The sequence below is a fragment of the Sphaerimonospora mesophila genome (assembly GCF_001417795.1).
Taxonomy (GTDB): Bacteria; Actinomycetota; Actinomycetes; order Streptosporangiales; family Streptosporangiaceae; genus Sphaerimonospora; species Sphaerimonospora mesophila.
Genome location: NZ_BCBX01000030.1, coordinates 170,434 through 392,173, shown reverse-complemented (window position 1 = coordinate 392,173; position 221,740 = coordinate 170,434). Strand labels below are relative to the sequence as shown.

Annotated in this window: 253 protein-coding genes, 1 tRNA gene and 2 riboswitches (2 of these 256 running past the window's edge); of the genes, 170 read left to right on the top strand and 84 right to left on the bottom strand. The window is 69.6% G+C overall.

What is annotated here, in order from left to right:
- The 3 genes in view from atpD to AP234_RS02165 are tightly spaced (at most 25 nt apart) and all read left to right on the top strand, a layout consistent with a single transcriptional unit that may run on beyond the window.
- Positions 1-750, top strand: partial view of a F0F1 ATP synthase subunit beta gene (gene atpD, locus AP234_RS02175; RefSeq protein WP_055477791.1) — the 3' portion only. Its footprint begins 678 nt before the window's first position; 750 of the gene's 1,428 nt are visible here — the last part of the coding sequence; its start codon lies off the left edge, out of view; it ends in the stop codon at positions 748-750.
- Positions 751-775: 25 nt separating this feature from the next.
- Positions 776-1,177, top strand: a complete 402-nt coding sequence (locus AP234_RS02170; RefSeq protein WP_055477790.1) for a F0F1 ATP synthase subunit epsilon — start codon at positions 776-778, stop codon at positions 1,175-1,177.
- A gap of 24 nt (positions 1,178-1,201) precedes the next feature.
- A complete protein-coding gene (locus AP234_RS02165; RefSeq protein WP_055477789.1) occupies positions 1,202-1,600 on the top strand; it encodes a DUF2550 domain-containing protein in 399 nt (132 codons plus the stop codon).
- A 39-nt stretch (positions 1,601-1,639) separates the two neighbouring features.
- On the opposite strand, the gene AP234_RS02160 is transcribed toward AP234_RS02165, so the two are convergent.
- Positions 1,640-2,068, bottom strand: a complete 429-nt coding sequence (locus AP234_RS02160) for a hypothetical protein (RefSeq protein WP_055477788.1) — start codon at positions 2,066-2,068, stop codon at positions 1,640-1,642.
- 154 nt (positions 2,069-2,222) lie between these two features.
- A complete protein-coding gene (locus tag AP234_RS02155) occupies positions 2,223-2,813 on the bottom strand; it encodes a cob(I)yrinic acid a,c-diamide adenosyltransferase (protein WP_055478204.1) in 591 nt (196 codons plus the stop codon).
- Positions 2,814-2,921: 108 nt separating this feature from the next.
- Here AP234_RS02155 and AP234_RS02150 point away from each other — a divergent pair, with 108 nt between their 5' ends.
- From AP234_RS02150 to AP234_RS02135, 4 genes are read left to right on the top strand one after another with little or no spacing between them, the layout of a single operon-like run.
- Entirely contained in the window at positions 2,922-3,800 is an 879-nt protein-coding gene (locus tag AP234_RS02150; RefSeq protein WP_055477787.1) for an ATP-binding cassette domain-containing protein, read from the top strand.
- 5 nt (positions 3,801-3,805) lie between these two features.
- Entirely contained in the window at positions 3,806-4,912 is a 1,107-nt protein-coding gene (locus tag AP234_RS02145) for an ABC transporter permease (protein WP_235557951.1), read from the top strand.
- Between the two features lie 27 nt (positions 4,913-4,939).
- Positions 4,940-6,205, top strand: a complete 1,266-nt coding sequence (locus tag AP234_RS02140; protein ID WP_055477785.1) for a sensor histidine kinase — start codon at positions 4,940-4,942, stop codon at positions 6,203-6,205.
- Positions 6,202-6,795 carry a response regulator transcription factor gene (locus tag AP234_RS02135; RefSeq protein ID WP_055477784.1) on the top strand — a complete coding sequence of 198 codons (594 nt, stop codon included), beginning with the start codon at positions 6,202-6,204 and terminating at the stop codon, positions 6,793-6,795. The genes AP234_RS02140 and AP234_RS02135 overlap by 4 nt, the downstream gene beginning before the upstream one ends.
- Positions 6,796-6,810: 15 nt before the next feature.
- Here AP234_RS02135 and AP234_RS02130 read toward each other — a convergent pair whose 3' ends face one another.
- From AP234_RS02130 to nucS, 6 genes are all read right to left on the bottom strand, one after another.
- On the bottom strand, positions 6,811-7,392 hold the full coding sequence (locus tag AP234_RS02130; RefSeq protein ID WP_055477783.1) for a TetR/AcrR family transcriptional regulator: 582 nt from the start codon (positions 7,390-7,392) through the stop codon (positions 6,811-6,813).
- A 168-nt stretch (positions 7,393-7,560) separates the two neighbouring features.
- Positions 7,561-8,181 carry a response regulator gene (locus AP234_RS02125; protein WP_055477782.1) on the bottom strand — a complete coding sequence of 207 codons (621 nt, stop codon included), beginning with the start codon at positions 8,179-8,181 and terminating at the stop codon, positions 7,561-7,563.
- Between the two features lie 7 nt (positions 8,182-8,188).
- A complete protein-coding gene (locus tag AP234_RS02120; protein ID WP_152990193.1) occupies positions 8,189-9,460 on the bottom strand; it encodes a histidine kinase in 1,272 nt (423 codons plus the stop codon).
- The gene (locus AP234_RS02115; RefSeq protein ID WP_055477780.1) at positions 9,418-10,269 is read right to left on the bottom strand and encodes an ABC transporter permease; all 852 of its coding nucleotides are present in this window, start codon (positions 10,267-10,269) and stop codon (positions 9,418-9,420) included. Before AP234_RS02115 ends, AP234_RS02120 begins: the two co-directional genes overlap by 43 nt.
- Positions 10,270-10,338: 69 nt before the next feature.
- A complete protein-coding gene (locus AP234_RS02110) occupies positions 10,339-11,169 on the bottom strand; it encodes an ABC transporter ATP-binding protein (protein ID WP_055477779.1) in 831 nt (276 codons plus the stop codon).
- A 137-nt stretch (positions 11,170-11,306) separates the two neighbouring features.
- Entirely contained in the window at positions 11,307-11,978 is a 672-nt protein-coding gene (gene nucS, locus AP234_RS02105; RefSeq protein ID WP_055477778.1) for an endonuclease NucS, read from the bottom strand.
- Between the two features lie 104 nt (positions 11,979-12,082).
- On the opposite strand from nucS, the gene AP234_RS02100 reads away from it, so the two are divergent.
- Entirely contained in the window at positions 12,083-13,591 is a 1,509-nt protein-coding gene (locus AP234_RS02100) for a 3-hydroxyacyl-CoA dehydrogenase family protein (RefSeq protein ID WP_055477777.1), read from the top strand.
- On the opposite strand, the gene AP234_RS02095 is transcribed toward AP234_RS02100, so the two are convergent.
- The 3 genes from AP234_RS02095 to AP234_RS02085 all read right to left on the bottom strand — a co-directional run bounded on the left by AP234_RS02095 (position 13,546) and on the right by AP234_RS02085 (position 17,303).
- Positions 13,546-14,637 carry an ABC transporter ATP-binding protein gene (locus tag AP234_RS02095; RefSeq protein WP_055477776.1) on the bottom strand — a complete coding sequence of 364 codons (1,092 nt, stop codon included), beginning with the start codon at positions 14,635-14,637 and terminating at the stop codon, positions 13,546-13,548. The genes AP234_RS02100 and AP234_RS02095 overlap by 46 nt on opposite strands.
- Positions 14,634-16,208, bottom strand: coding sequence for an ABC transporter permease (locus AP234_RS02090; protein WP_055477775.1), 1,575 nt, complete (start codon positions 16,206-16,208; stop codon positions 14,634-14,636). Before AP234_RS02090 ends, AP234_RS02095 begins: the two co-directional genes overlap by 4 nt.
- A 99-nt stretch (positions 16,209-16,307) precedes the next feature.
- Positions 16,308-17,303 (bottom strand): iron ABC transporter substrate-binding protein, encoded by a 996-nt coding sequence (locus AP234_RS02085; RefSeq protein ID WP_200926189.1) that lies wholly within the window; start codon positions 17,301-17,303, stop codon positions 16,308-16,310.
- Between the two features lie 241 nt (positions 17,304-17,544).
- On the opposite strand from AP234_RS02085, the gene AP234_RS02080 reads away from it, so the two are divergent.
- Together AP234_RS02080 and AP234_RS02075 are read left to right on the top strand one after the other, a co-directional pair.
- Entirely contained in the window at positions 17,545-17,862 is a 318-nt protein-coding gene (locus AP234_RS02080) for a hypothetical protein (protein ID WP_055477773.1), read from the top strand.
- 56 nt (positions 17,863-17,918) lie between these two features.
- The gene (locus AP234_RS02075) at positions 17,919-18,650 is read left to right on the top strand and encodes an alpha/beta hydrolase (RefSeq protein ID WP_055477772.1); all 732 of its coding nucleotides are present in this window, start codon (positions 17,919-17,921) and stop codon (positions 18,648-18,650) included.
- Between the two features lie 141 nt (positions 18,651-18,791).
- On the opposite strand, the gene AP234_RS02070 is transcribed toward AP234_RS02075, so the two are convergent.
- A complete protein-coding gene (locus AP234_RS02070; protein ID WP_055477771.1) occupies positions 18,792-20,099 on the bottom strand; it encodes a DivIVA domain-containing protein in 1,308 nt (435 codons plus the stop codon).
- A gap of 198 nt (positions 20,100-20,297) precedes the next feature.
- Complete coding sequence (gene mce, locus AP234_RS02065; RefSeq protein WP_055477770.1) at positions 20,298-20,720, bottom strand: methylmalonyl-CoA epimerase; 423 nt, start codon at positions 20,718-20,720, stop codon at positions 20,298-20,300.
- Between the two features lie 101 nt (positions 20,721-20,821).
- On the opposite strand from mce, the gene AP234_RS02060 reads away from it, so the two are divergent.
- Complete coding sequence (locus tag AP234_RS02060) at positions 20,822-22,006, top strand: acetyl-CoA C-acetyltransferase (protein ID WP_055478203.1); 1,185 nt, start codon at positions 20,822-20,824, stop codon at positions 22,004-22,006.
- A gap of 60 nt (positions 22,007-22,066) precedes the next feature.
- On the top strand, positions 22,067-23,017 hold the full coding sequence (gene meaB / locus AP234_RS02055; RefSeq protein ID WP_055478202.1) for a methylmalonyl Co-A mutase-associated GTPase MeaB: 951 nt from the start codon (positions 22,067-22,069) through the stop codon (positions 23,015-23,017).
- A gap of 12 nt (positions 23,018-23,029) precedes the next feature.
- Here the strand turns inward: meaB and AP234_RS02050 are convergent, their stop codons facing one another.
- Positions 23,030-23,788, bottom strand: coding sequence for a DUF4230 domain-containing protein (locus AP234_RS02050; RefSeq protein ID WP_268777995.1), 759 nt, complete (start codon positions 23,786-23,788; stop codon positions 23,030-23,032).
- Positions 23,789-23,841: 53 nt separating this feature from the next.
- Complete coding sequence (locus AP234_RS39090; RefSeq protein ID WP_055477768.1) at positions 23,842-25,734, bottom strand: hypothetical protein; 1,893 nt, start codon at positions 25,732-25,734, stop codon at positions 23,842-23,844.
- Between the two features lie 401 nt (positions 25,735-26,135).
- Between AP234_RS39090 and AP234_RS02040 the strand changes: the two genes are divergently transcribed.
- The 5 genes from AP234_RS02040 (at position 26,136) to AP234_RS02020 (ending at position 31,720) form a co-directional block, all read left to right on the top strand.
- Positions 26,136-26,693, top strand: coding sequence for a MarR family transcriptional regulator (locus AP234_RS02040; protein ID WP_055478201.1), 558 nt, complete (start codon positions 26,136-26,138; stop codon positions 26,691-26,693).
- A gap of 56 nt (positions 26,694-26,749) precedes the next feature.
- Positions 26,750-28,429, top strand: a complete 1,680-nt coding sequence (locus AP234_RS02035) for a methylmalonyl-CoA mutase family protein (RefSeq protein WP_055477767.1) — start codon at positions 26,750-26,752, stop codon at positions 28,427-28,429.
- A 124-nt stretch (positions 28,430-28,553) separates the two neighbouring features.
- A complete protein-coding gene (locus AP234_RS02030) occupies positions 28,554-29,483 on the top strand; it encodes a tetratricopeptide repeat protein (protein ID WP_055477766.1) in 930 nt (309 codons plus the stop codon).
- A gap of 123 nt (positions 29,484-29,606) precedes the next feature.
- Positions 29,607-31,016, top strand: coding sequence for an NAD-dependent malic enzyme (locus tag AP234_RS02025; RefSeq protein WP_055477765.1), 1,410 nt, complete (start codon positions 29,607-29,609; stop codon positions 31,014-31,016).
- A 128-nt stretch (positions 31,017-31,144) separates the two neighbouring features.
- A complete protein-coding gene (locus AP234_RS02020; protein ID WP_055477764.1) occupies positions 31,145-31,720 on the top strand; it encodes a YqgE/AlgH family protein in 576 nt (191 codons plus the stop codon).
- A gap of 72 nt (positions 31,721-31,792) precedes the next feature.
- On the opposite strand, the gene AP234_RS02015 is transcribed toward AP234_RS02020, so the two are convergent.
- Entirely contained in the window at positions 31,793-33,247 is a 1,455-nt protein-coding gene (locus tag AP234_RS02015) for a cellulase family glycosylhydrolase (RefSeq protein ID WP_055477763.1), read from the bottom strand.
- Positions 33,248-33,618: 371 nt separating this feature from the next.
- Between AP234_RS02015 and AP234_RS02010 the strand changes: the two genes are divergently transcribed.
- From AP234_RS02010 to AP234_RS01985, 5 genes are all read left to right on the top strand, one after another.
- Positions 33,619-35,187 carry a DHA2 family efflux MFS transporter permease subunit gene (locus AP234_RS02010; RefSeq protein WP_055478200.1) on the top strand — a complete coding sequence of 523 codons (1,569 nt, stop codon included), beginning with the start codon at positions 33,619-33,621 and terminating at the stop codon, positions 35,185-35,187.
- Between the two features lie 33 nt (positions 35,188-35,220).
- Positions 35,221-35,478 carry a DUF3039 domain-containing protein gene (locus tag AP234_RS02005; RefSeq protein WP_055477762.1) on the top strand — a complete coding sequence of 86 codons (258 nt, stop codon included), beginning with the start codon at positions 35,221-35,223 and terminating at the stop codon, positions 35,476-35,478.
- Positions 35,479-35,835: 357 nt separating this feature from the next.
- Positions 35,836-36,594, top strand: coding sequence for a zinc metalloprotease (locus AP234_RS34545; RefSeq protein ID WP_152990192.1), 759 nt, complete (start codon positions 35,836-35,838; stop codon positions 36,592-36,594).
- 110 nt (positions 36,595-36,704) lie between these two features.
- Positions 36,705-37,655 (top strand): hypothetical protein, encoded by a 951-nt coding sequence (locus AP234_RS36990; RefSeq protein ID WP_160330364.1) that lies wholly within the window; start codon positions 36,705-36,707, stop codon positions 37,653-37,655.
- A gap of 321 nt (positions 37,656-37,976) precedes the next feature.
- Complete coding sequence (locus tag AP234_RS01985; RefSeq protein WP_083501690.1) at positions 37,977-39,731, top strand: DEAD/DEAH box helicase; 1,755 nt, start codon at positions 37,977-37,979, stop codon at positions 39,729-39,731.
- 124 nt (positions 39,732-39,855) lie between these two features.
- Here AP234_RS01985 and AP234_RS01980 read toward each other — a convergent pair whose 3' ends face one another.
- The 3 genes from AP234_RS01980 to AP234_RS01970 form a co-directional block, all read right to left on the bottom strand.
- Positions 39,856-40,482, bottom strand: coding sequence for a hypothetical protein (locus AP234_RS01980; protein ID WP_055477759.1), 627 nt, complete (start codon positions 40,480-40,482; stop codon positions 39,856-39,858).
- 116 nt (positions 40,483-40,598) lie between these two features.
- Complete coding sequence (locus tag AP234_RS01975) at positions 40,599-41,186, bottom strand: isochorismatase family protein (RefSeq protein ID WP_055477758.1); 588 nt, start codon at positions 41,184-41,186, stop codon at positions 40,599-40,601.
- 65 nt (positions 41,187-41,251) lie between these two features.
- Positions 41,252-42,595, bottom strand: coding sequence for a nicotinate phosphoribosyltransferase (locus tag AP234_RS01970; RefSeq protein ID WP_055477757.1), 1,344 nt, complete (start codon positions 42,593-42,595; stop codon positions 41,252-41,254).
- A 45-nt stretch (positions 42,596-42,640) separates the two neighbouring features.
- On the opposite strand from AP234_RS01970, the gene clpS reads away from it, so the two are divergent.
- The 5 genes from clpS to AP234_RS01945 all read left to right on the top strand — a co-directional run bounded on the left by clpS (position 42,641) and on the right by AP234_RS01945 (position 45,578).
- Entirely contained in the window at positions 42,641-42,928 is a 288-nt protein-coding gene (gene clpS, locus AP234_RS01965; protein WP_055477756.1) for an ATP-dependent Clp protease adapter ClpS, read from the top strand.
- A 103-nt stretch (positions 42,929-43,031) separates the two neighbouring features.
- On the top strand, positions 43,032-43,580 hold the full coding sequence (locus tag AP234_RS01960) for a DUF2017 domain-containing protein (protein ID WP_431997980.1): 549 nt from the start codon (positions 43,032-43,034) through the stop codon (positions 43,578-43,580).
- Between the two features lie 32 nt (positions 43,581-43,612).
- The gene (locus AP234_RS01955) at positions 43,613-44,026 is read left to right on the top strand and encodes a Mov34/MPN/PAD-1 family protein (protein ID WP_055477755.1); all 414 of its coding nucleotides are present in this window, start codon (positions 43,613-43,615) and stop codon (positions 44,024-44,026) included.
- A 307-nt stretch (positions 44,027-44,333) separates the two neighbouring features.
- Positions 44,334-44,630 (top strand): MoaD/ThiS family protein, encoded by a 297-nt coding sequence (locus tag AP234_RS01950; protein ID WP_055477754.1) that lies wholly within the window; start codon positions 44,334-44,336, stop codon positions 44,628-44,630.
- Entirely contained in the window at positions 44,631-45,578 is a 948-nt protein-coding gene (locus AP234_RS01945) for a PLP-dependent cysteine synthase family protein (protein ID WP_055477753.1), read from the top strand.
- A 135-nt stretch (positions 45,579-45,713) separates the two neighbouring features.
- Here the strand turns inward: AP234_RS01945 and AP234_RS01940 are convergent, their stop codons facing one another.
- On the bottom strand, positions 45,714-47,309 hold the full coding sequence (locus AP234_RS01940) for a DUF3352 domain-containing protein (RefSeq protein WP_055477752.1): 1,596 nt from the start codon (positions 47,307-47,309) through the stop codon (positions 45,714-45,716).
- A 150-nt stretch (positions 47,310-47,459) separates the two neighbouring features.
- On the opposite strand from AP234_RS01940, the gene AP234_RS01935 reads away from it, so the two are divergent.
- The 9 genes from AP234_RS01935 (at position 47,460) to AP234_RS38335 (ending at position 55,813) form a co-directional block, all read left to right on the top strand.
- The gene (locus AP234_RS01935; RefSeq protein ID WP_055477751.1) at positions 47,460-48,254 is read left to right on the top strand and encodes a thioesterase family protein; all 795 of its coding nucleotides are present in this window, start codon (positions 47,460-47,462) and stop codon (positions 48,252-48,254) included.
- A 29-nt stretch (positions 48,255-48,283) separates the two neighbouring features.
- Complete coding sequence (gene murI, locus AP234_RS01930) at positions 48,284-49,138, top strand: glutamate racemase (RefSeq protein ID WP_055477750.1); 855 nt, start codon at positions 48,284-48,286, stop codon at positions 49,136-49,138.
- A complete protein-coding gene (locus tag AP234_RS01925) occupies positions 49,135-49,887 on the top strand; it encodes an MBL fold metallo-hydrolase (protein ID WP_055477749.1) in 753 nt (250 codons plus the stop codon). Before murI ends, AP234_RS01925 begins: the two co-directional genes overlap by 4 nt.
- A 26-nt stretch (positions 49,888-49,913) precedes the next feature.
- Positions 49,914-50,630, top strand: a complete 717-nt coding sequence (gene rph / locus AP234_RS01920) for a ribonuclease PH (RefSeq protein WP_055477748.1) — start codon at positions 49,914-49,916, stop codon at positions 50,628-50,630.
- A 23-nt stretch (positions 50,631-50,653) separates the two neighbouring features.
- On the top strand, positions 50,654-51,256 hold the full coding sequence (gene rdgB / locus AP234_RS01915; protein WP_055477747.1) for an RdgB/HAM1 family non-canonical purine NTP pyrophosphatase: 603 nt from the start codon (positions 50,654-50,656) through the stop codon (positions 51,254-51,256).
- A gap of 132 nt (positions 51,257-51,388) precedes the next feature.
- On the top strand, positions 51,389-52,735 hold the full coding sequence (locus AP234_RS01910; protein WP_083501688.1) for an AAA family ATPase: 1,347 nt from the start codon (positions 51,389-51,391) through the stop codon (positions 52,733-52,735).
- Positions 52,732-53,355 carry an RloB family protein gene (locus tag AP234_RS39355; RefSeq protein WP_152990190.1) on the top strand — a complete coding sequence of 208 codons (624 nt, stop codon included), beginning with the start codon at positions 52,732-52,734 and terminating at the stop codon, positions 53,353-53,355. The genes AP234_RS01910 and AP234_RS39355 overlap by 4 nt, the downstream gene beginning before the upstream one ends.
- Before the next feature lie 340 nt (positions 53,356-53,695).
- Positions 53,696-54,193, top strand: coding sequence for an ATP-binding protein (locus AP234_RS01905; RefSeq protein WP_055477745.1), 498 nt, complete (start codon positions 53,696-53,698; stop codon positions 54,191-54,193).
- Between the two features lie 228 nt (positions 54,194-54,421).
- Positions 54,422-55,813 (top strand): toxin glutamine deamidase domain-containing protein, encoded by a 1,392-nt coding sequence (locus tag AP234_RS38335; RefSeq protein WP_235557910.1) that lies wholly within the window; start codon positions 54,422-54,424, stop codon positions 55,811-55,813.
- A gap of 166 nt (positions 55,814-55,979) precedes the next feature.
- Here AP234_RS38335 and AP234_RS01895 read toward each other — a convergent pair whose 3' ends face one another.
- The 7 genes from AP234_RS01895 to bcp form a co-directional block, all read right to left on the bottom strand.
- On the bottom strand, positions 55,980-58,463 hold the full coding sequence (locus tag AP234_RS01895) for an FtsX-like permease family protein (RefSeq protein ID WP_055477743.1): 2,484 nt from the start codon (positions 58,461-58,463) through the stop codon (positions 55,980-55,982).
- A 3-nt stretch (positions 58,464-58,466) separates the two neighbouring features.
- Positions 58,467-59,216, bottom strand: coding sequence for an ABC transporter ATP-binding protein (locus AP234_RS01890; RefSeq protein WP_055478197.1), 750 nt, complete (start codon positions 59,214-59,216; stop codon positions 58,467-58,469).
- A gap of 200 nt (positions 59,217-59,416) precedes the next feature.
- Positions 59,417-60,109 carry a response regulator gene (locus AP234_RS01885; RefSeq protein WP_055477742.1) on the bottom strand — a complete coding sequence of 231 codons (693 nt, stop codon included), beginning with the start codon at positions 60,107-60,109 and terminating at the stop codon, positions 59,417-59,419.
- Between the two features lie 25 nt (positions 60,110-60,134).
- Positions 60,135-61,319, bottom strand: coding sequence for a DUF7134 domain-containing protein (locus AP234_RS01880; RefSeq protein ID WP_055477741.1), 1,185 nt, complete (start codon positions 61,317-61,319; stop codon positions 60,135-60,137).
- 258 nt (positions 61,320-61,577) lie between these two features.
- Positions 61,578-61,652: transfer RNA gene (locus AP234_RS01875), tRNA-Leu, on the bottom strand.
- Complete coding sequence (locus AP234_RS34530) at positions 61,629-62,111, bottom strand: HNH endonuclease (RefSeq protein WP_083501686.1); 483 nt, start codon at positions 62,109-62,111, stop codon at positions 61,629-61,631. The genes AP234_RS01875 and AP234_RS34530 overlap by 24 nt, the downstream gene beginning before the upstream one ends.
- A 90-nt stretch (positions 62,112-62,201) precedes the next feature.
- Positions 62,202-62,669, bottom strand: coding sequence for a thioredoxin-dependent thiol peroxidase (gene bcp, locus AP234_RS01870; protein WP_055477740.1), 468 nt, complete (start codon positions 62,667-62,669; stop codon positions 62,202-62,204).
- A 116-nt stretch (positions 62,670-62,785) separates the two neighbouring features.
- On the opposite strand from bcp, the gene AP234_RS01865 reads away from it, so the two are divergent.
- Positions 62,786-63,109, top strand: coding sequence for a DUF3618 domain-containing protein (locus AP234_RS01865; protein WP_055477739.1), 324 nt, complete (start codon positions 62,786-62,788; stop codon positions 63,107-63,109).
- A gap of 178 nt (positions 63,110-63,287) precedes the next feature.
- Here the strand turns inward: AP234_RS01865 and AP234_RS01860 are convergent, their stop codons facing one another.
- A complete protein-coding gene (locus tag AP234_RS01860) occupies positions 63,288-64,637 on the bottom strand; it encodes an amino acid deaminase/aldolase (protein ID WP_083501685.1) in 1,350 nt (449 codons plus the stop codon).
- A 239-nt stretch (positions 64,638-64,876) separates the two neighbouring features.
- On the opposite strand from AP234_RS01860, the gene AP234_RS01855 reads away from it, so the two are divergent.
- A complete protein-coding gene (locus AP234_RS01855; protein ID WP_055477738.1) occupies positions 64,877-65,566 on the top strand; it encodes a DUF6286 domain-containing protein in 690 nt (229 codons plus the stop codon).
- Between the two features lie 2 nt (positions 65,567-65,568).
- Positions 65,569-66,048, top strand: coding sequence for a hypothetical protein (locus tag AP234_RS01850; RefSeq protein ID WP_055477737.1), 480 nt, complete (start codon positions 65,569-65,571; stop codon positions 66,046-66,048).
- On the opposite strand, the gene AP234_RS01845 is transcribed toward AP234_RS01850, so the two are convergent.
- Genes AP234_RS01845 through gcvT form a run of 4 tightly spaced genes read right to left on the bottom strand, consistent with a single transcriptional unit; the run spans position 66,028 to position 70,453 of the window.
- Positions 66,028-67,458 (bottom strand): hypothetical protein, encoded by a 1,431-nt coding sequence (locus AP234_RS01845; protein ID WP_200926188.1) that lies wholly within the window; start codon positions 67,456-67,458, stop codon positions 66,028-66,030. The two genes, AP234_RS01850 and AP234_RS01845, sit on opposite strands and share 21 nt — an antisense overlap.
- Before the next feature lie 46 nt (positions 67,459-67,504).
- Positions 67,505-68,875 carry an L-serine ammonia-lyase gene (locus AP234_RS01840; RefSeq protein ID WP_055477736.1) on the bottom strand — a complete coding sequence of 457 codons (1,371 nt, stop codon included), beginning with the start codon at positions 68,873-68,875 and terminating at the stop codon, positions 67,505-67,507.
- A gap of 40 nt (positions 68,876-68,915) precedes the next feature.
- Entirely contained in the window at positions 68,916-69,305 is a 390-nt protein-coding gene (gcvH, locus tag AP234_RS01835; protein ID WP_055477735.1) for a glycine cleavage system protein GcvH, read from the bottom strand.
- Positions 69,302-70,453 (bottom strand): glycine cleavage system aminomethyltransferase GcvT, encoded by a 1,152-nt coding sequence (gene gcvT, locus AP234_RS01830; protein ID WP_055477734.1) that lies wholly within the window; start codon positions 70,451-70,453, stop codon positions 69,302-69,304. Before gcvT ends, gcvH begins: the two co-directional genes overlap by 4 nt.
- A 37-nt stretch (positions 70,454-70,490) precedes the next feature.
- A riboswitch (glycine riboswitch) is annotated at positions 70,491-70,594 on the bottom strand.
- Positions 70,595-70,692: riboswitch (glycine riboswitch) on the bottom strand.
- Positions 70,693-70,975: 283 nt separating this feature from the next.
- Here gcvT and AP234_RS01825 point away from each other — a divergent pair.
- Positions 70,976-71,815, top strand: a complete 840-nt coding sequence (locus AP234_RS01825; protein WP_235557909.1) for a hypothetical protein — start codon at positions 70,976-70,978, stop codon at positions 71,813-71,815.
- Positions 71,816-71,912: 97 nt separating this feature from the next.
- Here AP234_RS01825 and rpsD read toward each other — a convergent pair whose 3' ends face one another.
- Positions 71,913-72,527, bottom strand: coding sequence for a 30S ribosomal protein S4 (gene rpsD, locus AP234_RS01820; protein WP_055477733.1), 615 nt, complete (start codon positions 72,525-72,527; stop codon positions 71,913-71,915).
- Between the two features lie 76 nt (positions 72,528-72,603).
- Between rpsD and AP234_RS01815 the strand changes: the two genes are divergently transcribed.
- The 3 genes from AP234_RS01815 (at position 72,604) to AP234_RS01805 (ending at position 75,470) form a co-directional block, all read left to right on the top strand.
- Positions 72,604-73,323, top strand: a complete 720-nt coding sequence (locus AP234_RS01815) for a DUF2470 domain-containing protein (protein ID WP_055477732.1) — start codon at positions 72,604-72,606, stop codon at positions 73,321-73,323.
- A gap of 329 nt (positions 73,324-73,652) precedes the next feature.
- Positions 73,653-74,474 carry a siderophore-interacting protein gene (locus AP234_RS01810; protein WP_200926187.1) on the top strand — a complete coding sequence of 274 codons (822 nt, stop codon included), beginning with the start codon at positions 73,653-73,655 and terminating at the stop codon, positions 74,472-74,474.
- An 84-nt stretch (positions 74,475-74,558) separates the two neighbouring features.
- The gene (locus AP234_RS01805) at positions 74,559-75,470 is read left to right on the top strand and encodes an aldo/keto reductase (RefSeq protein ID WP_083501767.1); all 912 of its coding nucleotides are present in this window, start codon (positions 74,559-74,561) and stop codon (positions 75,468-75,470) included.
- A gap of 409 nt (positions 75,471-75,879) precedes the next feature.
- Here the strand turns inward: AP234_RS01805 and AP234_RS01800 are convergent, their stop codons facing one another.
- From AP234_RS01800 to AP234_RS01780, 4 genes are all read right to left on the bottom strand, one after another.
- Positions 75,880-78,363 carry an HNH endonuclease signature motif containing protein gene (locus AP234_RS01800; protein ID WP_235557949.1) on the bottom strand — a complete coding sequence of 828 codons (2,484 nt, stop codon included), beginning with the start codon at positions 78,361-78,363 and terminating at the stop codon, positions 75,880-75,882.
- Between the two features lie 1,887 nt (positions 78,364-80,250).
- Positions 80,251-80,775: a DUF6789 family protein gene (locus tag AP234_RS01790; protein ID WP_063842734.1), complete on the bottom strand. Its 525-nt coding sequence runs from the start codon at positions 80,773-80,775 to the stop codon at positions 80,251-80,253.
- Positions 80,776-80,916: 141 nt separating this feature from the next.
- Positions 80,917-81,885 carry a glycosyltransferase gene (locus tag AP234_RS01785; protein ID WP_055477728.1) on the bottom strand — a complete coding sequence of 323 codons (969 nt, stop codon included), beginning with the start codon at positions 81,883-81,885 and terminating at the stop codon, positions 80,917-80,919.
- A 37-nt stretch (positions 81,886-81,922) separates the two neighbouring features.
- Positions 81,923-82,474 carry a D-glycero-alpha-D-manno-heptose-1,7-bisphosphate 7-phosphatase gene (locus AP234_RS01780; RefSeq protein WP_235557908.1) on the bottom strand — a complete coding sequence of 184 codons (552 nt, stop codon included), beginning with the start codon at positions 82,472-82,474 and terminating at the stop codon, positions 81,923-81,925.
- A gap of 229 nt (positions 82,475-82,703) precedes the next feature.
- On the opposite strand from AP234_RS01780, the gene AP234_RS01775 reads away from it, so the two are divergent.
- The 6 genes from AP234_RS01775 to AP234_RS01750 all read left to right on the top strand — a co-directional run bounded on the left by AP234_RS01775 (position 82,704) and on the right by AP234_RS01750 (position 89,015).
- Positions 82,704-83,783, top strand: a complete 1,080-nt coding sequence (locus AP234_RS01775; RefSeq protein WP_055477727.1) for a glycosyltransferase family 9 protein — start codon at positions 82,704-82,706, stop codon at positions 83,781-83,783.
- Positions 83,780-85,024, top strand: a complete 1,245-nt coding sequence (locus tag AP234_RS01770) for a glycosyltransferase (RefSeq protein WP_055477726.1) — start codon at positions 83,780-83,782, stop codon at positions 85,022-85,024. Before AP234_RS01775 ends, AP234_RS01770 begins: the two co-directional genes overlap by 4 nt.
- 1 nt (position 85,025) lies before the next feature.
- The gene (locus AP234_RS01765; RefSeq protein ID WP_055477725.1) at positions 85,026-85,577 is read left to right on the top strand and encodes an SIS domain-containing protein; all 552 of its coding nucleotides are present in this window, start codon (positions 85,026-85,028) and stop codon (positions 85,575-85,577) included.
- Positions 85,574-87,097, top strand: coding sequence for a PfkB family carbohydrate kinase (locus tag AP234_RS01760; protein ID WP_083501766.1), 1,524 nt, complete (start codon positions 85,574-85,576; stop codon positions 87,095-87,097). Before AP234_RS01765 ends, AP234_RS01760 begins: the two co-directional genes overlap by 4 nt.
- A gap of 80 nt (positions 87,098-87,177) precedes the next feature.
- Complete coding sequence (locus AP234_RS01755; RefSeq protein WP_055477724.1) at positions 87,178-87,858, top strand: SDR family oxidoreductase; 681 nt, start codon at positions 87,178-87,180, stop codon at positions 87,856-87,858.
- On the top strand, positions 87,849-89,015 hold the full coding sequence (locus AP234_RS01750; protein ID WP_063842733.1) for a glycosyltransferase family 9 protein: 1,167 nt from the start codon (positions 87,849-87,851) through the stop codon (positions 89,013-89,015). Before AP234_RS01755 ends, AP234_RS01750 begins: the two co-directional genes overlap by 10 nt.
- Here the strand turns inward: AP234_RS01750 and AP234_RS01745 are convergent.
- The 4 genes from AP234_RS01745 to AP234_RS01730 form a co-directional block, all read right to left on the bottom strand.
- A complete protein-coding gene (locus tag AP234_RS01745; protein WP_055477723.1) occupies positions 88,940-89,659 on the bottom strand; it encodes a Mut7-C RNAse domain-containing protein in 720 nt (239 codons plus the stop codon). The genes AP234_RS01750 and AP234_RS01745 overlap by 76 nt on opposite strands.
- 162 nt (positions 89,660-89,821) lie before the next feature.
- Complete coding sequence (locus tag AP234_RS01740) at positions 89,822-90,169, bottom strand: SPW repeat domain-containing protein (protein ID WP_055477722.1); 348 nt, start codon at positions 90,167-90,169, stop codon at positions 89,822-89,824.
- A 210-nt stretch (positions 90,170-90,379) separates the two neighbouring features.
- Entirely contained in the window at positions 90,380-92,773 is a 2,394-nt protein-coding gene (locus tag AP234_RS01735; protein WP_055477721.1) for a M14 family zinc carboxypeptidase, read from the bottom strand.
- Between the two features lie 295 nt (positions 92,774-93,068).
- Positions 93,069-95,579 (bottom strand): glycosyl hydrolase family 18 protein, encoded by a 2,511-nt coding sequence (locus AP234_RS01730; protein WP_235557907.1) that lies wholly within the window; start codon positions 95,577-95,579, stop codon positions 93,069-93,071.
- 228 nt (positions 95,580-95,807) lie between these two features.
- Between AP234_RS01730 and AP234_RS01725 the strand changes: the two genes are divergently transcribed.
- Together AP234_RS01725 and AP234_RS39085 are read left to right on the top strand one after the other, a co-directional pair.
- Positions 95,808-96,599 carry a DUF4239 domain-containing protein gene (locus AP234_RS01725; RefSeq protein ID WP_160330363.1) on the top strand — a complete coding sequence of 264 codons (792 nt, stop codon included), beginning with the start codon at positions 95,808-95,810 and terminating at the stop codon, positions 96,597-96,599.
- A gap of 74 nt (positions 96,600-96,673) precedes the next feature.
- Positions 96,674-97,252: a hypothetical protein gene (locus tag AP234_RS39085; protein WP_160330362.1), complete on the top strand. Its 579-nt coding sequence runs from the start codon at positions 96,674-96,676 to the stop codon at positions 97,250-97,252.
- Between the two features lie 46 nt (positions 97,253-97,298).
- Here AP234_RS39085 and AP234_RS01720 read toward each other — a convergent pair whose 3' ends face one another.
- From AP234_RS01720 to AP234_RS01710, 3 genes are read right to left on the bottom strand one after another with little or no spacing between them, the layout of a single operon-like run.
- Complete coding sequence (locus tag AP234_RS01720) at positions 97,299-100,577, bottom strand: helicase HerA domain-containing protein (RefSeq protein ID WP_063842732.1); 3,279 nt, start codon at positions 100,575-100,577, stop codon at positions 97,299-97,301.
- The gene (locus AP234_RS01715) at positions 100,574-101,332 is read right to left on the bottom strand and encodes a hypothetical protein (RefSeq protein ID WP_063842731.1); all 759 of its coding nucleotides are present in this window, start codon (positions 101,330-101,332) and stop codon (positions 100,574-100,576) included. The genes AP234_RS01720 and AP234_RS01715 overlap by 4 nt, the downstream gene beginning before the upstream one ends.
- On the bottom strand, positions 101,325-102,377 hold the full coding sequence (locus AP234_RS01710; protein ID WP_063842765.1) for a DUF559 domain-containing protein: 1,053 nt from the start codon (positions 102,375-102,377) through the stop codon (positions 101,325-101,327). The genes AP234_RS01715 and AP234_RS01710 overlap by 8 nt, the downstream gene beginning before the upstream one ends.
- Before the next feature lie 498 nt (positions 102,378-102,875).
- Between AP234_RS01710 and AP234_RS01705 the strand changes: the two genes are divergently transcribed.
- Complete coding sequence (locus AP234_RS01705; protein WP_235557906.1) at positions 102,876-103,985, top strand: DNA polymerase ligase N-terminal domain-containing protein; 1,110 nt, start codon at positions 102,876-102,878, stop codon at positions 103,983-103,985.
- A 33-nt stretch (positions 103,986-104,018) separates the two neighbouring features.
- A complete protein-coding gene (locus AP234_RS01700) occupies positions 104,019-104,387 on the top strand; it encodes a hypothetical protein (protein WP_055477716.1) in 369 nt (122 codons plus the stop codon).
- A 33-nt stretch (positions 104,388-104,420) separates the two neighbouring features.
- On the opposite strand, the gene AP234_RS38325 is transcribed toward AP234_RS01700, so the two are convergent.
- Entirely contained in the window at positions 104,421-105,023 is a 603-nt protein-coding gene (locus tag AP234_RS38325; RefSeq protein WP_055477715.1) for a sigma-70 family RNA polymerase sigma factor, read from the bottom strand.
- 400 nt (positions 105,024-105,423) lie between these two features.
- Between AP234_RS38325 and AP234_RS01690 the strand changes: the two genes are divergently transcribed.
- Positions 105,424-105,624, top strand: a complete 201-nt coding sequence (locus AP234_RS01690; protein ID WP_152990187.1) for a hypothetical protein — start codon at positions 105,424-105,426, stop codon at positions 105,622-105,624.
- A gap of 33 nt (positions 105,625-105,657) precedes the next feature.
- Here the strand turns inward: AP234_RS01690 and AP234_RS01685 are convergent, their stop codons facing one another.
- Positions 105,658-106,863: a site-2 protease family protein gene (locus AP234_RS01685; protein WP_055477713.1), complete on the bottom strand. Its 1,206-nt coding sequence runs from the start codon at positions 106,861-106,863 to the stop codon at positions 105,658-105,660.
- Between the two features lie 72 nt (positions 106,864-106,935).
- On the bottom strand, positions 106,936-107,337 hold the full coding sequence (locus tag AP234_RS01680; RefSeq protein ID WP_235557905.1) for a MarR family transcriptional regulator: 402 nt from the start codon (positions 107,335-107,337) through the stop codon (positions 106,936-106,938).
- A gap of 185 nt (positions 107,338-107,522) precedes the next feature.
- On the opposite strand from AP234_RS01680, the gene AP234_RS01675 reads away from it, so the two are divergent.
- The 3 genes from AP234_RS01675 (at position 107,523) to AP234_RS01665 (ending at position 109,379) form a co-directional block, all read left to right on the top strand.
- Positions 107,523-107,717, top strand: a complete 195-nt coding sequence (locus AP234_RS01675; RefSeq protein ID WP_055477711.1) for a hypothetical protein — start codon at positions 107,523-107,525, stop codon at positions 107,715-107,717.
- 44 nt (positions 107,718-107,761) lie between these two features.
- Positions 107,762-108,229, top strand: coding sequence for a DUF6098 family protein (locus AP234_RS01670; protein ID WP_055477710.1), 468 nt, complete (start codon positions 107,762-107,764; stop codon positions 108,227-108,229).
- A 196-nt stretch (positions 108,230-108,425) separates the two neighbouring features.
- Complete coding sequence (locus tag AP234_RS01665) at positions 108,426-109,379, top strand: ROK family protein (RefSeq protein WP_055477709.1); 954 nt, start codon at positions 108,426-108,428, stop codon at positions 109,377-109,379.
- A gap of 3 nt (positions 109,380-109,382) precedes the next feature.
- Here AP234_RS01665 and AP234_RS01660 read toward each other — a convergent pair whose 3' ends face one another.
- The 3 genes from AP234_RS01660 to AP234_RS01650 are packed head-to-tail and all read right to left on the bottom strand — an operon-like array spanning position 109,383 to position 111,625.
- Entirely contained in the window at positions 109,383-109,877 is a 495-nt protein-coding gene (locus tag AP234_RS01660; protein WP_083501678.1) for a deaminase, read from the bottom strand.
- A complete protein-coding gene (locus AP234_RS01655) occupies positions 109,874-110,578 on the bottom strand; it encodes a dihydrofolate reductase family protein (protein ID WP_235557904.1) in 705 nt (234 codons plus the stop codon). Before AP234_RS01655 ends, AP234_RS01660 begins: the two co-directional genes overlap by 4 nt.
- Positions 110,579-110,623: 45 nt before the next feature.
- Positions 110,624-111,625 carry a LacI family DNA-binding transcriptional regulator gene (locus AP234_RS01650; protein ID WP_055477708.1) on the bottom strand — a complete coding sequence of 334 codons (1,002 nt, stop codon included), beginning with the start codon at positions 111,623-111,625 and terminating at the stop codon, positions 110,624-110,626.
- Between the two features lie 188 nt (positions 111,626-111,813).
- Here AP234_RS01650 and AP234_RS01645 point away from each other — a divergent pair, with 188 nt between their 5' ends.
- On the top strand, positions 111,814-113,193 hold the full coding sequence (locus AP234_RS01645) for a GH1 family beta-glucosidase (protein ID WP_055477707.1): 1,380 nt from the start codon (positions 111,814-111,816) through the stop codon (positions 113,191-113,193).
- A gap of 4 nt (positions 113,194-113,197) precedes the next feature.
- Positions 113,198-114,556, top strand: coding sequence for an FGGY family carbohydrate kinase (locus AP234_RS01640; protein WP_083501677.1), 1,359 nt, complete (start codon positions 113,198-113,200; stop codon positions 114,554-114,556).
- Here AP234_RS01640 and AP234_RS01635 read toward each other — a convergent pair.
- The 7 genes from AP234_RS01635 to AP234_RS01605 form a co-directional block, all read right to left on the bottom strand.
- Positions 114,531-115,445 (bottom strand): biotin-dependent carboxyltransferase family protein, encoded by a 915-nt coding sequence (locus tag AP234_RS01635; RefSeq protein WP_055478188.1) that lies wholly within the window; start codon positions 115,443-115,445, stop codon positions 114,531-114,533. The two genes, AP234_RS01640 and AP234_RS01635, sit on opposite strands and share 26 nt — an antisense overlap.
- Positions 115,438-116,088: a 5-oxoprolinase subunit B family protein gene (locus AP234_RS01630; RefSeq protein ID WP_055477705.1), complete on the bottom strand. Its 651-nt coding sequence runs from the start codon at positions 116,086-116,088 to the stop codon at positions 115,438-115,440. Before AP234_RS01630 ends, AP234_RS01635 begins: the two co-directional genes overlap by 8 nt.
- Entirely contained in the window at positions 116,088-116,873 is a 786-nt protein-coding gene (locus AP234_RS01625; RefSeq protein WP_055478187.1) for a LamB/YcsF family protein, read from the bottom strand. The genes AP234_RS01630 and AP234_RS01625 overlap by 1 nt, the downstream gene beginning before the upstream one ends.
- A 136-nt stretch (positions 116,874-117,009) precedes the next feature.
- Complete coding sequence (locus tag AP234_RS01620; protein WP_055477704.1) at positions 117,010-118,314, bottom strand: serine/threonine-protein kinase; 1,305 nt, start codon at positions 118,312-118,314, stop codon at positions 117,010-117,012.
- Between the two features lie 308 nt (positions 118,315-118,622).
- On the bottom strand, positions 118,623-120,128 hold the full coding sequence (locus AP234_RS01615) for an alpha-N-arabinofuranosidase (RefSeq protein ID WP_055477703.1): 1,506 nt from the start codon (positions 120,126-120,128) through the stop codon (positions 118,623-118,625).
- 230 nt (positions 120,129-120,358) lie between these two features.
- Complete coding sequence (locus tag AP234_RS01610) at positions 120,359-122,698, bottom strand: glycosyl hydrolase family 95 catalytic domain-containing protein (RefSeq protein ID WP_083501675.1); 2,340 nt, start codon at positions 122,696-122,698, stop codon at positions 120,359-120,361.
- A 25-nt stretch (positions 122,699-122,723) separates the two neighbouring features.
- Positions 122,724-123,530 (bottom strand): SAM-dependent methyltransferase, encoded by an 807-nt coding sequence (locus tag AP234_RS01605; protein ID WP_235557903.1) that lies wholly within the window; start codon positions 123,528-123,530, stop codon positions 122,724-122,726.
- Positions 123,531-123,889: 359 nt separating this feature from the next.
- Here AP234_RS01605 and AP234_RS01600 point away from each other — a divergent pair, with 359 nt between their 5' ends.
- Both AP234_RS01600 and AP234_RS01595 read left to right on the top strand, forming a co-directional pair.
- Positions 123,890-124,126, top strand: coding sequence for a hypothetical protein (locus AP234_RS01600; protein ID WP_055477701.1), 237 nt, complete (start codon positions 123,890-123,892; stop codon positions 124,124-124,126).
- 125 nt (positions 124,127-124,251) lie between these two features.
- The gene (locus AP234_RS01595; protein ID WP_055477700.1) at positions 124,252-125,970 is read left to right on the top strand and encodes an amidohydrolase; all 1,719 of its coding nucleotides are present in this window, start codon (positions 124,252-124,254) and stop codon (positions 125,968-125,970) included.
- 182 nt (positions 125,971-126,152) lie between these two features.
- Here the strand turns inward: AP234_RS01595 and AP234_RS01590 are convergent, their stop codons facing one another.
- From AP234_RS01590 to AP234_RS01570, 6 genes are all read right to left on the bottom strand, one after another.
- Positions 126,153-126,950, bottom strand: a complete 798-nt coding sequence (locus tag AP234_RS01590; protein WP_055477699.1) for a hypothetical protein — start codon at positions 126,948-126,950, stop codon at positions 126,153-126,155.
- 128 nt (positions 126,951-127,078) lie between these two features.
- Positions 127,079-128,212 carry a hypothetical protein gene (locus tag AP234_RS01585; RefSeq protein WP_055477698.1) on the bottom strand — a complete coding sequence of 378 codons (1,134 nt, stop codon included), beginning with the start codon at positions 128,210-128,212 and terminating at the stop codon, positions 127,079-127,081.
- Positions 128,213-128,302: 90 nt separating this feature from the next.
- Positions 128,303-129,448, bottom strand: coding sequence for an SPFH domain-containing protein (locus tag AP234_RS01580; RefSeq protein WP_235557902.1), 1,146 nt, complete (start codon positions 129,446-129,448; stop codon positions 128,303-128,305).
- Positions 129,449-129,639: 191 nt separating this feature from the next.
- The gene (locus tag AP234_RS01575) at positions 129,640-130,746 is read right to left on the bottom strand and encodes a HesA/MoeB/ThiF family protein (RefSeq protein ID WP_063842729.1); all 1,107 of its coding nucleotides are present in this window, start codon (positions 130,744-130,746) and stop codon (positions 129,640-129,642) included.
- A gap of 221 nt (positions 130,747-130,967) precedes the next feature.
- Positions 130,968-131,102 carry a hypothetical protein gene (locus AP234_RS39080; RefSeq protein ID WP_268777994.1) on the bottom strand — a complete coding sequence of 45 codons (135 nt, stop codon included), beginning with the start codon at positions 131,100-131,102 and terminating at the stop codon, positions 130,968-130,970.
- Positions 131,103-131,270: 168 nt separating this feature from the next.
- The gene (locus AP234_RS01570; protein ID WP_160330361.1) at positions 131,271-132,503 is read right to left on the bottom strand and encodes an MFS transporter; all 1,233 of its coding nucleotides are present in this window, start codon (positions 132,501-132,503) and stop codon (positions 131,271-131,273) included.
- Between the two features lie 269 nt (positions 132,504-132,772).
- Between AP234_RS01570 and AP234_RS01565 the strand changes: the two genes are divergently transcribed.
- Entirely contained in the window at positions 132,773-133,951 is a 1,179-nt protein-coding gene (locus tag AP234_RS01565) for a trypsin-like serine peptidase (protein ID WP_055477694.1), read from the top strand.
- 85 nt (positions 133,952-134,036) lie between these two features.
- On the opposite strand, the gene AP234_RS01560 is transcribed toward AP234_RS01565, so the two are convergent.
- Positions 134,037-135,203, bottom strand: a complete 1,167-nt coding sequence (locus tag AP234_RS01560; RefSeq protein ID WP_055477693.1) for an FAD-dependent oxidoreductase — start codon at positions 135,201-135,203, stop codon at positions 134,037-134,039.
- A 73-nt stretch (positions 135,204-135,276) separates the two neighbouring features.
- Between AP234_RS01560 and AP234_RS01555 the strand changes: the two genes are divergently transcribed.
- The 3 genes from AP234_RS01555 to erm all read left to right on the top strand — a co-directional run bounded on the left by AP234_RS01555 (position 135,277) and on the right by erm (position 137,145).
- Positions 135,277-135,729: a MarR family winged helix-turn-helix transcriptional regulator gene (locus AP234_RS01555; protein WP_062414669.1), complete on the top strand. Its 453-nt coding sequence runs from the start codon at positions 135,277-135,279 to the stop codon at positions 135,727-135,729.
- A 101-nt stretch (positions 135,730-135,830) separates the two neighbouring features.
- Positions 135,831-136,181, top strand: coding sequence for a hypothetical protein (locus AP234_RS01550; protein WP_055477691.1), 351 nt, complete (start codon positions 135,831-135,833; stop codon positions 136,179-136,181).
- A gap of 127 nt (positions 136,182-136,308) precedes the next feature.
- Positions 136,309-137,145 (top strand): ErmE/ErmH/ErmO/ErmR family 23S rRNA (adenine(2058)-N(6))-methyltransferase, encoded by an 837-nt coding sequence (gene erm, locus AP234_RS01545; RefSeq protein WP_055477690.1) that lies wholly within the window; start codon positions 136,309-136,311, stop codon positions 137,143-137,145.
- Positions 137,146-137,450: 305 nt separating this feature from the next.
- Here erm and AP234_RS01540 read toward each other — a convergent pair whose 3' ends face one another.
- Together AP234_RS01540 and AP234_RS01535 are read right to left on the bottom strand one after the other, a co-directional pair.
- Positions 137,451-138,884 (bottom strand): serine/threonine-protein kinase, encoded by a 1,434-nt coding sequence (locus AP234_RS01540; protein ID WP_160330360.1) that lies wholly within the window; start codon positions 138,882-138,884, stop codon positions 137,451-137,453.
- 107 nt (positions 138,885-138,991) lie between these two features.
- A complete protein-coding gene (locus AP234_RS01535; RefSeq protein WP_055477688.1) occupies positions 138,992-139,612 on the bottom strand; it encodes a DJ-1/PfpI family protein in 621 nt (206 codons plus the stop codon).
- Positions 139,613-139,815: 203 nt separating this feature from the next.
- Between AP234_RS01535 and AP234_RS01530 the strand changes: the two genes are divergently transcribed.
- Entirely contained in the window at positions 139,816-141,018 is a 1,203-nt protein-coding gene (locus AP234_RS01530; protein ID WP_055477687.1) for a hypothetical protein, read from the top strand.
- Between the two features lie 183 nt (positions 141,019-141,201).
- Complete coding sequence (locus tag AP234_RS01525) at positions 141,202-141,981, top strand: aminotransferase class IV family protein (protein WP_055477686.1); 780 nt, start codon at positions 141,202-141,204, stop codon at positions 141,979-141,981.
- Positions 141,982-142,041: 60 nt separating this feature from the next.
- On the opposite strand, the gene AP234_RS36985 is transcribed toward AP234_RS01525, so the two are convergent.
- A complete protein-coding gene (locus AP234_RS36985) occupies positions 142,042-142,218 on the bottom strand; it encodes a hypothetical protein (RefSeq protein WP_160330359.1) in 177 nt (58 codons plus the stop codon).
- Between the two features lie 202 nt (positions 142,219-142,420).
- Between AP234_RS36985 and AP234_RS01520 the strand changes: the two genes are divergently transcribed.
- Both AP234_RS01520 and AP234_RS01515 read left to right on the top strand, forming a co-directional pair.
- Entirely contained in the window at positions 142,421-142,780 is a 360-nt protein-coding gene (locus AP234_RS01520; protein WP_055477685.1) for a BlaI/MecI/CopY family transcriptional regulator, read from the top strand.
- Positions 142,777-143,724, top strand: coding sequence for a M56 family metallopeptidase (locus AP234_RS01515; RefSeq protein WP_055477684.1), 948 nt, complete (start codon positions 142,777-142,779; stop codon positions 143,722-143,724). The genes AP234_RS01520 and AP234_RS01515 overlap by 4 nt, the downstream gene beginning before the upstream one ends.
- A 119-nt stretch (positions 143,725-143,843) precedes the next feature.
- Here the strand turns inward: AP234_RS01515 and AP234_RS01510 are convergent, their stop codons facing one another.
- A complete protein-coding gene (locus AP234_RS01510) occupies positions 143,844-144,995 on the bottom strand; it encodes a cytochrome P450 (RefSeq protein ID WP_268778009.1) in 1,152 nt (383 codons plus the stop codon).
- 595 nt (positions 144,996-145,590) lie between these two features.
- On the opposite strand from AP234_RS01510, the gene AP234_RS01505 reads away from it, so the two are divergent.
- Together AP234_RS01505 and AP234_RS01500 are read left to right on the top strand one after the other, a co-directional pair.
- Complete coding sequence (locus AP234_RS01505; RefSeq protein ID WP_200926185.1) at positions 145,591-146,205, top strand: thioredoxin domain-containing protein; 615 nt, start codon at positions 145,591-145,593, stop codon at positions 146,203-146,205.
- Positions 146,186-146,809 (top strand): vitamin K epoxide reductase family protein, encoded by a 624-nt coding sequence (locus AP234_RS01500; protein ID WP_083501670.1) that lies wholly within the window; start codon positions 146,186-146,188, stop codon positions 146,807-146,809. The genes AP234_RS01505 and AP234_RS01500 overlap by 20 nt, the downstream gene beginning before the upstream one ends.
- Before the next feature lie 56 nt (positions 146,810-146,865).
- Here AP234_RS01500 and AP234_RS35820 read toward each other — a convergent pair whose 3' ends face one another.
- Positions 146,866-147,096: a hypothetical protein gene (locus AP234_RS35820; protein ID WP_152990186.1), complete on the bottom strand. Its 231-nt coding sequence runs from the start codon at positions 147,094-147,096 to the stop codon at positions 146,866-146,868.
- A 13-nt stretch (positions 147,097-147,109) separates the two neighbouring features.
- On the opposite strand from AP234_RS35820, the gene AP234_RS01495 reads away from it, so the two are divergent.
- From AP234_RS01495 to AP234_RS36980, 4 genes are all read left to right on the top strand, one after another.
- Positions 147,110-147,406 carry a hypothetical protein gene (locus AP234_RS01495; protein ID WP_152990185.1) on the top strand — a complete coding sequence of 99 codons (297 nt, stop codon included), beginning with the start codon at positions 147,110-147,112 and terminating at the stop codon, positions 147,404-147,406.
- A 98-nt stretch (positions 147,407-147,504) separates the two neighbouring features.
- A complete protein-coding gene (locus tag AP234_RS01490) occupies positions 147,505-148,593 on the top strand; it encodes a PLP-dependent cysteine synthase family protein (protein ID WP_083501669.1) in 1,089 nt (362 codons plus the stop codon).
- Positions 148,590-149,849, top strand: coding sequence for an MDR family MFS transporter (locus AP234_RS01485; protein ID WP_235557899.1), 1,260 nt, complete (start codon positions 148,590-148,592; stop codon positions 149,847-149,849). Before AP234_RS01490 ends, AP234_RS01485 begins: the two co-directional genes overlap by 4 nt.
- Complete coding sequence (locus tag AP234_RS36980) at positions 149,846-149,983, top strand: hypothetical protein (protein ID WP_160330358.1); 138 nt, start codon at positions 149,846-149,848, stop codon at positions 149,981-149,983. Before AP234_RS01485 ends, AP234_RS36980 begins: the two co-directional genes overlap by 4 nt.
- Positions 149,984-150,178: 195 nt before the next feature.
- Here the strand turns inward: AP234_RS36980 and AP234_RS01480 are convergent, their stop codons facing one another.
- The 5 genes from AP234_RS01480 to AP234_RS01460 all read right to left on the bottom strand — a co-directional run bounded on the left by AP234_RS01480 (position 150,179) and on the right by AP234_RS01460 (position 154,004).
- Positions 150,179-150,637, bottom strand: a complete 459-nt coding sequence (locus tag AP234_RS01480) for an NUDIX domain-containing protein (RefSeq protein ID WP_055477679.1) — start codon at positions 150,635-150,637, stop codon at positions 150,179-150,181.
- Between the two features lie 12 nt (positions 150,638-150,649).
- On the bottom strand, positions 150,650-151,264 hold the full coding sequence (gene tmk / locus AP234_RS01475) for a dTMP kinase (protein WP_055477678.1): 615 nt from the start codon (positions 151,262-151,264) through the stop codon (positions 150,650-150,652).
- Complete coding sequence (locus AP234_RS01470) at positions 151,264-152,721, bottom strand: B12-binding domain-containing radical SAM protein (RefSeq protein WP_055477677.1); 1,458 nt, start codon at positions 152,719-152,721, stop codon at positions 151,264-151,266. Before AP234_RS01470 ends, tmk begins: the two co-directional genes overlap by 1 nt.
- Positions 152,678-153,472, bottom strand: a complete 795-nt coding sequence (locus AP234_RS01465) for a hypothetical protein (protein ID WP_063842762.1) — start codon at positions 153,470-153,472, stop codon at positions 152,678-152,680. The genes AP234_RS01470 and AP234_RS01465 overlap by 44 nt, the downstream gene beginning before the upstream one ends.
- A 313-nt stretch (positions 153,473-153,785) precedes the next feature.
- Positions 153,786-154,004: a hypothetical protein gene (locus AP234_RS01460; RefSeq protein ID WP_055477676.1), complete on the bottom strand. Its 219-nt coding sequence runs from the start codon at positions 154,002-154,004 to the stop codon at positions 153,786-153,788.
- A gap of 166 nt (positions 154,005-154,170) precedes the next feature.
- Here AP234_RS01460 and AP234_RS01455 point away from each other — a divergent pair, with 166 nt between their 5' ends.
- Positions 154,171-154,404: a winged helix-turn-helix domain-containing protein gene (locus tag AP234_RS01455; RefSeq protein WP_063842728.1), complete on the top strand. Its 234-nt coding sequence runs from the start codon at positions 154,171-154,173 to the stop codon at positions 154,402-154,404.
- 161 nt (positions 154,405-154,565) lie between these two features.
- Here the strand turns inward: AP234_RS01455 and AP234_RS01450 are convergent, their stop codons facing one another.
- The 3 genes from AP234_RS01450 to AP234_RS01440 all read right to left on the bottom strand — a co-directional run bounded on the left by AP234_RS01450 (position 154,566) and on the right by AP234_RS01440 (position 157,532).
- Entirely contained in the window at positions 154,566-155,804 is a 1,239-nt protein-coding gene (locus AP234_RS01450; protein ID WP_055477675.1) for a helix-turn-helix domain-containing protein, read from the bottom strand.
- 68 nt (positions 155,805-155,872) lie between these two features.
- Positions 155,873-156,133: a hypothetical protein gene (locus AP234_RS01445; RefSeq protein ID WP_055477674.1), complete on the bottom strand. Its 261-nt coding sequence runs from the start codon at positions 156,131-156,133 to the stop codon at positions 155,873-155,875.
- 37 nt (positions 156,134-156,170) lie between these two features.
- A complete protein-coding gene (locus tag AP234_RS01440; protein ID WP_200926184.1) occupies positions 156,171-157,532 on the bottom strand; it encodes an extracellular catalytic domain type 1 short-chain-length polyhydroxyalkanoate depolymerase in 1,362 nt (453 codons plus the stop codon).
- Between the two features lie 287 nt (positions 157,533-157,819).
- Between AP234_RS01440 and AP234_RS01435 the strand changes: the two genes are divergently transcribed.
- From AP234_RS01435 to AP234_RS01385, 11 genes are all read left to right on the top strand, one after another.
- Entirely contained in the window at positions 157,820-159,019 is a 1,200-nt protein-coding gene (locus AP234_RS01435; RefSeq protein WP_055477673.1) for a substrate-binding domain-containing protein, read from the top strand.
- Complete coding sequence (locus tag AP234_RS01430; protein WP_200926183.1) at positions 159,016-159,858, top strand: ABC transporter ATP-binding protein; 843 nt, start codon at positions 159,016-159,018, stop codon at positions 159,856-159,858. Before AP234_RS01435 ends, AP234_RS01430 begins: the two co-directional genes overlap by 4 nt.
- Positions 159,855-160,709, top strand: coding sequence for an ABC transporter ATP-binding protein (locus tag AP234_RS01425; protein ID WP_083501667.1), 855 nt, complete (start codon positions 159,855-159,857; stop codon positions 160,707-160,709). The genes AP234_RS01430 and AP234_RS01425 overlap by 4 nt, the downstream gene beginning before the upstream one ends.
- Entirely contained in the window at positions 160,706-161,581 is an 876-nt protein-coding gene (locus AP234_RS01420; protein WP_055477672.1) for a branched-chain amino acid ABC transporter permease, read from the top strand. The genes AP234_RS01425 and AP234_RS01420 overlap by 4 nt, the downstream gene beginning before the upstream one ends.
- Positions 161,578-162,702: a branched-chain amino acid ABC transporter permease gene (locus AP234_RS01415; protein ID WP_055477671.1), complete on the top strand. Its 1,125-nt coding sequence runs from the start codon at positions 161,578-161,580 to the stop codon at positions 162,700-162,702. Before AP234_RS01420 ends, AP234_RS01415 begins: the two co-directional genes overlap by 4 nt.
- Positions 162,699-164,264: an AMP-binding protein gene (locus AP234_RS01410; RefSeq protein WP_055477670.1), complete on the top strand. Its 1,566-nt coding sequence runs from the start codon at positions 162,699-162,701 to the stop codon at positions 164,262-164,264. Before AP234_RS01415 ends, AP234_RS01410 begins: the two co-directional genes overlap by 4 nt.
- Positions 164,261-164,920: a TetR/AcrR family transcriptional regulator gene (locus AP234_RS01405; protein ID WP_055477669.1), complete on the top strand. Its 660-nt coding sequence runs from the start codon at positions 164,261-164,263 to the stop codon at positions 164,918-164,920. Before AP234_RS01410 ends, AP234_RS01405 begins: the two co-directional genes overlap by 4 nt.
- Positions 164,917-165,966: an alpha/beta fold hydrolase gene (locus AP234_RS01400; RefSeq protein ID WP_055477668.1), complete on the top strand. Its 1,050-nt coding sequence runs from the start codon at positions 164,917-164,919 to the stop codon at positions 165,964-165,966. Before AP234_RS01405 ends, AP234_RS01400 begins: the two co-directional genes overlap by 4 nt.
- A 108-nt stretch (positions 165,967-166,074) precedes the next feature.
- On the top strand, positions 166,075-166,824 hold the full coding sequence (locus tag AP234_RS01395) for a 3-hydroxybutyrate dehydrogenase (RefSeq protein WP_055477667.1): 750 nt from the start codon (positions 166,075-166,077) through the stop codon (positions 166,822-166,824).
- A 517-nt stretch (positions 166,825-167,341) separates the two neighbouring features.
- Positions 167,342-168,115 (top strand): oxidoreductase, encoded by a 774-nt coding sequence (locus AP234_RS01390; RefSeq protein WP_055477666.1) that lies wholly within the window; start codon positions 167,342-167,344, stop codon positions 168,113-168,115.
- A gap of 56 nt (positions 168,116-168,171) precedes the next feature.
- Positions 168,172-168,450 carry an SDR family oxidoreductase gene (locus AP234_RS01385; protein WP_055477665.1) on the top strand — a complete coding sequence of 93 codons (279 nt, stop codon included), beginning with the start codon at positions 168,172-168,174 and terminating at the stop codon, positions 168,448-168,450.
- 79 nt (positions 168,451-168,529) lie between these two features.
- On the opposite strand, the gene AP234_RS01380 is transcribed toward AP234_RS01385, so the two are convergent.
- Together AP234_RS01380 and AP234_RS01375 are read right to left on the bottom strand one after the other, a co-directional pair.
- Entirely contained in the window at positions 168,530-169,510 is a 981-nt protein-coding gene (locus tag AP234_RS01380) for a LysR family transcriptional regulator (protein WP_083501761.1), read from the bottom strand.
- 176 nt (positions 169,511-169,686) lie between these two features.
- Entirely contained in the window at positions 169,687-170,592 is a 906-nt protein-coding gene (locus AP234_RS01375; RefSeq protein ID WP_055477664.1) for a LysR substrate-binding domain-containing protein, read from the bottom strand.
- Positions 170,593-170,740: 148 nt separating this feature from the next.
- Between AP234_RS01375 and AP234_RS38320 the strand changes: the two genes are divergently transcribed.
- From AP234_RS38320 to AP234_RS01365, 3 genes are read left to right on the top strand one after another with little or no spacing between them, the layout of a single operon-like run.
- Positions 170,741-171,103: a hypothetical protein gene (locus tag AP234_RS38320; RefSeq protein ID WP_235557898.1), complete on the top strand. Its 363-nt coding sequence runs from the start codon at positions 170,741-170,743 to the stop codon at positions 171,101-171,103.
- Positions 171,100-171,462 (top strand): DUF1801 domain-containing protein, encoded by a 363-nt coding sequence (locus AP234_RS01370; RefSeq protein WP_055477663.1) that lies wholly within the window; start codon positions 171,100-171,102, stop codon positions 171,460-171,462. The genes AP234_RS38320 and AP234_RS01370 overlap by 4 nt, the downstream gene beginning before the upstream one ends.
- A complete protein-coding gene (locus AP234_RS01365) occupies positions 171,459-171,863 on the top strand; it encodes a VOC family protein (protein ID WP_235557897.1) in 405 nt (134 codons plus the stop codon). The genes AP234_RS01370 and AP234_RS01365 overlap by 4 nt, the downstream gene beginning before the upstream one ends.
- A gap of 145 nt (positions 171,864-172,008) precedes the next feature.
- On the opposite strand, the gene AP234_RS38315 is transcribed toward AP234_RS01365, so the two are convergent.
- Positions 172,009-172,296 carry a hypothetical protein gene (locus AP234_RS38315; protein ID WP_055477662.1) on the bottom strand — a complete coding sequence of 96 codons (288 nt, stop codon included), beginning with the start codon at positions 172,294-172,296 and terminating at the stop codon, positions 172,009-172,011.
- Between the two features lie 746 nt (positions 172,297-173,042).
- Here AP234_RS38315 and AP234_RS35805 point away from each other — a divergent pair.
- Both AP234_RS35805 and AP234_RS35800 read left to right on the top strand, forming a co-directional pair.
- Complete coding sequence (locus tag AP234_RS35805) at positions 173,043-173,306, top strand: hypothetical protein (RefSeq protein WP_152990184.1); 264 nt, start codon at positions 173,043-173,045, stop codon at positions 173,304-173,306.
- A 242-nt stretch (positions 173,307-173,548) separates the two neighbouring features.
- Positions 173,549-173,785, top strand: a complete 237-nt coding sequence (locus tag AP234_RS35800) for a hypothetical protein (RefSeq protein ID WP_152990183.1) — start codon at positions 173,549-173,551, stop codon at positions 173,783-173,785.
- Positions 173,786-174,190: 405 nt separating this feature from the next.
- Here the strand turns inward: AP234_RS35800 and AP234_RS35795 are convergent, their stop codons facing one another.
- A complete protein-coding gene (locus tag AP234_RS35795; RefSeq protein WP_152990182.1) occupies positions 174,191-174,667 on the bottom strand; it encodes a helix-turn-helix domain-containing protein in 477 nt (158 codons plus the stop codon).
- Positions 174,668-174,866: 199 nt separating this feature from the next.
- Here AP234_RS35795 and AP234_RS01350 point away from each other — a divergent pair, with 199 nt between their 5' ends.
- From AP234_RS01350 to AP234_RS01210, 31 genes are all read left to right on the top strand, one after another.
- Positions 174,867-175,121, top strand: a complete 255-nt coding sequence (locus AP234_RS01350; RefSeq protein WP_055477660.1) for a hypothetical protein — start codon at positions 174,867-174,869, stop codon at positions 175,119-175,121.
- A gap of 91 nt (positions 175,122-175,212) precedes the next feature.
- Entirely contained in the window at positions 175,213-175,545 is a 333-nt protein-coding gene (locus tag AP234_RS01345) for a hypothetical protein (RefSeq protein WP_152990181.1), read from the top strand.
- Positions 175,538-175,822, top strand: coding sequence for a hypothetical protein (locus AP234_RS01340; protein ID WP_055477658.1), 285 nt, complete (start codon positions 175,538-175,540; stop codon positions 175,820-175,822). Before AP234_RS01345 ends, AP234_RS01340 begins: the two co-directional genes overlap by 8 nt.
- Positions 175,819-176,199: a hypothetical protein gene (locus tag AP234_RS01335; RefSeq protein ID WP_055477657.1), complete on the top strand. Its 381-nt coding sequence runs from the start codon at positions 175,819-175,821 to the stop codon at positions 176,197-176,199. The genes AP234_RS01340 and AP234_RS01335 overlap by 4 nt, the downstream gene beginning before the upstream one ends.
- Positions 176,196-177,071: a PD-(D/E)XK nuclease-like domain-containing protein gene (locus AP234_RS01330; RefSeq protein ID WP_055477656.1), complete on the top strand. Its 876-nt coding sequence runs from the start codon at positions 176,196-176,198 to the stop codon at positions 177,069-177,071. Before AP234_RS01335 ends, AP234_RS01330 begins: the two co-directional genes overlap by 4 nt.
- Complete coding sequence (locus tag AP234_RS01325) at positions 177,068-177,997, top strand: hypothetical protein (RefSeq protein WP_055477655.1); 930 nt, start codon at positions 177,068-177,070, stop codon at positions 177,995-177,997. The genes AP234_RS01330 and AP234_RS01325 overlap by 4 nt, the downstream gene beginning before the upstream one ends.
- A complete protein-coding gene (locus AP234_RS01320; RefSeq protein WP_235557957.1) occupies positions 177,994-178,461 on the top strand; it encodes a hypothetical protein in 468 nt (155 codons plus the stop codon). Before AP234_RS01325 ends, AP234_RS01320 begins: the two co-directional genes overlap by 4 nt.
- The gene (locus AP234_RS01315) at positions 178,458-179,288 is read left to right on the top strand and encodes a DNA adenine methylase (protein WP_055477653.1); all 831 of its coding nucleotides are present in this window, start codon (positions 178,458-178,460) and stop codon (positions 179,286-179,288) included. The genes AP234_RS01320 and AP234_RS01315 overlap by 4 nt, the downstream gene beginning before the upstream one ends.
- The gene (locus tag AP234_RS01310; RefSeq protein ID WP_055477652.1) at positions 179,285-180,316 is read left to right on the top strand and encodes a phosphoadenosine phosphosulfate reductase family protein; all 1,032 of its coding nucleotides are present in this window, start codon (positions 179,285-179,287) and stop codon (positions 180,314-180,316) included. The genes AP234_RS01315 and AP234_RS01310 overlap by 4 nt, the downstream gene beginning before the upstream one ends.
- Positions 180,313-181,512 (top strand): hypothetical protein, encoded by a 1,200-nt coding sequence (locus AP234_RS01305; protein ID WP_055477651.1) that lies wholly within the window; start codon positions 180,313-180,315, stop codon positions 181,510-181,512. Before AP234_RS01310 ends, AP234_RS01305 begins: the two co-directional genes overlap by 4 nt.
- Positions 181,509-181,706 (top strand): hypothetical protein, encoded by a 198-nt coding sequence (locus AP234_RS01300; protein WP_055477650.1) that lies wholly within the window; start codon positions 181,509-181,511, stop codon positions 181,704-181,706. Before AP234_RS01305 ends, AP234_RS01300 begins: the two co-directional genes overlap by 4 nt.
- Position 181,707: 1 nt before the next feature.
- Positions 181,708-181,971: a hypothetical protein gene (locus tag AP234_RS01295; RefSeq protein WP_055477649.1), complete on the top strand. Its 264-nt coding sequence runs from the start codon at positions 181,708-181,710 to the stop codon at positions 181,969-181,971.
- Positions 181,972-182,081: 110 nt separating this feature from the next.
- The gene (locus AP234_RS01290; protein ID WP_055477648.1) at positions 182,082-182,651 is read left to right on the top strand and encodes a hypothetical protein; all 570 of its coding nucleotides are present in this window, start codon (positions 182,082-182,084) and stop codon (positions 182,649-182,651) included.
- A 321-nt stretch (positions 182,652-182,972) separates the two neighbouring features.
- On the top strand, positions 182,973-183,413 hold the full coding sequence (locus tag AP234_RS01285) for a DUF4406 domain-containing protein (protein ID WP_235557896.1): 441 nt from the start codon (positions 182,973-182,975) through the stop codon (positions 183,411-183,413).
- Positions 183,406-183,573, top strand: coding sequence for a hypothetical protein (locus AP234_RS36975; RefSeq protein WP_160330357.1), 168 nt, complete (start codon positions 183,406-183,408; stop codon positions 183,571-183,573). Before AP234_RS01285 ends, AP234_RS36975 begins: the two co-directional genes overlap by 8 nt.
- The gene (locus tag AP234_RS01280; RefSeq protein WP_055477647.1) at positions 183,566-184,027 is read left to right on the top strand and encodes a hypothetical protein; all 462 of its coding nucleotides are present in this window, start codon (positions 183,566-183,568) and stop codon (positions 184,025-184,027) included. The genes AP234_RS36975 and AP234_RS01280 overlap by 8 nt, the downstream gene beginning before the upstream one ends.
- 107 nt (positions 184,028-184,134) lie before the next feature.
- Positions 184,135-184,392, top strand: coding sequence for a hypothetical protein (locus AP234_RS01275; RefSeq protein ID WP_152990180.1), 258 nt, complete (start codon positions 184,135-184,137; stop codon positions 184,390-184,392).
- A complete protein-coding gene (locus tag AP234_RS01270; RefSeq protein WP_055477645.1) occupies positions 184,392-185,567 on the top strand; it encodes a glutathionylspermidine synthase family protein in 1,176 nt (391 codons plus the stop codon). The genes AP234_RS01275 and AP234_RS01270 overlap by 1 nt, the downstream gene beginning before the upstream one ends.
- A 187-nt stretch (positions 185,568-185,754) precedes the next feature.
- Positions 185,755-186,168, top strand: coding sequence for a hypothetical protein (locus AP234_RS01265; RefSeq protein ID WP_055477644.1), 414 nt, complete (start codon positions 185,755-185,757; stop codon positions 186,166-186,168).
- Positions 186,165-186,434, top strand: coding sequence for a hypothetical protein (locus AP234_RS01260; RefSeq protein WP_055477643.1), 270 nt, complete (start codon positions 186,165-186,167; stop codon positions 186,432-186,434). Before AP234_RS01265 ends, AP234_RS01260 begins: the two co-directional genes overlap by 4 nt.
- Complete coding sequence (locus tag AP234_RS01255; protein WP_055477642.1) at positions 186,431-186,802, top strand: hypothetical protein; 372 nt, start codon at positions 186,431-186,433, stop codon at positions 186,800-186,802. Before AP234_RS01260 ends, AP234_RS01255 begins: the two co-directional genes overlap by 4 nt.
- A gap of 5 nt (positions 186,803-186,807) precedes the next feature.
- A complete protein-coding gene (locus tag AP234_RS01250) occupies positions 186,808-187,641 on the top strand; it encodes a DUF5131 family protein (protein WP_055477641.1) in 834 nt (277 codons plus the stop codon).
- A 133-nt stretch (positions 187,642-187,774) separates the two neighbouring features.
- Positions 187,775-188,197, top strand: a complete 423-nt coding sequence (locus AP234_RS01245; protein ID WP_152990179.1) for a hypothetical protein — start codon at positions 187,775-187,777, stop codon at positions 188,195-188,197.
- Positions 188,194-188,871 carry a hypothetical protein gene (locus AP234_RS01240; protein WP_055477639.1) on the top strand — a complete coding sequence of 226 codons (678 nt, stop codon included), beginning with the start codon at positions 188,194-188,196 and terminating at the stop codon, positions 188,869-188,871. The genes AP234_RS01245 and AP234_RS01240 overlap by 4 nt, the downstream gene beginning before the upstream one ends.
- Complete coding sequence (locus AP234_RS39075) at positions 188,847-188,975, top strand: hypothetical protein (RefSeq protein WP_268777993.1); 129 nt, start codon at positions 188,847-188,849, stop codon at positions 188,973-188,975. The genes AP234_RS01240 and AP234_RS39075 overlap by 25 nt, the downstream gene beginning before the upstream one ends.
- 566 nt (positions 188,976-189,541) lie before the next feature.
- A complete protein-coding gene (locus AP234_RS01235; RefSeq protein WP_083501666.1) occupies positions 189,542-189,811 on the top strand; it encodes a WhiB family transcriptional regulator in 270 nt (89 codons plus the stop codon).
- Positions 189,808-190,032, top strand: coding sequence for a hypothetical protein (locus tag AP234_RS01230; protein WP_055477638.1), 225 nt, complete (start codon positions 189,808-189,810; stop codon positions 190,030-190,032). Before AP234_RS01235 ends, AP234_RS01230 begins: the two co-directional genes overlap by 4 nt.
- 17 nt (positions 190,033-190,049) lie before the next feature.
- Complete coding sequence (locus AP234_RS01225) at positions 190,050-190,511, top strand: hypothetical protein (RefSeq protein ID WP_055477637.1); 462 nt, start codon at positions 190,050-190,052, stop codon at positions 190,509-190,511.
- Positions 190,504-190,692, top strand: a complete 189-nt coding sequence (locus AP234_RS01220) for a BldC family transcriptional regulator (RefSeq protein WP_055477636.1) — start codon at positions 190,504-190,506, stop codon at positions 190,690-190,692. Before AP234_RS01225 ends, AP234_RS01220 begins: the two co-directional genes overlap by 8 nt.
- On the top strand, positions 190,685-190,891 hold the full coding sequence (locus tag AP234_RS01215; RefSeq protein ID WP_055477635.1) for a hypothetical protein: 207 nt from the start codon (positions 190,685-190,687) through the stop codon (positions 190,889-190,891). The genes AP234_RS01220 and AP234_RS01215 overlap by 8 nt, the downstream gene beginning before the upstream one ends.
- A gap of 86 nt (positions 190,892-190,977) precedes the next feature.
- Complete coding sequence (locus tag AP234_RS01210) at positions 190,978-191,490, top strand: SLOG family protein (protein ID WP_055477634.1); 513 nt, start codon at positions 190,978-190,980, stop codon at positions 191,488-191,490.
- 74 nt (positions 191,491-191,564) lie between these two features.
- On the opposite strand, the gene AP234_RS01205 is transcribed toward AP234_RS01210, so the two are convergent.
- Positions 191,565-191,801: a hypothetical protein gene (locus tag AP234_RS01205; RefSeq protein WP_055477633.1), complete on the bottom strand. Its 237-nt coding sequence runs from the start codon at positions 191,799-191,801 to the stop codon at positions 191,565-191,567.
- A gap of 186 nt (positions 191,802-191,987) precedes the next feature.
- Between AP234_RS01205 and AP234_RS35790 the strand changes: the two genes are divergently transcribed.
- The 39 genes from AP234_RS35790 to AP234_RS01030 all read left to right on the top strand — a co-directional run bounded on the left by AP234_RS35790 (position 191,988) and on the right by AP234_RS01030 (position 213,997).
- The gene (locus tag AP234_RS35790; RefSeq protein ID WP_152990177.1) at positions 191,988-192,887 is read left to right on the top strand and encodes a hypothetical protein; all 900 of its coding nucleotides are present in this window, start codon (positions 191,988-191,990) and stop codon (positions 192,885-192,887) included.
- Entirely contained in the window at positions 192,884-193,120 is a 237-nt protein-coding gene (locus AP234_RS01200) for a hypothetical protein (RefSeq protein WP_055477632.1), read from the top strand. Before AP234_RS35790 ends, AP234_RS01200 begins: the two co-directional genes overlap by 4 nt.
- A gap of 38 nt (positions 193,121-193,158) precedes the next feature.
- On the top strand, positions 193,159-193,713 hold the full coding sequence (locus tag AP234_RS01195) for a 3'-5' exoribonuclease (protein ID WP_055477631.1): 555 nt from the start codon (positions 193,159-193,161) through the stop codon (positions 193,711-193,713).
- Between the two features lie 333 nt (positions 193,714-194,046).
- Positions 194,047-195,579 (top strand): DNA cytosine methyltransferase, encoded by a 1,533-nt coding sequence (locus tag AP234_RS01190; protein WP_063842757.1) that lies wholly within the window; start codon positions 194,047-194,049, stop codon positions 195,577-195,579.
- Positions 195,576-195,911: a hypothetical protein gene (locus AP234_RS01185; protein WP_055477629.1), complete on the top strand. Its 336-nt coding sequence runs from the start codon at positions 195,576-195,578 to the stop codon at positions 195,909-195,911. The genes AP234_RS01190 and AP234_RS01185 overlap by 4 nt, the downstream gene beginning before the upstream one ends.
- Before the next feature lie 173 nt (positions 195,912-196,084).
- Positions 196,085-196,471 (top strand): hypothetical protein, encoded by a 387-nt coding sequence (locus AP234_RS01180; protein ID WP_055477628.1) that lies wholly within the window; start codon positions 196,085-196,087, stop codon positions 196,469-196,471.
- 61 nt (positions 196,472-196,532) lie between these two features.
- Positions 196,533-196,928, top strand: a complete 396-nt coding sequence (locus AP234_RS39350; RefSeq protein ID WP_063842726.1) for a DUF397 domain-containing protein — start codon at positions 196,533-196,535, stop codon at positions 196,926-196,928.
- Positions 196,929-197,121: 193 nt separating this feature from the next.
- Positions 197,122-197,430 (top strand): DUF4326 domain-containing protein, encoded by a 309-nt coding sequence (locus tag AP234_RS01170; RefSeq protein ID WP_055477627.1) that lies wholly within the window; start codon positions 197,122-197,124, stop codon positions 197,428-197,430.
- A 99-nt stretch (positions 197,431-197,529) separates the two neighbouring features.
- Positions 197,530-197,928 carry an IS200/IS605-like element ISTfu1 family transposase gene (tnpA, locus tag AP234_RS01165; protein ID WP_055477626.1) on the top strand — a complete coding sequence of 133 codons (399 nt, stop codon included), beginning with the start codon at positions 197,530-197,532 and terminating at the stop codon, positions 197,926-197,928.
- The gene (locus tag AP234_RS01160) at positions 197,929-199,122 is read left to right on the top strand and encodes an RNA-guided endonuclease InsQ/TnpB family protein (protein ID WP_055477625.1); all 1,194 of its coding nucleotides are present in this window, start codon (positions 197,929-197,931) and stop codon (positions 199,120-199,122) included. It begins immediately after the preceding gene.
- Positions 199,123-199,198: 76 nt separating this feature from the next.
- The gene (locus AP234_RS01155) at positions 199,199-199,567 is read left to right on the top strand and encodes a DUF7694 domain-containing protein (RefSeq protein ID WP_055477624.1); all 369 of its coding nucleotides are present in this window, start codon (positions 199,199-199,201) and stop codon (positions 199,565-199,567) included.
- A gap of 167 nt (positions 199,568-199,734) precedes the next feature.
- Entirely contained in the window at positions 199,735-200,046 is a 312-nt protein-coding gene (locus AP234_RS01150; protein ID WP_235557895.1) for a hypothetical protein, read from the top strand.
- Positions 200,039-200,593 (top strand): hypothetical protein, encoded by a 555-nt coding sequence (locus AP234_RS01145; protein WP_055477622.1) that lies wholly within the window; start codon positions 200,039-200,041, stop codon positions 200,591-200,593. Before AP234_RS01150 ends, AP234_RS01145 begins: the two co-directional genes overlap by 8 nt.
- Entirely contained in the window at positions 200,586-201,044 is a 459-nt protein-coding gene (locus AP234_RS01140) for a hypothetical protein (protein WP_055477621.1), read from the top strand. Before AP234_RS01145 ends, AP234_RS01140 begins: the two co-directional genes overlap by 8 nt.
- Entirely contained in the window at positions 201,041-201,376 is a 336-nt protein-coding gene (locus AP234_RS01135) for an HIT domain-containing protein (protein WP_152990176.1), read from the top strand. Before AP234_RS01140 ends, AP234_RS01135 begins: the two co-directional genes overlap by 4 nt.
- Positions 201,361-201,621 (top strand): DUF6011 domain-containing protein, encoded by a 261-nt coding sequence (locus AP234_RS01130; protein ID WP_055477620.1) that lies wholly within the window; start codon positions 201,361-201,363, stop codon positions 201,619-201,621. Before AP234_RS01135 ends, AP234_RS01130 begins: the two co-directional genes overlap by 16 nt.
- A 91-nt stretch (positions 201,622-201,712) precedes the next feature.
- The gene (locus AP234_RS01125; protein ID WP_055477619.1) at positions 201,713-201,928 is read left to right on the top strand and encodes a hypothetical protein; all 216 of its coding nucleotides are present in this window, start codon (positions 201,713-201,715) and stop codon (positions 201,926-201,928) included.
- 61 nt (positions 201,929-201,989) lie between these two features.
- Positions 201,990-202,163 (top strand): hypothetical protein, encoded by a 174-nt coding sequence (locus AP234_RS36970; RefSeq protein WP_160330356.1) that lies wholly within the window; start codon positions 201,990-201,992, stop codon positions 202,161-202,163.
- Positions 202,160-202,606 (top strand): hypothetical protein, encoded by a 447-nt coding sequence (locus AP234_RS01120; RefSeq protein WP_055477618.1) that lies wholly within the window; start codon positions 202,160-202,162, stop codon positions 202,604-202,606. Before AP234_RS36970 ends, AP234_RS01120 begins: the two co-directional genes overlap by 4 nt.
- A complete protein-coding gene (locus AP234_RS36965; protein ID WP_160330355.1) occupies positions 202,603-202,779 on the top strand; it encodes a hypothetical protein in 177 nt (58 codons plus the stop codon). The genes AP234_RS01120 and AP234_RS36965 overlap by 4 nt, the downstream gene beginning before the upstream one ends.
- A 20-nt stretch (positions 202,780-202,799) precedes the next feature.
- Positions 202,800-202,982 (top strand): hypothetical protein, encoded by a 183-nt coding sequence (locus AP234_RS01115; RefSeq protein ID WP_055477617.1) that lies wholly within the window; start codon positions 202,800-202,802, stop codon positions 202,980-202,982.
- A 48-nt stretch (positions 202,983-203,030) separates the two neighbouring features.
- Entirely contained in the window at positions 203,031-203,447 is a 417-nt protein-coding gene (locus AP234_RS01110) for an ASCH domain-containing protein (RefSeq protein WP_063842725.1), read from the top strand.
- 130 nt (positions 203,448-203,577) lie between these two features.
- On the top strand, positions 203,578-204,114 hold the full coding sequence (locus tag AP234_RS01105; RefSeq protein WP_200926181.1) for a DUF6573 family protein: 537 nt from the start codon (positions 203,578-203,580) through the stop codon (positions 204,112-204,114).
- Between the two features lie 79 nt (positions 204,115-204,193).
- Positions 204,194-204,412, top strand: coding sequence for a hypothetical protein (locus AP234_RS01100; RefSeq protein WP_055477615.1), 219 nt, complete (start codon positions 204,194-204,196; stop codon positions 204,410-204,412).
- 38 nt (positions 204,413-204,450) lie between these two features.
- Complete coding sequence (locus AP234_RS01095; RefSeq protein ID WP_055477614.1) at positions 204,451-204,663, top strand: hypothetical protein; 213 nt, start codon at positions 204,451-204,453, stop codon at positions 204,661-204,663.
- On the top strand, positions 204,656-205,096 hold the full coding sequence (locus tag AP234_RS01090) for a hypothetical protein (protein WP_055477613.1): 441 nt from the start codon (positions 204,656-204,658) through the stop codon (positions 205,094-205,096). Before AP234_RS01095 ends, AP234_RS01090 begins: the two co-directional genes overlap by 8 nt.
- Positions 205,093-205,419: a hypothetical protein gene (locus tag AP234_RS01085; protein ID WP_055477612.1), complete on the top strand. Its 327-nt coding sequence runs from the start codon at positions 205,093-205,095 to the stop codon at positions 205,417-205,419. Before AP234_RS01090 ends, AP234_RS01085 begins: the two co-directional genes overlap by 4 nt.
- A gap of 471 nt (positions 205,420-205,890) precedes the next feature.
- On the top strand, positions 205,891-206,262 hold the full coding sequence (locus AP234_RS01080) for a DUF6011 domain-containing protein (protein ID WP_055477611.1): 372 nt from the start codon (positions 205,891-205,893) through the stop codon (positions 206,260-206,262).
- 191 nt (positions 206,263-206,453) lie between these two features.
- Positions 206,454-207,719, top strand: a complete 1,266-nt coding sequence (locus AP234_RS01075; protein WP_063842723.1) for an RNA-guided endonuclease InsQ/TnpB family protein — start codon at positions 206,454-206,456, stop codon at positions 207,717-207,719.
- A 118-nt stretch (positions 207,720-207,837) separates the two neighbouring features.
- Positions 207,838-207,987: a hypothetical protein gene (locus AP234_RS37580; RefSeq protein WP_162492444.1), complete on the top strand. Its 150-nt coding sequence runs from the start codon at positions 207,838-207,840 to the stop codon at positions 207,985-207,987.
- A 49-nt stretch (positions 207,988-208,036) separates the two neighbouring features.
- Entirely contained in the window at positions 208,037-208,714 is a 678-nt protein-coding gene (locus AP234_RS01070; RefSeq protein WP_055477610.1) for a protein phosphatase 2C domain-containing protein, read from the top strand.
- Positions 208,715-208,744: 30 nt separating this feature from the next.
- Complete coding sequence (locus AP234_RS01065) at positions 208,745-209,056, top strand: hypothetical protein (protein WP_055477609.1); 312 nt, start codon at positions 208,745-208,747, stop codon at positions 209,054-209,056.
- A gap of 92 nt (positions 209,057-209,148) precedes the next feature.
- Positions 209,149-209,613, top strand: coding sequence for a sigma factor-like helix-turn-helix DNA-binding protein (locus AP234_RS01060; RefSeq protein WP_055477608.1), 465 nt, complete (start codon positions 209,149-209,151; stop codon positions 209,611-209,613).
- Positions 209,610-211,088, top strand: a complete 1,479-nt coding sequence (locus AP234_RS01055; RefSeq protein ID WP_055477607.1) for a phage terminase large subunit — start codon at positions 209,610-209,612, stop codon at positions 211,086-211,088. The genes AP234_RS01060 and AP234_RS01055 overlap by 4 nt, the downstream gene beginning before the upstream one ends.
- Positions 211,085-211,273, top strand: coding sequence for a hypothetical protein (locus tag AP234_RS01050; RefSeq protein ID WP_055477606.1), 189 nt, complete (start codon positions 211,085-211,087; stop codon positions 211,271-211,273). The genes AP234_RS01055 and AP234_RS01050 overlap by 4 nt, the downstream gene beginning before the upstream one ends.
- A 147-nt stretch (positions 211,274-211,420) precedes the next feature.
- Positions 211,421-211,951 (top strand): hypothetical protein, encoded by a 531-nt coding sequence (locus AP234_RS34165; protein WP_200926180.1) that lies wholly within the window; start codon positions 211,421-211,423, stop codon positions 211,949-211,951.
- Between the two features lie 239 nt (positions 211,952-212,190).
- Positions 212,191-212,382, top strand: a complete 192-nt coding sequence (locus AP234_RS01040; protein WP_055477604.1) for a hypothetical protein — start codon at positions 212,191-212,193, stop codon at positions 212,380-212,382.
- A 9-nt stretch (positions 212,383-212,391) separates the two neighbouring features.
- Positions 212,392-212,925: a hypothetical protein gene (locus tag AP234_RS01035; RefSeq protein WP_152990173.1), complete on the top strand. Its 534-nt coding sequence runs from the start codon at positions 212,392-212,394 to the stop codon at positions 212,923-212,925.
- Positions 212,926-212,935: 10 nt separating this feature from the next.
- Entirely contained in the window at positions 212,936-213,997 is a 1,062-nt protein-coding gene (locus tag AP234_RS01030) for a tyrosine-type recombinase/integrase (protein WP_063842722.1), read from the top strand.
- A 24-nt stretch (positions 213,998-214,021) separates the two neighbouring features.
- Here AP234_RS01030 and AP234_RS35785 read toward each other — a convergent pair whose 3' ends face one another.
- Together AP234_RS35785 and AP234_RS01020 are read right to left on the bottom strand one after the other, a co-directional pair.
- Positions 214,022-214,390, bottom strand: coding sequence for a DUF2511 domain-containing protein (locus AP234_RS35785; RefSeq protein WP_152990172.1), 369 nt, complete (start codon positions 214,388-214,390; stop codon positions 214,022-214,024).
- 72 nt (positions 214,391-214,462) lie between these two features.
- A complete protein-coding gene (locus AP234_RS01020) occupies positions 214,463-214,768 on the bottom strand; it encodes a hypothetical protein (RefSeq protein WP_055477601.1) in 306 nt (101 codons plus the stop codon).
- A gap of 131 nt (positions 214,769-214,899) precedes the next feature.
- Between AP234_RS01020 and AP234_RS01015 the strand changes: the two genes are divergently transcribed.
- From AP234_RS01015 to AP234_RS00980, 8 genes are all read left to right on the top strand, one after another.
- Entirely contained in the window at positions 214,900-215,235 is a 336-nt protein-coding gene (locus AP234_RS01015) for a DUF1360 domain-containing protein (protein ID WP_055478172.1), read from the top strand.
- Positions 215,232-215,591, top strand: a complete 360-nt coding sequence (locus AP234_RS01010) for a hypothetical protein (protein WP_055477600.1) — start codon at positions 215,232-215,234, stop codon at positions 215,589-215,591. The genes AP234_RS01015 and AP234_RS01010 overlap by 4 nt, the downstream gene beginning before the upstream one ends.
- Positions 215,592-215,729: 138 nt before the next feature.
- Positions 215,730-217,097, top strand: coding sequence for a hypothetical protein (locus AP234_RS01005; protein WP_055477599.1), 1,368 nt, complete (start codon positions 215,730-215,732; stop codon positions 217,095-217,097).
- On the top strand, positions 217,090-220,899 hold the full coding sequence (locus AP234_RS36955; protein ID WP_063842721.1) for a phage minor head protein: 3,810 nt from the start codon (positions 217,090-217,092) through the stop codon (positions 220,897-220,899). Before AP234_RS01005 ends, AP234_RS36955 begins: the two co-directional genes overlap by 8 nt.
- Before the next feature lie 2 nt (positions 220,900-220,901).
- Positions 220,902-221,081 (top strand): hypothetical protein, encoded by a 180-nt coding sequence (locus tag AP234_RS00995; protein WP_055477598.1) that lies wholly within the window; start codon positions 220,902-220,904, stop codon positions 221,079-221,081.
- Positions 221,078-221,350 (top strand): hypothetical protein, encoded by a 273-nt coding sequence (locus tag AP234_RS00990; protein WP_055477597.1) that lies wholly within the window; start codon positions 221,078-221,080, stop codon positions 221,348-221,350. Before AP234_RS00995 ends, AP234_RS00990 begins: the two co-directional genes overlap by 4 nt.
- Positions 221,347-221,673, top strand: a complete 327-nt coding sequence (locus tag AP234_RS00985) for a hypothetical protein (RefSeq protein WP_055477596.1) — start codon at positions 221,347-221,349, stop codon at positions 221,671-221,673. The genes AP234_RS00990 and AP234_RS00985 overlap by 4 nt, the downstream gene beginning before the upstream one ends.
- Positions 221,673-221,740, top strand: partial view of a hypothetical protein gene (locus tag AP234_RS00980; RefSeq protein WP_055477595.1) — the beginning only. Its footprint extends 181 nt past the window's final position; 68 of the gene's 249 nt are visible here — the first part of the coding sequence; the start codon lies at positions 221,673-221,675; the stop codon falls past the right edge of the window. Before AP234_RS00985 ends, AP234_RS00980 begins: the two co-directional genes overlap by 1 nt.

Genomic DNA, 221,740 nt, shown 5'->3' with positions numbered 1-221,740 from the left:
GGCACCCGTCTGCGGGTGGCGCTGTCGGCGCTGACGATGGCGGAGTACTTCCGCGACGTGCAGAAGCAGGACGTGCTGCTGTTCATCGACAACATCTTCCGGTTCACCCAGGCGGGTTCCGAGGTGTCGACGCTGCTCGGCCGCATGCCGTCCGCCGTGGGTTACCAGCCGACCCTCGCCGACGAGATGGGTGTGCTCCAGGAGCGCATCACCTCCACGCGCGGTCACTCGATCACCTCGATGCAGGCGATCTACGTGCCCGCCGACGACATCACCGACCCGGCGCCGCACAACGCGTTCGCGCACCTCGACGCGCAGACCGTGCTCTCGCGGCCGATCTCGGAGAAGGGCATCTACCCCGCGGTGGACCCGCTCGACTCCTCGTCGCGGATCCTCGACCCGCAGATCATCGGTGAGGAGCACTACGCGGTCGCCCAGGAGACCAAGCGGATCCTGCAGAAGTACAAGGAACTGCAGGACATCATCGCGATCCTCGGCATCGACGAGCTCTCCGAAGAGGACAAGGTCACGGTCAACCGGGCACGCCGGATCGAGCGGTTCCTGTCCCACCCGATGTACGCGGCCGAGGCGTTCACCGGACAGCCGGGCGAGTTCGTGTCGCTGGACGAGACCATCGCCTCCTTCAAGGGCCTGTGCGCCGGCGAGTACGACCACCTGCCCGAGCAGGCGTTCTTCATGGTCGGCGGCATCGAGCAGGCCATCGCCAAGGCGAAGGAACTCGAGCGCTGACCAATCGGCTCGGAGGGAGCTGAAAGTGGCGAAGCTACACGTTGGTTTCGTGTCGCCGGAGCGTGAGCTCTGGTCCGGCGAGGCCGACATGGTGATTGCCAAGACGGTGGAGGGTGAGATCGGTATTCTGCCTAATCACGCTCCTGTTCTCGGCGTGCTCGTCGAGGGCGGCGTACTGCGCGTGAAGCGTGACGGCGAGCTCGACCTCGTGGCCGCGGTGCACGGCGGATTCATCTCGGTCGCCGACAACCAGGTCTCCGTCCTGGCCGAGGCGGCGGAGCTCGGCTCCGAGGTCGACGTCGCGGCGACCAAGGACGCGCTGCAGCGCGCCCAGGCGTCGATCGAGGCGGACCAGGCGGACGCGGACGCACGGCTTGAAGCCAAGCGCGCGGCGGCTCGGCTGCGCGCGGCCGGCGAAGAGGTTTGATTCCGAACAAAAGGGAGGGCGGCGATGACGGCGCTTGGGATTCTTCTCGGGATGCTCGTCGTGGCCGCCCTCCTGTTCGTGCGTGCCTTCGTCCTGGCCCACAGCCGGGGAGCCATCATCTGCCGGGTACGCGCCCGGGACGGGGGCTGGAAGAACGGAGTGGCCCGATACGTCGGGGGAGAGCTCCACTGGATTCCGTTCCTTGGACTGCGACTGAGGCCGCGCCGCGCGATCGCGAGGCGCGGCCTCACCGTTTCCGACCGGAGAATGCTCACCGGCGGTGAGGGACCGGCGGGCTACTGGGCGGTCGTCTGCTCCGACGAGGGCGGCCCCGTCTCCCTGGCCATGAGCGAGGACGCGCTGACCGGCTTCCTCGCCTGGCTCGAGTCCGCCCCGCCCAGCGCCTACCTCGACGCCGCCTGAGGTCGTCTCTCGAATCTCAGCGCCCAGTGCCCGGCATGGTCAGGCCTCGATCAGGGTGAAGGGGGCGCTCGCCCGGGCGACGCCGTTGACGACGATCTCCAGGAGCCGTGGCCCGGGAGGCTCGCTCCTGGTCGTGACAGGCCGGAACGAGTGCGATTTGGTCATCGTGAACGCCTGTCCTGGGCCGGTCGCCGTACGCTCGCCGAGATGGAAGACCCGTCGGGAGCCGCCGCGGGTCGTCAGCACGGCGAGCGTGGCCATCGCCTCGTCGAGATGGTCGAGCCCGTGCCTGCCCACGTGGTCGGTGGCCGGCCAGCCGCTCCACATGTCGAGCCGGACCCGGTTCACCGTCTCCCGCAATATCTCGGCCGCCCGGGGAAACGGCAGCGCCTCGTGCAGCGCCGACGAGACATGGCGGACTCGGTCCTTGAGCTCCAGCCCGCCGAGTCCCGTGGTCGCCGCCGACACGAAGGCGGCCCGGGGGAAGGGCGCTCAGCAGGTCTTCAGGCCGTCGGCGAGCAGGGCCACGGACTCGGCATTGATCATCGCTTTGAATGGTCGGGCCACGGGCCGTACTCTTCCAGGCGGCACCGACATTCCGGGGCGTGCCGTCCGGCACCCCCTATCGGGTGCCGCCGGGCTTCCAGAGGATCTCGCCGCCGCCGGACACGACCCGGCAGAGGATGAACATGAGGTCCGACAGCCGGTTCAGGTATTTGGCGGTCAGCGGGTTCACGTCGTCGTGGGCCTCCAGCGCGGCCCAGGCCCCGCGCTCGGCACGCCGTACGACCGTGCGGGCGACGTGCAGCAGCGCGGTGCCGGGCGTGCCGCCGGGCAGGATGAAGCTGCGCAGCGGCTTCAGCTCCGCGTTGAACCGGTCGCACTGGGACTCGAGCCAGGTGATGTAGGTGCCCTCGACCCGCAGCGGGGGGAACTCGGGACTTTCGGTGACCGGGGTGCACAGGTCGGCGCCGACGTCGAACAGCTCGTTCTGTACGCGCACCAGGACCGTGGTGACGTCGTCGGAGAACTCGCCGGTCGCCATGGCGGCGCCGATGAAGGCGTTGGCCTCCTCCACGTCGGCGTAGGCCGCCAGCCGGGCGTCGGTCTTGCTGGTGCGGCTCATGTCGCCGAGCGCGGTCGTCCCGTCGTCGCCGGTCTTCGTGTAGATCTTCGAGAGCACCACGGGCTTGTCTCTGTCACCTCGCGTCATGGTCGCCAGCGTATCCATTGGCCGTTTCGCCGCAGTTGACAGATGTCATCTCGAAGCACTGACATCAGTGTCTACTGCGCTGAGGGCGGCCGACGAGATGATCGTCGTATGTTGGAGATATCGGGCCTGCGTAAGACGTTCGGCGCGGCGAAACGGGCGCTGGACGGGGTGAGCTTCGCCGTACGGCAGGGCGAGATGTTCGGGTTCGTCGGCGCGAACGGCGCCGGCAAGACCACGACGATGCGGATCGTGATGGGCGTCCTGCAGGCGGACGAGGGGGAGGTCCGCTGGAAGGACGGCCCGCTGGGCTTCGCCGAGCGCCGGCGGTTCGGCTACATGCCGGAGGAGCGCGGCCTCTACCAGAAGATGAAGGTGGCGGAGCAGATCGGCTACTTCGGGCGGCTGCACGGGCTCGCCCCGGCGGAGGCCCGCCGGGCGGCCGACGAGCTGATCGAGCGGCTCGGGCTGACCGAGCGCGCGGGCGATGCGGTCGAGGCGCTGTCGCTGGGCAACCAGCAGCGGGTGCAGCTCGCGGTGGCCCTGGTCCACGACCCCGACGTGCTCGTCCTGGACGAACCGTTCTCCGGGCTCGACCCGCTGGCGGTCGACGCCCTCGCCGAGGTGCTGCAGGAGCGCGCCCGCGGCGGCGTACCGGTGATCTTCTCCAGTCACCAGCTCGAACTGGTGGAGCGGCTGTGCGACTCGGTGGGCATCATCTCGGCCGGTCAGATGGTCGCCTCCGGCACCGTCGACGAGTTGCGGTCGTCGGTCGGGCGGCGGCTGCGGGTCGTGGTGGCCGAAGCGAAGCCCGGCTGGGCGGACGGACTGCCCGGTGACCTCAGGGTGGAGAACGGCCGGGAGGTGCTGATCGCCGCCGACGGAGACGATCAGCACATCCTGCATGTCGCCGTACAGGCGGGGCGGGTCGAGCACTTCGGCGTCGAGCAGCCGACGCTGACCGAGATCTTCAGGGAGGCCGTGGCGTGAACGGCATGCTGTTGGTGGCCGGGCGTGAGGTCCGGACTCAGGTGCGCACCAAGGGGTTCATCGTCGGACTCGCGGTCACGGTGATCCTGATCGTCGGGATCACGCTCGCGCCCAAGCTGTTCGGCGGGCCGGACTCCTACACGATCGGCCTGGTCAACAGCCAGGAGCTGGCGGTCCAGGGGGGCGGCGACACCGAAATCGAGTGGCGGACCTTCTCCGACGAGGCGGCCGCCAGGCGCGCGGTGCTCGACGGGGACGTGGACGCCGCCATGATCGGCGGGACCGCGGCGACCAGGGTGCTGTCCGACGGGGAGATCGACGGCGAGCTCGGCCTGATGCTGCAGGCGGCCCACCGGGAGGCCCAGATCAGCGCGGCCGGAGTGAAGACGACGCCACTGAGCATGGAGTCGATCGGCGCGGACACCCGTTATGAGGAGACCCGCTCCCAGATGGCGTTCATGCTGGTGCTGATCCTTTTCATGCTGGTCGTCGGGACCCCCATGATGGTCGCGATGGGCGTGGTCGAGGAGAAGGGCAGCCGGATCGTCGAGATCCTGCTCACCTCGGTGCGGCCCTGGCAACTTCTCGGCGGCAAGGTCATCGGTCTCGGCGTGGTCGGCCTGATCAACCTGGTCGTCGTCCTGGCGGCGGGACTGGGCGCCGCGTTCGTCTCGGGCCTGGCGGTCGACTTCCCGCCGGGGATGGTCGGCATCGTGGCCGGGGTCATCGTGTGGTTCGTGCTCGGCTACGCGTTCTTCGCGGCGATCGCCGCCGCGCTCGCGTCGCTCGTCTCCCGGCAGGAGGAGGTCGGCAACGTGCTGACGCCGATGACCATGACGATGTTCGCGTCGTACGGCGTCGCGTTCTACGCCGCCAAGGAACCCACGAGCATGGTGGCCACGATCGTGTCGTACGTCCCGCCGTTCTCGTCGATGGTGATGCCGGTCCGGGCCACGGCGGCGGCGACCCCCATGTGGGAGGTCCTGCTCTCGGGTGCCCTGATGGCCGCGGCGGTCGCCGCCATGGTGCTCTTCGCCGGCCGGGTCTACGAGCGCGCCGTGCTGCGCACCGGGGCCAGGGTACGGCTACGCGAGGTAATCGGATCTCGATAAACTGGCCGTTCCGAGAAGACGGGTTGAATGGTGGCTGACGGGCTGAGGCGGGCGCGCCGGATCGTCCAGTGGACGTTGTACGCGATGCTCGTCCTTCCCTGGTTCTTCGCCGGTGTGAACACGGTGGCGGAGGTCGCGACGGGGACGGTTCAGGGGGTCCGGGTGCTGTTCGCGACCGCCGGACTGCTGGTGTTCAGCTGGCTTTATGTCCGCATCATCCGAGCTGTGCTCGATCGCCGGTACGCCCGTAGGGAGATCGTGGCGGCCGCCGTCGTCTCGCTGGCCGTCGCGATCGTCGGGGGTGTCCAGATGGCGGGGTGGGGACTCGCCCCCCTCGTCTGGCTCGCCGTGGCGGTGCTGGGAGTGTCCCGCTGGGTCGCACTCCTGTTCGGCGCGGGCACGGCCCTCGTCCTGACCCCGCTCGCCATCCTGGCGGTGGCCACCGGGCATGATCCCACGTTTCCGGCGGACGGCGACGAGGCCACCATGGCCGGTGCGATCGCCGGCGTCACGCTGTACTACGTGCTGATGTGCGGCCTGTTCCCCTGGACCAACCGGCTGTGGGTGTGGATCTGGCGGCTCGCCGAGGAGGCGCACGCCGGACGGGAGGCGCAGGCGCGGCTGGCGGTGGCGGAGGAACGGCTGCGCTTCGCCCGCGACCTGCACGACCTGGTCGGTCACCAGCTCTCGGCCATCGCCGTGAAGAGCGAGGTGGCCGTCCGGCTGAGCGCCGCCGACGGGGCCGCCGCCAGGGAGGAGATGAGCGCCGTCCGGGGCCTGGCCCGTACGGCGCTGCGCGAGCTGCGCGAGGCCGTCAGCGGCTATCGCAGGCCCGACCTCACCGCTGAGCTGGGCGCGGTGCGCGGCGTGCTTGAGGCGGCCGGGGTGAGCTGCCACCTCCACCTGCCCTACCGTGAGATGCCGCAGGACATCACCCCGGTGTTCGCCTGGGTGGTCCGCGAGGCGGTCACGAACGTGCTGCGGCACAGCTCGGCCACCCGGTGCGACATCCTCCTGCGCCACACGGAGAAGGAGGCGGTGCTGGAGGTGCGCAACGACGGGGTCGGGCCGAGCGCGTCTGGGACGGAGAGCGCCGGGAACGGCCTGGCCGGACTGGCCGAGCGCATGGCGGAGATCGGTGGGACGCTGACCGCTCGGCCCACCGGATCAGGGGAGTTCACGCTTCGTGCGGTCGTCTCCCTGCCGGTCCCCGGCTCGGGCGACGACGCGCGGCCCGCCGTCTGCTCCGCCGAGCCCGCCAGGGCCGGTGAGCAGGTCGGGGCGGACGCGTGATCAGGGTGCTGCTCGCCGACGACGAGCGGCTCATCCGGGTGGCGATAGCGACGCTCCTCGGGCTCGAACCGGACATCGAGGTCGTCGCCCATGTGGGCAGGGGGGACGAGGTCGCGCCGGCCGTACAGGAACATGATCCGGATGTGCTCGTGCTGGACGTCGAGATGCCGGGCATGGACGGGCTGACGGTGGCGGAGAGCCTGCCGGGGCGGGCCATGCTGATCCTGACCAGTTTCGCGCGGCCCGGATATCTGCGGCGTGCGCTCGCGGCCGGGGTGCGCGGCTTCATCCCCAAGGACGCCCCGGCCGAGGAACTCGCGGCGGCGATCAGGAAGGTGCACGAGGGAGGCCGCTACCTCGATCCGGAGATGGCGGCGACCGCCATGACGGCGGGGGAGTGCCCGCTGACCCAGCGCGAGCGCGACGCGCTCGCCCTGGCGGCGGAGGGCGCGCCGATCGCCGGAATCGCCGCCACGCTGCACCTTTCCGAGGGGACCGTGCGTAACTACCTGTCCAACGCGATCACGAAGCTGGGGGCGGGAAACCGGATCACCGCGATCCGGGCCGCCCGCGAGATGGGCTGGATCTGAGGCCGCCTCCCCCGCTCAGGGTTGGAAGGAACGGTGGAAGATGTGGGTCGCCGTCTCGATCAGCTTGTCGATGGGCGGTGCGGGATCGGCGAGCACCCACTCGATGAGCAGCTCGGTGATCGCTCCTGTCATGCCGAGCGAGAGCAGGTGCGGATCCGAGGGCAGAGCGTGCGGCAGGTCCTGCACCGCGTCCTGGATGATCTGGGCGAATCCCCACACCGCGTGCTGCCGCGCGTTGCCGAGGACGTCGCCGGCTCGGCGTACCTCCAGATGCATGAGCCGCGCCCGTCGCACATCCATCGTGACGAACCGGATGTACTCCCCTATGCCCGCCACTATCCGATCGTTCAATGTGGGCGGGGCCTTCTCCACGGCCCGGCTCACCGAGTCGAGGGTCTCGTCGACACACCGCTCGTAGACCTCGCGCATCAGATCGTCCCGGTTCGCGAAGCACTCGTAGAAGGCGCGGTTCGAGATGCGGGCCGTGGAGCAGAGCCTTTCGATGGTGGTGTCGTGGAACCCCGGTTGTGCGAACAGCGTGTACGCCGCGGTGATGAGCCTCTCCTTCCGATCCGCGAGCCGCTGCTCCGCTGTCATCCCCCGATAATCACGCCCCGCCACTTGTTCACCTCGCCAAGTCAGGACCCCCCAAAACACAACATTATGAACCCAAGATCCTTTTTGCGGAAGTGTCGACAAATCCGCACCTTCCAGTCATGCCAAAGATGCTGGAAGGCTTGACAAGGCGGTCAAGCTGTCACTCTGTTACGGCAGCAGGCCACGCTCGAGGGCCGTCGTCACGGCGGCGGTGCGGTCCGAGACGCCCAGCTTGGCGAAGACGCGCAGCAGATGCGTCTTGACGGTCGTCTCGCTGATGAAGAGCGCCTTGCCGATATCGGCGTTGGTCAGCCCCCGCGCGACGAGCGCGAGCACCTCCGTCTCGCGCTTGCTCAACGATCCGGTGACGGGGCTGCGCAGGTGGGTGACCAGCTTGGTGGCCACCGAGGGGGACAGCACGGTCTCGCCCCGCGCGGCAGCGGCGATGGCGGCCAGCAGGTCCGCCCGGGAGGTGTCCTTCAGCAGGTAGCCGGTCGCGCCCGCCTCGACGGCCCGCACGATGTCCTGGTCGGTCTCGTACGTCGTGAGCACGATGATGCGGCTCCCGGACCGCTCGGCCAGGATCCGCCTGGTCGCCGTCACCCCGTCGCCGCCGGGCATCCGCAGATCCATCAAGATGACGTCGGGCTTCAGCTCGGCGGCCAGGACCACCGCCTCGTCGCCCGAGCCGGCCTCGCCGGCGACGGTGACATCGGGATCGGACTCCAGCATCCCGCGCAGTCCCTCCCGCACGACGGGGTGGTCGTCCACGATCAGCAGCCGAATCACGACAAGATCACACTCCTGGTTCGCGGGGGGTGCCGCGCATGGTGACGGTGAGGGCGGTGCCCCGGCCGGGGGAGGACTCGACGGTGAACGTACCGCCCTCCTGCTCGACCCTGGCGCGCATCGAACGCAGGCCGAACCCCGGTGATGCGTCCGAGGCGTCGTCGGCGCGGAAGCCGACGCCGTCGTCGGTGACGGTCAGCGCCACGTCGGCCTCGCCGTACCGGAGCAGGACCGCGACAGACGCGGCCGCCGCGTGCTTGCGCACGTTGGCCAGGGCCTCCTGGGCCGCCCGGAGGAGCACGACCTCGGTGCCCGGCGGCAACGGCTGGGAGGGGCCCTCGACCGCGAAGGAGGCCTCGACGTCCAGTTCCTCGCCGAGCCTGCCGGTGATCCGTCGCAGCGCCTCCTCCAGGGTCGACCCGTTCAGCGACGGCGGGCCGAGCTCCGCGATCAGGGCGCGCGCCTCGGCCAGGTTCTCCCGGGCGGTCTGGACGGCCAGCGTCAGGTGACGTGCCGGGTCGGCCTGGGCCTCGGCGGCCTGGATCAGCATGATGATGCTGGTGAATCCCTGGGCGAGGGTGTCGTGGATCTCCCCGGCCAGCCGGGCGCGTTCGGCCAGGGCGCCGCGCTCGGCGGACAGCCGGGCCACCTCGATGCGGCTGGCCCTGAGCTCCTCGATGAGGTGGGCGCGTTCCGCGCTCTGCCTGATGATCCGGGTGATCCACGGGCCGAAGATCAGCGCGAAGGTGACGCCGATCGCCGCCGTCACCATGAAGATCAGCAGCTCGGTCATGCTCGTTCCCCGATGAAGCACGAACTGCACGGCGGGTGCGAAGTTGATCAGGAGCACCGTGATGACCGCGGTGCGCGGACGAAGCATCATGAACGCCTGTGAGCAGAGCGCGAACAGTGTGAACATCGCGGCCTGGGACAGGACCGCCGCCGGGACGAAGGCCACGAGGATCAGCGCCCAGTAGAGCAGGCTGCGACGACTGTCGTCGTCGTCTCCCTCTTTGATCGCCGGGCGGCCGAGTAGCAGATAGGCGATGGTGCACAGGAGCAGCAGCGTGATCGACGTCGTCTTGGCCCAGGTCGGGACGTCCGAGTCCAGGGCCACGGAGAAGACCGCCACGGCCAGGGAGACCGCGAAGAGCACCTCCCACCCCCGGAAGGCCTCCCAGGCGTGCGAGCCGGACGCCGCGGCGCCCGGCTCGTCTCCGGCCGTGCCGTACGGACTCATCCGTCGCGGCGGCCCTTCCAGCGGAACGTCGTCAGGCACAGCACAAGACCTCCGATGAGCCAGGCGGCGAGGACCAAGGCTACGCGGTCCAGTTCGTACGACTTCGTCAGCTCCAGGGCGGCCCCCGCATCGCCCAGGAAAACCGACCGGAAACCCTGGCACATCCACTTCAGCGGGAAGATCGACGAAATGTCGATCAACCACGTGGGCAGCTGGGTGAACGGGATGAAGACCCCCGAGATGAACTGCAGCACGACGAACGGCATGCTGATCACGGCGGACGCGCTCTTGGCCGAACGGGGCAGGCTGCTGGCCGCCACGCCGAGCAGGGCCGCCCCCGACACGCCGAGCAGGAACACCCAGGAGAACGTCACCCAGCTCGACACCGCCGACGGCAGCTCCAGGTCGTACATGTAGACGCCGATGGCGAGCAGGATCACGGTCTCCAGCGACGCGATGACCAGCACGTTGATCACCTTGCCGATGAAGTAGGCGGTACGCGGCATGGGCGTGCCCGCCAGCCGCTTCAGCGTGCCGTCGTCGCGATCGCCCGCGATGCCGATGCCGAGGTTCTGGAACCCGGCGCCCATCACGCCGGCGCCGATCAGACCGGCGGTGTAGAGCTGGGAGACGGTGATCCCGGTTCCCTCCATGTCGCCGGAGAAGATCGAGCCGAACAGGACGAGGAGAATGATCGGGAAGGAGAAGGTGAAGATGACGGCGTCCTTCTCACGGAAGAACGTCTTGTTCTCGATGGCGCCGCGGGCCAGGCCGAGTCTCAGCGTGGACGGCAGCGGGCGGGCGGCGGACGCCTTACGGGCGGCGGCGGACGTGGCGGTTTCTGTCATGGGATGCCTCAGGGGTCGGGGCGGAGGAGTTCGGATCGGGGAACCGAGTTCGCCCGGGTGGGATGCGGCTCAGGCGGAGGGCTCGATGAGCCGCAGGTAGATGTCCTCCAGCGTGGGCCGGATGACGGTGAGGCCGGGGATCTCGCCGTCGAACCGCCGGGAGAGCTCGAGCACGGTCTTGGTCGGGGTGTCGGTCTCCACCGAGCCGTCCGCCCAGGTCACCTGGGCCTTGGCGGTATGCCGGCCGCCCAGCGTCGCCGGTGTGCCCTCGGCGACGATGCGGCCGCGCGCGATGACCGCGACCCGGTCGGCGAGCGCCTCGGCCTCGTCCAGGTAGTGCGTGGTCAGCACGATCGTCGTGCCGTCGTGGGCCAGGCCCTCGATCAGCTCCCAGAACTGCCGTCGCGCCTCCGGATCGAAGCCGGTGGTCGGTTCGTCGAGGAACAGCAGCTCGGGCGAGCCGATGATGCCGAGCGCGACGTCGACCCGCCTGCGCTGGCCCCCGGACAGCTGGCGGACCCGCTTGCCGGCGTTCTCGGTGAGCCCGACCTTGGCGATGACCTCGTCCGGATCATGCGGGTTGGGGTAATAACCGGCGAAATGCCGTACGGTCTCCCGGACGCTCAACTCGGCCGCGTCGTTTGCGGTCTGCAGGACGATGCCGACCCGCGACCGCCACTGCCTGGTCGGCCGGGCCGGGTCCACGCCGAGCACGCTGACCTCGCCGGAGTCCCGCGAGCGGTAGCCCTCCAGGATCTCGACCGTGGTCGACTTGCCCGCGCCGTTGGGGCCGAGGATGGCGAACACCTCGCCCTGCTCGATCTCCAGGTCGAGGCCCGCGACCGCTTGCGTGGCGCCGTACCGCTTGGTCAGCCCGCGCACTTCGATGGCGTTTGTCATACCTCAAGGGTCCGTGTCGTACGGCTCCCGCGAAACCATCGGCCGAATGAATCTTGATGTCCTCCTATCGGTGGACATCGTGCGGCCCGCCGGCCTGTCCGCCCCGGGTGAGGGCCTGCCCGACCCGCCCGGTGAGGCTAGAAAAGGGTGTCGGTGCGTTCGATGCCGCGCAGGGCGTCGTAGTCGAGGATGACGCAGTCGATGCCCCGGTCGGCGGCCAGGACGCGAGCCTGCGGCCTGATCTCCTGGGCCGCGAAGATTCCCTTGACCGGCGCCAGGCGGGGATCGCGGTTGAGCAGCTCCAGATAGCGGGTCAGCTGCTCGACGCCGTCGATCTCCCCACGTCGTTTGATTTCGACGGCGACGGTCCCGCCGAGCTCGTCGCGGCACAGGATGTCGACCGGTCCGATCGCCGTCATGTACTCCCGGCGGACCAGCGTCCAGCCCTCGCCCAGGGTGGTGATGTGCTCGGCGAGAAGCTCCTGCAGGTGCGCCTCGACCCCGTCCTTCCGCAGCCCGGGGTCGACGCCCAGCTCGTGGCTGTAGTCGTGCAGGATCTCCTCGATCGTCAGCACGAGCTTCTCGCCCGACTTGCCGTGGACGACCGACCAGGTGAGCACGCCGTCGATGGTCTCCTCACGGAGCTTGCAGGGCGGGCTCATCCAGTTGAGCGGCTTGTACGCCCGGTCGTCAGCGTGCACGCTGACCGATCCGTCCGCCTTTATCAGGATCAGCCGGGGCGCCATCGGTAGATGGGCCGTCAGCCTTCCCACATAGTCCACACTGCACCGGGCGATGACGAGACGCATGGGGTACAGCCTGCCACGCCCGGCGGGGCGGACGAACCGTCTTCGGCCGAGCCCGCCCCACCTGGATTGCGGGTGCCGGGAGGCACTCTGGGAGACTTGCCGACATGATGCGGACGTTTGACACGGTCGGAGTCGTCGGGCTCGGGACGATGGGCGCCGGGATCGCGGAGGTGTTCGCCCGCTCCGGGCTGCGCGTGATCGGAGTCGAGACCGACGAGAACGCGCTGGCCAGGGGGCGTGGCCACCTGGAGAACTCGACGGGCAGGGCCGTCGCCCGGGGCAGGATGACCGCCGAGCAGCAGCGGGAGATCCTCGACCGGATCGTCTTCACCACCTCCAGGGAGGATCTGGCCGACGCGGACCTCGTGGTCGAGGCCATCCCGGAGATCATGGAGTTCAAGCGCGGCCTGTTCGCCGACCTCGATCGCATCTGCAAGCCGTCGGCCGTGCTGGCGACCAACACGTCCTCCCTGTCCGTCACCGCGATCGCCGCCACCACCTCCCGCCCGGGGCAGGTGATCGGCATGCACTTCTTCAACCCCGCGCCGGTCATGCGGCTGGTCGAGGTGATCGAGACGGTCGTCACCGAGGAGGGGCTCGCCGCCGAGATCGCCGAGCTCGCCCGCCGGCTCGGCAAGACCCCCGTGGTCGCGGGCGACCGGGCCGGGTTCGTCGTCAACCGGCTGCTGCTCGGCTATCTCAACCACGCGTGCCATCTGCTCCAGTCGGGGCTGGCCGGCCGGGACGACATCGACACGGCGATGAAGCAGGGCGTGGGCCTGCCGATGGGGCCGTTCACGCTGCTCGACCTGATCGGCCTGGACACCTCCTACAAGGTGTGCGAGGTGCTGTTCGGAGAGAGCCGCGACCGCCGCCACGCGCCCGCGCCGATCCTGCGCGAGCTCGTGACCGCCGGACTGCTGGGCCGCAAGACCGGGCGCGGGTTCTACTCCTACACCGGCGAGGGTACGGCTCCCGCCCCCGAGGCCCTGTCGAAGCCGGCGATATCGCTGGTCGGCATCGTCGGCGGCGGGCCGGCCGCGGCGTCGTTCGTCTCCGGTCTCGACACCGCCGGATTCAAGGTCGTGATCGCCGAGGCGCCCGACCTCGGCCCGGTGGCCGGCGCCGACCTCGTCATCGCGCTGTCGGACACTCCTGTCATCGAGCTCGCCGTACGGCTCCCGCGTCCCGAGCGGCTCGTCGGCCTGCACCTCGTGGGCGAGTCCGTGGCCGAGGTGGTGTCGACCGTGCTCACCTCCGATGAGGCGGTGACCGCGGTGTGCGATCTGGTGACCGTGCTGGGGCGGACCCCGGTGCGCTGCGCCGACCGGGCCGAGCTCGTGGTCAACGCGCTGCTCTACCCCTACCTCAACGACGCGGTGCGGATGCTGGAGTGCGGGTACGCGTCCGCGGCGGACATCGACGCGGCGATGCGGCTCGGCTGCGGCTACCCCGCGGGGCCGTTCGAGATGCTGGACGGCATCGGTCTGGAGAAGGTCAGGGACGGCCTGCGCGCGCTCTACGCCGAATATCGCGACCCCGCCTTCGCGCCCGCGCCCCTGCTGGATCAGCTCGTGACAGCCGGGGTGCCGAGCGTCCGGTCGGTCGGATAGGCCAGGACGTCGCCGGTGACGGTGAGCCGGACCAGTTCGCCGAGCGCGGGCAGGTCCTGACCCAGGACCCGGGCGGTGACCTGCGGCCCGGTCGGCACGAGGTCCAGCCGTACGGCGGCGTCATGGCCGAAGAAGCTCACGCCGGCGACCCGCGCCTCGATTCCGGTGGCTTCGGAGGAGGGATGTAGCCGGATCTGCTCCGGACGGATCAGCACGGCGCCATGACGCGTCCCCGCGGATGCCTCGGCACCGCCGCCCGATTCGCGGAGCGGGAGGACGCCGAGGGCGCACTCGGCCTCGGCCTGTCGCAGGTCCGCCGGGAGGAGGACGGACTCTCCGACGAAGCCGGCGACCCCGGTGTCGCAGGGATACCGGTAGAGCGTTGCCGGGGAGTCGAGCTGGACGAGACGGCCCTGCCGCATCACGGCCACCTGATCGGCGAGCGACAGCGCCTCGGCCTGGTCGTGGGTGACCAGTACGGCGGTGGCCGCGATCTCGCGGAGCGCCTGGACCACGGCCCGCCGGGTGCCCTCGCGCAGTCCGGCATCGAGGGAGGAGAAGGGCTCGTCCAGGAGGACGATCGACGGCCCGGGGGCCAGGGCGCGGGCCAGCGCGACCCGCTGCTGCTGTCCGCCGGAGAGCTCGTGCGGGAACCTGGTGGCGAGCCGCCGGTCCAGCCCCACCAGGTCGAGCAGTTCGGGCACGCGCTCTCCGGCTTTACGTGCGGACCGGGGCAGCCCGAAGGTGATGTTGGCGGCCACGGTGAGGTGCGGGAAGAGCGCGCCCTCCTGGGCCACGTAACCCACCCGCCGCCGCTGCGGCGGTACGGAGCGTCCCGGAGAGAAGACCGTCTGGTCGCCGATGACGATGGCACCGGTGTCCGGGGCGGTGAAACCGGCGATCAGCCGCAGCAGGGTGGTCTTCCCGCAGCCGGAGGGCCCGAGCACGGCGATGAGGCTTCCCGCAGGGACGTGCAGGTCGACTCCTTCGAGCACCGGCGTGGTCCCGAAGGACTTGGTGACCCCGGTGATGGTCAGCGCTGTCATCCGCGTGCTCCTTCTTTCGCCTCTCGGTTTCTCGTCTCTCGGGTGAGCAGGTAGGTGGCCGGGGCCGAGATCAGCACCATGAGGGCCGCGTAGGGAGCCGAGGCGGCGTAGGCGATGCTGTCGCTGTGGCTCCAGAACCGGGTCGCGAGCGTCTGGGTGCCGATGGGCGCGAGCAGCAGCGTCGCCGTCAGCTCGGTGACGATGGCGATGAAGACCAGGGCGGTTCCCGCGCCCAGGCCCGGTGCGATCAGCCGCAGCGTGACCCGACGGAAGGTGGCCAACCGTCCGGCGCCGAGGGCGTGCGCGACGTCCTCGAGCACCGGAGGCGCCTGGGCCAGTGCGGACCGGACGTTCACCATGGTCCTGGGCAGGAAGAGGATCGCGTAGGCCGTCAGCAGCAGCGCGGTCGTCTGGTAAAGCGCTGGGGTGAGCCGGATCGCGATCGTCACCAGAGCGAGCGCCACGACGATGCCGGGCAGCGCGTTGCCGAAGTAGGTGCTGCGCTCCAGGATCATGCTGAGCCGCCCGGGGCGGCGGACGTACAGCCAGGCCACCGGCAGCGCGATGACCGTGGCGAGGACCGCGCCGGCGGCGCCCAGCCCGACCGAGGTCAGCGTGGTCGTGACCAGCGTCCCGATGGGGAAGGTCGAGGAGCTTCCCATCGTCAGCCAGTAACCCAGGCTGCCCAGCGGCACGCCGAGCGCGAGCGCGATCAGCAGGCCCAGGCCGAGCAGCGTCGGAGTCGTGCCGCGGCCGAGCCGCGTACGCGGGGAGGGGCGGGCCGAACCGGCGCCCAGGCGGGCGTAGCGGGCCCGCCCACGGAGTCTGAGCTCGGCCAGGAGTAGTAGCAGGCATAGCAGCACCAGCACTCCGGCGAGCATGTTGGCGGCCGGGCCGTTGAACGTCGACTGGTACTGGTCGTAGATCGCCGTCGTGAAGGTGGGGAAGCGCAGCATCTGCAGCGCCCCGAACTCCGCCAGCAGATGCAGGCTGATCAACAGTGAGCCGCCGAGCAGGGCGGGCCGCAACTGGGGCAGGACGACCCGCAGGAAGGTCCGCCAGGGCGAGTGCCCGAGCGCGTGGGCGGACTCCTCCAGCGCCGGGTCGAGGCCGCGCAGTGCGGCGGCCACCGGAAGGTAGACGAGCGGGAAGTAGGAGAGCGTGACGATGAGCAGGGCCCCGCCGTACCCGGTGGCCCCGGGCATGAGCGACACCCAGCCGAAGCTGTTGACGAACGCGGGGATGGCCAGCGGGGCCACAAGCAGCACGTTCCACACCCGGCGGCCGGGCAGCGTGGACCGCTCGACCAGCCAGGCCGCACCGACTCCGATCACCGCGCAGAGCAGCACGCAGCCGGCCGCGAGCCGGACGGTGTTCCACAGCAGTTCGCCCGTCCGCGGCCGGAAGACGAGCCGCGCCGCCTCCGCGGGGCCGATGCTCGCCGAGTAGGCGACGACGAATCCCAGCGGGATCAGCGCGATCAGCGCCACGGACACCGCGGCGACCAGCATCAGCGGTGGATAGGACCGCTCCGTCTGACCTGTCCCCGTTCCGCGCTTTATGCGCTTCATGTCGGGAAAGGGTACGGCGCGGCCCTCCCCGTTCACGCCGTGGGGGGCGCGCTCGGGGGAGGGCCGGATGGGTGCGCGGCGCATCTGGAGTCCGGGGTCTTAAAGCAGCCCGGCCTGCTGCATCAGCTCGACCACCTTGGGGCCGTTGAGCGTCGCGACGTCGATGGCGGGCGGGTCGAGCTCGCCGAGCGGCTTGAGCGCGGGGTTGGCGGGCACGTCGCTGGCGATGCTGTATTCCAGTGCCTTGCTGTCGGACAGGATCTGCTGGCCGTTCTTGCCGGTGAGATACTTCACCAGTTGCTGGGCCTGCGCCTGGTGCTTGCTGGACTTCAGCACGCCGGCGCCGGAGATGCTGACGAACGCGCCGGGGTCCTTGCCGCCGAAGAACTTCAGCTCCGTGTCGGCGCTGTTCGCCCCGGATTCCGCCCGGTCCTTGTACCAGTAGTAGTGGTAGATCACCCCGGTCTGGATCTCGCCGGCGTTCACCGCCTTCATGACGGCGCCGTTGCCCTGGTAGATCTTCGCGTTGGTCTTCAGGCCCTTGAGCCACTGCCCCGCGGCATCTTCGCCCTTCACCGCGACGACCGCGCTGACGATCGCCTGGAAGTCGGCGCCGCCGGCCGCGATGCCGACCTTGCCCTGCCATTCCGGCTTGGCGAGATCCATGATGGACGCGGGGAGCTGGTCGGGTGTCAGCGCCTTGGAGTTGTACGCGAGCACGGTCGCCCGAGCGGCGAAACCCACCCAATTGCGGCTCGACGGGATATATTGCGCCGGCACCTGGGCCAGGGTCGCGTCGTCGACCTTCGCGAACCCCTGGTTGTTGTCCACCAGCACCATGGCGGGCGAGTTCTCGGTCAGGAACACGTCGGCGGGTGAGGCGTCACCCTCCTGGACGAGCTGGTTCGCCAGCTCGAAGTCCTTCCCGGAACGGATGTCGACCTGGATGCCGGTCTCCTTGGTGAAGCCCGCCACCATGGCCTCGACAAGGTCGTCGTGCTGGGCGTTGTACAGCGTGAGCGTCCCGGCATCCGACTCCGCGGAGTCGTTCCCACAGGCCGCCGTCAATATGGTGAGCGCGGCGATCCCTGTCATGACCGGAGCCAGTCGCCTCAAACGTCGCATCGCTTCCTTGCCTCTCGGGAGGAGGGCATCGGCCGGAGCAGCCGATCAATATCTTAGGTAAGGCATACCTTATACACGGTCTGGTGGGAAGGGCGACGGGGGTCCCGGGAAGATTAGGAACGGCCCAATGGGCACCGGAACCCCTGGGTCCGGAACAATGAGGACCGAATCGCCGTTCCCCCGCAGATGAAGCTCCCCGAGGATCGTTACCATGAGCCCCCGCCGTGCCAGACGCCGTGACCCGTTCCAGCGCCGGGACGGGCGCGGTGCCGTACGGCCGATAACCTCGGTGCCGGGGGTGGACCGGGTCGAGTCCGCTTCCGACGGCGACTGGGTCGTACGGGACGTGCCGGGCGCGGCCCCGGCCAGGACCTACCGGTGCCCGGGATGCGAGCAGGAGATCCGGCCCGGCCTGCCGCATATCGTGAGCTGGCCCGCCTGGCCGGGCGGCGAGGAGGAGCGGCGGCACTGGCACACCGCGTGCTGGCGCAACCGGATCAACCGCGGCCCGGGGCGCAGCCGATATTGAACGGCCGTCACTGAGCAGGCGAAATCCACCGGAACATCAGGCAAGGGGTTAATCGCGTGGGTACGGACATCAGGGCGTCCACGGTGCTGGCGGCGCACCGGGAGGACATCGAGCTGCACACGGCGGACGGGCTGACGCTGGTCGGCGAGCTGGCGCTGCCGGTGAGCGCGGAGGACGGCTCGACGGTTCGGCCGCCGGCGGCGACGCTGGTCTGCCTGCACCCGCTGCCCACGCACGGCGGCATGATGGACAGCCATGTGCTGCGCAAGGCGTCCTACCGCCTGCCCGCGCTGGCCGATCTGGCCGTGCTCCGTTTCAACACGCGGGGCACGACATCCGAGCGCGGCACCTCGCAGGGGTCCTTCGACGAGGGGGAGGGCGAGCGGTGGGACGTGGCCGCGGCCCTGGAGTACGTCGACTTCCACGATCTGCCGAACCCGTGGCTGGTTGGCTGGTCGTTCGGCACCGAACTGGCCCTGAGGTGGGGACACGACCCGATCGTGGCCGGCGCCATCCTGCTCTCGCCTCCGCTGCACCGGGCGACGGACGAGGATCTCGACGCCTGGGCGGAGTTCGGCCGTCCGCTGATCGCGCTGGTCCCCGAGTTCGACGACTACCTGCGACCGGCGGAGGCCGCACAGCGGTTCGCCAGGGTGCCGCAGGCGGAGGTCGTCGGGGTGGAGGGGGCCAAGCACCTGTGGGTCGGCGAGCCGTACGTACGGATCGTCCTCGACGAGATCGTCAAGCGGGTGAACCCGGCGGCGGCACCGCTGCCCACCAGTGTGTGACCCGGCCTCGCCTCGTCCCGGCCGTCGGGCCGGGTGTCACGATCCAATCGTGAGACAGGGCCCGGCGGTGCTCTCCGCCGGGCCCTGTTCAGTTCAACTCAGCCGTCACGAACTCGCCGGATGCACGCTCCGGCGCGGTGGCTACTCCTGCCACCACTCCGAGTCGTCGTCGCTCTTGGCCGCGGCCGGCTCGGGCGCCGCCGCCGGGGTCGACGAGACGATCGACGGCTCGCTGACGGACGGCGCGGCCGACAGGGCCGGCTTGGCCGGGGCGGCCGCGACCGGAGCGGGCTCGGCCTCCATGCCCGGGAGCGGGGCGCCGCCGAGGAGCTGCCGGAGCTGGGCGAGGTGGCTGGTGATGCTGTCGCGCTGCCGGGTGAGCTCGTCCACCTGACGCTGCATCGAGGTGCGGGTGCGCTCGGCCTCGTTCTTCGCGTCGGTCACGATGGTCTCGGCGCTCGACTTCGCCTCGGCCACGAGCTGGTCGGCGTTCTTACGCGCGTTGGCGAGCAGCTGCTTGGCGTGGGTGTCGGCCTCGCGGCGGGTCTGCTCGGCCTGCTGGGTGGCCTTGGTCGCGCGCTGCTCGGCGGTGGCGGCCCGCTGCTCCGCCTCGGCGACCAGCTTCTGGGTGTTGGCCTGGGCGGTGGCGTGGCGCTCGGCCTCCTGGCGCTCGGCCTCCTCGCGGCGGGCCGCGAGCTGGATCTCGAACTCCGCCTCGTCCTGCGCCCGCTTGGCCTCGGACTCCTCCAGGATGCGCTGCGCCTGCGCCCGCATCTCGTCCGCCTGGCGCTTGGCGGTGGTGAGGACCTCGTCGCGCTCACGCTTGGTGGAGGCCCGGAGCTGGGCGACCTCGCGCTCGGTCGTGGTGCGCAGCTTGGCGATCTCCCGCTCGGCGTCCGCCCGCTTCTCCGCGACCTCGTGGTCGGCGGTGGCCCGGATCTTGGCCACCTCGCGCTCGGTGGTGGCGGTCAGCTCGTCGGCCTCGCGCCGCGCGGTCGAGCGGATCTCCTCGGCGTCGCGGTCCGCTGTGGTCCGCATCTCCTCGGCCTCGCGGGCGGCGAGCGCACGCTTCTCGGCGGCCTCGTTCTCCGCGGCGGCCCGCAGGTCGGCGGCGTCCACCTTGGCAGCGGCCCGGATCTCGTTCGCCTCGGACCTGGCCGCCTGGACGAGCTCGGTGGCCTGCTCCTCCGCCAACCGCAGCAACTGCTCGATCCGGGCGCCCAGACCCGAGTAGGTCGGACGCTCCTGCTCCTGGAGCTGGCGCTTCGACTCGGACAGCTCCCGCTGCAGAGTGCCGACCTGCTCCTTGGCCTGACGCAGTTCGGTGTCGAGTGTCTTCAAGTGGTCGTGGACCTGGTGCCGGTCATAGCCCCGGAGCACCACGTCGAATTCTCGAGAAGGGGCGTCCTCGAAAAAGTTGTTGAGCTGGGCGTCGATGTCGGACTGCATGAGGCTCGATCCTGGTTGTCGAGACGGCTACAGGGGGCCGGACGGGAGGGTGGATATCCGAGGCGGGGAAGCCTATGAGCACCCACGTCCGGTGATAGGCCAGCGTACTCCGGTGCTGCGGGATTGGAGGCTCCCTCCGACTTTCTGCGCGAGTTGTTACGTATGAACGTTTCTTGCGTTCGGGCTTACGCGGGCGGGTCAATCTTTCGCTGACTCCACGAGTTCCGTAAGGACTCCTCCCACATCCTTGGGATGCAGAAACGCGATCGACGCCCCCATGGAGCCGTGCCTGGGCCGCTCGTCGACCAGCCTGACGCCCTTGGCGCCGATCTCCTCGAGGGCCTTGGCGACGTCCGCGACGCCGTACCCGATGTGGTGCACGCCCTCGCCTCGCCTCGCGAGGAACTTCCCGACCGCCGTGTCGGGGTGCAGCGGTTCCAGGAGCTGGACGTAGGAGGCGCCCTTCGGGCCGTCCGCCACGTGAAGCATGGCCTCGCGGACCCCCTGCTCCTCGTTGATCTCCCGGCTCACCACCGTCAGCCCGAAGGTGGACTCGTAGAACTCGATCTTCTCTTCGAGGTTGTGACACGCGATGCCGACGTGATCGATCCTGAGCAGCATGTTTCTCCGTTCGTACCTGACCAGACGGGCTGCCTGCGGGCGCCCGAATGCTCCATGGGTATCGTGACACGGTCGTCCCGATCCTCGTCGTGGAGGTCCCGATGTCTGGTTCCGTCATCGTCGCCGGAGCTCGTACGCCCATTGGCCGGCTGCTCGGCTCGCTCTCCGGTCTGTCCGCCGTCGAGCTCGGGGGCATCGCCATCAAGGCCGCCCTGTCACGGGCCGGCGTCACCCCCGACCAGGTCCAGTATGTGATCATGGGACAGGTGCTCCAGGCCGGCTCGGGGCAACTTCCGTCCCGGCAGGCGGCCGTGCGCGCCGGCATCCCCATGACGGTCCCGTCCCTGACGATCAACAAGGTGTGCCTGTCCGGCCTGGACGCGATCGCACTGGCCGACCAGCTCATCCGCGCCGGCGAGTTCGACATCGTCGTGGCGGGCGGCATGGAGTCGATGACCAACGCCCCGCACCTGCTGCCCGGCCTGCGCAAGGGCGTCAAGTACGGCGCGGCCGGCGTGCTGGACTCGATGGCCTTCGACGGGCTCACCGACGCGTTCGACCAGATCGCGATGGGCGAGTCCACCGAGCGGCACAACGCACGCCTGGGCCTGACCCGCGCGGAGCAGGACGAGTTCTCGGCCAGGTCGCACCGGCTCGCCGCCGAGGCGACGGAGAAGGGCCTGTTCGAGGAGGAGATCGTCCCCGTCTCCGCGCCCGGACGGCGGGAACCCGTGATGGTCACCGCCGACGAGGGCATCCGCCCGGACACCACGGTCGAGACCCTCGCCAAGCTGCGGCCCGCGTTCACCGAGGACGGCACGATCACGGCGGGGTCCTCCTCGCAGATCTCCGACGGCGCGGCGGCAGTGGTGGTGATGTCCCGGGCCAAGGCCGAGGAGCTGGGCCTGGAATGGCTGGCCGAGATCGGCGCGCACGGGAACGTGGCCGGCCCGGACAACTCGCTGCAGTCGCAGCCCGCCAACGCGATCAAGCACGCGCTGGCCAAGGAGGGCCGCACCACGGGCGACCTCGACCTGGTGGAGATCAACGAAGCGTTCGCGCAGGTCGTGCTGCAGTCCGTCAAGGAGCTGGGGATCGATCTCGACAGGGTCAACGTGAACGGCGGCGGCCTCGCCCTCGGCCATCCGATCGGCGCGTCCGGCACCCGCATCGTGCTCACGCTGGCCCACGAGCTTCGCCGCCGCGGCGGCGGCCTCGGCGCTGCGGGTCTGTGCGGCGGCGGCGGTCAGGGTGACGCCCTGATCATCCGGGTGCCCGCCAGGTAGGCGGGGTACGGGTCGACCGTGACCCGGCTCGGGACCGGCGGGGAGCTCGCCGGGGAGGTGATGCGGGGACGGCCGCGTGCCGTCGCGCGGCTGATCTCGCTGATCGAGGCCGCCGTCGCCGACCCCGGCAGCGCGGCGGACGGCACGCTGCGTGAGGCCATGGCCGAGCTGGCCGCCGGGGCGCGCGAGCCGTATCGCGCGGGGGTGATCGGCCTGACCGGCCCTCCCGGTGTGGGCAAGTCCACGACCACGAGCATGCTCATCCGGGTGCTGCGCGGCCGCGGCGCGCGGGTGGGCGTGCTCGCGGTGGATCCGTCCAGTCCGTTCACCGGAGGGGCGCTGCTCGGCGACCGTGTGCGGATGCAGGACCACGCCACCGATCCCGGCGTCTTCATCCGCAGCATGTCCAGCAGGGGTCACCCCGGCGGTCTGGCCTGGGCCACGCCCCAGGCGTTGCGGGTGCTGGAGGCGGCCGGGTGCGACGTGATCCTGGTCGAGACGGTCGGGGCGGGTCAGGCCGAGGTGGCCATCGCCGGGGTGGCCGACACCACCGTCGTGCTGCTCGCGCCCGGCATGGGGGACGACGTCCAGGCCGCGAAGGCGGGCATCCTGGAGATCGCGGACGTCCTCGTGGTCAACAAGGCCGATCGCGAGGGCGCGCGGGCGACCGTACGCGAGCTGCGGACGATGGTGGGTCTCGCGACGGCGCCGTGGCGACCACCGATCGTGACCACCGTGGCGACCAGGGACGAGGGCGCCGGCGAGCTGCTGGCCGCGCTGGACAGGCACCAGGCATACCTGGAGGAGTCGGGTGAGGCGCATCGACGCCGCCTGGCCCGGGCGAGAGACGAGATCGAGGCCGTCGCGCTGGCCCGGCTCCGTTCCAGGTTCTCCGCTCTCCATGGAGACCGGCTCGACGCGCTGGCCGAACGCCTGCTGGCCGCGCGTACCGACCCCTACACCGCGGCCGACGACCTCCTCGCCGCGGTCGCCGCCGGCACGGAGGCGTAGATCGTGGATGGGTCAGGGCGCGGCGGCGTACTCGATGATGACGGTCGAGAATCCGAGGGTCTTCAGCATGCCGTCGAGCATCGCCCGGGTGTTCTGGTCCGCCCGGTCGCGCAGGTCGCTCGCCACGGCGGCCTCGGTGATCTTACGCTCGGCCAGTAGATAGAGCTCCTGCTGGTTCTGCGGCGACGCCGACAGCAGGTCGGAGATGCGGTCGAAGAGCCCCCGCTGCTGGGCGACGATGTACGACCGCTTGTTGTCCAGGTTGGGCTTCTCCAGCTCGGCGTGCGGCAGCCGTACGGTCACGGCTGAACGGTCCGCCGAGACGGTGATGGCGTCCTTGGGCAGGCCGGAGAAGTCGACGTAGGCGTCCACGTTGCCGGCGCCGACGAACAGCGTCCTGCTGCCCTTGATGGCGTCGGGCAGGAAAGCCGCGTCCTTCTCCAGGTCGACCACGACCTGGAAGTTGCCGGTGGCCGCCTCGAACCGGCTCAGGTTCTGCACCGACCGCAGCAGCACCGGGCCGCTGCGGTCGACGGTCTCCTCCCCGAGCGGGTCCAGCCAGGACCAGGTGAGCCGTGCGCCGACCACGATGAGCAGGACCATGAAGAGGAAACCGGCCAGCCACCGCCAGGCGCGGCGGGAGGAGCGCCGGGTCGTGGTGTCGCCGGGAGGGGGCTGCGACGTGGGCGGGGTCGAGGGCCCGCCGGCCGAGGTCCGGCCTTCCGCGGTTCGACCGGTTGGAGTCTGACGGGCTGGAGTCTGGCCATCCACGGAAGGAATCTTCCCGCTATGGCCCGGCTTGCACCTGGGTTGTCGGACACGCTCTAGCCGCCGAGCCCGCTCAGGAGCCCAAGGCGGGGGGAGGGGCTGGTGGCCGGGGTCGGCCGGGTGGTCTGCGCCGGTACGCCGTCCCGGGCGGGCCCGTTCTCCTGGACGGCTCCGGCGTCCCGGGCGGGCGCCTCGCTGCGAACGGCGCCGGCGTTCCCCGAGTCCCTGGTGACGCCGGTGTTCCCGGCGTTTCCGGCGTTTCCGGCGTTCCCGGTGTTCCCGGTGTTCCCGGCGGCGGGAACGTTCGCGCGAGGTGGTGTGGGGGCGCGGCCCGGGCCCTCCGGATGGCGTGTCGAGATGGAGCCGCGGCGCCGTCCGGAGCCGCCGTCCTCCCGCTGCCGGGGCTCGCGCGGGCCGGATTCCCGTGTGCGCGAGTCGCGTTGCCCGGATTCGCGTGGTGCGGGCTCACGGTGCGTGGGGTGGCGGGGGGTGGCGGGGGCGCCCGGCGTCGGCCTGGGCGAAGCGGGCAGGGGAGACGGCGGCTCGGCCGAGGGAGTGGCCGAAGGGGAGGGCTCGGGGAGCGGTGGGTGCCCGGGGGACGCGGCCGGGGTCGGCTCCGGAGCTAAGCCGGGCCGGTGCGGGAACCCGGCGCCCGGCGTCTCGTGGTGTTCCGATCCCGGGTCGCCGTGGTAGCTCGGGCTGACGGGGTAGGCGGGCGCGTACGCGGGCGTCGGATTCACCGGATAGTTGACCAGGTTGGGGTCCGCGGGCCGGGCGCCGCCGCCGAAGTGCCTGCTCTGCAGCCGGCAGGAGACGAAATCGGAGTAGAACATCCGCAGCCAGTTGTGCCGCTGGTCCTCGGTCAGCCCGGAGAACCACACGGCGGCGTACCGGTGCTCGGGCAGCGGTCCGGCGGGCAGCGGCTCGCCGCGCAGCCAGGCGGCGATGATGGACCGGTAGCCGTTGGAGATCGTGCCGGGGCACGGGGCGGCCAGGTGGTCGAGGAACTCGGTCACCGCCCGCCGGGCGAACCCCGCGCCGAGATCGTCGAGATGCACGACCGCAACGCCGGGCGGAACCGGGGCGTTGTCGTCGCGGTCGCGCTGCTCGACCCGGTCGAAGGCGGCGGGGGTGTCGGCCAGCCGACGCGCGAGCGTGGTGAACACCCCGGCCAGCTCGGTCAGGCCGTCTCGCATGGAGGGGCGGACGCACACCGGGAACGGCCACGACTGGCAGGAGGAGGCGAGCCGCTCGGTGGCCGCCACCGTCCGCGGCTCGGCCACCAACCGGGCGGCCCCCGCGCCCGCCGCCAGCATCGCGATGGCCGCCGCGACCAGCGCCAGCGTGCGCCTGGTGACCAGGGCGACCCAGCCGAGCAGCAGCGCCGTGCTGAGGCCCAGGAGCCAGAGCGTCTGATCCGTGAACGCCACCTGGCCGGCCCCGGTGAACAGGTCGTACGGCCTGCGCGTGGCCGGGGTGAGCCGGTCGGCCCAGGTCGAGCCCACCGCCACCCAGGTGAACAGCCCGTAGGTGCCGATCCCGGCGAGCACGGGCGTGACGGCGAACGGGAGCACCCAGCCCGCCGTCCAGCCGATCATCACGTACAGCGCCAGGCCGCCGACGCACAGCGAGAGCCCGCCGATGGGCAGGTGGCCCGACCGGTCGGTCAGCGCGGCACGCAGCCCGAGCAGCAGCACGGTCACCGCGAACGAGCAGATGACGACCGCGAGAATGCCGAGCGGCGCCTTCGCGGCCCGCCAGGGCGTCAGCACCCGGCCGCGGTTGGCCCGGCGTCTGCGCAGCGCGACCCACGCGGTGAACACGGCCGCGACCGGACCGGTCAGCCGAAGCGAACCGATGACGGCCGTGACCATGTCATCCCAGTCCATGAACCCAGGAATGAGGACGCTCCACGCGATGACGAGCCCGAGCGCGAGCAGCACGGCCATGGCGACGACCGCGCCGTGTCTCAGTTCTCCACGTGGAACGCCCCTGTGGTCACCCACAGCACGGCGCGGCCCCTGGCCACGCCGACGGCGATATCCGGCGCATACGGCGCGCCGGGACAGGCATGCTGCCCATCAAGTCAACCCCCCGTGCCTGTGTGAGCAGCATGCGCCGGACCGCGTCCCCCGACGCCGTCCGCCGGCCGGCCTCGCCACGCCCGCTCGAACTGCCTAGCAGACGTGGTTCCCCGTGGCGCCCGGTGTTTGCCGCCGCCTCACCTTTCGACGTGGCAACCATAACGGAGCGTGACCCGCGGGGAGGGAGTTCTGGGGTCAAGGAATGAATCCGGTTACGCTCGGTTCCCAGGTTGATCATGTTCGGGGTCGCGATAGCGTATATCGCTGTGTCCGTCCCGCCCAATGTCCCGCCCAGCTCAGGCCCGTCGCCGACCGGCGCGGCCAAGCCGCTCGGCCTGCCGTTCGACCCGATCGAACGCGCCGCGGAAACGTGGCGCGCTAGATTCGGCCCCTCGTCCGCGATGGCCGCCGTCACTTCGATCATGAGAGCCCACCAGATCCTGCTGGCGCAACTGGACACGCTGCTCAAGCCGTACGATTTGACCTTCGCCCGCTACGAGGCGCTGGTGCTGCTCACGTTCAGCCGGGAAGGCTCGCTGCCGCTGTCGAAGATCGGCGAGCGGCTCATGGTGCACCCGACGAGCGTGACGAACACCGTCGACCGCCTGGAACGGGCCGGGCTGGTCCGCCGCATGCGCAACCCGAAGGACGGCCGCGGCGTGCTCGCCGAGATCACCGATGCGGGTCGCGAGATCGTACGGCGGGCCACCGCCGATCTGATGGACGCCGGTTTCTGCCTGGGAATGTACGGCGATGAGGAACTTGAGCAGATGTTCGACCTGCTCAGGACCCTCCGGGTCGCGGCCGGCGACTTCAGTCCCTGAGGGGATTTGGGGGACTTCGAGGGGCTTTCAGGGGACTTCGCGGGGACGAAGACTGTATGGACGGGGACCCGGCGAGCGCCGCCGCGATCGAGGCGGGAAGGGCCCGCTGGCAGGCGCGCTACGACGCCGCGTACAAGCGCGACCGAGACTTCCGGACCCTTTCCGGGCTGGAGGTGGACGCGGTCTACGGGCCGCCGGGCGACGACCCGCGGTTCGGGCGCATCGGCTGGCCGGGGGAGTTCCCGTTCACCCGCGGCCTGTACGCGACGGGTTATCGGGGGCGGCCCTGGACGATCCGGCAGTTCGCCGGGTTCGGCAACGCCCGGCAGACCAACGAGCGCTACAAGATGATCCTCGGGGCGGGCGGGGCCGGCCTGTCCGTGGCCTTCGACATGCCCACGCTGATGGGCCGCGACTCCGACGACCCGCGCTCACTGGGCGAGGTCGGCCACTGCGGCGTGGCCGTCGACTCGGCCCTGGACATGGACCTGCTCTTCGCGGACATCCCGCTGGGCGAGGTGACCACGTCCATGACCATCAGCGGGCCCGCCGTACCGATCTTCTGCATGTACGTCGTCGCGGCGGAGCGGCAGGGGGTGCCCGTCGGGCGGTTGAACGGGACGTTGCAGACCGACATCTTCAAGGAGTACATCGCGCAGAAGGAGTGGCTGTTCGCCCCCGAGCCGCACCTGAGGCTGATCGGCGACCTCATGGAGTTCTGCGTCGCCGAGATTCCCGCCTACAAGCCGCTGTCGGTCTCGGGTTACCACATCCGCGAGGCCGGGGCGACGGCGGCGCAGGAACTGGCGTTCACGCTCGCCGACGGGTTCGGATACGTCGAGCTCGGACTGTCGCGCGGCCTCGACGTGGACGTCTTCGCCCCCGGCCTGTCGTTCTTCTTCGACGCGCACATCGACTTCTTCGAGGAGATCGCGAAGTTCCGGGCCGCGCGCCGGATCTGGGCCAGGTGGCTGCGCGACGTGTACGGCGCGCGCACCGAAAGGGCCCAGTGGCTGCGCTTCCACACCCAGACGGCGGGGGTGTCGCTGACCGCGCAGCAGCCGGACGACAACATCGTCCGCACCGCGATCGAGGCGTTGGCGGCCGTGCTCGGCGGCACGAACTCGCTGCACACCAACGCCCTCGACGAGGTGCTCGCGCTGCCGTCGGAGAAGGCCGCCGAGATCGCCCTGCGGACCCAGCAGGTGATCATGGAGGAGACCGAGGTCGCCAACGTGATCGATCCGCTGGGGGGATCATGGTACGTCGAGGCGCTCACGGACCGGCTGGAGGGCGAGGCGGAGTCCTGCTTCACGAAGATCCGGGAGATGGGCACCGGGGACATGACCTCCGGGATCCTGCGCGGCATCGAGGACGGCTGGTTCACCGCCCAGATCGCCGAGGCCGCCTTCGAATACCAGCGGAAACTGGAGGAGGGCGGCAAGCGGATCGTCGGGGTGAACTGCCACATGGCGACCGTCGAGGAGCCGCTGGAGATCCTCCGAGTCAGCCACGAGGTCGAACGGGACCAGCGCCGGGCGCTGGGCGAGCGGCGCGCCGCACGAGACGCGCGGGCGGTGGCAGCGGCACTGGCCCGGCTCGCCGGCGCGGCCGGGACCGGGGAGAACATGATCCCGCCCATGCTCGAAGCCGTACGGGCCGAGGCCACGCTGGGCGAGATCTGCGACGTGCTGCGCGCGGAATGGGGCACCTACTCAGAACCGGCCCGGTTCTGACGCCGTCCCGATGTCCTGTTCCGATGTCCTGGCGCCCCGGTCCGTCCGGGTCCCTCCGGTGCCCCCGTGCCCGATGGCGGTGGGATGGCACAGATCAGCCGTGAGTGTGCGGCAGGATGGGACTATGGCAGCGGAGTTCTCTCGACCTGGATCGCTCTACGGCGCGATCGACCTAGGCGCTCGCAAGCAGGCATTGGAGGCGCAGGCACGACGCGAGGCGGCCGGGCCCGGCGGAGCCGGAGCCGGGGCCGGAGCGTCCTCGACGGTCGTCGAGGTGACCTCGGCCACCTTCAACGCGGATGTCGTGGAGCGGTCGCTGACCGTTCCCGTCATCGTCGAGGCGACGGTGCGCCGAGCGGAGCAGGTGCAGCAGTTCAGCAACACCCTGGAGAAGCTGGCCGCCGAGGCGGGGGGCGCGTGGGCGCTCGCCCGGGTGGATGTGGAGGCGGACCCCCAGCTCGCCCAGGCCCTGCGGATGCGTGCGGTGCCGACCGTCTATCTGGCCTTCCAGGGGCAGCTCATGCCCCTGTTCGAGGGGCCACTGCCGGAGGCGCAGCTTCGGCAGGCGCTGGCCCAGGTGTTCGAGCAGCTCGGCATCGAGCCGGCGGCACCCGCAGAGACCGCGGAGGCGGAGCCGCCGGTGGATCCCGATCTCCTCGCCGCCGAGGCGGCCATGGACCAGGGGGACCTGGACGCGGCCGCGGCCGCCTACCAGCGGCTGCTGGCGCGCTCACCCGCGGACGAGGCGGCCAGGATCGGCCTCGCCGGCGTCGGACTGCTGCGTCGGACCCAGCACCTCGACGAGGCGGACGTGCTCCGCCGCGCCGCGGCGGACCCCGCCGATGTGGACCTGCAGTTGCAGGCGGCGGACCTGGAGATGATGAACGGCAAGGTGGACGAGGCGTTCGACCGGCTCGTCGGCGTGGTCCGCCGGACGCGGGAAGGCGATCGCGACAGGGTGCGGGTCCACCTGCTCGGGCTCTTCGACGCGCTGCCCGCGGACGACCCCTCGGTGTCCAGGGCCAGGCGGGCCCTGGCCAGCGCGCTGTTCTAGTGCCTCGCGACGCCACGGAGACGTGAGCGCAGGAGGCTGAATCAGCCGGCCGGAGATGGCAGGATGGATAGGTTTCAACGCGGCTCCGTAAAGCCGGAACCACCCGCAAAGGAGCGGATACACGTGGCCACCGTGCCCAGCGTTTCCTATTCGATCACCGTTCGTCTCGAAGTCCCGGCGGGCGGCAAGGCCGTCAGCCTGCTCACCCACGCCGTGGAGACCGCCGGCGGCGTCGTCACGGCCCTCGACGTCACGAATGCGGGCCACGAGAAGCTCCGCATCGACGTCACCTGCGCGGCCAAGGACACCGACCATGTGCAGGCGATCGTGGACAGCCTCGGCGCGGTCGAGGACGTGACCATACACAAGGTCTCCGACCGCACCTTCCTGATGCACCTCGGTGGCAAGATCGAGATGCAGTCGAAGGTGCCGCTGCGCAACCGTGACGAGCTGTCCATGGCGTACACGCCGGGCGTGGCGCGGGTGAGTCTGGCGATCGCGCGCAACCCGGAGGACGCGCGCCGTCTCACGATCAAGCGGAACTCGGTGGCCGTGGTGACCGACGGCTCGGCGGTCCTGGGGCTCGGCAACATCGGCCCCGCCGCCGCGCTGCCGGTGATGGAGGGCAAGGCCGCGCTGTTCAAGCGGTTCGCCGGCATCGACGCCTGGCCGGTCTGCCTGGACACCCAGGACGTCGACGAGATCGTGCGGACCGTGCAGGTGATCGCGCCGGGCTTCGGCGGCATCAACCTGGAGGACATCTCGGCGCCGCGCTGCTTCGAGGTGGAGCGGCGGCTGCGCGAGCTGCTGGACATTCCGGTCTTCCACGACGACCAGCACGGCACCGCGATCTGCGTGCTCGCCGCTTTGACGAACGCGCTGAAGGTCGTGGGCAAGGACCTGGCGCACGTGCGGATCACTCTCGCCGGTGCGGGCGCGGCCGGCAACGCCGTACTACGACTGCTGCTCGCGGCCGGCGCGCAGCACGTGATCGTCTGCGACTACCTCGGCGCCGTCCACCTGGGCCGTGAGGACCTGGACGACTCGCTGCGCTGGATCGCTGAGCACACCAACGCCGGCGGGTACGCGGGCGATCTGCGCGGCGCGGTGAAGGGCGCGGACGTCTTCATCGGCGTCTCCGCGCCCGGCATCCTCAACGGTGAGGACATCGCGGCCATGGCGGACGGATCGGTCGTGTTCGCGCTGGCCAACCCGGAGCCCGAGATCGCGCCGGACGAGGCACGCGAGCACGCGGCCGTGGTGGCCACCGGGCGCTCCGACTACCCCAACCAGATCAACAACGTGCTGGCCTTCCCCGGCGTCTTCCGTGGCCTGCTGGACGCCCAGGCGACCATAGTCAGCCAGGAGATGCTGCTCGCGGCGGCCCGAGCGCTCGCCGCCGTGGTGACGGCGGAGGAGCTGGGACCCAACTACATCATCCCCAGCGTCTTCCATCCCGAGGCGGCGAACGCGGTGGCGGCGGCGGTGCGCGAGTCGGCCGGCGGAAGGGCACGGGGCTTCACCGAAGCCTGAGACACCGGGATCGGCGATCGACCGGGGCCTGAACACATTTCGCGCATGTTCTGACGCGAAAAGTAATCTGGTACGTCAAGCCGGGGGCGACGTGCATGATTCGGCATTCCTCCCTCATCATGGGAGGTATGGCGGAGGCGATCTACGTCGGCGGTTTGCTTGTGGCGACGCCACTGCTCGACGACCCCAACTTCCGGCGTAGCGTCGTGCTCGTGCTGGAGCACGACGAGGACGGCGGCACGCTGGGCGTGATACTCAACCGGCCCAGCGAGATCGCGGTGACCCAGGTGCTGCCCTCATGGGACCCGCTGGTCACCGGTCCTCCGGTGCTGTTCGAGGGCGGGCCGGTGCAGACCGACAGTGCGCTGGCCCTGGCCGTCGTGCTGAGCGGGGAGGAGCCGCTCGGCTGGCGGCGGCTCCAGGGCAGGTCGGCGACGTCCCGGCTGGGCACGGTCGACCTCGACGCGCCGCCCGAGATCCTCGCGGGGGAGATCTCGCAGATGAGGATCTTCGCGGGCTATGCCGGTTGGACGGCGGGACAGCTCGAGAACGAGCTGCGGGAGGGCGCCTGGTACGTCGTGGACTCGGAACCCGCTGACACCTTCCACTCCGACCCGTCCTTGCTGTGGCGGACGGTGCTGCGCCGCCAGCGCGGCGATCTCGCGCTCGTCGCCACCTTCCCCGACGATCCCACGCTCAACTGACACCGGGGGCCGCCCGTCCACGTGCTGTGGCCGGGCACGGCATGCGCGCCCGGCCACGGGTGATCAGTGGGTTCAGCTCGCGGTGCAGCTCACCGACGAGGGCGTGCCGTTCGTGCCGTTCCAGGACCCGAGGAACCCGAACGAGGTGCTCGCGCCGGCACCGAGGTTGCCGTTGTAGCTCATGTTCTTGGCGGTGACGCTCGAGCCGCTCGAGCTCAGGGTGGCGTTCCACATCTGGCTGACCGTCTGGCCGTTGGCGTACGTCCACTTCACGGTCCAGCCGGTGATGGCGGAGCCGCCCGCCTTCACCGTGACCTCACCCTGGAAGCCGCCGGCCCACTGGTTCACCACCTGGTAGGTGGCCGTGCACCCGTCCGTGCCGCCGGTGGGGGTCGGTGTGGGGGTCGGGGTCGGCGTCGGCGTGGGGGTCGGCGTGGGGGTCGGCGTCGGCGTCGGCGTGGGGGTCGGTGTCGGTGTCGGTGTCGGTGTCGGGGTGGGGGTGGGGGTGGGGGTGGGGGTGGGGGTGGGGGTGGGGGTCTGTCCACCGTTGTAGATCGTCGCCTGCTTGGCCGTCGCCTTGATGCCGTTGGCGCCGTTGAAGAGCCGCTGGCCCCAGGAGGTGAGCTGGTTGACGTTGAAGTTGGTCACCTGGTCGAGGTACTCGACGCCGCCGCCGTTGCCGCTCCACGACCAGCCGAGGTAGCCGATGCCCCGCGACTGGGCCTGGGACATGATCGTGTCCTCGTCCGGGTCGCCGTCGGAGTGCATGTTGCCGAACTCGCCGATGACGATCGGCAGGCCGGCGGTCTGGAACGCCTGCAGGTAGCCGGTGACCTCGGCCGCGGTGTCGAACACGCCGTACATGTGGATCGAGAAGACCGTGTTCTTCTGCGGGTCGGCGTTGAAGACGGAGGCCGCGTTGTCACGCATGACGAACTGCCAGTCCTGGCCCCAGTTCGGCGCGTCCACCATCAGCATGTGCTCGAATCCGGCGCCGCGCATGCGCTTGATCGCGTCGGTCGTGGCACTGGTCCAGCCGGAGACGTTGTTGTTGCCGTACGGCTCGTTGCCGATGTTGATGACGATGTAGTTCTCCTGGCCGGTCAGCACGCTCTTCAGACCGATCCAGTAGTCGACCGCCTGGCTCAGGGTGTAGGCGCCGCTCTGCTCCCCGTAGCCGGTGGTGTCGTGGTTCTCCAGCACGCAGATCAGCCGGTTCTGCTTGCAGAGCGAGATGACGTTGGCCACGTCACTGGCCGTGTTCGCGGTCCAGCGGCCGCCGCTGAGCACGACCCGGACGGTGTTGGCGCCCAGGGACTTGATGTCGGCGAAGGAGTTGGTCTGGCTCGTGAACCAGGTGTGGGCGTGGCTCGTGCCCCGCATGATGAACTGGTTCCCGTTGGACTCGTAGATCTTCCCGTTGTTCACGCGGAGGCCGGTCGCGGCCTGGGCGGGCTGGGTGAGTGCGATCACTGACAACAGGAGGGCGAAGAGTGCCGTGCCCGCGGCGATGAAGCGTGTTCTCATGAGCTACCTCGGTATGGGGGGATCGCGCAGCCTGTGGAAGCGCTCCCGGGAACCCTAGGCGTGGTATGGGACGGCGTACAGACTTAACCGGTCTAGTTGGTCATTCTCGCCGACCAGAAGCGGCCTGAGCTGCGATGTCAGGCCACGTAGCTGAACCGGGTGGGCGGGTTCGGTGTGAAACGTTCATCGAACAAGGTGTGGAGCCGGCGACCCGGGCATGCGGTGACGGGACTTCCGTTGCGCCGCGAACACGTCGGAACCGGGAGAAAACCGGTGGCGTTCTTGTCGGAGGCGTCCCGTAGGATGCCGGAGGCCGTGTGGGCGGCTCGATTGTGTTTTCGAATCATCGTTTCGAAGGGGGACCATCCATGATGACTCAAGCGGTAGCCGAGCGGGCCGAGTCGCCGCCGCCGGGACGCGGACAGGGCTCCGCGTGGCTCACACTGCTCGCGGTCTCCCTTGGCGTGATCATGGTCATGCTCGACGGCACGGTCGTCGCCATCGCCAACCCGGTCATCGCCGAAGACCTCAAGGCGTCGCTGGCCGACCTTCAGTGGGTCACCAGCGGTTATCTGCTCGCGCTCGCGGTCTTCCTCATCACCGCCGGCAAGCTGGGCGACCTCTTCGGTCACAAGCGGATCTTCCTGATCGGCGTGGTCGGGTTCACCCTGGTCTCGCTGATGATCGGCCTGTCGTCGTCGGTGGGCATGCTGATCGCCCTGCGCGTACTGCAGGGCCTGTTCGGCGCGCTGCTCCAGCCGGCCGCCCTGGCGCTGCTGCGCATGGCCTTCCCCGGCGAGCGGCTCAACATGGCGATGGGGGCGTGGGGCGCGATCCTCGGCCTGTCGAGTGCGGCCGGCCCGATCGTCGGGGGCGTCCTCGTCGAGAACGTGAGCTGGCAGTCGGTCTTCTTCATCAACGTGCCCGTCGGTGCCGCCGCGCTGGCCTTCGGCCTGTGGGCGCTCAGGGAGAGCCGGGCCCGGACGCTGTCGCGGGTGGACTGGCCGGGTGTGGTGCTTCTGTCGGTCACCATGTTCTCGCTGGTCTGGGCCATCATCAAGGCGCCCGAATGGGGCTGGGGCGACGTCAAGACGATCGGCTTCCTCGCCGTCGCCGTGCTGGTCGGAGCGGTGTTCCTGTTCTGGCAGGCCAGGACGGCCGAGCCGCTGCTGCCGCTGTCCCTGTTCAGCAACGCCTCGGTCTCCATCGGCACCGTGCTCATGATCCTCGTGTCGTTCTCGATGATGGGCGCGATGTTCTTCCTCACGTTCTTCTTCCAGGGCGTGCACGGATTGAGCCCGCTCGACTCCGGCCTGCGCATGCTGCCGATGAGCGCCGGCATGATCATCGCATCGCCGATCGCCGGTGTTCTCATCGGCAGGCTCGGCCCGAAGAGCACCATCGCGGGCGGCATGGTGGTCACCGCGATCGCGATGTTCCTGATGTCGCGGCTCAGCGTCGACGCGGCGTTCGTCGACAGCGCGATCCCGTTCGTGCTGCTGGCGTTCGGACTTTCGCCGGTCTTCGTGGGAGCCACCGAGATCATCGTCGGCAACGCCCCCGAGGACCTCAGCGGGGTCGCCGGCGGCGTGCAGAACTCCGCCATGCAGGTGGGCGGCGCACTCGGCACGGCCATCCTCGGCGCGATCGTGTCCGCCAAGGTGGCGAGCGTGCTCCCCGGTCACCTCGGGCCGGCGGCCGCCGCGATCCCGCCGGAGCAGTTGGAGGGCCTGAAGCAGCTCGCCTCCGTCGGCATGGCCCCGCCCGGTCTCACCGGGCCGGCCGCCGAGCTCATCACGCAGGCCGCGCACATGTCCTTCATGGACGGTCTGCACCTGGGCTTCCAGATGAGCGCCGGTATCGCCGTGGTGGCCGCGATCTTCGCGCTGTTCGTCAAGGCCGGGCGCAAGACAGAGGGAGCCGTCGTCCACGTCGGTTGACGGCCCGCACGACTCCCGCGCTAAGTAGACTCGATGACCGTGAGCAGCACGAAGATTCTTCCTGAGAGCGAAGTCACGCCGCGGCTCTCCCATGGCGACGGCGACCACGAGCGGTTCTCCCACTACGCCGACAAGAACAAGATCACAGAGAGCTATGTGACCGGCAGCCCGGTCCGAGCTCTCTGCGGCAAGGTGTGGGTGCCCAGCCGCGATCCGAAGAAGTACCCCGTCTGCCCGGAGTGCAAGGAGATCTACGAGGGGCTGCCGAAGGGCGAACCTCCCAGCGAGTGAGTGTCGATCCAGGATCATGACCCCCGGTACGGCTAACGTCGGCTTTCAGACCAGCCGTAACGGGGGATACGAATGGTTCGGGGCGTAATCGCCGTCTGCCTTGTTTGTCTTTTCGTGGTGGGCGGTGTCTCCGCCGTGGCTCGCGCGTCCGCCGCCCCTCCGAGTGAATGCCAGGAACCGGCACGCCGGAGCGGTGGGGGTCGTGCCCAGGGGGCCGCGGATTCTCAGGGGAGCCTCCGCCACGTCCACGAACGGAGCCGTACCGCCGGTCCCGCCCGCACGCGCAAGCATGCCCGCGCCCTCAGGCTCGGTCACGCTGTCGAACCGCGTCGGCCGGGTCCGGCGGAGATCGCGCGGATGAACGACGACCTCCGCCGCCGCCTCGAGGACCGGCACGGCTCGGGGGCCCTGGAACCGGGTCGGCGCGCACCGGCCCAGCGGGAGATCCGGGTGCCGCTATGGGTGCACATCATCAGAGACGGCAAGCTCGGTCTCCCCGACAGCGCGGTGGACCGGCAGGTGCGGGCGCTCAACGACGCCTACAGCGGCAAGTTCGGCGGCGTCGACACCAAGGTCCGGTTCGATCTGAAGGGTGTGACGCACACCGACAACGCCAGGTGGTTCCGCGACCCCCTGGGCAACGAGGCGGGCCTCAAGGACAAGCTGCGCGTCGGCGGTCCCGAGACGCTGAACCTCTACGTCGCACAGCTGGGCGAGCTCGTGCTCGGCTACTCCACGTATCCCTACTGGTACGGGGGCGAGCCGGGCCTGGACGGCGTGGTGATCGACTGGCGCAGCGTGCCCGGCGGTCCGCTGCGGAACTTCAACAGGGGGTTCACGGCCGTTCACGAGATCGGCCACTGGCTGGGCCTGCTGCACACGTTCGAGAACGGCTGTGACGCCCCCGGCGACTCGGTGGACGACACGCCGCCCGAGGCCAAGGCGACGATGGGCTGCCCGGCGCGCAAGGACACCTGCCCGGCGCCGGGGGACGACCCGGTGCACAACTTCATGGACTACTCGCACGATCGCTGCATGCGTGAGTTCACCGCGGGCCAGGCCGCACGTATCCACCAGATGTGGGAGGCATACCGCGATCCCGCCCGCGCCAAATAGGGTCCCGGCGCGGCTCGCCGCCACCGCGCGTGGGCGCAATCTCCCGCTGCCCGTTGACGGGGCACCGCCCTTGTGACTAACTCCACAACAGCGATCACGCGGGAGGTTGTGTGGAGGATCAGTGGACCCGCCGGGTCTGGCCGCCCCCGGAGTCGAACAACACAGGGCCGAACAACGCAGAGCCGAACAACGCAGGGCCGAACAACGCAGAGCCGAACAACGCAGAGCCGAACAACGCAGAGCCGAACAACGCGGTGCCGGAGAGCACGGGGCGAGAGAACGCGGGGCGGGAGAGTCCGGCGCGGGAGAGTCCGATGCGGCACGGCGTGCCGCCGTCGTCCGCCGCCCCCATGTGGCGGGGCGATCCGGCCTGGCCCGCTGATCAGGTCTGGCCTACTGATCCGATCTGGCCTGCTGATCAGGCCTGGCCCAGTGATCCGGCCCTGTCCGACGAGCCGCCGGCGGCCGGGAGGTACGGCGCGCCGGTCCGGCCGGGCCGTCGCATGCCGCGCTGGCTGAGCCGCCTGCTCGTCGCCGTTCTCGCGCTCGTGTCCGCCGGGACCGTGATCGGCGCGGTGGTGGTGACGGTCCTGAGCCGTGCCGAGGGCGAGCCGCCCAGAGTGATCGACGACGCGCTCGCCGGAATCTCGTACGCGCTGCCCGCCGGCTGGAGCGAGGGCGTCGTCGCCCCGGTGACCGGGTTCACCTCCGTCGCCGCCCACGGGGATCTGGGGACGGTCATGGCGCGGCCGGGGGATCCGGTCGATCCGCCGCACCTCCGCTCCGCGGTCATCGACCTGACCGATCTCTACGCCCGGTTGCTGCTGCACGGGGATGACGTCGAGGTGGTGGACGACCACGCGGTCACCGTCAACGGGCGCCCCGGCCACACACGGGCGATTCGGGCCGAGTACCGCGACGTCGTGAACGAGCCCGCGTTCCTGCGCGTGACATTGCTCACCCGGCCCGACGGCAAGAGCACGGTCATGCTCGCGCTCGCCCATCCGGACGCGCCCGGGACCCGCTCGGACATCGACGCCCTGATCTCCGGCGCACACTGAGCCGGTCTGCTTGGGCCGGGTCTGCTTGGGCCGGGTCTGCTTGGGCCGGGTCTCCATCGGGCGGGCTCACGGGCGGGGCTCGTGGGGCTGAGGCCGTACGTCGCGGAACTCGCGAAACGGGGCGTTCCGCCGCAGGTCACGCTCATGATCTTCTCTGGAGAGAGGCCGAACGGCACGCTCTGTCGGTTCGTCCGACTACCCTGGGGTCATTGTGAGGCTGCGAACCGATAGCGACAGGCGAACCGGCAGAGGCCAACCGACTGGAAGAGACAGGCGAACCGACAGGGACAGCGGTGTCCCGACGAGCTCTGGGAGGCGTCATTGAGCGTTTCGGCCGCATCCCATCTCTCCCCCTCCTATCCCGACCGAGCCGCCTGGGGCACCGCGCCCAAGCTGCGTGCCTGGCAGCAGGAGGCGTTCGAGCTCTACTTCCAGCGCGAGCCGCGTGACTTCCTGACCGTCGCGACGCCGGGCGCGGGCAAGACCACCTACGCACTGCGGATCGCCAGCGAACTGCTCAGCCGCGGGATCGTCCGATCCCTGACGATCGTCACGCCCACCGAGCACCTCAAGCGGCAGTGGGCCGACGCCGCGGCCAAGGTCGGCATCGGCATCGACCCCGAGTTCAAGAACAGCCAGGGCACGACCTCGCGCGACTACACCGGTGTGGCGATCACCTACGCCCAGGTCGCCATGCACCCCGCGCTGCACCGCGCCCGCACCGAGGCGCGCAAGACCCTGGTGGTCTTCGACGAGATCCACCACGCGGGCGACGCCAAGTCGTGGGGCGACGCCGTCCGCGAGGCCTTCGAACCGGCGACCAGACGGCTCGCGCTGACCGGCACGCCGTTCCGGTCCGACGACAGCCCGATCCCGTTCGTCTCCTACGTGGAGGACGGCGACGGCGCGCTGCGCAGCGTCTCCGACTACTCCTACGGGTACGGCCCGGCCCTGGCCGACGGCGTGGTCCGGCCCGTCATCTTCCTGGCGTACTCGGGGGAGATGACATGGCGGACGCGGGCGGGCGACGAGATCAGCGCGACGCTCGGCACTCCGCTCACCAAGGACCAGCTCTCCCAGGCGTGGCGGGCCGCGCTCGACCCCAAGGGCGACTGGATCCGCCAGGTCATCCAGGCGGCGGACCGACGGCTCAGCGAGGTGCGGCACGGCGTGCCGGACGCCGGCGGCCTGGTCATCGCCTCCGACCACGAGTCGGCCCGCGCCTACGCGCGGCACATCCGGACCGTCACCGGTCAGGGCGCCGAGGTGGTGCTCTCGGATGACCCGGGCGCGTCCCAGAAGATCAAGGACTTCGCCACGTCCGACAGGCGGTGGCTGGTGGCCGTCCGGATGGTCTCCGAGGGGGTGGACATCCCCCGCCTGGCCGTGGGCGTCTATGCGACCAGCACCTCGACGCCGCTGTTCTTCGCCCAGGCCGTCGGAAGGTTCGTCCGGGCACGCAAGCGCGGCGAGACCGCGTCGGTGTTCCTGCCGTCCGTGCCCGTGCTGATGGGACTCGCCGCCGAGATGGAGGCCGAGCGCGATCATGTGCTCGGTCGCCGCCGCGACGACGAGGGCCTGGACGACCTGCTGCTGGAGCAGGCCCAGCAGGAGAAGAAGCAGCCGGACGCCGTCGGCGACGAACTGCCGTTCCAGACGCTGGAGGCGTCCGCGACCTTCGACCGGGTTCTGTTCGACGGCGGCGAGTTCGGTACGGCCGCCGCGCCGGGCTCACCCGAGGAGGAGGACTTCCTCGGCCTGCCCGGGTTGCTGGAGCCCCATCAGGTGGCCACGCTGCTGCGCAAGCGCCAGGCGGACCAGCAGGCGGCGAAGCGGAAGACCAAGGCCGCTCCGGAGGCCGAGCCGGCCCTGGCCCCGCACGAGCAGGTGCACGAGCTGCGTAAGGAGCTCAACGGTCTGGTCGGCGCGTGGAACCACCGGACCGGCCAGCCGCACGGGGTCATCCACGCCGAGCTGCGCCGGGCCTGCGGGGGGCCGCAGATCGCACAGGCGACCGCAGAACAGATCCGCGAGCGCATCGCGCTGATCCGCAAGTGGGCCACCCAGCGGAAGTGAGCACCGCGCGCCGCCGGCGGAAGTGAACACCGAGTGGCGGCCCACTCAGCGGTGCGGCTCAGCTGTGCCGTTCAGAGATGCGGCTCAATGATGCGGCTCGGTGATGCGGCTCGGTGATGCGGTTTCAGCGGTATTGGCCGGGCCGGGCATCGGGGATGCGGTGACCGGTGTGGACGTTGACCGCGACGTAGCGCCGGTGCTGGTGCCGCTGCGGGGTGAAACGCAGTTGGAGTGAGGCCACCCCGCGCGTCACCCGCACCGGCGCCGTGCGCATCTCCCCCCGTGCCCCGGCGGGATGCTCTCCGGCGTCTCCCGCGCGCAGCAGGATGCCCAGCCGCTTCCCGGAGGGGCGCAGCGCCACCGCCGCCTCCTCGCACGGGGGAGTGCCCGCCTTCCAGAAGACGGTCACGTTCAGCGATCCGCCGCTCCGGCGCAGCCGTACGGCCTCCGGCGACAGAATCCGGGCCGGGCAGGGTGGCGCGTCGGCGCCGCTCGCCGCCACCGACCCGTTCGCCCCGTCCGGCGCGGCGGCGGCCACGGGCGGCGCGGCCGCCGGGGAGGACGCCGGTGCGGCGGAGGGCGTGACCGGATGCCGGTCGGCGAAGCCGATCACCGTGGTCCCCACCTGCAGCGCCCCCAGGGTGACCACGGCTGCGGCGCGTACGGCCCCCGAACGGTCACGGCTGAAGAGCAGCCAGACACAGACCGGGGTCAGGATGAGCCAGGCGAGGCCGAGCAGGAACGCGAACATCTGAGGTGCCTATCCGTGAGGGTTCTGTCACCCTAAGTAATATAGGCGTCACGGCGCGTGTTCCGCGTGTCCTCGACACAGGTGACCCCGGCGCGTCCGGCCGCGCTGCAGGAGGATCAGGGGCCGACGACGGGGGTTCCGATGAGCTCCACACCGGCGGCGTCGAGTTGACCGAGGGCCGCGTCCGTGGTCTCCCTGGCGACGCCGGCGGTCAGGTCCAGCAGGACCCGTACGGCGAAGCCGGCCCGCGTGGCGTCCAGCGCGGTGGCCCGCACGCAGTGGTCCGTGGCGATGCCGACGACGTCGACGGAGGTCACGTCGTGGTCGCGAAGCCAGCCGGCAAGGTCGGTGCCGTCGTCGGCGGCTCCCTCGAAGCCGCTGTAGGCCGCCTTGTGGGCTCCCTTGCTGAAGACCTCCTCCACCTTCGTCGTGTCGAAGGCCGGGTGGAAGTCGGCGCCGGCGGTGCCGACAACGCAGTGCGCCGGCCAGCTGTTCACGAAGTCGGGTTCCGCGGCGAAGTGCGCCCCGGGATCGATGTGATGGTCGCGGGTGGCCACCACATGGTCGTAGGCATGGGTTGTGGAAGCGCGGTCGGCGACGTGACGGCTGATGGCCGCCGCGACCTCGGCGCCGCCGGCCACGGCCAGGCTGCCGCCCTCGCAGAAGTCGTTCTGGACGTCGACGATGATGAGCGCGGTTTTCACTGCACCACCTTCTTCTCGGTGATCGTGGGAGACCGGCGTCGTCCTCATGCGCCGGTCTCCCACGATCACTTGAAGATAGTAGGGACTGCCGGGTCTCCGGGGGAGAGGCTGTGCGCAATCAGTGGCAATTCGGCGAGAGTCGACCGGTGTCGCCGCCGGGCGGCCTCCAGGGGTTCGCGGCCGACGATCTCGCCACCGCGGACGAGTTCGGCCAGCAGCGGCCGGTCCCCGATCTGCTCGGTCCGCTCGGCCCGACCAGCCTGGTCGGTCTGCTCGGTCTGCTCGGTCTGGTCTGGCCGTGGGGTCTCCATCGGCGCGCCGGTGACGATCTCGGCGGTGGCGATCCCGTCGTCGGTCCGCCGGTAGGCCCACTTGCGGCCGCCCTTGCTGGGCTTGCCCACGGACCGTTTCGCCACCGGCCGCATCACGCCCATGGCGTCCTCTCTGGCGACCAGCTTGTAGACGAGGCTGGCCGTAGGGTGGCCGGATCCGGTGACCAGCGCGGTGCCCACGCCATATCCGTCGACCGGGGCGACGGCCAGCGCGGCGATGGCGAACTCGTCGAGGTCGCCGGTGACGATGATCTTCGTCTGCTCGGCCCCGAGCGCGTCGAGCGCCTGCCGCACCTCCTGCGCCATCACCGCGAGATCGCCCGAGTCGATCCGCACCGCCCCGAGGTCCGGCCCGGCCAGCTCGACGGCGGTCCGCACGGCCTCGGCCATGTCATAGGTGTCGATGAGCAGCGTCGTTCCGTGCCCCAGCGAGTCGAGCTGGGCCCGGAAGGCGTCCTTCTCCGAGTCGTGCAGCAGGACGAACGCGTGGGCGGCCGTGCCCGCCGTCGGGACGCCGTACCGGCGCCCGGCCATCAGGTTGGAGGTCGACGCGAAGCCGCACAGGTAGGCCGACCTCGCCGCCGCGACGGCCGCGACCTCATGCGTGCGGCGGGAGCCCATCTCGATCAGTGGCCGGTCGCCCGCCGCGTGCGCCATCCGCGAGGCGGCCGAGGCGATGGCACAGTCGTGGTTGAGAATCGACAAGATCACGGTCTCCAGCAGCACCGCCTCGGCGAATGTGCTCTCCACCACCATGATCGGCGAGCCGGGGAAGAACGCCTCGCCCTCGCGATAGCCGTACACGTCTCCGGAGAACCGGTAGTCGGCGAGGAACGCCAGTGTCCGTTCGTCGACCACCCGCCGCAGGAAATCGAGGTCGGCGTCGTCGAAGCGGAAGTCCTCCAGGGCGTCGAGCACCCGGGCGGTCCCCGCGACCACCCCGTAGCGCCGTCCCCCCGGCAACCTGCGGGCGAACACCTCGAAGACGGCCCGCCGGTCCGCCGCGCCGCTCGCCAGCGCCGCCTCCAGCATGGTCAACTCGTAGTGGTCGGTAAGCAGGCCAGTGCCCATGGTCATCCGCACGTGTCGAAGACTACGACTCATGTGGTGCAGGATGGTTACGTGGGTAGTACAGCTCCAGCCGAGGTCGAGCGCCCGTCGTCGGACGTCCGTCCCGATCGGCCGTGGCTCACCATCGTGTGGAACGACCCGGTCAATCTGATGTCCTATGTGACGTACGTCTTTCAGACCGTGTTCGGGTATCCCCGGCAGAAGGCGGAGAAACTCATGATGGACGTGCACTACAAGGGCAAGGCCGTGGTCGCCAGCGGCACGCGCGAGGAGATGGAGCGGGACGTCCAGATCCTCCACTCGTACGGCCTGTGGGCGACGGTCCAGCAGGACAAATAGCCGCGGGGGCCCAGCGGGACGACATGTGGACGCGGTCGAGCAGAACACGTGGACACGGCTTGGCGGGACACGTGAGCACACGTCCGACGGGGACGTGGCGAACATGACTGATGACGAGAACGGCGGCATGAGCATCGGCTTCAGATCGACGAACGGGGGCGTCTCGGTCCACCTCGATCCTGGCGAGGTGTCGATCCTGAGATCGCTGGCAACGCAGATCCTGGGCCTGATCGAGCCAGGCTCGACCGGGGACGACCCGCTGGAGCGCGCGCTCGGCATCGGTTCCCCGGCCCCGCCCTCCGATCCCGTGCTCGCCCGTCTCTTCCCTCCGGCGTACGGAGACGACGAGGAGGCGTCGGGGGAGTTCCGCCGCTACACCGAGGCGACCTTACGGGACGCCAAGCGCGCGGACGCGACGACGCTGCTGGAGACCCTGGCCCCGGGCGAGCTGGAGCTCACGGTGCCGCAGGGTCAGGCCTGGCTGCGCACCATCAACGATGTACGGCTCGCGCTGGGCGTGCGGCTGGAGGTGACCGAGGAGGTCCACGAGGAGGTGGCGGAGATGTCCGAGGACGATCCCCGCTACCCGGCCTACGTGACCTACGACTGGCTGACCTACCTGCAGGACACGCTTGTCCGTGCCCTCTGGTGAGCCGTCTACGAGGCCTTTGGTAGGTTTCCCGCATGCTGACGATCTCACGCGAGCTGGTCGACAAGATCGTGGCCCACGCCCGGGCCGACCATCCCGACGAGGCGTGCGGCGTCGTGGCCGGGCCGGCGGGGTCGGACCGCCCGGAACGGTTCATCCCGATGGAGAACGCCGAGCGCTCGCCGACGTTCTACCGGTTCGACTCGATGGAGCAGTTCCGCGTCTGGCGGGACATGGACGACCGGGACGAGGTGCCCGTGGTGATCTACCACTCGCACACCGCCACCGAGGCGTACCCGTCGCGTACGGACATCAGCTACGCGTCCGAGCCGGACGCCCACTATGTCCTGGTCTCCACTGCGTCGGACGTACCGGAGTTCCGCTCCTACCGGATCGTCGACGGCGTCGTGACGGAGGAGGAAGTCAAGATCGTTGAGGCATATGGCTAGACTTGTGCTATGCCTATCGATGACGATCGCCCCGTGTCGTCACCGGCTGTCCTTCCGCACCGGGCCCGCCCGGAATCTCCTGTTCAGAATTTCCTTTTCGGGCACACGCCCTGGGTCGTCGTCTACGACTGTCGCTGAACACCGTGACTGAGCACTGTATGTGACCACCGTCAGTGAGCGCTGTCACCGCACATGGCGTCGAACCCGGAATCTCCGGCCGCCCGGCCATGTTCCAGTCGAGTGGACGCCCGCTTGTCATGATGACCTACCGAACCATGATGACCACCGAACAAGGAGATTGAGCGAGATGGCCGTCGAGGTCCGCATTCCGACCATCCTGCGTAACTACACCGATGGGGCCAAGGCGGTGCACGCCAAGGGCGCCACGCTCGAGGAGCTCATCGGCGATCTGGAGGCGCGCCACCCCGGCCTGAGGGAGCGCCTGGTGGACGACAGCGGCCTGCGCCGCTTCGTGAACGTCTACCTGAACGACGAGGACGTGCGCTTCCTCGGCGGCCTGGGCACCCCGGTCGCCGACGGCGACACCGTGACCGTCCTGCCGGCCGTCGCCGGCGGGTCGGGTGCAGCCGCCGGAGCGCGCTAGATGCGCTTCGACTCGCTGATCGACTCGGTCGGCAACACCCCTCTGGTCGGCCTGCCGCGCCTCTCGCCGTCCGAAGAGGTGCGGATCTGGGCGAAGCTGGAGGACCGGAACCCGACCGGGTCGGTCAAGGACCGGCCCGCGCTGTGGATGATCGAGCAGGCCGAGAAGGACGGCCTGCTCGCCCCCGGCTGCACGATCCTGGAGCCGACCTCCGGCAACACCGGCATCTCGCTGGCCATGTCGGCCCGGCTCAAGGGATACCGCCTGGTCTGTGTGATGCCCGAGAACACGTCGGAGGAGCGCCGCCAGCTCCTGCGCATGTACGGCGCGGAGATCATCTCCTCACCCGCCGCCGGGGGTTCCAACGAGGCGGTACGGGTGGCCAAGAGCCTGGCGGCCGAACATCCGGACTGGGTGATGCTGTACCAGTACGGCAACCCGGCCAACTGGCGATCACACTATGAGTCGACCGGGCCGGAGATCCTCGCCGATCTGCCGACCGTCACCCACTTCGTGGCGGGACTCGGCACCACGGGCACGCTCATGGGCGTCGGGCGCTACCTGCGCGAGCATGTGCCGGACGTGCAGATCGTGGCCGCCGAGCCGCGGTACGGCGAGCTGGTGTACGGCCTGCGCAACGTGGACGAGGGCTTCATCCCCGAGCTGTACGACCCCACGGTGCTGACCACGCGCTACTCGGTCACCTCGGCCGACGCCCTGCGGCGTACCCGCGAACTGCTGGCGACCGAGGGCGTCTTCGCCGGCATCTCGACCGGATGCGCCCTGCACGCGGCCCTGGGCATCGCGACCAAGGCCGCACGCGCGGGGGAGCGGGCCGACATCGTGTTCATCGTCGCCGACGGCGGCTGGAAGTACCTGTCCACCGGGGCGTACGAAGGAACGCTCGACGAGGCGGAGAGCCGCCTCGAAGGCCAGCTCTGGGCCTGATCCGAGCTCTCGGCAAGAGCTCATGAAACCCGGACAAGAGCACTGCCACAGGCTCCGCCGAAGCCGGCGACGTGATCACATGCGGCGACCTGTGATCACGTCGGACCGGCCCGGGGACGGGCCCTGAGAACGGGCTCAGTTGAACACGACGCGGACGGTGAAACCCGCCTCGCCGTCGGAGATCTTGCCGCTCAGCCCCACCGCGCGCAGCGCGTCCACGTTGGCCTTCGCCTCGCCCTGCAGCTCGCGCTGATAGAGGGCCTTCGCGCTGTTCATGTCCACGTAGAGGGCGAAACCGGCGCCCTCGGCGTCGGGAACGGCCTTCTGGAAGGTCTCGTTGTCGCGGAGGGCGCCCGCCGAGGCGAGTTCGTCCGCGTAGTCCTGGGATGTCGCCACGACCAGCTTCCCCTCGCTCCGCGCCTTGCCCAGCCCGGGCGGCATCCCCGAGCCGGAGAGGGCGGACTCCAGCTTCGCGAGCACGGGGTCGGCCTTGGCGGGGTCGGTCTCCAGGACGGCGCCGAGCCTGGGATCGAGGGCGTCCAGGCCCTCGGTGTCGATGGCGAGCGTGATGCTCTCGCCGAGCAGTGCGACGAGGTCGTCCGGCATGCTCAGGCCGTACTGCTGCGGCGCCTGCGCCTGTGCGCCGAGCGCCTTCTCGATGTCGGCCCAGTTCTCCTGCAGCATTTTGCCCAGTCCCGAGACGCCCACGGCGGCGGCGGTGGAGGCGGGCAGGTCGCCGAGATCGACGGTCTGGGTCTGGCCGCTCTTCACATCGGTGCCGCGTGCGGTGCCGATGAGCTCGGCGTAGTCGTCGCCGAACCGGAGCGCCCCGGTGAGCCGCGCGTCCTTGATGATCTCGGCGGCGGGGTCCGCTCCCGAGCCGCTCGACTCGGCGATCTGGCTGAGATCCGCCCAGAAGGACAGCACGCCCTGCTCGCCGAGCGTGTCCATGTCTCCGGTGAACCGGGTGTTCTCCGACAGCGGCGCCGCCGCGGCGTACTGGTCGGCCGCGCTCTGGTCCGACGTGACGATCGCGTAGCCGTCGCGGAACGCGACGCCGGTCCGTTGCCGCTCGGCGATCCCCTCGTCCATCTTCGCGAGGCCGGCGCGGGCCGCTTCCTCGTCCTTGACCTGGATGGCCATCACCGCGCCCGGGTCCCCGCCCTTCTGGGACGGCGCGAGTACGGCGAAGCCGATCCGGTCGCCCAGCCACGGCTCGATGTCCTTGGCGTAGTCCACATGGGCGAGCTTCGGATCGTTGCCGCGCAGCGCTTCGAAGGCCGCCTTGCGCGGATCGTCACCCGAGAAGGTCTCCTTGGTGGCGGAGAACTTGCGGGCGATGTCGAACAGCGCGATCTTCTGATTCGCGGCGGGGTCGAGGTCGAGCCGCACGTACGCGATCGCGTTGCCGGGCAGCACCTCGTGGGGCTGGGTGCCCCCGCCGCTGAGCTTCGCGGCGGCCCAGACGCCGCCGCCACCGACCACGGCCACGACGATCGCCGCGATCAGCGCGATGATCCAGCCGCGGCCACCCTTCCGGCCGGGCGCCGGGGCGGCGTGGCCGAGTTCCTCCGATGCGAAGCGTGTCTCCGGCTCGAATCCGGCGGGGTACTGCCATTGGGCGGTGCGCGCGTAGTCCTGCTGCGGAGGCCGCGGTGTTCGGTACGCGACCGTCCGATCAGGGTCCTCATCCCCCGGAAAAGGAGGATTAGGTGGCGTATTGGCAGGCATATCTCACTTCCAGTGCGGATAACAGTGATGATCGAGACTTTAGGGGGTGTGGGTAACAAACTGCTTGCATATCGCTTGACCTGATGAATTGCGCACCGTGGGGGAGTGGTTACAGTAGCTCCAGAACAACATTCGGGAGGCGGGTGCGCGGTGACGAAATTCGATGAGGCGACGCAGGCGATCAGGGTCGACGACGCGACCTATGACGTGTGTCTCGACGACGCGTACTCGATCGGCGGTCCGCTGAACGGCGGCTATCTGCTGGCCACCGTCCTGCGGGCCGTCGTCGACGCCTCCCCGCACGCCCACCCGGTGTCCACGAGCGCCCAGTTCCTCCGCGTGCCGCGGCCCGGGCCCGCCACGGTGCGGCTGACCCCGCTCAAGGCCGGCCGTACGGCCGCGATGACCCGGGCCACGCTGACGCAGGGCGACGAGTCGTTCATCGAGGCCCTGGTGACGACCGCGACGCTCGACCCGGCGGCCGTGCCCGACTGGTCCGACGGACCGTCGGCGCCGATGCCCGGCCTGGCCGCCTGCGTGCCGCTGCCCGTGCCCAAGACCGAGTCGAACATGAATCTCGGCGCCCAGGTGGAGATGCTGTTCGACCCCCCGACGATCGGATGGCTCGCCGGGGAGCCGACCGGGCGGCCGGAGTGCCGGGCGTACTTCCGGATGGCCGAGCCGCAGGACCCCGACCCCTACGTGATCGCACTGGCCGTCGACGCGCTGCCGCCGGTGGTGTTCTCGGCCGGCGCTCGCGGCTGGGCCCCCACGGTCGAGCTGACCTGGCACCTGCGCGCGCTGCCCGCGCCCGGATGGCTCACGCTCATCGGCGGCGGGCGGCTGATCAGCGACGGCTGGTTCGACGAGGACGTCGAGGTATGGGACTCGGCGGGCCGACTGGTCGCCCAATCCCGCCAGATCGCTCGCGTCGGCCGCGGCTGATCGCCGAGCTTCCCCTAATCTTGGGAAGCGTGCCGGACAACAGCAGCGCGATCGGGATCTTCGACAGCGGGGTGGGCGGCCTGACCGTCGCCCGGGCGATCATCGACCAGTTGCCCAACGAGTCGATCTTCTACGTCGCCGACACCGCGCGTCAGCCGTACGGGCCGAAGAGCATCGCCGAGGTACGGGCGTACGCGCTGGAGGTGATGGACCATCTCGTCGAGCACGACGTCAAGATGCTCGTGATCGCCTGCAACAGCGCCAGCGCGGCCGTGCTCCGGGACGCCAGGGAGCGGTACGACGTCCCGGTCGTCGAGGTCATCCAGCCGGCCACCCGCCGTGCCGTACGGGCGACCAGGAACGGCCGGGTCGGCGTCATCGGCACCCGTGCGACGATCGAGTCGATGGCCTACCACGACGCCTTCACCGCCGCCCCCGACGTCGAACTCGTCGGGGTCGCCGCGCCCCTGCTCGTCGACTTCGTCGAGCGCGGCGAGACGATGAGCGACGAGCTCATCGAGGTGATCCGCGGCTATCTCAAGCCCATCCAGGACTCCGGGTGCGACACGCTGATCCTGGGCTGCACGCACTATCCACTGCTGACCGGTGCGCTGTCGTACGTCACGGGCGACGGGGTCACGCTGGTGTCCAGCGCGGAGGAGACCGCCAAGGACGTCTACCGGATCCTGCACGACCGAGGGCTGTCCGACGGGACGACCGAGCCCGTCCACCGCTTCCGCGCCACGGGCGACACCGACCTGTTCGAGCAGCTCGGGCAGCGGTTCCTCGGGCCGGAGATCCAGGCCGTCGAGATCGCGGCGCTGCGCAGGACGGTGCAGGATGGGTCAGCAATGGGCGAATCCGACACCGGGAGCTCGCTGTGAAATTGACCGTCATCGGATGCTCGGGCAGTTTTCCCGGGCCGGACAGCCCGTCCTCCTGTTATCTCCTGGAGGCCGAGGGCTTCCGGCTGCTGCTCGATTTCGGCAGCGGGGCGCTCGGCGCGCTGCAGCGGCACATCGGCCTCTACGACATCGACGCGATCTGTCTGTCCCACCTGCACGCCGATCACTGCCTCGACGTGTGCGCCTATCACGTCGTGCGCACCTACACCCCGGACGGCCCGCTGCCCAAGGTGCCGCTCCACGGCCCCGACGGGACCGATCGCAGGCTCAACGCCGCGTACGCCATGCCGGACGAGCCGGTGCTGGAGAGATCCTTCGACTTCGTACGGCTGACGTCCGGGGTGCGGCGGATCGGCCCGTTCGAGGTGACCACCGCGCGGATGAACCATCCCGTCGAGACGTACGGCTTCCGCGTGTCCTACGGCGGCCGCCACGTGACGTACTCCGCCGACACGGGCGAAAGCCCGGAGCTGGTCGAGCTCGCCCGCGGGGCCGACGTGCTGCTGTGCGAGGCGTCGTTTCCCGACGTCCCCGGACTGCCCTCGGGCCTCCACCTCAACGGACGCCAGGCGGCCGAGCACGCCGCGCGCGCGGAGGTCGGCACGCTCGTCCTCACGCACCTCGTGCCCTGGCACGACCCCGCCCGGATCCTCGACGACGCCTCGCGCGGCGGATTCGACGGCCGGATGGAACTCGCACGCAGCGGTGCCGTCTATGACCTTTCATGACCATATCGAGCATTAAGGTGGCCACTATGGCTCGTTCAGACGGTCGTCGACCCGACCAGCTTCGCCCCGTGACCATCACCCGGAACTGGCTCGCGCACGCGGAGGGTTCCGTGCTCGTGGAGTTCGGTGCGACCAAGGTGCTGTGCGCCGCGACCGTCGAGGCCGGCGTGCCGCGCTGGCGCAAGGGCAGCGGCCTGGGCTGGGTGACGGCCGAGTACGCCATGCTGCCCCGCTCCACCAATACACGCAGCGACCGGGAGTCGGTCCGCGGCAGGATCGGCGGCAGGACGCACGAGATCTCCCGGCTGATCGGCCGGTCGCTGCGGGCCTGCGTGGACTACAAGGCGCTCGGGGAGAACTCGATCCTCCTCGACTGCGACGTGCTGCAGGCCGACGGAGGCACCCGGACCGCTGCGATCACCGGGGCGTACGTCGCCCTCGCCGACGCCGTGGCCTGGATGCGCAAGCGGCGGATGTGCCCCGGCGACCCGCTGGTGAACTCCGTCGCCGCCGTCTCGGTCGGCGTGATCGGCACCGAGCCGCTGCTCGACCTCTGCTACACCGAGGACGTCAAGGCCGAGACCGACATGAACGTCGTGATGACCGGCGGCGGCGACTTCGTAGAGGTGCAGGGCACGGCGGAGGGCGCGCCGTTCGACCGGGCCCTGCTGGACGGGCTGCTCGACCTCGCCACCGCGGGCTGCGCCGAGCTGACCCGCATGCAGGCCCAGGCGCTCGCCTGATCTCGTCTTCGGAGGTTCGTGGAATGAACAAGGTGGTCCTGGCCACGCGCAACGCCGGGAAGATCGTAGAGCTGCGCCGGATCCTCGCCGAGGCCGCGGTGCCGGTCGAGATCGTGGGCCTGGACGGCTTCCCCGAGATCGGCGAGGTGGCCGAGACCGGCCGCACGTTCGCCGAGAACGCGCTGCTCAAGGCGCACGCCGTGGCGGCCGGGAGCGGGCTGCCCGCGATCGCCGACGACTCCGGGCTCTGCGTCGACGCGCTGAACGGCATGCCGGGGATCTTCTCGGCCCGCTGGTCGGGCTCGCATGGCGACGACAAGGCCAACCTCGACCTGCTGCTGGCCCAGGTCTCCGACGTGCCCGACGGCCGCCGTCAGGCCCATTTCGCCTGCAGCGCGGCGCTCGCGCTGCCATCGGGCGAGGAACACGTGGTCGACGGCGCGGTCTACGGCACCCTCATCCGCGAGCCGCGCGGAACGGGCGGCTTCGGCTACGACCCGATCTTCGTACCGGACGGCGAGAGCCGGACGACCGCCGAGATGTCCGCCGAGGAGAAGGACGCCATCAGCCACCGCGGCCGCGCCTTCCGTGCCCTCGTCCCCATCATCACCCAGGCCGTCCGCTGACACCCCGTAACCGGAAATCCGCATCGCCGAATCGGCTTAAAGATCGATAAACCGATCCGACCGGATTTCGGCGTGCCTACATAGCACTTCTTTCGATTGAAAAATCGCGGGTAACCGGCAATAATCGGCCTCATGAGGGACTATGAGGCTGGTCCCACGTCTATGCTGCTGGCATTCCGCATGGAGAACGTTCGCTCGTTCCGTGACGAGATGGAGTTCTCGATGGAGGCCACCGCGCTCGCGGAGCAGGACGTGCCCCGCGAAGTGCCGTGGCGTCAGGGCGGGCGTCCTCTCCAGGTGCTCCCAGTCGCGGGCCTCTTTGGTGCCAACGGGTCTGGAAAGACCAATGTGCTCAAGGCCATGGGCGAGCTCCGCAGTCACGTCCTGCTGTCGTTCCGCTCCGGTGATCCGTCCGGAGGTATGCCTCGGCACCCGTTTCGGCTCGATGGCGACGCCGTCGGCAGGCCGACCCGCTTCGAAATCGACCTTGTCCTGCACGGCATACGGCATGAGTATGGAGTGATCTTCGACGACGATCGAGTGCTGCGTGAATGGGCCTACCGTTACCCTCGCGGCCGTGCCTCCTTGCTGTTCGGCCGGGAGGCAGGTGAGCCGATCGCGTTGGGATCAAGCAATCGTGCCGTGGGCCGAGCCATCGAGAAGATCACCAGACCCAACTCGCTGTTCCTGTCCGCGGCCGCAGCGGGCGGCCATCCCGATCTGCTGCCTCTCTTCCAGTGGTTCGAACGGAATCTCCTTCTCGCCGAAGCGTCCAGTCGGCAGATGCGATGGGCGTTTACCACCGACCTCCTCCGGCATGACGACAGCCGTGATCGGGTCCTCGCATTGATCAAAGCCGCGGATCTCGGCATCTCGGACGTTCGGATCCGGCCGCTCGATCCACAGGTCGTGGACCGGGTCCGCCGTGCGGTAAAGATCCTCGTCGGCCGCGAAGAGGAAGCGGAGGCGGCACCCGAGATCGACCTCACTGAGATGGGGCTGGTGCTCAGCCATACCGGTGCGAACGAGGAGGTCGATTTCGACGTTCAGGAGGAGTCACTAGGCACCCTGGTCTGGCTCGGCCTGATCGGTCCCACCGTCTCCGCGCTGGAGCATGGGTCCGTCCTGCTGGCCGACGAACTCGAAGCGAGCCTGCACCCGACGCTCGTCACACAATTGATCCGTCTTTTTCAGAATCCCGAAGCCAATCCCCTCGGTGCTCAACTGATCTTCAGTTCGCATGACGCCACGCTTCTTGGAGGGGCGACGGGGGAGCGGGTGCTTGGTCGAGACCAGATCTGGTTCACGGAGAAGCTCGCCGACGGCAGCACTCGACTGTATCCGCTGTCGGATCTCGGGCCGAGGAAGGAAGAAGCGATCGGGCGACGCTATCTCACCGGACGTTACGGTGCCACCCCGATCGTGAGCCATCATGAGTTCTCCGCGGCCGTTCGGCCCACCCCCGGCGAGTGCGGATGAGGGGCGGATCGCGGCGGCCCCGGAGGGCTCGACGGCCGGGGCCCGCTCAACGCGGCGAGATCCTGGTCTTCACTGAGGGCAGGAAGACAGAACCCCTCTACCTTCAGCAATGGCACCGGCTCCACCGTGATCGGATCATCGTCGTGATAGACGATTTCCACGGTGGACCTCTCCAACTGGTGGAGGCAGCGCGAGATCGCAGGGAAGCCGACCTTCGCGAGGAGAAGCGACGGCGCGGCAAGGCCTTCGACGAGTACTGGTGCGTGTTCGATGTCGATGAACACCGGAATCTTGATCGGGCCATCGATCTTGCGCTCCATGCCGGGATCAACGTCGCGATATCCAACCCCTGCATCGAGTTATGGTTCATCCTTCACTTCAGGGATCAGTGGGCCAATCTTGATCGCCATAGGGCGCAAGACATGGCGAAGACGCTTCTGGGCTGTGAAAAGGTACTCACCACGCGAGCTCTTCAGCAGCTCGTGGAACGGCACGACGCCGCCGTTCTCCGAGCTCGAGCTCTCGAGAGGAAGCATGTCGGCGACGGCTCACCGCCGCGGTCGAATCCCAGCACTGATCTCTGGTGTCTGATCCAACGAATCCGCGGCTCAGTCTCATGACACTCCCGACAAGACGCTGAGCGAACCGCCTCTCCAGTCGTCCCGGTCGGCGGTTGCCCGGTCTCGACCCCGCTGATCAGCGACTCGCTGAAGTGGACCCTCCGGGCGAGCCGGGCCTGGGGCGGCACGGCCTGCTGCCGATGTGGCGCAGTTTCCTGCCCCCATAGGGAGTGGGGTGAGTAGGTATCGACCACAATGTCACCCCCTGTCGGAGTTCAATCGCGTCCAGCCGACTGCCAAATGTCGGCCTTGGTAATCAAATCTGTACAGAGAGTAGTGGCGTCTCGGCACGCTGGGGGAGTAAATCAACGACGAGGCGGTTTCAAGCTGGGAGAAGCCGATGATAGAGACAGCCGAGGCCGTCGAAACGGCTGAGGACCTCAAGTCAGTCGAACCGCGAACGCCCCCGGCTGACGATCAGGACGTGCCGGAACGGGTCGGCCCGGTGTTGGGGGAGAAGTGGATCCCGCGTGACCCACATTGCCTGGCCTCGGTTCGCCGGTTCGTACGGGACGTGGCCGCCGACTGGGCCGCAGCCGAGGACATTCCGGAGATCGCCGAGCTCCTGGCCTCGGAACTCGTCACGAACGCGATCACCCACGGTTCGGTGGGCGTTCCCGAGACGAGCACCGTGCGGGTGACGGTCAGCCGGGACCGTGATCTGCTCGTGGTCGACGTACACGACTCGTGTAGCGCGCTGCCCCGGCCCCGCCAGGCCGGCGATTACGACCTGCGCGGCCGGGGGCTCGCCATCGTCCAGATGTTCTCCCACCGCTGGGGCTGGGAGCTCACTCCGTACGGAAAGTCCGTCTGGTTCCAACTCCTCGCCTGGCGGTGATCCGCCGCCGGCGTGTCCGTACACCGGGTGTTCGGTCGAGACCCGACCCAGCGACGGCACGATCGGCTTCCCTTGCCCGTACTCCTCGGTGAGCACGAATCGAAGATCCGGGACCGAACCACGGGCTATGCCCAGGGGTGGGTCTGGAGTTGGGAAAATCGACCGTCCTTTCCGTGTGGTCCGTCCTAGCATCGGCACCCTGATGTGCGAAGAAGGGGGCCGCAGCACATGAATCAGGAGAAGTTCCGTCGTCTTGCCCGGTGGCGGTTGCCGTCCGGTGTGTACAACCCCGTTGTGACGGCCGACGGACGCAGGTGGCGTGATTACGAGCGGGCCGCCGAGGCTCAGGCTCCGCCGCCGGAGCCGCTTGCCGAGCGCGGACTCAAGGAGCACGGGCTGAAGGAACACGGACTCAAGGAACACGGGCCGAAGGAGCGCCGCCTGGAGGGTCGGATCGCCGCCCTGTTGAACGGCACCGCCAACGGTTCGACGGGCCCGAACGACCCGATCAGCCTGAACGGCAAGAACGGTCTGAACGGCAAGAACGGTTTCACCTACGGTTTCCTCGGTACGGACGGTACGGCGGGTCCGCGGTTCGGCGACCTGTTCGTACGGAAGATCAAGACGGTCCACGCGGCGGCCGATGCCATCTCCCGGAGCGAACCGGGAGGAGCCGCCGAGAACTGGACCGCGGATCGGGCCGGCGAGCTCGCCGACGAGACCACTGATGAGACCACTGATGGGACCACGGACGGGACCGTCGATGGGACCACCGGCGAGTCGGCCGAGGGGGCGGACGACGCTGTCGGTGCGGAGATGAACGGGGCGGAAGACGCGGCGGAACCGGACGGCACGGCCGTCATTCCGGGGACGGAGGTCATCGTGTCTCCGGCCGTGACCCCGGGGCTTCCATTGAACACAGGGCTTCCGATGAACACGGCGTACCCGGGCAACGTTGGGCTTCTGGGAAACACGGCGCTTCCGATGATCACAGAGCCCCCTGAGTGTGACTGGCTCGACCGTCCGGGCCGTCCGCCGAGGTTGGAGGAGACCAGGCCGTACGGCAGGACCGGCGGGCTGGCTGCGCCGGATCCGCGGGCGCAGGCGTGTCTGGCTCAGGCGGTATGCGAACGCTTTCCCGACCCGCGCGGCATGTGGATCAGGCTGATCAACGCGGAGGGACCCTCGGAGGACCCGTTCAGGGCCACCAACGCGCTCGACTGCTCACTCGCGGTGATCTCGACCTGGCATGGCGAGCCCGTCGTGGCGGCGCGCCGGCATCCGGAGTACGACGTGCTCGGCAGGCCGCTTCCGACCGGGGAGACCGGGGGCGTGGCCCGGGCGGAGGAATGGCTGGGCCACCGGTTCGAGTACGTGGGGCATGGTCGCCGCGCCTACGTCGCGATCGCCCAGCGGTTGATCTTCGGCGGCCACGGCGCCTCCGCCGTGCTCATCACCCGGTGGCCCACGGGCGGCAGCCACGCCTGGAACGCCGTCAACTGGCGGGGTGAGGTGCTCTGGATCGACGCCCAGCGGGGTCACATGGCGGTCGAGCCGCCGTACGAGGAGGTGACCGGCGTGTTCAGCGTGGTCATCGACCGGCACGGGCAGCACCTCTGATCGGCACTTCTGATCGGCACTTCTGATCAGCACCATTGATCGGCGCCGGGGATCTGTGGCCTCGGGGCCGCTGCTCGCCCCCGAGGCGCACCTCGCGGAAATCCGACTCGACAAGGAATTCCGCGAGGCGCACCGGTGAGCAGCGGCCCGTGCGTGCGCGGCGGCGTCAGGTGGCCGCCAGCGACCCCACGATCGAGGCCCGGGCCGCCCGCCGGGCGGGCAGCAGCGCCGCGATCACTCCGGCCAGTCCGGAAGCCGCGATGAAGATCAGAATCTCGGCCACCGGGAGCTGGAAGGACACGTTGTTCGAGAACGTCTGCGTGGCGGCCCAGCCGAACACGATGCCGAGGACGACGCCGACGAGTGCGCCCACGAGCCCAAGGACCAGGGCCTCGGTCGCGATCATGCGTCGAAGCTGTGGGCGGGTCAGCCCGAGGGCGCGAAGCAGCGCGGACTCCCGTGTGCGTTCGTGCACCGACAGCGACAGCGTGTTGGCGATCCCCAGCAGCGAGATGACGATGGCGAGCCCCAACAGGCCGGTCACGACCAGCAGCACCATGTTCATCGCGTCGTCGAACTGACTGCGGATCTCGGTCGTACTGCCGACCTGGACCGCCGGGTAGGGACGAGTGGCGTCGTCGAGAGCCTTGCGCGCCCGGTCGGCCGACACCCCCTCGGCGGCGTTGGCCATGATGGCGCGGTTGAACACCTTCGTGAAGGAGCGATTGAAGGTCTCCTCAGGGATCGTCACCATCGGCAGCATGGAAACGTCCGACTTCACCACCGCGATCACCTTGAGCCGGATGTCGTCTCCCCCGCCCGGCCTGACCGTGACCATGTCGCCGACCTTGAGACCGAGGTCCTTGGCGATGGAGTCGCCCACAGCGACCTCACCCGGGCCGAATCCGTCCATCGAACCCGACGACGTCTCCGGCTTGACCGTGGTGCCGATCGCCGACCGTGTCACCGTGCCGACCTGCCGCTTCTGTCCGTTCACCGTGGCCTCGGCCTCCTGGATCTCGGTGACGCCGGTGAGCTCGGGGCGGGCGCGCAGCGCGTCCACCGCGGCACGCGGCACCTCACCCGTCTGCGCCGAGACGAGATAGTCCACCGGGAACTGCCGGTCGAGCTCCGCGCTCACCGTCGCCCGGACGGTGGCGGTCATCACGGACATGGACGTCATCAGCGTGACGCCGATGGTGAGCGCGATCGTCGTGGTCGCCGCACGCTTGGGGTTGCGCCGAGCGTTGGTGACGGCCAGCCGTCCCGGCACGCCGAAAAGCCGCGCCGGCAGCCAACCCGCCAGCCCGCTCAGCGGCTTGACGATCACCGGGCCCAGGATGAGCACCGCGAAGAAGACCAGCACGCCGCCGCCCATGGCCATCATCAGCCCGGCCTCGCCCGGCTTCAGGCTCACGGCCGCTGCGGTCACTGCGATGCCGGCCAGTGCGAACAGGCCGGCGAAGACCACCCGGGCCACCCCGGTGCGGAAGGTCTGCTCCTCGACCTGGGTGCGCAGCGCCGCGATCGGGGCGACCCTGGTCGCATGGCGGGCCGGCAGCAGCGCCGCCGCCACGGTGACGGCGAGTCCGGTCACGAGCCCGACGGCGATCGTCTGGGGGGTCAGGCCGACAGTGCCCGTGGGGATGCCGGCGTCGACACCGCGCAGCAGGGCCACCGCGGCCGCGCCGAGGCCGAGACCGGCCAGCAGCCCGAGGACGGACGACAGCAGCCCGACGACGACCGACTCCAGCACGATCGACCCGAACACCTGGCGCCGGGTCGCGCCGATGCAGCGCAGCAACGCCATCTCACGTGTCCGCTGGGCCACCAGGATGTTGAACGTGTTGTAAATCACCAGTCCGGCGACGAGCAGCGCGATCACGCCGAACAGCAGCAGGCCCATCTTCAGGAAGGCGGTGTCGGCGCCGTTGCGCTCGGCGAGGTCCCGAGCGCGTTCCTGGCCCGTCTGGACGATCGTGCCGGTGCCGACGGCCTCCTCGACGGTCGTACGGAGACTCTCGGGGGAGGGTCCTGCGGTGACGACGTCGATCTCGCGGAAGCCCTTCGCGCCGGTGATCCGCAGGGCGTCCGCCGAGGTGAAGCCGACCGCTCCGCGGTAGGCGATGGTCTGGTCGACGCCCGGGTCGAAGACGCCGACGAGATGGAAGTCGTGCCGGTCGTTGTCGTGGCCGAGCACCGAGATCGTGTCGCCCGGCTCGAATCCCTGGGCCTTGGCGGTGTTCTTGTCCAGTACGGCCTGGCCGTCGGCAGCGGGGGCCCGGCCGGTCGTGACGTTGAGCCGGTTCGCCGGAATGGACACCCCGGAGGTTGGGACGTCGCCGACGGTCTTGCCGTCCTTGCCGATCAGCGGGGCGTCGCCGCTGATCACCGGCTGTGCGTCCCGTACGCCCGGGACGGCCCTGACCTTGTCGAGCGTCTCCCGGGGCAACTGGTCGGCATCCCGCGGGAGCACGACCACGTCGACCTTGGCGGCGTCGGCGGCGAACGCCCGGTTGAAGCCGGCGTCGATGGTATCGGTCAGCACGAACGTGCCGGCGATGAAGCCCACCCCCAGCGTGATCGCCAGGGAGGTGAGCAGCAGGCGCAGTTTGTGCGCGAACAGACCGGCGAGGGTGGTCTTGAACACGGCTCAGGCCTCCAGCGCCATCAGCGTGTCGAGGACCCGCTGCGGCGTCGGATTGGTCAGCTCACTGACCAGCAGTCCGTCACGGAGGAAGACCACCCGGTCGGCGTAGGACGCGGCAACCGGGTCGTGGGTCACCATCACGATCGTCTGGTCGAGTTCGCGGACGGACCGGCGCAGGAACGACAGCACCTCGGCGCCGCTGCGGGAGTCGAGGTTGCCGGTGGGCTCGTCCGCGAAGATCACTTGGGGTTTGCCGATCAGCGCCCGCGCCACGGCGACCCGCTGCTGCTGGCCGCCGGACAGCTCACCGGGCTTGTGCCTCAGCCGGTCCCGCAGGCCGACCGTGTCGATCACCTGGTCGAACAGCACCTGGTCGGCCTGCCGTCCCGCGATCTCCAACGGCAGCCGGATGTTCTGCTCGGCCGTCAGCGTCGGCAACAGGTTGAACGCCTGGAAGATGAACCCCACGCGCTCGCGCCGCAGCAGCGTGAGCTGCTTGTCGTTCAGCCCGGTGATCTCGACGTCGCCGATGGTGATCTGGCCGCCGGTCACCGAGTCGAGCCCGGCGAGGCAGTGCATGAGCGTGGACTTGCCCGATCCGGACGGCCCCATGATGGCCGTGAACGCCTTGGTGGCGAAGCCGACGTCGATCCCCCGCAGCGCATGCACCGCCGCGTCGCCCTCGCCGTAAACCTTGGTCAGTCCTCTCGCTGTGACGGCGGTACGGACCTCGGTGGTTGTTGTTGTGGTCATGCCGACCACGCTATGACCGGGATCTTTCCGTTCCCTCAGCCTGTGGAACGGACCTGAGTAGCGCTACTCCGGTGATCGGTGTGCCTTATGTGCGACTTGTGATGTAGTCCGGCCTCAGCCGCCGGCATGATCTGGCCGGCGGTGTCTCCTCCGCCGACCTCCGGCCGACGTGTCTGACCGCCGGCCTCCGGCCGACGTGTCTAACTGCCGGCCTCCGGCCGGACCAGTCCCGTTTCGTAGGCGTAGACGACGGCCTGGGCACGGTCGCGCAGGTTCAGCTTGGCGAGCACCCGGCCGAGGTGGGTCTTCACGGTCGCCTCCGCGAGATGCAGCAGCCCGGCGATCTCCGTGTTCGACAACCCCCGGGCCACGTGGAGGAGGACCTCACGCTCGCGTGCGGTCAGCACGTCCGCGTCCCGCCTCGCCCTGGCATCCCCGTCAGGGAGGTGCGTGGCGAAGCGGTCGAGCAGCCGGCGCGTCGTGCTGGGGGCGACCACCGCGTCACCGGAGTGGACCGAGTGGATCGCGCTGATCAGCTCGGGGGGCGGCACGTCCTTGAGCAGGAAGCCCGAGGCACCCGCCTTTATGGCCGCGAACGCGTACTCGTCGAGGTCGAAGGTGGTCAGGATGAGCACCTTCGGACCGTCAGGCGCCGCGCAGATGCGACGGGCCGCCTCGACGCCGTCCATCCGCGGCATGCGGACGTCCATCAGCACCACGTCGGCCTCGACCGTACCCTCGCCTGTGCCCTCGCCCACGCCCTTGAGCGCCTCCACCGCCGCCTGCCCGTCCGGCGCCTCGCCGACGACCTCGATGTCCGGCTGGGCGCCCAGGACCATCCGGAACCCGGCCCGTACCAGCTCCTGGTCGTCGACCAGCATCACGCGAATCATCGTGTCCGTTCCCGTTCCCGTTCTCTCACACCGGCACGCCGAGCGGGATCCGCGCGACGACCTGGAATCCGCCGCCCGCGTGGGGGCCCGCCTCGACGCTCCCGCCGTACATCGAGGCCCGCTCTCGCATGCCGATAAGCCCGTGGCCGCCCTCGGCATGGACGGCCGCCGCGCCCCGGCCGTCGTCGACGATCCGCAGCACGGCGTCGCCCGGGCCGTACGCGATCTCGACCCTGGCCCGGACGGCGGGGCCGCCGTGCTTGAGGGTATTGGTCAGCGCCTCCTGGACGATCCGATAGATCGCCAGCTGCTCGCCCTCGGGGAGGTCGCGCGGCGTGCCCGACACGGCGAGTTCGACCGGCAGCCCGGAGTCGCGGACGTGCCGGACCAGCTCCTCGATTTGGGCGACGCCCGGCTGTGGCGCGTACTCCTCCGCCGGGCTCCCGGCGTTCTGCCTGAGCACGCCCACCAGCCGCCGCATCTCCGCCAGCGCCTGCCGTCCGGTCCCGGAGATGGTCCGCAGCGCGTGCCGGGTCTGCTCGGGGTCGCTGTCGAGCGCGTACGCCGCGCCGTCGGCCTGCACGACCATCACGCTGACGTTGTGCGCGACGACGTCGTGCAGTTCCCGGGCGATGCGGGCGCGCTCGGCGGCGGCCGCGATGCGTGCCTGCTGGTCCCGCTCCCGTTCGGCCCGTTCGGCCCGCTCCAACAGGCTGTCGATGTAGCGTCGCCGCATGTTCGTGTAGATGCCGGTGATCCAGATGGTGACCACGAACACCGACGTGGTCAGGAACGGCTGGATCACATGGCCGCCGCCCCACCTGATCATGGCGAGCAGCAGGCCGAACTCGGTGACCACGCCCGCGGCGATGCCCCAGGCGGTCGTGCACCTGGCGGCGACGCCGTACATCGCGACCAGGACGGACAGGTTCGCCGGCGTGATGTCGACGTTGGCCAGCCACTGGCCGAAGCAGACGAGGGCGACGACCGCGAACACCTCGCGGGGACGGCTCCGCCGCCAGATCAGCGGAATCAGCAGGGCGAGGGTCAGCAGCAGAAGACCGGGGACGCCGATGTGGGTGACATCCGTCGGAGCGGTATTGGTGTAGAACCTCAGGGTGAACAGGGAGATCAGCCACAGTGGTGAGACCGTGAGGACGTCCACCAGCTTCGAGTGGCGCCGACCCCACGCACGCAATCTGCCGAACACGGTTCAACTGTACGTATCGGCTGCTCAGTCACGGGTCCCCCTGCAGACGGATCCCCGTCTACGACTCAGGTCGCAGCGTTACGACCGCATAGGGGTCGGAGCCGACCTGTCCGCGGGCGGTCGCCCATGTCCGATCATGATCGCGGCGTGATCGCGCCCATGTTCGCCGCGAACGTGGTCCGGCGCGCCGACCATGTCCGTGCCGGCCGCGCCGAACCCGAAACGCTCTCATTTCCCGGTCTTTTCCGAGAAGTGGAGTGGGGTCGACGAGATTCGAACTCGCACTTTACGGCACCTAAAGCCGTTGCCTCATGCCAATTGGGCTACGACCCCTTTTCCTTTGCCCGCGAAATTCTCTGTTCGAGAACGACGGTTCGGGCAGAGAAACCGAAGGTTTTCTTTTCTGTTGTCACGCCGGTCGCCGTTGATGTGGTCGATGTGCAACGTCAGCGGCTGACCGAGCCAAGCGCCATCCATCCTACAACCTGCGCAGCGGTAGGGAACCCCGACCTTCTCCAAGGCTCCTCGGAGCTTGGTGGGCTTCTGGCGGCCGGATCCGGGTGGCATCACGACGAGGACTTTTTCGGCAGGCCGTCGCGACAGGCGTCGACCTCGGGTGTGCGCCTGCCCGAGTAAGCGGGACGTGTCGATGCCGAAGTGCTTGAGTCGACGGCCGATGCGGGCGTGGTCGCCGCCTGCCATGGAGAGCCCCAGGTGGCGCAGCACATCGGCGATGCCGATCGAATTCGCCGCCTCGGTGAGGAGTTTCCGGATGTACCTGGAATTGGTCATGCCGCGACTTTAACGAGCGGCACTGACAATTTCGGGTCGGGCGCATTTTGGGTGGGGCGCATTTTGGGTGGGGCGCATTATGGGGGCAAGTCAGGAAATGGCGAGGTCCTTCATAAGGCGGGCGACGTGGCCGGTGGCCTTCACGTTGTAGAGGGCCTTCTCCACCTTGCCGTCGGCGTCGATGACGAAAGTCGAGCGGATGACGCCCATGATCTTCTTGCCGTAGTTCAGCTTCTCGCCGTATGCGCCGTACGCCTTGTGCACGTCGAGCTCCGGGTCCGACAGCAGCGGGAAGGTGAGCGCGTCGCGCTCGCGGAACTGCTGCAGCTTGGCGGGCTTGTCCTTGGAGACGCCGAGCACGACGAGGTCCTCGCCCGCCAGCGCGTCGAGGTTGTCGCGGAAGTCGCAGGCCTGCTTCGTGCAGCCGGGGGTCATCGCCGCCGGGTAGAAGTACAGGATGACCCGCCTGCCGCGGAACGACTCCAGCGAGACGTCGTTCCCGTCGGCGTCGGGGAGGGTGAAGTCCGGCGCGGCGTCGCCGGTCTCGAGCTTGCTCATCGTGGCCTCCTTCGGGGAACCGCGTCTGACCCAAGCTACCGGTTCCGCCGCCGCGCGCGGCGCGTACCGGACCTGGCAGACTGATCGCATACGAATACCACAGGAGGGGGGATCGCATGGCGGAAACCGATCCCGATGCGCTGGAGCGGCAGATCGAGCGCACCCGGGCGGAACTGGCGCGTACGGTGGACGCCATCGCCGACCGGGTGAGCCCGAAGCGGGTGGCGGAACGGAGCGTGACCAAGGCGAAGTCCGGCGCCAGGCAGTTCGTGACGTCACTCGAAGACGCTCTGCGCGGTCATCCCAGCAGATTCACCACCTACGCCCCGGTCGAGGAGGACGGACCGCCCGCCAGGAGCGTGGGTCCCCTGCTCATCGGCATCGGCGCCGTGGTGGCGATCGGTGCGGCGGTCGTGCTGCTGCGCCGCCGCACGCGCTGAGCCCGACAGAACGAGCTAACCAGAACGAGCTGCTCAGAACGAGCCGGCCAGAACGAGCTGTAAGAAGCAGTCCGACAGGACGAGCCGTACGGCAGGGAGCCGTACGGAACCGGCAGAACCGCACGAGCCGTACGGAACCGGCAGGACGGCACACGGGCGGGACGAAACTTCCGCGAGATCAGAGAAAGGTCTTGCCCTCACCGCGGTAGGTGGGGACCTCGCCGACGACCCGGTCCCCTTCGATCACGTGGAAGCTCGCGAACCGCTCGCTGAGCTCGCCGGCCTTCGCGTGCCGGAACCAGACGCGGTCGCCCACCCGCAGGTCGGCGGCGGCCTCGCCCAGGACCGGCGTCTGCACCTCGCCGGCGCCCTCGTCGGGGTCGTAGCGCAGCCCGGCCGGCAGGTACGGCTGGGGCAGCCGGGTGGGACCGGGTGGTCCCGAGGCGTGATAGCCCCCGCCGAGCAGGGTCGCGACGCGCGGACCGGGCCGGCGCACCACGGGCAGCGCGAACAGCGCGGCCGGACGGCCGGTGAAGTTCCGGTAGAAGTCGAACAGCCGGGGATGGAACAGCCCCGAACCCGCCGCCACCTCGGTGATCGCGCGTTCCCGCACCGTCTTCTCGATGCTTCCCGTGCCGCCGCCGTTGACGAACTCCAGCTCGGCGACCCGCCGTACGGCCCGCACGGTCCGGCCGCGCCGGGTCACCAGCTCCCGCTGCGATCTGCCCTGCATCCAGCGCACCAGGGCGCCGTACATCCCGGGAACGTCGTCGCCGACGCCGGCGATCTGCCCTTCGTACGACATCAGTCCGACCAGTCGCAGGCCGGGACGCTTGGCGATGTCGTCGGCGAGGGCCACGGCCTGCTCCGGAGAGCGTACGGGTGAGCGCAGCGCACCGGCCCGGAGTTTCCCGGCGAAGGCCACGAAGGCGGCGTCGATGTCGAGGCACACCCGGATCGGGTGGGTGAGGCCGTAAGCGCCGATGACTCCGTCGATCAGGTCGAGGTGCTCGGGGGAGTCGACCATCACGGTGATCTCGCGGGCGGCGCGCTCGTCGGAGCCGAGGGCGCGCAGGGCGTCGCGGTCCACCGTCGGATAGGCGACCAGCACGTCGCGCAGCCCGGTGGAGACCAGCCAGAGGGCCTCGGGCAGGGTGAACGCCATGATCCCGGAGAAACCGTCCATGGCGAGGACCCGTTCCAGGATCGGCCGGCAGCGGATCGACTTGCTGGCCACCCGGATCGGCTTGCCGTGCGCCCGCCGGACCATGTCCGCGGCGTTGGCCAGCAGGGCGTCCATGTCGAGAACGGCGAAGGGGGGCTCCAACGCGGCCGTGGCGGTGTCCAGGCGCTGCTTGTCCGCGTGTGGCCCTGCCGTGTCCCGCCTGTCCGTGTTCCGCCTGTCCGTGTTCCGCCTGTCCGTGTTCCGCCTGTCCGTGTCCTGCCAGGCTGTGTCCTGTCTGGCTGCGTGTCCGTCTGCGTGGTGTTCGTTCGGGCGTTCACGGCCGAGGCGCCGGGGGTCGTCCATGTCCGCAGCTTAGTACCGGTACGGCCGATTTTCATGAGCAAGGTTCATGTTATCTGTGATCCAGCCGACGGCCTCGGGCCCGGCCTCACCCTGTCCCTCCCCCCCACATCGAACTCCGGCTTCGTAAAGTCCGCGGCATCGATCTCCCAAGATCGCCCAGCTCGGCGGGTGAGGGGCGCGCCGGGGTCGAGCGGCGTTGTACCCAATTCATGAGCAGGTAAGAGAGAGGTGGGGGACAGGTGAGCGTGGTCCAAGACCTTGTCACGGGATTCCCGTACCGGGAGGCCGTCGGCTCCGGCTCTCCCGAGCGAGCACTGCGGCCGGCCCGCACGCCGGTGGGGATCATCGTGGCCGCCGTGCTCTCCCTGCTCGCCTGGGCGGGGCTCGCCGAGATCGTCGCCGCGATGGCGGGCTTCGCCGTACGGCCGTCGGCGCTGTGGCCGCGGATGGGCCACGTGCTGTCGGTGACCTTCGGCGATCCCGTCGTCCCGACGGTCGCGATGGTCATGATCGTCTGCGGGGCCGGGCTGGTGGCCCTCGCCGTGGTTCCCGGACGCCCCAGGCTGGTGCCACTGGAGACCGACGATCCGCTGCTCGCCATCGGCCTCACCCGCTCCGGACTGCGCCGCACGCTCGCCGCGGCGGCGTACGAAGCGGCGGACGACGGCTACGACCAGGGTCGTGCGCAGGTCCGAGACCAGGGCCGCGCGCAGGTTCATGACGATGGCCACGACCACGGCCTCGTCGGTGTCGAGCACGCCCGCGTGCGCGTCCTGCGCAGGCAGATCGAGGTCACGGTGGTCACCGACGCGGACCGGCCAGGAGAACTGCTCCGTGAGATCGGCGCCGCGGTCGGCGACCGGCTCTCCGGCCTCGGCGCTTACGGCCACCACGAAGTGGTCGTACGGCTGCGCGGGCGGAGGATGTGACGGTGCTCCCACATCTGGGGAACCGCGTCGGGATCGGCCTGGTGGGCCTGGCCCTGATCGGCGCGGGTGGCTATCTGATGTCCGTCCGGCTCGACCGTCCGGACGACCCGATCGTGGACCTCGGCTCGCTCACCGAGGGCAGGCCCTGGGTCTGGCCGCTGGCCGCCGGAGCCGCGCTGCTGCTCGCGCTGGCCGCGTCCCGCTGGCTCGCCTCCGCGCTCGGCTGGCGGCGCCGCGGGAGCCGTACCGGCTCTGGCGCCGCGATGCTGGGCGTCGCGCTGAAGGGCGTCGACGGCGTAGCCGACATCAAGGTCAGGCTCGTGGGCGAGCGCAGGATGCGGGTGTCGCTGTCGCTGCGGCCGGATGCCGACCTGCCCGAGGTGATCGACCGTCTCGACCGCACGGCGATCTCACGGGTTCGCGGCGCGGTGGCCCTGCCCGACCTTCCCGCCGTCGTCCGCCTACACGTGCGCCGGCGTTGAACCCCGAGAGCCCTGCCCACGAGAACCCTGCCCACGAGAACCCTGCCCACGAGAACCCTGCGTACGAGAACCCCGTGTACGGGAGCTCAGGGCGAGTCCGGCGGCGAGGCAGGCGAGGGGAACGACGGGCACCACATAGCGGTGATCGAAAGCCGCGATGAGCGGCGGCAGCATGAGCAACCCCATGGCGGCGGCCCACGGCAGCAGCGCGGCCCACCTCCGGGTCGGCACACAGACGAGCCCGATCAGCAGGATCAAGGCCAGCATCGGCCCGCGTACGAACCCGACCTGCTGGTAGGCGCGCAGCCAACCGGCGTACGGCTCCACGACGTGTGTCGCACCCGACGTGCGCTGATAAGCGCCGGTCAGCTCTGTCGCGGTGCGGCCGGCCGAGGCGACCTTGTCGCTGAACGGACGGACCTTCTCGGGGAAGACATAGGCGCTCTGCGGACCGGGAGAGGGATAGACCCGGCGGTCCCACTCGAACGCCCACAGCGCGTCGCTCAGCCCGGTGAGCAGGAAGTCGACCGGCTGACTGCGGATCACGAGCGAGGCGAACTCCCCGGCCAGACGCTCCCGGTCCTTGCCGGCACGCTGGAGCGGCGAGTCGGCGTCCCAGATGTAGGCCGGGGCGGCCTTCCGCGGCCCCGGCGGCGGGCACAGCACGGCGAGCTCCTTCGGCGGCCGCATGACCGAGCAGTCGGCGAACGTCATCGTCCGCGACCACAGCCAGGTGTTGCTGCCGCCCATGCCGTACGACCCGTGGACGCTGTGGTACCAGACGGCGTAGCCGCTCAGCACTGCGGAGGCGGCGGCCAGCCCGGCGAGGGCGGCCCGCCATCGCGCGCGCCCGGGGAACAGCACGAGCAGGGCGAGCAGCGCGAGCACGATCAGTGGCAGCCCGATGGTCCGGGTGATCGTGGCGAGTCCGAGCAGGAGCAGCGCGGTGACCGCCGCCCACAGTGGCGGGCGCGGCCACCACAGCAGCAGCGTCACCGCCGTCACGACCAGGGCCGTGAAGAGCAGGTCGGCCATGACGAGGTGCTCGAGCTGGATCTGGTGCGCGTCCAGCAGCACCGGCGCCGCCACCAGTGCGGCGCTCCGGCCCGACAGTGCCGTACGGCGCCGCAGCACGGCGTACACGCAGCCGGCGATGCCCAGACCGAGCAGGTGCTGGACGACCACGACGGCCGTGATGCTCTGCAGCGGGCCGAGCGCCCACAGGAACAGCGAGTAGCCCGACGGCCTGGACCGCAGGGGCTGCAGGTCCAGGGCCGAGCTGAGATAGGCGAACGAGTCGGCCCAGAACCACAGCGCCGGGCGGTAGCCGAGGACGGCCAGCCCGCGCAGTGCGACGCCCAGGACCAGCACCACCAGGAACGCCCGGTGTGCCCTCACCCGTGCACCCACCAGATGATCCTCCTCGTCACCGGGCTGTTATCGGGCGTGGCGGGGATCAGCACTCGATGACGTTGACGGCGAGCCCGCCGCGCGAGGTCTCCTTGTATTTGTCGAGCATGTCCCTGCCGGTGTCCCGCATGGTCTTGATGGCCTTGTCGAGCGCCACGAAGTGGCGGCCGTCGCCCCGCAGTGCGATCCGGGAGGCGGCGATCGCCTTGATGGAGGCTACCGCGTTGCGCTCGATGCACGGGATCTGCACCAGGCCGCCGATGGGATCGCAGGTGAGTCCGAGGTTGTGCTCGATGCCGATCTCCGCGGCGTTCTCCACCTGCTCGGGGGTGCCGCCCAGCACCTCGGTCAGACCGGCGGCGGCCATCGAGCACGCCGAGCCGACCTCTCCCTGGCAGCCGACCTCGGCCCCGGAGATGGAGGCGTTCTCCTTGAACAGCACGCCGATCGCCCCTGCGGTGAGCAGGAAGCGCACGATGCCGTCGTCGTTCGCACCGGGGACGAACTTCGTGTAGTACGACAGCACGGCGGGGACGATCCCGGCGGCGCCGTTGGTCGGCGCGGTGACGATGCGGCCGCCCGCCGCGTTCTCCTCGTTGACGGCCAGGGCGAACAGCGTCACCCAGTCCATCGCGCGCAGCGGGTCGGTGTCGCCTTCGCTGCGCAGCCTGCGGTAGAGCTGGTTGGCCCGGCGCCTGACCTTCAGCCCGCCCGGCAGCACGCCCTCGCGGCCGCAGCCACGTCGGACGCACTCGGCCATGACCGACCACAGGTGCAGCAGGCCCGCGCGGATCTCCTCCTGGGTACGGCCGAAGGCCTGCTCGTTCTCCAGCATCACCCCGGAGATCGAAAGGCCCGTGTCGGCGCACCGCTCCAGCAGCTCGTCCCCCGTCCTGAACGGGTGCGGCAGCACCGTGTCGTCGGGCTTTATCCGGTCGGCGCCCGTCGCGTTCTCGTCCACCACGAATCCGCCGCCGACGGAGTAGTAGACCTTCTCGCGCAGCACGGTGTCGTCGGCGAACGCGGTGAAGCGCATGCCGTTGGGGTGGTGCGGCAGCGACACCTTCCGCTCGAAGATCAGGTCCTCCCCGACCACGAACGGGATCTCGTGCGTGCCGTACACCCTGACCGTGCCGCTCGCCCGCATGGCGGCGAGCCTGTCCTCGACGGTGTCCACGTCGACGAGTTCGGGCTTGTCACCCGACAGGCCGAGCATGACCGCCTTGTCGCTGCCGTGACCCTTGCCGGTCAGTCCCAGCGAGCCGTACAGGATGGCCTCGACGCGGGTGACCTTCTCCAGCAGGCCGTCGCCGTGCAGGCCCCTGGCGAATTTGTGCGCCGCGGCCATCGGGCCGCCCGTGTGCGAGCTGGACGGCCCGATTCCCACCTTGAACAGGTCGAAGACACTGATCGCCATTGATCCTGTCCCTTGATCCGCTCTTCTTCCGGGGCCGTCGTCAGGACCCGCCCGAGATGAACGCGTTGTACTCGTCGGCGGTCAGCACCTCGTCCGGCTCGTGCTCGACGCGCACCCGGAACAGCCATCCCTCGCCGTACGGGTCGGAGTTGACCAGCGACGGGTCGTCCACGACTGCGGGGTTGGTCTCCACGATCTCGCCGTCGACCGGGCAGAAGATGTCGCTCACCGACTTGGTCGACTCGACCTCGCCCACCGCGTCACCGGCGGAGACGGTGGCCCCGACCTCAGGCACCTGCACGTAGACCACGTCACCGAGCTGTTCGGCCGCGTGCGCGGTGATGCCGACCGTCGCGGTCGAGCCCTCGTCCAGCCCGGCCACCCACTCGTGCTCCTTGGTGTAGCTCAGGGCCTCGGGAATGTTGGTCACTTGTTCCTCCTGTAAAAGGGCAGGTCGACGATGTCAACTGGTTCGTGGGAGCCGCGGATGTCCACGGCCAGATCGTTCCCGCTCTCGGTGGCGGCGCGGGAGACGTACGCCAGCGCGATGGGCCTGCCGAGTGAACGCGAGGGGGCGCCGCTGGTGACCTCGCCGACGACCTCGCCGCCCCGGACCACCGGATAGCCGTGGCGGGGCACGCGGCGGCCCCTCGCCACCAGCCCGACCAGCCGCCGGCTCGCGCCCGCCTCGTCCGTGCCCTCACTCTTGGCGATCTCGGCGAGGGCGGACCGCCCGACGAAGTCGCCGGGCTTGTCGAGCCGCACCACCCGGCCGAAACCCGCGTCGAACGGCGTCGTCTCGGTGGTCAGTTCGTTGCCGTAGAGCGGCATGCCGGCCTCCAGCCGCAGCGTGTCGCGGGCCGACAACCCCGCAGGCGCCAGGCCGAGCTCCTGGCCGGCCTCGCTCAGCGCGTGCCACAGCGATGCCGCGTCCTGGGGACGTACGAGCAACTCGAACCCGTCCTCGCCCGTGTAACCGGTCCTGGCGATCAGCGCGGGCACGCCGGAGACCGTCCCGGAGACGATCGAGTAGTACTTCATGCCGTCCAGGTCGGCGGTGGTGCCGGCCTCGGTCAGGCCGCGCAGGATCTCGGCGGCGCGGGGCCCCTGGATCGCGATCAACGCGTAGTCGCCGGACCGGTCCTCGACCACCGCATCGGACGCCGCCGCGCCGGACGACTCGGTATACCGAGCGGTGCGCTCGGTCAGTTCGCGTGCGACCAGGGTCGCGTTTGCGGCGTTCGCGACGACCAGGAACTCCTCGTCGCCGAGCCGGTAGACGATGAGGTCGTCGAGGATGCCGCCGGCCTCGTTCACCATCATCGTGTAGCGGGCCCGGCCCGGGCCGAGCGTGCTCAGATGGCCGACCAGGGCGTAGTCGAGAGCCTCACCCGCCCGCGGACCGGTGACGAAGATCTCGCCCATGTGGGACAGGTCGAACAGGCCTGCTGCCGTACGGACCGCGTCGTGCTCGGCCGACTCGCTGCCGTAACGCAGCGGCATCAGCCATCCGGCGAAGTCGGTCAGGGTCGCGCCGAGGCTCTCGTGGACCTCGCGCAATGGAGTGGATCGGGACATGATCGAACTCGCACCTCGGAAAGGACGGATGAGGGCATCCTCCCCCTCTGTCATCGGCGCCTGAGAGCTTCGTCCGTGTTTTGCCGGACTTTCACCTTCGGCGAGACCCCGATCCCTCGTGGTCCACTTTCCAGAGCACACCTGGCCCGTACGGTCCTTTGCCTTGAGAGGTTCGCGGGGAGGGCTTGCTCCTTCAGGGGCCCTGGCCGGCTGCCAGGACGCTCTCCCGCACGGGATCACCGGTGCACGGCAAGCCTAACCGCTCACCCCGGATCTCCATAACCGTTCGTCCACGCTTCTTTCCCTGCTTCCTCCCGCCCCTTGACTCCTGCGCCTCATCTCACGTACCTCGACTCCCGCGTGTCACCTCCGCGTCTCTCGCGTGTTACCTCCCGCTTACTGTCCGCGGCTTTCCCCCCCGCCGCCTGTCGCATGCCCATCTCCGGGTCCTGGGTGGTTAGAGCATGTGTCCGAGCCGAGCACGTTGGGGCGCGCCTTACCATCGGAAACCGGGGTCTTTGTATGGGTGACTGGTTCCACGAGCGTGTCGTCGATGTCCACCGACTGCCGCTGTTCTGCTTCTTCGTCGCGCTGATCGTCGCCTTCGTGTGCACGAGGATCAACGTGCGGCTGATCCGGGCGCGGGTCCGCTGGTTCGGCAACGTCAACGTGGGGGAGATGCACATCCACCACGTTGTGTTCGGCGTGATCCTCATGCTGCTCGGCGGGGTGGCAAGCCTCGTCCTGGCCGGCGTGTCGACGGCGTGGTATTCGTTCACGGCCGCCGTCTTCGGTGTCGGCGCCGCACTCGTGCTCGACGAGTTCGCGCTCATCCTGCACCTGCGCGACGTCTACTGGCAGGAGGAGGGCCGCACCTCGGTCGATGCGGTCTTCGTCGCGATCGCGGCCACCGGGCTGCTGCTGCTCGGTCTGCGCCCGCTCGCCTGGAGCGGGGCGGACGGAGCGCTGACGGGAGCCTGGCCGGCGGCGGCGTTCCTCGTCGTCAACCTCGTCTTCGCCGTCGTCACCCTGCTCAAGGGAAAGATCTGGAGCGGCCTGCTGGGACTGTTCGTCCCGCCGTTCGTCTACGTCGGCGCGGTACGGCTGGCCCGTCCCGGATCACCCTGGGCGCGCTGGTTCTACTCAGACGTGGCCAGGCGGCCCAAACCGAGGCGCATGGCGAAGGCCGTACACCGGGAGGAGCGCTGGCGGCGTCCCGTCATCCGAGCGAAGATCGCCGTCCAGGAGTTCGTCTCCGGCCGCCACGATCTGCCGTCGCCGCCCCGTGGCGTCCGCAGTGTGTGGATGTCGCCGGGCGCCGACGAGCGATCGCCGAATCCCGGCGGTGACCGCGCGTTCTAACGTGAGTAGTGCTCGACCTGATGTGAGCTCGACCTGATGTGAGCTCGACCTGATGTGAGCTCGGCCTGATGTGAGCTCGACCTGATGTGAGCTCGACCTAACGTGAGTAGTGCTCGACCACGAGCTGTTCGTCGACCGGCACCGCGATCTGCTCGCGCGAGGGGCGGGCGACGAGCGTGAAGCGCAGTTCCCTGTGGTCCACCGCGAGGTAGGCCGCCGGCTGCGCGTCGGCGTAGACGCCTTCCGCTGCCGCCACGAAGGGCTGCATCCCGCGTGACCTGGTACGGACGCCGACGACCTGTCCCGGCCGCACGAGATAGCTCGGTATGTCGACCTTGCGGCCGTCCACGATGATGTGGCCGTGGGCGACGTACTGCCTGGCGGCGTAGATCGACGGCGCGAACCCGGCCCGCAGGACGAGGGAGGCCAGGCGCGTCTCCAGGATCACCAGCAGTTCCGCACCGGAACGACCGGGCCGCCGCACCGCGAGATCCCAGTATCGGCGTAGTTGTCTCTCCGACACGTCGTAGTACCACCGCAGCTTCTGCTTCTCCAGCAGCCGGACACCGAAGTCGCCCGCCGTGCGCCGGTCGGTCTTCCGTCCGTGCTCGCCCGGAGGGTACGGCCGAGCCGCGAAGTGCTTCACCGCCTTGCGGGTCAGCGGCACCCCCGCCCGGCGTGAGAGTCGAACCTTCGGTCCCGTGTAGCGCATGCCCGGCCTTCCCAAGTCGAGATCCAATAACTAAGGTAAGGCTAACCTTATTCACGTCTGAGCCTCAAGGAGAGACATGAGGCACCCCGTAGCCGCTCCGCCGATCCCGGAACGCATCAGGACTCTCGCCGCCACCGCCACGCCCACACACGTCTCCGTCACCGGCACCGACATCCCGGCCTGTCCCGCACGGGGCGGGGTAGACACGGCGGGACGTCCCGTACTCCTCGTCAAACCCGGCGAGTTCCTGTACGGCACGGCCACGGAGACCCTGGTGACGGTCGACCTGGTCGCGACCCGGGATCTCGGCGGCGTCCAGCGGCCGCGGGGCCTGCTCAAGGTCCAGGGATGGACCCAGGACGTGCCCGGCGAGGAGGCGCGGGAGACCGCCGTCGCCATCGCCGAGCGGTGTCCCGACGATGACCTGCTCGCCGCCCTCGACGGCGGCACGCCGAAACTCCTCCGGCTCGATATCGGCCGGGTGATCTATCTCACCGGGCAGGAGTCCGGCCTCCTCGACGCCGGGGACTATCTCGCCTCGGCCCCGGACCCGTTCCTCGACACCGCAGAACGGCTGATCCGCCACGTCAACGAAGCGCACCGGGAACAGCTCGTCCAGTCGATGGGCAGGCTGACGGGAGAGAACGCCGACGACGCCTGGCTGTGGGAACTCGACCGGTACGGCGCCACCGTGCGGATGCGCGCGAACGAGCTTGTCAGGCTTCCCTGGCCGGTGCCTCTCCCTACCCGTACGGCCTTCGAGCAGGCCGTGACCTGCCTCGTCTGCCCTCACTGAGCCCACCGGCCTCACTGAGCCACTGCTCTCACTGAGCCACTGGCCTCACTGAGCCACTGGCAGCCTCACTGAACCACCGGGGCCTTACTGAACCCGCTGGTCTGCCAGCACTGAACCGCCCGTACTGAACCGCCCGCACTGAATTAACCGACCACCGCCGCTTGGCTCCGTCCGCCCGACAAGGCGGCGGGCGAGGTGAAAGCGGTCGGCTCTCCCGACCGACCGTCAGGGGCACGATTTTCCATCGGCAGGGGCGTTTTCCATCTGCCCGCGGCCACCGCGAGGAGTCTGTCGGACGGCTTACTCCCAGAACCGATCAGGAACGAACCTTGGCCAGAACCAACATCAGGGCCACCCGCATAAAACCCCAGGTCTCCGAGCTGCTGACCCTGCGGGTGCGGCGCACTGAGCGAATCTCTCCCCACTTCATCCGCGTCACCCTCGGAGAGGGGGACATCGGGCGCTTCACCCCCATGGGCTACGACCAGTGGTTCCGCCTGTTCATCCCAGCTCCGGGCAAGCCGCTGCCACGCCTTCCCGACAGGCTGACCATGCTGTCCTACGCCAAATATCTGACGATCTCCAAGGGGGACCGGCCGGCGCTGCGCAACTACACCGTCCGCGCCTACCGCTCCGCGGAGCAGGAGATCGACGTGGACTTCGTCGTACACGAGCCAAAGCCGGGCGCCGCACCCGGGCCGGCCATCGCCTGGGCGGGCGCCTGCCGTGCCGGAGACCAGGTGGCGATCCTGGACGAGGGAGTCTCCTTCAACCCTCCCGCCGACACCGAGCACGTGCTGCTCGTGGCGGACGAAAGCGCGCTGCCCGCCGTCGCCGGAATCCTCGCCTCACTGCCGGATGACACCACCGGCAGAGCCCTCGTCGAGGTTCCCTCGGCCGAGGACGTACAGGACCTGCGCGTCCCATCGGCCGTGGAAGTGACCTGGGTGGTCAGGGGTGATCCGCACGCCGTACCCGGACGCGCGGTGCTGGCCGCCGCAGAGCGGATTCCGCCGCCCGACGGTCCGGTCTTCGGCTGGGTGGCGGGAGAGCAGGCGCTCCCCACCGCCATGCGCCGGCACTGGATCACCTCGGGACTACCCAAGGAGCGCATCGTGTTCTGCGGCTACTGGCGGGCAGAGCGCGGATGATGACGATCTCCGGTCGTGTCCCGCCGCGCCCGGTCCGGCGGCCGACTTGCGGTGGAGTGTGCTCCAGGTTGCATGGTGTGCGGCATGAGAATCGCACTGGGGACCATCCCGTTCGGGACCACGGTGGACGAGGCGACCTCGTTCGCCATCCTCGACCGGTTCGTCGAGCGCGGCGGAACGATCATTGACACGTCGAACAACTACCCCTTCTGGGTGGATGGCGCGACCGGCGACGAAAGCGAGATCACCATCGGCCGGTGGCTCGCCACCCGGCGCAACCGCGACCGGATGACGATCAGCACGAAGTGCGGGGCACGCCCTACCGTTCCGGGAGACCGCACCATGGGATCGGCCGAGGGCCTGTCCGCCCCGGTGATCCGCGCCGCCGTCGCGGGCAGCCTGCGGCGGCTGGGGGTCGAGCACGTCGACGTGTACTGGGCCCACATCGAGGACAGGTCCGTACCCCTGGAGGAGACCGTCGCCGTCTTCGACGAGCTCGTGCTGGCGGGCCTGGTCGGGGAGATCGGCGCGAGCAACCACGCCACCTGGCGGCTGGAGCGCGCCCGGTCGCTGGCCACGGCGCGCGGCTGCACCCGCTACACCCACTTGCAGCTGCGCCACTCCTACCTGCGTCCGAGGCCCGGGGTACGCCTGCCGGAGAGTGGTCACGTGCAGGTCGGCGAGGAGACGCTCGACTATGTGCGCTCCGAAGACGACCTGACCCTCTGGGTCTACACCTCTCTGCTGAACGGCGCCTACGCGGGCAAGCCGCTGCCCGAGCACTACGATCACCCCGGTACGGCCCGGCGGCTCGCCGTGCTCGACGAGGTGGCCGGAGAGCTCGGCGCGACCCGCAACCAGGTGGTCCTCGCCTGGCTCCGGGCGCAGGGCATCGTGCCGATCGTCGGGGTGAGCTCCATCACCCAGCTCGACGAGCTGCTCACCGAGGTCAAGCTCGACGACGAGTTGTCAGCCCGCCTCGATGCCCCCGCTTGATCGGCCTGAGGGGCAGATCCTGAGCAACCCTCGCCGAGCCACCCCTGTCGGATCGCCCTGTCGAATCATCCCTGTCGGGTCACCCCTCCTGAACACGCTTCCTGATCATGCCTCCTGAGCCACCCCTCCTGAACCACCCCTCCTGAACCACCCCTCTTGGGCGGCCGCTCCTGGGCGGCCTGCCCCTCCGGGGGTTACTCCTGCCGGACGGCCCCTGCCGGATCTCATGCGGGTCTCCCCTGCCGGGCCGCCCCTCCCAGGGCGTCGCAAGTCTGGTGGCACGCACCATCTCCCTCGGAGCCGGTTCGTGTTTTCCCAGGCTCGGCCTGCTCCAGGGGCGGTCTCTGCTCCCAGAGGCCGTCCATCGTCCCTGGGGCAGGTCCAGGGGGTGGCCAAGGAACGGCATCGCTCAAGGACGGCATTGCGCCGGGGCAGGGACGGCAGGGGTAGACCGGAGACCGGCGTCTCGGTCGGGCCGCCGTTCGCTCGGAGGCGGTGTCGGCTCAGAGCGGTGTTTTCTGGTGGGTGAGGGGCCGATGTAGATGAACTCCCAGCGGTCGGGGCCGATCTTGCGGCGTTGGTAGCGGTCGGGGTGCCGGTAGCGGTCGCGGTTGTGGTGCTGACACATAGGGCCGAGTCTGGCCAGGTCGGTGCGACCGCCCTCACTCCAGTTGTCGATGTGGTCGATCTGGCACATGCTCGCCGGGAGGGGGCAGCCTTTCACCACGCAGGTGTCGTAGCGGGCGGCGATGGCGCGGCGTTGGGCGGGGGTGGCCAGGCGGGTCTTGCGGCCCATGTCCAGGACCTGCCCCTCGGTGTTCATCACCAGGCGGACCAGGGTGGAGGTGCGGGCCAGGCGGTGGATGTCGGTGATGGGCAGCAGGTGTCCGGTGGACAGCAGCAGCCCGGGCAGGGTGCGCAACACCGACTGCCACCGCCAGTCCCCGGCCCCGAGTCCGCTGTCCCCGAACCCACCGTCGACACTCCAGAAGCGGAAGCCTGTGCCCCTGGAAGCCGCACCCCCAGGGTCCACGCCCCCACGAGGATCGCCCCTGCCGGGATCGCCACCGCTGGGGTCTCCGGGATCGCCGGGGTCGCCGCTGCCGGGGTCGTCCCTGCCGGGGTCGTCCCTGCCGGGGTCGTCCCTGCTGGAGTCGCCGGTGACGGGGTCTGCTGGGTGCGTGCCGAGGTCGGCACCGGCGGGGATGGCTCGGTGCGTGCCGAGGTCGGCACCGGTGGGAATGGTGTCCGCGGTGTGCTCGTCTTCACCGGCCCGGTTGTGGATGCCGGTGCGGGTCCGCGAGCCGCTCTCGGTCTCCGGCTCGTCGACGCTTCCGGGCTCGTCAGTGCCTCCGGTCCCGGCCGCAGCGCCGAGCTCGACCGCTGGGCTGGCCTCGGCCGCGGGGCCGGGCTCGTCGTCACCTGTGGTGGCCGGGCGGATGGGGGTGCGGTCTTCGCGTGAGTTCTCGGCGGGCCACTCAGGACCCTGGCCGCAGGTGGGATCATCGCCCGGAGCCGCGTCCCCCCGGTCGTCCCCTCGGTCGTCTCTGCGGCCGACCCCCGGAAAAGCTCCGGGAAGGAACCCAGGAGCAGGCTCGGAAACGGCGTCGGGAACGGGAGCGGACTCGGGAGCGGGCGCGGGCACAGAAGCGGCGCCGGAAGCGTGATCAGGATCGAGGTCGTCACCGGCGTCCTCGCGGGTTCCCGGGCCGGTCCCTTTGCCGGTCGCACGCGCCGGGCCGTCGCTCCGGCCAGCGTCACCAGGCGCGACGTCACCAGGCACGGTGCCCTCGGGCATGGTGCCGTCGGGAATGGTGCCCTCGGGCATGGTGACATCAGGCACGGTGCTGTCGGGCGCGATGTCACCTGGTACTGCATCGCCGGGCACGGTGTCCTCAGACGCAGTGTCGTCGGGCGCGGTCTTGCCGGGAGTGACGTCGTCAGACGCGGTGCCGTCGGGCGTGGCGTCATCAGGCTCGGTGTCACCGGACGTGGTGCCTTCGGATGCGCTGTCTTCGGATGCGCTGTCTTCGGGCGCGACATCGCCAGGTGCGACATCGCCGGGCGTGGCGTCGCCGGGAGTGGTGTCGCGGGGAGTGGTGCTGTGGTGGGTGGACTCCCCGGGGGCGGTGCCGTGTTCGGAATTGTGGGGGGTGGGGTCGTCGGGGAGGGATTCGGCGTTGATCAACACCAGGAGTTCGGTGGTGATCTGCTGCTCCAAAAGTGCGATCAGCGTGTCGGCGTTACGGACACGGAGCGGCCGGTCATCTCCCTGGGCCTTGGGTTTGGCGTAGGCGTCCAGCAGGGCCCGTAGCCGGGCGGCGGCCTCCCGCGGCAGACGGAACTCCCCCTCCACCCCACCGCTCTCGGTCTCCCGCAACAGCAGAAACCGGGCGTCGTAGTCGGCGTCGGCGTCCTTGACCTCCCCATCGGGGTCCAGGACCGCCCGCAGATACCGTCCCGCTTTGGCGATCTCCTGCGGGCCGGCGGAATCGGCCAGTTCCACAAGGATCGTCTCGGCCTTGGCCGCGTCCTCATCGCTGAGTCCGGTGGTGGCCGCGCAGATCGCCGCCACCACGGCCTCGGTCAGGTTCCCGGCGGCGTACCGTGCTTGTACGTCGGGCAGGCGTGCCAGTTCGATGCCCAGGGCGACGGTGCGGTAGGCCGTCCGGCGGCTCATCCCGCACACCGCTCGCAACCACGTCCGCGTCGAGGCGTGCCCGGCCGGGCGGGCCGCTCCGGCCGCGTGCACCCGCGCGGCCCGTAGGGCGATCGCCGCCTCCAGCCGATCCCGCGCGAACGCCAACTCCTCCACCTGCGCCAGACACACCTCCGGCGAGCCCGGGAGCGCTGTCACCGCCAACGCCAGCGCGGCCTCCCGCACCTGGCTCACCAACGGCCACGAAAGCTCCTCAACTCCGACCACGTCCGCGGAATCCGCCGCGCACGCACCGCTCAGACCACCCGAAGAACCACCCGGAAAACCGCCCGGGGACCCCTCTGCAGGGGCATCTGAGGCGCCGCCCTCAAAAGCATCCGAAGCATCACCCGGGGAACCGCCCGGGACACCGCTGGGAGCATCACCCGGAGGGCCGATCGTCGCAGCACCGGAAGGATCACCTGAGGAGTCACCCGGGGAACCATCCATGAGACCGCTTGAAGCACCAGCTGCGGGGCCGTCCAGGACACCACTGGGAGCATCACCCGAGACGCCACCCCTAAAAGCGCCCGAAGCATCACCCGCGACACCATCTGAGGAGCCACCGGAAGAGACATCCGCAGTCTCCGGGATACGCCGCAGACAGGCGTCATCGTCGCGGTCGTCTATGCGCGCTGGAGGAGCATCCGCCGTAGGAGCCGTACCGGCAAAGGCGGCATCGACAGAGCCGGCCTCACCGGAGCCGCCATCCACCACTCGGCCCAGAGACACACCATCCAGAAGCGCGCGGTCGAGGGAAACGGCGGGAACGGCGGCAAGCCAGTCAGGCCAGCCGGACCACGACGCGGCACCTTCCCGACCAGCGGAGGAACGAGCAGCCGCACGCGCCGACGCCTCGGCCCGCACCGCAGCCCACCACTCAGGCCCAAGCAACGACGGCTCCCGGGAACGCGCAGGACTCGGATCGAACAATCCGAGTGACTGGGTCAGCTCTGCCGGTTCCACACGTCCCCCTTCCCGCGCCCTTCATTTCGAAAATCTGTCTGAATTCTCTCACGCGACCTCCGGAAATGACAACACCCTCTCGAAAGAATTCCAAAGTAAATATGAGAATTAAATGACGCTCACCCCTAATGTCCGTGATGCCGGAAATGGAAGGAAGTGTTGCATTGAGTGGTAATGCGGAGTCGAGAACGCCGTACGTCTAGGTGGGGGGGGTGGCGATCGAGACGAGAATCTGCAGGCCGTCCGGGTGCAGGCGAAGGTGTCCTGGATGGGGGATGGATGATGTGGCGCCGCCGGTGATGTGGATAGAGAGGTGGTGTAGATGGAAAAGGTGCTTTGGATGGAAAGGTGTTTTGGGGGAGAAGAGAGGGAGGTGTAGTGGAAATGTGAGATCGGGGCGGCGGCGGGGGAATCGGCACGGGAGGCGCGTTCAGGCTGAGTATTGGAAGCCCGTTGGTGCCGTGGTCGGCACCGGCTCGGCGACGAGCGCCGGTCAAGCCGTACCTCGGCTTGATCCAGGCCGTGAGCCAACCGGCCTCCGTCGCCCGGGCGTGAACGATAGGGATCCGGGAAGACGCTCGGAATCGTTGCCGCTGAGCATGTGAAGCGGCACGTGAACCAGGGTTTTCGGTTGGTCGATTCTTCTTCGTCACGCCGGTGGATGGTCGCTGTGCCGAGACCCAGGGGGAGGTGGCAGCCTGCAGTCGTACTCTCGATGGTGGGCGGACGTCCGGCCGAGGTCGATAGCCGAAACCGACGGTGGGTGGCGCCAGCGCGCGGCGACGTGGTGCTGCGCGTGCCGTAGCCCGCGCCGAGAGAAACGGCGAGACAAATGACCGAAAGCGACAGCCGAGAGGAACCGCCGAAACCGACGGCTGGGTTGATGGTCGGAGACGATGGGTTGGGATAGAGACCGACACCTCGACCGATACCTGTGCCGCTGGATTTGACCGGCCGGCGACGCACCGCCGTCGGCCTCCACGTCTGCGCTATTCGTAGTCGGTAGCGCTGTTCAGGATGGCGGCGCCGTTGAGAACGGTAGAGCTGTAAAGGACAGCAGCGTTCGCCGGTGGTCCATGGCAACTCCCCAATATTTCACGGAAATATCAGGACATGTCATTGTCCGAGGATGGCGGCTTTCTGGTCGGGACGTCGGGCCTGCGGGGTTTGGCGTACGGGCATCGCCACGTCGAAAGGCGTGGGCTTATCGGACCGCAGACGGTTCAGGGTGAGGACGAGTGTCGTGCCCCACAGCAGGTGGCTTGCGACCGGAAGGGCGTGGCGGCTCATCCGGATCTCGGCGGCGGGCGGCAGCGTGCCGATGGGCGGCATGAGTCCCTGGTGTCCGGCGTACCAGACGGCCAGGCCGTACGCCGCGCCGAGGGGCACGGGGATCCGCTGGCCCGTGGACAGCAGGCCGAGCAGGGCGCCTGAGGCGGCGCCGAACACGAAATGAGAGATCGTCCCGAGCACGCCGTCGCCGGAGATACGCCGGGGGCGGCCGGGGAGAGTGATCCCGGCGATCCGCTTGGGTGGTTGGGGCCCCAGCAGGCCCGCCCTGTCTCCGGCCATCGACATCGCGCTGTAAACGGCGGTCGCGAGGCCACCGCCGATCGCGCCGTTCATCACGTTGCGCATCATGATGGTGGCTTTTCCCGTCAAGACCCGGTTCGAGTGCCCAAGCGTGCTCCGTTCTCGGTAAACGTTCTCGATGTCGTTCCTGGCAGCACCCTCCCGGCTGTTCTCCGGGCTGTTTCCGGTGCCGTCCTCCCGGGCGGTGCCTCAGCTTCCCGCGGCCCTGTCGGGGACGATCTCGCCGAGCAGCCGCTCCCAGTCGGCGAGGAACCGGCGCACGTCATATCGGGCCAGGGCGGCGGAGCGGGCGGCCTTGCCTGCCTGGGCGGCGAGCTCGGGGTCCGTCGCGAACGTCTCCAGGGCGCGAACGAGGGTCGGCAGCTTCGTCGAGATCACCCCCGCCTCCGGGGGCACCGCCTCGACGGCCTCCGTGGTGGCCATCGCGACGACGGGCATGCCGAGCATCATGGCCTCGATGAGCGACAGGCCGAGCGACGTCCAGCGGTAGGGGTGCAGGTAGACCCGCCTGCGGGCGAGTTCGGCGTGCATCTCGCGCTGCGGCAGGTCCTCGAATGCCGCCATGTCATCGGCCAGGCCGAGCGTGGCCGGCAGTCCGGTGACCTTCATCCCGAACACGTCCAGGGGAGCGGCTGCGGCGAACGTCGGCAGCAGGTCGGTGCCCGCCACCCGCCATCGCCGGACCGGTTCGTTCACCACGACACCGGCCCGCGCGAGCTCTCCGGTGTAGAGATGGCCGGGATCGACCACGCCATGCTCGATCACGTGGGTCGGCGCGCGGCCGGAGTCCCAGAACAGGTCGTTGAAATGGGTCACGTGGACCAGCGGGATGTCGGCCCGGTCCGCCAGTGGGTGTCGTGTCTTCGGGACGTCGCCCGCCGGCGTGTTGTGCTCGACATAGACGCCCGGTACGTCCCGCCCCAGCCACTCCCCGGCGAGTTCGATCTCGTGGGGTCGCTGGTAGACGACGAGATCCACATGTTCGGCCGCCAGCCGATCGTACGGAACCTCGTGCACGTTGTCCGGCCACGGATAGGTCCGCGCCCGCCCTCGTCCGTCCGGGCCCCTGTCGGGGGTGAGCGGCACGAGGTAGTCGTGGCCCCCCTGCACGAACGACGTGGTCCACGAGCCGTGGACATGCCACACCATGATTCTCATAGGATCTTCGCTCCCCGTCCATCGATCCTGCCGGTATTCATACCGATGCTTCCCCGAGCAGCCTGTCCACGGCGGTGGTGAGGTCCGGGACGACCTCCGGCGCGGCGGCCACCTCGGCCACCAGCGTCTGAGGGGTCGGCACGAGGATGGCCCGAGCTCCCGCGGCCAGGGCCGCCGCCACGTCCCGTCCGATGTCGCCGACGACCACGCAGTCTCCCGGGCCGACCCCGAGGATCTCCGCCGCCCGCAGCACCAGCCCGGGGGCGGGTTTGCGGCATTCGCAGCCGTCGTCGTCATCGTGCGGGCACACGGCCCACACGTCGAACGGGCCGAGCAACTCCTCGACGCGGGAGTTCACCTCGCCCAGCGCCACCGGGCTGATCAGACCCCGCGCGATCCCGGACTGATTGCTGACCACCCCGATCGGCACCCCCGCCCGGCGCAGCCGGTCGAGTGCCGCCCGTGCCCCCGGCACCGGCTCCACCCGATCCGGATCGGAGTTGTACGGAACATCGTGGATGAGCGTCCCGTCGCGATCGAACAGCACGGCGGCCGGCAGCGAGGCGGGCCGGTCGATTCGATGAGCCAAGTCACCTCCCGGAGGACAACTCCCGGCTACCCGCGGGGTCAGGTGACAAACCCGGCTGTTCGCTACGGAGAGTAGCAGTTCTTGAGCCTGAGCCCTTTGTACGGCGACTTCTCCGCAAAGCGGTGTTTAGAACCGCTTCTCTCGGTAACCAGACACGCACCGCGCAACGGAGGTAACCGATGCGATTCCTGGGTGAAATCAGTGCAGTCCTTCCCCCGAGGGGCCGCTCGTGATCGGGACGGTTCTCGTGGTCCGGCCCGACAACGCGGGCGACGTCCTGCTCGCAGGTCCGGCGGTTCGCGCCGTGGCCGCGAACGCTCGTAGGGTCGTCCTGCTCGCCGGGCCGCACGGCCGGGCGGCCGCGGCGCTGCTGCCCGGGGTGGACCAGGTGCTGGAGTGGCGCACGCCGTGGATCGACCCCGGTGGTGTGCCGATGACCGGCCGGCACGCCAGCCGGCTGATCGACCAGGTGCGGCGGATCGCTCCGGACGTGGCGCTGATCCTCACCTCGTTCCACCAGTCGGCGCTGCCGATGGCGCTGCTGCTCCGGCTGGCCGGGACGCCGAGGATCGCGGCGATCAGCCCCGACTACCCGGGGTCCCTGCTCGACGTGCGGCACATCGTGGACGAGAGCGTGGACGTACCCGAGTCGGAACGGATGCTCGACCTCGCCCGGGCCGCCGGCTTCGAGCCGCCCCCCGGTGACGACGGGCGCCTCGCCGTACGGGAGCCCCTCCCGAACATGGAGCATCTCACCGGCCCACCCGGCTATGTGGTGGTGCACCCGGGAACCAGCGTGCCGGCCCGGGCCTGGCCGCAGGAGCGGTGGGCCGAGGCCGTGCGTGAGCTCGCGGCCGCGGGTGAGCGGGTGATCATCACCGGTAGTCCCGGCGAGCGCGCGCTGACCGCACGCATCGCACGCGCCGCAGCCGACCCACACGCCCTGCCCCTCGTCCCACCCCTTGGGATGGATCTGGTCCTGGATCTGGGGGGTGCGACCACGTTCGCCGGGCTCGCCGGCGTGCTCGCGTCCGCCTCCGTGGCCGTCGTGGCCAACACCGGACCCGCCCACCTCGCCGCCGCGGTCCGTACCCCGGTGGTCAGCCTCTTCGCCCCCGTCGTCCCCGCGGCACGCTGGGCGCCGTACGGCGTACCGGTCGAGCTGCTGGGCGACCAGCGAGCGCCCTGCCGGGGAAGCAGGGCGCGTATCTGTCCCGTTCCCGGCCACCCGTGCCTCTCCTCGGTCCGTGGCGAACACATCGTCGAAGCGGTCCGCCGCCTAGCCGCAGTGAAGGAGAGCGTCCCATGAGAATCGCCCTGGTTTCGGAACACGCCAGCCCGCTGGCCGCCATCGGCGGCGTCGACGCGGGCGGGCAGAACGTTCACGTCGCCGCGCTCGCCGTCGCCCTGGCCGAGCGGGGTCACGAGGTCACCGTGCACACCCGGCGCACCGATGCCGGCCAGCCGGACACCGTGGTCATGGCTCCGGGCGTGACCGTCGACCACGTGCCGGCCGGGCCGCCCGAGCCGGTGCCCAAGGACGAGCTGCTGCCGTACATGCCGGCCTTCGCGGCGCATCTCGCGCGCAGGTGGGCCGTGGAACCGCCGGACGTGGCGCATGCGCACTTCTGGATGAGCGGTCTCGCGACGCTGTCGGCGGCCGGACGCCTCGGCATCCCGGTCGTGCAGACTTTTCACGCTCTCGGCACCGTCAAACGGCGCTGGCAGGGCGATTCCGACACCAGCCCGCCGCGGCGTCCGGCCGCCGAGCGGCAGGTGGGCCGTCAGGCGACCGCGGTCATCGCCACGTGCGGCGACGAGGTCCGCGAGCTGGTCGCGATGGGCGTGCCGGACGAACGCATCTCGGTGGTGCCCTGCGGCGTGGACCTGGAGCTGTTCCGCCCGGACGGCCGGGGCACGCCGCGCGGTGAGGGGAATCGGCCGCGCGTGCTCAGCATCGGACGTCTGGTCCCGCGCAAGGGTGTGGACACGATCGTCCGTGCGATGCGCCAGGTGCCCGACGCCGAGCTCGTCATCGCCGGCGGTGATCCGTACGACGACGAGGGGATCAGGTTGTCCGCGCTCGCCGAGGCGTACGGCCTGGCCGACCGGGTGCGACTGATCGGCAGCGTCGCCCGTGCCGATGTCCCCGCGCTGATGCGCTCCGCCGACGTGCTGGTCACCGTGCCCTGGTACGAGCCGTTCGGCATCGTGCCGGTCGAGGCGCTGGCCTGCGGGGTGCCCGTCGTGGCGTCCGCCGTCGGCGGTCACCTCGACACGGTGTCGGGATGCGGCCTGCTCGTGCCGCCGCGGCGGCCGCGTGCGCTGTCCCGGGTGCTGCGTGACGTGCTGGCCCGTCCCGATCTGCGCGCCGCCCTGTCGGCCGCCGGTCCGCGCCGTGCCCGCGCGCGGTACGGCTGGCCGAGGGTGGCCGCCCAGACCGAGGCCGTGTACAGGATCCTGATCGGTGAGCGGACCGGCCATCTCGGCGGTTCTCCCGCTCTCGGGAGTTCGCGGGGTCTCGGCCGACTCGCGGTGGCTGGAGGTTGAGATGCATCCTCATCTGGCCCGGCTGAGGACCGCCCTTACGGCGGTGGATCCGGACACGCCCAAGATCTACGCATGGGGGTGCAAGCTCGCCGGCGTGCTGATCGAGGGCGGGCGGCTGCTGGTCTGCGGCAACGGGGGATCGGCGGCGGAGGCCCAGCACCTCACGGCGGAGCTGGTGGGGCGCTATCGGGCCGACCGGCGGCCCTACGCCGCGATCCCGCTGCACGGCGACACCTCCGCCATCACCGCGATCGGGAACGACTTCGGGCCGGACGAGGTGTTCGCCCGGCAGGTGCACGCACACGGCAGGCCCGGAGACGTCCTGATGTGCCTGTCGACCAGCGGGACCAGCCGCAACGTGCTCGCCGCCGCCGACACGGCGCGCGGGTGCGGCCTCACGACCTGGGCGCTGACCGGACCGGCGCCCAACCCGCTGGCGGAGCTGTGCGACGAGGCCATCGCCGTTCCCGCGTCCGACACGGCGACCGTCCAGGAGGTGCACCTGACCGTGATCCACATGCTCTGCGACGTGATCGAGAAGGCGTGCGCGTGAACGGACGACACAACGGACGGGACAACGGACGACATGACGGGCGACGCGGCGGGCGTCTCAACGGGCCCCTGGTCATCGTGGGCGACTCCCTGCTGGACGTGGACGTAGAGGGTGACGCGGGGCGGCTGTGCCCGGACGCGCCGGTCCCCGTCGTGGAGGGACGGGCCGAGCACCACCGCCCGGGTGGAGCCGGGCTGGCCGCGCTGCTGGCCGCCCGCGAAGCCGCCGAGGTTGTGTTGATCACCTCGATCGGGGACGACGCGCCGGGCCGTCGGCTGCGTGATCTGCTCTCGGGCTCCGTCGAGGTCATCCGCCTGCCCATGGAGGGCGCGACGGTGTGCAAGACGAGGGTGCGCGCCCGGGGGCAGACCCTGCTCAGGATCGACACGGGCGACGGGCGTCCCGTGGTCGCCGGTCCGTCGGGTGAGGCGCTTCGCTGTGCCGCTGACGCGCTTCGCGGGGCGAGCGCCGTTCTCGTCGCGGACTACGGCGGGGGCGTGGCCGACGTGTGTCGGGAACAGCTGGGAGAGCTCGCCGTCCCCGTCGTTTGGGATCCCCATCCCCGAGGCTCGCTGCCGGTTCCCGGATGCGCTCTGGTCACGCCCAGCGAGGCCGAGGCGCGGTCGCTGTTCCGGGATCCGCTCGGCAGACCCGACGGCAGACCACACGAGAGACCACACAGCCGATCACATGATGGGTCGCCGCGCGCCGAGCCGTACGACGGCTCGTACGACGGTTGTCCGGAGCGGGTGGCACGCGGACTGGTACGCGACCTCGAAGCGGAGGCGGTGGCGATCACATTGGGGGAGCGCGGGGCCGTGCTCGCGCGTAGAGGCGGCCGGTGCGTCCCGGTGCCCGCGCCAACGGTCGCCGTCGGACGGGACGTCTGCGGGGCGGGAGATCGCCTTGCGGCGGTGGCGGCGCTCGCGCTGGCGGACGGCGCGTCCACCGAGGACGCGGTGGTCGCGGCGGTCGGCGAGGCCACCCGGTTCGTCGAGGAGGGCGGCGCCGCCGCGCTCCGGATGCCCTGCCCCGCCCCGGAGCCGGCCACGCCGTACGCTCCGGGCGCCTCGGCCTTCGACGTGGCGGCGTCCGTACGGGCGGCCGGCGGCCGCCTCATCGCCACCGGCGGCTGCTTCGACCTGCTGCACGCCGGGCATGTGAGCCTGCTGCGGCGGGCGCGTGCGCTCGGCGACGCGCTCGTGGTGTGCCTGAACTCCGACGATTCCATCCGCCGGCTGAAGGGGCCGAACCGCCCGCTGGTGGGTGAGCGGGACCGTGTGGAGGTGCTGCGGGCGCTGGGCTGCGTGGACGCGGTGACCGTTTTCGAAGAGGACACCCCTTCCAGGGCGATCGAGAGGCTGTGTCCCGACGTGTGGGTGAAGGGCGGCGACTACACCGAACGGGCGATGCCCGAGGCGGAGGCCGTCCGCCGGGCGGGGGGTGAGGTCGTGATCCTGCCGAGCGTCCCCGGATACTCCACGACCGGGCTGATCGCCGCAGCTCAGGCCGTCTCCTGAGGTTCTCGCTGGTCCTTCGCCCCGCGTTCCCTATGTCACGTCCTACGTCACCTGTTACGTCAAGGAAAGGGACTGAATCGATGCTGGGAAACATTCTGATCACCGGTGGCGCCTCCGGCCTTGGGCGGGCTACCGCGCTCGCCGTCGCCAAGGAAGGCGGCCGCCCGCTGGTGATCGATGTGAACGAACCGGACGGTGATGTGGACCACGTGCGTGCCGACCTCGCCGACCGGGGGCAGGCCGAGCGTGCGGTGCGTGAGCTCGCGGAGCGTGCCGGCGGGCTCGACGGTGTGGTGACCGCCGCGGGAATCGACGCGTGCGGGCGCCTTGAGGACATCCAGGCGGCGGACTGGGAACGGGTGATCGCCGTCAACCTTCTCGGCACGGCTTCGGTGATCCGGGCGGCCCTGCCGTACCTGCGCGAGAGCGGGGGCAAGGTGGTCACGGTCGCCTCCACCCTGGGGGTGCGCGCGGTGAGCGACGCGACGGCCTACTGCGCGGCCAAGTTCGGCGTGGTCGGGTTCACCCGGGCGCTCGCCGCCGAGCTCGCGGGCCAGGTGGGGGTGACGCTGCTGATCCCGGGCGGTATGCACACGAACTTCTTCGAGGGACGGGAGGAGAAGTATCGGCCGGGGCCCGATGCGAAGCTCAACCAGCCCGAGGACGTGGCGGCGGCCATCGTCTTCGCGCTCGGCCGTCCCGAGGGCTGCGAGGTGCGGGAATTGGTCGTCTGCGCCTCCACGGAGACGTCGTGGCCCTGAGCCGTACGGAGACCGGCCGTACGGAGACCGGCCGTACGGAGAGCGACGGGCGTCCCGTGCTCCTGGTGCTGCGCGGGCTGGGACTGGGTGATCTGCTGACCGCGGTTCCGGCGCTGCGCGCCCTGCGGCGCGCCCATCCGGAGCACCGGATCGTGCTGGCCGCGCCCGCGCACCTGGGCGGTCTGCTGCCGCTGATCGGCGCGGTCGACGACCTGATCGACGTGTCCGGGCCGGGTCCGGTGCCGATGGGTCCGGTGCCGATGCGTCCGGTGCCGATGGGTAAGCCAATGGGTACGGCGTCGCTGGGTACGGCTCCGTCGAGTACGGTGCCGTACGGTTCGGCTGGTTTTGTGGATATCGCCGTCAACCTGCACGGCAGCGGACCGCAGAGTGTCGTCGCGCTGCGCCGCGCCCGGCGGCTGCTCACCCACGCGCATCCGGCCGTACCCGGCGTGGCCGGGCCACCCTGGCGGCCCGAGATCCACGAGGTGCGGCGATGGTGCGAGATGCTCGAGTGGTACGGCATCGCCGCCGATCCGGGAGATCTCGCGCTGCGCGATCCCGGTCCCGGCCGGTGGGCGGGTGCCGAGGTCGTCATCCACCCGGGCGCCGGATATGCGGCCAAGCGGTGGCCGCCGGATCGGTTCGCCGAGGTGGCCGCGGAGCTGAGCCGCCTCGGCCACCACGTCGTGATCACGGGAGGGGCGACGGAGATCGCTCTCGCCCGCCAGGTGGCGGTGCTCGCCGGTCTGCCGGCGGCACATGTGCTTGCCGGCCGTACGGATCTGCGGGAACTGGCCGCACTGACCGCCGGCGCCAAGCTGGTGATCTGCGGTGACACCGGAATGTCCCACCTCGCCACGGCCGTGGGCACGCCGTCGGTGGTGATCTACGGCCCGGTCTCGCCCGCCCTGTGGGGGCCGCCCTCCGGTCATCCGCATGTCACGCTGTGGGCCGGGCGGACCGGTGATCCGTACGGCGACCGGCCGTCGGAGGGACTGCTGGAGATAGGTGTCGGCGAGGTCCTCGACGCGGCCCACGAGCTGCTGCGGACCCGGTCGGTCGATCGTCGAGAGGGGCGTCAACCGGCGGACAGCGCACGCGAGGCGGTCTCGACGATCTCCGCCAGCCTGCCGCCGTGCGCGCCGCGCCAGTAGACCCGGCCGCAGGCGAGGCAGCGGGCGAACGTGTCGTAGGTGCGGCGCGTTCCCGGCAGCAGCTCCGCCTCGACCTCGCCCTTGCCGACCGATGACAGCGGGCCGTTGCACGCGGTGCACCGCGTCCAAGGGGCGAGCGGGGGCCGGAAACGGTCGAGCACGTCGAGGAACTGCTCCAGGGGCCGGGTGCCGCGGACGTGGGCGCCGAGCCACAGCGCCCGGCGGCGCAGAATCCCGCGATCCTGGGTGAGCAGCACCCTGCGCTCCGCGCCCGCCTGCGCGATCAACGCGTCGTCGTCGAGGTCGTTGCGGTAGGCGACGTCCACCCCCACCAGCCGCAGCCATCGGGCGAGGGTGCCGAGATGGACGTCGAGAACGAATCGGGCGGCCGGAATGGGCTGCGGCCGGGACATCCCCGGCACCTCCACCACGTCGCGGAGCCGGGGACGGTACGAGGGAGCGACCGGGCGGCCGCCGACGAGAAGTCCGCCGACCTCGGTCAGCGGCACTCCCGCCGACTCGATCACGTGCCCGAGCGACGACGTGCCGTCGTAGGGAAGCCGCAGCTCGTCACGTCGGCGTCGGGGTGGCAGGAAGATCCACAGCTCCGACGCGAAGCGTACGGACAGTTCTGCCTGTTCCACCCGTCCAGCATGTCAGCTCTGCCCGGCCGAGCAGTACGTGCAGAGCAGTACAGGCCGAGTAGTACCGACCTAGCAGTACAGGCCGAGCAGTACTGACGAGCAGTGCGGCCCGGCCGTCGGTCGCCGGGGGGCGAGGACGGGCCGGGCCGCGGCGGGAGGCGATCAGGCGTTGGCCGCCGCCCCGGTGCGGGCCTGGACCGCGGTCAGCAGGCCGACCACGACCGTGACGCCGCCGGCGATCCAGGCCGTCCAGGCCGCGGCGGCGTCGCCGTCGAAGCCGAAGGCCCAGGGCGACACGAACAGCAGGGCGCCGAAGGCCGCGGTGACCCAGGAGCTCGCCCCACCGGCGCCGAGGATCGCCCACAGGGCGGATACCAGGAGAAGCGCTCCGAGCAGGAGCAGCGGCTGGCCCGCCGCGCTGACGTCGCTCGCCCAGAAGAATGCGGCGAGGATCGAGACCAGGCCCGCGAGCAGGGCGACGATGTCGGACAGAGATCTCGTGAGGTCCATCCGTAGCCTCCGAACATGAGAGGTGACCCGTTGCTTCGAAGGTCTGCTTGATTGACCGCCCGGTCAACACTCCGCCACGTCAGGGTTCCCTAACCGACCGTGGCCGCCGGCCCGTGGGGAGCCGGCGGCCATCGTCTCGGTGTCGTGTGGCTGCCGCGGTTCAGACGGCGCGGTTCGGATGCAGCCGTTCAGGCGTCGGGCGTCAGGGGATCAACGACCGCCGCCGACGTTGACCGTCGCCTTGTTGTAGTTCTTTCCGTTTCCTTCCGGCTTGTAGTTCTTCTCGGCGTTGCCCGCGAGGTCCATCGAGAACCAGTGCACCTCGGTGGTCTTGTCGATGGTGATCGGCTGGGCGCCTTCGCGCATGCCGGCCGCGGTCAGCTTCGGCGAGTTCAGCGTGGGACGGCTGCCGTCGAGCGTGTAGTAGATGTTCGCCGGCTCGTCGACGGTGAAGGTGAAGGTCGCGGAGGTGTCGGTCCTGCCGGTCACCTCGAGCCGCGACTCGGGACGGTTCTTGTCGTGCGCGTAGGCGCGGGCGACCTCGAGGATGGCGATCTGGCCGTTGGCGAACTCCATGGCCTCCTCGTGACCCTCGCTGAACGGCGGCTGGAAGCCGACCGCCGTGTAGCGCTTGGTCTGCGGGTCGTAGATGTCCGCGCCGACCTCGAAGTCCCAGCCGATGATGCCCCGGTTGTACCAGTGCTCGTCGGCGCTGTTGCCGGCCGCGGAGTACAGCACGTCGATCACCGGGCCGGTTCGGCCCGGCCAGATGGCCGTACCGCGCCAGCCCTGGACGGCGGACAGGATGTGACCGGAGGCGTTCCAGAAGAAGTTCTCCGTGCCGAGGTCCGTCCGCGGCAGGGTCTCCCGCCCGGCGGTCTTGTACGCCCCCGGAGGCCACATGAAGTAGCCGCCGTAGGAGTGGGTGTTCATCGCGAACTTGATGTTCGGGTACTGCTCGGTGAGCCACACCTGGTTGCGCGCCTCCGGCTCCGAGAGTTCGGCCGGGCCGGCGTAGGTGTCGCTGGTGCAGTTCGTCGAGGCGCCGTTGTAGCCGTCGCGTACGGAGCCGACCGTGAAGTTGCGGTTGAGGTCGACGCCCCAGGAGTTGCGCGCCGCCGGGTCGCCGAAGTTGGCCGCGCAGTGGTTGGTCATGTTGCGGCGCTGCATGTTGAAGTCGTACAGCGAATAGTGGCCGCCGTCGGGGTTGGCCGTCGGCATGATGAAGATGTCGAGATCGTCAACCAGCTTCTTGGTGCTCGCGTCCTTCGCGTAGTTGCGCAGCAGCCGCTCGGCGGTCTCCACACAGGTGATCGGGGTGACCCACTCGCGGGCGTGCTCCTGGCAGTAGAGGAACACGCCGGTCTTCGACCCGTCCCGCTGCTTGCCGATGCGCAGCGCCTTCACCTGGAACGGCTCACGCGAGACGCTCGCCGGCGCCTTCAGATTGTCGGTCAGCCTGGTCGCGGAGGCCGCTGCCACCACACCGGTGCCCGTGCCGGTCCGGTAGAGGCTGGCGGTCAGCAGCGCCGAGGCCGCCGCGTCGGCGTTGAGTGCGTCCACGACCTGACGCGCCGTGCTGGAGATCGCGCCGGACGCGTTCGTGGCCAGGTTGACCACGACGTCCTTGCCGTTCACCGCGACCGACAGCGGGGCCGCGGCGGTGTCGGGCTTGACCAGCGCGATGCTGACGTCGTTGCCGCCCTCGCTCCCGTACGCCTTGGAGCTCACGTAGAACATGCCGGCCGTGGTGGTGCCGAACTGCGCCTGGGCGAGGCGGCGGTAGCCGTTCGTCTTGTACGGAAGATCGATGATCTGCGAGATCTTCGGGAACTCCCGGGACAGCGCCACGATCCGGTCGGTGACCTCGGTGGGGTCCATGTAATGGTCGACGAAGTCCTGCACGTAGTGCTTGCTCGGCGCCTTGCGCGGCGCGCCGAGCCACTTGGTCACCGGCACGGTGATCGAGCCGCCGCGGTTGCTGGTGACGGTGACCTCGGCGGGTGCGGTGTCGACGGGCAACGGGGAGTTGAACCGGTGGTACATGTACTGCCCGGCGTCGGTGAAGCGGGACATCGTGGCGGTGCCGCCGTCCCAGGTCACGGTGAGCACGGTCTGGGCGTCCGTGGCGCTGGTCTTCACCTCGACCGAGAGGAAACGCTGATCGTCGAGGCTGGTGAACCACTCGGCGCGCAGCGGGGTCAGCGTGTCGGCCTCCTGGACGGCGGCCTGCGCGGATGCGAGGGCCTGCCGCCGCTCGGCCTGGTTCTCCGCGAAGTCGCTCTGGTCGGAGATCACGTCACGTACGTCGAAGCCCTGGTCACGCAGGCTCTGGGCCTCCTGCGGGCTGAGCACGGCATGGACCTCGATGCCGCCGTCGACCGGTTTGGTGTATTCCGCGAGGTCGACATCGAGAGCGGCGAGCCGGTCCAGGCCCGTCTGGTCCGGCACGACGATCCGCATCAGCGCGACGCCGTTCTGCTCGGTGCTCGGGAGTCGGTCGGGGGCGATCTCAGTTGTCTGGGGGGATGGATCGGCGAAGGCCGGTAGCGAGGTCAGGCCGATGACGAGGGGTAGGGTGAGCGCGGTCGCGAGGCGCCGCATTCTTCTCCCGCCGGGGACACTCCTCATTGAGATTCCTCCATCGGGCGCGGCTGCCGGGGAGGGGGCCAGCCCGGCAGGATCACGCGAATGGGAGCAGTCTTGGCGAAGGTAGCAATCTTCGTCAACCCGGCATCGATTACGAATTCAGGATGATTGCCCTGAGGCGTACGAGATGTCGTATGAGGGGTTAGACACCGCGGATCCGGGGGAAGCCCCCCCGGATCCGGGTGTCATTCGAGGCCCTATCTGGGCCGATTCCTTGAGATCGTCACTCGGGACCCGCTATTGAGACCGCCTACTTGAGACCGCTGTCCACGGCGCTCATCAGGGTGCCGGTGTCGCCGGACATCTCCCAGATCATCGCGCCGAGCAGGTTCTTCTCACGCAGCCAGGCCATCTTCTTTCCGATCGACCAGGTGTCGTCGAAGGACCACCACTGCCCGCCGTCGCCGGTGTAGCAGTAGCTCGCCACCGCCTGCTCGTCGTGCTTGACGTTGCAGCCCGGCACGCTCGCCACCAGGTTGGAGTATCCGCGGGTGCCCGCCTCCTCCTGGAACTGGCCGGGGGCCGCGCCGTTCGCCGACTGCCACTCGCCCGACTTGCCGCCGTCGGCGACGCCCTGCCAGCCGCGGCCGTAGAACGCCAGGCCGATGGTGATCTTGCGCGGGTTCACCCCCGCGTCCAGGTACTCCTGGACGGCGTTCTCCACGCTGAAGTGGAACGAGTAGGGGTCGTCCACGTCGGTGAAGAGGTTGCCCGCGTGCCCGGTCCGGTTCGGCTCCCAGGAGTTGTCGCTGCCCGAGCCGTGGAAGTCGTAGCCCTGGACGTTGAAGATGTCCATGTACTTGTTGACTTCGGGGAGGTCCCAGCCGGCCTCGATCTTCGCCGGGTCGGCCGGGGTGAACGCGGTGAGCTGGTAGCGCTGGCCGGTCTCCTGGGTGAGCGCGTCGAGTTGCTTGCGGAACTCGGCGATCAGCTTGGTGTTGTTCTCCTTGTCGTTCGGGCCGATGTGGTTGCCGGCGTGGCCCTCGGCGCCCGGCCACTCCCAGTCGAGGTCGATGCCGTCGAAGATCCCGGCGGCGCTGCCCGGGCCACCGGCCGCGTTGTAGGTCGGCAGGTTGCCCTTGATGTACATGTCGATGCAGGAGCTGACGAACTTCTTCCTGGACGCGTCGGTGGCCGCCACGTCGGAGAAGTACTTCGAGTACGTCCAGCCGCCGATCGAGATCAGCACCTTGAGGTGGGGGTACTTCGCCTTGAGCTTGCGCAGCTGGTTGAAGTTGCCGCGCAGTTTCTCCCACCCGGTGTCGGCCACGCCGTCGACCGACTGGGCCGAGCTCATCGGCCTGCCGTAGTCGGCGTCCGCGTCGCCGGCGCCGTCACCCTGGTTGGGGTCCTGCGGATCGGACGACGTGCCCTTGGTGACCCCGTTGAGGCAGGTCAGGTTGACCGGGTCGATGTTGGCGAAGGCGTAGTTGAGGTGGGTCAGCTTCGCCGCGGCGCCCGTGGTGTCCAGGTTCTTGACGAAGTACTGCCTGCCGTAGATGCCCCACTGCACGAAGTAGCCCACCCGGGCGTAGCCGTCTTCCACGATGTCGCCGGTCTTCGCCTTCACCGGGTCACTGGCCGCGGACACGTTGTCGTACTGGTCCCTGGCGCGGACGGTGAAGGTGTACTCCGTGGACGGCGACAGGCCGGTGACCTTGGCCGAGGTGCCGGTCACCGAGGTGGCGAGCTGCGAGCCCACGAAGACCTCGTATCCCGCGACGCCCTTGTTGTCGGTCGAGGCGTTCCAGGAGAGCGAGACGCTGGAGGCGTCGGCACCGGTGCTGCGCAGGCCGGTCGGCACGGTCGGCGGCTGGGTGTCTTCGGCCGGGTCGTTGGTCGTCACCTTCAGCGCGGCACTGGCCGGGGAGAGGTTGCCCTTGCGGTCCTTGGCCTTGACCGTGAAGGTGTACTCGGTCTTGGGCGTCAGGCCGGTCACGGTCGCGTTGGTCTCGGTGACCGTCGTGGCGAGCGCGCCGTCCTTGTAGACCTCGTAACCGGCGAGCGGGAGCGTGCCGGGGGTGGCCGCGTCCCACTTGAGCGAGACCGACTTGGTGGTCTTGACCGGCGAGCTGAGGTTGCCCGGCGCGGACGGCGGGGTGTCCGGCGCGCCGTCGCACTGGAGGTCGTTGACCCGGCAGTTGCTCGGCTCGACCCCGGTCCTGCTGAGCGTGAAGGTCGGGCTGTACGGCTCGGTCGACCTGTTCGCCGCGATGGTGGTGTTGTAGTAGGCCGGGCTGAGCGTGACCTTGGTGCCGGTCTGGCTCAGTGATCCGTTCTGGGCGTTGCTCGCGGTGACGCCGGCCGGCAGTTCGAACGTGATCGTCCAGCCGTTGAGCGCGGTGCTGCTGTTGTTGCTCACCACGAACTTGCCCTGCGTCCCGTTGCCGGTGAACTCGGCGGTCAGCGGGGCGGGCGGTGGCGGCGGGTCACCGCTGCCGTCGCAGTTGGCACGGTTGATGGTGCAGCTCGTCGGCTGCACCGGGGAGCTGAGGGTGAAGGTCGGGCTGAACGGCTCGGTGTTGCCGCCCGCCCGCACGGTGTCGATGTAGAAGGCGGGGGTGAGCTTCACCTTGGTGCCGCTCTGCGAAATCGTCGCGTTCTGCGGGTTGCTCGCCGTCACCCCCGCCGGCAGTTCGAACTGGATCGACCAGCCGGTGATCGCACTGCTGCTGGAGTTGCTCACCACGAACTTGCCCTGGTTCCCGTTCAGGCTGAACACCGCCGTGAGGCCGGTGGCGGCGTGAGCTGGAACGGCCATCGTGATGAGGAGCAACAATGCGGTGAGTAAAGTCGCTGCTCGGCGCATCCGGCATCCTCTTTTCGTTAGGAAAGTTTCCTAAGAATTAATCCGGAGCGTAGACCCGGGCCGGATCTGCGGCAAGACCCAAAACCGTCGCCGCGCGCCTTCTTCGGTGTTCCGGCGCCCGGAAGTCCGATGGACACGTATCGTGTTGGTAAAACAACGGAATGTAATCGACTGCATTCCTTGCCCGGACACCTGGGGATGGTCATGCTGGTTTGCGCGTTCGCCGTCATCGCGGCGGTCGGTCTGGTGGCTCTGGCCGCCTTCTTGTCCCGTAGGTTCGGCCACGGCACGGACGACCGCGATCCGGGCGGCGCCTCGGCCGGCCACGCCGGGGCGATGCTGTCCTCGCTGTTCCTGCTGGTCTTCGCCATCGCCATCGTCGTGCCGTGGACCGTCTCCGACTCCGCTCGGCAGAACACCTACGCCGAGGCACAGACGGCCGCCGAGGCGTACTGGTCCGCCGCCGGACTTCCCGCGCCCGCCGACCTCCAGGTCCAGCAGGCGGTACGCGACTACGTGGGCTTCGTCGTCGACAAGGAGTGGCCGCTGATGGCGGAGGGGCGGCTCAGCCCGAAGGGCGACGTACGGCTGGAGGCGCTGCGGACGCAGGTGGCCGCCCTGCAGGTCACCGACGACGAGGCGCGGGAGGCCAAGAGCGCGGTGCTGGAACGGCTGGGGGATCTATCCGGAGCCCGGCGCCAGCGTGCGGCGGACGCCACGGCCGCGCTGCCCCCGGCGGTGCTCGCCCTGACGATCGTGACCGGCGTGGTGATCATCCTCTTCCCGTTCCTCGCCGGCGCCCGTCCCAGCGGAGCGGCACTCCTGCCGCTGATCACGATGACGGTGCTGCTGGCCGTCGGCGTCTATCTGGCCTGGAGCATCTCGCACGCCTTCACGGGCGGCCTGGCGGTCGAGCCGGAGGCGTTCACCGGCGTGTTGCAGGAGATCCAGCGCCTGGCAGCGGGCCGATGACGATAGGACCGACAGGAGCACCCGCCTGGACGGCGGCGCGGACGGCGGTGTTGAGGGCGGTGATGGGAGCGGCCGTGGCCGCGCCGGTCGTCCTCACGTTGGGCGCGACCACACCGGCGGCCGCCGTCGCACCGCCGGCGGACCGCGGCGAGGTGGCCGTCACGGCACAGGCCGCGCCGGACGACGGGAAGGGGCAGGACGCACCCGTCCTCGGATCCGTCCTCGGACCCGTCCTCGGGCTCGATGTCGTCATCTGCGTCGACCTTCCGCCCGTGGTCAGCCTGCGGCTCCGGCTCGGCCGGCACGGGCGGGCGTGCGAGCCGCCGCGACCTTCACCGACGCCTTCACCGCGTCCCTCGCCGAAGCCTTCACCGGTGCCCAAGCCCAGCCCCTCGGCCCGGCCCCGTCTTCCTGCTCCCGCTCAGCCCGAGCGACCACGCCCGGTGCAGACGCCTGCCGCGAGTCCGTCTCCGAGTCCGTCTCCGAAGCCGTCTCCAAAGCAGTCGCCGCGGGTGTCGGCCTATCGGGCGCCCGTCCGGGCCGCCGCGCGACCCGAACGGCGACGCAACCCCCTCGGGACCGTGCTGGTCATGGTGGTGCTCTCCACCATGATCGCCGTTGCCGCCGCCGCGGCCTTCGGCACGTTGCGGTAGCGGCACGGGAGAGGCACGGTGGCGGCGTAGCGGTACGGCCTCGGCCTCAGGTCCTGTTCGCCCGTGTGATGACCTCCTCGGTGGTCAGCGGGCTGCTCGGATGGTGGCTGAGGCACAGGGGCGTACGGACCTTCCGGAAGGTCGCCCCCTCCACCGCGACGTAGAACTCACCCGACCGCAACCTCGACACATCGGGGACGTCGCCGCCCTTGGCCCGGGCCAACTCCCGGGCCGCCGTGATCTGGGAGGGGGCGTTGAGCAGGCCGAAGAACTGCGTGGTCGCGTTTCCCGGGATCTGGTTGTGCAGCCCCTTCGGTGCCTGCGTGGCGAACACCAGGCCCAGGCCGTACTTGCGGGCCTGCGCCGCGAGGGCGAGCGTGCTGCGCGTGCACAGGGTCGTGGCACCGGACGGGGCGAAGGTCTGCGCCTCGTCCATCACGAACAGCCCGCCCAGGTCGGCGGAGGGGTGCCGTTTGATCCAGGAGAACAGCGCCATCTGGAGTTGGTTCACGAAGCCCTGCCGTTGGACGTCCGAAGGCAGCCCGACGAAGCTGATCACCGACACGCGGGCCCGTTTGCCGTCGGCCGGGGTGAGCAGCAGACCGGGATCCACCGGGGTGCCGGTGCCGCCGAACAGCGGGTCGTTCACCATCGCGGCGGTGAGGTCCTGGGCGAGCTCGGCCGCGATCTTGTCCGAGCCCTCGATGCTGCTCACATCTTCGGGCAACTCGGACAGGAGGTCGATCAGGCCCTTGAGCCCCGCCCTGCCCCGGCGGCCGTAGAAGTTCACGGCCTCGCGCAGCACGGCACGTCCGTGGAGGGCCTTGCGGGAGGGGCCGTCCAGCTTGGCCCGGGGGATGAGCGACGCGACGGCGGTCTCCACGGCCTCGTTGAACTCGTCGGTGTCGTCGAGCACGCTCGCGAAGTCGGGCAGCGGCTGGAAGCTCAGCGGTCGCCCGCCGACCCGTCCCGGGGTCCAGATCACCACCTCGGTGTTCGCCAGATATTCACCGGCCTTGGCCGCGTCGCCCTCGCTCCACGCCAAGGGCGGCTCCGGCCATCGATCACCCAGCCGGGCCAGGTCGTTGTTGGGGTCGAGCACGATCGCGGAGACTCCACGCAGGGCGCACTCCTCCACCAGGCGGCGGATCAGCACGGTCTTTCCCGATCCCGCTCCTGCGAAGATCGCCGTATGTCTGCGCAGTGTCGCCAACTCGACGGTCACCGGCTCGCCGTCGGCGAATCTCGCCCCGACGGTGACACGCGGCCTGGCCCGTACGAGATCGCCTGCGGGCTCCGCCAGGAGGTCTCCGCTGATGGAAGGTGCCGCCGGAGGCGTGACGACATCGGGGGTGCCGACCGGGGCGGGCCGTGTCTCGACCCGGTGGCCGGTGCCGGTGTCGGTGCCGATGCCGTTCGGCGAAGGGAGGTCCTGCTCCGGCATGTGTCGTACACCTGCGGTCGAGGACCGTACGCCGTCGAGGGCGGGGCGGGCACCGGGAACGGCCGACGCGTCGCTGAGGGCCTCGCGGAACAGTTTCGCCTCGCTCGTCGGCCTTCTGGCGGTCAGCCATGCCTGCAGGTTCGGCGGGTTCTCCGCCTGCAGGTCGCGCAGCGCCGCGAAGATCTTCAGATCCTCCTCGTCGATCGGGAGGACCCGGCCGCCCGCCTGCTCGAAGGCGGCGAGGGTCTCCTGGGTGACCGGGCCCTTCGCCCAGCTCTGGTTTCTGAGCACGAACAGCCTGCGCTTGGGCACCGCGGCGTCCAGTCCGGCCGCCACCGAGGCGTTGCGCAGCCGGGTCAGCGCGGCGAGGTGATGCGTCGCTGAGATCGCCCGGAAACACCAGTGCGCCTCGTCCTCCCTCGCCTCATCCAGACTGCGGCGCAGGCGGCCGTGCAGGGGAGGCTTGGCGCTCGGCGGGGGGTCCAGGCTGAACACCCGCCCGTCCTCGTCCTGCTCGGCGATCCAGGCGGCGAGGCCGGCGGACAGCAGTTCGGGCATCACCGTGTCCTCCGTCGTAGGGTTCAGCGCCGCCGTGACGTCCGCCCGCTTGCGCGCCTCCGCGAACCGCCGGTCCAACTCGTCGAACCGGTCGACGGGCGGTAGATCGATCACGGGTGTGACGACGACCGGCTCGGTGTCGTTGAGACGCGCCAACTCGGTTACCCGACCATTCGCCAGGCACGACCGGACGTGCCCGTCGATCCGAATGAGCAACTGACGCGGGGTGTACTCGTACGCGTTGGTGAACGCCTCCGGCTTCACCGGCCACGTCGGGTACGGCGGCTCGAACCCGACCTTTCCGTACTGGGCGGCGAACCGCTTCTCGATCAGTGCCCGACCGGTCTCCGCATCCGGAATCGTCCCGAGCGGCATCGTCTCCTTGAACCGGTCCCGAACGGTGTCGGTGGCGTGGTCGGTTATGAGGGTCCACGTCACCGGGATGCCGCACACCACTGTCAGCGTTCGCCGGGTGGTTTCCCTGAGGGCCATGAGGCCATGGGCGACCTGCTCTATGACCAGCTTCTGCTGCCAGTCCTGTTCGCTCTTGGCCACGGTGGACAGGGCGGACTGCGCGATCAGGGTATCGATCTGGTCCACCGCGATGACGGATGGCCCCGTCAGCGCCAGCAAGCTGGACAGGTCCTGGACGATTTGTTGTGAGGACTTCTCGGCGGTCCGGAATCCCCAGCCGCCGCGTTCGCCCGGTTCGCCCTGGGGGGCACAGGTCAGGTAGGCGTCTCCGATGTCCTGTACGGCGAGGTCGCTGGACGCGCGCAGGGCCAGCGCTCTGGCAGTGTCCTGTGCGTCTCGGCCGACGCGCGGGTCGTAGCGGCGTAGCGCGGTGACGAAGACATCGAGGTCTTCCCGGGAGAGTGGTGCGTCCCCCGTCAATGAGCGACGCACCGGTTCGGACACCTCGGTCAGCACACACAGGCGCCACAGCAGTTCCTTGAGCTGACTCTCCGACCCCGCCACCGGCCGTGCCAGGCTGTCGAGCATTGACAGCAGCACGCTCTCCCAGAAGTCCTTCGCGTCGAGCAGGCTCACCAGGAAGAAGTAGCCATCCTCCTCGTGTACTTTCTGGCGGACCCAGCCGAGCAGATGGGTCTTGCCCGTGCCTCGTTGTCCCTGCACGACGACCCCGATGGGGCTCGTGTCCGTGCTCTCCTCCGCTTCGATCAGGCCGTTGACGATGATCTGTGCGGTGGGCAGGTGCAGGGTGCCCACATGGAACGGCGAAGGTCGCCACACATCCGCTGGAAGCTGGGCGTAGTTGAATCTGAGCGCAGCGAGAGCCTCCAGTTCTTCGCTCGCCATCATGCTCCGATCAGGATGAGGTGCTTGGCCTGGTCACCGATGGTCACCGCCGCCTGCCTGTCCTCGTCGGTGAGGGTCTTCTGGTTCGATTCGGGGACGATTCGCACGTCGGGCATGCCGATCATCCGGCGGAGGGTCGCGTCGACTTCGTGCCTGGGAACGTGACCCAGAAGCGGACGCAGCAGGGTCAGACTGACCCATGAGTTCGGCCTCTCAGCGAGCTGCGCGTACGCCTTCCGGATCCTGGTCTCGATGTCGTCAGTGGAAATGGTGGGAGAGTCGGCGGCTGGTGACGCGGCAGCATCGCTCGGTACGGGAGCCGTACTCACGATGGTGGGAGTCTCCGGGACGGACGCCTCAGAGGCAGCGGTCTCGACGGCCGCCGGGACAAGGTCCTCCTCGCGGGCGAAGAGGTCGGCGAGGCTGCTTTCAGCCCGGTCCATATGGCGCGGCAGGTTCGCCACGATCGCGCGGAGTGCCGCCTCAAGAACCCGCCCGGCCGGACGCCCGGAGGCTTCCATGCCCTCGCGGAACAGTGCGGCCGCGTACGCCCAGCCGCTGTCGGTCAGCACATGGGCGAACGCGCGGCCCTGCTTCCAGCTCTCGACCAGTTTGAGGTCGTTCAGCTTCGTCCGGTCGACCCCGGAGAGGGTGACGCCGTAGAGTTCGTTCAGTTCGAGGTTGGAGATCTCCCTGGCCTCGGCCATGAGGACCAGCAAAATGGCTGTCTGGGACGACGTCAGTTTCTTTTCAAGCATGGTGCGATCCTTTGAACGTTCCAGAGCGGCGGGATTCGAGAAACCGCTCGAGCTGTTTCAGAACGAGGTCCATCTCGTTCATGATCTGTTTGTTGGTGAAGCGGAGGACGGCGTAGCCGTCCAGTTGGAGCCGTACGTCACGGCGGCGGTCCGCCTCGTAGGCGTCCTCACCGCGGTGTTCCGGGCCGTCGATCTCGACCGCGCAGCGCTCGTCGTGCCAGAGCAGGTCTATCCGTACGGATGGGGTGAGTGGGGACGAATAATGGTGAGTCTGGTTCCAGGCTCGTCCGGCCGCCCAGGGGCGTGACTTGAGCGCTGCCTCCAGGGACTTCTCGGCCCGGCTCGCCGGATGCGGCATCCCGGCGACGGCCGGAAAACGCAGGATCGCGAGCGGATCCTTCGGATAGGCCAGGGCGCGCGTGCCGGGCGGGTTCTGCGAAGCGGGCAGATCGAGGACGACCGTTTCGATTCGGTCGACGGAGACGAACGGCGCGCCGGTGAGCCAGACGCCGAAGCCGCCGCGATCGGCCAGCCATTCGGATGCGGCGACCAGCACATCCTCACCGATGGGGGAGAGCCCCCGGGGAATGCGGATGAGGATCGCCGCTCGATCGCGACGGAAGCCGGCGGCGAGGACACGGGCGAGTCCCGCGGCACGCACTTCAGGGGGAAACTTCCGGTGGTCGCTTCTCCCGCGAGTTCCCCCGTGAAGGGAGAGCTCGGCGAGGTCCGCCAGGAAGGGGCCGAAATGCCGACTGGCGGATGCCGTACGCAGCGCGAGCGCGCGGACTGCGGGAATGCTCGCACCGCCGGAGCCGGTGATGCCTTCCGCGTCCGGAAGCCAGGATGGGAACAGCTCGATGGCCGCCCTTTCGAGCTCGGCGAGCAGGGCGGTGACCAGTTCGCTCACCGAGGAGGCCGAGGGCGGACTGTAGGTGACGATCGCGGGGGCGTCGTCGGGCAGCGGTTCAAGGGCGAGCATGACGTCCTTGGAACTCGCGCCGCCCAGCCGTACGACGCGACCCATCGGTAGCTGCGCCCACATCCTCGCCACGCCGCTTCCTCGTTTGAGATCTGGGAAACCTCGACGCGGCAGAGGTTATACGCGACCGGCAAGATCCGCAGCGACTTCCGTTGAATCGTGAAATATCCGCTACCGCCCGGATCGTCCGACCCACCCCCATTCGACCCGCTATCCCGGCTTCTGGCGACCTCGCGGAACTCGCTGTCTGCCGTCCCCACGTGTGGCTTCGCCGTACATGATCTTACACTGCAAGATCACGATGGGTGTTTCTCCTGGACAGAGGGTCAGTATGCGAGTTTCTGCAAGATCACGACATGGGAGTTGGGGTAGCGGCGGGTTCGGGTGTGCCCTGGGGTTATGGGCGTACCGGGGAATTCAGGTACACGTTGCCCGGGGGTTTGGGTGCGGCCGGGGGCATGGGGGCGATTATGTCGTTGGTTTTATGTCGGTTTGATGGTGATGGAACTCCGGAGGGGTGCAATATCCATTATTGGGGCATATCTGCCAAGTAGGAATAACGTGAGGGAGGTCTGGCACGCGGGTAGGGCCACCGGTGTGGCCGACAGACCCGCAGACAGACCCGACAAACCCAGGAACGGGGCGGACGACCGGCTCGGGGTCTACCGGGCCAGGCGCGATCCCGGGCGGACGAGCGAGCCCATTCCAGCGGAGGGCCCGCTGCCGCGGGGCGACGACGACACCTTTGTGATCCAGGAGCATCACGCGCGATCCCTCCACTGGGACCTGAGGCTCGAACGCGGCGGTGTCCTGGTGTCGTGGGCGATCCCCCGGGGGCTGCCACCCGACCCCGGCACCGACCATCTGGCCGTGCACACCGAGGATCACCCCATCGAGTACGCCCGGTTCGAAGGCGAGATCCCCAGGGGTGAGTACGGCGCAGGCACCATGACGATCTGGGATCGCGGCAGTTACGAGACCGAGAAGTGGACCGACCGTGAGGTCAAGGTCGTGCTGCGGGGATCGCGCGCGGTCGGCCGGTATGTGCTGTTCCGGACCCGCGGCGACAACTGGATGATCCACCGGATGGACCCGCCGGGTGCCGGCTGGGAGCCCCAGCCCGCGTCGATCGCCGCCATGACCCCGGTGACCCGTACGAAGGCGCCCCGCGACCCCGAGCGGTACGCCTGGGAGTTCTCGTGGGGCGGGCTGCGCGCGCTGGCGTACGTCAGCGGCGGCCGGCTGGTCCTGCGCTCCGGCGCGGGGGCCGACATCACCGGAGATCACCCTTGGCTGCGCCGGCTCGCCGAGTCGTTCGGCAGCCGCGCGGTCGTACTCGACGGTGAGGTCGTCTCGCCCGCGCGGAACGGGGCGCTCGCGGAGACGGAGGTCTACGTCTGCTTCGACCTGCTCTACGACGACGGCGTCTCGCTGGCGGCCGAGCCGTACGAGCGACGCCGCGAACGGCTGGAACTGCTCGCGCCGGCCGGGCCGCGGTGGCAGGTCACGCCGAGCTGGCCCGGCGACGACGTGGGCGCCGTACGGCAGGCCGCCCGGGAACAGGGCCTGCCCGGTGTGGTGGGCAAGCGCCTCGACTCGCCGTACGAACCGGGGGAGGAGTCGCCGGCCTGGGTCTTCCTGCCGTCGCATGCAGGCGGAGGCGGAGGGTAGGGCACCCCGCGGAGTCAACGGAGGGAGCCCGCGATGTCAGAGCAGAGCCGGCCGGTCGGCGGCGAGCACAAGTATGAGCAGGAGATCTCCTCGGTGGACGAGCACGAGGAGCGCCCGGGACGCAGTCTGATCACCACCGACCATGAGGTGATCAAGCGCTGGGCGGAGGAGCGCGGCGGCCGGCCCGCGACGGTGCCGGGCACCGAGCACGAGGGCCGCCCCGGTGTTCTCCGGTTCGACTTCCCCGGGTACGGCGGCGGCGACCTGAAGGAGATCACCTGGGACGAGTGGTTCGAGACGTTCGAGGCACGGAATCTGAACTTCCTCTACCAGGAGCACAAGAAGGACGGCGGCCAGAGCAATTTCTTCCGGCTGGAGAACCCCGACCGCGAAGACGCCTGAACTCCCGCCGCCGTGCGGTCCGGCATGGTACGGCTACCCGCCGGGCGGGCCGTTGGCCTGGATCATGCCGAGCTCGACGGCGTAGTCTTCGAGCTTGTGCCGGAGCTGCCGCCGGCCCCGGTGCAGACGGGACATGACGGTCCCGATCGGGACACCCGTGATCTCGGCGATCTCCTTGTAGCTGAAGCCTTCGACGTCGGCCAGGTAGACGGCGAGCCGGAAGTCCTCCGGCACCTCGTGGAGCGCCTGCTTCACCCGGGAATCGGGCAGGCCGTCCAGCGCCTCGGCCTCGGCCGACTTGAGCCCGCCGGATGTGTGGGAGGCGGCCTCGGCGAGCTGCCAGTCCTCGATGTCCTCCCCTGCCGTGCGCTGGGGCTGCCGCTGCTGCTTGCGGTAGGTGTTGATGTAGGTGTTCGTCAGGATCCGGTACAGCCAGGCCCTGAGGTTGGTGCCCTCCCGGAACTGGTGGAAGTTGGAGAAGGCCCTGGCGAAGACCTCCTGGACGAGGTCTTCCGCGTCGGCGGGGTTTCGGGTCAGCCTCAGTGCGCCGGCGTAGATCTGGTCGAGGTACGGCAGGGCGTCACGCTCGAATCGGTGCCGCTGCTTCTCGATCGACACGTCGTCCGCGGTCGTCACCTCGTCACCCCCCTGGGCCCCTCGCGTAACGTCCCGCAGCGGGGACACGAAACGCCTACCCCCAGTTCCTCCATCAACACAGGACGAACTACCGCAAATCACGTATATGCCCCATAGGGGGAAAATGTGTTTTCTGCATGGTGATGGGCTGCGGGGGTATGCGCGCGAAGAACGGCCATCGCGAAGAGCGACACCGTGAGCGACACCGTCAAGAGCGACACCGTCAAGAGCGGCATCGGGACGAACGGTGTCGCGAAGAACCGGCCGCGGAAGAACAGCACACCACCGGGTGGCGCCGACGTCGCCTGGCCGTACCCGAATCCCGACCGAACAGCGTTGCCGGGCAGAGGCCGGGCAGAGACGGAAAGAGCCGGACAGAGACCGGCAGACAGAGGAGGACATGATGTCGCACGACCCCGAGCCCGCGCGATGTGCGGGCGGCGAAGAGATCCCGGCAGAGTGGCAGAACCCGCTGGCGCAGTCCCCTGACGCGGAATGGTCCCCCGACGAGGCCGACCTGACCGGCTGGCACGTCCCGGGCGCGGACTCGCCCGACGACGTCGAGGAACTCGCGGCCGACGACCCTCGCCGCACGTCCTGAACGGGCCCGGCCCCGGGGGTATGCGGGGGAGGATCAGGCCGCGTCTCGGTGACCCGTGTGGTCGGGGTAGCGCGGGGCGAGGTCGGCTCCGCGCGGCGCGGGGTACGGCTGGGCGGCGCGCAGGTCGACGGTCTGGATCGTCCGGCTGATGTCGCTTGGCGTGATGAGGCCGATCAGCCGGCCGTCCGGGTCGAGCACCACGGCCCTCCCGTCGGCGCAGCCGCCCATCCGCGGAAGCAGATCGGTAAGAGCCTCGTCGGCTCGTGCCCGGGGCACGTCGCCCGGCGAGCAGGCGATGTCGCGCAGGCGGGTCGTGGCCCGGGCCTGCGGCGGCACCGCGCGGATCCGGTTGAGCGTCACCAGCCCGAGGAAGCCGCCGCGCTCGTCCACCAGCGGATAGGTGGACAGCCGGTGCCGCATCACGACCCGCTCGACGAGGTCTGACACGGTCTCTCCGGGATCGGCGGTGACGGGCCGTTCCGACATCACGTCGCCGACCCGGATGCCGTGCAGCGCGGCGCCGAGTTGTGTCTGCTGCTCCTCCGCGCTGGCGACGTTGACGAGGAACATGCCGATCAGGGCGAGCCACAGGCCTTGGAAACCCAGCCCGGAGACGACCTGGAGCAGGCCGAGCGCGATGAGGAAGTAACCGAAGGCCCGGCCGGCCCGCGCGGCGGCCACCGCGGCCCTGACGCGGTCGCCCCACCACGCCCACAGCGCGGCGCGCAGCACCCGGCCGCCGTCCAGCGGCGCCGCCGGGATCAGGTTGAAGACGGCCAGGAGCACGTTGACCACGGCGAGGTAGCCGAACATCCCGGCGAGCAGCGGCGCGCCGCCGATCGCCGAGACCAGCCAGGTCAGCAGCCCGAAGACCACCCCGGCTGCCAGGCTGGTCGCGGGACCGACGGCGGCGATCTGCACGTCGGCGCCGGGCGATCGCGGCTCTCCGCGCAGCTCGGCCACGCCACCGAGCAGCCAGAGCGTGATGCCCGCCACCTCGATGCCGTGCCGCTTCGCCATCACCGCGTGCGCGAGTTCGTGCGCCAGCAACGACGCCAGGAACAGCACGGCGGCCACCACACCGGCCAGCAGGTAGACCGCGGGGGACGAGCCGGGGAAGGCGATCGGGAAGCGCCCGAACGCCAGCCCGAACACCAGGATCGCGACGATGACCAGCACGCTGATGTTGAGCCCGACCGAGACTCCGGCGATGCGGCCGAGACGGATCGACGAACGCATGTTCCCTCCTGGGTCCGCTGCGGGCCCCCTACCCACATCTCCGGAGGGGATGCGCAGGTCACAGCGGGGGTGTCAGGTGGACCGGCCGCGCCGTACGTTGTCGTCCAGCTTCGCGAGCACGCGCTCGATGGCGGCGATCTCCTCCGCGTTCAGCCCGGCGCGCAGGCGTCGGTCGAAGGCGCTGGCGGCCTTCCTGAGCCGGGTGAACGTGGCCTCGCCCTTCTCGGTGAGCTCCACGAGGTGCACCCGGCGGTTCGCCGGATCGCGGCGGCGGGTCAGCAGGCCCTCGTGCTCCATCGTGTTGAGGTGATGGGTCAGTGTCGCACCCTGGACTCCCACCGCCTCGGCCAGCTCGCGCTGGTTGCTCAGGCGTCTGGTCTTGAGCGAGATCAGGATCAGCCAGATCGGCAGTGAGCTCCCCTCCGCAGCCAGGGCGCTGTCCAGCGCCCGGCTGACGGCCTTGGTGGTGCTCATGAGTTGCAGGCCGATCGACGGCCTGAAAGACGGTGGCATGGCGGTCAAGATATACCGACTTTTTACTACTCCTGGCTGCCCGGGGGCCGATCACCGGCCGGGTTCGCCGGGCTGTTCGCCGTCTTCATGGTTTGCCCAGGTGGGCGAGGGGGAGGGGGCCTGGGAAGCGCGTCGGAAGGAAGATCATGAGCCAGCCGCAGCAGCCCGAGATCCGGCGGTCCGGCCGGGGAGGCGGCACCGACGAGGACATCGACGTGATCCCCGAGTCGCAGAGCGGGGGTGACGTCTCCGGCCGTCCGCACGGGACCGACAAGGGCGGCAAGGGCGGCGGAGAGGGCGGCGGTGTGCCGCCCGACCAGCGGCCTCCGCACCCGTCCTGACCCGCTCACCCGGAGAGGAAGAGAGGAAAGAGACGGAGATCGAGATGTACGGCGAGTCCGCGATAACGGGAGGAGAGCCCTGCCCGCCCTCCCACGGCTTGCCCACGGTGGAGAGCCTTGCCGGGCTCGCCCGTCTCGTGGCCGATCGATCGGGACTCTATCTGCGCTATTCGAAGGGGCCGGACGAGGACGAGGGACGGCCGAGCGTCGACTACGAGAGCGGCCTGCGGCTTCCGGGGCTGTCGGTGACGGTGCTCGACGCCGAGTCGTGGTGGACCCGGCCGCTGCTCGACTGGCTGGCCCGCCAGGTCTGCAAATACACCCATCTCGCCGAGAAGGAGAGCGACCGTCGCGCCTGGATCCTGACCGGCCGGGTCGTCGGCCGTGGCCCGGACCACGAACCGCTCATCGGGGACGTCCGGCCGGTCGCCTGGCTCGACGAGGCGGTGATCGAGCAGTCCCGGCGGCACTACGAGTCGACGTTCGACGCTGGGCGCGACTCGACCGGCTGAAACGGTTGTCCTCGTTCCCCCGCGGCCGCCGCCGTTCGTACGGAACATCCCATGCGGCTCCCACCTGGCATCTCATCTCGGCGAAGGCGAGCCGACGGCGAGGTGGAGGCGGTCGTCTCGATCTCGCCGTTGACATCGTTGTCATCCGGGTCGTACGGTCGGCGCACTTACTCGGTTAAGTCCCTCAGGAGGGCACGTGCGCACCCCCCGCTCGCCGTACGCAGACCGGATCGTGCTCGCCGTGGACATCGGCGGCACCAAGTTCGCCGCGGCGGCCGTCGAGGCCGACGGCACGATGGCGGCCCGCGCCGAGGTGCCCCTCGACGGAGGGCGCAGCGCCGAAGCGGTGCTCGCCGAGGTGGTGGACCGGGTCATCCGGCGGGTGCCGCGAGACCGTCTCGGCGGGATCGGCGTGGGCTCGGCGGGCCCGCTCGACCCGGACAAGGGGACGGTCAGTCCGGTCAACATCCCGAGCTGGCGGAACTTCCCCCTGGTGGACGAGCTCGGCCGGATGCTGCCGGGACGGCCGGTGCGGCTCGCCGGGGACGCCCAGTGCATGGCGCTCGGGGAGTGGTGGCGTGGCCGGCCGGAGGGCGGCGGCGCCCGAGCCATGCTGGGCGTGGTCGTCTCCACCGGCGTGGGCGGCGGTTTCGTCTTCGACGGCGTGCCGTACCTGGGCCCGACCGGGAACGCGGGACACATCGGCCACATCGTGGCCGATCCGGGGGGTGAGCCGTGCCCCTGCGGCGCCTCCGGATGCGTCGAGACGTTGGCCAGCGGTCCGAGCATGGTCCGCTGGGCGCGATCGCTCGGCTGGAACGGCGCCGACGCCAGGGAGCTGGCGGTGGCGGCGGCAGCGGGGGAGGAGGTCGCCCGGCGGGCGTTCCAGCGTGCGGCGGATGCGCTGGCGACCGCGTTCCTCACCGCAGCGGCCCTCTTCGACCTCGATCACGTCGTCGTGGGAGGTGGCGTGGCCGCGGCGGGAGCGGTGCTGTTCGACCCGCTCAGGCAGGCGGTCGCGCGGAACGCCGGGCTCGGTTTCCTCGGCCGCCTGCGCGTGGACCCCACCTCCCTGGGGCGCGACGCCGGCCTGCTCGGCGCCGCCGCACTGGCCCTGCTGGAGCCGCCCGGGGGCCGTACGGAGGCCTGACCGTCACCCGTCGTCAGCGCCGGGTGGGAACAGGTGGGCGTTGACGTCCCGGACGAGCCGCGCCATGTCGGCGATTTCGACGACCTCGACACCGCCCTGACCGAGCAGTTCGGCGCCGTGACAGTCGGCCAGCAGCGGCGGCTCGTGCAGCGCGAACACCACCCGGCCGATGCCCGCGGAGAGGATCAGCTGCGTGCAGGTGCGCGGCCGGGACCTGCGGCTGCTGCACGGTTCGAGCGAGCTGTAGATCGTCGCGTCCGCCAGGCCGGCGCTCCCCCGGCCGGACCCGGCCAGGGCGGCGAGGGCCGACTCCTCGGCGTGGACCCGGGGATCGACGTCGCGCGAGTAGCCGTCGGCCAGCCGGGTGCCGTCGCCCGCGACGATGATCGCTCCGACGGAGTACGCCGTATCGGACGGCGGGCAGCGGCGCGACAGCTCGATCGCCTCGCGCAGCCAGCGCCGGTCCGCCTCGGCATGGGCTCTCATGATGGAGTTCATCCCGGGCACCTCTCGGACAGCGCGTAACGCAGCAGCACGACGTCGTCCATTCGGATGACGTCGGCGAGCCGGGCCCGATGCGCGATGTCCGTCGCCGGGCCCCACGGGAAGACGCCGTCGCCCACGAACCTGGGCGCGCGGTGGTCTCCGACGAAGAACGGCGCGATGACCAGGTGCAGCTCGTCGGCGAGCCCGGCGGTGAGAAACCGGGTGTGCGTGGCGCCGCCGCCCTCGACCATGAGCCTGCCGACGCCCCGGCCGGCCAGATCGCCGAGCAGCCGGGAGAGCTCGACGGGATCGCCGGCGTCGACCACGTCCGCGACGGCGCCGACCAGCTCACGCGTCTTGTCCAGGGCCGCCGACGCGGCGTAGACGATCTTTTCTGCTTCGTCGGCCGCGAAGAACCGGGCAGCCGGATCGAGGTCTCCCCGCCCCGTGACGGTGACCTTGATCGGGGTGGGGGACAGGCCGCGTGCCACCCTGGCGGCGCGGCGGGCGGATGAGCGCACGAGGAGCCGCGGATCGTCCCTGCGTATCGTGTTCGCGCCGACCAGGATCGCGTCGCAGCCGGCCCGCACCTCGTCGACCCGGTCGAAGTCGGCCTCGTTGGACAGCAGGAGCCGGCTCGCGCTCGCGTCGTCGATGTAACCGTCGATGGACGCCGCGCAGCTCAGCAGCACGTACGGCCGCTCGCTCACCATCGTCCGATCACCGTCTGATCGCCGTCGCCGTTCACCGGGACGAGTCTATGAGGAGCCGCGGACGACCAGGGTCGTCGGGAGGGTGCGCGGCGGCGGGGTGGCGCCACCGTTGATCATGGCGAACACGGCGGCGGCCGCGGCCGTGCCGAACCCGGGTTTGTCCTGGGCGATCGTGGTGAGGCCGGGCTGCACCAGGGCGGCCAGCTCGAGATCGTCGAAACCGACCAGCGCGATGTCGCGGGGCACGTTCAGACCGGCCTCGCCGATCGCGCGCAGCGCGCCGACCGCCATCGCGTCCCCGGCCACGAAAACGGCGTCCGGCCGCTCGTCCAGCTCCAGCAGCCGCCGCATCGCGGTATAACCGCCGCTCAGGTAGAAGTCGCCCTCGACGATGAGCTCCGGCCGGTGCGGCAGGCCGAGTCGGCCCAGCTCGCCGACGTACCCCCGCAGCCGCTCGGCGCCGGGCCCGGTCCTGGTCGGGCCGGTGATCGTGGCGATGGTCCGGCGCCCCCGCGTGTGCAGGTGCCGTACGGCGATGCGGGCCCCGCCCGCGTTGTCGGAGGTGACGTAGGTCGTGCGGGGGCCCGTCACCGGACGGTCGAGAGAGACGCAGGGGACCCCGGAATCGGCCAGGCGCTGCAGCGAGGAATCCCAATTATCGCTATCGATCAACACCACACCGTCGATGTTGTGCCTGCGGACGGCGTGCAGATAGGCGTCGGGCGTTTTATCGCTGCTCGTGGCGAGCAGCAGCAGGTGATATCCGCGCCCGCTGAGCGCGGTTTTCAGGCCGATCAGGATTTCCTGGAAGAACGGATGGCGCCAGCCGGGGCGGCGATGGTCGGTGTCCCAGACCAGGCCGACCATGAACGATTTCTTCGTGGCCAGCGTGCGGGCCGACTCGTTGGGCAGGTAGCCGATGCGCTGGGCCGTACTCATGACCTGTTCCCTGGTCTTGGCGTTCACCACGTCCGGGTTGTTGAACACCCGGGAGACGGTCGCGGGAGACACGCCGCACAGGTGGGCCAGTTCTCTGATCGTCGCCACGGATCATCACTCGCCTCATCTGAAACCGGTTTCATGTAACCGGTTTCAGTCAAAATACGTCAGCGCGGGAAAGCTGTCAATCCTTCTCCCGGATTCGTGGTGCTTGATGTTTCCGTGACTTGACACCCGGGCCATGTACGGGTGGGATGCAAGTCGATTTGAAAGATCATGTCTGGAGCGTTCGAAATATGACGGCGATCGAGGAAGAGACGGCCGTACCGGAGGCGTTCCCGGCGGGATTCGTGTGGGGGACGGCCACCGCGGCCTACCAGATCGAGGGGGCGGTCGACGCCGACGGCCGCGGTCCCTCGATCTGGGACACCTTCTGCCGGATGCCGGGGGCGGTGGAGCGGGGCGAGAGCGGCGAGTTCGCCTGTGATCACTACCACCGATGGCGGGAGGACGTCGACCTCATGGCCGATCTCGGGATCGGCGCCTACCGCTTCTCCGTGGCCTGGCCCCGGGTGCTGCCCGAGGGCGGCGGCGCGGTCAACCAGCGGGGGTTGGACTTCTACCGGCGGCTCGTGGACGAGCTGTGCGAACGCGGCATCGAACCGTTCGTCACCCTCTACCACTGGGATCTGCCCCAGGCACTGGAGGATCGCGGCGGCTGGCGGGTGCGGGACACCGCCGAGCGCTTCGCCGACTACGCCGAGACGGTGCACGACGCGATCGGCGACCGGGTCTCGCACTGGATCACGCTCAACGAGCCCTACTGCTCGGCCATCGTCGGGTACGGCGAGGGCCGCCACGCGCCGGGAGCCAGGGAGGGCGACGGCGCGCTGGCCGCCGTCCACCATCTGCTGCTCGGGCACGGTTTGGCGGTGGCGCGGCTGCGCGCGCTCGCCCCGTCCGATCAGCGGATCGGCATCACGCTCAACATGTCGCCCACGGTGCCGGCGAGCTCCTCCCCGGCCGACGCCGACGCGGCCCGACGGATGGACCTGCTGGTCAACCGGCAGTTCACCGAGCCGCTGCTCGGCGGGCGCTATCCGGCCGACCTCGCCGACGTCTTCGGCCGGATCAGCGAGTTCGCCTTCCAGCGCGACGGCGACCTGGCGGTGATCGGCGCCCCGCTGGACTTCCTCGGCGTCAACTACTACTACCGGCTGCACGTGGCGGCCGCGCCGTACGACCAACCGGACCCCGCGCTGCGCTCCGCCTTCGACCTGGGCACCCGTACGGTGACGCCGCCGGGCGCGCGCACCAGCGGACTGGGCTGGGTCGTCGAGCCCGAGGGACTCCACCAGACCCTCACCGGCCTGGTCCGGCGCTATCCGGAGCTGCCGCCCGTCTACATCACCGAGAACGGCTACGGCGACGACGGGGCACTGGAGGACACCGGCCGGATCGACTACCTGCGCGACCATCTGGCCGCGATCCGGCAGGCCATGGCCGAGGGCGTGGACATCAGGGGATACTTCTGCTGGTCGCTGATCGACAACTTCGAGTGGGCGCGGGGGTACGCCGCCAGGTTCGGCCTCGTGCACGTGGACTACGACACCCAGGCCCGCACGCCCAAGGCCAGCTTCCGCTGGCTGCGCGAATTCGTGCGGAGCCAGGGATGAACCCGTGCCACCGGGGAAGCAGGGCGGCGTGAAGGTCCTCGCGCTCGATCTCGGCACGTCGTCGGCGCGGGCCGTCGTCTGGGAGGGCGCCCACGCGGGCGGTCGCGTCGTCGCGCTCGCCCGCAGGCAGGTGCGGCTCGGCGTGGACGACGCCGGCCGGGCCGAGCTCGATCCGGACGAGTACCTCGACGGCCTGACGGCCTGCCTGGACGAGGTGCACGACCACCTCGACGGCGTCCGGGCGGTGGCCACCTCGTGCCAGTGGCACTCGCTGCTCGCGCTCGACGCCGCAGGTCGGCCGGTCACCCCACTGCTGACCTGGGCGGACACCCGCGCCCAGGAGGCGTACACGGAAAGTCCGACCACGGGAGAGCTGCACCGGCGCACGGGCGCCTGGCGGCACCCGCTCTACTGGACGGTGCGCATCCCCTGGCTGGAGGAGCGGCTCGGCGGCGGGGATCGATCCCGGTCGTTCGCCGGGCTCGCGGAGTACGTCTTCCGCCGCCTGCTGGGGGAGCCCGCCGCCTCGGTCTCGATGGCCTCGGGCACCGGTCTGCTCGATTTGGCGGCGGGGTGCTGGGACGGCGAGGCCATGGCGCTCGCGGGCGTGACCGAGGACCGGCTGCCCCCGCTCGCGCCGAGGGGCTGGACCGGCACGCTGGAGTCGCGGTGGGCGCGCCGCTGGCCCGCGCTGCGCGGCGTGCCGTGGCTGCCCGCCGTCGGCGACGGCGCGGCCGCCACCATCGGCGGAGGCTGCGCGGGACCCGATCGGATCTCGGTCACCGTCGGGACCTCCGCCGCGGTCCGGGTCGCGCATCCCCTCGCCGGCGCCTTCACGCTGCCCGGCGGCTGCTGGCGCTACCTGGTCGACCACGACCTCGCGGTGACCGGCATCGCCTACTCCGCCGGGGGCAACGTCTTCGCCTGGGCGAGGCGGACCCTGCTGCTGCCCGACGACGTGGAGGCCGCGCTCGTCGCACTGGGAGATCGCTTGGGCGAGGGTCCTCCGCACGGCCTGACGGCCGTACCGGATCTGGCGGGCGCCCGGCCGCCGCGGCCCGCCTCCACCGGGTCGATCTCCGGGCTGACCCTCGGCACCGGACCGGTCGAGATCCTCGCCGCGCTGCTCGACGGTGTGAGCGGGCAGATCGCCGCCGGGGTGCGGACGCTGGCGGAGGCGCTGCCAGAGCGGCCCGCCGCCGTCGTGCTCGGCGGGGGAGCGATGGCCGCCTCCGGCTGGTGGCGGCGCAACCTCACGCTGCGGCTCGCCGTACCCGTCGAGCCGGAAGCGGAGGCGGAGGCCTCGGCCATGGGCGTCATCAGGCTCGCCGAGACCGTCACGGCGGGTCGAGCCGTGATGTAGCCGCCGTACGCGCGGCGGCCGACGGGCGGAACCGGACGCGCTGGCCGGGACGGGCCTGCGCCGCCCGGTCCACGTCGCGCTCGCGCACCACCGCGATCACCGGATAGCCGCCGGTGACCGGATGGTCGGCGAGGAAGAGCGTGGGCCGGCCCGAGGGCGGCACCTGAAGCGCCCCCGGGACCATGCCCTCACTGGGCAGCTCGCCGTCGCGCACCCGTTCCAGACGCGGCCCGCGCAGCCGGATGCCCACCCGGTCGCTGGCCGCCGTGACCTCGTACGGCTCGGCGCACAGCGCCCGCATCGCGCCCGGGCGGAACCAGTCGTCCCGCGGGCCGGGCAGCAGCTCCAGCACGAGCTCGCCGGGATCGGGCCAGGGCAGCGGGGCGAGGTCGACGGTGGGCTGCGTCGGCGGCGGCGGGCCGACCGGCAGCACCGAACCCGGCGCCGGCCGCTCGGGGCCCAGGCCGGCGAGCGTGTCCGTCGACCGCGATCCCAGCACCTCGGGGACGGCCAGGCCGCCCCGCACCGCGAGGTAGGTGCGCAGCCCGCGTACGGGCACGCCGAGCCACAGCGTCGCCCCGTCGGGCAGGTGTTCCACCGACTGGTGGCCGATGACCCTGCCGCGTCCCGACGCCTCCACCACGGTGGCCGGGCAGGGGGCGCCGGTGAGCGCGACGATCAGGTGGCCGTGGGCGCGTACGCGCAGCCCGCCCAGCGTGACCTCCAGCGCCGCCGCCCCCTCGGGATTGGCGAGCAGGCGGTTGCCCAGCCGCAGCGCCCCCCGGTCGGCCGCGCCCGATCTGCCCACCCCGAGGTGGGCCCGGCCGGGGCGGCCCAGGTCCTGCACCGTGGTCAGCGGCCCGGTCGCCAGCACCTCCAGCTCAGCCATGCCGCGCTCCGCCATCGCCCACCCGGGTGAACCGCACGCGGACGCCCGGCCGTAGCAGCGCTGGCGGGTCGGCCCGGGTGTCCCACACCACCGCCTCGGTGCGCCCGATGAGCTGCCATCCGCCGGGCGACTCCCGTGGGTACACACCGCTGAACTCTCCGGCCAGCGCCACCGATCCGGCCGGGACGCGCACGCGCGACTCGGCCCGGCGGGGCACGGCCAGCCGGGGGTCCCCGCCGACGAGATATCCGAAGCCCGGGGCGAACCCGCAGAACGCCACGGTCCACGACGTGCCGGTGTGCGCGGCCACGACCTCGCGTTCGGTGAGCCCGGTGTGCGCGGCCACGGCGGCCAGGTCGGCCCCGTCGTAGACGACGGGGATCGTCACCTCCGAGGCGCCGGCCCGCCGATCGGCGCCGGGTCGTACGGCCCAGGCCGCCCAGGCGGATCGTACGGCCGAGGCCACGACGGCGTGGTTCGCGGGCGGCTCGAACCGGACCAGCAGCGTCCCTGCGGCGGGCACGATGTCGGTCACCCCGCGCGGCGGATCGCCCGCGAGGGCGTCATAGAGCGCGATCACCTCGGCCAGCCCGTCGAGCTCCACGAGCAGCGCGCCCTCGCCGTACCGCAGCAGGTTGGGCATCACGGCTCTCCCCAGGACTCCCCGGCGGGCCGGCTGAACGGGGACAGCCCGATCCCGCCCGCCTTGAGCGATTCGCTGACCCTGCGGGCCATCTCCACCGCGCCGGGACTGTCGCCGTGCACGCAGATCGACTGGGCCCGGATGATCAGCGGCGTCCCGTCGACGGCCTCGATCGGCTCTCCCCTGACCATGCGCAGGCAGCGCTCGGCCACCTGCTCGGGATCGTGCAGCACCGCGCCGGGTGCGGCACGCGGCACCAGCGTGCCCTGGGGCGTGTACGCCCGGTCGGCGAAGCATTCGGTCACCGTGGCCAGCCCGGCGCTCTCCGCCCGGCGCAGCCAGGCCGAGCCGGGCAGCCCGAGCACCGGCAGCGCGGGATCGTAGGCGCGTACGGCGGCCACCACGGCCGCGGCCTGCTCCTCGTGATGCACGATCGCGTTGTAGAGCGCGCCGTGCGGCTTGACGTACCGCACCCGGGTGCCCGCGAGCCGGGCGAACGCGTCCAGCGAGCCGAGCTGATAGACGATGTCGTTGCAGAGCTCCTCGGGCGCGACGTCGATGAACCGCCGCCCGAATCCGCCCAGATCCCGATAGCTGACCTGGGCCCCGATCGCGACGCCGCGTGCGGCCGCCAGCTCGCACACGTTCCGCATGATCGTCGGGTCTCCGGCGTGGAAGCCGCACGCGACGTTGGCGCTCGTCACGATGGACAGCAGCGCCTCGTCGTCGCCGAGCCGCCACTGGCCGAAGCCCTCGCCCAGATCCGAGTTGAGGTCGATGGTCACCGAATGATCCGACATGATCAGCTCCCGAGCGCGCGATCCCGGCCGGCCGACACTGGCCTCCAAGGAGAACATAAGGCCGCACGCGGGTGGTTTCGGCCACGCCCGGCAGGAAAGGCCCGGGCGGGTGACGGCCGTGTCAGGAGGTGCGGCTGATGACGCCGGAGTAGCGGAAGGACTCCTCTCCTTCCCGGCGCACCTCCAGCGTGGCCTGCCGCTCCCCGCGCCGGCGGATCGTGACGGTCCCCGGATGGCATGCCTCGCCGCTCACCTGGTCCAGGCGCAGGACGGCCTCGGCCCCGGTCTCGTCCAGCACCGTGAGACGCCCTTCGCAGTGCAGGTCGGCGCCCCACCTCATGCGGGCCGGTTCCGACAGGTAGAGCTCCACGGGAAAGGTCCGGCCGGCCGTGGGGTGCCGGGCCATTCCGCTCCACATGCCCTGATAGGAGGACTCGCCGCCGCCGAGCGCGACGATCAGACCGGTGGTCGTGAGCGCGGCCGCGCCGAGCACCGTGGCCGCCACCGCGATCGTACGGCGCCGCCCGTGCGCGTCCGTCCGCTCGGCGAGAACGGGCTCCGCAGCGGAGGCGGGGGTCATCGCAGGGGCCGTCGTGGTGGCGGTCTTGGGGGTGGCGGTCGTGGGGGTGCCGAGGAGGCTGCTCAGCACGTCCTCCGCGGTCGGGCGGTCCGCCGGATCGGCGGCCAGACACGCCACCGCGATCTCCCGGAGCGGACCGGAGAGCCGCCCGAGGTCCGGCGTGCCGTACAGGATCCTGCCCAGGACGGCGGCGTAGGTGTCGGCGGCGAAGGCGTGCCGGCCGCTTGCGGCGTACGACACGGTGAGCGCCCAGCTGAACATGTCCGCCGCCGGTCCGGTGGGCTCACCGCGCAACTGCTCGGGAGCGAGGTAGGCGGGGGTGCCGACCGGTCCGCCGGTCGTCGCCGTGGCGTCGGCGAGCCGGGAGATGCCGAAGTCGATGACCCTCGGCCCGTCGGCGGCGAGGAGGACGTTGCCGGGCTTGAAATCGCGGTGGACGACGCCCGCCCGGTGGATGGCGGCGAGCGCGGTGGCGGTGCCGACGGCGATGCGCTCCAGCGCGCCGCCGGAGCGGGGTCCGCGTGCGATGACGTCGTCCCGTAGCGAGACGCCGTCGACGTACTCGCTCACGATGTACGGATGATCACCCTCGAGGTCGGCGTCGAGGACCCGGGCGGTGCAGAACGGGGCGACCCGCCGCACGGCCTCGACCTCGCGGGCGAACCTGCGGCGGGCCGACTCGCCGTCGGCCAGCCGGGCGTGGAGCAGCTTCACCGCCACGGACGCCCCGCCGGGGCGGCCGGCCAGGAAGACGATCCCCTGGCCGCCCGCGCCGAGCCGCCCGCTCAGGACGTAGTCACCCAGCCGGCGCGGATCCTCCGGCTGAAGGGGAGAAACCTGGGACATCCGGCCATACCTACCACAACGCCCACCCCCACCCCCCTCCTCTTGGGTGTGATCTTGTAGTTGCCGGCAGAGGGCCATCCTGACCTGGGCATTCGCTATCCGTGATCTTGCGGAAACTCGCATGCAACGTGGTTCACCTGCGGCTTCGTTGTTCTTGATCTTGCAGTTCGTAATGCAAGATCACGAACTCATCCTTCCAGGTCAATGGCCAGGGCTGCGAGTTTCTGCAAGATCACGAAAGGGGTCAGGCCAGGTCGCGGGCCATTCGTGCGAGTATTCGCAAGATCACGGGCTGTCCTTTTCCGGGGTCAGCGGAGGCCGAGGCGGATCACGTTCCAGGACACGGGCGGGAGTACGACGCGGAGCGGGTCGGCCCGGTGATCGGGGTTGGCGCGGGGCGCGACGCGGTCGGGGGCGTCGGCCGTGTTGCGGGCGTAGACGTCCGGGTCGGTCAGCGTGTCGGCCGAGGTGATCACGACATCGCGGCCCAGCGCCCTGGCGTCGATCTCGAGCGTCACGGGCTCCTCGGTCGAGCGGTTCACCGCGAACAGCGTCGTCGTCTCGTCGTCCTCGTCATGGGTGGCGACCGCGTGCAGCACGGGGACTTCGCCGAACTCGGCCGTGTCGTACATGGGTGAGACGGGCTCGACCCGCAGCACGTCGCCGGAGGCGTACCGGGACGCCTGCGCGAAGGGATGGAAGGTCGTCTGCTTCCACACCCGGCCGCCGGGCTCGGTCATGATGGGCGCGATCACGTTGACGAGCTGGGCGAGAGAGGCGGCCAGCACCCGGTCGCTGTTACGCAGCAGCGTGATGAGCAGGCCGCCGAGGGCCACGGCGTCGGCCAGGTGGTAGTGGTCCTCCAGCAGCGGCGGTGCGACCGGCCAGTCAGTGGGGGGCTCGGCCGACCGGAAACGGCTGAGGTACCAGATGTTCCACTCGTCGAAGGAGATGCCGATCCGCTTGCGCGACCGCAGCCGCGCCCCCACGTGGTCGGCGGTGGCCGCGACCGACGCGATGAAGTGCTCCATGTCGGTCGAGCAGGCCAGAAAGCCGCCGAGGTCGCCGTCCTTCTCCTCGTAGTAGGCGTGGCAGGAGATGTGGTCGACGACGTCGTACGTCTCCTCCAGGACGGTCGCCTCCCAGGACCCGAAGGTCGGCATCGACGAGCCGGAGCTGCCGCAGGCCACCAGCTCCAGATTCGGGTCGATCATGCGCATGGCGCGGGCCGTCTCGGCGGCGAGCCTGCCGTACTCGCGGGCGGTCTTGTGCCCGATCTGCCAGGGGCCGTCCATCTCGTTGCCCAGGCACCACATCCTGACGTCGTGCGGGTCCTTCGACCCGTTGGCGATCCGCAGATCCGACAGCGCGGTGCCCGACCGGATGTTGCAGTATTCCAGCAGGTCGAGCGCCTCCTGTACGCCCCGGGTGCCCAGGTTCACCGCCATCATCGGCTCGACCCCGGCCAGCCGGGTCCACCGCATGAACTCGTCGACGCCGACCTCGTTGGTCTCCGTGCTGTGCCAGGCGAGGTCGAGCCTGCGCGGCCGGTTCGCCCGGGGGCCGATGCCGTCCTCCCATCGATATCCGGAGACGAAGTTCCCGCCCGGATACCTGACCGTGCTGACGCCGAGCTCCCGGGTGAGCGCCAGCACGTCGCCGCGGAAGCCGTCCTCGTCGGCCGTGGGGTGACCGGGTTCGTAGATGCCGGTGTAGACGCAGCGGCCGAGGTGCTCGACGAACGTGCCGAACGTGCGACGCCGTACGGGGGCCACCCGGAAGGCGGGGTCGATGGTGAGCTGTGCCTGAAGCACGGCGCATCTCCTTGGGCTCGGGGTGTGACGGCCTGATTGTTAGCGTTCTCATCCTTAAAGGTCAAGAGGATGCCCGCCGCCGCAGGACCTGACGGGTGCGGCAGACCGAGTGTCGATGTCTTGTTGATATCGCTAACACGCCGAGGGGGTGGCTCGCTCCGCGGAGCCCGCAGCAGTTCGTCACATATCCGATCAAGCACCTGCGAATGGTGGTGGGATGCGGGCGGGTCTCAGGCGGAGATCACCCGATAGGTGCGGCCGGGGGCGGCGGTGAAGGCGACACGGTCGCCGTCCGCCTCGGCGGGAACGTCGCGGCCGTCCTCATCGAGGAGCCGGTAGGCGCCCCTGAAGACCTGGTTGCGGATGGTCAGCGGGCCGCCGGTCCCCGTACGCAACCTGATCTCGATGTCCGGGGCCGTGCCGTACGACCAGGTGATGTCGACGGTGACGTCGCCCCGGGCGCGCAGCCCGGAGACCGAGCCGCGCCGCCACGCCGAGGGCAGCGCGGGGAGCACGTCGACGTATCCGTCGTGGCTCTGCAGCAGCATCTCGGCGATGCCCGCCGTGGCGCCGAAGTTGCCGTCGATCTGGAACGGCGGGTGGGTGTCGAAGAGGTTGTCCAGGGTGGAGGCCCTGAGCTGCTCGGCGAGCAGCCGGTGGGCGTGGTCGCCGTCCCGCAGCCGGGCCCAGAAGCTGATCTTCCAGGCCTTGCTCCATCCGGTGCCGCCGTCGCCGCGTGCCAGCAGCGACGTCTCGGCCGCGGCCGCCTCCTTCGAGCCCGCCTCGATCTGCCGCCCCGGGTGCAGGGCGAACAGGTGTGAGACGTGCCGGTGGTCGTCGGCGGGATCGTCCAGGTCGTCCTTCCACTCCTGGAGCTGGCCCCACGAGCCGACGCGCAGCCCCGGGTCCAGCCGCTCCAGGGCCGATCTCAACTCAGCCCGGAACGCGGGATCGGCGTCCAGGACCTCGGCCGCCTCCAGCGCGTTCGTGAACAGGTCCCAGACGATCTGCTGGGACATCGACGCCCCGGCCGAGAAGTCGCCGTGCTCGGGGGAGTAGGAGGGGGAGACGACGAGCGTGCCGTCACGCGGATCGGCGTGCAGGTTGTCCAGCCAGAACTCGGCGGTCTCCCGCAGCACGGGATAGGCGGTCTCGCGCAGGTAGTCCAGGTCTCGGCTGAACAGGTAGTGCTCGTGGAGATGCCGGGTCAGCCACGCGGCGGCCTCGGGGAACCAGAACGCGGTCGGCCAGTCGTGCACGCCGGCGAAGCCGAACGGGTTGGTCTCGTTGTGGACCACCCAGCCCCGCGAGCCGAACGTCTCCCGCGCGGCCCGCCGTCCCGGCTCCAGCATGGACAGGACGTACGCGTCGAACGGCCGGGCGGTCTCCGGCAGGTTGGCGACCTCGGCCGGCCAGTAGTTCATCTGCAGGTTGATGTTCGTGTGATAGTCACCCGCCCAGGGCGGGGTGGTGGAGTCGTTCCACACACCCTGCAGGTTGGCCGGCAGCGACCCCTCCCGCGAGGACGCGATCAGCAGATATCTGCCGTAGGAGAAGAACAGCGCCTCGAGCGCCCGGTCGGCGGCGGAGTCTCCGCCGGAGCCTCCTCCGGAGCCTTCGCCGGAGTCTTCGCCGGTGTAGGAACGCAGCAGCCGATCGGTCGGCACGTCCGGCACGCGCTGCCCGATGTCCAGGCTCACCCGGTCGAACAGGCCGCGGTGGTCGGCGACGTGGGCAGCCCTGAGCAGGTCGTAACCCTCGGCCACGGCCCGGTCCACCACCGCGATGATCTTCTCGCGCGGGTCGGCGCCCCGGTAGGCGGGATGGGTCATCGCGTAGTCGGTGCCCGCCGACAGCACGAAGACCGCGCTGTCCGCGCCGGTCACCGTGATCCGGCCGGCGCCGTCGGTACGGCTGCCGCCTTCGGCGATCACCTCGATCTGTGCCTCGTACCGCAGGCCGTTGTCGGCCAGCGCGCCGCGCACGGTGAGGCGGCCGTTCTCCGTGGTCACGACGTGTCCCGGATGCGGGGAGGAGACGCCCAGCGTGAAGGACACCCGGCCGGGGGCGTCGGCCGACACCCTGCCGGCGATCACGTTGCCGGGGTGGCAGGCCAGATACTCCCGCAGGTGGCGCACGCCGTCGGTCGTATAGGAGACGGTCGCAACGGCGTCACGCAGGCGCAGGTCGCGCCGGTAGTCCTCGGGACGGTGCTCCGGGGCGTACGGAAAGTCGAGCCACAGATCGCCGAACGGCTGGTAGGCGCCGTAACCGGCCCTGGGGCGGCCCAGTCTGGCCGCGGCGTCCTCGGGCGACATCCCGCCGTCGCGGTCGATCAGCGCCCGCACCCCGGCGATGTCGCCGGGCCGCGGCCCGGTCCGGTCGCCGAAGTCGTAACCCTGCGTCGAGCCGGGGCCGCCGGTCCACAACGTCTTCTCGTTGAACTGCAGGCGCTCACGCCGCACGCCGCCGAAGACCATCGCGCCGAGCGCCCCGTTGCCGATGGGCAGCGCCCCGGTCTCCCAGTCGGCGGCGGGCTCGCCGTACCAGAGGGTCAGGTCCTCCGGCATGCTCGGACGCTCCTTTCGATGGGGGTCAGATCACGCAGCCGACCGCGCCCAGGATCCCGAACCCGGTGAAGTCGACCGGGACGTCCCAGGGCACCTCCGGCCGCCAGGCCTGCACGGGCACGATTCCCGGTTTCAGGAGGTCCAGCCCGGCGAAGTACGACTCCAGGTGCGACAGATCGCGAGTGGCGACGCCGCCGGCCGAGGTCCCGGAGTAGACCTGCTTGCCACAGCTGACGGCCGCCTCGTCCCGGGTGCCCTGGTAGGCGTGCGTGAGCACGAGATGGCTGCCCGGAACGAGACGCTCGCGTACCTGGTCCACGATCCGGGCGGCCTCCTCGTCGTCGGAGACGAAGTGGAGCACCGCGACCATCAGCACGGCGAAGGGCCGGGTGAAATCGATGTGCGCGCGCACGGCGGGGTCATCGAAGATGGCCTTCGGTTCCCGCAGATCGCCGGAGACCGCGATCGTGGTGCGGTTGTCGGCCAGGAGCGCCCGGGCGTGGTTGAGGACGACGGGGTCGTTGTCGACGTAGACCACGCGCGGATCGGCGATGTGCCGCTCGGCCACCTGATGGACGTTCTCCTGGGTGGGCAGACCGGCGCCGATGTCGATGAACTGGCCGATGCCCGACCGCGCCAGCAGCCGTACGGCACGGCGGAGGAAGCCGCGGTTCTCCCTGGCGATCTCCCGGGCGTCGCCGCCCACTTCCCGGCCGAGAGCGATGATCTTCTCGGCGGCCTCCCGGTCGGCCGCGAAGTTGTCCTTGCCGCCCAGGTAGTAGTCGTACATCCGCGCGACGCTGGGGACGTTGGGGTCTATTCCCGCCGGCACCCGTCTGGCTCCCTCCACGCACCCGCCCCCTCAGGTAATGATCCTTTCCGTGAATCGTATATGAAACACGACGATGGGGCCCCATAGCATCTCGTGATGCCGTGGCCATCACATGCCGGTATGCCGACCAGACCCGTCCTCCGATGTCTTCGATCACCCATCCGACACCCTGAGGCCGATCGGTGCTCCAGTCAATGGACTCACCAGGAGAAATCGGAAGAAGATTCTCATCGCTTCCGACGGTCATCCGGTCTGGCCGGGAAAATCATCGGATGTTTCTTCGGCGGCCGGGGAACTAGGCTGGAGGTCGATCACCGCGAAACCGGTGAAACGGGCTTATGGGTGCGGCGAGGAGGCATATGGTGGCGTCCACCGTGGCGGGATTGGTCGGATTGATCCTCTCGCTGACGATCATGTTCTTCGTCATCTATGCGGCCGTACGGCTGGCGTTGAAGCACGACAGGGCCAGCGCCCGGCGTGAGCTGTCGGGATATCAGCCCGGATACGGACCGCAGCAGCCGCAGTTCCACGCGCCGCCTCCGGACACGGGGTGGCAGCCTCACGGTGGGCAGGGGCAGTCGCCGTACGGGCCGTGAGCCCCTCGCCGTGACGGTCGCCGGCGCGTCCGCGCTGGGGCCGGAGGTGTGGTTTCGGATGCGTTGACAGGCAATCGTTTGGGCCCATACAGTCGATTTCAGTCGACCATCTGGAGACCCCGGCCATGCCCCACCCCGCGGATCTGATCTTCATCGACGGCGATGTCCTCACCGTCGACCAGGCATTCTCCGTCGCGCAGGCGGTGGCCGTACGAGATGGGCGCATTCTCGCGGTCGGGCAGACCGCAGAGATCGAGGCGCTGGCCGGTCCGCGCACCCGGGTCGTCGATCTCGCGGGGCGCACCCTCCTGCCCGGCATCAACGACTCGCACCTGCACGCCACCGCGTGGGGGCTGACCCGGCCGCCGTTCGCGCTCGCCGTCGGCCACCCCGACGTGGCCTCGATCGCCGACATCGCCGAGGCCGTACGGCGGGCCGCCGCGACCACCCCCGCCGGAAAATGGATCACCGGTCTCGGCTGGGATCTCGGCTATCTGGCCGAATGCCTCGCCGACCCGGGCCGCCGCCCCCACCGCCGCGATCTGGACGCCGTCTCACCCGATCACCCGGTCTGCCTGACCGACTTCTCCGGACACATGCTCTGGGTCAACTCCAGGGCGCTGGAGATCGCCGGCATCACCCGCGACACCTCGCCACCTCCCGGGGGAGTCGTCTACGTCGACGCCGCCGGAGAGCCCACCGGCATGCTCGGCGAGAGCGCGATGTCCCTGGTGCAGCGGTGCGTCCCACCCGTCGGTGTGGAACAGCGCAAGCAGGCCATCCGGTCGGCGGTGGCGGCGCTGCACGCCGAGGGCGTCACCAGCTTCACCGAGCCGGGCCTCGGGCCGGGCGGCACCGAGATCCTCGGCGGCAGTCTCGGCACCGAGTCCCTGGAGGCGTACATCGAACTGGCCCGGGCCGGTGAGCTGGCCGCCCGGGTCAGGGTGCTGCTGCTGCCCGCCCCCATGGGCGGCTCGGCGGCCGACGTGGCCGCCGGACTGCGCGAGCTCGCCGCGGTGCCGTCCGACGTGGACCCGGAGCGGCTCGCGGTGATCGGTGTCAAGGTCTTCGCCGACGGCGTCCCGCCCAACGAGACCGCCTGGATGCGCGAGCCGTACGGCATGGCCGGCGGCCACGGCGCCCTGTGCGTGCACGGCGCCGACGCCGCGCTGCGGGAGGCGGAGCTGACGGAGATGATCCGCATCGCGCACGCGGCCGGCTACCAGGTCGGCGTGCACACCACCGGAGACCGGGCGATCGACGCCGTCGTGGCCGCGTTCGTCGCCGCCGACCGGGCCCACCCCCGGGCCGACGCCCGGCACTACGTGATCCACGCGGACTTCGTCTCGGTGGAGAACCTCGCCACGCTGGCCGCGCACGGATATTCCGTGAACATGAATCCGGCCATCAAATGGACCATCGCCGACCTGATGGACGAGGTCGTCGGCAAGAGGCTTTCCGACTACCAGTGGCCGGTCCGCTCCGCCGTCGAGGCCGGGCTCGCGGTCTGCGCCGGCTCCGACGCCCCCATCACCGAACCCAACTGGCGGCAGGGCGTCGCGTCGATGCTGCTGCGCGAGTCGAAGGCCACCGGCCGGCCCAGCGGTCCCGAGCAGTGCGTCGATCTGGCCACCGCCGTCCGCGCCTACACGATCAACGCCGCCCGCCAGGACTTCGCCGAGTCCTGGAAGGGCAGCGTCGAGGTGGGGAAGGTCGCCGACCTGTGCGTTCTCGGCGGTGACCTGCGTGCCGCCGACCCCCATGACATCCCCGGCATCCCGATCGACCTCACCGTGCTCGGCGGCGAGATCGTCTTCGACCGCGAGGGCGTCTCGCCGGCCTGACGACCCGCCGCTTGGCCGGGCCGGTCGGGTGATCGTCAGCCAGGTTGCAGGGGGCGGAGCGGGAGGGGGCGAGGACCGCAGGCCGGGCCCCGCTCGGCGGGGCCTGGCGGGCGGACCGGAGCTTCCTCCCGGCGCAGCGACCGTGCCGCTCAGGGATTTCCTCAGCGGTGTCCTTACCCGAGTCAGCCCGCCCGGCCGTCGCAGCCGACGCGCTGTGTGCTCAACGCGATGTCGTCCATCCAGACGTCGTAGGAGGCGGGGGAGGGGTTGGCCTGGTAGAGCTGCCAGCCCAGCTTGACGGTGTCGAACCGGGGGAACACGAAGTCGACGTCGTTGCCGCCGTGATCACGGGTGGACACGGTGAGGTCGGGCTTGGCCACGCCGTCGAACCACACCGAGATCCGGTTGTCCGTGGCGTCCATGCGCCATTCGACGCACTGCCACTTCCCCGCCTGAGAGGGGGCGGACTCTCGCCAGTTGGTCCAGTCGCCGGTCGGGCCGCCGTCGGCGCCGACGCCCCACAGGTCCTTGCCCAGTGTGGGGACGTACTGGCCGCCGAGCGGGCGGACGATCTCGGGCCCGGTGCCGGTGGCCTCGATGAGCGTGTAGTGCGCCCAGTCGGGCGCGGTGGGAAACGCCTGCACGCGAAGCCGTACCCTGCCGTAGAAGCCGTTGCCCGGCGGGGCGAAGTCGTCGACCTTGAGGAAGGCGCGGCCGTTGCCCTCGGTGTGGACGTGCAGCACCTTCTGGCCGTGCCGGTCGCGCTCCACCGTGAGCGTGCCGTGCTTGGTGTCGATGCCCCAGTTGAGGCTGCTCGCACCGCCGGTGGGCAGGGTCTGGAAGTCCTCGCAGAACAGCAGCGCCGTGTTCGCGCAGGTCCGCTGCTGCCCGTGGTTCGCGGGCGTCGCGCCGTACGCGACCGAGGTCGCCGTGAGCGGCAGCAGGGCGGCCAAGCAGACCCCGGGTAACCATTTCCGCACGACATGCTCCTTATCGGGTGATGACGGACGGAGGTAAAACTACGGCATTTGGGAGCGCTCCCATAGACCTTTCCCCGCATCGATCGCCGAGCCTGAAACGTTCAGCGGACGGGGCGGGCAGCCGGCCGTCAGTAGCCGCCGCCCCTGGCCCTGAGGACGAGGAAGACGACGACGGCGATGACGGCCACGACCGCGAGCACGGCGGAGGCGATCTTGGCGGCGCTGTGCGGCCGCTTCCCGATGACCTCGCCGGTGTGGGCGTTCACCATCACCTGCCAGGTCTTGCCGCCGTGCAGGTAGGTGAGGAACCACACCGGGAGCAGCACCAGCTTGAACGTGAGATCGAAATAGTGGGTGTCGACCGAGCTCACCCGCTGCTCGTCCCCGCCGATGTCGCGGCGGCAGTCGTCCTCGATGACCTCGGCCATCTGCTGCTTGGCCGACTCGAAGCCGCTCTCCGGTTCGATGTCGTAACGCACGGTCTGGAAACCGGCCAGATACTCCTGCTGGTACGGAACGACCTGCGCGAGCGGCCACGGGGTGAGCTTTTCGAGCTGCCTGGCGGGGACCCGGCCGGTCCCGGCGACGAGGACGTCGTCGAAGGCGCGCGAGACCCTTCCTGATGCGGACGACCAGCGGGTCTTGCGCACCTGGCGGGTCGCGGTCCTGGTCTGGCCGTTCTCCGTGACCGTGTAGGTCTCGGTCACCCAGTAGTGGTCGCCCCGCTGGCCCCGGTAGTCCGAGACCGTGCTCGCGTCATAGGTCCAGTACGGCAGATAGCTTCCCTTGAAGGTCTCCGCCTCGGTCACCTTCTTCAGGCTCGAGGGGGCGAACCAGCGGGAGGAGGTCCACTTGCGCAGCGCGGCGCGTGCGCCGTCCCTGTCGATGCCGAACGGGATCATCGCCTCGGGCACGATGCGCTCGATGGCGCCCGCCTCGGCGACCAGCGGGGTGCCGCAGAACTGACACTTCTCGGACAGCGTGTCGCTCTCCGTGTGCGCGTGGCAGCCCGGGCAGACGAACATGTGCGCCGCGCCGGCCGTTTCCCGTGGCTTGACCGGCAACCGGGCCAGCATGGCGAAGTCGTGCTCCCGCACCTCCCGGCCGGTGGGTGCGATGGGCTGCTCCTGCCTGCAGTACGGGCAGCGCATGCGGTGGGTGCCGGGGGCGTACTCGAGGGTGGCGCCGCACGACCGGCAGGGATAGGAGCGGGCGGTCGCCGCCCCGGCGGCGTTCGGGTCGGCGGCGTTCGGATGGGACACGGTCGGTCCTCCGGAGGTGCGGAAGGGGGTGGAACGCGGCGCTCGTCGCGCCGGGGGAGAGCCGGCGGGGGATAGCCGGGGAGAGGGGACCTACGCCTGCGGGGGCAGCGGAGGCGGGACGGTGGCCAGCACCTGGGTCAGCTCGGGCACCTGCTCGGCCGGGAGCCAGTCGGGCATGCCCGTCCGCCAGACCAGCGTGGCGCGGGTCAGCGCGCCCGTGCCCACGAGACCCGGCAGCGCGGCGAGCTCGTACGGCCCCTGCTGCCGGCCGTCGACGGCGACGTACCACTGGGCCTGCTGCTGCGACGGGAGCGGCGGCGGCCCGCCCGCGGGGAAGGCCGGTGCGGCGGCGGGCGCCGGTTGCGGCCCGTGGCCGAGCCCGGCGGCCATTTGCCGTCCGAGTTGCTGTCCGAGTTGCTGTCCGAGGGCCATCCCCATGCCCAGGCCGATGCCCTCGCCCGCACCGCCGGGGTTGCGCGCCGCCTCGCCGATCGCGTTCGCGGCCTGGAATCGGGTGTACTGGTCGAGATCACCCGCGATCGCCATCCGGGTGCGCGCGTCGACGGCCGCCTCGACCTCCGGCGGGAGGGAGATGTTCTCGATGAAGAACGTGGGCACCGAGACGCCGACCGGGGTCAGTTCGTGGGTGAGGATGCCGGCCAGCCGCGCGCCCAGCGCGTCCTGCTGGGTCGCCAGGTCGAGCACGGGGATGTTCGCCGTGGCCAGCGCGTTGGCCAGCCGCGCCACGATCATCTGCCGCAGATGCTCCCGCACCTCCTCCGTGCGGAACCGCGGGTCGGTTCCCGCCAGCTCGCGCAGCAGCCCGGCCGGATCGGTGATCTGGACGGCGAACCCGCCGAACGCCCGCAGCCGCACCATGCCGAACTCGGGGTCGCGCAGCATGATCGGATTCTGCGTGCCCCATTTCAGGTCCGTGAACTGGCGGGTGTTCACGAAATAGACCTCGGCCTTGAACGGCGAGTGGAAGCCGTACTTCCAGCCCTTCAACGTCGAAAGCAGCGGCAGGTTCTGCGTCTCTAGGACGTACGTCCCGGGGACGAAGACGTCGGCTATCCGGCCCTCATTGACGAATACGGCCGTCTGCGATTCCCGGACCACCAGCCGGGCGCCCATCTTGATTTCGTTCTCATATCGCGGAAAGCGCCAGACGATGGTGTCCCTGCTGTCGTCCGTCCACTCGATGATGTCGATGAACTCACCGCGGATGCGGTCCATCAAGCCCACGTTTTCCCGCCGTCCTGCCGTCGCCGGGTGCCCCGTCCGGCGTGTCGTGCCGAGCGCTCACCGCAATCGGCTTCGCCGACCATAACAAGTCGGGCAGAACGGACGCGAGTCATCGTCGTGTTCGCGTGCCCGCCTCTGCAGTTGTTCGCGTGCCGCCTCTGCAGGCCCTGGGTATGGACCCGTCACGGCGCGCACACGGCGCACCCCGCCTCGCCTTCGGGGAACTGGGCGAACACGGCCTGCTCCGGGGCGATGAGATTGACACCGTGGAGGAAACCCGCGGTGACCGGCGGGACCTCGGTGATGAGCCGGATGACCCCGTGGGCGATCAGGTGGCCGCACATCCCCGCCGACGTGGCGATCGCCCCGGGACCGCCGAGGTCGACGGGACGGGCCGCGTTCCCCGGACCCCGGTCTCCGGGCCGTCCCCGTCTGCGGTCCTCGATCCGCTGCATGCACTCGTAGCAGGCGCCGCGCCGCGGCACGAAGACGCCCGTGGTCACGAGCGGGCCGGTGTAGCCGCCGCCCACCCACGGAATCCCGGCGGCGAAACAGGCCCGGCTGGCCCACACCCTGATGCCGTCGTCTCCTCTGGGCTCGTCGGCGCACAGGGCGACCACGTCGAACCCCGGCAGCAGCCCCGCCAGATCGCGTTCGCTTCGAACGCGGAAGGCCTCGCCCGAGACCTCGATGTCGGAGTTCAGCGTTCTCAGGCGCTCGGCGGCAGCGCTCACCTTGGTGCGGCCGATGTCGGCCTCGGTGTAGACGAGCTGCCGGTTGAGATTGGAGAGCTCGACCCGGTCGTCGTCGACCAGGTGCAGGAGCCCCACCCCGGATGCGGCCAGGGCCTGCGCGGCGGACGAGCCGGCGCCGCCGACGCCGATCACCAGGACGCGCGCGGCCCGCAGCCTGAGCTGGGCGTCCCAGCCGTGCTCGCGCGGGGTGACGTCGGCCCAGCGGAAGAAGTCGTGGCCGCGGCTGTAGCGGTCGAGCTCGCGCGGGCTGAGCCCGGAGGCGTCCGCCGCCATGTCCTCGATGTGGCCGGAGTCGAGGAGCTGGGCGACTATCGCGTCCGCGTCGCGACGGCTCAGTTCCGGATGAAGCGACAGCAGCGACGCGGTGACGTCGGCGCACGTCCGCATGCCGTTCATCGCCTCGAGAGCCGTCCACACCCAGCCGTACGGATCTTCGATCTCATGGGCCAGCCCGTAGATTTCGCCGCCGATGCGGATGCGGCCCCCGTCGAGACGGTAGGGCGCATGCTCGGGCTTCACCCTCGGCAACCGCAATCCGGCCTCCCCGGACAGGCATGGGCCGACCTCGGTCGGCCGGCGCCGTTTTCTTCCACGGCGGGACTTCGCATCAGAACCGTGTGCCGCGGAAAGACGAGGCGGGCGGACGGCATGGCGTGGTGAGCGGAAAGATGTGGCGATGACGCGAAGGGGCACGGAGCCGCGGTCGAGACGACGGGAGAGGCAGCCGACCACAGCTCCGCTCGCGCTGATCGGCCTCAGTTTCCGCTGGAGTTGCTGAGGCGCAGGGTGGTCTCGAACCGGTCCAGCCTGCGGATCTCGATCTTGATCGTCTCGTCGATGCCGAGATTCCCCTCGGCCCTGTTCTCGTCGAAGTCCATGAGATCGCTCACGAGTTGCCTCTTCCCGTCGACACGCTCGGCTGCCTTGCTTGACTTTCTGGCTTTATTGACGGCGATTCTGATTGCCTGTAAGCATAGATCGACTTGGGATGAAAGTGAAAGATCTTTTCCATCTTGAGACCCGGGACGGATTCCGGCCGATCCGCAACTCCGTAATCGTCACCGCGCCCTGAGCGAAGCGGGTGCGGCCTCCCGGGCGTGGTCGCCGGCAAGCGGGCCGAGGTCGCTGTGAAAGCGTGGCATACCGCGGAGAAAGAGGGTGGCGAGCGGCACGGCGAACCCGGCGATCATGCTGGTCACCAGCAGCGGAGACCGTCCGATCGCCTCGGTGACCGGACCGGTCAGCGAGAGGCCGAGGGGCGTCATGATCGAAGAGGCCAGCCAGTCCACGGAGGTGACCCGGGCGAGACGGTCCGGCGGGATCTCCCGCTGGAGGTTCACCACCCACTGCACCGCGAAGATCTCCAGTCCCAGGCCGGCGACGACGTAGCACGCGTACACGAACCCCGACGACACCGGCCAGATGAGCGCGAGTGGCACGGTGCCGTACAACGCGATTCCGATCACCGCGGCCAGGCCGGGCAGCTCGGGCTTCCACCGCATGCTGATCACTCCGCCCGCCAGGCCGCCGACAGAGAGCACGGCGAGGGCGGTGCCGTACACGGCGTCGCCGCCGAAGACGTCACGGGAGACGAGGGGGAGCAGGACCAGCGCCGGTGCGACCGTGAGCATCTGCTGGAGTGCGACGGCGACGATGCCCCCCGCCACCCACGGCCGCCGTGAGACTTCGGACAGGCCGTCGGCGATCTCCCGGACGGCCGACGTCCGGGGCGCCGGCGTGATGGCGGGCTCGCGCAACGGCAGGAGCAGGACGAGGCCGAGCAGATAGGCCGCCAGCACGGCGAGGAACCCGATCCGTGGTGACCAGGCGGTCACCACGTAAGCGCCGAGACCGGGACCGGCGATGGCGCCGAGCCGCCAGGAGACCGCGCCCAGCGCCGCTCCCGCCGGTCGTTGGGCGGGGGTGAGGACGGACGACAGGCACGCCTGGTAGGCGGGCCGGTGGAACGCCTCGGCCGTGCCGACCAGGAAGACCAGGAGCGCCAGGAGCCACGCGGGCGCGCTGCCGCACAGCCCGATGGCGACCACGCAGCACTGGAAGGCCAGAGAAGCGATCATTACCGTCCGGCGCGGCAGCCGGTCCGCCCACAGCCCGCCGATCAGCGCGAAAACGATCAGCGCGATCCACCGGCCGGTGAAGATCGCGCCGACGGTCGAGGCGTCGCCGCCCGCGTTGAGCGCGGCGATGGTCACCGTCACCGGAAAGATCTGGTCGGCGGCCACCGACATAGTGAAGCTAAGCCATAGCAGGCGGAACTCGCGATTTCGCACCAGGGAACCATCTGCGGGACAAACCGGACGAATGATCCTCCTCCAACGAGTGCGCATGTTACGAAATCAACCCCGCGCGGTTGCGAAGCGCAAGGGAACGTGTTTCAGATGTCGCGCAGCGTATCTCACCCGCGCATTTCCACGTCTCGGTTTCCTCGTTTCCGTTTCCTCGTTTCGGTTTCCATGGCCTGGTCGGCGGCCTGTAAGCGTGCTGCAAGCGGGGCGGCATACCTTCACGGCGCACACCCTCTCCGGTTGAAGGAGTTCCCATGAAGTCCCGAGTCAAGCGCCTGGCCATTCCGGTCGGCGGCCTGACCGCGGCGGGTCTCGTCGGCGGCATGCTCGCCGCCACCCCCGCGCAGGCCGCCGGCGACGTGGCCTCCGACCCGCTGGCCTCCAGCGGGATCGCCGCCAAGAACGTCATCGCCTACTGGATGAACGAGAAGGCGGCCAACCTCATCAATGCCTCGCCGTACGAGACGCTGGTCGTCGCCAAGCACGTGTCCAAGGGCGGGCCGTCCGCCGACAGCAAGCCGGGGACCGTGCCGGCCATCGGCGACGAGAAGAAGTCGGGCGGCACGTCGAAGAACGTCAACCTGCCCCGGACCACGGGCAAGGTGTTCTTCCGCGGCGCCGACGGCAAGCCGCACTGGTGTTCGGCCACCTCGCTCCAGGCGAAGTACCGCAACCTGGTCGCCACGGCCGGGCACTGCGTGTACGACACCAAGAGCAACAAGGCGACCCTGTCCCGCTGGGTGTTCATTCCCGGCTACTACCAGGGCAAGGCGCCGTGGGGCATCTACGTCGGCAAGCAGGCCTTCACCCACTACGACTTCGACGTCTACGAGGACGGCGACCGCGACTACGCGTTCGTCACGGTCTACAACGGCCTGAAGGCCGGCTCCGGCGCCTGGCTGAACAAGGCCGAGTGGGACTGGAAGCAGGTCGACAAGGCGACCTACAAGAAGTACGACCCGGCCATCCGCAGGATCAGGCACGGCAAGTACTACATCGTCAAGTTCACCGACGTCGGCCGCCTCGGCGACAACGTCGGCGGCCAGGGCCTGGCCTACAACCAGAAGCTCGGCAAGAAGGTCTTCGTCTTCGGTTACCCGAGCGGCTCCCACCCGGACGGCAACCACGCCTACTCCGGCCAGACGCTCAAGTGGAGCTACGGCAAGACCTTCGGCGCCAAGGCCCCGGCGGTGAAGGCCGAGGAGCTCATCGGGGTCAAGTCCTCCTTCACCGGTGAGGGCTCCTCGGGCTCGGCGTGGCTGCTCAACTACAAGAGCGCCCGCCGCATCGGCTACCTCAACGGGGTGACCAGCGGCGTCGCCGACACCGACGGCAACGATCGCATCGACACCAGCGTCTCGCCGTACTTCGACGGGGAGACCTACGGCGTCTACAAGTCGGCCGCCAACGTCTGGTCGGGCAGCATCGCCTGATCGGGCACCCGGACACGGCCCCCGGGGGCGGGGCCTGGTCCGGCCGTGGGCCCGGCGGCGTTCGGTGGCGATCCCGGCGCCGGGCTCATGGCCGGGTCCGGTCGATGATCTCCCGGCCCCCGGCCGGTAGCACGGCGGGCTCGGTGAGGCGATTGCTGAATCGGGCGAGCATGGCGGTCTGCGCGGTCTCGGGGACCATCCGGCCGAGCAGCGGTGGGATGCGCCAGTTGGCGGGATTGCGCTTGGCCATCCGCGAAACCAGGGATATCCGCGGGTAGCGGGCCCTCTCGTACGCGCGCAGCCGTACGACCGGCTCGTCGCCGCCCCCGGCGAGCTCGCGACCGAGCACCCACGCGTCCTCGAGGGTCTGGTTGGCGCCCTGGCCCAGGGTGGGCGGCATGGTGTGGGCGGCGTCGCCGACCAGTGTGATGCGGCCCTCCCCCCACACCCGGGGGATCCTGTTCCAGTGGTGCCCGAAGAACTCGAGATCGGCCTCGGTGGCCGCGGCGAGCACCTCGGGGACGGGCGAGGCCCACCGCCCGAATCGGTTCCTGAGCTCGGTCAGCGGTGCGGCGGGCCGCCTGTCGGCGGGCGACCAGCGTACGTCGAACCACCACTGCAGCAGGCCGTCGCCGGCGGGCATGAGCCCGCACGCACCCTCCCGCCCCGTGATCATGAAATGGCGGTTCGTGTCGGTGATCTCGATGTCGATCGGGCTGAGCCCCTGCCACGTGCCGAAGTCGGCGGGCTGGACGGTACCGTCGCCCCACAGGTGGCGCCGTACGACCGAATGGTGACCGTCGGCTCCGATGAGCAGGTCTCCGACGGCCGTCGACCCGTCGCCGAAGGTCGCCGTCACGCGGTCGCCGTCCTGAGTCACGCTCCGGCAGCTCATCCCGTAGCGGACGAGGTCACCGGGCAGCCCGTCGGCCAGTCGCTCCAGTAGCCGACGGCGGGGGACGGCCTTGGTCGGGAAGCCGAAACGATCGGTCGCGTGGGCGATGTTCATGCTGGTACGCATCCGGCCGTCGGCGGTCAGCGCGTCGATCCTGTCGATGCGGGCGCCCACGCCGTCCAGGCTCACGCCGAGATCGTTCAGTACGGCATTGCCGTTGCTCCAGATGAGCACCGCCTTGCCGCTGGTACGCGGGCCCGGAGCCTGCTCGTAGATCCGCACGCGGTGACCGGCGGCCAGTAACACGCGTGCGACGGACAGGCCGCCCACCCCGGCGCCTATGACGATGATCTCCACATCTCCTCCATATCTACTCCGGATCGAAGTTTCTTCGATTCGAAGATACATCGTGGTGGAGTAGGTTGTGGATGTGGCCCACACGCATCCGGAAGAGGCTCTTTTCCGCGAGTTCCTGATCGCGGTCCTGCTGTACAACGAGGCGCTCGCCGACCGGCTCGGCCTGCAACCGGTCGATGTCGCCGCCACCATGCTGCTGGAGACGCGCGGACCGCTCGCCGTGGGAACGATCTCCGAGGAGCTGGGGTTGCCGTCCGCCTCGACCACCCGTCTGATCGACAGACTGGAGAAGGCCGGCTACGTGCGCCGGGTGCGCGGCGAGCGTGACCGGCGCACGGTCACCGTGCAACTGGTCGAGGGCGGCACCGGAGATTACGACGCGGCCTGCGCGGCGTCCAGGCGGCACCTGGAGGCGCTCGCCCTGCACTACCGACCGGAACAGGTGCCGGTGCTGCTGGACATGTTCGTCCGCGTCGCCGAGGCCTACCGATCGGCCGCCCGGGAACTACGAGAAGACCCGGCCTGAACCACCCGGGCATCTCCCTGCTTCGGGCCGGTGTGCATGGGGGCCCGGTTTTCGGGCATGTGGGCTCGACCCGAACGTTCCACGACCGTACGGACGGCCTCATGACCGAACAAGCCCGGCGTCTTCCGACCGGCGACGCAGAAAAGACGAGTAGCGAGGAGCTGCGACGGCTCCGGCAGGACTACCCCGACTGGGGCTTCCTGATCGTCGACGACGATCGGTGGACGGCCGTCCGCGGACGCCGCACCCTGCTCCAGGCGCCGACCCCCCAGGAGCTCCGCCGGGAGCTGCCGCCCCTGCCCGGTGAAGAGCGGACGACGGCCGACGCCCGGCCGGACGCGGGCTCGTCACGCCCACCGGCCCACGAACGAGACCGGCGGCGCGACGAGCGCAGGGAGGACGAGCGCAGGGAGAAAACGAGTCGCGATCTGAGCGGATCATCCATAACCTGAGCGCATGTACTGCATCTGGTTCATTCGTCTGCGCAGCGGCCGGGCTCTGGCTCGCTAGCTTCGCAGGACGCGAGCCCAGGGCCCGTCGAGATCCCATTCGTCTCGAGGACCCGAAAGGGCTTTTGCTGTGGCGCAGAATTTCGCGCACGGAAACTATTCGCACACCCAGCGGAAAGTCAGGAACGGCGCGGGCGGTCGCACGCCCAGAGATCGGGCGCGCCGTGAGCTTTCCCAGAACTTCCTGGTCGACCGACATGCGGTGGAGGCCCTGGTCAAGGCGGCTCGTCCGACCGGTCTCGTGCTCGAGCCGGGCGCCGGTGAGGGAGTGCTCACAATGGCGCTCGCCCAGGCGGGGGCCGAGGTCGTCGGCTACGAGATCGACCCACTCCTGGTGGCCAGACTCAGGGCCAGGACCGATCTGAAGATCGTGAAAGGCGACTTCACCAGGGCGCGGCCGCCGAGCAGGCCGTTCGCGGTCGTGGGCAGCATCCCGTATTCGATCACCTCGAAGATCGTCGACTGGTGTCTGAACGCGCCGCGGCTGACCTCCGCCACCCTGGTGACCCAGCTGGAGTACGCGCGCAAACGCAGCGGCGACTTCGGCAGGTGGAGCCAGGTGACGGTGAAGAGCTGGCCGTGGTTCCACTGGGAGATGCTCGACCGGATCGACCGGGAGAGCTTCCGCCCCGTCCCCTCCGTCGACTCGGCGATCCTGCGGATCGAGCGCAGGTCCGCACCACTCGTCGGCGATGCCGGCGCGTGGGAGGAGCTGGTGGAGCTGGGCTTCTCCGGCGTCGGCGGCTCGCTGTACGCCTCGCTCAGCCGACGGTACGGCGAAGCGGGGGCGGCCTTCGACCGGGCGGGCGTCGCGCGTGACGCGGTGGTGGCCTTCGTCCACCCCGATCAGTGGGTCTCACTCTTCACCTCACTGAATCGCGGAGAACCTCACGGCGATCACCGCTGAGTCGACGCCGGGGCGGCGGCCCGCGGACCCGATCGGATCGGGTCCGCGGGCAGACCATGGGCGTGCGGCGGATTCGGGATGGCCTGCCGGGCGTGCGGCGTCTGATCACATCCCCAGGGCGCGGCTCGCCCTCGTGGCCGCGGCGGCTCGCCTACGGATTTCCTGCCCGGTGACGTACGGATCCGCTCGTATTACGCGCTGTTGAAACGGACCGCCGACGTGCTGGAGAACGGCGGGAGCATCGGTTACTGGAAACCCAAGGTCGTCGATGGCGAGCTCGATTGGGAGATCCTCAGACCGGTACGTCAGGCCGCCTCGGCGGGCTTGAGCGTGAAGGCGTGGATGCCCTGGTTGGTCCCGTCCATCGACACCTCGAAATTCCCCTGGACGCGGTAGAACCCGCTGGTCCATAGCAGGCCCACCCGTGCAGGCTGCTCTCCGAGGATGGTGATCTGCACGCCCACGCATTTCTTGGAGGTCGGCCGCTCACCCGGGTCCAGCTTTTCTCGGCATTCCGGCCAGAAGGTGAACATCGCCCTGTCGTTTTCGCCGAACGAGTCGAAGTCCTCGCCGTTGCCGGCGTAGGGGATGATCTCTCCGGCGAGCGGGGCGAAGACGAGCACCTTCTTGCCCACGTTGGCCCCCAGGAATTCCATCAGCCGCTGTCCCGCCTTCCCGTTGTCGATGGTCTCCTGATAGGAGGGCCGGGCCGGCGCGGCCACGGGTGACGGCGAGGGCGAGGGCCGTGGCGGATCGCCGTTCCCACCGGGCCGCCAGACCAGCAGCGAGCCACTGATGAGTACGGCCGCGGCCGCCGCGCTCGCGCCGATGACCAGAGACCGTCTCCTCCCCGGGCGTACGGGCTCGGTGTCGGGCTGAGCAGCGGTGCCGTACCCGGGTGCCGGCACGGGCTGGACGGCGGCCGGGTCCATCGTGAAAGCGGCGGGCTCGCCCGCGAGGGCACCGGCCAGGGTGGCGGCGTCGGGGCGGAACTCCGCCCGGGGGGCGAGCGCCGCGGTCACGAGCGGGTGGAGCTCGGTGGGTACGCCGTCCAGATCGGCGGCGCCACGGTAGGCGCGGAGCGCGACCGCCTGCACCCCACCGGTGCCGAAGGCCGGTCTCCCGGTCGCCGCGTACGCGATCGTCGCCCCCCAGGCGAAGACGTCGGCGGGCGGTCCCGCCACGGCCCCCTCCAGCACCTCGGGCGGGATGTAGCCGACCGTGCCGATCGCGCCGCCCTCAACGGTGAGCCGGGTGGCGTCCTGTTCCCGGGCGATGCCGAAGTCGATGATCACCGGCTCGCCGCCGACCACCATGATGTTGGACGGCTTGAGGTCGCGATGGACGTGCCCGGCGGCGTGGATCGCCACCAGGGCCTCGGCGATGCCGCGCGCCATCCGGAGCAGGGCGTTGCCCCGGAGCGGGCCCTCGGCCTCGACGACATCGCGGAGCGTCCGGCCCTGGACGTAACGGGTGACGATGTACGGCGGGTCGGCATCCAGATCGGCGTCGACCAGTTCTGCGACCCGGGCACTGCGGATCTTCCGCATCACCTCGACCTCGCGCCTGAGCCGTTCCCGCATGCCGCTCTCGTGGGACAAGCCGGGATGAAGCTGCTTGACCGCGACCGTCCGCCCCTCGGGATCGAGGGCGAGGAAGACCCGTCCCATGCCACCGGCCGCGAGATGCGACTGGGGACGATACCTACCGATGTTCTGCGGCAGTTCCTCACGACGCACTTTCGCGCTCCCGTTCCGCGTTCCCGGCCTCGTCATAGTGTCCTGAAGACCAGATCGACCGTCGACCGGCAGAACGCGCGCTTGCCCGTGTGGTGGAGGTCATCGGGTCAGAGCCCCCTGGCGAGAAGGTCCTTGGCGGCCTGCGATGCCTTGGCGGGCGATCCCGCGTCGAACGGTGGTCGCGGGTCGTATTCGATGGCGAGCTGGATCGCCTCGGCCGTGGTCCGGTCGGCGATGCGCGCCGCCAGCGCGAGCGCCATGTCGATCCCGGACGAAACCCCGGCGGCCGTGACGATCTTTCCCTGGAAGACCACGCGCTCGGCGGTGTAGGCCGCTCCGAAGGACTCCAGCACGTCCACCGCGCCCCAATGGGTCGTCGCCGAGCGGCCGGCGAGCAGCCCGGCGGCTCCCAGCAGCAACGATCCCGTGCACACCGAGGACGTCCACATGGTCCCTTCGTGCATGCGACGGATCCAGCCGAGAAGCGCGTCGTCGTCCAAGAGCCCCCGCACGCCCGGACCTCCGGGAACGAGCAGCACGTCACATGAGTCGATGTCGTCGAGGGCCGCATCGGCGGTGAGGGCCAGCGACGCGGGGACGTCCCGTACGGGCCCGGGCTTGGCCGCGGCGAACACGATTTCGGCTTCCGGCAGGAATTTCAGCACCTCATAAGGGCCGACGGCGTCCAGAGCGGTGAACCGGTCGAACAGCGGTATGACGATAAGCACGGCGCTCCTACGTTCACACTGATCGGCGACTGTCGCTGATTCTCCTCTCGATAATCCCCGTGGATGGTAAAGCGGCCTTCGGGCCGCGTCCGGCGCGCTTTAGCATCTCGCAGACCTGCCGTGCCGGGCCGCTTTCGTGCACTCGCGGCCGGTCGTCGTGATCGGGAGCGGCCGAGGTGGCCCGCCATGATGAAGGGGCAGGCATGAGACGAGCGCGTGGGGCCGGTGCCGTGACCGTGGTGCTCATGATCCTGGCGGGATGCGTCCTCGCCGGCTGTGCGGCGGAGCCGCCCGCGCCGCGGGCCGCGTTGTCGCGGGCCACGAGCGCCCCGCCGACGTCCGCCGCACCGACACCGGAGGCCTCGCCGTTGCCCGGGGCCGCCAGGCCGCACAGGACGGAGGACCGGGGGCCGGTCGACGTCTACGCCGCGGACCGGCCCGGCATGCTCAGCCCCGTCGTCAAGGGCTTTCGCTCCCTCGTGTACGTGCCCAACAGCGAGAGCGGCACGGTCGACGTCATCGACCCGGAGACGTACCGGGTCGTACGGCACTTCCGGGTCGGGGCGCTGCCCCAGCACGTCGTGCCCTCCTGGGACCTCAAGACGTTGTGGGTGAACAACAACCAGGGCAACACCCTGACTCCCATCGACCCCAGAACGGGCAAACCAGGCCGTCCGGTGCACGTGGAGGACCCCTACAACCTGTACTTCTCTCCGGACGGACGGTACGCGCTGGTCATGGCGGAGCGGAACAACCAGCTCGACCTGCGTGATCCGCACACCATGCGGCTGCGGCGCTCGCTGTCGGTGCCCTGCCGGGGGATCAATCACGGCGACTTCACCGTCGACGGCTCGGTCTTCCTCGCGAGTTGCGAGTTCAGCGGTGACCTGGTCGTGCTCGACTGGCGTGCGCCCAGGGTGATCCGCCATATCCACCTGGGCGACAGGAGCATGCCGCAGGATGTGAAGCTGTCGCCCGACGGCACCGTCTTCTACATCGCCGACATGGCCAGGCACGGGGTGTGGCTCGTGAACGCGGAGACGTACCGTGTCATCCGCTTCCTGCCCACGGGCCGGGGCGCCCACGGCCTGTACGTCAGCCGCGACTCACGCCACCTGTACGTGTCGAACCGGGGTGGGGGATCGGTGTCCGTCGTGTCGTTCACGAAGCGGAAGGTGGTGGACGTCTGGCGAATCCCCGGCGGTGGCTCGCCGGACATGGGCGGTGTGTCGGCGGACGGAACGAAGCTGTGGCTCAGCGGCCGCTACCACGGCGTCGTCTACGTCTTCGACACCCGGAAGGGCGAGGTCATCCGCACCATCCCCGTCGGCGCGGGACCGCACGGGCTGTGCGTGTATCCGCAGCCGGGCCGCTACTCCCTCGGCCACACGGGCATCTTCCGGTGACCGGCCATGACGGTGTCCGGGGCGACCCGGTGACCATGGGACGGCTGCGGACGCTCACCGGCCCGGCGTACCCCATGAGCGAGGTCCGGCGAGCCCACGAAGCACTCCGCTCCCGGCGCATGGTCGGCACGTTCGATCCCCGGCGTCAGGATCTCGGCCCGCCCCCCGTGCTAAGGACGAAGCATGGCGGAACTCAACGGGAAACCCGTGCCCCTTGCGGCTCTCCAGGTCCTGGGTCTGGTCAACTACGGTCACTTCACCACGATGCTCGTGCGCGACGGGCACGTTCGCGGCCTGTCGCACCACCTGGATCGCCTCGTCCGTGACTGCCGGCTCGTCTTCGCCGCCGAGCTGGATCCCGTACGGATCCGCGATCACATCCGTCACGCGCTGCGTGACGTGAGAGACACGGTCGTGGTCCGCGTCACGGTCTTCGACCCCGCCCTCGAACTCGGTCGTCCGGGCGCGGACGCCCATCCGCACATCCTCGTCACCACCAGACCGGCGGGCACCGTGCCGCCCGCGCCGATGCGGGTGCGGACCGTGGCGTACCAGAGGGATTCACCGCAGGTGAAGCACGTGGGCCTGTTCGGTGCGTTACGCGTCCGCCGCCAGGCTCAGCGGGCCGGTTTCGACGACGCGCTGTTCGTGGACGCCGCCTCGCGCGTCACCGAGGGCGCGACCTGGAACATCGGTTTCCACGATGGTGAACGGGTCGTGTGGCCGGCCGGCGACAGCCTTCCCGGTGTGACCATGCGGCTGCTTCGACAGGTGCACGGTGGCATGATCACCGCCTCGGTCGATCTGGCCGAGGTCTCCGGCATGCGCGCCGCGTTCGCGACGAACTCGGCCATCGGGGTCCGTCCGATCATCGCGATCGACGACGTCGAACTGCCGGGTGACCATCCGGTCTTCGAGATCCTCCGCGGTGCCTACGAGGGAATTCCCCTGGAACGCATTTGATCCCTCAAGATCGATTCTGCCGAGATCGCGCGGAATTCGGTGCCCGCACGCCGGCCTTCCTCAGGTGACCGTCCACCCGGCGTGCGGGCGCCGTACCCGCTCCCCGGACGCCCGACCGTCGATGACCAAGCGCAGGACCTCCGCCATTGGACGGTCGAACGTCGCGAGCAGAACGCCGGGCCGCAGCATGGGCGGGCCGGGTGGCGGCTCCGGTCCCCCGGCCCGGGCTAGCCCCACTGGTCCCAGGAGGGTTAAACGCACAGCGTTTGCCGTCATGTCACTGAACCGTAAAGCAGACACCACCTGACCGCTGTGACGAGGCGTCTCTTCCCAGGCTGCCGCACGGTGGCGGCTCCCTGCGCCGGCCGCCGCGCGCCGCGGTGCGTACCGGTAACCTTCTGCTTTCGACCAGGGCCTGAATGGGTGGAGAGATCTTCCGGTGCGGCTGGGCAATCTCGAACGTTCGATCATGGAAGCCTTGTGGGGGCGTCCCGAGGGGATGCTCGCCCAGGACCTGTCGGAGGCCCTTCCCTCGCGTCCGGCGGTCACGACGGTCCTCACCGTGCTGGTGCGGTTGTCCCGCAAGGGCATGGTGCGGCGCGAGCGGGCCGGGCGGGCCCATCTGTATTACGCGACCAGCGACAAGGACGCCTTCATCGCTGAGACCATGCGCGCCGCCCTGGAGGAGGCCGGTGACGTCGGGGCGGCTGTGAGCCGCTTCGTCGGTACGGTCTCGCCCGCGGTCGCCGAAGCGCTGCGTGCGGCCCTACAGGACCGCCCGGACGAGGAGATCCGGTGATCGCCTGGCTGGCGGCGGCCGGTCTGGCCCTGCTGCCCGTGCTGACGGGGAGTACGGTGGCCGAACGTCTGGCCGGTGCGCGATGGGCGTCGGCGCATCCCCGCGCGGCCCTGCTGTTCTGGCAGGCGATGGGGCTCGCCGGTGGGCTGGGAGCCGTGGGCGTCGGCCTGGTGGCGGCGGTCGCGCCGCTGGCGGTGGTGTTCCCGCACGGCATGCATGTCCTGGGCGGCCAGATCCTCCAAGAACGCGACCTGGGCGGGCTCGCAGCGGGCCAGGTCATAGCGTTGACCTGGTCCATCACGCTGGTCGCGTGGCTGATCGTCCACACCCTCGGCGTCACCGCGAAGGTCGCCGTCCGGCAGCGGCGTCTGCGCCTCATGGTCGACGTGGTGGCCGATCACCTCCCCGAGCATGACGCCTATGTCCTTCCCAGCCCGCGTCCGGTGGCCTACTGCGTGCCGGGCAGGCGCGCCCGCGTGGTGCTCAGCCAGGGCACCCTGCACGTCCTTGACGAGCGACAGCTCAAGGCCGTCGTCGAACACGAACGGGCCCATGCGGCGGGGCGTCACGACCTGCTGCTGCTCCCTTTTCTCGCGTGCGCTCGCGCATTCCCCTGGCTGCCGTGGGCGCGCCTGGCCCACCAGGCCGTCGGAAGGTTGCTCGAGATGCTCGCCGATGACCGGGCCCGGCGCCGCCACGGCGAGGCGGCGCTCGCACAGGCCCTGGTGACGATGGCCGATCCGGCCACTGGAGAGGGCGGCGCTCACGCACTCGCCCTGACGGATGTCGGCGTGGTGGAACGACTGGAGCGGCTTGTGGCTCCTGACACGCGCGGGCGACGCTGGGCGCCCGTCCTGGCCTGCCTGGCATCCGCCCTGGTGCTGAGCGGCCCCCTGGCAGTGCTGGCCGCCCCCCTGCTCTGCCTCGCCATCTGGGGGATCTGAGCCGCCGCTCTCTGCTGGACCGCACCGGGCTCCTGGAATGCACCGGCTCCCGCCGCAGGGGAATTCGCGCCGCGCCGGTTCACCCGGCGCGGTGTGCCGGCGGCGACCGTCGCGCTCTTCTACCAGGCGACGGGGAGGGAATTGACGCCGTAGACGATGGAGATCTCCCGGAAAGCGAGCTGATCGAACGGCACGGCCAGACGCAGACGGGGGAAGCGCCGCAGTAGTGCCGGCAGTGCGATACGCAGCTCCATCTGCGCCAGGGGAGCTCCGATGCATCTGTGGATGCCGTGTCCGAAGGCGACATGAGGGCTCGTCTTCCGCCCCGGGACGGCTCGGTCCATGTCAGCGCCGAGGGCGGGATCGCGATTGGCGGCGGTCAGCGAGCACAGCACCATCTGCCCCTTGGCGATGGGCTGCCCGGCCAGCACGAGATCCTCGCGGGCGAAGCGCGGGAAGGCGACCTGAACCACCGTGAGGTAACGCAGGAGTTCCTCCACGACCTGATCGACATGGTCGTCGGTGCTCCGGATCAGGTCGGCATGCTCGGGATTCTCCAGCAGCCACAACGTGCCGAGGGCGAGCATGCTGGTGCTGGTGTCGTGCCCGCCGGTCAGCATGCCGTCGGCGAGGCTGGCCAACTCGCGATCGCTCACCTCGTCACCATGCTCACGTAGCAGCGCGCCCAGCAGACCGTCGCCAGGGTTGGCGCGTTCCCTGGCGACCAGATCGGTCAGGTAGACCATCGAGTCGTTGACCGCCTGGATGGACGCCTCAGGTCCGGCGGACAAGTCGAACCTGTCGGCACTCATGCGCAGGAAATCAGCCCGCTCACCGTACGGAACGCCCAGTAGTTCGCAGACGACGAGCGAGGGGATGGGAAGGGCGAACGACGGGATCAGGTCCGCTTCATGCCCACCCTGCTCCATCGCGTCCAGGTGATCATTAACGATCTTCTGGATGCTTCCTTCCAGGCGCCGCAGCCGCCGAACGGTGAACTCCGGCGTCAGCAGCCGCCGCAGTCGCGTGTGCTCGGGCGGGTCGCGGAAGCCGAGACCGCCGGGGTCTTCCTGTGTTGCTCCCGCGGCGATCACGTTCGCGAAGTCGTTGCTGAACCGGTCCGCGTCGCTGAGCACCGCCCGGACGTCGTCATATCGGGTCACCAGCCAGACGGTGGACCCATCGGGCATCCGCATCGGGAAGACAGGCTGCTCGGATCGAATGCGTCCGAGCTCCGCCACAGGATCGAAACCTTCTCGGAGGAACTGCATGAGGGGGAACTCGTTGTCTGCCATCGCAGGGTGGTCCTTCATACGGGGGCAGGGCATCCCGCCGGCCCGCGAGTTCGTACGAACGACCACGGAGACAACGACGGTGCCCGGAGCGAGACAAAGGGGATTATTGAGACGCGTAGTTACGGTACGAGGCAATGCTGCCACACATCTCTGCCCGGGGGGCTCGGTCATCTCGTCGCGGGCCATGGAGGCGGCCGGACCGCACTGCCGGCCGCGACCCGGGCGGACAAGGGTCGCCCGGGGTGCCCCACGTCAGTGCGTTGACCTGGAGATCCATGTCGCCGGGACAAAGCAGTCCGGCTATCTTCTACATTAGGTAGAAGTCAGATCGAGCGATGTCGACCGGGGGCCTGCGACAGGTCCCGGTGCCGTGAGGGACCTTGCCGTCCCGGGTCACCACCTGCCTGCGGCATGTCGTGATGAATCTGGCCGTGACCACGAGGGGAGTGCGGTGACAAGCGCCGAGGATCGCACCACAGCCCGCCGATCGAAGATCGAGGCGATGCGGGCCGAAGATGAACGTAGAGCCACACGCAGGAGAAACATCGCAACCTCGCTGACCGTGGTCGGCATGTTCCTCGTGGCCGTCGCGGTCGTGTTCCTGGTCGACCGAGTCGGTGACGGAAAGAACGAGGCATCCCTCGCCGCAGGGGAGTCCCGGTTGGTTCGTGCGGACAGCCACCACCTGCAGAAGGCCGCGGACGGCAAGGTCACGCTCGTGGAATTCCTCGACTTCGAGTGCGAGGCGTGTGCCGCCTACTTCCCGGTGGTCGAGGAGTTGCGTAAGCAGTACGCCGGAAAGGTCACCTTCGTCGCGAGGTACTTTCCGATACCCAGCCACTTCAACGCCGAACGCGCCGCGCGGGCAGTAGAGGCGGCGGCTCAGCAGGGCAGGTTCGAGGCGATGTACCAGCGCATGTACGAGACCCAGAAGGCGTGGGGAGAAAAGCAGGTGCCGGCGGACGAGGTCTTCCGCGGCTACGCCAAGGGGCTCGGCCTGAACATGGACGCATGGAACAAGGCGTACGACGACCCCGCCACCTTGGCCCGAATCAAGAAGGACGTAGCAGACGGTCAAGCACTGGGCGTGCAGGGCACCCCGACCTTCTTCCTCAACGGCAAGAAGATCGAGCCCGCCTCTTCCGACGACTTCAAGGCGGCCATCGATGCTGCGCTCGCCGGCTGACTCCCCGGCCGACACCCCCGACGTCGCTCTCACCGACTCCCGCCGGCCCTTCCCACGGTTGCTGCCCTGGCTGCTCCTGGTCGGCGGCGGGATCGGACTGAGCGCCGCTTTCGTGCTCACCATCGAGAAGATCGCGCTCCTCGAGGATCCCTCCTACGTACCGAGCTGCAGCATCAACCCCGTCCTCTCCTGTGGCTCGGTGATGACCACGCCGCAGGCCGAGGTCTTCGGCTTCCCGAATCCTCTGCTGGGCATCGCCTCGTTCGCGACCGTCACATCCATCGGCGCCGCCCTCTTGGCCGGGGCGCGCTTCCGCCGCTGGTTCTGGCTGGGACTGCAGGCAGGCGCCACGTTCGGTGTGGTTTTCGTCCACTGGCTGATCTACCAGAGCCTCTACGTGATCGGCGCTCTCTGCCCGTACTGCATGCTCGTCTGGGCCGTGACCATCCCGATCTTCTTGTACGTCACGCTGCACAACTTCTCTCGCCACCGGCTGGTCAAAGCCCTCTCCGGCTACCACGCGGTCGTGCTGACCGTCTGGTTCCTGGCGGTCGTCTCCCTGATCGGGGCGAGGTTCTGGTCCTACTGGAGCACGCTGGTGTAGGGCAGCGGCGGCGCCGTGCCGCACGGCGGCAGGAAATGAACCGCTATTTCGCGATATTACCTTTCAAGGCAATTGACGCGGGTTTGGTCGGGAACGGGTAAATTATCGGGCCGCGGTGTCGGATATCCGTGTGGCCGCTGAATGTTTCCGGGCACAATATCGGCGATGTGCGACGGGGAAACTTCGGGTGGGGTGGCGATGCCACCGCGTTCCTTGACGCGCGTGCGGAAGAGCAGGCCGACGATCGTGATCGCGTTGGTGCTCGGGCTCTTCTTTCTGCGCGTCATCTCCTGCTGCACAATGGATCAGATCCATCTGCGCCACCATCACCACGCCACCGCGGGCACGGTCGTCGCCGGCACGGTCGTCGTCGGCGACGACGGGTGTGATCATTCGTTGCAGCATCCGGAATGCCGCCAGGGGCCCGACAGGCTGTGGACGCGCACCCTGGACGGCCAAGACCCGCTCCATCTCAAGGTGACCCTGGACGTACGCGCCGTGGAGCGGCCGCCCGGTTGCGGCCCGCCCCCGCGACACGCTGACTTCCGCATCCCTTATCGGGCGGAGCCGTACAAGCTGTGTGTGCTGCGCATATAACCCCGCAATTTGCTCGGCCCGGAGCCGAGTGAACGTCGACGAAAGCGACCGTACGGCACTTCGACAGACGTGCCGTCGACCTTTGGTGGGTTATATCAATGAACACAACTCTGCATTCCATGCTGCCCTCGTTCGCGGGGATTCCGGCGCCGATTCAGACCATCCCCCGCGTCGGGAGCACGCCCGTCACGTGGATCCCGGTGAAATCCCAGGAAAGCGGCTTCTGGGCGAAACTCGAAGGATTCAACCCCGGCGGGATCAAGGACCGGCCGGCCCTTCACATGGTGCGCTGCGCACGCCGCCGCGGACAGCTCCTGCCGGGTGGCGCGATCGTCGAGTCCACCAGCGGCACGCTCGGGCTCGGCCTGGCCCTGGCCGGGATCGTCTACGGCCACCCCGTCACCCTGGTCGCCGATCCCGGCCTGGAGCCGATCATGGCGCGGCTGCTGCGCGCCTACGGCGCACGCCTGGAGATCGTGACGGCGCCCCACCCGATCGGCGGCTGGCAACAGGCACGCAAAGAACGGGTCCGGGACCTGATGGCCGACCTTCCCGACGCCTACTGCCCCGACCAGTACAACAACCCCGACAACGTCGCGGCCTACGCGACGCTGGCCGCCGAACTCGTGACACAGGTGCCCTGGGTCGACACCCTGGTCTGCTCCGTGGGCACCGGCGGACACAGCGCGGGCATCTTCCGAGCCCTGCGACAGACATTTCCCGACCTCAAACTGATCGGCGTCGACACCATCGGCTCCACGATCTTCGGACAGCCGGCCCGGCCCCGGCTCATGCGCGGGCTGGGCAGCAGCATCCACCCCCGCAACGTGGACTATCGAGCGTTCTCCGAAGTCCACTGGGTCAACCCCGCGGAGGCGGTGCACACCTGCCGTACCCTCGCAGCCCGCCACTACGTCTCCGGCGGCTGGAGCACCGGCGCGGTCGCGCTGGTCGCAGACTGGGCGGCCAGAACGAGCCCCCCGGGGACCGCGATCGTGGCGATCTTTCCCGACGGACCATGGCGCTACTGGAACACCGTCTTCGACGACGACTACTGCATGGCCAACCACCTGCTGGAGGCGGCCCCGGCCGAGCACCCCGACGAGATCTGTCATCCCGCCGAGCGGGAGGTCACCCGCTGGACGAGATGCACTGCGGTGATCGACCCGATCGGGGCGACGGCGTGAACGCCGCCTTCGGCTCGTTCAGCCCTGCCGTACGGCTCCTCATGGTCAACCAGTTCGGCATCAACGTCGGCTTCTACATGCTCGTGCCCTATCTCGCCGACCACCTGTCGGGACGGCTGGGCCTGGCCGTGTGGCTGACCGGGCTGCTGCTCGGCCTGCGCAACCTCAGCCAGCAGGGCATGTTCCTCGTCGGCGGCACGCTGTGCGACCGGTACGGCTACAAGCGGCTGATCATGGCCGGATGCGGCCTGCGCACGATCGGATTCGCCCTGTTCGCCGTCTCCGGCTCCGTTCCCGCACTCGTCGTCGCCTCGGTGCTGACCGGACTCGCCGGGGCCCTGTTCAACCCGGCGGTGCGCGCCTACATCTCCGTGGAGGCCGCGGAGCGGAAGGTCGAGGCGTTCGCCCTGTTCAACGTCTTCTACCAGGCGGGCATCCTCGCCGGGCCGCTGGCCGGCGTCCTGCTGGTCTCACTCGACTTCCGGCTCACCTGCTTCGCCGCCGCCGGGGTCTTCGCCGCGCTGACCGTGCTACAGGCCCGTCGGCTGCCCGAACGCCATGGCACGGCCGCCAACTCGACACGCCCCGTGCTCACCGACTGGAAAGAGGTCGCGGCCAACCGGCCGTTCGTGACCTTCTCGGCCGCGATGTTCGTCTCCTACGCCCTGTCCTACCAGGTCTACCTGGCGCTCCCGCTGGAGCTGCACCGGCTCGGCCACGGGCAGGCCCCGATCGCGGTGATGTACACCCTCACCGCGCTGCTGGCCGTGATCGGCCAGGTCCGCCTGACCGCCTTCGCCAAAGCCAGGTGGCGGCCCGAGCAGGCCATCGCACGCGGCCTCGCCGTGATGGGTGTGGCCTTCCTGCCCGTGCTGCTCTCCACCCAGGTCCCGCTTGAGCCGTACGGCACGGCGGCGGCGATCGCACCCGCATTGGTCACCGCCCTGATCCTCACGGCCGGGGGGATGCTGGTCTTCCCGTTCGAGATGGCCATGATCTCCACGCTGGGACGACAGGAGCTGACCGGCACCTACTACGGCCTCTACAACGCCTTCTCCGGCGTCGGGATCCTCCTGGGCAACCTGGCCAGCGGCTGGGCGATGGACCTGGGCAGGGCCCATGGCGTACCGGGACTGCCCTGGCTCCTGCTCGTGATCGCAGGGCTCGGCTCGGCGCTGACCATACGAGGGATCGACCGGGCCGGACGACTCCGAGCCAGGCAGATCGCGTACACCGGCGTAGGCGGCGAGAAATGATCAAGATCAGATGCTGGTTCGAGCCCGACTCCGAGAGGCGGAAGCGCAGTGCGAGGTTCCTGGCCGAGGCGGGCTGGCTGAGGTCGGCAAGCAACTGCGCCCTGGTCCTGCCAGTGTTCGCCGAGATGCTGTAGTCACGCTTCCCGACGGCGACTGGTACACCGAGCAGCGCCCAGGTCGCTGGCGACTTGGTGGGACCGGCACCTGCAGGAAGTTCACGATGGCGACGAACAGGTCCCGCAAGCAGATCGACCCTGATTTCCTTGCGGGAGTGGTAAACGTCGGCGGCCCCGCCCCCAGATAGTGGACGGGGCCGCGCGGCGACCGCTCTATCGGGCGCCGGCGAGCTCGGGCCAGCCGTGGAGCCCGATACCGACCTGGGACCGGTACAGCTCAATCCCGGCCGCGGTGTACGGCACGGTGTTGTCCGGCAGGTCGCCGATCGGTGCCCACGTCAGGCCGCCGCACTTGCCCGGTTCGGCGTTGTACGGCTTACCCTCCCATCGGGTGGCTGTGAAGAACACGCCCAGCCTGGGCTGGCCCTCGGGAGACAGGTGGTGGACGACGGTGGCCGGGCGGAGGTCGGCCGGGTCGATCGTCACGCCGATCTCCTCGCGGGCTTCGCGGATCGCGCACTCGACGACGGTTTCGCCTGCTTCGAGGTGCCCGGATGGCAGGCAGTACAGGCCGTCGGCGTACCCGGTGCCCTGGCGGAGGCACAGCAGGATCTGGCCGGCGTGCTCAAGGATCACGTGGACATCGACGGTGACCTGATACCGCTGCCGCATGTGCGCCTCCTGTTACTGCCGTCGCTGGCGTGACCATAGCCCAGCTATACGGTGGGTAATGGACTGAACGGCGACTTGCGGTGAAACGTCACTGGTGTCCACCCGGTGCAGCGGGAACCCGTCCTCGGCGAGTACGTCGGCCAGGCCGTCGTACAGGCGGACCTCGGTGGCGCTGGACCCGTCGTGCTCGAACCGGGAGTGCACGCCCCGCTGTCGTAGCCGGTCTTCCAGGATGGCCGGGTCGGCGGTGACGAGCACGGCCAGGCATGGCCGAAGCGCGAGCGCGTTGAGCTGGCGGACGTAGTCCAGCGGGACGCCGTCGCGAGTCTGCAGGACGTACGACGATGGGACGTAGCGGTCGCACACGACGAGTCGCCCGGCGGCGAGGGCGGGCTGAATCTCCGCCGCGAGATGGTGGTAGCGGTCGGCGGCGACCAGGCAGGCCAGCGCCGTGCCGGTGAAGCCCTCCGTCTGGTGGCGGGCGATCTGCCCGAGCGGCCCGTCGGAGGGTTCCCGGGTGGCCAGCACGGGGTAGCCGGCGTCGGCGAGATGGTTGGCCAGCATGCGGGCGAGGGTGGATTTCCCGGCGCCGCCGGGGCCGTCGAGAGCGACGAACAAGCCGGACATCAGCGGCTCCCTCGGGTGCGGGCGTGCTGTTCGCGGGCGATCGTGACCAGGTGCGCGTGGATTTCCGTCTCTGTCGGCTCGCCGAACTGCAGGCCAGAGGAGAAGTTGAACTCGTCTCGGTCGCGGAGCGCCTCGTCGTCAGCGCTGAGGTTGACGGGGGTGTAGTTGAGGAGCTGTTCGGGGCTGTAGAGGCCGGTGGCCAGCAGCCGGGACCACTCGGGGGTGCCCGGGTAGGGCCGGAACTGGAAAACGGATGCCCGGAACGTTCCAACACGATCGTCTGTGAGGTCCCACAGGCGGTGGATCAGATCCACGGTTGCCTGCATCTCCGCCCTGGTCTCGGTGGGGAAACCGAGGATGAAGTACCCCTTGGCCTTGATGCCACGCCGGGTGAGCCGGTCGACGACGCTGAACACCATCTCGGATGTGATCCGCTTGTCGATGTAGGAGAGCATGCGCTCGGACCCGGACTCGATGCCGAGCGCGACCTCCCGTAACCCGCACGCCGCGAGCAGGTCCAACATGGTGTCCGAAGCACGGTGTAGCACGTTGATCCGGCCGGTCGCGTCCCAGGTCGCCCAGTCCCCGACACGTTCGGCGGCGAACGTGGTCATCATCTGGTCGATGACCCGGCGAGCGCCGAGGAACAGGTCATCGACGAACCGGAACGCCCTTACCCCGTTCCGGTCTCGGAGCTGGTGCATCTCCTCGAGGATGTTCCGCGCGTCACGGACCCGGATCGTCACGTCGGGGTTGGCGGAGACGGCCGCGCCGCAGAATGAGCAGTCGTACGGGCAGCCTCGGGCGCCGACCATGTTCGCCTCAACCCTGCCATCACTGGCAACGTAGGGGTCCTGGGAGAGGTAGGCGCGGTCGACGAACGGCAACGTGTTGATGTCCGGTGCCAGGTGGTGCACGGTGCCGGGGCGACCTCCGGTCACCGGTGTGCCGAGGATGGGGTCGAGCCACATCACCGCCGGGAGGTCGGAGCGGTTGCGATGGTCGGCGAGGAGTTCGACGACGCGGGTCTCGGCCTCGCCGAGAATGAGCGCATCACAGCGGGCCATACGGGGGTCGGTGAGGACCCGCCCCGGCATGGCCTTGGCGTGGTGGCCGCCTGCCATGATGCGGATGCCAGGGTCGAGAGCAGTGGCGATCGTGGCGCTGATCTCGTAGGTGGGGGCGAGCAGGTTGAACCCGGCCCAGCGGGGGCCGACCTGGTTGATCAGGGCGATGGTGTCGGCGACCGGGAGGCCGTGGGCTTCGGCATCCAGGACGGCGACGTTGTAGCCGCACGCGGCGGCGTAGGTCGCGATGTAGGCCATCCCAAGGACGGGCAGCGTGTAGTCGTTGACGCGGGGCCGGGTGGCGTAATCCCGCAAGGGGGCGTTGACGAGGAGCAGGTCGAGCGGGTCAGCGGGGCTGGGCCCCTGAACTAACGGCAGGTTTTCGAGCATGGTGGTCTCCCCACGCGAGGGTGAGAACGGTCAGAGTGGACAGGTGCGCGCTGGCCAGATGCCGCCAGGCGGTGGCGAAGCCGGGCTCGTCGGCGGGCCATGCGGTGGCCGGGTCGGCGGCCTTGGCCCAGGTGCGTACGGCCAGGTCGGCGTACGGGTAGAGCGAGTAGTCGCCGGTGTGGTCGGCGACGGCGGCGCCCGCGGTCCACGGGCCGATGCGTGGAACCTGCTGCAGGGCCTTGACCAGCACGTCAGCGGGCAGCTGCGCCCATTCGGTGTGGTGGTCGAGGTAGGCGGCGGCCGCCGCCTGTAGCGGTCGGCGTTTGAACGCCATGCCCAGATCAGCGAACTGCTCAGGGGTCATGGCGAGAACCTTCTCGGGGGCTGGGATCAGTGTGGTGGCCGCGACGTGCGCCCCGGCCGCAGCCCGGAATGCGTGGTGCATCTTCTTGGCCTGTCCGGCGCGGATGACCTGCCGGATGATCGCTGTAGCGATGGCGTCCCACAGGTCTGTGTTTCGCCACCGCCGTACCAGGCCGAGACCGTCGAGCGCGCGGCCGAGTCCGCGGGGGAGGGCCGCGAGGTCGAGGGTGGCCGGGTCGTAGGTGTCCACGGGTGGGGCGTAGCCCGATCCCGTGATGAGAGTCCGGTCGCCCGATCCGGTGATCAGCCATATTCCGGCCTGGGTGCGCATGGCCCGGATGGGTGTTCCGTCGGGGCTGTCCCAGCCGGGGTGGTCGAGTATGTACATCGGTGGTCTCCAAGTTCGCCGTCGTCGCTGTGCTGTGCGCCCGATGGGTGGGCCACGCCCGCGACACGGTAGTGGGACATGTGAGGTTGGTATAGGAGAATGTGACGCTTGGCAGTTCACGTTGCGGTATTCCTCACGTTCGTGCCCTGGGCCCGTTGATAAGACGCCTGATCATGTGTAGGGGTCGCCCGCCTACCGGAGCTCGTGGCAGGCGGGCGGCGTGGATGGGCGGCCCCGTTCAGCCCCTCAGCATTCGGGGCCGCCCCGCGCGGCGTGGCCCCGATCCGGTGCAGCCCGCCAGGCCGGGGCGCCCTCACGAGGCCGAGACCTGGAGGGCGAGGTCCTCCTGAGCGGCGACTGCGGTGGCGAGTTCGTCGGGGGTGTCGCCGTCGACGGTGCGGGCGGCGCCGGCCTTCTCCGCCGCCTTGGGGAACGGCTGCTCGCGGGACGCCCACAGGCGTCCGGCGTCGCTGCGCATGATCCGCCATCCGGGGATCGCCGCCACGGTGACGGTGCCTCTATCGTTGTCCATGGGCCAGGACCACCTCCTGATCAAGGGCCCGTCGCTGGTGCGCGAAACCGCGGCGGGCCCGTTCTTATGGTGTGACGTGCAGTGCATGCGTGTCTAGGCAGGCCCATGCGTGCCCAGGCACGCCCCGGATCGCCCAGGCCTGATAGGACCCAATACGGTCACCCTCGTGATCGAATTCGAGCCGGGCCGACCGAAATGGGAGCAGATCGCCGAGATCTATGAACAGCGGATCCGTAGTGGCGAGTGGCCTCCCGGGCACAAGGTCCCGAGCATCGTGGCGATCATGGGCGAGTACGGGGTGGGAAACAACACGGCCCGGCACGTCCTGCAGCATCTGCGGGATCTCGGGCTGGTGAAACTCGTGCCCAGTCTCGGGACGTTCGTGCTGCCACCTCGGTAGCGCGTGCCGTACTCGTCGGAGAGGCGGGTGACCGTCACGTCGCCATCGGGAACCGGGCGGAGGTCGACGTGAGGCAACCCCCGAATGGGCTGGCGTCATAATGCGCACCGTAGGCAACGCCCCGTGATCACGGGGGCAGATTTCCTGCCCCTTGGTTTCGGTCAGGCCAGCAGCCCTATTTTGTCGGCGAGCGCGTGAGCCTGCCGTCGCATGCTCGGTAGCTCGGTCATCTCCAGGATGAGACGGCGTGCGTACCCGTTGTATTTGATCGTCTCGGGAGCCGTCTGCTGGGCCAGCTCGAGCGTGCCGAGGACCGCGGCGTGGTCCCGCTGCAGATGGTGCGCCCGCGCCACCTCGATCAGGTGGCGGCCGCGGCGTGGCCGGGACGGGATCGACGCGGCCATCGCGCCCTCGGCCTGCCGGGCGGACTCGCCGCCCTGGTGCAGTTCGACCGCGATGGTCACCGCGTGCGGGCGCATGATGACCTGGGAGAAGCTCGTCCACGGCTGGTAGTAGTCGGCGGGTAGCCGCTCGGCGACGTGCGCGGCCTCCTCCCAGTGCAGCCACGCCTCGCCGGCCTCGCCGAGCCGGGCAGCAGTGAACGCCAGCTCGAACGACAGCGCGCCCCACATGGCCCGCAGGTCCACCCCTGCGGAGTCCATGTGCGGCTGGAGTGCCGCCATGCCCTGCTCGTTGACCTCCTGCGCGGCCTCCAGATCGCCCGCGTCCCGGTGCGCCTGGCCGAGGAACCACACCGCGCACGAGAGCGCGAGCGGGTCCTCGGACGCCTGCGCGGACAGCAGCGCCCGGTCCGCGACCCGCCACAGCAGGTCCTGGGCGGGCTGATAGGCCAGGAACATCTGCGCCAGGCCGTACACCTCGGCGAGCAGCGCCTGGGCGCGGCGCCGGTCTTCCCCCTGGTGCATGGTCGCGGCGAGCTGGGCATCGCGGATCAGGTCGGGCAGGACCTTCCCGAGCACCGTCCGATGGTCAGGGGAGGCATGCCGGGCCCGCCAGGCGGCATCCAGGCGAGCGCGGAGCGTGCCGAGCGGTTGCACGGTCCCGGTGGGCTGCAGCGGGGAAGCGTTGACGGCGTGCCGTACGGCGTCCAGGGCCGGATGCCCGGGCCCGGTGAACATCCGCACTGGCATGCTCTGATCGTGCCGCCCGGTCAGCTCGGACAGGTCCCGGACCCGCAGGGCTTCGGCGAGCTGCAGCAGGATCGGCAGGCGGGGCTGCTGCTGCAGCTTGCCGTGTTCGACCTGCTTGACCCAGGAGACGCTCTTGCCGATGAGACCGGCGAGGACTTCGCGGGTCATGCCGCGCCGTTCGCGCAGGTAGCGGATGCGCTGCCCGAGGGTGAGTACCGGTTCCGAGGATTCGTTGGCAGCGTCGTTCAAGGCCCTGCACCTTCCTGACGATCTCGACAGTCTCAGGTTACGGCGCAGGGCCTATCGCATGCGAGGGTTCACACAGCCGCCTTGCGCCGTTCGGGGACTCCGGCCTCGGCGAGCCGGCGGCGCCGTTCGTGCAGCGTTACCACGCCGAGCCGGGCCCGCTGAGCCCCCAGGAGGGCCTGGCCCTTGCGCATCAGCTCGTGCAGCGACTGCTTGCGGATGCCGAGGATCCCGGCGATGTGGTTGATCGAGTAGTCGCCGCCCTCCTTGGCGGCGGAGGCCGCGCGGACGATCGCCCGCAGGTTGGTCGCGCGCAGGGCTCTTGCCGGCAAATCAGCGAATGCCCGAACCTCCGACGATCGAGCCGTGTCAGCAGCTCGTGACGACGTCGAACCGGCCGCTGGACGACTCCTTGAGTGTCGTGACGGTGGCGTCGCCCAGGCCCATGTAGCCCAAGGAGACGTCGGCGTAGTAGGGGTTGTAGGGGTTGACCCCGTAGGAGTGGGCACGCCCGGCGGCCTTGTGGGCGGCGTTGGTCGCCGAGCCGCAGTACAGGCCGGGCTCCGGAGGATCGGTCGGCTCCTCGGCCGGGGGGTCGGTCGGCTGCTCCGTGGGCGGGTCGGACGGCTCTGCGTTGCGGTCCACGCGCCGGTTGTTCTCGAAGAAGAAGCCCGTCACGTAGGCGGGGTAGTCGATCGAGTTCGTCGTGATGTACGCCCCGCCTGAGCCCCCTCCCGCCGGCCAGTTGTGTCCCATGCCCGTGTTCTGGATCAGGGAGACGCGCGGGCCCTCGCCGTCGGACCACAGCGTTCCCGAGCCGGAGGTGTTGTTGCCCGCAAGCCCCGCCAGGGAGAACGAGGACTGCGAGCCGGCCCCGTAGATCCCGGCCATGACCTGCGCGTTCAGAGTGTTGTACCCGGGCGCGACGGTGGTGTCGTTCGAGCCGTAGATCACCGACGTGAGCTGGGTGCCGAAGGCGGAGGAGGCGGAGCCCGAGAAGGTCCGGCATGTGTTCGTCACCTGGGCCTGGCTCACCTGGACGGAGGCGATCTGGCCGGAGGACGTGCCGACCGACGGCCCCGCGTTGATCCCGACCCCCGCGAAGACGTCGGGCGCGAGGCAGCCCATCACCATGGCCTCGCCGCCGCCGGAGGAGAGGCCGGAGAGGTAGACCTGGTCCGGGTCGATTCCGAGCGAGGTGTCGGAGAGCAGGTCTTCGACGAGCTGCAGCAGGTTGTCGTCGTGGCGGCTCGGCGAGGTGCGGGAGTGGTTGCCGTCGTAGTAGTCCCAGCAGCCGAGCAGCACGCCGCCGTTCGGCGCGGCCGGGATGGCGACGACCATGCCGTACTCGTCGGCTGTCCCGGCCCAGTTGCCGCCGTCGCGCAGCGCCGTGGAGGTCTGCGCGCACCCGTGCAGGCTGACCATGAGCGCGCGCCCGGCGCCCGGCTTCGGGGCGGTGCCGGGCACGTAGAGCTGGGTGGTCATCCCGCCCGCTGACCGGGACGACCAGGCCCCGCTCGCCGGCGGGGCGTCGTCGCCGCCACCGCCGCCGCAGCCGGGCAGCGTGTCGAACGGCGGCGGGCAGTAGATGTCGGCAGCGGCGGTGGACGCCACCGTGAAGGCGGTGGCGCCGCCGGCCAGGACCAGGCCGACGGCGGTCAGCGCCGTGGCGAGTCGGTGGCTGAGCCGGGCCGGAGCGCCCGTCCGGTGCGATCGGGACAGTAACGACATGTCGATCCTCCACGTCGGTGGGGTGCCGAGCGGGTGTCGGACCCGCCGCCTATCCGACGAACCGGACAGTAAATGTGACCTGAATCACCTGTCAACTATGCGAGGTGTGGCGAGGCGGCGGAGCCCGGTCGTGCTGAGAGCGGCCGGAGGCGGGGGGCGCATCTTGACAGCGGTCGGTACGGGTCGCATCATTTCTGCAACCTGAATCGCCTCTCAGGTTTGGTGCAGGGCCGAGTCCCGTCCGACCATGCGCAGTGGCGATGACCACCTGAAGAAGGGCAGCTGTCATGCGGTCGAGGAAGTTCTTCACGCTCGCCGCCGCTGCGGCGACGATCCTGGCGCTGGCGGCATGCGCGCCGGACGGCGCCGGCACTGGCGCCCCCGTCGGCGGTGACGACGCGGCACCGATCCACATCGGCATCGTCTACTCGGAGTCCGGAGCGCTGGCCGCCTACGGCGAGGCCTACAAGTACGGCTTCGAGGCGGGCATCGACCACGCGACCGACGGCACCCGCACCGTGAAGGGTCGCAAGCTCGACATCACCTACCACGACGACACGGGCGACCCCGAGAAGGCGGTCAGCGCGGCCAAGGACCTCATCGGCAAGGGTTACAAGATCCTGGGCGGCACCGTCGTCTCGGGCGTGGCACTGCCGCTCGCCGAGCAGGCCGAGCAGAACAAGGTGCTGTACGTCTCCGGCCCCGCCGCCGTCGACGGCATCACGGGCATCAACCGCTACACCTTCCGCAGTGGCCGGCAGTCCCTGCAGGACGTCGCCACCGCTGGCTCCTTCATCGATACGAAGGGCGCCGACGTGCTGGTGTACGCGCAGGCCAACGCGTTCGGGCAGGGCAACCTGAAGGCCGTTGAGACCGTCCTCGGCGCGCAGGGCGCCAGGGTGAGCTCCGTGCTCGTGCCGGAGGACGCCACCGAGTTCACCCCGTCGTCCAAGAAGGTGTTCGACGCCAAGGCCGACCTCGTCTTCGTGGCGTGGGCCGGCGCGACGTCGGGCGCGATGTGGCAGGGCCTGGACCAGCAGGGAGTGCTGGACTCCACCACCGTCGTCACGGGTCTGGGCGACGTCAGCACCTACGGTGCGTACGGCGAGGCGGCCGAGAAGGTCTCGTTCCTCAACCACTACTTCCCGGGCGCGGCGGGCACCGAGACCGAGAAGATCATGCTCGACGCCGTCAAGGCGGCCGGCGGCACGCCCGACCTGTTCACGCCGGACGGCTTCGTGGCCGCGCAGATGATCGTGCACGCCATCGCCGAGGGCGGCGACGACGTCGAGGCGATGGTCGACGCGCTGGAGGGCTACGAGTTCGAGGGCCCGAAGGGCCCGACGACGGTCCGTGCCTCCGACCACGCGCTGATCCAGCCGATGTACCAGGCCAAGCTCGTCAAGGACGGCGACGCCTGGACGCCCAAGCTGGTCGAGAAGGTCGACGGCAAGGCCGTCGCTCCGGCGGAGGTCGCCTCGTCATGACACAGGGTGGCGAGCCGGCGGCCGCCGGGCCGCAGGGCATGCCGGCGGACGGCCCCATGCCGGACACCGTGCCGGATCCCGCGCTCGAGGTGGCCGGTCTCGGGCTGACCATCGGCGGCGCGAAGATCCTGCAGGGCGTGTCCCTGCGGGTGGCCCGCGGCGAACTGGTGGGCGTGATCGGGCCGAACGGCGCGGGCAAGACGACACTGTTCAACCTGATCAGCGGCGTCCATCGGCCCACGAGCGGCACGGTGCGCCTGAACGGGCGGGACGTGACCGCGACGTCGATCGCGGCCCGCGCCCGCGCCGGCCTGGGCCGGACCTTCCAGACGTCGAGCTTGTTCCCGCGACTGACGGTCGCGGAGAACGTCCGGCTCGCCACCCAGCGCCGCCTCGGCGGCTCCCTCTCGGTGCTGTCCTTCCCGCGACGCGGCGACGCCGCGTCGCGGGAGGCCGCCGAGCACCTGGCCACGGTCGGCGTCGGCCACCGGGCCGACGTCGCCGCGGGTGACCTGTCCCACGGCGACAAGCGTAAGGTCGAGATCGCGGTGCTGCTGGCGATGGAGTCGTCGGTGGTGCTGCTGGACGAGCCGATGGCCGGCGTCGCGACCGGTGACGTCGCCGGGCTCGTCGAGGTGATCCGGTCCATCAACCGGACCGGCCGTACCGTGCTCATGGTGGAGCACCACATGGACGTGGTGCTCGGCCTGGCCGACCGCGTCGCCGTCATGCACCACGGTGAGCTGCTGACCTGCGACACCCCGGCGAAGGTGATGGCCGACGAGACCGTCCAGTCGGCGTACCTCGGCGAGGCGGGCGCGGGGATGAGCGCCGCATGAGCGAGCACTCCCCGCGCCTGGACCGGCCGCAGGAGGCCGGACCGGTCCTGAGCGTGCGCGGCCTGTCCGCGCGGATCGCGGGCCAGCAGGTCGTGCACGACGTGTCCTTCGACGTCGCGGCCACCGGCGTGACCGCGCTCCTCGGCCGGAACGGCGTGGGCAAGACCTCCACCCTCAAGGCCGTCATGGGCCTGATCGAGCGTTCCGGCGAGGTGGTGCTCGACGGCGCCCGCGTGGACGCCGAGCGCACGGAGCGCATCGTCTGCCGGGGCGTCGGCTATGTGCCCGAGGATCGCGAGGTCTTCGCGGGCTTGACCGTGGCCGAGAACCTGAGGCTCGCCGAACGTGTCGGCGACCACGGGACGTCGCCGGCCAGGAAGCGACTCGTCGCCGACCTGTTCCCGGATCTCACCCAGCGCGCGCAGCAGCGCGCGGGCACGCTGTCGGGCGGGCAGCAGCAGATGGTGTCGCTGGCGCGCGCCCTGCTCAACGAGAACCGCATCCTGCTCGTGGACGAGCCCACCAAGGGCCTCGCGCCGCGCATCGTGTCCGAGGTGGCGGACGCCCTGGCCGCCGCCGCGCGTACCGTCCCCATTCTGCTCGTCGAGCAGAACCTGCAGGTCATCGACCGGCTGGCCGACCGCGTCGTGGTGATCGACGCCGGCTGTGTGGTCCATACCGGCCCCGCGCGCGAGCTGCTCGACGATCAGGCGATGATCCAGCGCTTCCTCGGCGTGCACGCGGAGAACGAGCCTGCGCACGGTGAGCCCGTGCCCGGGGCGGCCGCCCACGGCAAGGGTGCGCACGACCAGGTCCGCGAGGCCGCCACGATCGCGGAGGGCGGCGAATGAGCACCCTGATCCTGCTGCTCGTCACCGGGGTCGGCCTCGGCGGCCTCTACTTCCTCGTGGCGTCCGGGCTCTCCCTGATCTACGGGCTGATGGGCGTGCTGAACTTCGCGCACGGCTCGTTCCTCACGCTCGGCGCGTTCGCCGGGCTGGCGGCGGCCGGCGCCGTGGGCGCCGGGACCTGGGGCGGGCTCCTGCTCGGCCTGCTCGTCGGCGCGCTCACGGGCGCGGCCGCCGCCGCGCTCACCGAGCTCGGCCTGATCCGGCCGCTGTACAACCGGCACATCGAGCAGGTGCTCGTGACGGTCGGGCTGTCGCTCGCGACCGTGGCGCTGTTCGAGGGGATTTGGGGCCCGAACCCCCGGAACATCACCGGCAACGCGTGGCTCTCGGACACCACCGAACTGCTCGGCGCGCGCATCCCGAACACGGCATTCCTGAACATCCTGGCGGCCGCGCTCGTCCTGGGCGGGATCGTCGCGTTCCTGAGATACACGCGGTACGGACTGATCATCCGGGCGGGTGTCGAGAACCGCTCCATGGTCACCGCGCTCGGCATCGACGTGCGCAAGGCGTTCACCCTGGTGTTCGCCGTCGGCGGTGCGGCGGCCGGGCTGGGCGGGGTGCTCGCCGCGCAGTCGCTGAACTACGTGTCGCCGCACATGGGCGCCAGCCTGCTGATCTTCGCGTTCATCGTGACCGTGATCGGAGGCATGGGCTCGCTCACCGGCGCGGCCGTGGCGTCCGTCGTCGTCGCCGTGCTGCAGCAGCTCGCCAACTCCTACCTGAACAACTCGGGCGACCTGATCGTGGTGCTCCTGCTCGCGCTCGTCCTGCTGGTGCGCCCGTCCGGCCTGATGGGGAGGACCGCATGAACGCCGCCGACGGCGCACGCACCGGTGCGCGCACGCGCCGTGCCGCGATCCCGGCCGGCGGGCTCGCCCTCGTGCTGCTCCTGGGCTGCCTGCCACTGCTCGCCCTCACGGTCCCCGGTGTCCTGCCCGGCTACACGTACGAGCCCGGCACACTCCAGCTCCTGGCCCTGTGCTGGCTGACGGCGTCCCTGGCGCTGAGCTATCACCTGCTGTTCGGGCTGGCGGGGCTGATGAGCTTCGGGCACGCGCTGTACTTCGCGGCGGGCATCTACGGTCTCGCGATCGTGCTCGACCGTACCGACGTCCCGCTCCTGCCCGCGGCCGCCCTGGTGCTCGTGGGCGGCATCGTCCTCGCCCTCTGCGTGGGCGCGATCTCGCTGCGGGTCACGGGCATCTCGTTCGCCATGGTCACGCTCGCGTTCGCGCAGGCGGGCAACGTGCTCGCCCGCCGCGACCAGTTCGGCGTCACGGGCGGCGAGGAAGGCCTCGCACTGGACACCGACGGCGTCCCCGCCGGGCTGATCGGCGTGCTCAACACGCGCAACCTGTACTGGGTCGCCCTGGCCGTGCTCGTCGTGACGTACCTGGTGGTGCTCTGGGTCGAGCGCTCGCGAGCCGGCCACACGGCCGCCGCGGTGCGGGAGAACGAGGTGCGCGTGCGCATCATCGGCGGCCGCCCCTACGCGGTGAAGCTCGTGGTGTTCGTGCTGGCGGCGACGCTCGCGACGCTCACCGGGATGGCGTACCTGCTGCTCCAGTCCGGGGCGTCGCCCGCGACGTCGTCGGCCGAGTTCACCCTGGCCCTCCTGGTGATGGTGGTTCTCGGCGGGGTGGGCTCGCGCTGGGGCGCGGTGGTGGGAGCCGTCGTCTACACGCTCCTGGACCAGCGGCTCACCGCGCTCGCGAGCTCCGAGGCGGTGGCCGGCCTGCCGGCCGTCCTGCGGGTCCCGCTCAGTGAGCCGATGTTCCTGCTCGGCACGTGCTTCATCCTGGTGGTGCTGTTCCTGCCCGGCGGTCTGGCGGGTGCGGCCCAGCGCCTCGCCGCGCGCCGGCGCGGCGCGGCCCCGCCGGGTGGTGCGCCCGGCGTGGCCGAGCCGGTCGAGGAAAGGGTCACGGCATGAGCGATCTGCACACCCTCGGGCGGTGGCCGCGCGACCGCGCGATCACGACGCCCGACCGGGTCGCGGTCGACGACCGGGGCGTGGCCATGACCTACCGTGACCTCGACGCCCGCGCGACGGCGTTGGCCGAGCGGCTGCGTGAGGCCGGATACGGGGTCGGCGACCGGATCGCCACGGTCACGGGCAACAGTTCCGACCAGGTGGTGCTCTTCTTCGCGTGCGCCAAGGCGGGTCTGGTGCTCGCGCCGCTGTCGTGGCGGTTGTCCCCGCGCGAGCTCGCCGACGAGCTCGACCGGTCCGACCCGGCTCTGGTGCTCGTGGAGGAGGAGTTCGCCGCGCTCGCGGACGCGGCGCTCGAACGTCTGCCGCTGCCGCCGTCGCGTACGGGCCTGGGGCGTGGGGGCGTCGAGGCGCGCGTCCCCGCGCCGACCCGGCGCGGCCTGGAGGAACGGCCCCTGCTGCGTGAGGTGCGCGATGACGACCCGCTGCTGCTGGTGTTCACCTCCGGGACTGGCGGGTCGCCGAAGGGTGCGCTGCTCACTCACGCGAACTGCTTCTGGAACAACCTGTCGTTGTCCCGGATCGTGGAGCTGAGCAGCGCCGATGTCGTGCTGTCGGTGCTACCGCAGTTCCACGTGGGCGGGTGGAACATCCAGCCTCTGCTGGCCTGGTGGACGGGGGCCACCGTGGTGCTCGAGCGCACTTTCGAGCCGGAGCGCGTGCTGCGGCTCGTGGCCGACCGGCGCGTGACCACGATGATGGGCGTCCCCACCAACTACCTGCTCCTGGCGGAGCACCCCGGGTTCGCCACGGCCGACCTGTCGTCACTCAGGCACGCCGTCGTGGGCGGCGCGCCGATGCCCGAGCCGCTGCTGCGCGCCTGGCACCGCCGCGGTGTCGCGCTCACCCAGGGCTACGGCCTCACCGAGGCAGGCCCCAACGTCCTGTGCCTGCCCAACGACGTGGCGCGCGACCGCGTCGGCTCCGCCGGCGTGCCCTACCCGCACGTCGAGGTCGCCGTCGCGGACCCGGCGACGGGTGAGCACCTGCCTGGGGCCGCCACCGGTGAGCTGCTGGTGCGCGGGCCGAGCGTGTTCGCGGGCTACTTCCGCGACCCGGACGCGACCGCCGCGAGCTTCGCGCGTGGCTGGCTGCGCACCGGCGACCTCGTGGAGCGCGACGCCGACGGCTACTACCGCGTGGTGGACCGGCTCAAGGACGTGTTCATCACGGGCGGCGAGAACGTCACGCCGGCCGAGGTCGAGGCGGTGCTCCGGCGGCACCCGGCCGTGGCGGACGCCGCCGTCGTCGGGGTCCCCGACGAGCGCTGGGGCGAGGTGGGGCACGCGTTCGTCGTCGCCCGGCCGGGGACGTTCACCGACGCCGAGGAACTGGCGGCGTTCTGCCGCGCCGAACTGGCGCACTACAAGGTGCCCCGGCACTTCGACTTCGTGCCCGACCTGCCGCGCACCTCCCTGAACAAGGTCGTGCGGGCGGCGCTTCCGACGGCCATGCCGTCCGCGCCCCCGACGACACCCACGACGACACAGGAGGCACGATGATCGGGGAGACCAATCCGCCCGTGCGGAAGCAGACCAAGGGCGAGCGGACTCGCGCCCGTCTCCTCGCCGCGGCCGAGCTGCAGTTCGCCGAGCTCGGCTACCACGACGCCTCGGTCGTGCGGATCACGGAGGCGGCGGGGGTCGGGCAGGGCACGTTCTACCTGTACTTCTCCTCGAAGCTCGAGGTGTTCGACGAGGTGGTCGAGGACCTCAACCGCCGCGTCCGGCACGCCATGATCGAGGCGTCGTCGGCGGCGCCGAATCGGATCGAGGCCGAGCGGGCGGGCTTCGCCGCGTTCTTCAGGTTCACCGCCGAGCACCCGGCGCTGTACCGGATCGTGCGGCAGGCGGAGTTCGTCTCGCCGGGCGCGCTCCGGATGCACTACACGCGGATCGTGGAGGGCTACCAGGAAGGCCTCGCCCGGGCGCAGGCGGCCGGCGAGATCGGCGACATCGACCCGGAGGTCGCCGCGTGGGCGCTGATGGGCATAGGGGAGATCATCGGCATGCGCTGGGTCCTGTGGGGACCCGACGTCTCACCGGGTGGGCCGACCTCGAAGGTGCCGCAAGAGGTGTTCGACCAGGCCATGACGTTCATCGAGCGGGCGCTCGCGCCCGAGTCCCGGCGAGGAACCCAGGGGGAGCAGACACGATGACAGCGGGATGGAGCACGACGACGGAGGCGGCCACCGCGGCCCCGTACACCTACCGGACCGAGGACGTCGCGGTCGACGGCGGAACGCTGCGGGTCGGGGTGTGGGAGCCCGACGGCGGCGCGGGCGCCGCCGAGAGCGGCGGCACGGTGCTGGCGGTGCACGGCATCACCGCCTCGCACATGGCGTGGCCCGACGTCGTCGCGGCGCTGCCCGGCCGCCGCGTGATCGCGCCCGACCTGCGCGGACGCGGACGATCGAACGGGCTCGGCGGGCCGTACGGGATGGCCAGGCACGCCGACGACCTGGCTGCGGTCGTCCGGGCCCTGTGCACAGGAACCGGCGCCGGAGGGGAGGGGACGGCCGTGTCCGACGGCGTCCCGCGTCCGGGTCGCGTGACCGTCGTCGGGCACTCCATGGGCGGGTTCGTGGGACTCGTGCTGGCGCACCGGCACCCGGACCTGGTGGAGCGCCTGGTCCTGGTCGACGGCGGGCTGCCGCTGCCGCCCGTGCCCGGGGTGCCCGAGGACGCGACGGTCGAGGAGCTGCTGGCGGCGCTGCTCGGGCCGGCGGTGGAGCGCCTGTCGAAGGTGTACGCCTCGCGCGAGGCGTACCGCGAGTTCTGGCGGGCGCACCCCGCCTTCGCCGACTGGACCCCCACGATCGAGCGGTACGTGGACTACGACCTCGACGAGGTGGGCACCGACGACGCCAGGGCCACCGGACCGGGCGAGTCCACCGGAGTGGCCGGGTTCCGGCCGGCGACTTCGCCGGACGCCGTGGTGGGCGACTCCGTGGACATGACCAACGGCGGCGACCTCGTCGCGGCCCTGGATGCGCTCGCCGCAGGCGCGTTCGGCCCGGTGACGCTGCTGCGCGCCCCGCGCGGGCTCATGGCGGAGCCCGGGGGGATCTACCCGGAGGCGGTGGCGGCCGGGTGGGCGGAGAAGATCGAGCCTCTGACGGTGCGGACCGTGGCGGATGTGAACCACTACTCGATCATCATGTCGCCCGTGGGCGTGGCAGCGATCGCGGAAGCGGCCCGCTGAGCCCGGCTGAAAGGGCGCAACTGGAAGGGGCGCAACGCCGGTCTCCGTGCGATGTGCCGGGAGAGCCGGGGCTGCTGTCGTAAGCGCGACCTGGAGAGAGGAAAGTCGATGAGCAAGCCCCTGGAAGGCCGGCGCGCCCTGGTGACCGGCGGCGCCGGCGGCATCGGTGCCGCCGTGGCGCGTGAGCTCGCCGCGCGTGGGACGCACGTCACGGTGGCCGACATCTCGGCCGACGGCGCCCAGGCGGTGGCCGACGAGATCGGCGGCGAGGCGTGGGTGGTCGACCTGAGCGACACGAAGGCGCTCGATGACCTGACACTGGACGTCGACGTGCTGGTGAACAACGCCGGGATCCAGCGCGTCAGCCCGATCGAGGAGTTCGACCCGGACGCGTTCCGTACGATCCACGCCATCATGCTCGTGGCGCCGTTCCTCCTGATCCGGGCTGCCCTGCCGAGAATGTACGCCAGGGGATGGGGGCGCGTGGTCAACATCTCCTCGGTGCACGGGCTGGTCGCGTCCCCGTTCAAGTCCGCGTACGTCTCGGCGAAGCACGGGCTGGAGGGTCTGTCGAAGGTGACGGCGCTGGAAGGCGGCGCCCATGGCGTCACCAGCGTGTGCATCAACCCGGGATACGTCCGTACCCCGCTCGTCGAGAAGCAGATCGCCGATCAGGCGAAGGTGCACGGGATCGCCGAGGACGAGGTGGTCTCGCGGGTGATGCTCAAGGAATCGGCGGTCAAGCGGCTCGTGGAACCGGCCGAGGTGGCATCCCTCGTGGGGTGGCTCACCGGCCCGGACGGCGCCATGGTGTCCGGTGCCTCGTGGACGATGGACGGCGGATGGAGCGCGAGATGACCGGGCCGGACAAGATGGTGGCCTCGGCCGCCGAGGCGGCTGCCGACATCCCCGACGAGGCGTCGCCGGCCGTGGGCGGGTTCGGCCGCTGAGACAACCCGATGGCGGTCGATGCGCGTTGTAGTGCTCGATGGGTCTGCCATAGCAACACTTCTGCACACAATTGCCGACTTGTTCGGTCGGATGATCTCAAACGAGCCGCCGTCACGACGGCCTCTTGCTCGAGTACCCCGCGTCGCGTCAGAGCGTGCAGCATGCGGCCAGGCCGCCGACGTCACCACCCGGGCAGCCCCGGCCGAGGCGGGACGAACACTGTGGCGACAGCAGGCCTCGCGGCACCGGCAACCGTGATGCCCATAGGAATTCCCTATGGCAGCCGCTGATATTTCATCTTTGCCTCTCGTTCTTTTCGGACATACCGTGAATCGGGTCGACGAGGCGCACACCGCGATTGCTCGAAAGATTCGCGCTGTGCCCGCGCCGAGCGAATGAGCGAACAATCGAAAGGAATGGCGGCATGACCACGTTCGAGAACGAAGCTGAGCCGCGAGAGCTTAAAGGAAAGCGAGCTCTGGTCACAGGTGGTTCCCGCGGAATCGGAGCGGCCGTCGTGCGCCGGCTCCTGGACGCGGGCGCCGAGGTCTTGGCCACCGCCAGGTCGACCACGTACACGGCGCCGGAGGGCGCCGCCTTCGTGACGGCCGACATCCGGACACAGGCCGGGACGGAGGCGCTGGCCACGGCCGTGCAGGAGACGCTCGGCGGGGTGGACATCCTGGTCCACAACGCGGGTGGTGCGCGCGCCAACGCGGGCGGCAGCGCCATGACGATCCCCGCCGAGGACTGGCAGGACACGCTGGAGCTGAACCTCCTGGCGGCGGTGCGGCTGAACTCGCTGCTGGCACCGGGGATGCGGGAACGGGGATCGGGGGCGATCGTGCACATCTCCACGGCCGCGCTCCTCCCGCCAGTGCCGGCGTTCGCGCACTACCAGGCGGCGAAGGCGGGGCTGGAGAGCTACAGCCGGGCCCTGGCCGCGGAGCTGGCCCCGTTCGGAGTCCGGGTCAACGCCCTAGGCCCCGGCAGGACCGCCACACCCGGTGGCGAGGAGACGCGGAGGCGGTGGGCGAGCGACAACGCGGAATCGGGCGCGATCGCCACACCCCCGCTCGGGCGCGACGGCCGGCCTGACGACATCGCCGACGCGGTGCTTTTCCTCGTTTCCGACCGGGCGAGCTGGATCACCGGGACCTATTTCTCGGTGGACGGCGGCGAATACCCCAGGAACTGACGCCGAAGGGAAATTCGGCGGCGCACTTCAACGTCAAGCAACGAAGGAATCACGGCATGGAAAAGTACAGCGACAAGAATGTAGTGGTCACCGGTGGCAGCAGCGGCATCGGGCTCGAGATTGCGAGGTTCCTCGCGGACGACACGGGGATTCTGGAGCGCTCCATGACCAAGGAGGAAGCCGAGCAGTTCAAGGCGGAGCGCCTCGCGGACAATCCCATGCGGCGTTTCGGCACCCTCGACGAGATCGCCACCGCGGCCGCGTTCCTCGCCTTCGACGCGACGTACACCGCGGGCATCGAACTCGCAGTGGACGGCGGAGTCACCCAACTCTGACCGGCCCCCACGTCCCAGCCTCTACGCCTCATGGCACGCCGCAGGCCGGATCGCCTTCCCCCACACCGTCCTCGAACGCTCACCGGAACAAGCGATCACGGCCCAGGACGAACCGTTCGGCGGCGTGCACCATGGCAACCTCATCGTGCAGCTCACCGGCCCCAGCGCCTGCCCGGCGAAAGGAGGTGGAGCTGTCCCAGGTCTCCTCACGCAGGACCTCCAGCAGTGCGGTCGCCGCCGGGCCCGCGTCGGACCGGACCACGGCGATGACAGGCTGGGACACGGCCGGGAACACCGGACGCGCGAGGTGCTCATAACCACGGGGCACCGCGGAGGCCGGGACGAGCGTCACCCCCAGGCCGTCGGCGGCCCACCGAACGGCTGTCGCCGTCTGGGACACGCGGGCGACCGTGGCCGGGGTCAGCCCGTCGCTCCGCGACGCCTCCAGCAGCACGCCGTCCAGTGCGCTGTCGCGGTCGAACCTGACCCACGGTTCCCCCTCCAGCTCGCGCAGCTCGACCCGGTCCGCGGCGAGCTGCCGGTGCCCGGCGCCCAGCACCACGACGAACTCCTCCTCGCCGAGGCGGTGGGCGTCCGCGGGACTCCGCTCGCACGCGGCCATCAGGGCGAGGCCCAGCGCACCCCTGCGGCACAGCCGATCCAGCTCAGCGGCGCTCGACTCCTCGAAGACGGTGACCTCCAGCCGCGGGAAGCGGCGCCGCAGCACGCTCAGCGCGCCCGGCAACTGCCGCGTGCCGAAGCCCAGCTGCACCGCGACGATCAGCTCCCCCACCAGGTCATCCGCGCCGGCCCGCGCCGTTGCCCGCGCCCGCCGAGCCGCGTTCACCGTGACCTCCGCCTCCTTCAGGAACGCCCGGCCGACCGCGGTGGGCACAAGTCCGGCCGACGTCCGTGTGAACAACGTCACGCCGAGGTCACGCTCCAGGTTGCGGATCTGCTGGGACATTGAAGGCTGGGCGACCTGCAACAACTCCGCCGCCGCCGTAACCGAGCCCTCCGCCGCGACCGCCAGGGCATACTCGAACTGGCGAAGGCTCATCGGCTCCCATCCCTCCTGCGTGGCCCACCCCGCCGTCATCGTGTCCCGAACCACTTACGTCAGCGGATTCCGCGACCGGCGATGATGAGCATTCTTCAGCCCACCCGGCACCCTCGCCTCAACACACTCCCGTCCCGAACCCTTCCCAAAGGCGACGCCGTTCCGCCCCACAACGATCATGATGTAGACGGCGTTGTGGTCCTACGGTTGGCGTCCGTCGCGGCCCGCACGAACTCGCGCACCCGCTCGGTCGTGTTGGTCTCCGGCCAGACCAGTCCTCGCTCGATCGGCGGCGCATCGTGGATCGGCACGTACGCGACATCCGGGCGGGGGTAGTACCGCCTGCTGTGATCGCCCACTGGGAGAACGCCCTTGCCCATCGCGACGAGGGAGAGCATCTCGGAGAACGTGTTGCCCGCCGGTCCCTTCGGGATGGGTCTGCCCGAGGGGGTGTGGTCGGGCGTGCGGTCGCGCTTGAAGTCCGCCGAAGTGACCGATGGATACTGCACGACGGGGTGTTCGGCGAGGACTTCGAGGGACACAGACTTCTCGCGGGCCAGCGGGTGCTCGGCAGCCACGGCCAGTACGCGGTCCTCCAGCAGCAGGGTCGGACCGCGGGCCATGCCGTCGAAAGGATACGAGGCGAGGAGGATGTCGACGGAGCCGTCGACCAGGCTCGATCGCGAGTTGAACAACTGCGCCTCGTGAACCTCGACCTCGCAGTCCGGGTGGCGCTCGGTGAACAGACTGACACCCCTGAGCAGCACCGGCGCGGTCCACTCGCCGAGGAACGCCACCCGCAGTCGTCCGACCACACCGCGGCCGGCGTCGATGGCCCTGTGGATCGCCTTGTCCATCTGGGCCGCCAACGGCGCCAGGTCATCGGCGAGTTGCCGCCCGATCGAGGTGAGACGCACGACGCGACTGGTGCGCTCGAACAGCGGAGCCCCGATGCGACGTTCCAGCTTCTTGATCACGTGGCTGATCCGTCCGGTCGTGACCCGTAGGCGTTCGGCGGTACGGCCGAAATGCAGCTCCTCAGCGAGCGTCAAGAAGGTCTCGATCTCGTGCCGTTCCAGCATGGGCTCCCCACCGTTGAACCTGATTCAACGATCGTAGCCCGATCGTGGCTTGGTGGCCGCCAGCGCATCGCGCATCGTTGAGAGCGGCATCCGGTCCAGGGGAAGCCCCCCGGAAACCGGCCCGACCACAACACACGGAGCTACTCGCATGTTCAACGCCACCGGGACCCGCAGGATCGTCGCGGGACTGTTCATTTCTCTCGACGGCGTGGTTGAGGCACCCGAGACCTGGCACTTTCCGTACGTGAACGACGAAATGGGCGCGGTCGTCGGCGGGATCATGGCCGGTGCGGAAACGCCGCTACTGGGACGGACGACGTACGAAGCATTCGCGGCGACCTGGCCACACCAAACCGATGACATGGCCGACGCGTTGAACGCGATGCCCGACTGGGCGCGTCCAACACCATGCCCCGGCCCTGGCCGCCTCGGCCACCTTCAGTCCCGGCGTGGTTCACCTGCACTACCAGCCGGCCTGACACCTTCGACAACCGAGACAGGAAAGCCATGAACACAACGAACATCACCGACTACCTGGCCGGTCTCGACGACACGTTGCAGGAGATCGGCGAGAAACTGCGTCCCGTCATCGACGCGGCCCTGCCCGGCGTCAGCGGCGCGATGTGGCACGGCCACCCAACCTGGAGCCTCGGCGACAAACCGGGCCAGAACCCCATCTGCCTGCTCAAGGCGTACCAGTCGTCCATCACCTTCGGGTTGTGGCGCGGGCAGGAACTCGCCGACTCGTCCGGGCGCCTCATCTCGGGTGCCCGCACGATGGCCTCGGTGAAGCTCCGTGCCGTCGACGACATCGACCCGGCCCTGTTCACCGACTGGCTGCGTCAGGCCTACACCCTGGAGACGAGATGACGACCATGCACGTGAAAGCCTTCGACCACCTGGTGCTCAACGTCCAGGACGTCGAGCGCGCGCTTGAGTTCTACTGCGGACTCCTTGGCATGGAGCCGGTACGCGTCGCCGAGTGGCGCGCCGGCAATGCCCCGTTCCCCTCAGTGAGGGTCACCCCGGACACCATCATCGACCTGGTCCGCCGCCCTCGCAGCGAGTCGAACGTCGACCACATCTGTCTGGTCGTGGAACCGCTGGATTGGCAAGAGGTCATCGAATCGGGCGTCTTCACCATCCTCGAAGGGCCAGTGGGCAGATTCGGCGCACGGGGCAGCGCGACCTCGATCTACGTGCGGGACCCGGACGGCAACACCGTCGAACTGCGCTGGTATCCGCAGGACGCCGAAGGATCGTCCGGCTGAGGCGGAGACTACGGCACCTCCGGAATCGAAAGAGCCCCTCTCGCGGATGTCGTGAGAGGGGCTCTGAACTGCGGAGGCTCGGGGAATCCCGGTGCCATTGGCGCCAACACCTGTCTCGTGATGCCCTGCGCCGCAGCGGCGGCGGTCAGGTGAACCTGAGTGTCATGGCATCGGCGTGCCCGGACCAGCTCAACCTCAGGTGCCAGCATCCTGCCTTCGGCAGGTTGACGGACGAAGGCCCGGGGCCGGTGGCGATCTCGCGGATCACTGACGTAGTCGTCCCGTCCAGCGTGGCCTCGATCGTCAACGGCTGCATCGGCTGCTGTGGCAGCCGTGAGACCCAGAGGATCTTGTTCGAGACGGCGAGATCGGGGGAGGCCACTGGCGGGTACTTGAATAGCACGGCGATGATGTCGCCGTGCTCGCTGAACACGTGGGGGACGCCCGATCCGTCATCGCTGAACCCCGCCCGCGCCCAAGTGGGCAGTGCGTCTCGCGTGACGTTGGAAACGCACGCGTCGGAGGGTCGTCCAGTGCCTTGTGCCCCTGCCGTCGGACCATCCACCGAGCATCCGCCGGCCAGCATGGCGAGCACGCCTAAGATCGAGATGCCACGTCTGCTCTTGATCACACTCGACCCCCACAGCGCAGAAGGAATCCTCTCGCGAGGATTGTCCGCCGCGGCTCGTAGGAAGGCCAGCGGCAGTGGGGACCGAGGGGCTCGGAATCGTTCCGGGGAGCGGCGGAATCCTGGAGCTGACCTGCGCAAACGTGGCAAAGATCATTCTGGATATGTTACGGGAGTGGCCGCCTCGGGCCGCATCTGATGGCGTACGGCTGCGTAGGCAGCCACGGGGCGATCAAGGGAAAGCCCAGGTCAGCCAGGGTTTGGGCTGATGGGAGGAGCGCGCCCTGCAGGATTCGAACCTGCGACCGTCGGATTAGAAGTCTCCTGGTTTTCGTGCCGGGCTATTCCGAGCGGTGTCGCGTTTTCCTTTTCTGCAGGTCGGCGGAGTATTGGCCGTGCCGGAAAATGCGGTTATTTCCGGTAGGGGACGGGACCGTCTGCGACTGCCGGTCCCCGTTCGGTCTCCCACGGTCCCCCGAGGTTGGTTGGTCCCGTCCCCGTTGCTGCGCCCGGTTTAGAGGCAGAGGTCCACGCCGAGGATCGGCAGTTTGATGTCCACGTTGAGGATGCGGCAGTCCCGCCCTGCCGGTGGTGGAGCACTCGCCGTAGGAGCCGGGGGAGATGACGGCTCAGGCGGCGGGGCCGAGCTCGTCGCTGTCGAGGTGGGGGTCGGCTCCGAAGCAGGGACATCACGAGTGGGGGATGGAGCGTTCGCCGTCGGAGTCGGACGCGTCGATGGCGGCGTGGTGCTCCGGCTCGGCGCCGTGGGCCTCGGCGCCGCGGCGGAGGACTTCACGCTCTGGCGGGAGTGCTGAGAGGACCGGCCAGGCGCGGGAGAGGACGCCTGCTTCGGTGCGGAAGTCGGCGACGGCCGGTCACCTGGTGCGGGCGGCTGCGGCCCAGGGGAGAGGCGCGGCGGCACCGTCGGCTCGGCATGAGGTCGTCTGGTGTCCCTCATCGTAGGGGCCGGGGACGATGTGGGCTGTGCCGCGGCATCGAGTGCGATGGGGACGGACGGCCGCGCCTGGGTGAGAACAGGAGCCTGGCCGGTGGGGTGATGGGCCGTCATCGCGACCGCAGTCCCGACCGCTACAGCGGCCACGACGGCGACACCGGCCTGCGCGGGACGCCGGCGTGCCTGGCGCCAGATCCACGCGAGTGGTGCGGGGAGTGCGAGGGCGGGGAAGCGCAGCATCCTGAGGGCCGCGCGGACGGCGAGGCGGGACTGCGCGGTGTTGACCAGGGTCGCGGTGCCGATCTCCACGACGGCGATCGCAGGGTCCATGGACTGTAGCTGTCGGCCGGGGGAGAGTGCTGGTCCGACCGTTGTGAGGTGCTGCCAGATCGCGGCTTCTCGGACGGGGTCTGGTTCGCCGATGGGGTGGACGACGATACGGGCGCCTTGGCCGTCGGGGAGGTGGAGAGGGACGGTGTGGAGCGTTCCTGTGGGGGCGCGGAGCGCCTGGGTGAGCTGGATGGGCACCTCGTGAAGGGTGAGCGCAGCATCCAGTGCGCACTCCAGCCCGGCGATCTGCTCTTGGAGGCGTCGTCGGGCTGTTAAATCGGCGATGCTGGCGCTCTCGGGCGAGTCATCGCGCTTGGTCATACGAACTCCTGGGACATGCGGGTTGAATGTATGACTTTTCCCGCTAATCCACATTTTCAGGAGGATTTAAGGCTACCGTGATCCAATATTTATCTACGTTCCGAATCGTCGGATTACGGTCGAGTCGTTATTCGTTGCGCGGTCCTGTCCCTGCCTGAACGCCAAATAGACCCGCACCAGCGCCTCGCGCTGACTATCCAACAGACTAGGGTCCGGCGCGTCCCATAGGTACTGCAGTACCGGATCGTCGTAGCGGGGAGGCTCGGACGAGGCGGGCCCTGGCGGTGCGCCGGGCTCCGCGTCTAGGTGCTCCCGGACGGGCAGCTCGTCCGGCTCCGCGAGGCCGGCGTGGACGAGCATCTCGCCCAAGGAGTAGCCCAAGGCTTTGCCGAGGCGGCGGAGGAGCCCGATTTCCAGGCCCCGGTCCTCGCGGAGGACGCGGTTGATGACTGATGGATGTATGTCCGCTTCTCTGGCGAGTCTGGACTGGCCGCCGCGTGCTAGGTCGTAGCCGCGCCGGGTCAGCTCGCCAGCCAGCCACACGCCGAGCGGACCAGCAGTTTTGCCCACGCGCACAAATGTAGCTTGCGCTCGTGCTGTGCGACAGAGCACAGCTTGAGTGGTATGTCCCGTCTGGCGTGGATACGTGCAGGTGAACCCCACTCCTGGGACTCCAGATTTTTTCTGGGAATCTCTTGCTGTGCCGCACAGCACAGCCTAGGGTGATTGTGCGTCACAGCACAGACCGCTAAGCGATCGGAGAACCCCCGTGGGCCATCCCAAAGGCCACCGCGTCGCCCTCAAGAGGAGGGCCTTCGAGGACCGCGCCCACCGCCTCGGCCTCACCACACAAACAGCCCAAGCCGCAGCCATGGGCGTGCACTTCACCATGCACCACCGCGCCCTGACCGGTGAACGACAGGCACTCAGCGGCCGATACGTCCTCGGAGTTCTCCGCCTCCTCGGCGACGACAACGTCCGAAAGCACATCGACGCCCTGTTCGACGTTTCCGACTCGCCGTGAAACGGCGGCGGGCCCAACCGATGCACCCGGTCAGGCCCGCAAAACGCCCAGCTCCAACAACCCATTCAAGTCTGAGAGGAGAGCCGGACGGATGTCCATCATCTCACCTCCCGCCCCTACAACGCGCTCAGCGAGCGTGAAGTGGGAGCAGCTCGACGCCTTCCAACCCCGCCTCGCGGCCCGTCTACTCGCCGCGCTGGACGCCGGCACCTACACCGGCCCGATCCCCGTCATCACCACCGCCTCCGACCTGGTCGTCGGCGACGTCTTCGTGACCGACGAACTCGACATGCTCCCGATCGCCCAGATCACCGGGCCGGAGTTCTACGAGGTGTGGTTCGACGGATGGGGGTTCGCCTTCACGGCTGACGAGCCGGTCGCGATCCTGCCCCGCGACGAGGACGGGCAGGTGCACCATGGCTGACGCCCTCAACGCTGACATGCGGGAGCTCCTCACCGCTATCCGTGAGGTCCTCGACGTCCCGCAGGCTGCCGCCTACGAGCACCTGGCCGCCCGTGACCAGCTCATCGTGGATCGGGCCCTGGCAGTCCGTGGCGTCCTCGCGGCGATCCTCGAGGACTCCCACGGGTTGAGCACCTTGCAGCAGCACGCCGACCGCCTACGCGCGGTGGTCACCGAGGTCGCGCCGGTCACCTACCCCACCGCGCAGGCCGAGAAGGCCTCCGGGGGTGACCAGTGACCGGCTCCGAGATCAAGATCGGCACCATCGTCGACATCACCATCAAGGGCGTTCGCGTCCTCGCGAGGCACTCGGACGGCGCCGTGGTCGTCAAGTGCGACGACGACAAGGGCGGATGGGCTATGCCGCCTCAGGCCGCGATCACGCCAGTCGCCCCGGCGGAGTTCCCTCCGCAGTTGGGCGACCTATGGCGCGACCGCGACGGCGACCTGTGGTTCGCGATTACGGCCTACGACATGGATGGCGATGCGTACGTCGCGTTCTGCTCGCCCCAGCGGAAGTCCGTGGACGACTGGGGCGAGCACGGCGTCTACCACGTGGCTGAGCACTACGGCCCTCTCGCTCTCGTCCACCGTGAGGACGGTGAGGGCCAGTGACCGCGACCCTGCCCGAAACCACTACGGCCGCTGAAGAGGTCATTCCCGGGGTGTACGACATCCCGGAGGAGGACTACCACGCCGACCCCGTGCCCGGCCGGAGCCTGTCATCCACAGGGGCGCGGAAGATCCTGAAGTGCCCGGCCCAGTTCCGGCACGAGCAGCTCAACCCGCCGGCCCCGAAGCGGGAGTTCGACTTGGGGACCGCCGCGCACAAGCTGGTGCTCGGGTCGGGCCCGGAGCTGGTTGTGGTGGACGCGGCGGACTGGCGGACGAAAGCCGCCCGTGAGAAGCGGGACGCTGCTTACGACTCGGGGGCGACCCCGCTGTTGCGGCACGAGTTCGAGCAGGTCCGAGCGATGGCCGAGCAGGTCCGCCGTCACCCGATCGCATCGCAGCTGTTCAACCCGGAGACCGGGGACCCGGAGCAGACGCTGATCTGGCAGGACCGCCAGACCGGGATCTGGCGGCGTGCCCGCCTGGACTGGCTACCGACGATCGGCCCCGGTCGGCTGATCGTAGGCGATCTGAAGACGACGAAGAGCGCGCACCCGGACGCGATCCAGCGGTCGGTCTTCGAGTACGGCTACCACCAGCAAGCCGCCTGGTACGTGGACGGCGTCCGAGAGCTCGGTCTCGCCGACCAGGCGGCGATGCTCTTCGTGTTCCAGGAGAAGACCCCTCCCTACCTGATCACGGTGGTCGAGCTGGACCAGGTCTCACTCCGGCTCGGCCGTGAACGCAACCGACAGGCCATCCACACCTACGCCCACTGCGTCGAGACCGGCCACTGGCCCGGCTACACCGACGACATCGCCCTGATCCGCCTGCCCGCCTGGGTGGAGAACGCCTACCTTCGGGAGCTTTCATGAACCAGATCGACCGTGTCGCCCCCAGGCTGCCCGCGCCGACTCGGATCGGGCAGGCCACCGCCGTCGAGCAGTCCCGCGCCGTTGCTGAGGTGCACGCCGCGATCGTCGTGGCGCAGCAGTGCCCCCGCGACATCCAGGCCGCCCGCGCTGCGATGCAGGATTCCTGCGCTCAGAAGTTCCTCGCCGAGCGGGCGTTCTACCGCTACAACCGGGCCGGGAAGAACATCACCGGCCCGACAGTGCACCTCGCCCGCGAGTTGGCCCGGTGCTTCGGCAACGTTCAGTACGGCGTTTCGGAGATGCGCCGCGACGACGAGTACGGCCAGTCCGAGATGCAGGCGTGGGCCTGGGACGTCGAGCGGAACACCCGGTCGTCGCTGAACTTCATCGTCCCTCACGCCCGGGACACCAGCGACGGCGCCACCGCGCTCACCTCGGCCCGGGACATCTACGAGAACAACGCCAACGCCGGAGCCCGTCGCCTGCGCGAGGTCATCTTCGCGATCCTGCCGCCGTGGTTCGTCGAGGAAGCCAAGGAGCTGTGCAACAAGACTTTGGCCGGTGGCGGGGAAGGTAAGACCCTTCCCCAGGTCATCACGGACGTCATCGAGGGCTACGCCGGGATCGGTGTGTCGCCGGACCAGTTGGAACAGAAGCTCGGCCGGAGCAAGGACGAGTGGAACGGCTACGACGTTGCCCAGCTCCGGGTGATCTGGCGGAGCATCCGTCGCCGCGAGGTCACGATCGAGGAGGAGTTCCCGCAGCCACGGGTGACTGTCGAGGAGATCACCAAGCCGCAGAAGCCTGCCGCAGAAGGCACGGAGAAGGTCTCGGAGCCGGAGGAGGGGAGCGAGCCCGAGCCGTCGGAGAGTGACCCGTTGCACTACTCGGAGGAGGAGATCTCCGAGACGGGTGGCGACTCGTGAAGCGGACGCCTTTGGTTCGCCGGTCTGCCCTGGTGCGGCGTACGCCGCTCCAGGGCGGCCAGCCCCCCAAGCGGAAGACCCGCATCCGTGCCTCGCGCCGGTACACCGGCCCCGGCCCGGACGTCATGAGCGTGATCGCCGACCGATCCCGAGGGTTGTGTGAGATCGGTGTCGTCTGCCACGGGCGCGCCCCGGCGGTGGACCCCTCGCATCGGCTCGCCAAGGGGATGGGCGGCACCCACGACGCGCGATCGAACACGCCGGCCAACAACCTCCATGCGTGCCGTCCCTGCCACCAGGTGGTGGAAGGGGAACCGGCGCGGGCGTACGCGAACGGGTGGAAGATCCGCCGCGGCGTGGTCGACCCCACCCGCGTGCCCGTGCGGCACGCCCGGTACGGGTGGGTGCTGCTCGCCGACGACGGCACCTGGACCCCCGCCGAACCGGTTCGGGAGTCGTCGTGAAACCGCCGATCCCGTACTACGGGTCCAAGCAGACCCTCGGCCCAGACATCGCGCGTCTACTGCCCGCCCACGAGCACTACGTCGAGCCGTACGCCGGAAGCCTGGCCGTGCTGCTGGCGAAGAGGCCGTCGCGGATGGAGACCGTCAACGACATCGACCAGGACCTCATGGTGTTCTGGCGGGTCCTGCGGGAGAACCCGCTCGAGCTCGAGCGTCTGTGCGCTCTCACCCCGCATTCGCGGGCGGAGTTCGAGGCGGTGAAGGATGTCGACCTCGAGGCCTTGCCCGATCTGGAGCGTGCTCGCCTGGTGTGGGTGCGTCTGACGCAGGGCCGGGCTGGGACATTGAGGCAGACCGGGTGGCGGCACTTTCAGGACCCTGCGGGGTCGTCGTCTGGGATGCCTCGCTACCTCGCTGGGTATGTGTCGCGGCTCGCCCCGGTGGCTGAGCGTCTCTCCTGCGTCTCGCTGGAGTGCCGTCCCGCCTTGGAGGTCCTCGATGCCTACGGGCGCCACCCCGGGGTGCTGCTGTACGTGGACCCGCCCTACCTCGGCTCGACCCGTGCCCGGAACTACCGGCACGAGATGGGCGGCGAGGCTGAGCACCGCGAACTCGCGAAGCACCTCGAGGCATGCCGCGCCACCGTCGTCCTGTCGGGCTATCACTCGCCGCTGTACGACGAGCTGTACGACGGCTGGCATCGGATGGAGATCGAGGCCCACACGGGTCAGGCGAACGACTGGCAGCGCCGTACAGAGGTGCTGTGGTCGAACCGGCCGTTCCCGAACATCACGCCATCGCTGTTCGACCTGGGGGAGGCGTCATGAACCCTAACCTCCACGACCACGACCTCATCGTCATCAACAGCAGCGCCGGGAAGGACTCCATGGCGCTGACCGCCTACGTCGCACGCCTGGTCACCGCGCAGGGATTCACCGGCCCCGTCGTGGTCTTGCACAACGACCTCGGCGTCACGCGCTCGGGTCACCCGGTCGAGTGGCCCGGCGTGGAGGCGCTGGCGCGCGAGCACGCCGAGCGGTACGGCTTCCGGTTCGAGGTACGCCGCCGCGAGCGCGGCGGGCTATGGGACCAGCTTCTCAACGAGCGCCGCAAGTGGATGTCGTCGGCCGCGCGGTGGTGCACGTCGGACCAGAAGACCAGCCAAGGCATAAAGCTCGTCACCCAGCTCGTGGAAGAGTTCCGCGCCGAGGCCGGCATCACCAGCCGCCCCGTCCGTGTGCTGTACGCCCTCGGCATCCGCGGTGAGGAGTCCGACAACCGCGCCCGCAAGTCGATCCTCGCCGTCGATGAGGCGCACTCGTCGCGGAACCGCACCATCACCCGCTGGCACCCGATCCGTGACTGGACGGTGGGCGAGGTCTGGGCGGAGATCAAGGCCGCCGGGCTTCGCCCGCATGCCGCCTACTCGTGGGGCATGAGCCGCCTGTCCTGCTCCCTGTGCGTGTTGGCGAGCCCGGAAGATTTGTTCCTGGCTGCGTGGCTGCGCCCCGAGCTCGCCTCGGACTACCTGTGGGCCGAGCAGGAGCTTGGCCACCGCTTCCGCCTTGACCTGTCCATGGTCGAGATCGTCGGCGGTCTCCACGTCGCCGAGCTGGAGCAGGCTGGTAACCCGGACGCAAGGACCGCACTGGGCGCGCTCGCCGGGGTGATCCGAGCGGTCGTCCAGGAGCAGCAGGACGCCAAGAACGCCGATCGTGCCGCCGCTGGCAAGCCGCCGTTCCCGGCCAAGCGCGTCAACCGCCGCACGGTCGCACAGCTTGACAAGGTCATGCGCTGCGCTCGCCGTGCCGTGTCGCTCGCACCCGGCCGGACGCCCTCGCGGGAGGCGGCGTGAACGTGATCCTCTCCTACGGGTTCGGTGTCGACTCGACCGCGATCCTCCTGCGCTGGATCGCAGAACCGGAGACGCGGGACTTCCCCTTGAAGGACTTGGTCGTCATCAGCGCGCAGACCGGCAACGAATGGGAAGAGACCGGCCGCCTGGTCGAGACCCATGTCTACCCCCTGCTCGCACGGCATGGCATCCGTACCGTCCAGGTCGCCCGTAAGAGCGCATCCCAGACGGACGGCATCACCGTCCTCAACGACACCACCACGCCCACGCTGTGCCACATCCGCCCGACTGCCGAGCGGCCGTACTACACCCTCGCAGCGGAGATGCTCACCAACGGCACCATCCCCCAATCGGGCGGCACCCGGAAGTGCTCGATCAAGGCGAAAGGCTGGCCCCTCGACTACTGGATCAGCCGGCACACCAGCGGCGCCGGGTTCCGGCATGTGGTCGGCTTCGAGGCCAACGAAACGTCTCGGATGGTCCGCGACATGCGGGAGGGCAAGGTACCTGGCCGGATCCCGTCCTATCCGTTGATCGAGTGGGGGTGGGATCGGGATGCCTGCCTCCGGTACATCCGGGCGCAGCTCGGGGTGGAGTGGCCGAAGTCGGCGTGTGCATTCTGCCCCTATGCCTTCGCTTTGCGTGACGGTGGCCGGAACCGCACCATCGCCCGCTACCTCGCGAACCCCGAGGAGGCGATGCTCCCGCTGCTCATGGAGTACGCCGCCGTCGCGCTCAACCCACGTCAGGGGCTGATCGGGGGAGAGCGCCTCGCCGATGTGCTCGCCGCGCATCCCGGGACCGCTGATTTGCTTGCTCGGTTCGCCGCGGTGCTTGATGCGGATGAGTGGGGCGTGTACGACGTCCGGCGCGCGTTTCGTGCCCGCCACGGCGATGTCATGCGCCCCGGAACCGCTGTCAGATCAATCGAACGGCTCACCACTGGCACCCGCACGCAGACGCTCGACTACCTTCATGACCTTGCAGCCGCCCGTAACACCCGCGTCCAGAACGAGCGCGGCTATCACCGGGTGTGGCTCACCGAGCGCGGCCTGTACTACCCGTGCCGCGAGCACGCCCTCGTAGCCGCCCCGGCCAGGGCCGTCGAGAAGGTTAACGCCCAGTTCGGCCAGGTGTGGGATTCCGCCGCCGCGACACCGTCCCAGCTCACCCTGTGGTCTCGGGAGGCGTCGTGATTCCCGTCGAGGACCTGCACTACTGCCCGTGGGAGGCGCAGACCCTCCCCGTCGACCACCCGTGCATCGGTGACTCACGGATCCCGTGCGTGGCCCGCAGTGACGGCCAGGTCTGTGGGATCTGCCCCGCGTGCATCTCTGCCCAGGTGGCGGACCCCCGCTACGCCCGCAACGACAACGAGGAGAACTCCTGACATGAGCACGCAGCCGAACCTGTCCGGATCGCCCGCAGACAACTTGCTCGGCACCGTGCGCCGCAAGCCGAACGGCAAGGTCATCGCTGTTCTCTGGCCGTCCCCGCCGTCTCCGAACCGGTGGATGGTCACCGACGAATGGGGCTCGTGCGGCTACGAGACGGACGAGAAGGTCGCGGACTGGCCGGTGGTCGGCGCGGTGCCGTTCTCTCCGGCGGCCGGTGTCCCGCTCACGCCCATCGCAAACCCAGTGACTACGGCCTGACCTCACCCTTTCCCAGTCGTGCGGGTGGCGGTGCCCCCGGATCGGGGGAGGGCACCGCCCCCGCCACCTCGCAGCACAACAGAGAAAGAAACCCAGCAAGGAGGCCCCTCATGGCCAAGCAGAACCTACCCCCGGCCCATTCCCAGAGCACCGCGCCGGCGCCCTTGACGCAGGCCGCCGCCGCTGTCCTGGCCACCGAACTACGACGCGTGGAAAACGAACGGGCGAACCAGTCCACGTACCGCGCTGACTTGCTCCGTAAACGAGATGAACTCGCCCGGCAACGCGATGATCTCGGCCGGGAAGTCGACGCCACGGACACCGTCCTCGCCGAGTTGGACGGCACTGCGGACAGGTACCGGCGGCGGCTCGCTGAGGCCGGGTATCCGCTGCAGGACACGGCGGTGTGGCCGCTCCCCGGCCAGCAGGGCGCGTCCCAGCACGCGGTGTGGAACGGCGGTGACGCCCCGCACACCGGTCTCATCGCCGCAGTCCCGGCCGCACCGACGGACAACCCGCCCGTGGGGCACTGCATCTACTGCGGCAACCCGGTGTGGTGGGACACCAACGAGCGCGGCGAGCGGCAGCTGAACCACGCGATCGGATCGCTGTGCAACCCCGCAGACCCGAACTCGCGGGTCGCGACGATCGGCGAGGAGACCCCGGAGCGGCCGTCATGAGGCTCCGCGCGCTGCTGCTCCGTCTGGTTCCCCCGCCGCGTGGCCGACACCACATGCCCGAGCCCGCCCCTGGGTTCGACCCGGACGCGACTGTCGCGTTCGACCCGATCCGTGACGAGGCTCCCCGTCACATGTCCCCAGGGGGTGCGTGATGGTCCTGCGCGACCTGCTCGCCCCCAGCACAGGCCGGCACACCGCTCCAAGGACGGCCCGCCGCCGAACCGGAGATGACGAGCCTGTCCGGTACGTCCGCCCGCCCCGCCCGGTTGATGGGCGTTGCCCGTGCCACCCCGACACCGACCCCGCCACAAGGAGAAACCAATGACCGCCCACCTGTCCGACGAGCGCCTCAACGAGCTGCGTCAGCGTTGCAACGCCGAGGTCTGGTTTGGCCTTAGCCAGGAGGAAGCATGCGCCCTGGTGGGTGAGGTTGAGCGGCTGCGCGCCGGGAGACCGCCGATCGTCGCCCTGTGCGGCAGCACCCGCTTCCGTGAGGAGTTCGCCGCCGCCAACCAGCACCTCACCCGCCAGGGCGTCATCGTGCTCGCCCCCGGCGTGTTCGCCCACTCCGGCGACCCCCTCACCGACGAGGAGAAGACCCGCCTCGACGAGTTGCACAAGCGGAAGATCGACCTCGCCGACGAGGTCCTCGTCGTCAGCGACGAGAGCGGCTACTACGGCGACTCCACCCGGTCGGAGATCGCCTACGCCGAGCAGCAGGGCAAGCCGGTCCGCTACCTCGTGGGAGGCGACCATGACTGAGCTTACCTTCCGTGATCAGCTCCGCGACGCTCTCCGCTCCGTGCAAAACAGCCTCGCCACCCAGGAAGACGACTTCGTTGAGCTGCCCGCCGAGCATGCGGAGGTCCTGCTGCATGCAGCGTCCGCGCACGCCTCGTGGATGGGGGTGCGTGATGTCTGAGCCTCTGACCGACGAGCAGCTCGCCGCCCTCCGCGCGCAAGCTCCAGTTGGCTTCTTCTGCGATCACTCTGACGAGCCGCACACCGCGAGCAGCCATCACGAGTGGGTGTGGGTCGACGGCCAGGGTCTGGTGTTCCAGCAGCAGCCGGACGTGTCCAAGGCGCTCACGTGGCCGCAGAACTACCTCGGTCCGGAGCGCGCGGCGCAGCGGTGTTCTCGTGCGGTCCCGGTCTACGCCGTGGACATGCCCCGCCTGCTGGGCGAGGTCGACCGGCTCCGCGTCGCTGGCAAGCACCTCGGCGGTGCCCTCGACGCTCTCGGTGAGGTCATCCGCTCTGCCGTCCGCCTCGCCGCCGACACCGGGGACCCTGCCGCAGGCCTGCGGGAGATCGCCTCGTGCGCGCAGCAGGCCGGGGCCCTGGACGACCAGGAACCCGCTGGGAGCCCGTCATGACCGAGTCGCCTTCCCGTCGTATCAAAGCGTCTCGGGCTGTGCCCGTGACCGCTCTGGTCGCCTTCTCGTTGGCCTTCGCGGCTGCGTGCAGCAATGACCGGGGCACAGTGACTGCGGACTGCGCGGCCAAGCAGCGCGACGGCTCGTACAGGGCGGTCGCTGACAGCTACTGCGACAACCACCGCAGCAGCGGAGGCCACGGCGGTGGCGGGTTCGTGTGGATCTACGGCGGCAGCCACGCCTCCAACGGCACCGTCACCGGCGGGACGTTGACTCGGCCGCAGAACACCAACATCTCCAGCAGGTCGGGCCGCGTGATCGTCGGAGGGTTCGGCGGCAACGCCAAGGGCGGAGGCGGTTCGTGATGCACCGTCACACCGGCACCCGCCGCCCCGGGTGGGAGCGGATCGTCGAAGCTCAGGGGCTTGGGTTCCACCAGGCGGTGGAGCCCGGCGCGGAGGGCCGCCCGTACTGGGACGAGGGCGTGCACTACCGCGTCACGCTCGCCCAGGTCGAGGACCTCGAGGTCGTGGTGGAGGAGCTCCACCGCATGTGCTTGGACGTGGTCGACCACGTTGTGAAGCGGCGCCGGTTCTCCGACTTCCGGATCCCCGAGTGGCTGTGGGAGCCGATCACCGCGTCGTGGCGGCGGCGTGACCCGCACGTCTACGGCAGGTTCGATCTGTGCTGGGATGGCGTCTCGCACGCGAAGCTGCTGGAGTACAACGCCGACACCCCCACATCGCTGGTGGAGTCGGCGGTTGCCCAGTGGTACTGGAAACAGGACGTCCGCCCCCACGCCGATCAGTGGAACTCCCTGCACGAACGACTCGCCGCCGCCTGGGCCGCACTCGCCAAGGGCACCATGGTGCACTTCACCTACACCCAGACGGACGAAGCCGGCGAGGACGCGCTGAACGCCGCCTACATGGCCGAGGCCGCCGCTGACGGTGGCGTGAACGCGGTAGTCCAGCCGATCGAGACCGTCGGCTGGGACACCGGCCGCCGCATCTTTGTGGACCAGCACGGCGAGCCGATCGAGCGGATGTTCAAGCTGTACCCGTGGGAATGGGCCGCGGCTGACGATTTCGGCCCGGCCGCGGTCGACGCTCAGCCCCGCACGCCGTGGGTGGAGCCGTTGTGGAAGATGCTCCTGTCGAACAAGGCGCTGCTCGCGCTGTTGTGGGAGTTGTTCCCCGACCATCCGAACCTGCTCCCGGCGTACCTCGACAGCCCTCGCGAGCTGGTCTCGTACGTGGCCAAGCCGCTGCTCGGCCGTGAAGGCGCGTCCATGCGGGTCGTCACTCCCGGCCAGGTGATCCACACCGAAGGGGAGTACGGCGCCGAAGGCTACGTCCACCAGGAGTTCTGGCCGCTCCCCGACCTCGGCGGCTGGCGGCCCGTCCTCGGCGCATGGGTCGTCGGCGACGAAGCCGCCGGCCTCGGCATCCGAGAAACCCGCGGTCTGATCACGGATAACACCTCGTCGTTCGTGCCGCACCTCATCACGGACTCCGCCGGGATGGGGGCGTTGGCATGACCGCCGGCCAGTTCCTCAACGGCATGCTCATCGTCGCTGGCGTGGGGGTGGTATCCACGTGCGTGCATGTGTGGCACCGCCACCGGGCCCGCCAGTATCCGCGGCGTGCTCGTCGGGTGTCGTACACCAGCGCCTGGGTGCCGGACTGCACCCTCGGAGGCCGCCACGGCGGGCGGGGGAGGGCACGGTGACCCCCGGCACCCCCACCCGCAAGCCTGTGCTGCAGCCGTACTCCACCGCGCTCGCCTGCACGGTCATCATCTGCCTGATGGGCCTGTGGTGGGTCATCGGCGGCCCCGACTGGATGCTCGCCGCCTGGCTCACCGGTGGGTTCGCGTTCGCCTACGGGCTCCTCTCGGGCCGGCAGATCGAGCGTGAGGTGACCGACGTCCACCTCCGCGCGGCCCGCGAGGACCTCGAGGGCCTGCAAACGTGCCTGGCTGCGGCCCGGCGGGAGAACACGCGCCTGTCCGAGCGGGCGGCCCGCGCCGAGCAGCAGGCCGACCTTGCTTCCCAGCGCGCAGAGTCGCACCTGGCCGAGCTGAACAGGCTCCGCCGCGAACTATCAGACGCTCCGACCTCGAATGGAGGACTGACGTGACCCTCACCACGGATGCTTCGCCCGACCTCGTGGAGACGATCGCAGAAGGGGACATCGACCACCTGCGTTTCCTTTTCCGCCCCCAATCCCGCGTCAGCCGCGCCTCAAACGGCATCGTCGACCAGGGCACCGTGGACGACGTCGGCTACCTGCGGGGACGGCCGGTCGCCTACGTCAGCTGGGACTACCACCCTGGCGACGACCTGGAGCAGCCGCGCCGTCGGGAGACCGTGTCCGTTTTCCACCTCCGCTGGGAGGGGCTGTGACCCGCCGTCTACCGCATGAGGGACTGCTGGACGAGCCCGTGCGGATGCCTGCTGGTCACCCCGAGTCGTACAGCACTCGCCTGGACGCCCTGGACGAGGAACTGGCCGGCCTTCACGACCGGTTGTGGCCGCGTGAGGAATGGGCCGAGATGGAGGACTGCCCCCGTCTGGATCTCGACCCGTACCCGACGTGGAGACAGGCCAGGAACGCGCTATACGCACACCGGCGCCGGAACGGAGTGTTGCGGCATCTGTTCTACCGGATCCACTCCTGCCGGTGCGGGGCCTGGCATGTGGCTCCGTGGTGGCTCCGCCGCGACCGCGCACTGACCCGACGTTCCAGCAACCACCCCGGCACGGAGGTATGACAGCGATGAGCACCAAGACCTCCATCGAATGGACGGACCAGACCTGGAACCCCACCACCGGATGCGATCGCATCTCGGCTGGCTGCGACCACTGCTACGCGCTCCCGATGGCGAAGCGCCTCAAGAGCATGGGCAGCGCGAAGTACCAGAACGACGGCGACCCCCGCACCAGCGGCCCCGGGTTCGGCCTCACCCTTCACCCGGACACGCTGAACGAGCCGTTCACCTGGGCCAGGCCGCGCAAGGTCTTCGTCAACTCGATGAGTGACTTGCTGCACGCTCGGGTGCCGCTGGACTTCGTCCGCCGCGTGTTCGAGGTGATCGAGGCCACCCCGCAGCACACCTATCAGGTGCTGACCAAGCGCGCCGCGCGCCTACCGAAGATCGCCCACAAGTTGCCCTGGCCGCCGAACCTGTGGATGGGCGTCTCCGCAGAGAACCAGGAGCAAGCCGACGCCCGGATACCCGCGCTGCTGGAAACCCCGGCTGCCGTGCGCTGGGTCTCGGCCGAGCCGCTGCTCGGCCCGGTCGTTCTTCGTGACGACTGGGTCGGAGCCGACCCCTACCGGCGGGACGAGCCGTCGCTGAGCTGGATCGTGGTCGGCGGCGAGAGCGGCAGCGGCGCCCGGCCCCTGGATCTGGAGTGGGTGCGTTCCATCCGCGAGCAGTGCCAGGACGCGGGCGTGCCCGTGTTCGTGAAGCAGATGGGCGCGGTCTGGGCATCCGATGTCGTGGTCGGCGGACGTTCTGTCGCAGCTCAGGGTGACCGCAAGGGCGGCGACTGGTCGTTCTGGCCTGCCGACTTGCGGGTCCGTGAGTACCCGCAGCTGGCCGCCTGACCCCAAGTCTCCACGGGCCTGCCCGGTTTGAGATCCCGATGGTCTCGTGCGTTGGCCCGTCCAGGGCGGGCCCGTGGCCCCAACTCACCCCCTCATCCCCGTTACCCCGTCACCCGTGAAGGGAGGACCCCGGGTGTCCAGAAGACGCAGAGCGCAGGAGTACAGCCAAGAGGAGTTCGACGCCGCTGTGGCGTTGATCCAGACAGACCCCGCGCTACGCGCCGACATCGAGGCCATCGTCGGCCAGAGCCTGGATGGCCGGAGCCCGCGCGAGCTGTTCGACGCGTTCCGCGCGATCGAGCATGCGACCCGGCTGCAGCTCACCGTCGCCGAGTTCGGCCGGGCCCGCCAGCTCATCCGGCAGACCCGTAACACGCTGGAGGAACTGCCGCCGCCGGACATGCCGCCGTCGACCGCCGCCTACGTGGAGGACCTGCAGACGCGGTTCGACCAGGCCAAGGCCAGGGTCAGGGAGTTGGAGGCCGCGAACGCCGCGCTCCGCGCCGGCCGGGTCACTCCGATTTCCCGGGTCGTGAAGGGTGAGGTGGCGTCGTGAGCGCGTTGGATGTGTTTGCCCAGCTCGGCGTCGAGTTGGATGACCAGTTCGCGACCTACCGTGTGCGGTTGCGCTGTATCGACAAGCTCGTCGGGGGGATCCCGTCGAACAAGTCGGTGATCAAGAGCTGGTTGAAAGCGAAGATGCAGCTCGGGGACCGGGATCTGCAGGAGATGGTCGACCAGGTCCTGCACTCGCGGTTCCCCGATGGGCAGCCCGGCACCGATCAGCTCGCTGACGCGCTGATGGAGACCGACGCCGCACCCAGCGTGAACGGGTTTCTGCGCCATCCCGTCACGGGAGAGCTGGTGTTCGAGGGGCGGTGCATGAAAGCCGCGATCAAGGAATGGGCCAACTCGGCGTACCCCGGGTCCGACTGGGACGGCAAACCCCCCGCCAGCAAAGACACAAAGACCAAGAAAGCGCATGACTCCGGTGTCGGCCGGCCACTCCCGCCGGGCTTCAAGAAGGGCCTGATGGGCACGATCGTGGAGCGGGCGTTCGTCGAGGAGATCTTCATCCCGCTAGGCGTGACCGAGCCGACCGGGGTCGAAGAGCGGTTCAAGCACGTCATGACCCCTCAAGGCCCCGGAACTCGATCAGCCGGGTCGAGTACGTCTACCAGCCGACGCTGGAGTTTCGGCTGCGGGTGCGGGACGACTTCCTGCCGCTGACCGCGTGGGCGAGGATCTTCCAAGCCGGTGAGCAGATCGGCATCGGCGCCGATCGCGGCCGCTCAGACGGCCGGTTCGAGCTCTTGGAATTCGCCCGCTGCTGAGACGCGCCGGGCCCCTACCCATGCGGCTGAGGCCCGGCCCGGACATCACAACCCCGCTGATCACTCCGACCCCGAGAAGAGACCCCCAGATGCCCGTCTGCGACGCCGTGACAGATACGGCTAGCCCACCCAACACCGACGAGCCTGGCCTTCCCAACCCAACCGACTACCCGATCCTTGGCAGCCCGCCCCGAGCCTCTACGACACGTCAAGCCGAACCTTCCCTGACCTGCACGACGAACCAAGTCAGGTCATTCCTCGCCGTTGCGACATCCCAAGCCGATCACGTTTCACGCCGACGAACCGAACCGTCCCCCGGCCGTGCCCACCCACGCCGACAAACCAAACCGTCCCCTGCCACGTCGACGAGCCGAGCCTTCCGCTGCACCAACCACCCCGTCGACGTCCGACGAGTCGTCCCGAGACCCAGAGCACCACCGTCACGGCCCTCCCCGTGCCGCGCCAAGTCGACGCGCCAACCCGACCTATCCGCAGCCCACATCGACTACCCGGCCTGGGTTGCTGTTCCACCTGCCCATCCGCACCACCAAGAGGAGGTAACCCCGATGCGTAACCCCTGGACGTGGCAAGACCGAGCCGCCTGCCAAGGCGAAGACCTGGTGCTGTTCTTCGGCCCCGACGGCGAGCGCCAGGCAGAGCGTGACATCAGGGAGCGCAAGGCGAAGGCCATCTGCGCCCAGTGTCCGGTGCGCGCGGAGTGCATCGACTACAGCCTCCAGCGGCCGGAGAAGTACGGCACTTGGGGTGGCCTGAACGAGGACGAGCGTGCCTCTGAGCGGCGCCGTCGGATGCGCCGAGGCTGGGCCGCGGCATGACCGAGACCGAGCTGCTGACGCTGCGGGACCAGCTGCTGGCCATGCGCGCCCGCTGGGCCGAACGCCGCCTGGTGTACGAGCGGCGCATCCACACCACTGACGGCAGCACCGTCACAGCGACGGCGTGCCGCGACCTATGCGCCGAGGTCCTCAACGACCTCGACCAGGCGCTCGCCGCCGCAGCGGACGACTCGGCCGCTGCCGGCCAACCCACCCACTGAAGAGAGGAAGGCGTTCGTTGTTCACCCGTTTACGCGCCCGCTGGGCAGGTGCCCGGAGGGACCTCCACGAGCCGCTTGACGTCCCCGACTGGCCGGGGGATGACGAGCAGCCGACGATGCTCCTCACCCCCGTCCCGGCCGCCGACGACGGAGAGGAGCGGCTCCGCGCCGAACTGGCTGACGCGCACACCCGCGTCGACCAGTTGGAGTGCGAGGTGGCGAAGCTGCGCCGAGAGGTGGAGGCCACGGCCCGGCGTGTCCGCGAGCAGAAGGCCCCGGCCCGGCAGGTGACCGTGCCCAGCACGCCTGCACGGGCCAGCCACGAGGATCTACTGGCCCGGATCGACCAGCTCCAGCGCGACAACGCCGTGTTGCGCTCGGAGGGGCCGCAGGCGTTGTACCTGCTGGAGCGGGACCGCGCCAACGCTCTTGCCGAGCGTCTCGCCCACTACGAGGACAGGCGGTGGCGTCGTGGCTGACCGTCTCCTCACCCCTCGCGAGGTCGGCGCGATTTTCCGGGTCGACCCGAAGACCGTCTCCCGCTGGGCGAAGCAGGGCCGGATTCCCGCGATCCGCACCCTGGGAGGGCACCGCAGGTACCGCGAATCGGATGTCCAGGCGCTGCTGCGTGGCGAGACCCTCGAGGACGCCAGTGCCTGACGAGCGGCCGGTGGTGGAGGTAGCCCCGTACCAGCGGGGCTGCCTCACCGTGTGGCGGGTCACTCTCCCCAAGTCGCCAGTGCTGTCCGGCCGTGCCGAAGTGGGGAGTAGGGAGGGCGCGCTCAGGCTGGCCGGGTTGATCGCCGACGAGTTCGGCTGGACTGTCCACGACCGCACCGGAGAGGAGCCTCCGGCGTGACCGCCCCTCCCCGTCCGCTGTCGCCGTTGTTCGGCCCATGCAACGCTGGCCCGGGCCCATGCGGTGCCCTACCCACGAGGCCGTACGTGTGCGGGCCGCGGTGCGCGTACTGCACGCCCGGCCACGGCCCACGCGCCGGGGTGCCGTGCCGGCTGCTGGTCACCGGCAGCCGCGGTTGGGAGGACGAGCAGCCCCTCCACGAGACCTTCGCCCAGGTGGTCGCTGATCACGGCCCCGAGTACGTCACCGTGGTTCATGGCCACTGCCGACAGGGCGCGGACGAGCTGGCCGACCGCGTCGCTGCCGTGATGGGTCTGAAGGTGGAGCGGCACGCCGCGGACTGGGAGCCCTGCGCCCCGGACTGCAAGCCTGGCCACAGGCGGACGCGGAGGGACGGCAGCACCTACTGCCCGAGCGCCGGGTTGCGCAGGGACGCCGTGATGGTCGACCTCGGCGCAACCCTGTGCCTCGCGCTGATCAACCCCTGCGTGCAGAAGGGCTGTCGTCGCCACGAGGTGCACGGCTCCCATGGCGCTTCGCACACCGCCGACCTCGCCCAACGCGCGGGGATACCCGTGAGGCGGTGGCCCCGACCTTGACCACCAACCTGCACACGGCGCGCATGAAGAAGGCCGGCCACCCGCCGAACGGGGGGCCGGCCGTCGTGCTGTCCTCAGGACTCGGCAGAAGCGGAGGCGGCATCCTTGGCCGCTTTGCTCAAACGCCGAACCTGCTCCCGCGTGAGCTCCAGGAATCCCGCGATGTCCTTCTGTGGGACGCCGGCCTCTCGCGCTTTGAGGATTTCACGGCCCAACTGCAGACGGGCGGCGGCGACGATCGCCCGGGCCTCGTCCTCGGCGCGCTTCAAGGCGGACACGGCCTCGCTGATACCGGTCATGGGGTCGGTCACCTTCCCATCATCACACCTCTAATGAGGCCACATTAGCATGTTGCAGCCACGTCAAGGGTTGGCCTATATTGAGTAGGCCACACGGAGAGTTTGCATACGGAGTGATGGTGGGGGGATTTGTCAGGAACGGAAATCGAAGACAGCGGCAGGCCCGGAAGGAGTGATCGGTAATCCCGGAAGGACGACATGAGCAAGCTGCCGGATGGTTTGGAGCCCATCGACCCGCTGACCTGGCGGACGATTGTGGCTCGCTGCCTTCTGGGCTCCACGGTCAAGCTCGTCGCTCTCACGCTTGCCAACTACGCCAGCCCCAACGGGGCCGATGTCCGGCCCGGGGAGAAGCTCCTCGGCAAGGACACGGAGCTAGGTGAACGGACGATCCGCGACGCGTTGCGGAAGCTGCGCGAGGTCGGGCTGATCTACCGGGTTTTCGAGGCGTCCGCGATGGGGCTGGCTGACCTCGCGGATGAGTACCAGCTGACTTTCCCGAATGACTTGGAGAGCCGTATCCCGATGTGGGACCCCAAGCGCAAGAAGATCACTAAGGGGGGTGTCGAGCAGGCACCGCCGACGCCGCATCGCAGGAAGCGGACACCCAAGGCACCGGCAACAGATGCCGGTGGTCCGGCTGTGGATAACTCACCCCCACCGGCAACTCCTGCCGGTGGTTTCACCCCTGAGAATCACCATGAAACGGACGCGCCCGAGGGGCTACCCGAAGGTAACCACCGGCAACTGATAACCGAACCACCGGCAACTCATAACCAAACCACCGGCAGGAGTTGCCGCCCACCTAGCCATACACCTAGCCAATCACCTAGCCATAACTCAGGGACCTCTCCGTACGGCGCTGAGGTGGAAGGGAAGACAGCCGAACGCCGCGAGCCTTCGGCCGAAGATTCCCCGATCACGCTCCCCAGTCCCGGACCCGGCCGCGTCGACTACGCGAGTGCCCGTGACGCGCTCGCCCAGTTACCCGACCTCGGCTCCGCGCTCATCGACCAGGCCCGCGCCGAACTCGGCGACACAACCTCCATCACCCGGCTCGTCATCCACGCCGCAACCCTCGCGAGGAGTCCACGATGACCCGCACTACCCGCTTGCGCTGCATCAGCGTCGAGGCCGCTGCTGCCGTCGTCGCCGAGGCCACACGGCCCGGCGACCGCGTGCACACGGTCTACCAGGACGGCCCGACCGTCGTCATCAGCTACGCGGATCTCCGCTTCCCCATGGATGTCGCCGAGTGGGCGTTCGCCAACGGTCACGCCCACGACGGCGACGCAGCCCGCGTCATCACCAACGCCCAGATCGGCGTGTGAGGCCAATCCGACCCCATCCCTGGAAGGGACCACTAGACGTGAAGATCTACTACGACACCGAGTTCCTCGAAGACGGCGAGACGATCGAGCTGATCAGCATCGGCATGGTCGCCGAGGACGGACGGGAGCTGTACGCCGTCAACGCTGACATGCCGTTCAGGCGGGTCATCCGCCACGACTGGCTACGCGAGAACGTCGTACCGTCGCTGCCGGTCGCTCCTTGCCTGCCTGGACACCGCTGCTCTTCGCATGGCGGAGGCCACCTCGATACCGACCACCCCGATGTGCGGCCTCGCGCGCAAATCGCACGCATGGTCGAGGCGTTCATCCTGGCTTCCCCTGAACCGGAACTGTGGGCCTACTACGCGGCGTATGACCACGTGGCCCTGTGTCAGCTCTGGGGTCGGATGGTCGATCTGCCAGATGGGGTGCCGATGTTCACCCACGACATCAAGCAGGAGGCCGCCCGGCTGGGGAATCCGCCGCTGCCAGAGCAGGCCAGTGGTGAGCACAACGCCCTTGCGGACGCTCGCCACAACCGCGAGATGGCTGAGTACTTGGCTGGATTCGCGAACGGGGACGTTCATGCCTGAGATCTCCGCTGAGGCCCTTGTGGATCAGGCGACACGGGATGCTGTCGCCGCTCTGGCCGCGCGTGTCCGCCGCAGGGACGAAGCCGCCCCCGACGACCGCCCAGACGCCGAGCCGTTCGCCATCGAGTTCCTTACCGCGTTGCGGGCGCAGGGCTGGCGGCCTACCCCGGCCTGGCCGGTGGTGCCGTGGCAGCGGACCACCCCGCCTCCGAGCCCTGGCACTGCCGCGCGTGGCGCTGCTCTCGCCCGCCGAGCCATAGCAGGGGAGACGCCTTCACCAGGCCAGGGCCGCAACGAGAACGAGATGGAGAGGACATCACAGTGCTGACTCTCATGGACTGGTTTTGCGGAGCCGGCGGCTCCTCCCAAGGAGCCCACGCCGTGCCCGGCGTCGAGGTGAAGCTCGCAGCAAACCATTGGGAGCTTGCTCTCGAAACGCACGCGGCTAACTTCCCGGATGTCGATCACAAGCAGGGGAAGATCCAAGAGTCTCCCGTCTATGACTGGCCGGTCGCTCACATCCACTGGGCGTCGCCTGAGTGCACCAAGTGGACGGTGGCGAACGGCAAGAAGCGGACGTTCCATCGTTCCCGGCAGGACGAGCTGTTCCCTCGGGAGAAGACCGAGGAAGAGATCGCCGAAGAGCAGTCGCGCGCCCTGATGGAGCAGGTGCCCACCTACCTGGAAGGTGTCGTAGCCCGGGGGAAGCTGGTCCTCGCCGGCGTCGTGGAGAACGTCATCGACGAACGCGCGTGGGACGGCTTCGACGACTGGCTTCGCCGCTTCCACCGCATGGGATACAAGACCCGCGTCATCGCGCTCAACTCGATGCACGTCCAGCCTGTTCGCACGCTCGCCGCGCCGCAGAGCCGGGACCGCTTGTACGTGGCGTACTGGCACCGCTCACTCGGCCGGGATCCGGACTGGGACAAGTGGCTGCGTCCGCGCGCCTGGTGCCCGGTCTGTGACGAGATGGTCGACGCGATCCAGGTGTTCAAGAACCCGCGCAAGGACATGGGCCGCTACCGCCAGCAGTACCTCTACCGGTGCCCCCGCGCCACTTGCCGGAACGCGATCGTCGAACCCCCGGTGCTGCCCGCGTGGACGGCGATCGACTTCACCCTGCCCACGAGGAAGATCGGCGAGGGGAGGCCGGAGAAGAAGTTCACGCCGTACGCACCGGCGACCATCGCGCGGATCAAAGCGGGGATGGAGCGCTATTGGGTGCCGCTTCTGGCTCCTGCTGGTGGGACCTGGCGTAAAGAGGCAACGCCGGTCACCGTGCCGATGCCGACCCGGACAACGACCGAGAACGACGGCCTGGCGGTGCCGCCGCTTCTCGTCCCGACCGAGGGACGCGAAGGCAAGGCGGCGATCCCCGCGACGGAGCCCGGCCGCACGCAGACCACGCGCCGCGAAACGGGGGTGGCTTTCCCGCCGTTCATCATCCCGATGCGCGGTGGCGGCGACAAGGAACAGGCCCGGCCGATCAGCGCACCCCTTCACACGGTCACCGCCGGGGGCAACCACCACGGGCTGGTCACCCCGGAACCGCTACTCGTCGCCTACTACAAGAACGGCACCGCCAAGCCGGTATCCGAACCGGTCGGCGCTCTCACGACCAAGCACCGGTACGGCCTGGCTACGCCCGCGCCCGTGCTCGATGTCAACGAGGTCGGGTTCCGGATGCTCGAACCCGAGGAGATCGCCCGGGGAATGGCGTTCGGCGACGGCTACGTGGTGCTCGGGAACAAGAGAGCCCGCGTAAAGCAGCTCGGCAACGCGGTGACCCCACCAGCGGCCGAGGTCCTGGTGTCCGCACTCGTCGAGGCCATCACTGGCGAGGAACTGGAGAGGGCGGCATGACCGCCGTTCACCCGTCGTTGGTGGCTCGTCTCGCTGAGATCCGGCAGGAGGTCGCCGGACTGCTGGGGGACATCGACACCCGCGTCCGGCCCAAACCGGACCGCATCGACACCGGGCGTCTGCCCGGCCCGGTGTGGGAGCCCGCCACCGGGTGGACGATCCGCGTAATCGACCCCGACGAGACCCCCGCCAGCGTGTTCGTGAACCACCCGCACATGTGGGACGACGACATCGTCCCGGCCGACCCGATCGACGCGCGGCGGATCGGGATGGCGTGGCTCGCCGCCGCGGACTGGGCCGACAAGCTCCGCGCCCGCGATACCGCCGTGTGAACCCGTGGGGCGGCCTGTGGGAGGCCGCCCCGCCCTCTGGCCAGCCCCAATCCCCTGAAGGAGAACGCCATGGCCCTGCCTCAGATCCCGCTCGATCAACGCCGGGCTCATCCCCGCCGAGAGCTGACCTGTCGAACCCCATCGCCAACCGAACCGAACCGAGGAGTAACCCCGTGACCGAATCCCCTGACGGCCCCAAGATCGACCGGGCCGCCGCAGAGAAGGTGCACTACGTTGACCCGCGTGTCCGACTGCTGGCCTCAACCCGCTGGCGCCTCGCCACCGGCTGGAGCCACCGGAGCTGGCTGGCATTCGGCAAGAACAACCCGGACGCGCTGATCCAGGAGGCACGGGACTGGCTCCGTGCCGCCGTGGCCGCCGGGATCCTTCCGCTGGACGCCGACGCAGACGTTGTGGCCGTGCCCGCCGCCGACCTGCGGAACGCCGTCGAGGTGTTCATTGAGGAGGCCGCCACGTGCGCGAACCCCGACTGCGCCTCACCGATCTGCCGGGCCATCGCCCGCCTGCGCGGCGCCCTGAACGGGGGCGGCCGTGGCTAGCCGCGAACGAGCGCTCCACCCGGATCGAACTCCCAACCGATACCGAAAGGACCACCTCAGCATGAGCATGATCCCCGAGCAGACCACCGCCCCCGCCTGGCGCCGCTCCACGCGTTGCGCGTCGGCGAACAACTGCGTCGAAGTCGCGACCGACCCCGACTACGTGATGGTCCGCGACAGCAAGGACCCTGAGGGCCGGCCGTTGGTGTTCACCCACGCCGAGTGGGCCGCCTTCGTCGAGGGGGTGAAGGCCGGCGAGTTCGACCCGCCCACGCAGCTGCCGGACTACATCACGATCGACCCGTCACGGGGCGATTGCGGGGAGCAGGGCGCGCACTGGCACTGCACCATCCACCGGCACTGCGGGACGTGGGTCGGCCAGGACGACAACGCCGCGGCGGCCCGTCGTGAGGCGGTCGAGCACCTGAACGAGCTCCACTCCGGCTGGGACAAGTGAGGACCAGCAGTGTGCTACGACGAACCGCTCCTCCAAGTGTGGTGGGTGTGCACCAGGCACCCCAAGCCGCACTACAAAAGCCTGTCCGCTGACAACCCCGACGCCAGGCACCGCATGTACTGCACCCGCTGCGAACGATCAGGGATCGCAACGGAGATGACCCCTTGCGAAGAGCCCAACGAGGGGACTACCCATGCCTAAGCGCGTCAAGGTCCAAGGGGACCTGTTCCACGGCCGGGTCCCCGATAGCGCGGTGTACGTGGGCCGGGGCGCTCCCGGCCTGCCCGCCTCCCCCTACCGCAATCCGTTCCCCGTCCGCCGGTATGGGCGGGAGGAGTCCCAGCGGCGGTTCCGCGAGTACGTGGCCGCCAGCCCCGAACTTGTCGAGCGCGCCCGCCAGGAGCTGGCGGGCCGTGATCTCGCCTGCTGGTGCGGCCCGGACGACTGGTGCCACGGCGACGACTGGCTCCCGATCGTGAACAGCGAGGCAGCCCATGTCTGATCGAAATTCTTGGGCGCAGACCCCCGGCTTCAGCCGTGGGGTTAGCCCATCCCTCTCGACCCTCAGACATTAGATAGCTCCAAGCTGTATACTGTTCGGGTGGCTGTAACACTGCGGTCGAACAGCAATGTCGTCTTCCAGTGCGCGTACCACGTCGTGTGGTGCCCAAAGTACCGGCGGCGCGTGCTGGGCGGCCGGATCGAAGAACGCCTGAAGGACCTCATCCGTGAGGTCGTGGATGAGAAAGGGGCATGGCTGGTGGAGATGGAGGTCATGCCCGACCACGTCCACCTCCTGGTTGAAGTCGATCCGCAGTACGGCATCCACCGTCTGGTGAAGGCCATCAAGGGCCGCTCGTCCCGCGTGCTGCGGGAGGAGTTCCCGCACCTGAAGTCCCGGCTGCCGACGTTGTGGACGAACTCCTACTTCGTAGCCACGGTCGGCGGCGCGCCACTGGATGTGGTGAAGCGGTACGTCGAGCAGCAGAAGGGCCGTTGAATGCTGACCGGCCGCCGCTACCTGCTGGCCTTCACCCCCGAGCAGGAGGAGTTCGCCGAGAAGATCGGTGACGCCTGCCGGGTTGTGTGGAACACCGCGCTGGAGCAGCGCCGACAGTACCGGCGGCGCGGCGCGTTCATCGGTTACGTAGAGCAGGCGCGGCAAATGGCCGAAGCCAAGCGCGAGTTCCCGTGGCTGGCCGAGGCCCCGTCGCACACGCTTCAGCAAACGCTGCGCGACCTTGAGCGGGCATGTAAGACGCACGGCACGTTCAAGGTCCGCTGGCGCTCCAAGCGGAAAAACGCGCCGACGTTCCGCTTCCCCGATCCCAAGCAGATCACCGTGGAGCGAATCTCCCGTCGCTGGGGCCGGGTCAAGCTGCCCAAGCTGGGCTGGACCCGCTTCCGGTGGACACGCCCGCTCGGCGGGCAACTTCGCAATGCCACCGTGCTCAAGGACGGTGGGCGCTGGTACATCTCCTTCTGCGTCGAAGACGGGCTGATGGAGTCCGCACCGAATGGCAAACCCCCGGTGGGGGTGGATCGTGGTGTCACTGTCGCAGTCGCTACCTCGTCCGGGTGGATGCGTGACCGCGAGGTCGTCACCCCAGGGGAGGCGGTACGGCTCAAGCGTCTTCAGCAGCAGCTCGCCCGGCAGCGGAAGGGCTCCAACCGGCGCGCGGCCGCCCGGGCGAAGCTGACCAAGCTGAACGCCCGCATCCGCGCCCGGCGTACCGACTTCCTGGCGTGGACCGCCAACCGCCTCACCCGTGACCACGGACTGGTCGTTGTGGAGGACCTCAACATCCGGAACATGACCGCCTCTGCCAAAGGCACGCTTGCCGAGCCGGGGAGGAACGTCGCCGCCAAGGCTGGGCTGAACCGGGCGATCCTGGCCAAGGGATGGGGCGGTCTGCTGACCGCCTTAGAGCACAAGGCTCGTTACAACGGCTCCCGTATTCTGCGGGTGCCACCTGCGTTCACATCGCAGACCTGCCATGCCTGCGGGCACTGCGCGCCGGACAACCGTGAGAGCCAAGCGGTGTTCCGGTGCCGCGCCTGCGGCCACCAGGCCAACGCCGACGTGAACGCCGCGAAGAACATCCTCGCCGCCGGGCTGGCGGTGACAGGGCGTGGAGACCTCGCCGTTGGGCGGTCTGTGAAGCGCCAACCACCCAAGGTAGAGGCAGCGTGAACGCGCCTCAGCCACGGGAATCCCCCGCCTTCAGGCGTGGGGAGGAAGTCAACTCTCCCATCTCGCCCTGCTGGACGTGGACCCCGTCCGCGTGTACAAGACGCTGCGCCGTGCCGGGCTCAACCCGTGGCCGCCTGTCCCGTACGGTCCGGCAGGAATCAAGGTCGTCCTCGGCGACTGGGCAGCAGGGTCGGTGATCGTGTCTCAGGCCGAGATCGATGGCGTGCAGTGGATCCACGCGTCGATCGCCTTGAACACCCGGATGCCCTCCTACGAGGACCTGACCATGCTCAAGCAGGCCGTGTTCGGGGACCGCCGCGAGGCGTACCAGGTGTTCCCCAGCAAGCGCCGGCACGTGAACATCCACCTTCATGCCCTTCACCTGTGGGGCAGAGCAGATGGCGCGCGGGTCCTGCCGGACTTCGGTGCCGAAGGGACCATCTGATGGCTACTCACTCCGCAGTCCGTTTCGCTGCCGCTCTGGCGGCCTTGTACGCCGCCCACGAGGTCGGGGATCACTGGGTTCAGACGCATGCGCAGGCGAGCGCGAAAGGCGGCACGGGAGCACAGCAGCGTGCCGGTCAGGCGGCGTGCGCCCGTCACGTTGCGACGATGACGCTCACGAAGGCAGTCGTGCTCGGCGTTACCGCGAAGGTGACGAGGACTCGGCTTCCGCTCGGCCGCACCGCCCTCGCGCTCACCCTGGACGCGGTCAGCCACTACTGGGCAGACCGCCGCTACACCCTGGCCGCTCTGGCCGCGCGGCTCGGCTCGGGCGAGTTCTACCGACTCGGCAGGCCTCGCCCTGGCCACGATGACAACCCCACCCTGGGGACGGGCTCCTACGCGTTGGATCAGGCGTGGCACATCGGCTGGTTGTGGGTGGCGGCCCTCATCATCGCCAGCGGAGACGCCGATGTCTGAGATCCCGGCGGAAGCCGTACAAGCCACCGAGCACGCGATCGAGGCGGCGTTGAGATCTCGCCCGTTTGACCCGTTCTTCAAGGGCGACGAAGACTTCGCACGCGCTGCAATCGAGGCCGCCGCACCGTTCATCGCCGAGCATGCACTCCGGACGGCGACCCGCGAACAGCACGAAGCGATGATCCGGACTATCACCGCCGAGGCCATCAACGAGGAGCGGCCGAAGCTACTCGCCGCGGTTGAGCAGGTCACCGACGAAGCCGTGGCGAAGCGGGCAGTTGCCATCGCTGAGCAGGCTCGCGCTGAGGAGCGTGCCCGCATCATCGCCGACCTCCGACGCGCCGCCGCTGGCCGACGGGAGTACGCCCAGGGCGCACCCGTAGAAGCTCGCCGGGCGCTGCTGGTCGAGGCGGCAGCGTTCGACAACGCGGTCAAGCTCGTCGAAGGCGACGTGCTGACGATGACGGGGCTGCTGCCGTCGTGGCGGTGGACCGCTGAGGAAGCGGAGTTCGTCGCGCAGTCGAAGGGAGACGCCTCCGATGCCTGACCTCCCGTCGACCACGTTGGAGCTGGCTGCGCGGGCGGTGCTGTCCCACCCGTGGGGGTCCGGCCCGTGGAGCGCACACAGCGAGCACCGGTTCGACATTGAGTGTGCGGTCTGCCAGGGGGACGTGCGCCGGGTCCTCGCGGTCGCCCTGGCCGACGAGACCGAGCATGCCCATCAGCTTTCTAACGCGCATGCCAATGAGCATGCTGACCGCCACCGGTACGCGGCCGCGCTCAACGCCGAATGGGCCCGCCTCGCTTCCGAGCAGCGGATCGTCACGAACCTTGGACCTGACGACCTCACCGCCGCCGTCCTGACCGTACGAGACGCCGAGCTGGAGCGGCTGCGCGAGCGCGTGGCCGAGCTGGAGCGCATCGGCGGCAACTGCTCCTACGCCTGGGACGAAGCCACCACCGAGCAGGCTCCCGGGCGGGAGGTGACGGCACCGTGAGCGCGTGCGTGTTCTGCGCCATCATCGCGGGGGATGCGCCCGCCCAGGTGGTCCGCTGGTGGTCGGACGCGGTCGCGTTCGTCCCCCTCGGCCCGGTCACGCCGGGGCACACGCTGGTGGTGCCCCGGGTGCACGTCGAGGACGTGGCTGACGACCCCGCCGTCTCCGCGACAGCCGCTCGCGCTGCGGCGGAGTTGGCCGGCGGGTGGGACGCCTGCAACGTCATCACCAGCCGGGGAGCCGAGGCGACCCAATCCGTCTATCACCTGCATTGGCATGTGGTTCCCCGACGTCAGGGTGATGGGCTCGCGCTGCCGTGGACACCCCGCTAGCCCTGGTCCCGCTCGACTCTGAGCCGGTCGAGCCGTGCCCGGTCGGCAAGTGCGAGGACTGCCACCGGCGCCTCACCGACCCGCGATCCATCGCCATGCGACTGGGCCGGGACTGCGCAGCCAAACGTGGCATCACGCTCACCACGCCTCGGGTGCGGTTCGGCCGGGCCCGGGCCTGGGTGGACGTGGACGGGCAGCTCGACCTGTTCGAGGACGGCGGGGACGGGAAGCCCACCCAAAGGTAAAACTATGTCGCGTTGAACTTGACAGCGATGCCGCCCAAAGGGCAAACTAAGTCACGTTGAACACGACAGAGCGATTGAGGGGGACGACGCGATGACCACCACGGACATCACCACCGCCCAGGCCACGGTGAACACCGTCAACAGCGCCATCACCCGGATCGCTGACCGGCTCGTCGCCGACGGCGCCCACCGAGGCCGCGCCATCGACGCCGCGACCGACTACGTCCTCACCCGGATGGCCGCCGAGCGGCCGACCGCGTTCGGGGCGTACGTCCGCTCCCTGGCCGTCCTCGACGCCCAGGCATGACCCCGCCACCCCCACCCCTCCCAGGGCGGCCCCCGATCAATACGCAACCAGGAAGGCACCAATGGCCGAGATCGAGATCCACGAGCTGACCGAGCAGGAGTGGGAGGCAGGGAAGTCCGCGACGCTCGACCGGCTCGGCTGCACCGAGGCCGAACTCGAGGAGATGGCCGCGACGGGGGAGTACGCCTCGCCCCGGCACCGCAAGGCATGGCTCGCCATCAAACCCGCCCGATGACCACCATCGGTAACCGCTCGACCGACCCGGAGGAGACGATGACCACCGCTACCGTCAACACCGCCGACGTGGTGGAGCTCCTCCGCGCCGAGCTTGCCCTGATCGGCCGCACCCCCACTCCCACCGACGTGCAGGCCGTCATGCGGTTCGGCTTCACCCCGACGAAGTACCTGATCCTCGCCGACGACCGCCCCGTCCGTTTCGCGATCAACCGCCTCGCTGCCATCGTCGCCGCGCGCTCCGCCGACCACCTCCACCCCGAGGCCCGGATCGAGGTCGAGTACCGGCCCACTGGGGAGCGTGCCGTCGCCGGCATGGACGGCCGGTTCGTCCACACCGTGGGCGTCTACCACTGGAACTGCTCCGCCTGGCACGAAGACGACGAGGACGACTGCCCGTCCTGCACGGGCTACCGCAACCACTCGACCGAGGAGGTCGCATGAGCACCGCCACCAGGACGTTCACCCGTATCACCGCCCCCGACGGCCGACGGATCCTCTACCCCGGCACCCAGGCCCAGGCTGAGGCCTGGTTAGCCCTGCAGGAGACCCACGACACCGACCCTGAGTTCCCCGTGCTGCTGGCCCAGCTCCGCGGCGAGACCGACCAGACCTGACCACCTCTGAAGGAGAGGCCATGACCGCCACCACGCCCGAGGCCGTCATCATCACCAAGCCCGGATACGACACCGTCCGCATCGGCCCTATCCACTTCCACCACCAGGCCGCCGCACACGCGGCACGGGCTGAATCCCCAGCCTTCAGGCTGGGGAGCGCGTCAACGGGCCGAGTTGATGACCCGCGCCCGGTGGGAGGCTGAGGTCATGCCCCGCGTGCTCGGCCGCGCCAGGGCCAAGGGGAGCAGCCGGTGAAAGCCCTGACTGTGAGGAACCCGTGGGCGTGGGCCATCGCCCACGGCGTGAAGACCATCGAGAACCGCACCTGGAACACCACCTACCGGGGCCGTTTAGCGATCCACGCCGCCGCACGACCCGACCGTGAGGATGCGTTCGCCCGCGTCTACGAACTGACCGGCGCGTACGTCCTGAAGTCACCCGCGTCGGCGATCGTCGCAGTCGTTGACCTGGTGGACGTCTGCACCGCCCAAGACTGCGAGTGCGGACCCTGGGCGGTACCTGGGCAACTCCACTGGCAGTTCGCGAACGCGCGCGAACTGCCCGACCCGGTGCCTTGCAAGGGACGGCTCGGCTTATGGGACCTCAATTCCGAGGCGGAGGCGGCAGTCCACGCGCAACTCGGTGCTCGCGTTGCCCCAGGTTGCTGACTCGGAGCGGGGGTTTTGCCGTGTCGTGTGGGGTCTCCCTTAAAACTTTGTCGTGTTCGGCTTGACGGTGGACGTATCGACCGGGAAACTATGTCATGTTGAACGCGATAAAGGCGATTGGAGAACCAGGATGGCCCTCGACACCAACAACCTGATCAACCGGATCGACACCCTCGTCGAGGGCTACACCACCCACGACCTCACGGTCAGCGACGACGCGATGCGCTCCACCCCCGAACCTCACAACGAGCCCGACGAGCTCGACGACATCTTCGGCGAGGTCATCCACACCTACACCCGCGCCCAGGCCCTCGCCGACGGCACCCTCGTCGCCGTCCCCGAACGCCTCGCCCGTGAGGCCGGGCTCCGCGCCCCCGTCGCCATCACCCGCGCCGCGTGGGAGGACTGCGTCGCCTGGGACGACGCGGACAACCGCCGCAAGGGCACCATCCAGGACGAGGACGGCCGCCTGTGGGACGTCCTTTGGATGGCCGCCGCTGGGATCCGCCGAGCCCCCGGCAGCACGAGCCGGATCAGCTTCCCGCTGTACCGGACCCCGCGCCCCGGCCGGGCTCGCGCACCCCGCATGGTCCGTCTTGACGTGGTCGCCGGCCCTGGTGATGACGGCGAACTGGTGCTGACCATCATGCAGCAGGACGAGGACTAACCCATCGTGGCGCTGGTGCCGCACCCTGTCGGATGCGACACCAGCGCCCCTCCATTCCCGATGCTCCGAAAGGACGCACTTGACCAGCCACGACAACCACCCCGACGCCACGCTCAGCCTCACCGAGCACCTGCCCGACGGCAGCGTCGTCTACCAGTCCTGGACGATCTGCGCCTGCTCTGCGCCCGGCCTGCGCGGCATGCTCGGCGACCCTCACCACGAGACGTACGCCACCCGCGAGCAGTTCGAGGCCACGGCGCAGGCCGTGGCCGACGTGGACTCCGGCCCCACCCTGTGACGTGAGAACCCTGACAAACCGAAAAGAGGAGTAACACTGTGACTGAGAAGACGTCCGCTGAGCAGCTGCGCGCCGCCGCCACCAAGCTCCGCGCCAACCCGGAGCGCCCCGTAGACGAGCCGCTCGCCGCCCTGCTCGACGATGCGGCGGCCAGGCTCGAATTCTTCGCGAGGTTCAGCGAGAAGGCGCTCCCGACCGTCCAGTACGAGCTGGCCGTGGCTCGCGTGATCCTCGGAGGCGACCGTGGCTGACAACGACCTCCGCCAGCGGTACGAAGACACACTCCTGGGCGCCCAATGGCATCCGAGACGGCAAGAAGACCGCGACCGCGTCCTATCCGCACTGCTGGCCGTACGGGACGACGAGCTGACCGCTGCTATACAGCGCGCCGAGCAGGCCGAGGCCGCGCTGCCGCAGTGCAACGGCATCTGTCTCCGCGCCTCGGACGTGCTCGACGACCTGAGCCGTGTCGTCGGGAATCCCGTGGCCCGTGCTCACCGGTCCTGCCCCCGGCATGGGGACCTGGAGGCGGCAGCGTGGGAACTAGACGCCGCGCTGTCCAAGGCTGAGGCCATTATCGCCCGTGTCCGGGCCGCTATCGCGCATCCGGTGATGTGCGGACCTAACGCAATTCCCTCGGTTCCTGTCGCGGCGATCCACTCTGCGTTGGAGGGAGAGACATGATGATCGTTCTGCCTGACCTTCACCACGTCGACCCGTCCGCGCTCAAGCCGGGGCATATCATCCGCGTCACTGACGGGCCGCTGGCCGCGAGCGACCTGTACGGCATCGTCCGCGCCATCAAGCGGTACCCCGCCGGGTGGCGGATCCGCTGGGACATCGCCGTGCCCGTCGGCCCGCGTGAGCCGTCCACCGGCGTCTTGCACGTCCCCGCGGGGGATCGCGTCTCGTGTGTTTCACGGGAGCAGTGGCGGCGTCTGTGTCCTCGCCGGGTAGACCTCAATGTGCCAGGGTGCACAGCGGGGCCGGGCGATGGGACGCCATAATCCTTGTGTGGTTGACATGGACGCAGATTTTTGGAGCCCGAAGGAAGTCGCGGAGTATCTGGGCGTGAAGCCGCAGACCGTGCACAGGTATCGGGTCCGTAGCGATGACCTCCGGAAGCGGCAGGCCGCTGGTGAGGAGGTGACGCCGACGCAGCTTGCTGGTGCTCTCCCGATGGAGGATCAGATGATGGGACGTACCCCGGTGTGGCGTCCGGAGACGATCGTGGAGTGGAAGAAGCGCCGGCGGGGGCGGGGTGTTGGTGGTGGGCGTCCTCGGAAGAAGCCTGCCGAGGGGTAGCCGGACCGGGGTTTGTGGAGCCGTTCGCGTGGTGGTCGCGGGCGGCTCTTTTGTTTGCGCTGATGTTGTTGGGGTCACAGCCTAAAACTTTGTCGTGTTCGGCTTGATACTGTCTTCCCTCTCTGGAAAACTTAGTCCTGTTGAACGGGACAGCAAGTGATTGGAGAAGGGCCATGACCACCACGCAGAACACCACCACCGCCCGGTGCCTCAGCTGCCACCGCCCTCTCCGCTCCGCCCGCTCCATCGCCAACGGCCGCGGCCCCCGCTGCCAGGCCAAGGTCGCCGCCGCCGCCAACGTGGTCGACCTCACCGACTACAAGCCTGCCCAGGCCGACAAGGCCCGCGAGTTGATCGAGCAGGGCGCGATCCTCCCCACCCGCCGCCCCGGCATCTACCTCACCGTCGCCTCCGACGGCACCACCACCTACCTCACCCACTCCGCACAGTGCACCTGCAAGGCAGGCCGCCACCAGCGCCGCTGCTACCACACGGCAGCAGCCCGCATCCTGACCGCCGCCGCCCCGGCCCGCCGCGCCGCCTAACGAGCAGAAAACGAGCAGAAAGGGAACGTTCCATGACTGACCTCACCACCTACGCCGAGTGGGAGTACGCGCTGGAGAAGGCCGACTACGACGGCCCCTACGACGACGAGGACTACGACGAAGACCCGGACTACTACTACGGCGAATGATCTTGCTTTGTGAGAGTGCCATACGTACGGGAGGAGGTTGATGTGGAGATCCAGCGCGGCACCAAGTTTCGGCTCTACCCGACCCCTGAGCAGGCCTCCATCTTGGAGGAGCAAGGCCACGCAGCCCGTGGGTTGTGGAACCTTCTGCACGAGTGGTGGACGTGGGGTGGGCGTCACCGTCGCCCGAGCCTGAAGCAGGCTGACGAGGCGATCCGCCAGGCACGTAAGGAAATCGACTGGCTGACCGTACTTCCCGCCCAAGCGGCACAGCAGGTGCTCAAGCACTACACGCGGGCGTGGGCGAACTTCTGGGATGGCCGCGCCAAGCCGCCGCGCTTCAAGTCCCGTATCCGGTCCCGCATGGTCATCGACGTTCCCCAGGGGCGCGACCTGGACGTGACGAAGCTGTCACGCCGCTGGGCCACCGTGAAGATCCCCAAGGTTGGCGTGGTTCGCTTCCGCGCCCACCGGGCTATCCCCGGCAGGGTCACCGGGGCGCGGCTGGTGAACGAGGCGAACGGCTGGCACATCGTCTTCCGTACCACCTGGGAGCAGCCCGACCCCGCCCCGCACGCTGGCCCATCGGTTGGCATCGACCGGGGTATCGCCGTCCCACTCGCGTTGTCGGACGGCAACCACCAGCATCACGGGCCGTGGCTTCGCCCGAAGGAAGCTGAACGGCTGCTGCGGCTGGAGCGCCAGTCCGCCCGCCGGAGGCGCACCCGCGTGCGAGGCGAGGCCGACTCCAAGCGGCTGACCCGTACCTACGACCAGATCGCTGATCTTCGGGGGCGTGCCGCGCGTCGCCGTGCCGACTGGCAGCACCAGACCACCCGCCGTTTGGCTGACACCTACAGCCTCATCGGCGTTGAAGACCTCAACATCGCTGGCATGACCCGCTCGGCGCGCGGCACGGTCGCCCACCCGGGCCGCAACGTCCGCGCCAAGGCCGGGCTCAATCGAGCCATTCAAAGCGAGGCATGGGGCCAGCTCGCCGAGCAGCTCACCTACAAGACCGCCGAACGTGGCGGCACGATCGTCCGCGTTCCCGCTCCCGGCACCTCCCTGCGGTGCCACGTCTGCGGGTTCATCACACCCGGATCGCGTGAGAGCCAAGCGCGGTTCGTGTGTAAGAACCCCCAGTGCGGTTGGGCCGGGAACGCTGACCTCAACGCCGCCCGCAACATCCATCACGCCGCCGTAAGGGCGGCAACCGCGCCGGGAAGCGGCGTGGCAGGACGCGGAGCCCTCCAGCCGTTGGGCGGGGCGACGAAGCGTCAACCGAAGCGAAGGGAACCCGTCTCATGAACGGGCATTCGCTGGAAGCCCCCGCCTTCAGTTGGGGGAGCCTTCACTACTACGGCCAATAGCCCCCCCCAGGGCCCGACCCCCTCCGGGGCCCACCCCCTTCGGAAGGAACCCCGCGATGCCGAAGAACACCCCCGCCCCTCGCACGGGCGCCCGCCTGGTCGAGCTGCGCCGCTCCAACGCCTCAGGCCGCCACGACCCCCGGCCCCGCCGCGCCCGCACCCGCGCAGCTGCCCGTCGCGCGGCCCTGCGCGACCAGCAGAACTAACCCCCTGCCCCGTCCCCCTGCACCCCCGCTGAGAGAACGAGGAAACGCGATGCACGCCACAGCCCAGCTCATCGGCAGCCGCTCGCACCAGTGCGACGCCACCGCCACCCACACCCACGCCGGCACCCGCGCGTACGTGTTGCTCGACGGCATCGGCTCCTCCGACACCGTGCGGGAGTGGACCCGTACCGCAGCCCGACGCCTGGCCCGCGCCGCGGCCCTCCAAGCCAGCGCCGAGGGCGGCCTGCGCACGATCCACGCGGTCGCCGCCGCCGAGTGCGACTACTACGGCGCGCCAGCCGCTGTCGCAGTCGTCGCCGTCGCCGCCCCGGGCAAGCCGTTGGAGGTCGCGTGGTGTGGCGACGCCCGCGCCTACCTCCTCACGGCCGACGGCACGCTGGAGCGGCTGACGAAGGACCACAACATGCGCCAGACGCTGCTAGACCTCGGTCAGGAGCCCGACCAGTACGCCCGTAACCACGTCACCTCCTACCTGGGCGACTCCAGGGACGCCCCCGCCATCGGCGCCCGGAGCACCGCCCAGCATGGCCGTTTGCTGCTCGCGTCCGACGGCGCGTACGAGCCGCTCGAGGACGACGGCTGCGACCTCGCCTCCTACCTGACGGGCTCCCCGCGTACCGCCGCCCGTGCCTTGACCACCGCCGCGATCGGGCACGCGACCCGGCACGCGGACAACGCGACCGTCCTCGTAGCCGACCTCGACTAAGACCGCACCGTCGATCAGGGAGGAAACACCATGTACGTCTGGGTGACCCAGAGTGGCGAGTTCCACCAGGGCGGCGGCATCGACAGCGTCTACGCGACCAAGCGGGCCGCCCGCGCCGGCCTGCCCCCGTACACCGAGGAGGAGTGGACACGCGAACGCGAACGCACCCTCACCGCGTTCCTCGCCAACCCACCCGAACCGCTCCCACTCGCCGAGGCCGTACGCCGCCACTGGCGCCCAGGCCGTGCCGCGTGGGAACGCTGGCATGCGGAGAACCCCGGTGTCTGCGACTGCCAGCCTGGGCGCCCGTCGCAGTTCTGCCTACCGGACGTTCCCGGCTGAACCAGCAGAACGCTAGGCCAGCAGAACACCGACGGGCAGGCACACTTGAGAGGCAAGATCCGTGATCGGGGGAGGGGCACGCATTGTCCGGTGTGAGAGGCGGTGACGGCCGCTACACGCGCGACCCTGAGACTGCCGTCCGGGACGCGGAAGCCTGCCGGCTACGGGCGCGTGGCCTGTCGTATGAGCAGATCGCCGAACAGCTCGGCGTATCGCGAAGCAACGCCTATCTGGCTGTGCAACGGGCCATCGCCGACATCGTCCGCGAGCCAGCCGAGGAGGTCCGACAGCTCGAGCTTGTCCGCTTGGACGAGATGCACCGCGCCGCGCTGGGCGTGTTGGAGGCCACGCACTACGTGGTGGACAAGGGCAAGGTTGTCATGTGGGACGGGCAACCGTTGATCGATGACGGGCCGGTGCTCGCGGCGGTGGATCGGATGCTGAAGATCCAGGCCCGGCGTGCGGCGCTGCTGGGGTTGGACGCGGAGAAGAAGGTCAGCCTGTCCGGCGGGGTGACCTACGAGGTCGTCGGTGTCGACCCTGCCCAGTTGAAATGACCACCACGTCTGATCACCTGGTGGTGCGGTACGAGCCGCGTGGCGCGGCCCGTGCCCTGTTCACCGAAAGATCATCCGAAGTCGTGATCGCCGGTCCCGCTGGGACCGGGAAATCGCTCGCGGCGTTGTTCCGTGTCCACCTCGCCGCGCTGTCCACGCCGGGCATCCGGTGCCTGATCGTCCGGAAGACCGCGGTTTCGCTCGGCGCCACCACGCTGGTGACGTTCGAGCGGAAGGTCGCCGCCGAGGCACTCGCCGCCGGGCTGGTCCGCTGGTACGGCGGCAGCACCCGGGAAGCCGCCTCCTACCGGTACTCCAACGGCAGCGTCATCGTCGTCGGAGGCATGGACCGCCCTGAGCGCGTCCTGTCCTCAGAGTTCGACCTGGTGTTCGTCGACGAGGCGACCGAGCTGACCGAGACTGACTGGGAAACCCTCGGTACCCGACTGCGAAATCAGGTGCTGTCGTGGCAGCAGCAGATCGCCGCGTGCAACCCCGTCCACCCCACCCATTGGATCAAGCAGCGTGCCGACCGCGGCGCGATGGTGATGCTGAACTCCCGCCACCGGGACAACCCCGCCTACGTCAACGAGGACGGCACCCTCACCGAAGCGGGCCGGGACTACATGGCCAAGCTCGACGCTCTCACCGGTGTGCGTCGACTTCGGCTGCGCGACGGGTTGTGGGCCGCCGCCGAAGGGCTGGTGTACGAGGAGTTCGACCCCGTCGTGCACCTCGTCGACCGGTTTACGCCGCCCGACGATTGGCCTCGCTGGTGGTCCGTCGACTTCGGCTACACCAACCCGTTCGTCTGCCAGTTCTGGGCCGAAGACGGCGACGGCAGGCTCTACCTGTACCGGGAGATCTACTACTCCGGCCGCCTCGTGGAAGACCACGCCCGGCAGATCCTCCGGCTCGTGCGACGTTGCGAGCAGTGCTGCGGGTCTAAGGCCGCAGACCACGACTGCCACGACTGCCGTAAATGCCGCCTCGTGTGGGCCGAACCGCGGCCTCGGGCGGTGATCTGCGACCACGACGCCGAAGACCGTGCCACGTTGGAACGCCACCTCGGCATCCCCACCGCCCCAGCGAAGAAGACCGTCACCGACGGCATCCAAGCCGCGCAAGCCCGCTTCCGAGTCGCGGGGGATCGCCGGCCTCGGCTCCTCATCATGCGCGACGCCCTCGTAGAGCGTGATCCGAAGCTGGAAGAGGCGAAACGCCCCTGCTGCACTGCCGAGGAGATCCCGGGGTACGTGTGGCAGTCCTCGCCGGGTAAGCCGCCGAAGGAGGCCCCGGTCAAGGAGAATGATCACGGTGCTGACGCGATGAGGTACGTCGTTGCTGCTCGCGATCTCGTCGGTTCCAGCGTCGTCCGTTCACCCGCCCGGGCGCGGCCGACTGAGGCGAGGACGGGCCGAGGGAGCGCTGCTGCTCGGTACGGCCGGCCAGTCACCGGAGGCGGCAAGCGATGAGCACCGGCATGTTCCTCGCCGTGTTCGGCGGGCCGTTCCTTCTCGTGACCGGCGCGTGGGCGTGGCTCGTCTTCGACCTGTTGCTCGTGCGGGACCGGGGACTGCTCGCGCTCGGCGTGGGCCTCGGCGGGTGGGCCGCGCTCACCGTGACCATGTCCCTGCTGTCCTACAACCTCATCGAGTAACGGCTGTGCCCGCGTCGGATGGTGAACGGCGCTAGAGGTACCAGCTTGATAACGCTTGAAGACTAACCAGGCCCCACGAGCGCTCACGAGACTTCACGAGCGCTCGCCAGACTCCACGAGCGCTCACCAGACCCCACGAGACACGAGTTGCGGCAGCTCAAGGGCATCACCCATCGTTGGCCTATGCACTCATTCCATGATCGGAAAAGCTTTGGAGAAGCCCACGAACTCCGCATCTGCGCAGAACTGGAGACACGCAACTGGGCTGTAAACCCATGGGGGCAGTCCATCCTCCGCGAAGAAATCAGACGCGCTATCGCACGTACCCGCTGGGCCAATTTTCCTGACCTGGTCGCAGTACGAGACGGTGATCTGGTTGCGATCGATGCGAAGGACCGCATGAGCAGCGCAGACACTGGCCGGTACGCCGTCTCCCAGAAGTGTGTGAGCTTCGGGCTCCAGTTCATCGCCGCGTTCGGTGTGCCGATCTTCTATGTGTTCGGAAACCTCGGCGTTCTCACGCCGCAGGAGGTGATGGCCTACGGGTCTCGCGGGCCTCGTGGTCTTGGGGGCTCGTACTACCTCATCAACGGCAGGCTGGCCCATCAGTTTGACGACGTGTTCGGTCATCCGGCCGTCTACGGGCAGAAGGAACGAAATCAGGACGAGGTCGCCTGAAAGCTGATCCACGCTGGGCGCTTCCGGGCCCGGCTGGACGGCAGCGGACGCTCCCGGACGGATCCGGACGCGAACTGTTCCCTGTGCGGATAGTTGTGGGGCGAAATATCTCTGACTGCGGCGCTTCAAAGCTGCTGTTTTCTGGCCCGATTTTAGATTCACGGAATGCCAATTCCCGGAACCTAAGCGTGCTAGAGTCGAGCCACCCGACCCCAAGACCAACGGGAGCAACGATCACCATGGCCCGAGAGAAACACTCAATCGAGATCTCCGCCTGGCTCGAACCGGACGAGCATGACGACGAAGCCCAGGCATGGGAGACGCTGCAAGCTCGGCTCCGGGAAACCTTCGAGCAACTACGTGCCGACCCGGCACTCGCACCGATCGCCGACAGGCTCGACCTGGACATCAGCCCTTACAAGATCCCGTAGGAGTCCCCCATGAGCCTCAAGTCCCGCTCCAAGCTGGACCGGAGATCGTTTCAGGCTGAACGATCACGCCACGCCAGGGCGGCAGTTAAGGCCGCTGCTGCCACTCCAGCAACAAGTGTCTACAGATGCGCGGAATGCGGTGACGGCACCCGCCTGTACGCCTGGACGCATGTCGTGGCGCACGGCCCGGTCAGCGCTAAAGGAGTCATCGACCACTACGACTGGACCGACGACGATGACGACGTCATCGAGGAGTCGATCATCTGTTCGGTCCACGGCGAGGGCTTCGTCGAGAAATTGATCGACGGCCTGTACAGCTCCGCGATGGTCGACGGCCGTTACGTTTCGCCCACGGTCGAACTGGCCACGGCCCTACTGAACGAGAGCGACGTCAAGTGGGACGTACGGCATCGCGAGTTGTACAACCTGGCGTTGAGGATCAGTGGTCGAGCCGTGCGTCCGATGGCCCCGGAGGACATCGCGAGGTTCGAGGAACTGGCGGAGGCCAGGGTGCGGCAGGCGGTGGCCGATGACCGACCTTGAGCCGCCAACAATGGATGACGCGACCGGCCTCGTCCCCGTTGTCGTCGAGCACGCCCATCTGCCTGCTGTCCCGGCCGCGCCCGCGTGTAACCCGTTCCATGTCTACTTGGACAACCTCAAGAGCGAGGAGTCCAAGCGGACGATGCGCGGCTGCTTGAACCGGATCGCCCGCCTCATAGCCGAACTCGACGACGAACAGTGGAACGCCATGCCCACGATCGAGCGGGAGAACTTCGGCGCCACCCTGGGCTGGGACCGCCTCACCTACGGCCACACCGTCAAGATCCGCACGAAGCTCTTGGAACAGGGCTGGTCCCCCAGCCATGTGAACAAGCACCTCGTGGCGCTGCGCCGCGTCCTGAAGGAAGCATGGAAGCTCGGCCTGATGGACGCCGAGACATACCAGCGCGCCGCCGACCTCGAAACCGTCAGCGGGAGTCGAGTCCCCGCCGGGAAGGACGTCCCCGGCGAAAGCCTCGCCGCCGTGCTCCGTAGCTGCGACGCCGACGCCGAAACTGAGGGACACCGCGTGATCGGCCTCCGCGACGGTGCCCTGTTCGCCACCCTGTTCTCCACCGGCTGCCGCCGAGCCGAACTCGTCGGTCTCACCCTCGCCGACTACAACCCCGGCACCCGCTCCCTCAAAGTCCGCGGCAAGGGCGACAAGGAACGCCTCGTCTACCTCATCCCCGACGCGATGGCCCGAGTCGAAGCCTGGCTCGCCGCACGCGGCCGTGCCCCCGGCGCCCTGTTCCCCGCGCTGCGCAAGAGCGGCCAGATCCTCTACGACGACGGCGGCCGGATGAAACACATGACCCCCCGCGCGCTCGGCGTCGTCCACGACCGCCGGTTCGGCAAAGCCAAGACCGCCCGCCGGACCCCGCACGACTTCCGCCGCACCTACGTCGGGGAGCTGCTTGACGCCGGGGTGGACCTCGCCACGGCTCAGGCGCTGGTCGGCCACGCATCCCCAGCGACAACCGCGCGGTACGACCGGCGGCCGGAGCGGCGCCGGCGGGAGGCGACAGACCGGCTGAGCCTCCCCTCGCTTGACCCCGAGGAGCAGCAGTGACGGTTACCTCGTCGAGCCGCGCTCCTACTGGCAGAGCTTCAAGCCCTCTTCGATCAAACGGTGAGTAGTGATCTTTATCGGCGGGCCGATCTCGACCGGTACGGTTTCGTCGCTCAGCCACATCGGGTCATCGGGCTCTAGCCGCCGGTACTTGCCGGTTCCCATGGCTCGGCCGTTCAGCGCGTACGTCGTCGAGGACCCGTCCGGCGTGAATACCACTTCGTTTCCGAAGGGGCATGCCAGCCGCCCAGCTCCGGCGGCGAAAGGCCAGGGTGTCACTTCAGCTGAGGTGACGTGGCGTCCGGTTTCCTCCTCCGACGTCGCCGGGCTGCTGCATGCGGTCAACGCCATGACAGCGGCAGCAGTGGTAGCGGCGGCGGATTTGAAGGACAAGGGAGGCTCCTCGAGGGCTGGGATGCCCCAGTATCGCAGCGGAGCCCACGGGAAGTAGGGAAAACCGTCCGGTTAGAACAGCGGCTCTTGCAGAGGGACTGCGGGGATCTGCCTCGCCTCCAGAAGGTGGAGGCAGCGGCGGCAGGTGACCGGCGCTTCCGACACGTGCAACCGGCGGGGGTCCCATCCGGCGACGCCGACGTGACAGGCCGGGGCGGGCAAGGTCTCACCGCGGTGGTCGGTCGCGGTCCCGGCCAGGTGAACCACGCGGGAGTTGTCGAGGCGGAGAGCGACGTCCAGCACGCTGAGCGGCGGGTCGGCTGTGCGCCGGCCGAGGCGGCGCAGGGTGTGCGCGCGTCGAGGCGTGGAGGGGGCCATTCACCCACGGTAACAACCAGGACTGACACCGTCACAGGGATTACTTTTCTGGCAGGTCGCTTGACGAACAAGGAATCACGACCTTGACCCCTATGATTGGCGGCAAATCGGGAGATCTTGGGGGGTTGCCCGTGATCAATATCGCCGTGCTTGCCGTGCTCGCGCTCGCTGGTTACCGATCAACCCAGTTGATCGTCTGGGACTCGATCTTGGACCCGATCCGAGACCGCATCCACCTGTGGCAGGCACACCGCCCCGAATCGAGACCCCGCGAGCTGATCACCACCCTCATCAGCTGCCCATACTGCATGGGATTTTGGCTGTCCGGGATCATCCTCGCCGTCTACCTCACCTGCACGGGCACCTGGGGTGACGCGCACTGGCTGCTGCATGGCGTCGAGTGGTTCGCGATCGCCGGCGGTGCGGTCCTCCTCAACCGGTGGGACGACACCCGGGCCGCGGTATGAGCGCCACGACGTGCGTGGATGAGGTGATCCTCGCCGCCGACGTCGCGGTCTGGCGCGCACTCGAAGTCAGCGGCAAACGCCTCCTCACCCGTGACCGGCGGTCCCGCTACCAGCACATCCCCCCGTACCTGCTGCACACGCAGATCCGGGTGGATGACGACGACCTGGATCGGCTCCTCACCGGTGCGTGGACGTGCCTCCGCCAAGCCCTCGCCGCTACCCCCGGCGGGAGCGTGGACAAGGACCGGCTGATCCGCGCGGCCGACGAATACGTTCGCGCGCTGCTCCGCTCGGGTGTGCCGCACGAGCTGCGGTGGCTCGCTGCTGCCCTCCAAGGCGCGGAGATCTGCTCCTGACCATGGGCCGTCGCTAGGCTTACATGAGTACCATCGCGGGCTGCTGGCTACGGGCCGGGCCGGACTCCACACCTGATCCGAGGTGCCGGGATGCCGTCCACCCCTGCCAGCAGACGCGGAAGCCGTGGCGTCCGCGAGTTGGCGGCTGCGGCTGCCCGCTGGACCACCCGCCGGTTTCGTGGCCAGGCGCAAGCCCCTGACCAGTCCTGGCAGCACACAGCCTGGGCCTTCTACGACACGGTTCCGGAGGTCAGGTTCGCTGCCACCTGGGTCGCGAACGCCATGAGCAAGGCCCGCCTCATCGCGGGAGTACGCGCCCCAGACGGCACCGTCGACCCCCTCCCGGACAGTCACCGTGCGGCCGAGCTCGTCGCTACGATCGCGGGCGGCCCGGCCGGGCAATCAGAGATGTTGAAGGCTTTCGGCCCGCACCTGGTGGTGCCCGGTGAGGGCTGGATCGTCATCCGCCCCACCGACCCGACGGGGGAACGCGCCGAGGTGGACTGGCGGGTCCTGTCCACGGAGGAAGTCACCCGCGCCGGCCGGAACCTCGAAGCGGAAATCGACGGGGAGAAGGTCGTCATCCCAGGTGACGACCCCGACGCACCAGCCGATCCAACAGCAGCAGTGGCGATCCGCGTCTGGCAACCCCACCCGCGCCGGTACATCGAAGCCGACTCACCCGTCCGGTCATCCCTCGGCCTACTGGAAGAGCTGCGGCTGCTGAACGCCTCCGTTGCGGCGATCGCCCGTTCCCGCTTGCACGGGCGTGGGGTGCTGCTCGTCCCGCACGGCGTCCGCTTCCCCTCGACTGGTCAGCCGGGAGACGAGGGCGAAGACGACCTGATCGAAGTTTTCATGACCGTCGCCGAAACCGCCTATAAGGACCCCGAAAGCGCTGCGGCGGCAGTGCCGATCATCCTGGAAGTACCCGGCGAGGCCATCGGGCAGATTCAGCGGATCACGTTCGAGTCGGAGTTCGATGAGATCGCGATCAAGTTGCGAGAGGAAGCCATCCGCCGGTTCGCCCTTGGGCTGGAGGTCCCCGCAGAAATCCTCCTCGGTCTAGGTGATGTCAACCACTGGGGGCAGTGGAGCCTTCAACAGGAAGCGATCCGGCTCGGCATCGAGCCCCGGCTAGCGACCGTCTCGGACGCCCTCACCGGGCAGTGGCTCCGCCCCCTCCTCCAATCCGAGAACATCGCAGACGCTGATGACGTGCTGGTGTGGTACGAAACCAGCCAGTTGCGGGTCTACGCCAACCGCTCCCAGACCGCACTCGAGGTGTACGACCGCGGTGTCATCAGCGCGGAGGCGCTGCGCCGGGAGACCGGGTTCGACGACACCGACGCCCCTGACGCTAACGAGCAGGCCGCGCGCCGCCAACGACAGCAGGAGCGGGGGGAGCGGCTGCCGGCCGCCCCGGCGCTGCCGGTGGACGAGACCACGGAGCCGCCGGACACACTGCCCTCCTCCGCTGCTGGCGAGGAGGTGCGCTGTGGCTGAGTCCAAGATGGCTGAGCGTGACCATCGTGACGGGCTGCGAGTGGCATCCGAGCGGACGCTGCGCGGGTTGGAACCGATGGCCGAGCGGGTGGTGCAGGCCGCGCTCGACCAGGTCGCGGAGGAGTATGCCGCGCACCTGACCGCCTCCGGCTATCCGCGCGTGCTGGTCGCCCAGGGCGAACCCGTCGAAGAGGCGGACCTGCAGGCCGTGGCCGCGCTGTGGTGGGCGCAGATCCCCTCCGTGTTGGCGCCGCTGGTGGCGGTGTACGGGGCGGGGGCAGGGGCGATGCTCCGCTGGCTCGCCGAGCGTCGGCTCGAGGATGACCAGGTGCCGGAGGATGAGCGGCCGGTCCCGCCCGCCGAGCCTGATCGCGACGACGAGGACGCCCGCGCGGACCCCGTCGACCGCTCCGTCGACCTCGTAGACGCCTACCTGCGGGACCCCGAGACCCTCCCGGAGCGGGTGCAGCGCTACCTCCGCATGGCGGAGAACCGGATGCGGGACGTCGGTGACGACCTGTGGAAGGCCGCGCGGGAGACTCTCGCCCAGGGCGTGGCCGAGGGCGACGACATGGACGAGCTCCGCGACCGGCTGAAGGAGACGTTCGCCGCACACGGCACCGAGCTTGGCGATGTGCGGGCGCGGAGGATCGCCCGCACCGAGGTCCTGTCGGCCTGGCACACCGCGGCGTACGACGAGGCATGGGACCTGCCCGACGAGGACCGTCCCACGGTCAAGGAGTGGATCTCTACTCTCGACACCCGCACCAGGGCGGCGCACTGGCGTGCCGATGGCGCCCGGGTGCTGCTCGACGAACCATTCCTGGTCGGCGGCGCCATGTTGATGTTCCCGGGCGACCCGCTCGGCGGACCGGAAAACGTGATCAATTGCCGCTGCTCGATGGTCATGGACTGGGACGAAGAGACCGTGCCGCGCGGGGCCGATCGGGACCGAGGCCGGCAGTTCCTCACCGAAGACGAGATAGCCGCCGTCGTCAGCGATTTCGAGGAGAGAGGGATCGTGCGGGAGATCGACGAGCAGTCTGAGGTGACCGCCGCTGCTGGGGGTCCGCATTCGGGTGCGATGGTGGCGCTGGTGCCCACCCAGGAAGACATTGAGCGGCTTGCCGTGGAGGGCGGCCTGCCGCCGGAGGAGCTGCACCTGACGCTGTTGTTCCTCGGCCCGGCTGAGGACATCCCGGATGAGGCGCGGGCGGCGATCGTGGACCGTCTCCGCTCGCATGTCGAGGAAGCCCAAACCGCGGGGAACGGCCCGGTGGAGGCGAACGGGTTCGCGATCAGCGTGTTCAATCCCGGCGGTGAGGAGCCGTGCATCGTGCTCGGTGTCGGCGGTGGCGAACTGTCGGCGATCCATGACGCGGTGGCCGGGATGGTGCTCGAGGTGTTCGCGTACCCGGAGCAGCACGACCCGTGGGCGCCCCACGTCACGCTCACCTACACCGATGACCTGACCCAGCTGCCAGGCCTGGCCGACAGGGTCGGCCCAATCACGTTCGACCGGCTCCGCATCGCCTACGCCGGTGACATCACCGATATCCCGCTCTCCCTTTCGCAGGAGGAGTCCGCTGTGACCGCCGACGCCACCGAAACGACCCCGACGCCGCGCCGCTGGTCCACACCCGGCAGTGACGCGCTGGCGTTCGAGAACCAGCAGACCGGCGACGGCCGTATCTTCTCGCCGGGCGCGCTGTACTGGCAGGACGGTCCGTGGCCGCTGCAGTACGCCGACGAAATGCTCTCCGGGCATGAAGGCGCGGAGCTCGCCGGGGCGATCGAAACGCTCGACCGGGACGGCGACCGTATCCCCGGCACCGGAGTGCTCTACCCCTCCCAACCGGCAGGGGCGCAGGCGATCCGCCTCCTTGAGGAAGGCGCGCCCCTGGGCGTGTCCGTGGACTTGGACGACGTCGATGTGGAGTTCGTGGATGCCCGCCCGCCAGAAGAGCGCGAGGAACCCGATAGCGGGGATGAGGTGGTGCTGCTGGCCTCCCTCGCCCACACCACGATCACCCCCCTGTCCGAGGGCGGGTACCGGGTGAGGGCGACCCACCGGGTTGAGCACACCGCCAGCGGGACCGCAGTCCGCGCAGACCACACCGTCGAGTGGACCACCAGCCCGGCCGGGCTGGTCGCCGGGGCCGCGCTCCACGCAGCTCTCACCGCTGCCGGGGTCGTTACCGCCGCAGCCGGGGACGCCGACGACGCCCGAGGCGAGGTGTTGATGGCCGAACGCGCGGGCGATTTCCTGATGCGGATCACCCGAGGCCGCCTGCGAGGCGCAACCCTCGTCAGCATGCCGGCGTTCGCAGGCGCGCGGATCACCCTCGACGCGGCGGAAGTGACCGCAGACGGGGCTCCCGAGCGGGGCCGGATGCGTGAGGTCATCGCCTACGTCGCGACCAGCCCCATCCCCGTCGCAGCCGACGACGTCGCCACCGCGCTGGAGATGACCACCACCCAGGCACGGGACTACCTCGCCCGCGCGTGCGAGGCCGGGCACATCGTCCGCTTGTCCCGTGGCCTGTACGTCGGCGCCTCCACACTGCCGGAGGACCGGCCTGAAATCGTCGCTGCGATGTCCGGCGACCTCGAGCTGCCGATCCACTCGGAGCGGGACGCCGAATGGGACGGAGACGCCGCCGGATCACGGGTGCTCGCCTGGGCCACCGATGGCGACGGCACCGTAGACCCTGACCGGCTCGGCGCGGCGTTCCTGTGGCGAGACCCGGACAAGGATCCGGCGACCCTTTCGGCGTACAAGCTCGGCGTCGCCAGTGTCTATGACGGGGACGGCGGGCAGCGCTTGGAGATCGTCGCCCATGGCGTGTTCGCCGTCGCCAACGTCCTGTCCGGCGGCCGGGGCGGGGTCGACATCCCCGAAGACGAGCAGGACGCCCTCCGCGAGCGGGTCAGCGCCCTCTACCGGCGCATGGGCGAGGCGTTCGACGAGCGGATGGTCGCGCCATGGGACGAAGACGAGGACGAGATGGACGAGCTCGAAGCGTCAGCCTGGCAGGAGATGCAGTCCCTTCCGCCGATGCCCGCCGCGTGGTTCCGCGAGCCGACTCCGGAGGAACTGCCACCGGGCTCGGGCGGTGTGCACTACGCGGACGGCAGGATCTACGGGTGGGTCGCTCAGGCCGGTGTCCCGCATGAGGCCTACCCCGGGCGGAACCTGACGATCGAGAGCTTGGGGGATGTCGACACCACGGCGTTCCTCCGGACGCGGTTCCTGCTGGACGATGGCACCTACGCGAAGGTGGGGGCGTTCACCATGAACGTGGGCCACCACAGAGACGGCGCTGAATGTGAGACCGCAGCGTGTCAATGGGATGACACGCGCACCGTGGCCGGGATCGTCACCGTCGGTATGTCCGAGGGCGGCCTGTGGTTTTCCGGAGCGGCAGCCCCTTGGCTCAGCGAGTGGGACCGGATGGTCTTCGCGGCCTGCCAGCCGAGCTATCACATGCGGCAGGAACGCAACGGGCAGTGGTCCCTCCGCGCCGTGCTGTCCGTCCCGGTGCCGGGTCACCCGTCGAAGCTGGCCGCGTCGGCGGTGATCGGCCGGGCCAACCTCGCGCTCACCGCGTCCGCAGCGCCTACCCCCGGACAGCCAGCGGCGCCTGCGGTGGACTACGGGACGCTCGCCGCCGCGGTGGTGGACGAGATGGAACGCCGTGCCGAGGTGAGGGCCGAGATCGAACGCATGGCCGCCGAACTCGCGCCCGTTCGTGCAGAACTCGCCGCCAACCTGGCGGCCAAGGTGAAGGAAGGTGTCTGATCATGGGATGCGGGTGCAACAAGAACAGGCAGCAGTACGAGGTCGTCACCGCCGACGGCCGGATCGCGTACACCACCCCCTCGAAGCCCGCCGCTGACGCGGTCGCCAAGCGCTACCAGGGCGCCACCGTGCGGGAAAAGGGCAAGCCCCAGACCGCGCAGACGACCGGAGACCCCCGTTGAGCAGCGAAAGCAACGACGAGAAGGAATACGGCCTCGTCCTGCCGTTCGACACCGACAACGAGGAGTTCGTGCGCGGGTGGGCGCTCGGCGAGATGTGGAAGTCGCTGGAGCTCCAAGGGTGGGCGCATGGCCTGATTCATGCGCGGTCAGCGGAGATGGTGATGCGGATGGCGGAAGCGAAAGGGCTTCCGTTCACCGCCCACGTGTACGACGACGGCGTGTGGATGGAAGCCACGATCGGCACACCAGTCAAGGAGGATGCCCGATGAGCCAGACGCCGAGCGTCGGCCGCGTCGTCCACTACGTGTCCCACGGCACGCCCGTGCGGGAGGACGGCAGCCAGGCGTACCAGTCGGTGTGCCGGGCCGCCGTCATCACCGAGGTCGGCGCGTGGGTCCCCGCGGTTGTCCGCGCACCGTACATCTCCGAGGACAACGTGAAGCTGCGGGAAGTAACCGAGCAGTGGCACCCGGACGCGTGCGTGTTGGAGGTGCACAACCCGACCGGGCTGTTCTTCAACACGTGCAAGCATCACGAGCCGGTCGAGGGCCGGTACCTGCCTGGGACGTGGCACTGGCCGGAGCGCGTCTGATGGCCACGCCTGAGGACCGCCGCCCGTACCGGGGCCAGCACGAGCCCGGCGAGGAACGGACCGTCAC

What these genes read in the sequence shown, in the direction of transcription:
- AP234_RS02090 (WP_055477775.1), bottom strand. Translation starts at nt 16,208, where the DNA reads ATGAAGCGCATAAAGCGCGGAACGGGGACAGGTCAGACGGAGCGGTCC.
- AP234_RS02115 (WP_055477780.1), bottom strand. Translation starts at nt 10,269, where the DNA reads ATGACAGAAACCGCCACGTCCGCCGCCGCCCGTAAGGCGTCCGCCGCC.
- AP234_RS01345 (WP_152990181.1), top strand. Translation starts at nt 175,213, where the DNA reads ATGTCCATCATCTCACCTCCCGCCCCTACAACGCGCTCAGCGAGCGTG.
- AP234_RS01565 (WP_055477694.1), top strand. Translation starts at nt 132,773, where the DNA reads ATGAAGTCCCGAGTCAAGCGCCTGGCCATTCCGGTCGGCGGCCTGACC.
- AP234_RS01385 (WP_055477665.1), top strand. Translation starts at nt 168,172, where the DNA reads ATGGAAAAGTACAGCGACAAGAATGTAGTGGTCACCGGTGGCAGCAGC.
- AP234_RS01500 (WP_083501670.1), top strand. Translation starts at nt 146,186, where the DNA reads ATGCTGCGCTCGCCGGCTGACTCCCCGGCCGACACCCCCGACGTCGCT.
- AP234_RS02005 (WP_055477762.1), top strand. Translation starts at nt 35,221, where the DNA reads ATGACCGTGAGCAGCACGAAGATTCTTCCTGAGAGCGAAGTCACGCCG.
- AP234_RS01970 (WP_055477757.1), bottom strand. Translation starts at nt 42,595, where the DNA reads ATGACCATGGGCACTGGCCTGCTTACCGACCACTACGAGTTGACCATG.
- AP234_RS39350 (WP_063842726.1), top strand. Translation starts at nt 196,533, where the DNA reads ATGAGCATGATCCCCGAGCAGACCACCGCCCCCGCCTGGCGCCGCTCC.
- AP234_RS01660 (WP_083501678.1), bottom strand. Translation starts at nt 109,877, where the DNA reads ATGAACTCCATCATGAGAGCCCATGCCGAGGCGGACCGGCGCTGGCTG.
- AP234_RS01370 (WP_055477663.1), top strand. Translation starts at nt 171,100, where the DNA reads ATGAACACAACGAACATCACCGACTACCTGGCCGGTCTCGACGACACG.
- AP234_RS37580 (WP_162492444.1), top strand. Translation starts at nt 207,838, where the DNA reads ATGCCGAAGAACACCCCCGCCCCTCGCACGGGCGCCCGCCTGGTCGAG.
- AP234_RS02130 (WP_055477783.1), bottom strand. Translation starts at nt 7,392, where the DNA reads ATGACAGCGGAGCAGCGGCTCGCGGATCGGAAGGAGAGGCTCATCACC.
- AP234_RS01940 (WP_055477752.1), bottom strand. Translation starts at nt 47,309, where the DNA reads ATGCCTGCCAATACGCCACCTAATCCTCCTTTTCCGGGGGATGAGGAC.
- AP234_RS01375 (WP_055477664.1), bottom strand. Translation starts at nt 170,592, where the DNA reads ATGCTGGAACGGCACGAGATCGAGACCTTCTTGACGCTCGCTGAGGAG.
- AP234_RS01885 (WP_055477742.1), bottom strand. Translation starts at nt 60,109, where the DNA reads ATGATTCGCGTGATGCTGGTCGACGACCAGGAGCTGGTACGGGCCGGG.
- AP234_RS39355 (WP_152990190.1), top strand. Translation starts at nt 52,732, where the DNA reads ATGAGGGGCGGATCGCGGCGGCCCCGGAGGGCTCGACGGCCGGGGCCC.
- AP234_RS01840 (WP_055477736.1), bottom strand. Translation starts at nt 68,875, where the DNA reads ATGGCGATCAGTGTCTTCGACCTGTTCAAGGTGGGAATCGGGCCGTCC.
- AP234_RS38320 (WP_235557898.1), top strand. Translation starts at nt 170,741, where the DNA reads ATGTTCAACGCCACCGGGACCCGCAGGATCGTCGCGGGACTGTTCATT.
- AP234_RS01525 (WP_055477686.1), top strand. Translation starts at nt 141,202, where the DNA reads ATGGCGGAACTCAACGGGAAACCCGTGCCCCTTGCGGCTCTCCAGGTC.
- AP234_RS01080 (WP_055477611.1), top strand. Translation starts at nt 205,891, where the DNA reads ATGACCACCACGCAGAACACCACCACCGCCCGGTGCCTCAGCTGCCAC.
- AP234_RS01620 (WP_055477704.1), bottom strand. Translation starts at nt 118,314, where the DNA reads ATGTCCCAGGTTTCTCCCCTTCAGCCGGAGGATCCGCGCCGGCTGGGT.
- AP234_RS01530 (WP_055477687.1), top strand. Translation starts at nt 139,816, where the DNA reads ATGAGACGAGCGCGTGGGGCCGGTGCCGTGACCGTGGTGCTCATGATC.
- AP234_RS01510 (WP_268778009.1), bottom strand. Translation starts at nt 144,995, where the DNA reads ATGCAGTTCCTCCGAGAAGGTTTCGATCCTGTGGCGGAGCTCGGACGC.
- AP234_RS35820 (WP_152990186.1), bottom strand. Translation starts at nt 147,096, where the DNA reads ATGACGCGCAGAAAGAAGAGCCCGAGCACCAACGCGATCACGATCGTC.
- AP234_RS01865 (WP_055477739.1), top strand. Translation starts at nt 62,786, where the DNA reads ATGGCGGAAACCGATCCCGATGCGCTGGAGCGGCAGATCGAGCGCACC.
- AP234_RS01185 (WP_055477629.1), top strand. Translation starts at nt 195,576, where the DNA reads ATGACCGCCGTTCACCCGTCGTTGGTGGCTCGTCTCGCTGAGATCCGG.
- AP234_RS02085 (WP_200926189.1), bottom strand. Translation starts at nt 17,303, where the DNA reads ATGACAGGGATCGCCGCGCTCACCATATTGACGGCGGCCTGTGGGAAC.
- AP234_RS00995 (WP_055477598.1), top strand. Translation starts at nt 220,902, where the DNA reads ATGGGATGCGGGTGCAACAAGAACAGGCAGCAGTACGAGGTCGTCACC.
- AP234_RS02145 (WP_235557951.1), top strand. Translation starts at nt 3,806, where the DNA reads ATGCTGTTGGTGGCCGGGCGTGAGGTCCGGACTCAGGTGCGCACCAAG.
- AP234_RS01115 (WP_055477617.1), top strand. Translation starts at nt 202,800, where the DNA reads ATGACCGCCACCACGCCCGAGGCCGTCATCATCACCAAGCCCGGATAC.
- AP234_RS36975 (WP_160330357.1), top strand. Translation starts at nt 183,406, where the DNA reads ATGACTGAGCTTACCTTCCGTGATCAGCTCCGCGACGCTCTCCGCTCC.
- AP234_RS01270 (WP_055477645.1), top strand. Translation starts at nt 184,392, where the DNA reads ATGCACCGTCACACCGGCACCCGCCGCCCCGGGTGGGAGCGGATCGTC.
- AP234_RS36980 (WP_160330358.1), top strand. Translation starts at nt 149,846, where the DNA reads ATGATCAAGATCAGATGCTGGTTCGAGCCCGACTCCGAGAGGCGGAAG.
- AP234_RS02030 (WP_055477766.1), top strand. Translation starts at nt 28,554, where the DNA reads ATGGCAGCGGAGTTCTCTCGACCTGGATCGCTCTACGGCGCGATCGAC.
- AP234_RS02035 (WP_055477767.1), top strand. Translation starts at nt 26,750, where the DNA reads ATGGACGGGGACCCGGCGAGCGCCGCCGCGATCGAGGCGGGAAGGGCC.
- AP234_RS02070 (WP_055477771.1), bottom strand. Translation starts at nt 20,099, where the DNA reads ATGCAGTCCGACATCGACGCCCAGCTCAACAACTTTTTCGAGGACGCC.
- AP234_RS01765 (WP_055477725.1), top strand. Translation starts at nt 85,026, where the DNA reads ATGCATCCTCATCTGGCCCGGCTGAGGACCGCCCTTACGGCGGTGGAT.
- AP234_RS01400 (WP_055477668.1), top strand. Translation starts at nt 164,917, where the DNA reads ATGACAGCGGGATGGAGCACGACGACGGAGGCGGCCACCGCGGCCCCG.
- AP234_RS01150 (WP_235557895.1), top strand. Translation starts at nt 199,735, where the DNA reads ATGACGCTCACGAAGGCAGTCGTGCTCGGCGTTACCGCGAAGGTGACG.
- AP234_RS01140 (WP_055477621.1), top strand. Translation starts at nt 200,586, where the DNA reads ATGCCTGACCTCCCGTCGACCACGTTGGAGCTGGCTGCGCGGGCGGTG.
- AP234_RS01285 (WP_235557896.1), top strand. Translation starts at nt 182,973, where the DNA reads ATGACCGCCCACCTGTCCGACGAGCGCCTCAACGAGCTGCGTCAGCGT.
- AP234_RS01070 (WP_055477610.1), top strand. Translation starts at nt 208,037, where the DNA reads ATGCACGCCACAGCCCAGCTCATCGGCAGCCGCTCGCACCAGTGCGAC.
- AP234_RS39090 (WP_055477768.1), bottom strand. Translation starts at nt 25,734, where the DNA reads ATGGCCGTGCTGCTCGCGCTCGGGCTCGTCATCGCGTGGAGCGTCCTC.
- AP234_RS01425 (WP_083501667.1), top strand. Translation starts at nt 159,855, where the DNA reads ATGAGCGAGCACTCCCCGCGCCTGGACCGGCCGCAGGAGGCCGGACCG.
- bcp (WP_055477740.1), bottom strand. Translation starts at nt 62,669, where the DNA reads ATGAGCAAGCTCGAGACCGGCGACGCCGCGCCGGACTTCACCCTCCCC.
- AP234_RS01415 (WP_055477671.1), top strand. Translation starts at nt 161,578, where the DNA reads ATGAACGCCGCCGACGGCGCACGCACCGGTGCGCGCACGCGCCGTGCC.
- AP234_RS01395 (WP_055477667.1), top strand. Translation starts at nt 166,075, where the DNA reads ATGAGCAAGCCCCTGGAAGGCCGGCGCGCCCTGGTGACCGGCGGCGCC.
- AP234_RS01770 (WP_055477726.1), top strand. Translation starts at nt 83,780, where the DNA reads ATGAGAATCGCCCTGGTTTCGGAACACGCCAGCCCGCTGGCCGCCATC.
- AP234_RS01790 (WP_063842734.1), bottom strand. Translation starts at nt 80,775, where the DNA reads ATGATGCGCAACGTGATGAACGGCGCGATCGGCGGTGGCCTCGCGACC.
- AP234_RS01505 (WP_200926185.1), top strand. Translation starts at nt 145,591, where the DNA reads ATGTTCCTCGTGGCCGTCGCGGTCGTGTTCCTGGTCGACCGAGTCGGT.
- AP234_RS02060 (WP_055478203.1), top strand. Translation starts at nt 20,822, where the DNA reads ATGTCTGGTTCCGTCATCGTCGCCGGAGCTCGTACGCCCATTGGCCGG.
- AP234_RS02095 (WP_055477776.1), bottom strand. Translation starts at nt 14,637, where the DNA reads ATGACAGCGCTGACCATCACCGGGGTCACCAAGTCCTTCGGGACCACG.
- AP234_RS01595 (WP_055477700.1), top strand. Translation starts at nt 124,252, where the DNA reads ATGCCCCACCCCGCGGATCTGATCTTCATCGACGGCGATGTCCTCACC.
- AP234_RS01710 (WP_063842765.1), bottom strand. Translation starts at nt 102,377, where the DNA reads ATGTGGGCGCAGCTACCGATGGGTCGCGTCGTACGGCTGGGCGGCGCG.
- AP234_RS01160 (WP_055477625.1), top strand. Translation starts at nt 197,929, where the DNA reads ATGCTGACCGGCCGCCGCTACCTGCTGGCCTTCACCCCCGAGCAGGAG.
- AP234_RS01720 (WP_063842732.1), bottom strand. Translation starts at nt 100,577, where the DNA reads ATGATGGCGAGCGAAGAACTGGAGGCTCTCGCTGCGCTCAGATTCAAC.
- AP234_RS01655 (WP_235557904.1), bottom strand. Translation starts at nt 110,578, where the DNA reads ATGGTGAGCGAGCGGCCGTACGTGCTGCTGAGCTGCGCGGCGTCCATC.
- AP234_RS01055 (WP_055477607.1), top strand. Translation starts at nt 209,610, where the DNA reads ATGACCACCACGTCTGATCACCTGGTGGTGCGGTACGAGCCGCGTGGC.
- AP234_RS01430 (WP_200926183.1), top strand. Translation starts at nt 159,016, where the DNA reads ATGACACAGGGTGGCGAGCCGGCGGCCGCCGGGCCGCAGGGCATGCCG.
- AP234_RS02020 (WP_055477764.1), top strand. Translation starts at nt 31,145, where the DNA reads ATGGCGGAGGCGATCTACGTCGGCGGTTTGCTTGTGGCGACGCCACTG.
- AP234_RS01635 (WP_055478188.1), bottom strand. Translation starts at nt 115,445, where the DNA reads ATGGCTGAGCTGGAGGTGCTGGCGACCGGGCCGCTGACCACGGTGCAG.
- AP234_RS01470 (WP_055477677.1), bottom strand. Translation starts at nt 152,721, where the DNA reads ATGCTCGAAAACCTGCCGTTAGTTCAGGGGCCCAGCCCCGCTGACCCG.
- AP234_RS01945 (WP_055477753.1), top strand. Translation starts at nt 44,631, where the DNA reads ATGCGCTTCGACTCGCTGATCGACTCGGTCGGCAACACCCCTCTGGTC.
- AP234_RS01755 (WP_055477724.1), top strand. Translation starts at nt 87,178, where the DNA reads ATGCTGGGAAACATTCTGATCACCGGTGGCGCCTCCGGCCTTGGGCGG.
- AP234_RS01410 (WP_055477670.1), top strand. Translation starts at nt 162,699, where the DNA reads ATGAGCGATCTGCACACCCTCGGGCGGTGGCCGCGCGACCGCGCGATC.
- AP234_RS01460 (WP_055477676.1), bottom strand. Translation starts at nt 154,004, where the DNA reads ATGGACAACGATAGAGGCACCGTCACCGTGGCGGCGATCCCCGGATGG.
- AP234_RS38335 (WP_235557910.1), top strand. Translation starts at nt 54,422, where the DNA reads ATGAATCAGGAGAAGTTCCGTCGTCTTGCCCGGTGGCGGTTGCCGTCC.
- AP234_RS01955 (WP_055477755.1), top strand. Translation starts at nt 43,613, where the DNA reads ATGCTGACGATCTCACGCGAGCTGGTCGACAAGATCGTGGCCCACGCC.
- AP234_RS01550 (WP_055477691.1), top strand. Translation starts at nt 135,831, where the DNA reads ATGACCGAACAAGCCCGGCGTCTTCCGACCGGCGACGCAGAAAAGACG.
- AP234_RS02140 (WP_055477785.1), top strand. Translation starts at nt 4,940, where the DNA reads ATGGTGGCTGACGGGCTGAGGCGGGCGCGCCGGATCGTCCAGTGGACG.
- AP234_RS01715 (WP_063842731.1), bottom strand. Translation starts at nt 101,332, where the DNA reads ATGCTTGAAAAGAAACTGACGTCGTCCCAGACAGCCATTTTGCTGGTC.
- rph (WP_055477748.1), top strand. Translation starts at nt 49,914, where the DNA reads ATGGCTCGTTCAGACGGTCGTCGACCCGACCAGCTTCGCCCCGTGACC.
- AP234_RS35790 (WP_152990177.1), top strand. Translation starts at nt 191,988, where the DNA reads ATGAGCAAGCTGCCGGATGGTTTGGAGCCCATCGACCCGCTGACCTGG.
- AP234_RS01860 (WP_083501685.1), bottom strand. Translation starts at nt 64,637, where the DNA reads ATGGACGACCCCCGGCGCCTCGGCCGTGAACGCCCGAACGAACACCAC.
- AP234_RS01735 (WP_055477721.1), bottom strand. Translation starts at nt 92,773, where the DNA reads ATGCGGCGCCTCGCGACCGCGCTCACCCTACCCCTCGTCATCGGCCTG.
- AP234_RS01085 (WP_055477612.1), top strand. Translation starts at nt 205,093, where the DNA reads ATGATGATCGTTCTGCCTGACCTTCACCACGTCGACCCGTCCGCGCTC.
- AP234_RS00985 (WP_055477596.1), top strand. Translation starts at nt 221,347, where the DNA reads ATGAGCCAGACGCCGAGCGTCGGCCGCGTCGTCCACTACGTGTCCCAC.
- AP234_RS01685 (WP_055477713.1), bottom strand. Translation starts at nt 106,863, where the DNA reads ATGCGTTCGTCGATCCGTCTCGGCCGCATCGCCGGAGTCTCGGTCGGG.
- AP234_RS01785 (WP_055477728.1), bottom strand. Translation starts at nt 81,885, where the DNA reads ATGAGAATCATGGTGTGGCATGTCCACGGCTCGTGGACCACGTCGTTC.
- AP234_RS01730 (WP_235557907.1), bottom strand. Translation starts at nt 95,579, where the DNA reads ATGGCCGTTCCAGCTCACGCCGCCACCGGCCTCACGGCGGTGTTCAGC.
- AP234_RS01825 (WP_235557909.1), top strand. Translation starts at nt 70,976, where the DNA reads ATGGGTGACTGGTTCCACGAGCGTGTCGTCGATGTCCACCGACTGCCG.
- AP234_RS01910 (WP_083501688.1), top strand. Translation starts at nt 51,389, where the DNA reads ATGAGGGACTATGAGGCTGGTCCCACGTCTATGCTGCTGGCATTCCGC.
- AP234_RS01630 (WP_055477705.1), bottom strand. Translation starts at nt 116,088, where the DNA reads ATGCCCAACCTGCTGCGGTACGGCGAGGGCGCGCTGCTCGTGGAGCTC.
- AP234_RS34545 (WP_152990192.1), top strand. Translation starts at nt 35,836, where the DNA reads ATGAACGACGACCTCCGCCGCCGCCTCGAGGACCGGCACGGCTCGGGG.
- AP234_RS01365 (WP_235557897.1), top strand. Translation starts at nt 171,459, where the DNA reads ATGACGACCATGCACGTGAAAGCCTTCGACCACCTGGTGCTCAACGTC.
- gcvT (WP_055477734.1), bottom strand. Translation starts at nt 70,453, where the DNA reads ATGTCCCGATCCACTCCATTGCGCGAGGTCCACGAGAGCCTCGGCGCG.
- AP234_RS01065 (WP_055477609.1), top strand. Translation starts at nt 208,745, where the DNA reads ATGTACGTCTGGGTGACCCAGAGTGGCGAGTTCCACCAGGGCGGCGGC.
- AP234_RS01675 (WP_055477711.1), top strand. Translation starts at nt 107,523, where the DNA reads ATGAGCCAGCCGCAGCAGCCCGAGATCCGGCGGTCCGGCCGGGGAGGC.
- AP234_RS01290 (WP_055477648.1), top strand. Translation starts at nt 182,082, where the DNA reads ATGGCCAAGCAGAACCTACCCCCGGCCCATTCCCAGAGCACCGCGCCG.
- AP234_RS01020 (WP_055477601.1), bottom strand. Translation starts at nt 214,768, where the DNA reads ATGGCCCCCTCCACGCCTCGACGCGCGCACACCCTGCGCCGCCTCGGC.
- AP234_RS01120 (WP_055477618.1), top strand. Translation starts at nt 202,160, where the DNA reads ATGACCACCATCGGTAACCGCTCGACCGACCCGGAGGAGACGATGACC.
- AP234_RS01890 (WP_055478197.1), bottom strand. Translation starts at nt 59,216, where the DNA reads ATGACCACAACAACAACCACCGAGGTCCGTACCGCCGTCACAGCGAGA.
- AP234_RS01310 (WP_055477652.1), top strand. Translation starts at nt 179,285, where the DNA reads ATGAACCCTAACCTCCACGACCACGACCTCATCGTCATCAACAGCAGC.
- AP234_RS01610 (WP_083501675.1), bottom strand. Translation starts at nt 122,698, where the DNA reads ATGCCGGAGGACCTGACCCTCTGGTACGGCGAGCCCGCCGCCGACTGG.
- AP234_RS01465 (WP_063842762.1), bottom strand. Translation starts at nt 153,472, where the DNA reads ATGTACATACTCGACCACCCCGGCTGGGACAGCCCCGACGGAACACCC.
- AP234_RS01440 (WP_200926184.1), bottom strand. Translation starts at nt 157,532, where the DNA reads ATGTCGTTACTGTCCCGATCGCACCGGACGGGCGCTCCGGCCCGGCTC.
- AP234_RS01670 (WP_055477710.1), top strand. Translation starts at nt 107,762, where the DNA reads ATGTACGGCGAGTCCGCGATAACGGGAGGAGAGCCCTGCCCGCCCTCC.
- AP234_RS01480 (WP_055477679.1), bottom strand. Translation starts at nt 150,637, where the DNA reads ATGCGGCAGCGGTATCAGGTCACCGTCGATGTCCACGTGATCCTTGAG.
- AP234_RS01230 (WP_055477638.1), top strand. Translation starts at nt 189,808, where the DNA reads ATGACCGAGACCGAGCTGCTGACGCTGCGGGACCAGCTGCTGGCCATG.
- AP234_RS01145 (WP_055477622.1), top strand. Translation starts at nt 200,039, where the DNA reads ATGTCTGAGATCCCGGCGGAAGCCGTACAAGCCACCGAGCACGCGATC.
- AP234_RS01690 (WP_152990187.1), top strand. Translation starts at nt 105,424, where the DNA reads ATGATGTCGCACGACCCCGAGCCCGCGCGATGTGCGGGCGGCGAAGAG.
- AP234_RS35805 (WP_152990184.1), top strand. Translation starts at nt 173,043, where the DNA reads ATGTCCACGTTGAGGATGCGGCAGTCCCGCCCTGCCGGTGGTGGAGCA.
- AP234_RS01190 (WP_063842757.1), top strand. Translation starts at nt 194,047, where the DNA reads ATGGACTGGTTTTGCGGAGCCGGCGGCTCCTCCCAAGGAGCCCACGCC.
- rpsD (WP_055477733.1), bottom strand. Translation starts at nt 72,527, where the DNA reads ATGCGCTACACGGGACCGAAGGTTCGACTCTCACGCCGGGCGGGGGTG.
- AP234_RS01645 (WP_055477707.1), top strand. Translation starts at nt 111,814, where the DNA reads ATGACGGCGATCGAGGAAGAGACGGCCGTACCGGAGGCGTTCCCGGCG.
- AP234_RS01420 (WP_055477672.1), top strand. Translation starts at nt 160,706, where the DNA reads ATGAGCACCCTGATCCTGCTGCTCGTCACCGGGGTCGGCCTCGGCGGC.
- AP234_RS01040 (WP_055477604.1), top strand. Translation starts at nt 212,191, where the DNA reads ATGGCCCGAGAGAAACACTCAATCGAGATCTCCGCCTGGCTCGAACCG.
- AP234_RS01390 (WP_055477666.1), top strand. Translation starts at nt 167,342, where the DNA reads ATGACCACGTTCGAGAACGAAGCTGAGCCGCGAGAGCTTAAAGGAAAG.
- AP234_RS01295 (WP_055477649.1), top strand. Translation starts at nt 181,708, where the DNA reads ATGAGCACGCAGCCGAACCTGTCCGGATCGCCCGCAGACAACTTGCTC.
- AP234_RS01950 (WP_055477754.1), top strand. Translation starts at nt 44,334, where the DNA reads ATGGCCGTCGAGGTCCGCATTCCGACCATCCTGCGTAACTACACCGAT.
- AP234_RS01700 (WP_055477716.1), top strand. Translation starts at nt 104,019, where the DNA reads ATGTCAGAGCAGAGCCGGCCGGTCGGCGGCGAGCACAAGTATGAGCAG.
- AP234_RS02010 (WP_055478200.1), top strand. Translation starts at nt 33,619, where the DNA reads ATGACTCAAGCGGTAGCCGAGCGGGCCGAGTCGCCGCCGCCGGGACGC.
- AP234_RS01980 (WP_055477759.1), bottom strand. Translation starts at nt 40,482, where the DNA reads ATGTTCGCGTTCCTGCTCGGCCTCGCCTGGCTCATCCTGACCCCGGTC.
- meaB (WP_055478202.1), top strand. Translation starts at nt 22,067, where the DNA reads ATGCGGGGACGGCCGCGTGCCGTCGCGCGGCTGATCTCGCTGATCGAG.
- AP234_RS01125 (WP_055477619.1), top strand. Translation starts at nt 201,713, where the DNA reads ATGACCACCACGGACATCACCACCGCCCAGGCCACGGTGAACACCGTC.
- AP234_RS01495 (WP_152990185.1), top strand. Translation starts at nt 147,110, where the DNA reads ATGGATCAGATCCATCTGCGCCACCATCACCACGCCACCGCGGGCACG.
- AP234_RS01105 (WP_200926181.1), top strand. Translation starts at nt 203,578, where the DNA reads ATGGCCCTCGACACCAACAACCTGATCAACCGGATCGACACCCTCGTC.
- AP234_RS01490 (WP_083501669.1), top strand. Translation starts at nt 147,505, where the DNA reads ATGAACACAACTCTGCATTCCATGCTGCCCTCGTTCGCGGGGATTCCG.
- AP234_RS36965 (WP_160330355.1), top strand. Translation starts at nt 202,603, where the DNA reads ATGAGCACCGCCACCAGGACGTTCACCCGTATCACCGCCCCCGACGGC.
- AP234_RS01435 (WP_055477673.1), top strand. Translation starts at nt 157,820, where the DNA reads ATGCGGTCGAGGAAGTTCTTCACGCTCGCCGCCGCTGCGGCGACGATC.
- AP234_RS01010 (WP_055477600.1), top strand. Translation starts at nt 215,232, where the DNA reads ATGAGCGCCACGACGTGCGTGGATGAGGTGATCCTCGCCGCCGACGTC.
- AP234_RS01380 (WP_083501761.1), bottom strand. Translation starts at nt 169,510, where the DNA reads ATGAGCCTTCGCCAGTTCGAGTATGCCCTGGCGGTCGCGGCGGAGGGC.
- AP234_RS01960 (WP_431997980.1), top strand. Translation starts at nt 43,032, where the DNA reads ATGACTGATGACGAGAACGGCGGCATGAGCATCGGCTTCAGATCGACG.
- AP234_RS01235 (WP_083501666.1), top strand. Translation starts at nt 189,542, where the DNA reads ATGCGTAACCCCTGGACGTGGCAAGACCGAGCCGCCTGCCAAGGCGAA.
- AP234_RS01250 (WP_055477641.1), top strand. Translation starts at nt 186,808, where the DNA reads ATGAGCACCAAGACCTCCATCGAATGGACGGACCAGACCTGGAACCCC.
- AP234_RS35800 (WP_152990183.1), top strand. Translation starts at nt 173,549, where the DNA reads ATGGGCCGTCATCGCGACCGCAGTCCCGACCGCTACAGCGGCCACGAC.
- AP234_RS01905 (WP_055477745.1), top strand. Translation starts at nt 53,696, where the DNA reads ATGATAGAGACAGCCGAGGCCGTCGAAACGGCTGAGGACCTCAAGTCA.
- AP234_RS01280 (WP_055477647.1), top strand. Translation starts at nt 183,566, where the DNA reads ATGTCTGAGCCTCTGACCGACGAGCAGCTCGCCGCCCTCCGCGCGCAA.
- AP234_RS01580 (WP_235557902.1), bottom strand. Translation starts at nt 129,448, where the DNA reads ATGGACCGCATCCGCGGTGAGTTCATCGACATCATCGAGTGGACGGAC.
- rdgB (WP_055477747.1), top strand. Translation starts at nt 50,654, where the DNA reads ATGAACAAGGTGGTCCTGGCCACGCGCAACGCCGGGAAGATCGTAGAG.
- mce (WP_055477770.1), bottom strand. Translation starts at nt 20,720, where the DNA reads ATGCTGCTCAGGATCGATCACGTCGGCATCGCGTGTCACAACCTCGAA.
- AP234_RS01405 (WP_055477669.1), top strand. Translation starts at nt 164,261, where the DNA reads ATGATCGGGGAGACCAATCCGCCCGTGCGGAAGCAGACCAAGGGCGAG.
- AP234_RS02165 (WP_055477789.1), top strand. Translation starts at nt 1,202, where the DNA reads ATGACGGCGCTTGGGATTCTTCTCGGGATGCTCGTCGTGGCCGCCCTC.
- AP234_RS36970 (WP_160330356.1), top strand. Translation starts at nt 201,990, where the DNA reads ATGGCCGAGATCGAGATCCACGAGCTGACCGAGCAGGAGTGGGAGGCA.
- AP234_RS01170 (WP_055477627.1), top strand. Translation starts at nt 197,122, where the DNA reads ATGCCTAAGCGCGTCAAGGTCCAAGGGGACCTGTTCCACGGCCGGGTC.
- AP234_RS02080 (WP_055477773.1), top strand. Translation starts at nt 17,545, where the DNA reads ATGAGCCCCCGCCGTGCCAGACGCCGTGACCCGTTCCAGCGCCGGGAC.
- AP234_RS01340 (WP_055477658.1), top strand. Translation starts at nt 175,538, where the DNA reads ATGGCTGACGCCCTCAACGCTGACATGCGGGAGCTCCTCACCGCTATC.
- AP234_RS01050 (WP_055477606.1), top strand. Translation starts at nt 211,085, where the DNA reads ATGAGCACCGGCATGTTCCTCGCCGTGTTCGGCGGGCCGTTCCTTCTC.
- AP234_RS34530 (WP_083501686.1), bottom strand. Translation starts at nt 62,111, where the DNA reads ATGACCAATTCCAGGTACATCCGGAAACTCCTCACCGAGGCGGCGAAT.
- AP234_RS01200 (WP_055477632.1), top strand. Translation starts at nt 192,884, where the DNA reads ATGACCCGCACTACCCGCTTGCGCTGCATCAGCGTCGAGGCCGCTGCT.
- AP234_RS01680 (WP_235557905.1), bottom strand. Translation starts at nt 107,337, where the DNA reads ATGAGCACCACCAAGGCCGTCAGCCGGGCGCTGGACAGCGCCCTGGCT.
- nucS (WP_055477778.1), bottom strand. Translation starts at nt 11,978, where the DNA reads ATGCGTCTCGTCATCGCCCGGTGCAGTGTGGACTATGTGGGAAGGCTG.
- AP234_RS01805 (WP_083501767.1), top strand. Translation starts at nt 74,559, where the DNA reads ATGAGAATCGCACTGGGGACCATCCCGTTCGGGACCACGGTGGACGAG.
- AP234_RS02015 (WP_055477763.1), bottom strand. Translation starts at nt 33,247, where the DNA reads ATGAGAACACGCTTCATCGCCGCGGGCACGGCACTCTTCGCCCTCCTG.
- AP234_RS02100 (WP_055477777.1), top strand. Translation starts at nt 12,083, where the DNA reads ATGATGCGGACGTTTGACACGGTCGGAGTCGTCGGGCTCGGGACGATG.
- AP234_RS02155 (WP_055478204.1), bottom strand. Translation starts at nt 2,813, where the DNA reads ATGACGCGAGGTGACAGAGACAAGCCCGTGGTGCTCTCGAAGATCTAC.
- AP234_RS01035 (WP_152990173.1), top strand. Translation starts at nt 212,392, where the DNA reads ATGAGCCTCAAGTCCCGCTCCAAGCTGGACCGGAGATCGTTTCAGGCT.
- AP234_RS02110 (WP_055477779.1), bottom strand. Translation starts at nt 11,169, where the DNA reads ATGACAAACGCCATCGAAGTGCGCGGGCTGACCAAGCGGTACGGCGCC.
- AP234_RS01740 (WP_055477722.1), bottom strand. Translation starts at nt 90,169, where the DNA reads ATGGACCTCACGAGATCTCTGTCCGACATCGTCGCCCTGCTCGCGGGC.
- AP234_RS01030 (WP_063842722.1), top strand. Translation starts at nt 212,936, where the DNA reads ATGGATGACGCGACCGGCCTCGTCCCCGTTGTCGTCGAGCACGCCCAT.
- AP234_RS01325 (WP_055477655.1), top strand. Translation starts at nt 177,068, where the DNA reads ATGAACCAGATCGACCGTGTCGCCCCCAGGCTGCCCGCGCCGACTCGG.
- AP234_RS01815 (WP_055477732.1), top strand. Translation starts at nt 72,604, where the DNA reads ATGAGGCACCCCGTAGCCGCTCCGCCGATCCCGGAACGCATCAGGACT.
- tmk (WP_055477678.1), bottom strand. Translation starts at nt 151,264, where the DNA reads ATGTCCGGCTTGTTCGTCGCTCTCGACGGCCCCGGCGGCGCCGGGAAA.
- AP234_RS01600 (WP_055477701.1), top strand. Translation starts at nt 123,890, where the DNA reads ATGGTGGCGTCCACCGTGGCGGGATTGGTCGGATTGATCCTCTCGCTG.
- AP234_RS02150 (WP_055477787.1), top strand. Translation starts at nt 2,922, where the DNA reads ATGTTGGAGATATCGGGCCTGCGTAAGACGTTCGGCGCGGCGAAACGG.